The organism is Williamsia sp. Y721, assembly GCF_059683565.1.
On sequence record NZ_JCASNH010000002.1, the window covers coordinates 1 to 226,928 of the forward strand.

Here is a 226,928-nt window from a genome sequence, read left to right on the forward strand (position 1 = left end):
CTCACCCGTTCGCCACTAATCCACCAGCAAGCTGGCTTCATCGTTCGACTTGCATGTGTTAAGCACGCCGCCAGCGTTCGTCCTGAGCCAGGATCAAACTCTCCATGAAAATCCTCTAAAACCACCCCCGAAGGAGCGAGTTTCAAAAAAATCTGTTCTGAAGAGATTTTCAAATCCCAACCAAACAAAAACTGACACCACCACAGGACTCAAAACCTGCGATGGGATCAAAAAACTAACTTTAAATGCCGGCACCATATCCTGCCCACCAGACCAAACCCCGGAATGGGATTTCGTCACCGTGACAGACATACAGCACCTAAATTGGCACTAACAATCCATCGACACACTATCGAGTTCTCAAAGAACACACCCACAACCAACTTCGACACACACACTGTGGCGCCATCCTGGAAGGGATATTTTGTTGTATCTAACAGGCCGTCTCCGTCTCGGAGGCAACTTTTCAAGCTTACCCGACTCGCATCCGGTCCGCAACTCGCTGCTCTCGCAGTCCGCCACCACCCGCGTTTGAACCCTCCACCGAAAAGCGGAGCACATTCAAACTATGGGCGGTCAACGTTGTTCCTTCAGGAAAAGACTTCCCTGTCGGTGTTCTCGGCCCCCGGCTTCCTGCTCTCCGGCGCCTCACTCGCTGACTTGAAGAAAGTTACGGGAACCGGACACCTACCGTCAAATCGCCTGGTCCGAGCGGTGTTTGGATGAATCGCCGCAGACCAGAGGCACGCAGGTGCTCGTGACGGTCGGCCCCGAACCTTCTGTGACCGTGGCCACTGGGCCTCAGGCGCGATTCTGGTTGCGACATCTGCCCTCATCCAACCTCCACCGGTCCCGCCCGGGCGCTCGACCGAGCATCTCGAAGTCCGAAAGCACCTATCTGCACTGCGACCTGGGCGGTGACCACGACGTCACCGCCCAGCACGCGGCACTTTTGGAGCGATGCAGACATCCGAGAAGCAATGTCTCGCGCGGCCCCGCACGGATCGGGCTCCCCCATCACCAACCGTTGCGCCGCGGCCAATGCCGCAAGGTCGGCGGCCGACTGTGACTGATGTCGGGCCGAAATCGCCGCTCCCACATACACAATCAGCACGACCACAGCGACCAGCGCCGCGATGACCATCGCCCCGATCACCGTCGCCGAGCCGCGCTCGTCGCGCACGAGGTTCACGGATCCGCTCCGATCGGCTCTATTGCGGCCACCGCGGTGGCGCCCACGTCGACCATCGTCAACAAGGGGACCGACACCCGGACCCGTGCCTCCACCACCTCCCCCTCAGTGCGAAGGGACACCGAGGCACCCCTGGGAGCCACCTGCCTCCCTACATCCCTCGCCTTGGCCGAATCTCCCTGTGCGGCAACGCGTGCAACCTCTCGGGCCGCATCGATACATCGAATATGGGTTGCCATTGCCGCCACCCCGACCACGGAGATCACCACAACCGCGACAATCGAAGCGATGGCGAACGCCGCTTCGACCGTCACCATCCCCCGGTCGTCTGCCGGCAACCCCCGCCGCCGCATGGATCAGCCGACCGCGGTCTGCAGCGCCTTGTCGATGATCCCCGTCAGCGCAGCGACGATGTTGTCACCGGTGACCACTGTGTAGAGGATCGCGCCGAAGGCCGCGGCAGCGATCGTGCCGATCGCATATTCAGCGGTGCTCATTCCGCTGTCGTCGGTCATCAGAAGTGCCGCCCTGACCTGGGCCTCTCGAATCATCCTGTTGAACATGGTCATTTCCCTCCCCTATCCGTGCCGCGGAGTATCCGCGGCAGGTCTCACATCAGCCCGCCGCCGAAGACCGGTCCGGCAAGCCCGATGACCACCGGCACGATTCCCAGGCACACGAACGCCGGCAGAAAACACAAACCCAGTGGTCCGCTGATCGCCACACCCGCACGTTCGGCTCCAGCTGCCGCCCGATCCTGGGCGTCGGCTCGTCTGCTCTCCGCCAGCTCGGCCAGCCCACGGACCGGAGATGAGCCGGCCCGCGCGGATCGCCGAGCCATTGAAGCCAGTGCCTGTACTGCTGGGTCTGCATTGTCGGGAACCGCCCATGCCTGCATCGGGTCAGCACCCAGTGCGAGCAGATCCGCAGCCTGGGCGAGTGCGCGTGCAAGTGCAGGAGGTGCCGATTGCGACACCACCCTCGCCGCCATACCGACCGGCAGTCCAGAGCGCAGGCACACCGCAAACAGGTCGTAACCTGCGGCTGCAGCAAACGGATCGTCGGCAGGGGTCTTGGCGCCCAGCCAACGCGGCTCCCGGTTGCGTTCACGCCGGGCCGGCGGACCGACAACCCGGTAGGTGATCCACTCCGGTCTGGGCCACACGACAATCGCCACCGCGCAGACCAGAGCTGCCACCACCCACCCGGTCATGACCCCGCGACCTTTCCGACAATGCGCCTCGACCACAACAAACCCGCGCAGACAAGACCGACGCCGACAACCAGGAGGATCCCTCCGAGGCCGGACCCGAGCAGGACCGACAACGGCGAGGCACCAATCGCCTGCCCGAGACCGATACCCAGCACCGGCAGCAGGGCCAGCACCATGGCGGTCGCTTTGGCCCCGGCGAGGGAGGCCCGCGTCCGATCCCGAAATCTGCTGCGTGCGAGCAAGTCTGATCGCACGGAGGTCAACAGTTCGGCAATCGGCAGACCGTACCGTTCGGCTGTTCGCCATGCCACCGCCACCCGAGACCAGGCCTGCGGGTCACGGACGTGTGCCTGCTCGATCCCACCTGCGACGTCGCCGCCCAGCATGGACCGTCCGGCCATCGTCGACAACGTCTCGGCAACGGCCGACCGCGGTCCACCTCCGGCGTCTTCGGCTGCCTGTCGGCAAGCGTGCGCAGGATGGGCGCCGACATGTAACTCGGCGATCATCACCTCGAGCGCAGCGAGCAGTGCGGCCAACTCGTCGACCACCTCCGCCTCGCGTCTCCTGGCCCGAAACAGCAGGTAGGCCATGCCCGACGCCATGGAAGTGGCAATACCGGCAGATATCCCGACAACCAGAAGAACTGCGACCGGGACCCCGAAGGCCGCAACGGCGACAACGTCTTCAGTGGACCTGCGGCGCCGAACGCCCCGGGCACCGTCCAAAGAGAGTGTCCGGACCTGCGCTCGAGTCCGCGGCCAGAGCAGCAGCGTCAGCGCCACCGCTGCGAGCACCGCGCTCATCGAACGAGCCTGCTGTCGAGGAGCGCGGCCAGGTCGGCGGCGGCAGCGGTGAAACCACCACGGCGACGCCACACCGCTTCGACGTGCACCAAACCGTCGGCACCGCGGCGCAGCATCCCGATCTCCCCGACCCCGCGGGCACCGTTCGCGTCGCGGAACACACCGATCACGACCGAGATGGCTGCCGCGAGCTGGCTGTGGAGCGCAGGCCGGTCCATGCCACCGAGCGCGGCGAGCGCTTCCATCCGGGCCGGGACCTCGGCAGTGGAGTTGGCGTGCAGCGTTCCGGCGCCGCCGTCATGGCCGGTGTTCATCGCGGTCAGCAGATCAACCACTTCAGCGCCACGCACTTCACCGACCACGATCCGATCCGGACGCATCCGCAGCGCTTGGCGCACCAGCGCACGGACCGGAACCTCGCCCGCCCCTTCGACATTGGGGGTTCGGGCGACCAGTCGCACCACGTGTGGATGTTGCGGGGCCAGCTCCACGGCATCTTCGACGCAGAGAATGCGTTCGGCCGGATCGACGCGACCGAGCAGTGCCGACAGCAGGGTGGTCTTTCCGGCGCCGGTCCCGCCGACAACCAGGAACGCGAGCCGAGCATCGATGATCGCTTCCAGCAGAGTCGCGGCTTCCTCTGCGATGGCACCGGATGACACCAGTGCGTCCAGGTTCTGGGTTGCCGGCCGCAGGACTCGCAACGACAGGCAGGTTCCGTCCACGGCAATCGGCGGGATCACCGCGTGCAGGCGAACGCTGTACCCACGTCGACCGAGTCCGGACAGCTGACCATCAACCCAGGGCTGCGCATCATCGAGTCGTTTGCCTGCGGCCAGGGCCAGCCGCATGGCCAGTCGCCGGACCGCATCGTCGTCTTCGAATTCGATGTCCGACAAGCGAAGTCCGCGCCCCTGATCAACCCAGACGGCCCGCGGACCCACAACGAGAATGTCGTTGACGCCAGGACCGGCCAGGAGATCCTCCAGTCGGCCTGCACCCACCAATTCGGTCTGCAGAAAGCGCAGCGCGTCGAGAAGATCGGTGTCACCGAGCACACCACCGGCCTCGGCCCGGACCACCGCGGCCATCACCTCGGGCGTCGGGTCCTGGGCGGTGGCGGCCAACCGTTCGCGGACCCTCGTCAGGAGTTGGCTGCGGTTGGACGCCGTCACCGGGCTCGGTTCACTCATCGCACAGCCCCCCGCAGCGTCTCGGCGCGCTCGAGGACCGTCGCCGCACAGCGCCGCAACGGCGAGCGCCGCGCCAACAGCAGTCCGCCGGACTCGAGGTCGCGGGCAAGCCGGGAATCCGCGCGGGTGGCGGTGAGCAGCGGCAATCCCACCACCTGCGCCACCTGACCGGCACGAAGTCCACCCGGAGACGGCCCGCGCACCACCACCTCGATCCGACCTGCCCGCGCCCGAAGCCTGGCCGCCATCTCACGTCCGGCGGCACATGCCCGGATCGAGGCGCCACAGACCAGGACAACCAGATCGGCCGCCTCCACGACGGCCGAGACCACCTCGTCGGCACGCCGCGGTACGTCCACGACCACGACGTCACCGTTTGCTCGGGCAGCGTCGATCGCGGCAAGCGCCGCCTCTGGCCGGACCGGCGCAGGCGTACCCCGCCGACCGGCCAGGATGGCCAGACCTCCGCGGGCATGGGGCAATGCGGTGTGCAGTGATTCGGCAACAACCTGCCCGCTCTCCAGTGTGAGTTCCTGCCACCGCAACCCGGGATGATCCTCGACGCCGAGCAGCAGGTCCTGACCTCCGCCGAGTTCATCGAGGTCGAGCAGCAGAGCGCCGTGGCCGCGTTCACACGCGATCAACCCGATACCGGCGGCAAGTGTGGACGCACCGGCCCCACCGTGGCCGGCGATCACTGCGATGGCGACGCCCGCCGGGCCGGTGGGTCGCCGGATCCTCGACAACGCCTGAACCACCGCGTGCTCGTCATCCGGAAGCACGAATCCGTGGCCGGCCCCGAGCGCCAGCGCGCTCCGCCACATGTTCGGGCCGTCTCCGGTGACACCGACGACCATCAGCCCGTTGCGGCGGGGCAAACCGGCCGCGAGGGTCTCCTCAACGGTCGACGCGTCGACAAAAATGGCTGTCGCCTCAGCCCATTCGCGTCGGCAACGATCGGGACGTGCACGAATCACGTGATAGCCGGATGCGGCCGCGACACGCTCGATATCGTCGGCCATTTCGGGCGACACCATCGCCAGTACCCGGGGAGCTTCGGTCATGCCTCACTGTGGCGCTGGTTGCACCGTGACATCGCCCGAAACCACCGGTTCGAGCGGTGGTTGTGAATAGATCTCCGCACTGTGGACAATTGCCCAAAAGACGACAAAACCGCTGGTAGAGCAAGTGGTGAGCGTGTGGGTCAGACGACCGAAAACCCCCAGATATGGGGACGACCCCGGCCAGGGGGGGAGGAGGCCAGGGTCGTCGCGTTCAGCCCCGGGGGGTCGGGCTGAAAGCCCCGGATCTCGTCCGGGTAAGTACGACTATACACAAGAATCCATGATTGATTGCAACTTCAACCAATCGCCTTACTTCGTTCATCCCGCGGCGCACGGACTTCCAATGGAGTAACCCGAACAATTGAATCTTCGCCTCGTGCGCGGCCCGGACGTACCCTCGACGAGTGACAGCATTCCGGCCGACCGAAGAGGGCTCGCAGCACTCGGCCAGCGCCCCGATCGCCGCCTTTTTCGACCTCGACAAGACGATCATCGCCAAGTCCAGCTCGCTGGCATTCTCCCGCCCGTTCTTCGATCAGGGTCTGATCAATCGGCGGTCGGTCCTCAAATCGTCGTATGCGCAGTTCATGTTCCTGCTGTCGGCGGCAGACCATGATCAGGTCGAGCGGATGCGCAAACACGTCACCGAGATGTGTACCGGCTGGGACGTCGAGCAGGTCTCCTCGATTGTCCGCGAAACACTGCACGACATCGTGGACCCGCTCGTCTTCGCCGAGGCCGCCGATCTCATCGCCGGTCACAAGGCGCGCGGCCATGACGTGGTGATCGTGTCGGCTTCGGGCGCCGAGATCGTCGAGCCCATCGGAGAGATGCTCGGCGCCGACTATTCGATGGCCAGCCGAATGAAGGTCGTCGACGGCAAGTACGCAGGCGTGATGGACTTCTACTGCTACGGCGAGGAAAAGGCGGTGGCGATGAACGACATCTCCAGGGCCGTCGGCTACGACCTCTCGCAGTGCTTCGCGTACTCCGATTCGATCACCGACCTGCCGATGCTCAGCGCGGTCGGCCATCCGACAGTCATCAATCCTGATCGGGGCCTGCGGCGTGAGGCCGCCGAACGCGGGTGGCCGATGCTGTCGTTCACCAAACCGATCTCACTCCGCGATCGGCTCCCGTCAACCCCTTCACCAAAGGTGACTGCTTCTGCTGCAGTCGGTTTGAGCGCATTGGCGGCCGGCGCACTGACCTATACGATCCTGCAGCGCAAACGGCACTGAGTCCGGGACGGCGGTTGCAAATATGTTCAGCCGCAACGGATGAATGAATCCTCGAATTCGTGCCGGGGAACACTTGATGTGACTGTGGTCACGGTGTACAAAGTAGTTACGGAAAGCGCGGAACGCCAAGTGCGGGCCGGAAGAGAAGGTACGGACTCCTGACCGCGCACTCCCAGCACGGATAGCGAGCACCCACGCGAAGCACGCCGCGGGAGGCTACAGGTAGTGGACCTGCAAGATCCGCACCGAGTTCAACTGAGTTCCTTTGGGTGGGAGCGCATTTGGACAAGACGCCGGAACACTTGCCGAGGTCATCCCACACAACCACAAAACGCACGCATGTGTAACTCGGATCCGTGCTAGCGGGCGGCGATCTGACCCCACGTTCTAAAACGTCGGGCCAGAGAGCCGTCCGCAGCGCGTTGTCTGCCGCTTTTACTTTCTCGGACGCGCCGCTTCTGCGATCGACATCGCTTCGGCAGCACCGGCTTCCAGCGCTTCACAGCTGAGCAGCAACCACAACCTGATTGCCTCGGAATCACCCGTACCGAATCCCTTCGACAGGTCGCGGTACTCGGAAACCCGCTTGAACCACGTAACCTCGGGGACTCCGAGATTGTGCGGGTCCAGTCCGGTGCCGGCACAGACCAGCCGGGACGCGGCCCGGGCCACCACACCATTGGCGTGCTGAAAGGGTGCGAGCGCCAGCAGCTCGGCATGCACCACAGCTGCGAGCACCGGTGCCGGCGCCTTGGTTGCGCCGGTAACCAGTTGGGCGAGCAAGTCCAGCCTCTGCCCGAGTTCGGCATCGGCGCGCGGCCGACCCAGCAACTGCTGGTCGTCGGTGATGTCGGCGGCGGCGAGCACATGTAGTCGCGCGAGAGTCTGCAACGGCGCACGCATCCAGACCGCAACCATCTGCGGCAGGGAATCACCGTCGAGCGCCTGGGCGACCCTCATCGCGCCTGCGAGTACCGGATCGTCGAAATCTCCATCGCGGACGAGTTCGACACTGCCGCCGTCAATTGCGGCCGACGAACGGCCGGCCCGCCACGACGCCTCGGTGGCTGTTTTGTCCCAGCCGCGCAGGTTGGCGGGGTGTCGGTGTGCGGCGGCCAGCGCATCGCGCGCACGGTCGGCGGCCGTCGCGACGCCCGGCATCTCGAACAGTGGAGCCAGCGGATCGGTCACGACAGATCAGCGTACGCGGCCCACACTCCCGCCAGGATCAGTGCATCTCCCTGTGGTCAGGGCAACGCAAGAGCATGGCCCGCACTCCGCGCCTTCACCACGGCCTCGTGCCGGGTGTGCGCGCCCAGGCGGACCATCGCGGCGCGCAGATAGGTCTTCACCGTGTCCACCGTCAACCCCAGCCGGTCGGCCACCACCCGATTGCCAAAACCCATCGCCACCAGCGACAACACCTCGAGTTGGCGCGGTGTGAGCGGTACTGACGGTTGAGCGGCCGATCGTCCCCCGCCACCGATCTGGTCGACGAGTTCGAGGATCCGCCTGCGAGACTCTTCATCGGTCGACACCGTGGCGATATCGCGCAGCTCATTGCACCAATCGAGCGCAGACGCCTGCGCCTGCTCGGCCTGGGTGCGGGCGGCCAGAGCGGCAACGCGGCGATCGACCTCATCGCGTGTGCTCAGTTCGGTGGCAACCCGAGCCGCTTCGACGGTCAATGCGTTGATCACGTCGTCGCCCATGGGTCCCTGGCCACGCCAGCCGGCATACAAGAGCCCGCGCACCGAACCGTCGACAACTATCGGTGCCGCCGCGAGATCCGTGATGCCCTCACCGAGGATCTGGTCGTCGAAATCGTGGGTGATCTCGTCGGCCGAGCCGTAGTCGCGGAGCAGGATCGCGCGTTTGTTGAGCCAGATGAGTCCGCCGAGGCCGCGCTGCGGGGTCACCCGAATGGTGCGCAGTGCAGAGGTCTTGTGACCGACCGATGTCGTGACCGCGATGGTGTCCTGATCACGCAGGCCCGCGAAAACCACCGGTGTTCCGGTCATCCGACGAAAGCGCGCGCTCGTAGCCCGCACCAGCTCACGATCGCTGGGACGGAGGACCGCGTTGTCACCACTCATGCACTATCCACTTTCGGGGCTATTTCAGTTGATGATGCCGCAGACATGATGTGGTACACAACACAGCGGCAGCCGAACCCGCCCACATCACAGCTGATGACGGCACGCGGACCGGCGGCAAGCGAAAGGGAGACAATGAGCGAAGGCACTGCACAAGCGGTATATCCCCCACCACCGGAGTTCGTCGCGCAAGCAAATGCGGGGCCCGAACTCGAGAAGGCCGCCGAGGCCGACCGCCTGGCCTTCTGGGCCGAGCAGGCGCGCCGCCTCCATTGGGACACGGACTTCACCGACGTCCTCGACTGGTCCGACGCCCCGTTCGCGAAGTGGTTTGTCGGCGGCAAGCTCAACGTGGCCTACAACTGCGTCGACCGCCATGTGGAAGCAGGCAACGGCAGTCGTGTCGCGATCCACTGGGTCGGTGAACCGGGCGACTCCCGCGACGTCACCTACGACCAGTTGCTCGCCGAGGTCTCGCAAGCTGCCAACTACTTCACCGAGATCGGACTGGTCTCCGGTGATCGTGTCGCCATCTACATGCCGATGGTTCCCGAAGCGATCGTCACGATGCTGGCCTGCGCCCGCCTTGGACTGACCCACTCTGTGGTCTTCGCCGGATTCTCTGCCGGTGCACTGCGCTCGCGGGTCGACGATGCCGAAGCGAAACTGGTGGTCACCACCGACGGCCAGTACCGACGCGGCAAGCCTGCACCGCTCAAGGCCGCCGTCGACGAAGCTCTCGGCAGCGGTGACGACGCCGCGAAGTCGGTTGAGCATGTGCTCGTGGTGAACCGCACCGACTCCGACATCAACTGGACCGACGGTCGCGATCAGTGGTGGCACGAGACGGTCGCCAAGGCCGATACCTCGCACACCCCGGAAGCTCACGACGCCGAACATCCCCTGTTCCTTCTCTACACCTCGGGAACCACCGGTAAGCCCAAGGGCATCGTCCACACCTCGGGCGGCTATCTGACCCAGGTCAGCTATACCTTTCACAACGTCTTCGACCACAAGCCCGGCCAGGACGTGTTCTGGTGCGGCGCCGACATCGGCTGGGTCACCGGACACAGCTACCTCGTCTACGGCCCGTTGTCGAACGGTGCCACCGAGGTCGTCTACGAGGGAACTCCCAACTCCCCCAACGAACATCGCCATTTCGAGATCATCGAGAAGTACAAGGTCAGCACCTACTACATCGCACCGACTCTGATCCGGACCTTCATGAAGTGGGGCCGGGAGATCCCCGACGCCCACGACCTGACCTCGCTGCGGCTGCTCGGCAGCGTCGGCGAGCCGATCAACCCCGAGGCCTGGCGCTGGTACCACGAGGTCATCGGCGGCGAGCGCTGCCCGATCGTCGACACCTGGTGGCAGACCGAAACCGGGGCCATCATGATCTCGCCACTTCCCGGGATCACCGCCACCAAACCCGGTTCCGCGATGGCCCCGCTGCCTGGGATCAGCGCGAACATCGTTGACGAAGAAGGTAAATCAGTGGGCGCCGGCGAACAGGGATTCCTGGTCCTCGACAAGCCGTGGCCGGCGATGCTCCGCGGAATCTGGCGCGACGACGAGCGTTTCCGGGACACCTACTGGTCGCGGTTCGCGGACCAGGGCTGGTATTTCGCCGGTGACGGTGCCCGTTACGACGACGATCACGATCTCTGGGTCCTGGGTCGCATCGACGATGTCATGAACATCTCGGGACACCGAATCTCCACGGCCGAAGTCGAATCCGCGCTTGTCGGCCACCACAGCATCGCCGAGGCCGCGGTGATCGGCGCCGCCGACGCGACCACAGGTCAGGGCATTGTCGCGTTTGTCATCCTGCGTCAGGGCCAGGAAGACACCGGCGATCAGCTCGTCAAAGAGCTCAAAGATCAGGTCGCCAAAGATATTTCGCCCATCGCCAAGCCGCGCGAGATCCATGTTGTGCCCGAACTGCCGAAGACGAGGTCCGGCAAGATCATGCGCCGTCTGTTGAAGGACGTCGCCGAGGGCCGGGAACTCGGCGACACCTCAACACTGGTGGACCCGACGGTCTTCGACAACATCCGCCGCGGCAACAACAGCTGAGCGCACCAGTTGTGTCAGGCCCGGGCGACCTCAGGTGTCGTCCGGGCCCACCGCAGCGATTCACGCAGGTCGTGGCGGCGACGAGTCCGTCGGATTTTCCGCATCTGCGCACTATCCGCTGCGTCGCGCCGTGCCATCGCAGCACGCACTTCACGCGCCCGATAGTCCAGGCCGTCGCCGCCACCGAACGGCCACGTCGAGATCACCACAACACCCACACACACCAGGATCCAGAACATCGTCGCTCTCCTTGGTTTCTGTCGGCATCAGGTGGGACACCGATCGGGTACCAAGAACGCTAATCAGAACAAATCCGCAGGTCAGCCACCTCGGGGACGATCTTTCACTCCTACCACCGCAGGTCCGGAGAATCCTCCCCAGGACGGAGGTTTTAACGGACCTCACCCGATAAGATCAACGAGATGCGGTGGTTGACTGCACGGTATGCGCGCACCTTCGCGCTGATGGGGTACCAGTACCCCTGGTACTACATGCTGATCACCGACGTCGCGATACTGGCCGCCGTGAGCGCCGCGACCATACAACGGATCGCTGATCATCCGCACGGCTTGGAATGGTTGTACCTCTCACTTGCGGTGTTCTTCGCAACAGCTCCGCACATCGCCTGCCTGTTCCTCAAGAAGCGGATCGTGTTCACCCCGTTACTCGTTGTGGGAACGGTCATCTCGGTGGCCTTCTTCTGGATGATCCCGGTGTACGCCGATGCCGCGCCACTGCTGCTGGTTCTGGGTGTCACCACCGGCGGGGCGATCAGCACGTGGAAACAGTCGGTCGTCAACATGATCCTGAGCGCCGGTGCCCTGGCGATCGGAATCGCGACCGGAGCGGTTGAGCAGGGATGGTTGATCGCCGCGATGCTGTGTTTCGGTGTCGCAGTGGGCCATCTGATGCAGGCACAGTTGGCGTTGTTGTTGCGGGAGCGTCAGGCCAGGGCCGCGCGACTGCAGCTCGACCGCGTCACCCTCGCCAGCGAAGTACACGATGTGATCGCACACTCCCTCAGCATCGTTCTGCTCAACGTCACCGGCGCCCGGCGGGCGCTGCAGGAGGACAACGACACCACCGAGGCCGTCGCCGCCCTCCTCGATGCCGAACAACAGGGCCGCGCGGCGATGGCCGACATCCGCCAGACCATCGAATTGCTCCGCGCCGACGCCGAACCCGACTCCCCGACACCGGGTCTGAGCGATCTGCACGAACTCGTCTCGACGTTCCGGCGGGCCGGACAGGACATTCGGTTCGACTACGACGATCCCGGTGCGCCCGCCACGAGTGCAACCGAACTCGCGACGTTCCGCATCGTCCAGGAATCCCTGACCAACGCATCGAAACACGCTCCCGGCGCCACCGTTGATCTGAAGGTGCGGCCCGATGCGGCCGGAAGTCTGCACATCACCGTGCGCAACAAGGTCACGCCCGACAACCGTCGCCGACCGGGTGGGTCCGGCCTCAGCGGGATGCGTTCACGAATCGAGCATCTGGGCGGCCGGTTCCATGCGGCGCCGACCGACGACGCCTGGGAGGTCAACGCGGTGTTGCCGTTTGCCACCGACCACCGGACCGGCAATGACCTGCGCGGCACGGCGGTACCCGGTGTCCACTGAGATGCCGCGGATCCGCGTACTCCTGGTCGACGATCAGGACCTGGTCCGATCCGGACTGCGTCGAATCCTGCGCCGCAAAGACGGTTTCGACGTGATCGGCGAATGTTCCGACGGTGACGAGGTGGTCGGCGCCGTGGCAGACCACCGGCCCGATGTGGTCGTGATGGATCTGCGGATGAAGCGGGTCAGTGGGATGGCCGCAACCCGGAGGCTGGCGTCGACAGTCGATCCACCACCGGTCTTGGTGCTCACCACGTTCCGGGACGAAGAGTTGTTGTCGGACGCGCTGCGGGCCGGTGCGGCCGGGTTCGTGTTGAAGGATTCACCCGCCGAAGAGCTGATCCGGGCCGTGCGCATCGTCGCCGAAGGTGAGGCAGTCCTCGATCCGGCGATCACCGCGCGGGTACTCGACACCTATCGGGCTGCGCCGGGCCCGACTGCCGCCGGCGCCTCACTCGATCGCCTGACCTCACGCGAATCGGCGGTCCTGGGCCTGATCGGACGCGGGTTGTCGAACGACGAGATCGCCGCAGAACTGGTGATCTCGGTGGTCACCGTCAAGAGCCATGTCGGCAACGTCTTCCACAAGCTCGGTGTGCGCGATCGGGCTGCAGCGGTGGTCTACGCGTTCGACCACGGAGTGGTCAGTCCCCGCGCCCGCTGAGCACTCCTTCGCAGCGCTACAGCCTCGCGAAGTGTTTGACCGTGTCGGTCTCGATGGTTGCGAAGGTCTTCGCGGAGATCGGCGTCGCGAACTTGGTGGTCTTGGCCATCACCCCCGCGAGTTCGATGGCGAACGACCACGTGAATCGACAGCCGATCGGTGCGGGCTCGACCTCGGTGAGTTCACCGAACGCCTTGAGGCTCGGGACGTTGGCCTGCTCGACGTAGAAGGCGTTGCGGTATCGCCCCGCCTCTGGGTCCTCGTCCCAACAGAAGAATTTCTCCGACAACTTCACGTAGCCGGGGGCCAATTCGGCCGACCGCGTGGTGCCGACGCCGTAAGGTGGCGGCGAGGTGAAGGTGATCGATTTGATGATCCGGCACCAGTCGAGGGTGTTCTGCCTTGTCAGTTCGGCCCACGCCGTGGCGGGGCTGACCGGCAGGTTGACCGAGAACCGGTGGGTGAGCGGGGCGGTCTCGAAGAAGTCGAGACCAAACGGTTCGAGCGGGTACGCGGGCATGATTGCCTTTCGTGAGGCGTTCGTTCCCGGCGGGCGGTGAGGCGATTACAGGATTCGACCAATCGCGCGAGAACGGTCCGATGAGCCTGCGATCAATCCTGGCATGGCAACATAAGAGGCTACAAACCCCGGCGACAAGAAAGCCAAGCGTCCGGGTGGTCTCGGATACTTGTCCGAGGATGGAGGAGTAGCAGTGACTCTGGACGACCGCACCTCGGGAGATGTTCCGAACGTCTCATCGATCCCGTTGTCCGACCCCAATTTGCGCCCCGGTGGTGACCCGAGTGTTGGCGCGCTGGTGAAAGAAGCCACCGCACATCTGTCGACACTGTTCCGCGCTGAAGTGGCGTTGGCCAAGGCCGAACTGACCGGGGAGGCCAAGAAGGCTGCCATCGGCACGGGCCTGATCGTCGTGGCCCTCACTGTCGCGCTCTACGCCAGCCTGTTCTTCTTCTGGTTCCTCGGAGAGCTGCTCTCGGAATGGCTGCCGCGGTGGGCCGCATTCGGCATCGTCTTCCTGATCCTTCTCGTGTTGGCGATCATCACCGGACTTGTCGGGTACATCGTGTTCAAACGGATGACCGGGCCCAAGAAGACCATCGCGTCCGTCCAGCACCTCTCGGACGTGTTGCCTGCAGGCCCTGGTAGCCACGACGCACAGGTTCGCCCCGGCGCCGACCTGCGCAAGCCCAGCCAGCCCGCCAAGGGCTGACATTTGCCTGCCCCGGATCCGTCGACCGTCCGGTTCACGGGATGGCACCACAGCGATGTCCGCGCCAACGGCGTCCGACTACATGCGGTTGAGGCCGCGACCCCGCGGAACGATCGTCCGCTGGTCCTGTTCATGCACGGTTTCGGTGAGTTCTGGTGGAGTTGGCGCCACCAGCTCACAGCGCTCACCGAGGCCGGCTACCGGGCGGTCGCCGTCGACCTGCGTGGCTACGGCGACAGCGACAAACCTCCCCGCGGCTACGACGGCTGGACACTGGCCGGTGACACCGACGGCCTGATCCGGGCCTTGGGTCATACCGACGCGACCCTCGTGGGTCACGCCGACGGTGGCCTGGTCTGCTGGGCCACCGCCGTCCTGCATCCCCGTTCGGTCAAGTCGATGGTGGTGCTCTCCTCTCCGCACCCGCAGGCCCTCAAGACGGCCACGCTGCGCGAACCGAGCCAGCGCAAGGCATTCCTCGGCGGGTTCCTGAAGTCCCAGATCCCCCGGACGGCGGAGCGCACACTCACCGAGGATGACGGCGTGATGGCCGAGATACTCCTGCGCAGACATTCCGGTCCCGCCTGGATCGACACCGAGGACTTCACCGACACCGCGCATCGGAACCGTTCCGCGATCCAGATACCGGGCGTGGCCCATTGCAGTCTGGAATACCAGCGCTGGGCCTTCCGGTCGCAGTTCCGGCCCGACGGGAACCGCTTCCTGGAGCTCATGGACAAACGGCTGCACATCCCGGTTCTCGCGATCCGGGGTGAACTCGACAACTACATCCAGCGATCGACGCTCACCGCGAGCGCGCACTGGTCGTCGAAGCTGGAACTGACCGAGGTCGCCGATGCCGGTCATTACGCACATCAAGAGCAGCCCGACGAGGTCAATCGCCAGTTGATCGAGTTCCTGCAGAACTGACCTGTCCCCCACCGATCACCCGGCCGCGCCTTCAGGACGAGTGGACACAGGACTGGGTGTCGACCGGCGCGCTCAGGCGTTCGGATTCGGCCAGTCCCGGTTGAACCTGAGCCGCGGTCAGCACAAACCCCGTCTCGGTGGACGGATCCTCGGCAGCACCGAACACCACACCGAGCACCTCCCCATCTGAATTGATCAGCGGCCCGCCGGAATTGCCCTGTCGAATCGAGCCCCGCACGGTGTAGACCTCGCGGGTGACCGCTGTGTCGGGATAGATGCCCGGGCCCCGCAACTGGATGACCTCACGGATCCGTTCGGCGCTGGCGTTGAACGGCCCGCCTTCGGGAAAGCCGAGCGCAATCGCATCGGTACCCGTTTTCGCGAGCTCGTCCGCGAATCGCATCGCCCGGGCCTGTAGGCCGGGGACATCGAGAACCGCGATGTCGGTGAGCGGATCGAAGTAGACAACGGTCGCGTCGAAGGTGTCGTCGGAGGCCGACACCTGCAGCAGGTTGGTGCCTGCCACCACGTGCGCGTTGGTCATCACCCGTTCGGGCGAGACCACGAAGCCACTGCCCTCCAGTGCCTGCCGACAGCTCTGCGCGATGCCTTCGATCTTGACGACACTGCCCCGGACCTGTTCGACGATGGGCTGATCGAGGAGCATTTCGTCGGGTGGGTCGACGCTGGTGATCGGGGTCCGGCCGAACGGCCCGATGGCCTCTTTGAGCCCCGAGTTGTCGAACATGTCCCAGAATTCGCGCGGGGCCCGCTGGAGCCACGCCGGCGCGATCTGGTTGATCTCCTCGATCACCTTGGAATCTCGGACCGCCGCAGCGATCTGCGGTTGCGCCGATGTGCTGATCGGTGTGGCCAGGATCCAGGCGGCCAACAGGACCGCGACCGCTTGCAGCAGCGAACCGATCACCGAATCCACCCGTCGCAATGACAGGGTCCGGATACCGCTCCGAGCCGCCCGGCCCAGCACCATGCCCGAGATCTCGCCGACGATCACCAACGCGACCAGCAGTAGAACGCCGGCGATCAGCCGCCAACGCTGGTCTTCGATGTTGCGGATCAGATGCGGCGCCAGCAGTACACCGGCTGCCGCGCCGAGCAGGACCCCGATGAACGCCAGCGCCGACGACATCGCGCCCTGGCGATATCCCGACGCGGCGGCGAGCAGTGCGATGCCGATGACGATCACGTCGACCCATGCGGATCCGCTCATCACTGACCCACCTTGGCGAGCTCCTCATCGAGGTCACGGATATCCGACTTGTCCCAGGGAATCTCCCAGCCGGCGGCCTCGATGACCGCGGCCAGCAGCCCGCCGGTGAAGCCCCAAACGAGCATGCCTTCGACGCAGAAAGCCGGTGCCCGGTAGGCGCGGGTGCCTGCGATCATCCGTTCGACCTGAATCCTGTTGTGCGGATCGATCAGGTCGCGCAGCGACACCCGGAGCACCCGAGAGGTCTCACCGACGTCGACGACACCGACGTCGGACAGTTCGGTCCAGTAGGCCAGCACGGGCGACACCTCGAAGCCGGAAGGCGGAACCGGGAACATGTCCAGGACCGCCAGTTGGCTGACACCGGAGGGATCGAGCCCGGTCTCCTCCTCCGCCTCACGCATTGCGGTGCCCACCGGGAAGTCGTCGCCCGGATCGCGGGCGCCACCGGGGAAGGCGATCTGCCCGCCGTGGTTACGCAGGGTGCTGGCGCGCTGGGTCAGGAGCACCGTGGCATCGGCGGGGACACCACCGTGATGGGTCGGATCGCCGTCCCAGTCGCCACCGATCAGAATCAGCACGGCAGCGGGCCGAGTGATCGGCATCTGCGAACGCATGAGCCGGGCGGTCATCCCTCCGCGCTCCTCGACCGATTGCGTGACGCCGGCAAGATTCGCGGTGAGCGCGCGCATCCATGGGGGCACCGACGCCGTCGGCACCAAGATCTCGGTCACGCGGCGACACCCAGGTATTTGTCGACGGCCGCCGACACCTCGTCGACGGTGTCGAAGACCGTCGGCAGCACCGCGGCGACCGTACCGTCGGCCCGAACCAGAACGGTCGCCGGATAGACGCGCGGAATGCCAAGGGCAGCAGCGATCTTCGCATCCGGATCGACAACGGTCGGCAGGTTCACACCGATTTCGGCCAGCAGATTGAGTGATAGGAAGACGTTCTCCGACCCTTCTTTGCCCTGCACGGTCAGCACCCGGATCTTGTCGCCTGCCTGCTCGGCATAGTCGGCGATCACCGGGAGTTCGGCCCGGCACGGACCACACCAGTGAGCCCAGACATTGACCAGCATCGGGGTACCGGCCGTCGCAACCCCGAGATCGACGGTCGAGCCGTCGGCCAGGCAAGGCACCAGAACACCCTTGAGTGCGGAGTTCTCCGGCGCCGGACCGGGCGCGGCCGGGCAAGGCTGCAATCCGGCCTTTTCCCTGGCCTTCACCATGTCCTCGTCAGAGACTGCCGCCTGCAGTCCGGGGAGCTTTCCGGTTCCATCCGTCGACACCGCGGACGGCGCAGGCGAGGGATCGGGAGAGGACCGCGGCCAGATGGCAACGATCAGCGCGATCACGACAATCAGGACAGCCAGTGTCCAGCGGGCCGAGGTCGACAACGCAAAACGCGAGCGCTCAGTGGGCCGGGCCTGGCCCGGTTCAGGTGAATCCGACATCGACTAGAGACCTGCCAGTGCAAGTAGATGGTCGGTCTCGGGCCCCTTCACCAAAGCGGCGGCCTCGGATTTCTCCGTGGGTCCCAGACCGTAGGACGGGCAGTCGGCGGCAAGCACGCAGACGCCGCAGGCGGGCTTGCGCGAATGGCAGACCCGTCGACCGTGAAAGATCACGCGGTGCGACATGTCGGTCCAGTTCTTGCGCTCGATGAGCTCACCGACAGCGTGCTCGATCTTGACCGGGTCGGTCTCCGCGGTCCATTTCCAGCGCTGCACCAACCGTCCGAAGTGGGTGTCCACTGTGATTCCGGGTACACCGAAGGCGTTGCCGAGTACGACGTTGGCGGTCTTGCGGCCGAACCCGGGCAGCGACACCAGATCACGCAGATTCGACGGCACCTCACCGTCGAATCGCTCCACGAGTGCCTGGCCCAGGCCGATGATCGAGTTCGCCTTGTTCCGGTAGAAACCGGTCGATCTGATCATCTCTTCGAGTTCGGTCCGATCGGCGCCTGCGTAGTCCTCGGCGCTGCGGTAGCGCTTGAAGAGAGCAGGCGTTGTCAGGTTCACCCGCACGTCAGTGCACTGCGCCGACAGGATGGTGGCGACCGATAGCTCCAGCGGATTGGTGAAGTCCAGTTCGCAATAGACGTGCGGAAACGCGACCTGCAGGGTGCGATCCATCCGTCGCGCACGCCGCACCAGACCTGTGTGGGTCTCGGTCCCGCGCTGCGCCGCGGTCTTGGCGCGTTTGACCCCTGCCTTCGAACTCACCAACTCAGAGTACGGGGCGCCCGTCAGAGTGCGCTCTCGACCGGTCGAGCTCCGCCCCCGGATACGCGCCCAACAACCGTTCCTATGGCGATTGTTTCACTTCTGAGACCTGGGTTGTGTTAACTACACCCCATGCACGGACTCGCAGTACTTCTCTTCCCAGCCGCACTCATGCTCTTCGCTCTGTCGATGGAGCGGCTCGAGAGCCGGCTCGAACGTCTCACCGTCCGCGGTGAACACGTCGAGGAATTCTTGGAGTCGGCAAAACCCGAACAGCTCGACACGCTGGCCACGCACGGTTTTCCAGCCGCGCTCGACGAGTTCCGCGATCGCCGAATGCCGGCGAACTCCGAATCGGACGATTCGATTCGTGTCAGTTAGCGATTGTGGACCCTCTCGCGACAGGCCATCGGCGTTAGTGGGGGTAACGGCCAGCTTTTCTTCCGGTTACCCGTAGACTGCATAACGGGTGACGAACACAACAGCATGATTTGTGTGAGCATTCTCAGGTTTGAACGTGGTCTGGCTGGACCCTTAGAAAGGGGCGTAAGTGGAGGAAGTACTGGCGCGGGCGGGCATTTTTCAAGGTGTGGAGCCCACCGCCGTCGCAGCACTGGCCAATCAGCTCCAGCCTGTTGATTTTCCCCGTGGACATGTCATCTTCAACGAAGGTGAGCCCGGAGACCGGCTGTACATCATCTTGTCCGGCAAGGTGAAGGTCGGCCGCAAGTCGGTCGACGGCCGTGAAAATCTGCTGACGATCATGGGGCCGTCCGACATGTTCGGCGAGCTGTCCATCTTCGATCCGGGTCCGCGTACCTCCTCGGCCACCACCGTGACCGAGGTCCGTGCGGTCTCGATGGACCGTGACGCTCTGCGCTCATGGATCGCTGACCGGCCGGAGATCGCGGAGCAGCTGCTCCGGGTTCTGGCCCGCCGTCTGCGACGCACCAACAACAACCTCGCCGACCTCATCTTCACCGACGTTCCCGGACGCGTGGCCAAGCAGCTCCTGCAGCTGGCCCAGCGCTTCGGAACGCAGGAAGCCGGGGCTCTGCGTGTGACCCACGACCTCACCCAGGAAGAGATCGCCCAGCTGGTGGGCGCCTCCCGCGAAACCGTGAACAAGGCCCTGGCCGACTTCGCGCAGCGCGGCTGGCTCCGTCTCGAGGGCAAGAGTGTCCTGATCGCCGACTCCGAGCGCCTGGCACGTCGCGCTCGCTGATTTCCTTTTCCTAAACCGCCAGTTCCGGCGCCCCATGTGGCGCGTTGGAACGGGCGGTTTTGGTTTGACCGAGGAACCTAGCTGGCTGACCTCACGCTGGTGAGTGCGTACTCGGTGAGGGTGATCAACGCTGTGCGTACCGACTGTGCCCGCCGGGCGTCGACTTCGAGGATGGGCACGGAACCCGAGATCGCCAACGCTTCTCGAATGTCGTCGATCGCGAAACGTGGTGCGTCGTCGAACTGGTTGATCGCAACGACAAACGGCAGACCGCAGGCTTCGAAGTAGTCGATTGCCGCGAACGAATCGTCGAGGCGCCTGGTGTCGATGAGCACGATGGCACCGATCGCCCCGCGCACGAGGTCGTCCCACATGAACCAGAAGCGACGCTGACCCGGGGTGCCGAAGAGGTAGAGGACGAGATCGTCGGACAGCGTGATGCGGCCGAAGTCCATGGCGACCGTCGTCGTCGATTTCGTGCCCGCCGTGTCGAGTTCGTCAACGCCTTCGGACTGGTCGGTGATCATCGCCTCGGTGCGAAGGGGCACGATTTCCGAAATCGTGCCGACCAACGTGGTTTTGCCCACGCCGAAACCGCCCGCCACCACAATCTTTGTCGATGCGGCTCGGCCTCTCGTATCAGAGTGCCTGTAGTCCACGAAGTGTCCTTCCGATGAGTTCGCGGCGCTCCGCCGCAGTCGCGTCGTCGCTGAGGGTCTCCGAAAGGCGCAGGCTTCCGGTTTCGACGAGATCCCCGACCAGCACACGCGCAACGCCGAGGGGCAGGTTCAGACGTGCCGATATCTCGGCCACGGACGGTCCGTTCCTGCACAGCGCAATGATTTTCGTGCGGACGTCGCTGGCAGGCCAGAAGTTCGGGATGGTGTCCGGGGTGGTGTGCACCGGAGCTTCGAGCGGGAGGTAGATGTCAGTGTTGGTACGCCCCGCCGTGAGCGTGTACGGCCTCACCAGATTGGGCGACGGCGCATCGATCTCAGAGAAATCGTCCTGCGGCGGATCGGGTGGGGGCATGAGTGCGTCACCGCTCTCGCATTCGGGCCGACGGTTCCACCATGTTGCCGACGCGCGAGACGAGCACGGCCATCTCGTACCCGACCTGGCCGATGTCGCACGACGCGGCGGTCAGTGTCGCCAGGTGCGATCCGTCACCGACGCTCATCAGCAGGAGGTAGCCGTTCTCCATCTCGACGACCGACTGCAACACCGGGCCGCCGTCGAACAATCGCGCCGCACCTGAGGACAAGCTCGCCAGACCAGATGTCACGGCCGCCAGCTGCTCGGCCCGTTCCTGAGGCAGGTCTTCGCTTGTTGCCATGAGCAGGCCATCGGCCGAAACCAGGACGGCGTGTACGACACCGACTATGTCTCTCGCGAAGTTCGACACGAGCCAGTCGAGCGACCGGTCCGGTGTTGGGGCCACGGAGTAATTCATTCGTTCTCATCCGTTCTGTGTCGGTGGGAGGCGTCTTCGGAACGGCCGGCGCGGACGCCGTCGAAATGGTTCGTGAACTTTCGCCGCACGTCCTCCGGATTCCTCGTCGGTCCGCTCGCCGGATCGGGGCGGTGCGGGAGGGGGGACGTCCGCGACGGGTTGACACCTCCTGGGATCAGGCGGGCGCCGGGCGTACGGGCGGGCAGACCGCTTTCCGTCCGTGTCGTGATCGGAGACTCGGCTGCGCTCGCCGCCGCTGCCCATCCGGCGTCGGCAGCGGTGAACCAGGAACCGCTCGGGCGCTGAGCCTCTGCGGGATCGAGCAACCACTCCGAGACCATGCGTTCATAGATGGACACCGGTGGGCCGCCCTCAGGCAACACAGTCTCAGGAGACATGGCCTCCTGTGCCGACGGCGGAGGTTCGGCCCAGTCCATCGATTCAAAGGCGGGGGTCTGGTCCTTCGGCGGCGGACGATTGTGGCCGTTGGTCGTCGGACCGTTCCCGGTGGCGTCGGCCGCCGCTCTGTCGGCGCGAGCCGCGGGCCGGGCACTGAAGAACGCAGAGGTATCGGAGGGCGAACCGTTCACGTTCCAGTCAACAGTCGACGAGACGGAGTCGGTGGGAGGGAAGACCGGCGCCGGGGCTTTGTCGACTCCGCTCGCTCCGGGCCGACGTCGTGGCAGCCTGGCCGCGGTGAGCTCGGTGTACGCGGTCGAGGAACCGGACTTCGCTGCGGGTGCTGCTGGTGAGGCGACCGCTGTAGGTGCACCTGTGCTCGGGGCACCCCTGTCTGAACCGGCCCCGTCGAACAGACGGTTCGCCGCCGTCCGAGACGATGATGCCGAGTCCCGCCGGGCAGGCCGCCCGTTCCGACTATGCGACGGGAAGGAGGTGACGACCAGGTTCACGGGGATGTGCACGCTGGCGGTGACTCCAGACGTACTCCCCTGCGCCTGCGTCATACGAAGGCGAACCGTCACGTTGTGGCGTTGCGCAAGGCTCCCCACCACGTACAGGCCCATCCGGCGCGCCGTCTCGGGTGTCACCTCGCCGCCGACGGACAACCGGACATTCGTCTCGTCGATCTCCGATGCGGACATCCCGAGGCCACGGTCGGCGACCTCCATGAGGATTCCGCCATCGACGGCACGCGCGGCCGCGACGGAGACAAGGGTGTCGGGAGGCGAGTACCGCAGCGCGTTGTCGATCAACTCGGCGAGGAGATGCACGATGTCGGACGCCGCCGTGGCCACCACCATCGCGTCGGGTACCTCTTGCATCGACACGCGGCGATAGTCCTCGACCTCGGACACAGCGGCACTCAGGACGGTGTCCACAGCCACCGGTTGGTCGTTCTGGTTCCGGCGCGGCGCGGTGCCGGCAAGCACCATCAGGTTGGCCCCGTTACGCCGCATCCTCGTCGCGAGGTGATCGAGGCGGAACAGGCTCTCCAGCCTGCGCGGGTCGTCCTCGTCGCGCTCGAGTTCCTCGATGAGGGCGAGCTGATGGTCCACGAGCGATTGACTCCGCCGCGAAAGCGTCTCGAACATGTTGCCGACCTGGAGTCGCAGTCGCGCTTGCTCGCCGGCGAGTGCCAGGGCTTCTTCGTGGATGTCGTCCACAGCTCGGGCCAGCTGACCGATCTCCTCTTTGGTGTGCACCGGGATGGGGACGACCTTGGGCGGGTCGCCACCCATGCGGATCTCTTCGATCTCGTCGGGAAGAGCCCGGTGCGCAACATCGAGCGCGCCTTGTCGTAGTCGCCGAATCGGCCGGATCAGCGACCGCGCCACCAATAGGGCGACCAGAGACGCGATCAACACAGCGGCCAGGACGATCGCCGACTCGATCCACGCGGCCCTGCGCCGATCGTCCGCCTGCGCGGTCAGCGAATCGATCGACTCTGCGAGAAGACGCTCGGTGATGGTGCTGTACACCTGTCCCGACCTCTCCGCCGAAGCAGCCGCTTCGGCCAGGCCGGCGTTCGATCCGGTGGCGTAGATGGCGAGGCGGCTGTCGAGTTGAGAACGAAGCTCCTGGACTTCCGGAGAGTCGTCACCGAGCAGCACGGCCAACGCCGCGAGATAAGCGCTCTCGCGGCCCGCGGCTTGGTTGGCCAGGCCGAGCGTGGCCTTGTTCGGCTCGGACAGCAGGATCTGCTGGGTTTGCGCCGCCCGGTTACCGGAGAGCGCATCGATGATGCCGTTGCCGAGCGTTCTCAAATCCGTTTTGTCGTCGGCCAACCCGTTGGTGAGATTGGTCACAGAGGCGAGCCAGAGTTCCGTAGCCGCCGCTGTCATGCCCTCTGCGACGGCGATACGATCTGCGACCGGTACCGGCCCGGACTGTAGGCGTTTTCGCAGCTCACTCGCAGCTGCCAAGGCAGCCTGGAACTCGCCGGCGACGTTGGCCTGCAGCGGCGAATCTTTCAGTCGGTCACCGACGGCGAGTGACGACAGCACTTTGCCGAGCTGATCCTCCTGCCCCGGATCACCGGTGGTGGCGAGGTCACCCACCAGGTTGTCGATGACGAACAGCATCGAGGACGCACTCGACTTCTCGACATTCGCCGACAGGTCCGATGCGTCGGCAACCACGGACTGGATACGCAACGCACCAAAAAAGATGGCCAGCGCAAGCGGGAGCGCAACAACGGCCGCGACCTTGACGCTGACCGGCCAGCCGGAAAGGGACCAGATACGCGGCACACCTCTACGCTTCGATGACTCAGTTCCGATTTCGACCACGACTCGAATCCCACTTCGATTCGCCCGGGTGGGCTGGAGGCAAGGGCAACGGATGTTCCCCGGCAAAGACGCCTTGGCTTGATGTGACGCATAACGAAAGCTTGGGCATCTTCTGTGGGAGCAACTTATACCAACGCGTTGCGTGACGATAGTTTTGAGATTGCCCTGACTCGCTTAGGAATAAACGATCAGATGCTTGAGCTGCTCTGAATACGATCATTTTGATCGTCGCGATCAGAGGCCAATATCGCCACGATCAAAGATTAATGACGAAGCCAAACCCGTTGTCGGACGGTACTTTTCAACGCTAACGAATTGTCCTCAATCTCGCCGATAAGATCCATGTCATTAAATCTAATCCTCTGCGAGATAGGCGAGCTGCGTCTTGACCGACATCTTGGCGGCAGGCCAGAGTTTCTTGTCGACGTCGGCATATACCTTTTTCACGACCTTGCCGGGCTTGGCATCTTTTGCACTCACCCCGAGTTCGGCCAGCGCTGTCCGCACCTGTTCGATCCGCTGCTCGCGGTGCGCCTTGTAATAGCGGGCCACCGGGATCAGCTCGGCATGATCGGGTCCGTGGCCCGGCAGCATCACACATTCGTCGCCCTCGACGATGAGCCGATTGAGTGAGTTCATGTAGTCGCGCAATGATCCGTCCGACGGATCGAGAACCGTGGTGCCCCCGCCGAGGATGGTGTCGCCGGTCAACATGGCTCGCTGTCCCTCGTGCTCGACGAGGAAGCTGACCGAATCCCCGGTGTGACCGGGTGTGTAGAGCGCCGTGATCTTCAATCCCGCGGCCTCGATGACCTCGCGGTCGGCCAGGGTCGAGGCGCCGCGGGTGTATTCGGCGCTGCGGGCCCTGATCGGGGCGCCGGTCTGCGCGCGGAAGTACTTGATCGCACCGGTGTGGTCGTAGTGCCGGTGGGTGATCAGCCCGAGCACCACGTTTCCTTGCGCAGCAATGGCTTTCACGTGCTTTTTCTTGCCTTTGGGGCCGGGGTCGACCACAACACAATCCGGATGTCCGGGTGCCCGCAAGATCCAGGAGTTCGTGCCATCCAGAGTCATCATCCCGGGGTTGCGACACAGCAACACCGACGCGAAGTCGGTGACCGGGCGAACTTCACGGTATGCAGGATGCTGCAATTCACTCATGCGACTCAGGCTAACGTCCCCGGCATGACCCAGCTCACCCGCGATCGCGATACAGCGTGACGCGGTAGGTGTAGTGCTCGGGCAGGAAGTGACTGACCGACAGTTCACTGACCACCCCGTTGCTGTCGGTGTACAGCCGATCGATCCGTAGAACAGGCTGACCCGCTTCGCAATCGAGATGTGCGGCGTCGAGGTCATCGGCCTGCCCGACCGTTATGGATTGCGCCGCCTCGGCGATGGGCGCGGCAAGATGCCGTTCCAGGAGCCCGATCACCGTGTAGGTACTGACCGCGCCCTGCGCCATTTCCGGGGCGTCGATGACCAGTCGGGCGACGTCCTCGGGCAGATGGACCGTTGTCAGCACGAATGGGATCCCTTCGTGAACCCGCCGGAACACCACGGTGTAGACGACGTCGCTGTCCAGCCGCAGCCGACTGGCGGCCTCCACATCGATCCGCCTGCGAAGCTGATCGACCACCTCCATCGTGGTGTCGTGCGACAGGTTCATCAGGTCCTCGATCGAACCCTGCTGCCGCACGTACCGCCCACCGGATTCATTGACGAATGTTCCGCGGCCCGGCACCCGATAGACGATGCCGGCTGCCACCAGGTCCACGAATGCCCGGCGCACGGTCTGCCTGCTGACCTCATAGAGCTCCGACAATTCGGATTCCGTCGGCAGGCGCACCCCGTTGTCGTACCGGCCGGCGGCGATGTCCTGCCGCAGCTGGTTGGCCAACAATTGGTAGGCGGGCGCCGCCTCGCTCCTTTTCCCAGGCATGATCGCCACGATGCTACGCGGGCAGGCCTATAGCCCGCCGCGGGACACCAATTGTCCGGCAATGACATTGCGCTGGATCTCGTTGGTGCCCTCCCCGACGATCATCAGCGGGGCGTCCCGGAAGTAGCGTTCGACGTCGTATTCGGTGGAGTATCCGTAGCCACCGTGGATCCGGACCGCATTGAGGGCGATCTCCATCGCGACTTCGGAGGCGAAGAGCTTGGCCATACCGGCTTCCATGTCGCAACGCTCCCCCGAGTCGAACTTCTCGGCGGCAAAACGGGTGAGTTGCCGGGCGGCGGTCAGCTTGGTTGCCATGTCGGCCAGGTAGTTTCCGATCGACTGGTGCTTCCAGATCGGCTTGCCGAAACTCTCCCGCTGCTGGGCATAGGCCAACGCGTCTTCGAGTGCCGCCGCCGCGACACCGAGCGCCCGCGAGGCAACCTGGATGCGCCCGGTCTCGAGGCCCTTCATCATCTGGGGGAACCCCTTGCCCGGTGTACCACCGAGGATCGCCGACTGCCCGATGCGGTAGTTGTCGAAGGAGAGCTCGCATGACTCGACGCCCTTGTAGCCCAGCTTGGGTAGGTCACGTGAGATCGTCAGTCCCGGGCCATGTTCCACCAGAACAATGGAGATACCGGCGTGGCGTGGCGTGGCAGCCGGATCTGTCTTGCAGAGCAGTGCGATCACGCCGGATCGCCGCGCGTTGCTGATCCAGGTCTTGGCGCCGTTGATGACCAGGTCGTCGCCATCGGTCTTGGCCACGGTCGTCAGCGCCTGCAAGTCCGAACCACCAGCCGGTTCGGTCAGTGCCATCGTGGCCCGCATCTCACCGGTCGCCATCGCCGGGAGGTACTTCTGCTTTTGTTCGTCGGTCCCGAACTTGGTGATCAGTTTGGCGACAACGGTGTGTCCGCCCATGGCGCCTGCCAAGCTCATCCAGCCGCGGGAGAGTTCTTCGGTGACCGCCACGTAGCAGGGCATCGACACCGGTGAGCCGCCGTATTCTTCATCGACCGCAAGCCCGTAGATACCGATCTGTTTCATCTGATCGATCCACTTGTCGGGATACTCGTTGGCTTTCTCGACCTCACGTACGGAGGGCTTCACCTCGCGGTCGACGAAATCGCGCACCGTCTGCACCAGCATCGATTCTTCGTCGTTCAAGTTGTAGCTCATGACACCCTCCGCGACAGTGAAACTTTGTACGGCCATATTCGGCGCATAGCAGCCCATTGTCAACCACACATTGCCCGGCTCGACCACACACTGCTTGACACCGCCGAACCTCGACGACCATGATTTGGCCGTACATACGCTATGCACCAGTCACCGAAAGGATGCGATGAGCCGCCGACGATCTGTGCTCGTGGCCCCGGGTTCTGACCGCCGCAAGTTGACCAAGGCACTGCAGGCCGGAGCCGACGAGGTAGTCCTGGATCTCGAGGACGCCGTCACACCCACGAACAAGGGTGACGCCCGCGCCCTGGTGGTCGAGGCCATCAACACGATCACACCGGCGTCCGGTACCACCATCGCCGTGCGCATCAACAGCATCGATTCACCATGGGCGGCCGACGACCTCGCGGCGCTGGCGCAGGCCGGACCCCAACTCTCCAGCGTGGTGGTCCCCAAGGTTCAGGGCGCCGCCGATCTCGAGACAGCCGCCGCCGGCCTCTCCGGCCATGGCGCCACCCTGCAAGCGCTCATCGAAACCCCCATCGGCCTGACATTTCTCGACGACATCTGTAGTGCCGTCGACGAATTGGACGGCCTGATCATCGGATACGCCGACCTCGGGGCCGAACTCGGTCGAGAACCGGGCCTGCCGCCGCACCGGTGGGCAGCCATTCAGGACCGGGTCCTGATCGCCGCGCGGACCGCTGGTATCGCCGCGATCGACGGACCACATCTCGGTACCGGCGACGACGACGATTTCCGGTTTGCGACGCGCTGGGTACGCGAACTGGGGTTCGACGGCAAATGGGTGATCCATCCACGCCAAATCGATTACGTGACCAACGAATTCACTCCATCGGCCAATGTTGTCGAACACGCACAACGCGTTCTGGCCGCACTCGAGGAAGCCGCTCTGCGCGGCGCCGGGGCCGCTCAACTCGACGGGCAGATGCTCGACGAGGCGGTTGCATTGTCTGCACGACGCACATTGGCCAAGGTAGAGGAGAGCATTGATGACTGACCCGATCGCCGTCGGTGGACCATACTTCGACGAACTCGTGATCGGACAGGTCTTCGACTCCGCCCCGTCGATGACCCTGACCGAAGGTGCTGCCGCAGTGCACCAGTCGATACTCGGCGACAGGTTGCGCCTCTCACTTGACGCACACCTGTCACAGGCGGTCACCGGGAGGCCGACGCCACTGGCCCATCCCGGACTGGTCTGCGATGTGGCGATCGGCCAGTCGACGCTGGCGACACATCATGTGAAAGCCAACCTCTTCTACCGCGGTCTCCGCTTCCACCGCTTTCCCCACATCGGCGACACGCTCTACACCTGCACCGAAGTTGTTGGATTACGCGCGAACTCGGTCAAACCCGGACGGCGGCCCACCGGACTTGCGGCCTTGCGGATGGAGACCACCGACGCCGACGGGAACAAGATCCTCGATTTCTACCGGTGCGCGATGATCCCGCTGTCCGGCTCTCCGGCCTCAGGCCGTCCCGAGGCGACCGACGATCTCTCCGCGATCGGCCCCGCCGACGAACCTGCCTTTCAGATCCCCGCCGGCTGGGATCTGTCGGCATTGCCGAAGTCCCAGTCGATTCCGGCACCCGGTACGGTCTACGTATCCAGTGCCGATGTGGTGTCGAGTGCCCCTGAGTTGGCGCGACTCTCACTCAATATCGCGGCCACCCATCATGATGCGCGGATCGGTGGCGAGCGCCTGGTGTATGGCGGTCACACCATCGGCATCGCACTGTCTCAGGCCAATCGCGCACTGCCCAATTTGGTGACGGTATTGGGCTGGCAGTCCTGCGACCATGTCGGTCCGGTACACGAGGGCGACACCATCACCAGCCGACTCGAGGTGGAGTCGGCTGAATCGCTCGATGCCGGTGGAACCCTGTTGAAACTGCGGTCATTGGCCGATGTTGTTGCCGCCGATGGCACTACAACACCCGTGCTCGATTGGAAGTTCACCGCCCTGACGACTTAACCATCCAGTACCCCCGCGATCACCTCGCGCCCGAAAATCTCGATGGTCTCCGGGTCGGCGAGATCGTGGAGGCGGACGATACACAGTTCGACCCCGCGATCAATCTCGGCCTTGAACATGTCGACCAGTTCGCCGGGTGTACCGACGAGGGCTTTGCCCCAACCGGATTCAGGCAGCCGGCGAGCGGTTCTCTCGATCACCTTGGCGCGCAGCGACTCGTCGGTTACAACACCCACGGCATACTGCACCGACAGGCGCGCACCACCGCTCAACGGACGCAGTTCGTCGAGCTGATCACGCGCGCCACCAACGCAGTTCCACCAGTCTGCGTATTCGGCGACCAGCGGCATCGTCAGTTGTTTGCCTGCTCCGCCGATGTGGATGGGGATCGAACTCTGGACCGGCGTCGGCCTGCCGTAGGCACCGGACAGCGCAAAGTGCTTGCCCTGGTACTCGAACGGCTCTCCGGAGAACATCAGGCGGAGGATCTCGACCGTCTCCCCCAACTGCTGCGCACGTTCCCTCCGTGACCCGTGTTCGATGCCGAACATCTCGAACTCGGCTTCGATCGATCCCCAGCCCAAGCCCAGATCGAGCCTGCCTCCAGAGATCCGGTCGACTGTGGCCGCCATCTTCGCCAGAACCGCCGGGTGCCGAAGTGGGTTGCACACCACCAGATGTCCGAGCCGGATGTCCGAGGTCGCCCCGGCGATCGCCGACAGCAATGTCCAGCTCTCCAGCGCATCGAGGGACGGCGCGCCGGGCGCAAAGAGGTGGTCCATCACCCAGAACGAATCAAATCCGGCCTGCTCGGCGCCCCGCGCGGCGGCGATCACGGCATCGGCCTCCATCCCCAACTGGGGAACGAAGATCCCGAACTGCGGCAGATCTGTCATCTCTTCACTCCTCATCGGCCTATCAACCGTCCACCGATCACCGTGGCGGCCACAAGTTCTGCGTCGAGCTCGGCGAGTACCACCTCTGGCGGTTCGGAGAGCAGGCACAGATCGGCCACCGAACCGGCGGTCAGCTCACGTGGCGTTCCCGGATCGCCGGGCTCGCCCAGGAACAGTTCTACGGCAGACCTGGCCGAAATACGCTCCGAGATGGACAGTTCCGATCCGCTCACCGTTGTGCGATCGCGCGCCGCGCGCATCGCCGCCCAGGGATCAAGATCCCCGAACGGGGCGTCCGTGCTGCCTGCCACCGGTATTCCAGCGCATTGCAGACTTCGCAGCCTCCAGAGTTCTTCGTGCTCGGCGGTCGGCACATCCTGTAGGTACTCGTCGCCGCGTTCGGCCACGAAGCCCGGTTGCGTCACCACGGTGATGCCGAGTTCCGCAAGGTCATCGATCATCGCCTCGGGTACCACTGCAGCGTGTTCGATGCGGTCGCCGGCGTGCACTCCGGCGGACCGCAGCGCGGTGGTGGCCACCACCAACTGCACGGTGGTGACGCAGTGCAAGGCCACCGTAGCGCCCCGGAGATGCACCGCCGCAATCCATTCGGCGAGGGCATCGAGGTCGAGGGTGGTGTCGTCGAGAATACGTTTGACCGGCCCGAACGACAGGTGCGGATGGTCGCGTCCCGAATCGGCAGACATCACCAGGACCCGCTGACGGATCTGACCGCCGCCGACGGCGGCGTCGAGCGAATCCAGGTCGGACGCGGTCAGATCCGGGGTCGCCTCCGTGACGGCGGTGACGCCGTACGCACTCAAACGGCGGCTGAGCGGACCGAAATCAGTGGGATTGCCGGTGGTTGTCGCAGCCACCTGGGCGTCCTGCCGAAAGAGCTGTCCGGTGGGATGATCGCCCTGCCCGAGAGCAGCCAGACCGGCCGAGTTCACGAACCACATCGCACCGCTACGATGCTGAATCCGCAAGGGCACGTGCGGAACCAGCGTGTCGAGAGTATGCCGGTCGAGCTCTCCGGCGACGCTGTGGTGGTAGCCGACCGCACGGATCCACCCATCCGGTTGCGGGGTCGCCGTGATCAGCGCAGCCCTGAACTCCTGTGGGGTCCGGACCTGCGGGGGACCGACCCTTGTCGACTCGGCCGCGGCCGCGGTGGCCCGAAGATGGATGTGGTGGTCGCAGAGGCCTGGGATCAGGGTGCCTCCTCGTCCATCGAGAACTGTTTCTCGTTGTACCGCAACCAGTTCAGAACCGACCTCACCGATGCGGTCACCCACCGTGCGCACCGCGATGGGCTCCCCGGTGAGTCGTCGCGCATTGACGATCAGCATGCCGCCCGACTCTCGATCAGACCTGCCACCCACTGCGCGTCCACCGCCGCGCCGGTGGCCTCCGCGATGACGGGCACCCGGGCGACAGTGTCGGCGTGATCGTTGTGACTCGGGATCGTCTGCACTGCAGCGTATTTTGCCGCAACCCCCGACATCACCAGGTCGATGATCTCCCCTCCGCCGCGACCGAGCGATGCGACCACCGCGCCTGCGGCTTCGAGCCCCGTCAACGGGTCGGCAATCGCGTCGCCACAGAACACCGGACCGGCACTCCCCTGTCCGACAAGTCCACCGGCGACCGCCGCGTCGTCACCGAACGCCACCCGGTTGCGCATGTCAGGGGCCGTGCCGTATCCGGTGATCCGAACCCAGACCCGACCCGCGCGGGGTGCACGTGTCGCGGCGTCCAGCCCCGCGGACTCCAGCGCCCGTGGTCGCGATGCCTCGATCACCACGTCGGCGACGTCGAGCAGATTCGCCAATTCGATGTTCCGGCTGGTGATCTCGGCTGGAAAGAGATGCTTCCCACCGTTCATCCACCGGAAGAAGTCGGGGTTCCCGGCGCGAGCGCCGTCCGGCCGGCCGGGACTCTCCACCTTGATCACCGTGGCTCCCAGGCGCCCGAGAAGTTGTCCACACAGCGGTCCGGCCCACATCGCGGACAGGTCGACCACCAGCAACTCGCTGTCGACTGCCCGCGGCTGCGACCGGGCCCAACCTCGCGTGATCACCGACGGTGGTGCGGTCGCCGATCCCAGCACCGATGCGGGGATCTCGAGCATCTGTGCGCGCTCGACGAGTTCGTCCGCCACCCAGGCCCGGGCCGCGACTTCCAGCGTCGACCACACGTCCTCGATGGGTTCATCGGTACTGAGCAATGCGCCCAGCGATTCGATGTCAGTGCTGCGGGCCAGGGAGAACGCCGCCCAGGTGTCGCTGCACCGGATCAACCGGGTGGCACCGCCCACCGATATCCGCCCCTGTCGCCGGGTCCCCATCAGCGCGGATCGGCCTGCGAGGAGATCGTCGACCGAGACATCAAAGGGCGCTGCGGCCTCGTCGGCCAGCGCCAGGATGCCGGCCCGGCTGAAATCAGGTGGGCCGCCGGGGTCACCGGTCAGATGAGCCATCCCGCTACTGGCCCAGCGCCTCGCCGGATCGGTCACCGATGCTCCTTCTGGTCCCCCGCATTTCGCACCAGCCTATTACCCAGCTCACACCCGCCTGTCATAGGCGGTAGGGGGGTCGATTCCATCGTCACGACGATGAGTTCGCCGGGATCTCGATGCCACAAGGCTTCAAGACAAGGGTGCCCAGGTCTCACTCATCAACACCGCCAACGGTTTCGGCGGGAAATGTCGTCTGGACCAGACGAATCCGCGCGCCCACGTGATTCGGAGTGAGCGCGCGGACCGGTGAAGGTTTGGAGCAGTGTTACAGCTGGATCGATACCGCTGTGGTCAGACCTCGACGATGAGTTCGACCTCGACCGGTGCACCGAGAGGCAGTTCGGTTACACCGACTGCTGATCGGGCGTGGGCTCCGGCTTCACCGAAGATCTCACCGAGCAGGTGCGAGGCGCCGTTGATGACGACGGGCTGTCCGGTGAACCCGGGTGCCGAGGCCACGAATCCGACGACCTTGACGATCCGCTTGATCGAGTCGATACCCACCAGCGCGTCGATGGCGGCCAGCGCGTTCAGCGCGCAGACCCGTGCGGCCTCTGCGGCGGCGTCGGGCCGGACCACACCTTCGGCGCCCTCGGACACCTTGCCGTGCGCTGTGAGCTCTCCACCGAGCATCGGCAGCTGACCCGAGGTGTATACGAGGTTGCCGGTCTGGACGGCAGGCACGTATGCGGCAAGGGGCGCCACCACTTTGGGGAGCACGATGTTCAGTTCAGTCAGTCGCTCCGACCAGGTCATGTGCAGATCAGCCTTTCGCGCGCTTGAGGTAGGCGACGTGCTGCTCGCCGGTGGGTCCGGGCAGGACGCTGACCAGCTCCCAACCGTCGGCACCCCACTGGTCGAGAATCTGTTTGGTGGCATGGGTCAGAAGCGGAACGGTCACGTATTCCCAGGCAGTTGGCTCACTCATGTGCCCAGCCTAACGGCTGCATACGCGCAAGCCAGGGGCAGCCGCGGTCAACTGTCGGAACCACAGTCGGGGCGAGCGACAAAACTTGGGCCCGAAGTCCGCTGCGCCATGTTGGTCACCGCCCTTGATGGATAAGGTGAGCCGGTGACGTCAGAACAACCTCAGGGTTATCACTGGCCGGAAGCAGCCAGGAAAGCACGGCTTCATTTCGTGTCAGGTAAGGGTGGGACCGGGAAGACGACCGTCGCGGCTGCGCTCGCGTTGGCGCTTGCGGCCGAGGGCAAGAAGGTGTTGCTCGTGGAATGCGAGGGGCGGCAGGGCATCGCGCAGATATTCGATGTCCCGCCGTTGGCACCGACCGAGACCAAAGTCGCGACCGCAGAGGGCGGCGGCCAGGTCTCGGCGCTGGCCATCGACATCGAGCACGCATTGCTCGAATATCTCGACATGTTCTACAACCTCGGATTCGCCGGCCGCGCCATGCGCCGGATCGGGGCGATCGATTTTGTCACCACCGTCGCGCCGGGGCTTCGCGATGTTCTGGTGACCGGAAAGATCAAAGAGTGCGTGGTCCGGACGGACAAGAAGGGCAACCGGATCTACGACGCGGTGGTTGTGGATTCACCGCCGACGGGCCGGATCGGTAACTTCCTCGATGTCACCAAGGCGATGGCCGATCTGACAAAGACCGGTCCGCTCCGCAATCAGAGCGACGGTGTCGTGAAGCTACTGCACTCGGGCGAGACCGTGGTGCATCTGGTGACCCTGCTCGAGGCGATGCCGATTCAGGAGACCATCGATGCGGTGAACGAGCTCGAGGGCAAAGACCTGACGATCGGGTCGCTGATCATCAACAGGGTGTCGCCGCAGCATCTGCCTGCCGCTTCGGTCACCGACATCGCCGATGGCGTGATCGACGCCGGCCGGCTGAGGGCTCAGCTCGACGCCGCAGGCCTGACCGTCACCGAAGCCGACTTCGAGGGCCTGTTGACCGAGACCATCGAGCATGCCAGCCGGGTGCAGGCACAACTCGAGGCCGGGGCCGAACTGGAATCGTTGCACCAGGACAAGCTGCAACTCCCGGCCTTTGACGAAGGTATCGACCTCGGCGGTCTCTACGACCTGTCCGAGATCCTGCAGAAAGCGGGTGCCTGATGCCCATCGATCTGAAAATGGGTGCGATCCTCGTCGATCCGGGCACCAAGGTTGTGATCTGTTGCGGCGCAGGTGGAGTCGGCAAGACCACCACTGCGGCGGCGATGGCGGTCTGGGCTGCCGAGCGTGGTCGCAAAGTTGTTGTGCTGACGATCGATCCGGCCAAACGCCTTGCCCAGTCGCTGGGCATGGACGAGCTGACCAACAGCCCGCAGCCGGTGAAGATCGACGGTGAGGGAACGCTCGACGCGATGATGCTCGACATGCGCAGGACCTTCGACGAGATGGTCACGCAATACTCGCCGCCCGATCGGGCCGAGGCGATCATGAACAACTCCTTCTATCAGACGGTTGCCAGCTCGTTCTCCGGGACACAGGAATACATGGCGATGGAGAAGCTGGGACAGCTTCTGGCACAGGATGATTGGGACCTCGTGGTGGTCGATACCCCACCGTCGCGCAATGCCTTGGATTTCCTCGATGCACCGCAGCGACTCGGTTCGTTCCTCGAAGGTCGCCTGATGAAGGTGCTCGTCGGCGGTGGACGCGGTGTCGGGCGCGTGGTCACCGGCGCCGTGGGCCTGGCGATGAAGGGCGTCTCGACGATCATCGGCGGCGAGACCCTGCGCGACGTGTCCGTGTTCGTACAGTCACTCGACACGATGTTCGGCAGCTTCCGCGAGCGGGCCAACAAGACTTACACGCTACTCAAACAGCCGGGGACCAAGTTCGCGGTGGTTGCCACGGCCGAGCCGGACGCACTGCGTGAAGCCGCATTTTTCGTCGATCGACTGTCGGAAGAGAAGATGCCGCTGGCCGGGCTGATCCTCAATCGGACCCATCCGAATCTGACCAGCATCAGCGGATCGACCGCCGAGGCCACCGCCGCGCAGATCGATGATCCACTGACCAAGGCGATTCTGACCATTCACGCGGAGCGGGCCACCATCGGTAAACGCGAGCTGCACCTGCTGCACAGCTTCACAACCTCACATCCCACGGTTCCGATCGTGGGCGTTCCGGCATTGCCGTTCGAGGTCGCGGATATGACCGCGTTACGTGCCGTGGCCGAACAGCTCACAAACAAAGGCTGAAAACATGGAAGGAGGCGGTCTCCCCGGCCGCCTCCTCTGGTGATTTATTTTTGACTACTCAACCAACGCCGACGATTTGACGCCTGCGCTGAGTTTCGAAGAATGTGCTCCACGAGGTGACCTCGGGATGCTGCCGCAGAAGTGCTCGACGCTGACGCTCCGTCATCCCGCCCCACACACCGAATTCGACGTGGTTGTCGAGTGCATCAGCTCCACATTCGAGTTGCACCGGGCAATGCCGACAGATGGTTGCCGCCTTGCGCTGGGCAGCGCCGCGGACAAACAGCTGGTCAGGATCCACCTCACGGCACCGTGCCCTGGCCACCCAGGCCAGTCTGGCTTCGTTTTCTACGGTCGCAGCTGCCGCTTTCGCCATGTGCATCCCCTGTCTAAAGCATATGAAGTACGCCTGGACTTGCATTTACGACTGAATGTTATGTGAGTCACATTCAAGTAGAACTAATCTATGGATCACAGTCATGGCCAGTCAAGAGCTGGGTTGAAAAAAGTGGCACTGACGTCCAAACAGATGAGGTATCGGGTCGATCTCAAGACCGTCGAACCCCCTCGAGGCACCGCGGGGTGACACGTATCGTGGCGGGCGTGTCGAAGTCGAAGTCTTTAACTCTGCTCGTTGGATCCTGTGTCCTGGCCGGAGTTCTGGTCGCCGGCCTGCTGTTTCCGATCGCCGGCGGCCTTGGCCTGGTGTCGAATCGGGCGGCGGACACCATGCAGAACGTGTCGTCGGAGCTCATCGAGGGGCAGGTCCCCGAGGTCACGACCATGACAGACGTCAACGGCAAGCCGTTTGCGTATGTCTACGACCAACGTCGCACCCAGGTCGGATACAACGACATCTCGCCGGAAATGATCCGAGCGATCATCTCCGTCGAGGACCGCCGATTCCTCGATCACGACGGCGTCGACTGGAAGGGGACCATCCGCGCGTTCCTCAAGAACCAGTCGTCCGGCGAGGTCCAGCAGGGCGCATCGACCATTGACCAGCAGTACGTGAAGAACTACCAACTACTGGTACTCGCGCAAAACGATGCCGAGCGCCGCGCGGCCACCGAGACGACTCCGGCCCGCAAGCTCAAAGAGGTCCGCATGGCGTTGACCCTCGAGAACACGCTCACCGAGCAGATCAAGAGCGACCGGAACCTCAGCGACGCAGAGGCCAAGCAGGAGGCGAAGAAGGAGATCGTCACCCGTTATCTGAACGTGGTGCCGTTCGGTAACGGGGCCTACGGCATCGAAGCCGCCGCCCAGACCTACTTCGGCAAGCCGGCCAAAGATCTGACGGTGCCCGAATCAGCCATGCTCGCAGGCATGGTCCAGTCGAGCTCGGCCCTGGACCCGTACGCCAACCCCGAGGGTGTGATCGAACGCCGCAACGTCGTGCTCGAGACGATGGTCTCGAACTTCCCGAACCGCGCCGCCGAATACCGCGCCGCGATGAGCGCCCCGCTGGGCGTTGCCCCCTCCCCGATCACCCTGCCCAATGGCTGCCTCTCCGCCGCCGACGCCGGATTCTTCTGCGACTACGCACTGCAGTTCCTGGCCGCCAACGGCATGAACCGCGAAGCCATCAACCGTGGCGGCTACACGATCCGCACCACGCTTGATCCGGCCGTCCAACGATCGACGGATGCCGGCGTTCAGAAGATCACCGACCCCAACCTCGATGGCGTTGCGACGGTGATGAGCGTGATCAAGCCCGGCACCGAATCGCACGACATCATGTCGATGGCCTCGAGTCGTGCGTACGGGCTCGATCAGAACGCGAACCAGACCGTCCAGCCGCAGCCGTTCTCGATGGTCGGAGACGGCGCCGGATCGATCTTCAAGATCTTCACCGTCGCCGCAGCCATGGAGAACGGGCTCGGCGCCGGATCGTCGCTGGTGGTCCCGCCATCGTTCCAAGCCCAGGGCATGGGGAGCAGCGATGGCGCCAACGGCTGTCCCCCGGCCAGCTACTGCGTCAAGAACGACGGCAGGTATCCGGCCCGGATGTCGGTGACCGACGCTCTCGCGCAGTCGCCCAACACCGCGTTTGTGAAGCTACTGCAGGACGTCGGTGTGGGACCGGCTGTCGATATCGCGGTTCGGTTGGGCATGAGGTCCTATGCCAGCCCCGGAAGCTCCGGTAACGGCGAGCAGTCTCTGGCGGACTACTTCAAGCAGAGCAACCTCGGTTCGTTCACCTTGGGACCGACCGCGGTCAACGCGCTGGAGTTGTCGAACGTCGGCGCAACGCTCGCCTCGCACGGCGTCTGGTGCCCACCCAATCCGATCGCATCGATCACGCAGCCCAAGCGGGACCGCTACGGCAACGAGGTGGTCGACGCCAACGGCGCCCCCGCGGTCCAGGAAGTCGCCTTCGAGCGACCCAAGTGTGAGAAAGCCGTCGAACCCGGGCTCGCGGACACCCTCGCCAACGCCTTGAGCGCCGACGATCGCGGCGCGGGTACCGCCGCCGGTGCCGCCAGTTCCACCGGTTGGAGTCTGCCGTTGGCCAGCAAGACCGGCACCACCGAAGCGCACCGCTCGTCGGCTTTTGTCGGTTTCACCAACAATCTGGCTGCGGCCACCTACACCTACAACGATTCCCCGACGCCGTCCGAACTCTGCTCGGGCCCACTTCGGCAGTGCGGCAGCGGAACCCTGTATGGCGGTAGTGAACCGGCACGGACCTGGTTCACCGCGATCATGCCGATCGCCAACAACTTCGGGCCAACCACGCTGCCGCCCAACGATCCGCGCTATGTCGCCGGAGTCGGCGGCGCATCCGTCCCGAATGTGGCGGGCATGAGCGCAAGTGCGGCCACCAAACGCCTCGAGGACGCCGGATTCCGGGTCGCTTCGGTCCAGACAGACGGTACTGCGACCGCGGGGACCGTCCTGTCGACGAGCCCTGCGGACACCGCGATCGGCGGCAGCACCATCACGATCTACGTCAGCACCGGGCGAACGCAGCCACCGCCACCGGCGACGTCACGTGCACCCGCTCTGCCGACGACGATCACCGTGCCGGGGATCGGTCCGATCGAGATCCCGCCACCCCCATAACCAAAATTCGCGCCACTTGCTTACGTTTGCGCCGGTTGCAACCGGTGCGAACGCAGGTAAGTGGCGCGAATTCGGGGTGCTGCGGTTACTGCAGTCGCGCGCGGACCGCAGCCGACAGTCGTTTGCCGTCGGCCCGGCCGGCTGCCAGGGCTGTGGCCTGTCCCATGATCTGGCCCATCTGCTTCATCGTCGGCTCGGCGCCCGTCTGTTCCGCGACGGCCGCATAGGCCTGGTTCACCACTGCCTCAAGCTCGGTGTCGTCGAGCTGGCTCGGCAGGTAGCGGGCGATGATCTCAGCTTCGGCGCGCTCCTTGGCGGCGAGTTCCTCACGGTCGTTCTCGGCGAAGATCGAGGCCGCCTCGGCCCGCTTCTTGTTTTCGCGGGCAAGCACTTTGAGCACGTCGTCGTCGGTCAACTCACGTGCCGCCTTGCCGGAGACCTCTTCGGCACCGATCGCGGCCAGAACCATCCGCAACGTCCCGGTGACGAGGGTTTCCTTGGCCTTCATGGCAGTGGTCAGATCGGCGCGGATCTGTTCCTTGATGGTCGACATGAGGTCAAAGCTACGCCGACGAGGTACCGCGTTCCCAACCTGTTTTCTCTCAGGGCATAGGGCGAGCAACCTGCGGGTTCGGGACCGGCGCGTATTCTGGGACCATGATTCAGGGACTACAAGGCGCTCCTCGGCGCGGGAATCAACTCTCACGCCCGACGCTGCAGCAGATCGCGCTCAGCGCCGTCGCCGCAGGCGCAACCGGCCTCGCCTACGCAACTCTGGTGGAGCGCAATGCCTTTGCGCTGCGCCATCAGACACTTCCGGTGCTCGAGCCCGGCGCCACACCACTGCGGGTTCTGCATATCAGCGACCTGCACATGATGCCTGGCCAGCGCCTCAAGCAGGCCTGGGTCCAGGAACTCGCCGGCCTCAAGCCCGACCTGGTGATCAACACCGGCGACAACCTTGCCCACCCCCAGGCGGTGCCCGCGGTGGTGCAGGCCCTCGGTGGACTGCTGTCGGTGCCCGGGTTGTTTGTTTTCGGCTCCAATGACTACTTCGGTCCGACCGCCAAGAACCCGCTGAAGTACTTCAAGAAGAACCACAAGCGGTCCCATGGGGAGCCTTTGCCCTGGCAGGACCTGCGGGCGGCGTTCACCGAGCGTGGCTGGCTCGATGCCACCCACTCGGTCCGTGAACTCGAGGTCGCCGGGGTCCGCGTGGCCGCCGCCGGCGTCGACGATCCACACATCGGGCGCGACCGCTACGAGACCATCGAGGGACGGCCCAACCCGCTCGCGCACCTGCGCCTGGGCCTGACCCACTCGCCCGAGCCGCGCGTCCTGGACCGGTTCGCCGACGACGGCTACGACCTCGTCATGGCCGGCCACACCCACGGTGGACAGCTCTGCCTGCCGCTGTACGGCGCGCTGGTGACCAACTGCCACCTCGACCGGTCGCGGGTCAAGGGACCGTCCGCATGGGGCGCCTCGATGCGCCTGCACGTGAGTGCGGGCCTGGGCACCTCCCCGTACGCACCGGCCCGTTTCTGCTGCCGTCCGGAGGCGTCGTTGTTGACGCTCACACCGGTCTCCGATCACGACTCCGATTTTGACCAGGAAGGCTCGCTTCCGCCGATCAGCGCCGAGGCCAATTGAGGCCCTTGACCAGGCGATTTAATGCCTCGGGCGGACTGCGGTAAGCTATCGCAGGTTGATTGTCACGGGGTGTGGCGCAGCTTGGTAGCGTGCTTCGTTCGGGACGAAGAGGTCGTGGGTTCGAATCCCGCCACCCCGACTGAAAGACCGATTTCGATCGGTCTTGCAAGATGTGTTGGTTGAGACACAAGCAGTGAGACCCCGGTTCGCAGAAATGTGAGCCGGGGTTTCCTCGTATCTGCGGTCCCCTCGCCCGCTGTTCCCATCGGTTCGCGGTTGCAGAAGTTTCGTGATGTCCGATCTGGGTAAAGAAGAAGTGCACCCCACATTTCTTTGTGGACTGACAAGCAGTCTCGACTGCACGATCAGCATCATGAGAGGTCGACCATGGCAGCCCAGGACCCACAGGAACTCCGCACGACGGAGGTCTCTTCGGAAGATGCCGCAAACGAGGTGTTGGCGCCCGCGACACCCGGAGCAGAGACACTGGGCTCTCCGGACGCCCCATCCGACGCATCCGGTGGTTCAACCGGAACTGACGACGAAGTACTGGCCCCTGCAACTCCCGGGGCAGAGGTCCTAGGCGTCGACGCGGATACCGCAGGGCCACAAGCCAACTAGGTCTCTGCGACAGCTACGATCCGGACGAAGACGGGGGCATCATGCCCCCGTCTTCGCGCGTACTGAATCTCTGGTGCCGAACAAGATCGGCAGCGTCCGGTCATGTCATCTGAAGTACCCGGCGACCGGCGTTGGGCAAGGCCTCTCGATGAAATCAGTTGCGTTGCGCCGCCGTTGCCAGAATCGCCTGGCGTTTGGCCTGGTACGCGCGGATGGCAGGCGCGTTCTGGATCAGCACGGAGTCGGAACAGGTCATCAGCCACATGTCGGCCAATACAAGTCGGTGCAGCGCCACACTCAGGGTCAGAACGCCGTCGTCGAGACTCCGGACGAGTTCCGGCAACCAGCGGCCGGGATCAGTGGTCAGCGATCCGTCGAGGCGGGTCGCCGTCTGCAGGCACCACTCGACGAGGTCTTGGAACCGGGAGCGCGCCAACATACGAAGGGCCTCGTCGATGTATGCGTCTTCCAGACCCTCGTCGCGGACGAGGTCTTCGAGGAGGTCATTGGCGAGCGTATCTCCACACGAGTACAGCCACGCTGCACACCAGTACACGCCGTCGGCACATTCGACGTCCTGCCAGCGCCGAAGAGTGGCAAGGAGCGTTGTTGTCTCAGGTCCTGATTGCTGCACAGCGCTCGCCCGCTCTCTGTAACAAAATGCCCTCGGGTTCGATAAACAGTTGAGTATCACCAAGCCGACCGGCCACCACCATTGTCCACCCTTCCACTAGAGCACTTCGATCCTAAACACATAATGGACGGCTTCGCCCGGCAACAACTGAAATCCGGCACGGAACTACACAACTGAATTGCCAAACCGGTCATTCCAAGTAAAACTCCCACAAGGGAAATATCTTTGGCAAACCGGCGGCCTCGAGCGGGTCAAGAAGTATTGTGACACCACCACTGACCTGCGCTGTAGTACAAACATGCGAACTTTCGGGCACACCTACTTCATCGGATTCTGTTTTCTAAGTTCACAAACAACTAACGCGGATCGTATCGAAAGCGAGCACTCGCAAAGTTTGTGATCCACAGGGTTCAAAAAAGCGATCGAGAATTAGCAACGAAGTCCACCTACCCTTTCAGGCAAGTGGACCAATGATAATTTCATTGCAATCAACAAATATTGGACGACACAACGCGCTATCGCACGAAGCGATATCCCATGCCCGCTTCTGTCAGAAGGTGCCGCGGCCGGGTGGGATCGGGTTCGAGCTTGCGCCGCAGACTGGCCAGATAAACACGCAAATAGTTTGTCTGGGTGCCATAGGACGGGCCCCAGACGTGGCTGAGTATGTCGCGCTGGCTGACGAGCTTTCCCTCGTGCCGCACAAGCATTTCGAGCACACCCCACTCCGTGGGAGTCAGGTGCACGGGCTCGCCGGCGCGCGTCACCTGTTTGGCTCGCAGGTCGACAGTGAAGGCGTCGGTCTCGACCACCGGAGCGCCGTCATCTGTGCTTACACTCCCGCGACGTACCGCTGCTCGTAGCCTGGCCAGGAATTCTTCCATCCCGAACGGTTTCGTCACGTAATCGTCGGCCCCTGCGTCGAGGGCCTGCACCTTGTCTGCCGAATCGACGCGCGCGGACAGCACGATCACCGGCACATTGGTCCAGCCTCGCAGTCCGGCCAGCACGGTGAACCCGTCGATATCAGGCAGACCGAGGTCGAGCACGATGACCTGTGGATTCGTCTGCCCGGCGGCAGTCAGCGCGCCGGCGCCGCTGGAGGCGGTGGTGACGTCGAATCCACGCGCGTTCAGGTTGATTCGGAGCGCACGCAGAATCTGCGGTTCGTCATCGACGACCAGGACCCGCACCCGCTCACTCATCGTCGCGCTCCGATGGAGGGCCGACGGGAAGTTGGAATGACATCGTCAAACCCCCACCGGGGGTGACGCCGGGGACGATCTTGCTGTCCATGGCCGCAACGAACCCCTGGGCAACCGACAGCCCGAGCCCGACGCCCACACCGTTGTCGTGATCCCCGAGTCGCTGAAATGCGGTGAAAATCTTGTCCCGATCATCAGCGGGAACACCCGGTCCGTGGTCGCATACCGAAATGGTGCACCGAGGCGGGTCATCGGCAGTGAGCCGGGCTCGAACCTGAACCGGACTCGACTGGCCGCTGTGACGCAGGGCGTTGTCGATGAGGTTGGCGAGAACCCGCTCCAACAGGCCCGGATCCGCGTAGACGAGGATGTGTTCGACATCGAGTTCGATGCGATTCGCGCCTGCCGGGTCAAGCCGCGATATCCCGACCGTCGCCCCGCTCACCACCTCGGTCAGGTAGACCATCTGTAGGTCGGGGCGGACGACACCCGCCGCCAACCGCGACGAGTCGAGCAGATTGCCCACCAGCGCGGTCAGATGATCGGTCGACTCCTCGATCGTGGCGAGCAATTCTGCGGTGTCCTCGGGGGAGAATGTGACGTCGGTACCCCGCAGACTCGACGCCGCCGCCTTGACCGCGGCCAGCGGGGTACGCAAATCGTGGCTCACCGCCGACAACAGCGCCCTGCGCAATTGATCGGTTTCCGCGAGTGCGCGTGCTTCGGACGCCTCGGCAGCCAGTTCACGGCGCTCCACGATCCCCGCCGCCTGCGTGGCGACCGCCGACAGCACCTTGCGTTCTCGTCCTCCGAGTTTCGGTCCCTTCAGCAGCATCTCGAACTCACCGCCCGGAACCGAACACACGGTGTCGGCCTCGGACGACTCCGTCGGCGGGTCATCACCGACCGCCCCCTCGACGGTGTTCGGGTCACGACCACCCCGACGCACCACCGACACCGCCTCCTGGTCGTATGTCTCCCGGACGCGTTGCAGCAGCCCCTCGAGGCCCTCGCCACTGAGGACGGCTCCGGCGAATGTTGCCAGGAGTTCGGCATCGCGGCTGGCACGTTGTGCCTGCGTCCGCCGCACCGTCGCCGAATCGACCAGGGCCGCAACAGCGATGGCAATCATCAACATCACGATGATGGTGATGAGATTCTCTGGCTCGTTGATGGTGAACGTGTGCCGGGGGGTGGTGAAGAAGTAGTTGAGCAGCAACCCGGACAGGAGCGCCGACAGTACCGCCGGCCCGATGCCACCGAGCATCGAGACCGCCAATATCACCACGAAGAACAGCGCCGATTCGCCGGCGATCCCCAACCATTCGTCCAGCAGCGCAAGGAAAGCCGCGGCCACGCAGGGAACCACCGCTGCGGCGAGCCAGCTCAGTGGGCGATGAAATCTGGTCTGCCTGATGTCCAGCGGGTTCCGTGCCGTGGCCTCTTCGTGAGTGACCATGTGCACGTCGATCTTCCCTGAGTTCCGGACCACCGTGGCACCGACACCCTCGTCGAAGATCCGCTTCCACCGCGGGCGCCGCGACGTTCCCAGCACGAGCTGCGTGGCGTTGATGCCGCGGGCGAACTCGAGCAACGCGACCGGAACGTCGTCCCCGACGATCGTGTGGATCTGTGCACCAAACCCTTTGGCGATCTCGGTCAGTTTGATGATGTCGACAGCCGTCGGGTCGGCCAGTCCGTCGGCCCGCACGATGTGTACGACAACCAGTTCAGCACTTGATCTCGAAGCGATCCGGCTCGCCCGACGCAACAACGTCGCCGATTCGGGGCCACCGGTCAGCGCCACCACCACTCGCTCGCGCGCCTCCCACGTCGCGGTGATGTCGTGTGCGGCACGGTATGCCGCCAGGTTGTCGTCGACCTGGTCGGCCAACCAGAGCAGCGCCAGCTCACGGAGTGCGGTGAGGTTTCCCTGCCGGAAGTAGTTGGCGAGCGCGCCGCCGACCCGGTCGCCGGGATAGACCTTGCCCGCAGCCAGTCGTTGTCGCAGCGCCTGCGGAGCGATGTCGACGAGTTCGATCTCATCGGCTTTGCGGACGACATCATCGGGAACCGTCTCGCGCTGCACGATGCCCGTGATCTCATGGACAACGTCGTTGAGACTCTCCAGATGCTGGATGTTGATCGTGGACAGCACGTCGATCCCGGCGTCACGCAGCTTGTCGATGTCCTGCCACCGCTTGGTATTTCGCGAACCGGGAACGTTGGTGTGGGCGAACTCGTCGACCAGCGCCACCTGTGGACGGCGCTCCAACACGGCGTCGAGGTCCATTTCTTCCAGGACCGTGCCGCGATACTCGACCTTCTGACGGGGGATGATCTCGAGGCCGTCGGTCATGGCCGCGGTGACCGAGCGCCCATGCGACTCGACCACCGCGACCACCACATCCACACCTTCGCCGACCAGCGCGTGGGCTTGCGCCAACATCTCGTACGTCTTGCCCACACCAGGTGCGCATCCGAGGAATACCTCGAGTCGTCCCCTGGTCTCTTTGCCGGCAGTCACTGCAGCGATCTTAGTCGCAGGCCGGAGCGGTCAGCCCCAGGTCGATGTTGACACCGAGAACGTTGACGGTCGGCTCGCCAAGGAATCCCAGCTGGCGATCGTTGGTGTTATCGGCGACCACCCGCTCGACCTCATCCACAGACTTCCCGTTCTCACGGGCCACCCGCGGTATCTGGAGCTGTGCGTAGGCCTCACTGATGTGCGGATCCAGACTCGATCCCGATCCGGTGACGGCGTCGACAGGCACCTGCGCCGGTCCGACGTTCTCCCTGGCGGCGATGATCTGCCTGCGCTCGTCGATCCATCCCGCGAGCTTGGCGCTGCCAGGTCCCTGGTTACTGGCAGCCGAGGCGGCCGGGTCGCCGGGTGCCATCGGGTCGTCAGCAGATCCCAGCACGCGGGCATGTAGGAACTTGTCGGGTTGGCCCTCCTCGACCTGCGGGTCGATTCCGATCAGACTCGACCCCACCACACAACCGTTGCTGTCCTCCACTTTTGAGCCCTCCGCGGAGGTCGAGGTGACTCTTGAAATCCCCCACACCACGGTGGGATAGGCGACGCCGAGGATCACCGTCATCGCCGCGAGCACCGCGACGGCAACCACACACTGCCGTATCCATGTCGACACAGAGTTCATGTTCAACTACCCCATTCCCGGGAGAAAGCGGACCACCAGGTCGATCAGCCAAATTCCGATGAACGGCGTGACCACACCACCGAGTCCGTAGATCAACAGGTTGCGGCCCAGCAACTTCGACGCCGAGCTGGGCCGGTAACGAACACCCCGCAACGACAACGGGATCAACGCCACGATGATCAGCGCATTGAAGATCACCGCCGAGGTGATGGCCGACTGCGCCGAATGCAAGCCCATGATGTTGAGCTTGTCGAGCTGCGGATAGATGCCGGTGAACAGGGCGGGCAGGATGGCGAAGTACTTCGCCAGATCGTTGGCAAGCGAGAACGTCGTGAGCGCCCCTCTGGTGATCAACAGCTGCTTGCCGATGGCCACCACGTCGATCAATTTGGTCGGATCCGAATCCAGATCCACCATGTTGCCCGCCTCTTTTGCTGCCGACGTACCGGTGTTCATCGCCAGACCGACATCGGCCTGTGCCAGTGCGGGTGCGTCGTTGGTGCCGTCACCGGTCATCGCGACCAGTCGCCCGCCGGCCTGTTCCTTACGGATCAGTGCCAGTTTGTCCTCGGGAGTCGCCTCGGCCACGAAGTCGTCGACCCCGGCCTCTGCGGCGATGGCCTTGGCGGTGAGCGGGTTGTCACCCGTGACCATCACGGTCCGGATGCCCATCGCCCGCAGCTGCGCGAAGCGCTGCGCCATACCGGGTTTCACAACGTCGGACAGGGCGATGACACCCAGGACACGCGCTTTTGTATCCCCGGCCCGCACTCCGACGACCAACGGGGTTCCACCGGCACCGGCAATGCGGTCGACTTCATCGGACACCTCGCTCGGCGGTACACCGCCGTTGTCGGCCACCCACCGAAGTACCGAATCAGTTGCCCCCTTGCGGATCTGACGCACACCTTCGCCGGTTCGCAGATCCATCCCGCTCATCCGGGTCTGGGCGGTGAAGGCGATGACCTCTCGAGAACCTCTGCTTTCGATATCGATCGACGCCGGATCGAGGCCGAACTCGTCTCGGCAGAGGTCGACGATGCTGCGCCCCTCTGGCGTGTCGTCAGAGAGACTCGATTGGCATGCGGCCAACGAGAGTTCCTTCGTGGTCACCCCCGGCGCGGCGACAAGCGAGGTGGCACGACGATTGCCAAAGGTGATCGTTCCGGTCTTGTCCATCAGCAGCGTGTCGATGTCGCCTGCGGCCTCCACCGCGCGGCCCGACATCGCGAGCACGTTGCGTTGCACCAACCGGTCCATACCGGCGATACCGATCGACGAGAGCAGGGCACCGATGGTCGTCGGGATCAGGCAGATCAACAACGCGATGAGCTTGACCGCATCCGGGGTCTGGCCCGCGTACTCCTGCATCGGGCCGACTGCAACCACCGCCAACAGGAAGATGATGGTCAGGCTGGACAACAAGATGTCGAGGGCGATCTCGTTGGGTGTCTTCTTGCGCGATGCCCCCTCGACCAGCGCGATCATCCGGTCCACAAACGACTCGCCGGGCGAGGTGGTGATCTTGACGATGATCTTGTCCGACAGCACAACCGTGCCACCGGTCACCGCACATCGATCGCCACCCGATTCCCGGATGACCGGGGCAGATTCGCCGGTGATCGCGGACTCATCCACTGTGGCAATACCTTCGACCACATCGCCGTCGCCCGCGATCACCTCGCCTGCCTCGACCACGATCCGATCGCCGATGACCAGTGCGCTACCGGAGATCTCGGTGATGCTCCCGTCCGCCTCGAGCCTGCGGGCCATGGTGTCCTGCTTGACCTTGCGCAGGCTTGCCGCCTGCGCCCGGCCACGGCCTTCGGCAACCGCTTCGGCCAGGTTGGCGAACAGGACCGTGAACCAGAGCCAAAACACCACCGCGAAGGAAAACCACGACGGCTGCCACAGCGCAAGAAAGGTGGTGACGATCGCGCCGATGTAGACCACGAACATCACCGGGTTGCGCGCCTGATCGCGGGGATTGAGTTTGCGCAGTGCCTGTGGCACCGAGGTGATCAGCTGCCGCGGATCAAATGCTCCGCTGCCTGCCAGATCATCGTCTGCGATGTCGACGGGTGTGGAACGCTCCGCCACCGATGCGGTCATGACAATGCCTCTGCTATTGGTCCCAGCGCCATCGCGGGGAAGAAGGTGAGCCCGGCAACAAGGAGTACGGTGCCGGTGACCAGGCCGCCGTAGAGGAGGCCATGTGTGGGAAGTGTTGCGCTACTGGATGGCCGGGGCTTTTGCGATGCCAGCAGACCTGCGAGCGCAAGAACGAAGATGATCGGCAGGAATCGGCCGAGGAGCATCGCGAAGCCCAGCGATGTCTGGAACCAGTCACTGGTCACGGTGAGGCCACCGAAGGCGCTGCCGTTGTTGTTGGCGGCAGAAGCGTAGGCGTACAACACTTCAGAGAAACCGTGGATCGACTCGGGCGAACCCGGATCGCCGCTATTGCCCTGAAATCCGGTGGTTGACGACAAGATGACCGTGATCGCGGTTCCGGTCAGTACCAGCGCAGGCATCACGAGGATCGACAAAGCCGCCATGGTGATCTCGTGCTGACCGATCTTCTTCCCGAGGAACTGTGGGGTCCGCCCGACCAGCAGGCCACCAACGAACACCGCGATGATCGCAAGTACCAGCATTCCGTACAGCCCGGTACCGACACCACCTGGTGCGACCTCACCGAGGAGCATGTTCCAGATCAGCGCGCCGCCACCGGCAGCGGAGTACGAATCGTGCGCGGAGTTCACCGCGCCCGTGGATGTTCCGGTGGTCGAGACCGCAAACAATGCCGACCCCGCCACTCCGAATCGCTGCTCTTTGCCTTCCATCATGGCGCCGGCCGCCTGCGCCGCAATACCGTTGGTACGCGATTCGAAGGCCCACACGATGGCCAACATGCCGGTCCAGATCACCGCCATCACTCCGAGAATCGTCAGACCTTGGCGACGGTCACCGACGAGGGTGCCGTAGGTACGCGTCAAACAGACCGGAATGATCAGCAGTGCAAGGACTTCGACGATGTTGCTCAGCGGCGTCGGGTTCGAGAACGGATGAGCGGAGTTGGCCGACAGCGTGCCACCTCCGTTGGTGCCGAGTTCCTTGATGGCTTCCTGCGACGCGAACGGACCGACCACACTCGAACCACTCGACCCGTCGAGACCGATGAAGTCGAAGCCGCTCTTGAACGACTGGATGGCACCCTGGGTGAGCAGAATGGTCGCGACGATGATGCTCAGCGGCAACAGGATTCGGAGCGCCGCACGGGTCATGTCGACCCAGAAGTTGCCGAGCTGGCCGTCACCCTTCTTTGCGATGATGCCGCGGATGAGTGCAACGGCAACCGCCAGCCCGACAGCTGCAGACAGGAAGTTCTGTACTGCCAGCCCGACCATCTGGGTCAGATTGCTCATCACCACTTCGGGTGAGAAGGACTGCCAGTTGGTATTGGCGACGAAGGAGATCGCGGTGTTGAAAGCCATCGCGGGTGAGACGGAATCACGGCCGTCGCTCCAGGGCAGGACACCTTGCAGTCGTTGCAGCAGGTAGAGGAACACGATGCCGACGAAAGAAAACGCGATCAACGCGGTGGCGTAGCCGGTCCACGTCTGGGAACGCTTGGGATCGATCCTGGCGATCTTGTAGATGAATCGTTCAGGCGCCCAATCGCGGGCGCCGGAGAACACCCGGGCCATGTAGTCGCCGAGGGGCACATATGCCGCCGCGAGTACGAAGACCACCACCCCGACCTGGAACGCGGCGGCCAAAGAGGAGTTCACGCCTTAGAACCTTTCGGGAAAGATGAGGGCGGCAAAGAGGTACAGCACGACGATCACGGCGAGGATCAGCAACACGACATTGGTTGCTCCGTCGGCGGTCACCGGCGTGTTCTCGCAGCGACGGTGCGTAGAACCAGCGCGCATATGAGAAACCCGCCGCCGATCGCCAGCAGGAAACAGAGATCTGACACGACCACTCCTGGAGAGATGCCGGGCTACTCCATCGAGCCCGGCGTGTGTCCTGAGCATGCGCCGACCAAAGGGCCATCGAACCCACCGTTGACGACCTTCATACGCCCGCATTCACGATCTTTACGCGATCTTTGCGCGGGGGGATTCGGGCGTAATCGAAGCCGTTAATACAACTCGTGTATTCAGATATCGCAATGCCGAATGAGCAGTTCAGCAACTCCGATGTACCAACAGCGGGAATCTACTGATCTAATGTATGCATGCGAAATAGACAATCGACTGCTGCTGATAAGGATGCTCCCGAAGTGTCCAAGGCACTCAGCGTTGGAGCGCAGGTCAACGTCACCACAGACGACAACACTCGCGAAGGCACCATCGTCGAGGACTTCGGCATTCTCCCCGAGGCCACGGTCGATCTCGGTGACGGACTCAAGGTCAGCCCGAAGCGCTTCGCTGTGTTGTTGAACGACGGAAGTCTTGTGTTCGTCGACGACGACAGCCTCGAGGCACTCGCGTAGAACGCAGCGCCGTCAACGACGGCGCTGCAGGACCTCCTGCAGCTCAGGACTCGGTTCACCCTCGAGTTGGCGGAGATAATTCTCGACAACCTCGATCATCTCCGCGTGCCCTTCGCGGACGCCGAGAGTGTCTTCCATGACCACAACCCGCGAGATACTGGTCATCAACACGACTGCCGCCACTGCCGGCATCTGGTCGAGATCGACCCCATATCTGCGCAGCACTTCCTCGATACCGGCGCTTGCCTCGCTGCGGAACTGTTCAGAGATCCGTACGATCTCGGCTCGAAGTTCTTTGCGATGGTTCGACAATGCGATGAATTCCATCGTGAATGTCGCACCGGCCGGATCGGTACTGAACACCCATAGCGCCCACAACGGCTGCTCGGATTTGAGCGCTAAAGCCTGTACCTCGAGGCCCTGCTCGGCCCGACGCCGGAACAGTTCCAGGAACAGCTCGTCCATGGTGCGGAAGTAGTAGTGCACCAACTGAGGTTTGAGGCCCGCTTCGTCGGCCACCCGCCGCGAACTCACTGCGGCGTAGCCGTTCTCCAACATCAGACGCTCTGCGGCAGCAAGCAGCACCGCACGATTCTTTGCGTCCGGGGCGCCCAGTCTGCGGGGCGATGCCATCGGGTTCGACCTCCGCATCATTGACAGCAGCCATTTGGCTCACGACATGTTAGCGCGCCGTTGTCCACAATATCGACGGATGCTGTGCAAATGCCTAGCACCGGTCGGTACAGAAACGCGAAATGGCCGCCCGGACAACCGGACGGCCATTTCGAACAGACGTGTCAGCGCTTGCGGTTCATGACCCGATCGGCGGCTGCCCAGTGCTCGTCGGCAACCCACAGGCGTGCGAACGCCGCAACCGCCTCATCGGGGGTTGCGCCGCCGATGACGCGCTTGATGTCACCCGACGAATTGTTGGCCAACGACCTGGCCACGGTCTTCCAGCCCTCATCGAACGACGCCCTTGGCAGCACCCGGTCGACCAGTCCGATCCGCTCGGCCTCGGCGGCACCGAGAAGTGCTCCACCCCCGGCGAGCAGCAGGGCCCGACTCTTACCGACCAGCTGCGCGAGTCGCTCTGCGCCACCCCAGGCCGGCATGATCGCCAGCGTCACCTGGTTGAAGCCGATCCTGATGTCGTCGGCAGCGATACGGATATCGGCGGCAACGGCAACCTCGGCTCCACCGCCGAGTGCGTGCCCGTTCAGCGCCGCGACAACCGGTGCCGGGAACGCGGCGATCTGATCGCAGATCCCGCGCATCCGCCAGGCCATCGCCTCGGCCTCTTCGATGGTCCGCAGGGCGCTCAGTTGTTTCAGGTCTCCGCCGGAGACGAACGCTTTGTCGCCACCACCCTTGATGACCAGGGCCTGAGCCCCTTTCGCCTCATCGAGAGCCGTCTCGAGCTGATCCATGGTTTCTGGCGCAATCGCGTTGCGGGCCTGCGGGCGATCGATCGTGATGACCGCCAGACCTTCGTTGAGTTCAAGTTCAACCATGGGAGATTCTCCATCAATGAGATTGGCATTCTTCAGTTGTGAGAATATCATCACCAACGTCGGCCGTTGATCGCCTCACCCGGCCGACCGCGCCCCCGGCCGTCGTTCGGTACCCGGACTCGGATCAGAGCTGTATTGGAGTTGTCGACATGCGAACCATCCCCGCCGACCTGGTGGCCAGATACGAGCAGCAGGGGTGGTGGACCGACGAGACAATCGGAGAACTGCTCGCAGCGGGGCTCGCTTCCGCACCCGATGTCGAGTTCCGGATCCATTCGGCGATCCGACCGTGGACGGGGACCTTCGCCGATGTCGAGCTGGTTGCCCGACGACTTGCCGCCGGTTTGCGGGACCGTGGCGTGGGACCGGGTGACGTCGTCGCATTCCAACTCCCCAACTGGATGGAAGCCGCGGCAACATTCTGGGCATCGTCGTTCCTCGGCGCCACGGTGGTTCCGATTGTCCACTTTTATGGGCGCAAAGAGGTCGGCTACATCCTCGGCGCGATCAAGCCCAAGGTGTTCATCGCCGCAGAGAAGTTCGGTCGTCTCGAGTTCTCCCCCGAGCTCAGTGCCGACGTGCCGATCGTCGGGGTGGTTGGCCGGGACTTCGACGACCTCCTTGCCGAGGACCCGATGCGCGGGATCATCGAGACAGACGCCGCGCTACCTGCACTGATCGCCTTCACATCAGGCACCACCAGCTCACCCAAGGGCGTGATCCACAGCCATCGCACCCTTGGTTTCGAGACCCGGCAGCTCGGTGCGTGGTATCCGCCCGATCGCGGCAGCCAGCTCACCGCCGCGCCGGTCGGCCACTTCATCGGGATGGTCAACGCCTTCCTAATCCCGGTCCTCGACGGCAGTCCGATCAACCTCACCGACGCGTGGGACCCCGTGCAGGCGATGGACCTGATGAAGACAGAAGGCCTGACCGTCGGCGGCGGCGCCACCTACTTCGTGACCAGCCTGATCGACCACCCCGACTTCACCGACGAGTACCTGCCCTTCATGAAATACGCCGGATTGGGCGGGTCGTCGGTACCGGCGGCGGTCACCACGCGACTCGAGGACCTCGGCATCACCGTCTTCCGCTCATACGGGAGCACCGAGCACCCGTCCATTGTCGGCTCGATGTACAACGCCCCCATCGACAAGCGCCTGTTCACCGACGGAAATGTCTTGCCTGGCGCCGAGATCCGGCTCGGCGACGACGGGGAGATCTTCAGTCGCGGACCCGATCTCTGCATCGGCTACACCGATCCGGACCTGACCGAACGCAGTTTCGACGAAAACGGTTGGTACCGCACCGGTGACGTCGGGGTGATCGACGAAGACGGCTACCTGACGATCACAGATCGCAAGGCCGACTTCATCATTCGCGGCGGGGAGAACATCAGCGCCCTGGAGGTCGAGGAAGTGCTGATGGGTATGCCTGCAGTTGCCGAGGCGGTGGTGGTCGCCGCCCCCGATGCCCGGCTCGGCGAGCACGCCGCCGGGGTCCTTCGACTCAAATCGGGCCATTCCATGCCAACGATGGACGAAGTCCGCGCACACTGCGATCAGATCGGCCTGGCCAAGCAGAAGTGGCCCGAGGAGTTGCATCAGGCCGACGATTTTCCTCGCACCGCCAGCGGAAAAGTTCAAAAGTTTCAGGTGCGCACGGATATTGCGACATCCAGATAAAGAGAATATGGTTCTCACAAGAGGAAATGGAGGATCTCATGCCCGAAGCATTGCCGTATCCGCTGTTCGACGCGGACAACCACCTGTACGAGACCCAGGAGGCGCTGACCAAGTTCCTTCCGGAGAAGTACAAAAATGCGATCCAGTACGTCCAGGTCAACGGCCGGACAAAGATCGCCATCCGTGGACAGATCAGTGAATACATCCCCAACCCGACGTTCGACGTCGTCGCACGTCCGGGTGCCATGGAGGACTACTTCAAGAACGGCAACCCCGAAGGCAAGAGCAAGCGCGAGATCTTCGGCAAGCCGATCAAGTCGCCTGCCGCGTTCCGCGAGCCGGCCGCACGTCTGGAGCTGATGGACGAGCTGCAGATCGACCGCACGCTCATGTTCCCGACGCTCGCCAGCCTCATCGAAGAGCGCATGCGTGACAACCCGGAACTGATTCACGCCGTGGTCCACTCGCTCAACCAGTGGCTGTACGAGACCTGGGGTTTCAACTACCAGGACCGCATCTTCACCGTCCCGGTGATCAGCCTGCCGATCGTCGACAAGGCCATCGAAGAGCTCGAGTGGTGTGTCGAGCGCGGCGCCAAGGCCATTCTGGTCCGTCCCGCTCCGGTCCCCGGATACAAGGGCCCGCGGTCGTTCGCCCTTCCCGAGTTCGACCCCTTCTGGAAGCGTGTTGTCGAGCTCGACGTGCTGGTCACCCAGCATTCGTCGGACAGCGGCTACGCCCGCTACAACCAGGATTGGGAAGGCACCTCGGACGAGATGCTCCCGTTCGTGACCAACGCCTTCCGCATGGTCAGCGAATGGCGCCCGATCCAGGACACCGTTGCCTCGTGGGTTTGCCACGGCGCCCTGTTCCGGTTCCCGGAGCTGCGCATCGCGGTCATCGAGAACGGTGCCAGCTGGTTGCCGCACGTGCTGCAGACCCTTGCGGACGTGTACAAGAAGGCTCCTGAGGGCTTCGGCATGCAGGATCCGGTGGCTGCGATCAAGAAGAGCATCCACGTCAGCCCCTTCTGGGAAGAAGACTTCAGCAAGCTCACCGCCCTCATCGGCGCCGAGCGCGTGCTGTTCGGGTCCGACTACCCGCATCCCGAGGGCCTGGCCGAACCGACCACGTACATCAACCACATCCAGCACCTGCCCCTCGAGGATCAGAAGCTGGTCATGGGCGGAAACATGGCGAGGTTGCTCAAGGTATGACATGGGAGACCATCCCGCAGATGGTCCTCTCCGTCGGCGATCGCTTCGGTGACAACGAAGCGATCGTCGACGGACCGCTCCGGCTGACTTTCCGTCAACTCACACAACGGGTTCGGAAGGCAGCCGGAGCTTTTGCATCAGCGGGCATCGACAAAGGCGACCGGGTCGCCATCTGGGCACCCAACTCGGCGGAGTGGGTCATCGCCGTTTTCGGACTGCTGACCGCCGGCGGCGTACTGGTGCCGGTCAACACCCGCTACAAGGCCGATGAGGCGGACGACATCGTCCGACGCAGCGGCGCCAAGCTGCTGCTGGTGCAGCAGGGCTTCCTCGGGGTGCAGTACGGCGGGCCCGAAGGCGTTCCGGTCATCGACCTCAAGTCCGATTTCCTCTCCAGCGGTGAGCCTTTCGAGCGTGAGGTGAGCGGCGACGACATCGCCGACATCATGTACACCTCGGGTACCACCGGACGCCCCAAGGGCGTCATGATGAACCACCGGCAGACACTGCGGCTGTTCTCCGAGTGGTGCGACCTCGCCGACCTGCGCGAAGGTGACCGCTACCTCGTCGTCAACCCCTTCTTCCACATGTTCGGCTACAAGGCAGGCATGATCGCGTCGATGATCCGTGGCGCCACCATCTTTCCCGTGCCGGTTCTCGACGTCGATGCGGTATTGGATCTCGTTGAGCGCGAGAAGATCACGATGCTTCCCGGTCCCCCGACGCTTTACCAGTCGCTGCTTGCGGCCAACGACGGTAGCCGCGACCTGTCCTCACTGCGGGCCGCTGTCACCGGATCGGCCGACATCCCCGTCGAACTGATCCGCCGGATCAAGAATGACCTCCCCTTCGAGACCATCATGACCGGCTACGGGCTGAGCGAGGGCGGCACAGCGACCGCATCACGGGCGGGCGACACCTTCGAACAGATCGCCACCACCGTCGGAACACCCTGCGATGGAATCGAATTGCGCATCGCCGACGACAGTGAAGTCCTGATCCGCGGGTACAACGTGATGCAGGGTTACCTCGACGATCCGGCGGCGACCGCCGAAGCCATCGATTCCGACGGATGGCTTCACACCGGAGATCTCGGAAGCCTCGACGATGGCGGCCGACTGCGCATCATCGGCCGTAAGAAGGACATGTTCATCGTCGGAGGCTTCAACGCCTATCCCGCCGAGATCGAAGGCTTCCTCCTCGAACATCCGGCGGTCGCACAGGTCGCGGTCATCGGTGTGGCCGATGACCGGCTCGGCGAGGTCTGTAAGGCGTTCGTCGTTGCCAAAGAGGCTGTGTCCGAGGCCGATCTGATCTCGTGGAGTCGCGAGCGCATGGCAGGCTTCAAGGTCCCGCGGTCGATCGAGTTCCTGACCGAGCTACCCACCAACGCAACCGGCAAGGTTGTGAAGGACCTTCTGCGATGACGTCCGGGTCGCTACTCTGACCTGACACGCCCCCATCGCAAGGACCGCCCGATGGACACAGATCTGCCTTTGATCGACGAACACCGGTTGCCCATTGACGCACCCGTGTCGACAGCCTGGGAAGCACTGACTGCCTGGATTGCCCGCACACAACTCGGCACCAACACCCGGTTCGCGCATCTGGTGGGTACCGATCCGCGGCGTGCTTCGGGCACGATCCCCGATGTCGGCGCCACGATCCCCGGATTCGCGGTGACCGAATCCGTACCGGGCGACCACATCACGCTGGCCGGTCGCCACCGCTTCTCCCGCTATCTATTGCGCTTCACGGTGAGCGGCGACGCGGATGGCTCAGTGGTCAGCGCCCGCTCCTATGCGACATTTCCTGGAGTGCTCGGCTGGGGCTATCGACGGTTCGTCATCAGCTCCGGAGCACACGGACTGATCGTCAAACGCATGCTCAGACAGATCCGAAGCGGCATCGAGTAACACTTGCCGGACTCCCGTCGAGCGTGCAATCGGACTGTTGACCGCGCGGAAGTACTCACAACCCCTGCTCGATGAACGCGGCAAGCCTCGCGATCTGTTGCTCGTTACGCTTGTAGTGCGTCCATTGGCCGATCCGTGTAGTGGTCACCAGATCAGCCGCATGGAGTGCGGCCATGTACTGCGACGCCGTGGACTGCGATACCTTCGCTCTCGCCTGAATGTGCTTGAGGCACACGCCGATCTCCTCGGCAGGCGCGAGCTGAGGGGGAAAGCTACCCGGGTCCTTCAGCCACTGCAGGATCTGCACACGCGCGGGATTCGACAGCGCCTTGAACGCTGAATCCCATGCCGTACCCGTCGATGCTTCATCCACATGGAACAGCCTACCGTTAGATCGCAATATCCCGATACATGTGGTTGACTAGCCATATCGCAACATCGCGATATACCAATGGAGGTCGGGATGACGCAGAACAACAAAGTGGCGCTCGTGGTCGGAGCCCGAGGTGTGATCGGTGGAAACCTGATCGACCACCTCGCAGCAACCGGCGAATGGGACATCATCGGACTTTCTCGGCGAGGCGGCACGGACTCCGGACCGGTGAAACACATCGCAGTCGACCTGCTCGATCCATCCCAGACCACGGCCGCACTGAGCGGACTCGACTCGGTCACGCACGTCTTCTACGCCGCCTATCAGGACCGCCCGACCTGGGCCGAGCTGGTAGCGCCCAACCTGGCGATGCTGGTCAACACTCTCGACGCCATCGAACCGATCGCGCGTGGACTCGAGCACGTCAGCCTGATGCAGGGATACAAGGTCTATGGGGCCCATCTCGGACCGTTCAAAACACCTGCCCGCGAGAGCGATCCGCCGCACATGCCGCCGGAGTTCAACGTCGACCAGCAGCAGTTCCTCGAACACCGACAAGCAGGTAAGAGCTGGACCTGGTCAGCGATCAGACCATCCGTGGTATCCGGATTCGCACTGGGCAACCCGATGAACCTCGCACTGGTCATCGCCGTCTACGCGACCATCTCGAAGAAGTTGGGCGTCCCGCTGCGCTTCCCCGGAAAGCCCGGTGCGTACACCAGCTTGATCGAGATGACCGACGCCGGGCTACTCGCCGAAGCAACGGTCTGGGCCGCCACCAGCCCCGGCTGCGCCAATCAAGCGTTCAACATCAACAACGGCGATCTCTTTCGCTGGCAGGAGATGTGGCCCAAGATCGCCGCGTTCTTCGACATGGATGTCGCGCCCCCACTCCCGATGTCGATGGCTGTGGCAATGGCAGACAAGGAGCCGGTATGGGACGAGCTCGTCAGGGAACACAATCTGGCTCAAACCCCGTACTCCGACGTCTCATCATGGGAGTTCGGCGACTTCGTATTCAGTTGGGACTACGACTTTTTCGCCGATGGAACGAAAGCACGACGGTTCGGGTTCCACCGCTACGTCGACACCGAAGCAATGTTCCTCGAGATCTTCACCGACCTCCGAACTCGCAAGATAATCCCCTGACAACCAGCAGTACAGGTTCGTTGCCCGTCCCCACATCGACTCGCGCCCAGAAAGCAGCCCGGCCAGGGACCAAGTACGCCACCCGGCGTGATGCCCCTACCGTTGCCAAGTCACAGCGAGCCACGTGTGGTACGGGACGGCCAGTTCGACCGACTCACCTAAGAAGGCCACGTTTGATGCGTGAGATCACCGTCTGCCAGACGCCAAAGTGATTGAGACAGCTGGATCGATTGTCTTTCAGCCCTGGTCTTTTCACGAATACTACTGGGCGCTGACACCAGTAGTCCTTGATCGATCAATTGCAGCGGAACGGGTTTCAAACTCGGAACGGCGGACCACCAGCAACATGCGGGTCTCGGAGGTCGCGTAGCCTTCGGCGTGGAGGCCAGTTTATCGGCCAGCGCGCGCTACGTGCAGCACGGTCGAGGTCGGCGGCGTCACCGCAACCCGTCTGACTCCAATTGCGCCTGCCACACGGGTCAGCCCCCATCCCGTAACTGTACCGAACTAACTATCATCAATGTCAGACACTCTTGATAGACTCATCGGTTTCGGCAATGAGATTTGTCGAAATAGACTGCAGCCCAAACAAATTAGTTCGTTCGAAAGCTTGTGCGAACAGGATTTGCTCCGTATGATTGACTCATGGACTTCGGGGGAATGTTCGCCAGGTTGTCTGATCTGGCAGGGGATGTGGCTTTGGTCGCCGGGGATGATGCACAAGTGTCATCACGAACGGTGGCGGCTATACGACTCAATCATGTTGTGGAACAGATACTTTTCCGACTCATCGGTGAACTCGACCGGCGTGAGATAGCGCAGAAATCGGGTGATGGTTCCACCGCGAGACTGTTACAACAGGCCGGGATGGCGCCGGCGGTCGCGCACAGATACGTGCGAGTAGGTAAGGCACTGAACGACATTCCATCGGTGGCGTCCTACGGCGTGGACGGGACGCTGTCGGGTGAGCATATCGATTCGATCGTCAAGGGCCTGAACCATATTGATCAACGAAATCCGGAGCTGGCGGACGGTGACCGCGCCGATTGTGTGCGCGGGCTCCTGACTGAAGCCTTGACAACGACACCGGCCGCGGTGTCAGCACGGGCACGGCATATGGCGATCGTGTTGTCACCACCGGACAAAGAAGTCCCCGACGCCGAAAATCAAGATCTCAATGAGTTCTCGTTCACGACTGGCGACGACGGCCGTACCCACGGAGTGTTCGACCTGGACAACCTCGTGGGCGAGAAACTTGCCGTCGCGTTGAGACCACTATCGACACCGGTACCCGAACCAGATGGGTCACCAGACCCACGTAACAACGCCCAAATCCGGGCCGATGCCCTGGAACGACTGTTGGATTCCTATCTCGGACAGGAAAACCGGCCCAGCAGCGGCGGTGTGAAACCCCACGTGACGGTGACAGTGACAGCCGAATACCTCCAAGCGCTACAGCTGCGCGGACTCGGCAAAGCCCAACCAACGGCAATTGCGCCTGCATTCGAATGGACCGGACCGGCCTCAGCACCCACCGCGCAGATGGTCGCCTGTGATTCAGTCATCACCAAAATCCTGCTCGACAACAATTCCGTACCGCTCGATGTCGGACGTGACCAACGCACCGTCACCCCGGCCATCCGCAAAGCACTGATCGCCCGAGACCTCGGCTGCGCATTCCCAGGCTGCGGGTGCCCTGCCGGCTACACCGATGCCCACCACATCGACTTCTGGCGCAACGGCGGAACCACCAGCCTGACCAACATGGTCCTGCTGTGCCGACGCCACCACCGATACATCCACCACCGCAGGTGGACAGTCTTCGTCGGCCGCGACGGACACCCCTGGTTTGTGTCACCCGACGATGCGAGCAAGACACCGCTGAGATCGCATGCCCGCCGCACCCTGACCTCCGAGCCCATCGCCGCATAAGCACGACCAAGCCCGGACCGCCAGACCTCATGACGGCATATTCCAAGTACCCCAAGCAGCGCAGATGGCTCTGCACTGCAAGCTCTTTGACAACTTCACAGCGTGGTGGCCGACACCTAACGGGACGAGTCTGGTCCCTCGAGGATCGTCACGGCGGCAACGGCGGTGGGTCCACCGAGGTTGTGTGCCAGGCCGACCTTGGCGCCGTCCACCTGATTGATGGCGTTGCCGCGCAACTGGTCGAACAACTCGACACACTGCGCCACACCGGTGGCGCCCGGCGGATGACCTTTCGACTTCAGGCCTCCACTGGGATTCACCGGCATCGAACCACCGACGGAGGTGTCGCCGGCCTCGAGCAGCTTGTAGCCCTCGAACCGGTCAGCGAAGCCCAGATCCTCGTAGCTCATGATCTCGACGCCGGTGAAGAAGTCATGCAGCTCGGCGACATCGACGTCGGCCGGTGTCATCCCGGCCATGGAGAACGCCTGCTTGGCCGCACGAACCGTGGCCGGGAACGTGGTCATATCTGTCTTGTGCTGGTGCATCACCGAATCCAGCCCGAGACCGACACCGCGGACCCACACGGGCCGGTCGGTGTAACGGTCGACGACGTCTTCGGAGACCAGGATCAACGCGGCAGCGCCGTCACTCTGAGGCGCGCAGTCGTAGAGACCAAACGGAGTCACCACCGTTGGGGCCTCGAGTGCCTGCTCCATGGTGATCTCGAATCGCAAGCGCGCCTTGGGATTGTTCACACCCTGGCGGTGGTTCTTCACCGCGACCATCGCCATGTGTTCGCGGGTCGCGGGCGACTCGTGGAGGTAGCGGCTCACGTGCAGGGCGAATCCCGCGGGAGCAACCAGACCGAGCGGGTAGTCCCACGCCATGTCCCGCGACGTCGCCTCCCACTCCCAGAGCATGTCCTTGGAGGCCGTCTCGCGGAGCTTGTCGGCACCCATCACCAGTGCGACGTCGAACGCGCCGGAGGCGATGCCGTACAACGCATTACGGACCGCGTCATTGCCGGTGGCACAGGAGTTCTCGATACGCGTGACCGGGATGTCGGGCAGGCCGAGGGAATCGGCAAGGATGCCGGACGGGAAGCCGTCGGTGGTACCCATCGCACCGAACCAGGCGGCCTGCAGGTCGTTCTTGTTGATGCCCTTGTCAACACTGGCCGCCGCCTCGGCGTAGGCCATCGGCAGCAGGTCCTTGATTCCGTGAGCGAAGTGTTCGGCGAACGGGGTCATACCCGCGCCGACAACTGCAACCTTCCTCATACCGCTGCTCCTTCCACAACAAGTTCTGGTTCAAATGCGTAGCCGTAGTCGGGAACTCCCGACCGCATGGCCACCCGGCGCAGAGCCAATCGTCCGCGATCACCGATCCCCACAGAACCGGGATCCGCGCCTGTCACCTTCACCAGTGCACGCACATTCACGTCTTCGAGCTCGACGATCACCAGTGAATACGGCGTCTTCAGACCTGGCACCGGCACATACACCGTGACACCTGTGTAGACGGTTCCGGTCCGCGGCAGCGGTACGTGTTCGTAGTCGGTCTGCAAGGCAGAATCGTCAGAGACCTGGTAGCGAGGCGGGAAGTCGAGCTGGTCGGAACCAGCGTGTCTGCCTGCCTCCCAACGGACTTTCGCCTCGAAGGCCCGTTCATACGCCGCCAGCGAGATCGGGATCTCGTTCCCTGGGATGTACGTTGTCTCGATCTTGGGCCGGGCAGTTGGCTCACGGCGGTGAAGTGCCACCGACCCGGCCGCAACTGTGATGCCGGAAAGGCTCGCCTGTTCAACGGCCGCCAAAGGACCGGTCGTCTCCGACTCGGCCATCGCCGCGAGGGCGAACAGACCTGAACTGGCACCCACCGTCGGCAGGTGTGCCGAGAATCCGGGGCTCAGTTCGGTTGCGTGCTTGTGGTCAACGCCGGCAACGGCTGTCGGATGATCCAGCCATGCCGCGGCCAGCGAGGCAACCAGCCCGCGATCGTGCAGCAATCGCGGATCACCGTAGTCATGGATCACGCCGGTGGAATTGCGCGTGCGGACCGGGAGGCTGCGCGCCACCCGGGCCGACGTACGTACGTGCAGACCACAATCGGAGGTCAGCGCGGCAGCCGCTCCGGCCGGATCGAGATCCACACCGATGACCAGCGTCCGCTGGCGCGCCGAACTCAACGCATCAAGCGTTGCCGGCGCGCCACCGAGACGCTCGGTCACCTCGAGCTCGGGATCGAGATCAAGCCCGGCGAGAAGCACTGCAGCATTACTGCTTTCGAGCAAAGGTAGGTCACGGGTGACAAGGACAACCGAGTCGACCGCACCCCCTTTGGACAGTGCTGCCCGCCCCGCCTCCACCGCCATCGTGATGGCATCCTCATCGTCACCGGCGATGCGATGTTCCGAGGTACCCCACGGCGGCAGGTACGTTCCGATAGAGGCGATGTAAGGCATGTTGATCTCCCGATTTACCTAGGTGACCGCGCCGGCGGTCTTCAGTTCGATGATGCGATCCCAGTCGAGTCCGATTTCCTGGAGGATCTCATCGGTGTGAGCGGCGAACTCCGGGGCCGCAGTGGTTTGCGTGGCTTCCACGTCGAATTGCACCGGAGTGGAGACCAATTCGATCTCACCGGCCTGGACGAGGTAGTCATTGGCCCGGACCTGCGCGTCGGACGACACCTGCAGCGAATCCTGCACCGGAGCCCACGGACCGGCGAGCGTTCCGAAGCGGACGGTCCACTCTTCGAGCGTGCGACCCTTGATCGCCTCACGCAGGATCGCCACCGCGGCCTCGGTATTGGCGGAGATGTCCTTGCCCGTGCCGAATCGCGGATCGTCGATGAGTTCCGGCCGGTCGATATGCCGGCAGACATCCGCCCAGAACTTCGACGGCTGCATCATGATGAACGAGATGTACCGGCCATCGGCCGTCTCGTACACACCGGTCAGCGGATTCACCGGCGAACCGTGCACACCCGGAACCGGTGCGACCATCGGCTCCTTCAGATGAGCCGACAATGCGACGCCATGGCCCATCGCCCACAGGCCACTGCCCAAGAGCGACACATCCACCACCGACGTTTCACCGGTCCGCTCACGTTTGAGCAACGCGGCAGCGACGCCACCGGCCAGGTTGGTCCCGGAGATCGTGTCGCCGTAGGCCGGTCCCGGAGGAGCGATCATGCCCTCGGTCCCCGGAGGCGTGATGGTTGCGGCCGTACCGGCACGGCACCAGAAGGCGGTCATGTCGTAGCCGCCCCGATCGGACTCCTGCCCGCGCGGACCCAACGCACTGCCACGGGCGTAGATGATCTTCGGGTTGATCGCCCGGATGTCATCGACGTCGATCCCGAACTTGGCACGGTGGTCGGGCAGGAAACTGGTCAGGAAGACATCTGCCTTCTTGACCAGCTCGGTCAGGACTTCCTTGCCCTCGGGCTTGGACATGTCCAGGCCCAGACTCCGCTTGCCACGGTTGGCATGCTCGATGTTCGGGTTGGGGTCGCCCACGACGACCATCGTGCCGGTCTGGCGCAGTCCGCGTTGCGGATCGCCCGTCACCGCGTGCTCGATCTTGATCACCTCGGCGCCCCAGTCCGAGAGAACCGCACCGGCGGACGGGACGAACCCGTACATCGCGACCTCGAGGACGCGAATGCCCTCTAGTGGCTTCATGCACTCACCACCGGAGCCGCGAACGCCTTGATCTCCAAGAACTCTTCGAAGCCGGCAGCACTCATCTCACGGCCGAGTCCCGACTGCTTGTAACCACCGAACGGGACGTCCGGGGTGAAGTAGTTGCCGCCGTTGATGCTGAAGGTGCCGGTCCGGATCCGGCGACCGATCGCGATGGCCCGATCCTCATCGGCACTCAGGACTCCACCGGACAGACCGAACTGCGAGTCGTTGGCGATCCGCACCGCATCTTCTTCGTCATCGAACGGGATCACGGCGAGCACGGGTCCGAAGACCTCGTCCTGGGCGATCTCGCTGGACGGGTCGACGTTGGCCAGCAGGGTGGGCTTGTAGAAGTAGCCCGGGCTCACGGGCTCGCCACCGAAGGCCAGTGTCGCGCCGGCTTCGACGGCCCGCTTCACCATGCCGTCGACCTTGTCGCGCTGACGTTCGCTGATCAGCGGACCCATGTAGATCTTCGGGTTGGTCGGGTCGCCGTAGGAGATGTGCGCCATCATCGCCGCGACCGCCGCGACGATCTCATCCTGCTTGTGACGCGGCACCAGCAGACGGGTGGTCAGCGCACAGCCCTGACCGGCATGCGAACAGATGCTGAACGCCGCGAACTGGGCAGCGGTCTGCAGGTCGGCGTCCTCGAGAACGATCAGGGCCGACTTGCCACCGAGCTCCAGGAACACCTTCTTGAGGGTGTCGCCGGCGGCGGACATGATCTGGCGGCCGACCGGAGTCGAGCCGGTGAACGTGACGACGTCGACGTCGGGGTGCGTTGTCATGACCTGACCGACGGCGATATCCGTCGACGAGAGCACATTGACCACGCCGGCCGGGATGTCGGTGTGATTGGCGATCAGTTCGCCGAGCGCCAGCGTGAGCAGCGGGGTGTCGGGGGCACCCTTCAGGATTACAGTGCAACCGGCGGCCAGCGACGGAGCCAGCTTCGCCAGTGCAAGCTGGGTCGGGTAGTTGTAGGCGGCGATGGCCGAGACCACACCGGCCGCTTCCTTCTCCACCCAACGACGGTGACGCTTGCCGTTCAGCTCGACCTCGCCGAGGTCTTCGGTGAGCGGGTAGGTACGGAGCAGGTCCGCGTAGTACTTGACGATGCCGATCGGCGCTTCGAGCTGGTTGCCGTGGGTCAGGATCCGGGTGGCACCGACCTCGGCCATGGTCAGCTCGCGAAGGTCCTCGAGGTTGTCGAGCATCGCCTGGTGCAGCTGATCGAGGCACTTGATGCGGAACTCGGTGTTGGTGGACCAGTCCGTGTGGTCGAACGCCTGGCGGGCGGCAGCGATGGCCGCATTCGCCTCGTCGACACCGGCATCCGGGGCATAGCCGTACACCTCTTCAGTGGCCGGGTTCAGCGATGGGAATTCTTTGTCCATCGCCACCAACTCTCCACCGATGAGCAGACGTTTGCGGACTCCGCCACCTTTCACGTCGAGTCCTCCATCGGTCGCCACTGTTTCCTGGGCTGGCATTGCGCCTCCTCAAAATCTGTGAAAACTTCATTCTCAAATATGACCAACGCCACATTCGCCTTAAACGGACTGTAGCAACATTTCCTGGCAACGCCTACCCCGAGGCAGCCCCATCCAGGACCGGGCAAACGGACAATAGCCGCAGCCCAAACGCATCAAACTCTTGCCGACTGCTACATTTCGAGAGTATCGTTCTCACAAATAGAAAGGGAGATTCTTGTGATTGAGACAACAGCCCTCGGCCCCGCCCTCGGCGTTCAGGTCCACGGCGTAGAAGACTTGAATGACCCCATCGTGACCGCCCAGTGCCTCGAGGCGCTCAAGTGGCGAGGTGTCCTCCTGATCCGCGGACTGGACCTGAGCGACGAGGACCAGGTCACGTTCAGCCGCAAGCTCGGACCGGTGCAGGCGCCGGCAGGCAAGGAGGTCTTTGTCGTCTCACTCAACCCTGAGAAGTCCCGCTCGGCCGAGTACCTCAAGGGCACTCTCTTCTGGCACATCGACGACACCTGCAACGACATCCCGTCCAAGGCCACGATGCTCACCTGCAAGCATGTGGCGATGGTCGGCGGCGGTACCGCCTTCTCCAATACATATGCCGCATACGAGGCACTCCCCGAGGCAGAGAAGAAGCGTCTCGAAGGTCTGCGCGTGCACCACAGCTTCGAAGCCGCCCAGCGGCTCGTCGATCCGGACCCCAGCCCCGAAGTGCTCGCCGGCTGGCGGACTCAGAAGACACACGACACGTCACTGGTCTGGGATCGCAAGGACGGCCGCAAGTCGCTGGTCATCGGTGCCACCGCCGAGTACATCGTCGGAATGGATCCTGTCGAAAGCCGCGAACTGCTCGACGAGCTGTTGACCTGGACCACCCAGGACCGCTTCAGCTACAGCCACGAGTGGCAGGTCGGTGACGTCGTCATTTGGGACAACACCGGAATGCTGCACCGTGCGCTGCCTTACGACCCCAGCTCCGAGCGGGAGATGCACCGGACAACGATGGGCGGATCTGAAGCATGGGCGTGAAAACTGCAGTGGTCACCGGCGGTAGCTCCGGGATCGGCCACGCCGTGGTCGAGCGCCTGGTCGCCGACGGCTACAACGTCGCCTCTTTCGATCGGACGCCGAGCGAAGAAAAGAACACGTACACCGTCGACATCACCAGCCGTGAGCAGATCGACGCCGCGCTCGCGGAGGTGCGCGACACCTTTGGTCCGGTCACCGTACTGGTCAACGCCGCAGGTATCGACAGCTTCGGCCGCTTCGTCGACCTCGACTTCGACGAGTGGAAGAAGATCCACGAAGTCAACCTGCACGGCACCTACCACTGCATCCAGGCCGCGTTGCCGGACATGCTGAAGGCCAAGTGGGGCCGCATCGTCAACATCTCCTCGTCGAGCGCACATTCGGGCCAGCCGTACATGGCCGCGTATGTCTCGTCGAAGTCGGCCGTCAACGGACTGACCAAGTCGCTGGCACTCGAACTCGGCCAGGTCGGCATCACCGTGAACGCGGTACCGCCTGGCTTCGTCGACACCCCGCTCCTGCGGAGCGCCGAAGGTCAGAAGCGTCTCGGCGGCACCGTCGAAGATCACATCCTGCGGACTCCGGTACGCCGGGTCGGACGGCCCGAAGACATCGCCGCCGCCTGTGCATTCCTGATCTCCGAGGACGCCAGCTACATCACCGGCCAGATCCTGGGCGTGAACGGCGGACGCAACACATAGGTAGTACGCACCGGCGTCACCCGCCGTTGTCGATGGTTCCAGCAGCAGAAGTAAATCGAAAGGGCAGTCATCATGGGTCGTGTAGAGGGCAAAGTCGCGTTCATCACGGGAGCAGCACGAGGGCAGGGGCGCAGTCACGCTGTCCGTCTCGCCGAAGAGGGCGCCGACATCATCGCCGTCGACATCTGCACCGACTTCGAGACCATCGGGTACCCGATGGCCACTCCGGAAGACCTCGCAGAGACAGCAAGACTCGTCGAGAAGCACGACCGCCGAATCGTCACGGTACAGGCCGACGTCCGTGATGCGGCCCAGATGAAAGCTGCGGTCGATCAGGGTGTCGCCGAGCTCGGCCGGCTGGACATCGTTGTCGCGCAGGCGGGTATCGCCGGCATGAAGGGTGAGCCACGGTGGCAGTCGTTCACCGACGTCATCAACACCAACCTGGTCGGCACCATCAACGCGGTGACCGCAGCCCTGCCCCACCTCAAAGAGGGTGCCTCGATCATCGCCACCGGTTCCACCGCGGCACTGATGGACACCAGCAAGGTCGACGTCCCCGGCAAGGATCCGGGCGGAGTCGCATACGTCTACTCCAAGCGCGCACTGACCGAGTTCATCCACAATCTCGCGCTGCACATCGCCCCGGAAGGCATCCGCGCCAACGTGGTTCATCCGACGAACTGCAATACGGACATGCTCCAGAGCGAACCGATGTACCGTTCCTTCCGTCCGGACCTCGAGCACCCCAAGCGCGAGGACGCAGAGCCGGCGTTCGGCGTGCAGCAGGCCATGAAGATCCCGTTCGTCGAGCCCCTCGACATCAGCAACATGGTCCTGTTCCTCGCTTCAGATGAATCCCGCTATGTCACCGGCACCCAGCAGCGTGTCGACGGCGGCGGTTACCTGAAGTGGTACGGCGTTCACTTCTGATCCGAAACCCCCAGCCCCAGCCCGCTATACAACAACTCTCGAGGAGACACACGTGAAGGTGCAGGTCGATTCAGACAAGTGCCAGGGACACACGCTTTGCGCGATGATCGCTCCCGAATCGTTCGAATTGAACGACATCGACGGACACGCGTCGGCGATCACCGAGGATGTACCGGCGGAGCACGAAAAGAGTGTCCGCGAGGCATTCGCATCGTGCCCGGAACGAGCAATCACCATCACCGAGTAGTACCCCCTTCCCTGGTATTCGACTGCCCCGCACCTGAAAGGACGACGCCCATGACCGTTGAGGACGTCACCCAAGACGCTCGAAAAACACCACGTTTCCAGTTCGAGAGACACGCGCCCCACTACCGGGACGAGTTCGAAACCGTCACCCAGAAAATGCAATCGGAGTGTCCGATCGCATGGAGCGACACGTATGGCGGCCACTGGGTTGCCGCGGGTAACAAAGAGGTCTTCGAGCTGGCCCGCTGCCCGGTGGTGTCAACAGACCACGACGTCAACGGCACCGGGTCCGGCTACAAGGGCATCTCGATCCCGACCCCGGACCGTGCCAACGGTCTTCGCGGCGGCATCCTCGAGATGGACGACCCCGATCACAAGAACTACCGCGCCGTCCTGAACCCGTACCTGTCACCGGCTGCGGTGAAGGCATGGATCCCGTTCATCGACGATGTCGTACACGCCTGCCTCGACGAGAAGATCGAGTCGGGGCGGATCGACTTCGTCGACGAGCTCGCCAACATCGTGCCCGCCGTCCTGACCCTTGGCATGATGGGCATCCCACTGGAGAAGTGGACGCTGTACAACGAGCCGGTGCATGCCGCCGTCTACACCCCGCCGGACTCCCCGGATATCGCGCGGGTCAACGAGATGCACAAGACCATGGGCATCGACCTGTTCACCAACCTTGCCGAGATCAAGGCGAATCCACGTCCAGGACTGATCAATGCACTGGCCGAGGCGCGCATCGACGGTGAGCCGTTGCCGGACATGGAGATCTTCGGCAACCTGGGTCTGCTCATCGGCGGCGGTTTCGACACCACGACCGCTCTGACCGCGCATGCGCTCGAATGGCTGTCGGAGAATCCCGAAGCGCGTACGACGCTCAGCGAGAATCGGGATGAACTGCTCGACTCCGCCACCGAGGAATTCCTGCGTTACTACACCCCGGCCCCCGGCGACGGACGTACCGTCGCCGCGGACATCGAGATCGAGGGTAAGGAATTCAAGGAGGGCGACCGGTTGTGGTTGTCCTGGGCGATGGCCAACCGCGATCCCGAGGTGTTCGACGATCCCAACGAGGTCATCCTCGACCGCGGCGCCAACCGGCACTACAGCTTTGGACTCGGATTGCATCGCTGCGCCGGCTCCAATGTCGCCCGGACCGTCTTCAAGCGGATGCTGCTGGCCGTTCTCGACCGGATGCCGGACTACAAGTGCGATCCGGAAGCGACCGTGCACTACGACACCATCGGTGTCATCCAGGGCATGCGACATCTGCCTGCGGACTTCACCCCGGGCAAGCCGATCGGCGACGGCTTCGACGCCACCCTGGTCAGGTTGCAGAAGCTGATCGACGACACCCGCTTGGCAGAGCCTGCAGTTATCGCGAAAACACGTGCCCAGTCAGCCGGATAGTCCAGCCGGACAGACGATCTGACAGCGCAGAACAAAGAACCGAACAGGGGCCGCCACGCTGATGCAGGCGTGGCGGTCACTGTCGTAGTTCCAACTAGGAGGCACAGTGGCCGAATCGACAGGACGTCCCCTGCCGTCACTCACCAGCGAGAACGAGTCCTTCTGGACTTCGGGTTCCGATGGCACATTACGTATTCAGGAATGTCAGAGCTGCTCGTCGCTGATCCATCCGCCACAGCCGGTCTGCCGCTATTGCCGCGGGCGGGAGCTCGCACCCCGGGTTGTCTCGGGCTACGCCACTCTCATCGGGTTCACCGTCAACGAACGATTCCCGCTGCCGGGCATGCCGACCCCATTTGTGATCGCCCAGGTCGCTCTCGAAGAAGACTCCCGTATTCGACTGACCACCAACACCGTTGAATGCGACCCTGCCGACCTCGAACTCGGCATGCGCATGGAGGTCGTCTTCGAGAACCGCGAGGACGTCTGGTTCCCGCTGTTCCGGCCCGCCGCCGAGCAGGCCGCCCAGCCCGCCGCGGCCCCACGCGACGAGATCGAACCCGAAGACTTCCACAAGCACGTCCGTCCGATGGCCACCACCGAGAAGTTCGAGGACAAGGTCGCCCTCACCGGCGTCGGGATGTCCGAGATCGGCAGGCGCCTGATGATTTCACCGCTGGCCCTGACCATCACCGCCTGCGAACGCGCAGTCGCAGATGCCGGTCTGACGATGGCCGACATCGACGGCATCGCGAGCTACCCGGGCTCAGGCAATGTCGGCGGATTCGGTGAAGGTGGCGGCGTGATGTCCGTCGAGGCCGCCCTCGGTATCCATCCGACCTGGTACAACGGCGGTATCGAGACCTTTGGTCCCGGCGGATCGGTCATCGCCGCGATGATGGCCGTGGCCAGCGGACTTGCCACCCACGTGCTGTGTTACCGGACCCTGTGGGAGTCCACCCACAGCGAATTGATGAAGCAGGGCAAGCTTTCCCACGCCGGTGGAGGTCGGGTGAACGGCTACATCATGCCGTTCGGCGCGATGTCCGCCTCGCACACGCTGGCGATGAACGCCCAGCGCCACATGCACCGGTACGGCACAACCCGCGAGACGCTCGGCTGGATCGCCCTCAACCAGCGAAAGAACGCCGCACTCAATCCCACTGCCATCTACCGCGACCCGATGACCATGGACGACTACCTGTCGGCCCGCACCATCACAACGCCGTTCGGCCTCTACGACTGTGACGTGCCCTGTGATGCGTCGATCGCCGTCATCGTTTCGGCCAAAGACGCCGCGGCCGACCTGGCGAAGCCCCCGGTGTACGTCGAGGCGGTGGGCACCCAGATCCTCGAGCGGATCGAGTGGGACCAGAGCACGTTGACGCACGAACCACAGGTCCTGGGCCCGTCGGCCCACATGTGGTCACGAACCTCGTTGCGGCCCAGCGATATCGATACCGCTCAGCTGTACGACGGCTTCAGCTTCAACTGCCTGTCATGGCTGGAAGCGCTGGGTTTCTGCGAGATCGGCGAGGCGAAAGACTTCCTCGACGGCGGCAAGAACATCGCCATCGGCGGCGAGGTCGCCGTCAATACGCATGGTGGTCAGCTCTCACATGGACGTACGCACGGTATGGGTCTGATCGCCGAGGCGATCACCCAGCTACGCGGTGAAGGTGGTGCCCGCCAGGTGCCGGGTGCCAAGACCGCGATCGCCAGCAGTGGTGGCCTGACACCCGGCGGCGTGATGCTCTTGAGGTCGGCCCAATGACCATCACAGAGACGACGACCATCGCATGCGGCGACGTGCCGGTCACACAGATCGTCGACGTCGACGGCATCCCCTCGTCCGGTTTGCTTCTGGCTGCGCCTGATCCGCGTGGTGTCATCATCGCGCTGCACGGTGGCGCGTCCAAGGCGGCCTATTACGACTGCCCCGGGTTTCCGCGGCATTCACTACTTCGGGCCGGGGCCGCGAACGGCTATACCGTTCTGGCACTGGATCGTCCGGGTTACGAGGCGTCGTACAAATTCGGCGGCCGGTTCACCACCGCGGAGCAACGTGTCGACTGGGCTTACGCGGCGATAGAGGCGCATCTCGGTACCCGCCCGTGCGGAGCCGGCACCTTCATCTTGGCCCATTCGGTGGGATCCGAGCTGGGTGTCCGCATGGCTGCCGCCAACCCACGAGGAGACCTCCTGGGTCTCGAGGTCTCCGGAACCGGTCTCGAGCATCAGCCCCAGGCCGCCAAGGTGCTGGTGCCCCGACGCAACGGTGACAAAAAGCCCGATGGTGCCGGAGTACGCGAACTGCTCTGGAACCCCGCACGTCTCTATCCGGCAGAACTATCCGGTGGCGCCGCGATTTCGGCAGCAGGCCCCAAGTACGAGTACGAGGTGGTCCGGGATTGGCCGACGATCACGTTCCCGGACAGGGCCGCACAGGTCCGGGTTCCGGTGCACTTCACCTCCGGTGAGTTCGAGAACGTGTGGCGCCAGGATCCCGACGCGTTGCACGACATCGGCGCGCTGTTCAGCAACTCCCCCCGGGTGGTGGTTGAACAACAATTCGACGGCGGCCACAACCTGAGTCTGGGGTACACCGCGAGGGCCTACCACCTGAACATCCTGTCGTTTGTCGAAGAGTGCATCGACGATGCGAAACGTCCCGGACACTAGTCACTTTCGAACAAAAGGAGTATCGATGCGAGTCGGATTCATCGGCCTCGGCAGCCAGGGCGGGCCGATGGCCCGCCGGATCGTGGAGGCCGGTTACGAGACCACATTGTGGGCACGGCGGCCGGAATCGCTCGAGCCGTACGGCGACACCGCGGCGAAGACCGCGGGTACCCCCGCCGAATTGGGTGCCGCCAGCGATCTGGCCTGCGTCTGCGTTGTCGCCGACGCCGACGTCCGCGAGGTCGTCGACGGGCCGCAGGGCATCCTGCGCGGGATGAGCGCCGGTGGCGTCATCGCAGTGCACTCGACGGTGCACCCGGACACCTGCCGCGAACTGGCGGACAAGGCTGCGCAGCAAGGTATCGCGTTCGTCGACGCACCGGTCAGTGGTGGTGGCATGGGCGCCGCCGCAGGCACACTCCTGGTGATGGTCGGCGGTGACGACGAGGTCGTCGCCCGCGTCCGGCCGGTCTTCGAGACCTATGCCGATCCCGTTGTCCACCTCGGCGGTATCGGAGCCGGCGAGGTCACCAAGCTTCTCAACAATCTGCTGTTCAGCGCGAACCTGTCGACGGCGTCGAGCACCCTGGCCCTCGGGGAAGCCCTCGGCGTCGACCCCACCCGGCTCGCCGAGGTCCTCGCGCGCGGATCGTCGAACAGCTTCGCGTTGAACCGGATCACCGACACCGCGGGGTCACTGGACCGGATCGCCATGCACGCCGGAGAACTGCTCCGCAAGGACGTCACGCTCGTCGCCGACATCGCCGAGGCCGCAGGCGCGACCGTGGGTTCCGTCCTGACCGCGGCCGACGCCACGCTGGCCCAGATGAACCACCCACGACAGGAGTCATGATGCGTATCGGATTTGTCGGCACCGGCCGGATGGGACTGCCCATGGTCCGGCGTCTTGTCGGCGGCGAGCATCAGGTGCGTGCCCTGGTCCGCAATGACCAGGCACGTGATGACGTCACCGAAGCGGGTGCCGAGGCAGTCTCCGACATCAGCGAAGTCGGCTTCGATGCCGAGATCGTCATCGTCTGCGTCTTCACCGACGACCAGGTGCGTGAGATCTGCCTCCAGGGTCCGTTGATCGCCGCGATGCCGCCGGGCTCGGTGCTGGTTCTGCACACCACTGGCAGCCCGGTCACTGCAGAGCTGATCACGGAGCGCGCCACACCCTTTGGCGTGCACGTCGTCGACGCCCCGGTCAGTGGCGGTCCACACAACATCGCGGCCGGTGGCCTCACGGTCTTCCTCGGTGGCGACTCCGAGGCCATCGACCGCATCCGTCCGGCCCTGCAGACCTATGCCGAACCGGCCCTGCATGTCGGGGCCATCGGCAACGGCCAGCGGGTCAAGTTGGTCAACAACGCATTGTTCGCGGCGCAGATCGGATTGCTTCGTGAAGGAGTTCGCCTCGCAGCCGAACTCGGCGTCGACGAATCCACCCTGCTCAGTTCGCTCCCCCACGGCAGCTCCAGCAGCCGTGCGCTGGACGGGGTTTCGGCCCGCGGATCGGTTTCCGCGTTCAGTGAAGCGGTGGGCGCGTTCGTCAGCAAAGACGTAACCGTTGTCCGAGCCGTCGCCCTTGAACTCGGTGGACAGCTCGGACTGATCGACGAAGTGATCGGCGACCAATTCGGAGCCGTCAAACCCTGATCCGACCGCGTAAGGACTGTTTCGTATGCAGATGACGCCAAGCCATCACGCCGAACTGACACCGGGTGCGCCGGCCATCGTGATGGGCCGCAGCGGCGAGGTTGTCACGTACGCCCAGCTCGAGGACCGGTCGATCCGATTCGCCCGGGCACTGCGTGAACGGGGCCTGCAGCCGGGTGACCACATCGCGATCCTGATGGAGAACACTCGCTCGTTCCTCGAGATCGCCTGGGCGGCACAGCGTTCTGGTCTTTATTACACCGCCGTCAATCGACATCTGCGTACCGACGAGGTGCAGTACGTCCTCGACGACAGCGGCGCGCAGGCACTGATCGCCAGTGAGGCCGTCGCCGATGTCGTCGTCGCTCTCGACCTGTCCCGGCTACGCGCGAAGGTCAGCGGCGCCGGGCAGATCGACGGCTTCGAGTCATACGAGGACGTCCTGGCCGCCACCTCCGGGGCACCCCTCGACAAGGAGCTCGAGGGCCGGGAGATGCTGTACTCATCGGGCACCACCGGTCGTCCCAAAGGGGTTCGGAAGCCGGTCGACGGCAAGTCATTCGGTGACCCATCGTCGGCCCCGGTGCTCATCGCCAAGGGCGTGATCGATCGCAGTTCCGGCGACAACGTCGTGTACCTGTCCCCCGCGCCGCTCTATCACGCCTCGCCCCTGGTCTTTTCGATGTCATGGCATCGTGGCGGAGCAACCGTGGTGGTGATGGAGAGCTTCGACTCACGACGATGCCTGGAACTGATCGAGCGCTACCGCGTCACCGACGCGCAATTCGTACCCACCATGTTCGTCCGGATGCTCCGGCTTCCCGACGCAGATCGGGAGCGGTATGACGTGTCGAGTCTGCGTGGTGTGATGCATTCGGCCGCACCATGTCCGGTCGCGGTGAAACGGCAGATGCTCGACTGGTGGGGGCCGATCATCAGTGAGTACTACTCGGGTACCGAAGATATCGGGGCCACCGCCATCACGGCCGCCGAGTGGCTTGCGCATCCGGGTTCGGTGGGTCGGCCGATGCAGCCCTGCCACATCCTCGACGAGCACGGCAACGAACTGCCTGCCGGTGAGGCCGGCGATGTGTACTTCGAAGGCGGGCGCCCGTTCGAGTACCACAACGACCCGGAGAAGACCGCGTCCGCGGTGGACGCCCACGGCTGGCGGACCATCGGCGACATGGGATATCTCGACGAAGACGGGTATCTGTACCTCACCGACCGCAAGGCCCACATGATCATCTCCGGTGGAGTGAACATCTATCCGCAGGAAACCGAGAACATCCTGGCATCTCATCCGGCGATCGCCGATGTCGCCGTCATCGGGGTACCCGATGACGAGATGGGCGAATCGGTCAAGGCCGTTGTGCAATTGGTTGATCCAGATGCCGCCTGCGACGAGTTGGCAGCCGAGCTGATCGCCCACTGTCAACGAGAACTCGCCACCTACAAGTGCCCGCGCAGTGTCGATTTTGTCGCCGAACTGCCGCGTGACCCGAACGGCAAGTTGTACAAGCGCCGACTCCGCGAAAGTTACTGGGACGGGCACAACAGCCTCATCCTTTGACCGACGACCCGAGCTAGTCCACAACAGAAGTTCATGAGGTGACCGATGCGCTACATCTTCCACTATCCAGAACCCAGCGGCCCCGACGCCGACCTCTTCGCCGCCGGACCGATGACCGACGTCGCGGTTGCGGTAGAGCGGGCCGGATTCGACGGTTTCTCGGTGAGTGAACATCCGATCCCCGGAGCGAAGTGGCTCGCCACCGGCGGACATCAGACGGTGGATCCCTTTGTTGCGCTGAGCTTTGTCGCCGCCGCCACCACGCGGATCAAGGTCCTGACCTATCTTGCGGTCGCGCCCTACCGGAATCCACTGTTGCTGGCCAAGTCCGCGTCGACACTGGACACGCTGTCCGGCGGACGATTGATCTTGGGCCTGGGCACCGGGTACCAGAAGAGCGAGTTCTTTGCACTCGGCGTCGACATCAACGAACGCAATGAGTTGTTCGACGAGGCCCTGGACGTACTCCCACTGCACTGGAGTGGCGAGCCATTCAGTTACCAGGGCAAGCACTTCAACGCGCGTGATGTGAGATCCCTGCCCCGTCCGGTCTCTGATCCGATCCCGATCTGGGTCGGCGGCAACTCCAAACTGAGCCGCCGCCGCGTTGCAGAGCGGGCACAGGGCTGGATGCCGATGTCCGGTGGGGCAGAACTCAGCACCACGGCCCGCACCCCCGCGCTGGGGTCCAGTTCCGAACTGGGCGACAAGATCTCGGAGGTGCGGGACGCTGCCGCGGCCGCCGGGCGCACCGAAGCGATCGACGTTCTCTACTCCTACCAGGCCGATGGACTGACAACTCCCGCCGTCGATGCCGACCGTCACCGCGAGAATTTTGCCGAGCTCGAGAAGGCCGGCGTCACCTGGATCGTCGTCTCCCACCCGCCGGCCGGGTCCTACAGCGAGACAACCGAGTTCCTCGACGCTTTCGGATCGACATACCTGTCATGACCTGGTTCGAAGAACGCGCCCGCCTCGCAGGAAGCGTCGCGGTGATCACCGGCGGCGCCGGAGGTCTCGGGGAGAGTATCGCCGCCGACCTCGTCGCCAACGGTGTTCGGATCGCCGTCATCGACATCGATCCCCGCGCCGTCGAGGCGTTGCGTGAGACTCTCGCCGACGGCGACCACGAGGCCATCGTGCACCACGGTGATGCCCGTGACCCCGACACGCTGGCAGCTTTGTTCACAGCTGTGGATGAACGCTGGGGACAACTGGACACCCTGGTGAACATCGTGGGCGGAACCTTCCGGACACCGTTCACCGAAAGCAAACCGAAAGGCTGGGACGCACTCCTGCGCACCAACCTTCACCATGTGTTCCACGCCTGCTCGCTGGCGATCCCACGGATGCAGGCCGGCGGTCGCGGCGGCAGCATCATCAACATCACCACCATCGAGGCGCACCGTGCGGCACCCGGGTTCGCGGTGTATTCGGCGGCAAAGGCAGCGGTCGAACAGTTCGCCCGCACCTTGTCGGTGGAGGTTGCCCCGGATCGGATCCGGGTCAACAACATCGCGCCCGATTTTGTGCCGACACCCAGCCTGGACAAACTCGGCGGTGGCGGGACACCAGCGATGGCCACCCCGATCGGCGCCCGGATCGCCATCCCGATGGGCCGGGTCGGCCATGTCACCGATGTCTCGAACTGCGTGGTCTTTCTCGCGTCCGGTCTGTCGGAGTACATCACCGGAACGACACTGCATCCCGACGGCGGCACGCTCGCCTCGTCGGGATGGTTCAACTGGCCCGACCACGGATGGGCGAACTACGCCCCGGCTTCGGTTATAGACCAGTAGAACTCGGACTGATCACCTGTTCGGTGATCAGTCCGAGTTCGCACCAGCTGATTGTTCTTCGTACTATTTGATGTCGGCCATGGTCATTCCGACGTCAGCCAGCGTCATGGGTGTGCCGTAGTCGGTCGTGTACTTGTAGGCGGGGACGTCGCAGCGGTAGAGACCGTTGTCCGGCTTGAAATCTGCGGCCTCCCAACCATCGGGTGTGGCCTGCTCGACGTTGAAGCAGGGCGACGGCGGAGCAGGCTGCGCCAGGTTCTGTGGCGCGGTCAATCCACCGCCGGTCCAAGCTGTTTCAGCCTTCGCGGCGTCGTAGACACAGGTGCGGGTCAGGTCGTCGCCACAGCTCGCGGCGGACTTGGCAAAGAGCAACCATGCCGACATCGCCCGAATGGCGGGCAACGTGATCTCGGCATCCGGGGCGTACTTCTCATACAGCGCCTTGAGCTCGGTGATGGCCGGCTCGTCACTGTCGAGCGGTGCCACGCCACCCATGTCGAGGTAGTTGTTCTGGAAGTCGAGGGAATCGGCTGCCAGCTCGATGAACTGCGGGCCATAGGCGTTGTTGTTCGTATCGATCCAGTCCAGCTTGTAGTCGAGTGAGGTCAACACACTCTCGAGCTTGGCCAGCTGCTTGAAATCGCCATAGAACTGGAGTCCCTTGACATTCTTGCTCTTGATCGACTGTGCGTACGGGGTCCAGTCCGAGACACCCATCGCGGGGTACAGGTCGTTGTAGACGTAGGTGCCACCGGCAGCCTCTGTGGATTCGATGGCCTGGGCGCCAATGTCTTTGGTCAACGGCGAGTCACCGTTGATGATTCCGATTGCATTGGCCGAATCCGGGTAGGCATCCTTGATCAGCCAGGTCCGGAACTGGAAGTAGGGGTCGTAGCCCACGGTCTGGCTGGGCGAAGCACTGACCTGCAGCTCCGAACCGGTCACCGTTGGCTGCACGGTCTGGCCCGGGAAACTGGGCAGCCCACAGGTCAGCCGTTCTTTGACCCCGAGCCCGTCCAGTGCACTGCCACCACCGACGAGCGCGAAGTCCTCGCGGCAGGCGGCGATCATCTGCTGGCGGGTTTCCATCAGCTTCGAGTCACGGGTGTTCGCCACCAGAGTGCGACCGTTGATGCCACCGAGGTCGTTGCACCAGGACGTGAACACCTTTGCCGCCTCGACGAACTCAGGATTCTTGGTGAAGCCCACATCGGAGAACACCCCGACCTTGATCTCACTGTCGGTGACACCCTGCGTCGGCGATCCGGTGGCCGAGCCGTCCTGACAGACGTCGGACAGGGTGCCGAAGTCGCTCGACGCGGTCTCCGAAGACGCGGTTCCACCACCACCACCTCCACCCTCGTCACCATCGCCGCTTCCACGGTCGCTACTACATCCGGCAACAACAAGCAGTGCGGCGGCCGACACGGCCACGAGCATGCGATGCGGTTTCAACTGTTCCTCCTCGATCGTGGCCCCCCGGTAGCGCGGAGCCTATCCCCGACGAGTACCGGAGCGGAGCAGTTTGAAACTTTATCCTTATAAGGTTAACCAGGAATGGTCGAACAGCCTGGCTGACCTGCGTCTTTTGGCCAATGATCGGACAGCACGTAAAGGTCAGTACAACCCGCCATCGACCCGGATCAACGACGACGTGGTGAAGGTCGACGCTGCGCTGGCCAGGTAGAGGGCAGTGGTCACGATTTCCGACGTCTCGCCCGGACGCCCAGCCGCACTGCGCAAACCGGTACGCGCATCGTCGCCCCACCCTTTCGAGATATCGGTCAGGAACGGTCCGGCCGAGATCGTGTTGACCCGTACATTCGGGCCGTATTCGCGACCGAAGACGCCCGCCAATGTGTTGAGCGCCGCTTTCGCCCCGGCGTAAGGACCGAATTTCGGTGCCGGAAAGAGTGCACCTGACGACGAGATGTTGATGATCGATCCACCGTCACCGTCAGCCATCCGACGACCGACCAATGAACCAAGTCGGAACGGCCCCTTGAAGTTCACGGCAACTACCTTGTCGAAGAGCTCCTCGCTCGTCTCCTCCGAAGACGGGGCCACCGGCGACAAACCAGCATTGTTGACCAGGATGTCGATCTTGCCGAAGTGCGCATACGCTGTCTCCACCAGTGCGTCGACGTCTTCCCACTTGCCCACGTGAGCACTCACCGGCAACGCCTTTCGGCCGAGCGCCTCCACTTCGCGAGCCGTCTCCTCACATGCAGGAAGCTTGCGACTGGCGATGACGACGTCGGCCCCGGCCCTGGCAAAGGCCAGCACCATTTCTCGGCCGAGACCGCGACTGCCACCTGTCACGAGGGCTACTTTGCCCTTCAACGAGAACAATTCAGCGAGATCGGCAGCGGGTTCCGGGGTTGCATTCATGCCATGAGAATAGCATTCTGATTACTTAGATCGTTATTCTCATGCGCATGTTCACAAGGGAGCCAGTTGATGCAGGGACTGCAGGACAAAGTTGTCGTGGTGGCCGGGGCCGCCACCGGACTCGGGGCCGACTCGGCACAGCGATTGGCCCGAGAAGGCGCGAAAGTAGTTGTCGGTGACCTCAACTCAGACGGCGCCGAGAAGACCGCCGCCGCGATCGACGCCGCGGGCGGCCAGGCGGTTGCCGCGCAGTTCGACATCGCCGACGACGTTTCGGTCAAGGAGCTCATCGCGTTTGCGGTGGCAACCTTCGGCGGACTCGACGCCGTACACATCAATGCCGGCGACATGGCATCGGTGACCAAGGATTCCAACGTCGTCGACATCGATCTCGATGTCTGGGACCGGACGATCTCCGTGAACCTCCGTGGCCACATGTTGGTCAGTCGGCACAGCATCCCGGAACTTCTCAAACGCGGTGGCGGTTCGATTGTCTACACGTCCTCGATCGCCGCGTTCACCGGCGATGCGCGCAGACCGGCCTACTCCGCAACCAAAGCCGGGATCAATGCCCTTGCCCGCCACGTCGCCTCGGGTTGGGGCAAGGAGGGGATCCGGGCAAACGCCATCACCCCTGGCCTGATCCTGACCGACGAGATCAAGCATGGGGCCGACCCAAAGATGCTGGAGGGCATGCTGCGTGGCAACCGCAGCACCCGGTTGGGTGAAGCTCGCGACGTCTCGAGCATGGTGGCCTATCTGATGTCCGACGACGGCTCCTGGATCAATGGCCAGGTCGTCAACGTCGACGGCGGCACCGTTCTCCGCTGATCCTCTCGCCACCACCCCCTCGGGCCGCGCGTGCCGATGATCACCGGCACGCGCGCAGGGGGTCAGAGTTTGATGGTCACACACTTGACCTGACTGTAATGATGCAGCGCCTCAACACCTTTTTCGCGCCCGTAGCCACTGTTTTTCCAGCCACCGAACGGAGTCTGGACCGACGCCGTAGACCAGGTGTTCACGAACACCTGACCAACCCGGAGACGGTCGCTCACCGTCAATGCGCGGGAGACGTCCGTGGTCCACACCCCGGCAACCAGTCCGTAGTCGGAATCATTGGCCAGCGCAACGGCTTCGGCGTCGTCGTCGAATGGAATCACCACGACGACGGGACCGAAGATCTCTTCGCGGGCGATCCGTGCCGAGTTGTCGACACCGGTGTAGATCGTCGGGTCGATGTAGAACCCGCCGGTCTCGCCGGCAACGGTCGATACCGTGCCGCCGGATGCGGTGTGGGCCCCATCGGCTTCGGCGACCTTGAAATACTCCTGCACCCGCGAGAACTGATCTCGGGTGATCAGCGGGCCGATATCGCGGCCCACTCGCACGTTCGCAGCGCGGTCGACCAGTCTGCGCACCACCTCGTCATGGACCGAGCGGTGGACAAGCAATCGGGTGCCGGCCGAACAGACCTGGCCGGCGTTGGCGGTGAAGGCCTGTAGCGAACCGGCAACGGCCGCATCGAGATCCGCATCGGAGAAGATGATGTTGGCCGACTTCCCACCCAGTTCGAGGGTCAGCGGAATGATGCGTTCGGCCGCGATCTTGCCGATCGCCCGGCCGGTCGGAACCGACCCGGTGAAAGCGACTTTCGCCACCGACGGGTGCTCTACCACCGCGGCACCGGCATCACGCCCGTTGCCGAGCACCACATTGAACACTCCCGGCGCAAAACCCACTTCGGACGCCAACTGCGCCAGCCGCACAGTGGTCGACGATGTGTACTCGGACGGCTTGACCACCACCGTGTTTCCGGCAGCCAGCGCAGGAGCGCAGGCTCGCGCCGCCTGGTTGAGCGGCACATTCCACGGCGTGATCACACCGACCACGCCGAAGGGCTCACGCCGGGTGTAGACATGCTGATCCGGTGCCACGTCCAGCGTCTCACCGACCGGCATCCCGATCAGGCCCCCATAGAAATCGAAGTAGGTGGCCGAGCCCTCGACCTCGCCCAGTGCCACCGCCTCGGGTTTGCCGGTCTCGCTGATCTCCAGCTGCGCGAGCTCCTTTGCGTTGTCGCGCATCGCACGTGCGAGGTCGGAGAACAACCGGGCGCGGGCCAGCCCCGGGACCTGACGCCAGGCCTCGGCAGCCGATTCGGCCGCGGTGACCGCGAGGGAGATGTCTGCGGCGTTCCCGGCTGCGATCCGGCGAACCTCATTGCCGCTCGCCGGATCTGTGACACCAAGGTATTCGCCTGCCGACGGCGCCGCGTTGGCGCCGCCGATCCAGTGGTCGAGTTTTTGCACGTCTGTCAGGTCCTTCTAACTGGTCGGGGTGAAGACCGCACGCCGTTTGTTGAGAAAATCGTGCGGATATCCGAGCCGCACCCGGGTGGCCGTCTCCAGCCGATCGAGGTGGGTCTGTTCCAACCGTACCGCCAGGGCGCCCAGATTATCTCTCAGCTGCGCAACGGTTCTCGCCCCGATCGACGGCATCAGTCCCTGGCGCATCACCCACGCCAGCGCCACCCGTGCGGGTGTGGTGTCGAGTTCGGCAGCGATCTCTTTCGCCACCGACACGGCCCGTTGACCTGACGGCGACAACTTCGCCGGACCGTCGTCCGAGGATTTGCCCGCCAACAACCCACGCGCCAGCGGACTCCACGCACAGACCGCGATGTCCAGCTCACGCGCCATGGGCAGCAGTTCCCGGTCGGGAGTCCGCGCAACCAGCGAATACTCGACCTGCATGGCGCAGAACGATGTCCACCCGCGCAGTTCACTGATCGCCGCCGAGCGAGCGACCACCCAGGCCGGGGTGTTGGTCACGCCGATGGAAAGGACCTTGCCGGACCGCACCAGGTCATCGAGCCCGCGCAGGGTCTCCTCGACCGGGGTGCACTGGTCCCAGGCATGCACCCACAACAGGTCGATGTAGTCGGTGTCGAGGCGTCGCAGACTTGTCTCGACACTGCGACGCAGGCTCTTTCGATGGCTGCCACCCGAGTTCGGGTCGTCTTTGTCCGTCGGCAGCGTGTATTTGGTGCTGAGCACCACGTTGTCTCGTTCGGAGGCAACCAGACGTCCGAGGATCTCTTCGCTGGCCCCGTTGGTGTAGACGTTGGCGGTGTCGACGAAGTTGCCGCCTGCCTCCCGGAAAACGTTGTAGATCTCGGCGCAGGCCTGCTCCTCGGAGCCGAAGCCCCAGTCGGTTCCGAATGTCATTGCCCCCAGACACAGCTCACTGACCCGCAGGCCCGATCTGCCCAGGATCCGCACGGGCATCGCAGCGCCGGAACCCTCGACCCCGCTAGGCATCGTCGTCCACCACCCAGTTCACGAATCGATGCAACGGGTACATACCGTCATGGGGGCCACCCATACTGCCCTTCATGGCACTTCCGAGCTTCACCAGACGTTGCACGCCAGCAGTGGCCAGATCATCACGGATCTCGGCCTTTCGATGCGTCGGGTACACGCCAACGGTCTGCGTGGCCACTGTGGCCAACGCCGCAGCGTCGCGCATGCTGTCCACCGGGATGACGTTCACAGTCTTGTTGGTGGGATGGAAGTCGACCATCTCCGGCGATCGGACAACCAGTCCGCGGCCGTCGAATTCACCCCAGACCCGATATTCGGGCTCGAGGAAGCGCATCCCCTCCACGGCCTCCCGGATATCGGAGGCCGGCTTCGGTCCGACGGCCGACGCGAAATCGCGGTCAACACCGAGACGTTCATGGAGCAGCTCGCAGAAGCGATCCACCTGCTCGATGTCCCCTTCGACGCAGATGTGCCGGGCGGCGAGGCAGGCATCCTGATTGAAGATCGTGACGTCCTTGGCGGCCAGCTCCGCGACCTCGAGCAGGGTCTCCTCGGATTCGAACGCCTCCCGGCCGATGACGGACATCGACACCTTGGGATCAAAAGAGATGAGCCCGAAACCGGGACCCACATATTTCGCCGCGTTCTCGATCGCGGCGCCGCCACCCCAGGCGACCAGCTTGTCGAAGTACTGCGACCGGTAGAGAACACTTTCGACCTTCTCGTCACCGCCCCTCCAGTACACCGCCGACATCGATTGGAGCACCGGATGATCGGGGGCGATGTCGGCCATGGTGCGCAACACCGCGACGGTGGTGAACGGATCGGCCGACGGCATCTTGAACACGTTGACGGCCTTGGTCAGTGCGGCGTCAGCGATCGACGTCATTGCCGCACTCGGCGAGTTGCCCGCCAACATGTGCACCAGACGTGGCGGGAAAGCCCTTATCCGGCTGACGCTTCCGTTCGGATCGGTGTTCTCCACCCAGCCGTCGAGCACCTCGAGGCTTCCGAAGGTCTTCTTCAGCCGGTATTCCATCGCCTCCCTGGTGAGGAACTGTCCCGGCCTGGCAAAAGTGTTCTCGATGATGCGCCGGGGCAGAGCACTGACCTGCAGGGTCATCTCCAGCGATTCCTGCAGGTACTCGTTCTTCTCCAGCGAGAGGTGGGAGGCCGTCTCGACCAGGAAGTCGATGATCTCCGACACCGGCATGTCAAAGGCCGGTCCCTGCTCGGTACGTGGCACGAACAGTTCGTTGAACTCGATCTTCGGGGTGACAAAGGGAACGCCGAAATCCCTGGAGAGATACTCGTTGTCCTCACCCCAGATCAGCTTGCCCCGAACAAAGTGCGGTACCCGGATCTTGGATTTGGTCGGGCTCAATGTGGTGGTCACGTGATCGGTCCTCAGTCCTCGATGAATCCGCGCACGTAGGCATCCATGGTGCCGGCGCAGGTGATCTTGTCGTCGTCTTTGAGATCGGAGTAGCGGGCGATCTGGTCCAGGACCGTGGTGCCGGCGCGTCCACAGGGACAGCCATCGAGTTCGGCGATGATCTTGTCCCCAGAAATCGTTCCGCCCCAGCGCCCGTCGACGGTGGTGTCGAAGAACGCCGCACGCCCTTCGACCTGCCCGTCCGAGGCAGGCGCGAAGGTCTCACCGTTCTTGTCGAGCACGAACAGGACCACCTCGGCGGGCACGTGGTATCGCCCGGACAGGCACTTCGGCAGACGCTGATTGAGTTCTTGCATGGAGTAGTAGTGCAGGAAGCGGCTCGGATCGATGTTGAGCATCCGGTATATCTGCTCGCGGTAGTCATCCGGCAGCGACATCCCTTTGAGGCCACCACCGGTGGTCAGCGCATTCTCACCGGTGATGTCACCGTCTTTGCCGCCGATCTCCTTCAGGATCTCGGTCAGCCGGAACAGATTCGGGAACTGCGCGCTGAAGAAGAAGCGTTCGGAGCGACGGGCGAGAATCTGCTCGGCGAGGTAGTGCAACCGGTCTTCGTTCTTCTGCTGGCGCTGTGCGGCTTTCGCCTCGAATGCGGCGATCTCATCCGGCGCGGCGGTGCCGTCGGCCATGGCCCGGCGCATCGCCTGCAGCAGCGCCATGTACTTGTGGTGTCCGGCCGGGGCGGTGCTCGGCGGCATCGCGATACCATCCGGCCTGCCGTAGGCCGCGGCCAGCATGTCCTTGAGCGCAACGTGTGCGGTGAGGCTGGTCTCCGGACCAACCGGGATGAAGTTCCAGATCTGTTGCGGGGGTAGCCCGAGATCGGTCAGGCAGTCGAGCATGTTGGTCGCGTTCGTGTCGAGGTCTGTCTTGGTCTTGTTGAGGAAGGAACCCTTGCCGCTGGTGCCACTGGAACTCGACACCATGTGTCCGGCGGCTTCGAGGCGGCCGATCCAGCCATCGACGTCTTCGACCCCGTCGACATCGACATCTGCAACCCGGTGCGTCGACAGCGAGTCGAGCCACCGATTCATCTGCGACCATTTACCTTTCGCGATGAGCGATTCCGGGTAGCTCTTGTACGTCGTGTGCGGGAACAGCAGCGGGATGAGGTCTTCTCGGGCCCGGATCTGCGTGATGCCTTCGGCGTCAGCACGCTGCCTCAGAACCGGAACCTGCTCGCGGCGCTCCTGGAAACGGGCATCGAGTTGCTCGACGACATCTCGCGGACTCGTGGTCACTGACATTGCTGCCTCCGTGGAATGTGAAAAGTGAGGGGGTGTGGGAACCCGTTTCATTAACCATACCTGCGGGTAAAGTTTTCTGTCCAGGGCCAGAGGTGGCAGACTTTCCCTGGTGACGTCGACCAACTCCGACACACCACCCGGCGGCCCAACCCGCAGCCGCGGCGGCCGTCCGACAAAAGCCCAGGCAGGCGCACTCGATCGCAAAATTCGCGAGTGCGCACTCGAGGAGTTCCTGCAGCACGGCTACGAGGGCACGTCGATGAACGCGATCGCCGCCGCGGCCGGAACCACCAAGCCCTCGCTCTACGCCCGGTTTCCCACCAAGGAGGATGTCTTCCGGTCGGTACTCGGGTGGGCACTGCAGCAACGCGATTGGCCGGAGCCCGAGCCTCCGGCGCCCGATCCGGACGACCTCGAAGCGGCACTGACGGCCGTTGCCCGTGCAGCCATCCGCCGTGCGACGAATCCGTCGATGATCAAGCTGGAGCAGATAGCCATCGCCCACGCCTCGCGCTATCCCGAAATCGCCCGTCGCACATACGGAAGCGGCTTCTGGCCGCGCAAGCAGTTCGTTGTCGACCTACTCGTTCGGCACACCGCAACCGGTTCGATCGAAGCGGACGACCCGGGTGTGCTCGCCGAACTCTTCCTCGGCATGGTCGGCGGCCAGTCGCGACTGGCGTCGTTCGGCATCGTCCGGGACACCACCGAGCAGGACCGGCACATCCGTGCCGCGGTCGAACTATTCCTGCGCAGCCTGCGACCTACGCCGCAGGGGTGACCGCCCTCAGACAGAACTCGTAGATGCGGGCGATGTCTGCCTGCGTGGGTTCGACACGTCGCCACAGGTAGTCGGCAAGCATGCCGAGTGTGGCATGGGCGGCGAGCAACGCATCGAAATCGGGGTCGGTACTGCCGAGTTCGGCAAACGGTTCGGTCAGCAACGACGCCATCGGGCCGTTGGCCGACACCGCGCCCCCCATGCTGTCACCGGCCAGACCACTGGCATTCCAGGAGACCGCGCGGGTGGAATCGGCGGTATCCCCGATCGCCTGCGCGAGCACACCTTCGACCCAACGATGGACCTTGCCCTCGGGGCTCGGCTCCTTGCTCATCTGATGAGCGACGTACCGGCGCAAGCGTGCGGTACCGTCCTCCAGCAACGCCGCCACGAGCGCATCCTTCGACGAGAAGTGCCGATAGAAGGCCTCATTCGACAGACCGGCGGCAGAGACGATGTCGGCAACCCGTGGCCGGGACTCGGTACCCCGCTCCTGGATGACGCTGAGCGCGGCATCGAGCAACCGGCGCACCTCGGCCGCATAGTTGGCACCCCGCTTGGCCAGGCTGCGCTCGGCGATCCGGCTCGCCAGATCGTCGGCCGCGTCCCCGCTCATCTGTTTGTCCACAGCATCAAGATTAATGCCCATCCGTCGGTGGGTACTCGGTGGTGACCTCGAGCAGTCGCCTCGTCGGTGTCGGGTCTTTCTGCGAAAGGTCCGACAACGTGAGCGCACCCGCCCGCGCCGCGGCCATCATCGCCTCGAGAATCGTCGGCAGGTCATCGCCTTCCAGCTCATAGATCGCAACGTAGGGTCCGTCATCGGTGACCGGCGCAAATCGTCGGGCCGAGATGATTCCGTCGATCGCGATCATCTCGGGCAGATGGACCTCGTCGTACCAATGGTTGAACTCGGCGTCGACCGCCTGCGATGCCGGCCGGGATTCGACGTAGTAGATACCCTTTGCCATAACTTGTTACCCTTCAATTGTTTTCGACTGCGACGGTCAGCGCGAACCGGGACCGCGCACGGCGGCACACAGTCCGCCGTCGACAAGCAGGTCGGTACCACTGAGAAAGCTCGCCTCGTCCGACAGCGCGAACGCGACCACCGACGCGAGCTCGGCCGCCTGCCCGAGTCGACCCACCGGCGTCGTCCCGATCCACTCGGTGATCCGGGGATTGTCGGCCGCTTCCTGACGGCCCTGCGGGGTGTCGATGAGCCCCGGGGACACCGAGTTCACGCGACCGCCGAGTGGCCCCAAACGCACCGCTTCCTGTTGCGCAAACCGTTTCACCCCTAGTTTGGCCACGGCGTACGCCGCGCCCGGATGCTCGATCGTCGGCCCGAAGCTCTCCCGGATCCGATCCAGGAAGTCGTGCTCGAGCGGGTGGTCGAGGATCTCCGCGGTGGCGGCATCGATCTCGACCCCGCCGATGGCAGGGGCCATCGACGCAAAGTAGACCCATGCCGTCCCCGCCGTGGTCAGCGGCCGAAACACGTCGGCAAGCCTTGCGGTCGCAACCAGATCGACCGTGAAGATCCGGCGCCAGTCCGCCATCGTCGGGGAAATGCCCGCGACGTGGGCCACCGCCCGCAGGGTCCCGAGTTGGGCAACGCGATCGGCAAGCCGTTGCACACCGTCGGCATCGGTGATGTCGAGGACATGCGGTTCGACGACAGCCCCCTGGGCCGATGACAGTTCCTGCGCCGCGGCCTTCACCGTTGCCTCATCGAGATCGACGAGCACCAGCGTGTCGACCACGCCGGTCAACCGGCGCGCACAGTCCAGGCCCATGCCCCGTCCGGCACCGGTCACCACACCAACAGTGCCCATCAGCGCACCGCCCAGCACTGCTGCAACGACGGCTCCGCCAGGCGGGTCACGAGTTCCATCCGAAAACCGGTGTCACTGCGCAGGAATGCGAAGAAGGTCGAACCGTCCGGGCCTTTGCGGGTCACCTCGGTGACGTAGCCGTGTCCCACCAGTTCGGCGACGTCGGCGTCCACATCATCGGACCAGTAACCGGCGTGGTGGATGCCTGCGCCTTCGGCCGGTTCCCAGAAGGTGCCCGGGATGCTGCGCACCACCTCCAGCCTCGGGGTGGTGATCGAGTAGGCGCATCTGACGTCCACCGTCACGTCCCCGGTGGGCAGCGTGACCTCGATGGGAGCCCCGATCTCCGGGCCCCACTCATAGCCGAGGAGCGACGACAACTGCGCCTGGGTCGCCTCCAGATCGTGCGTCACGATTCCGACGTGAAACAGGTCTTCAGCCTTCATTGGTGGTAACCGCCTTCCGTTTGGACACCCTATTCGGAACGATCTTCACACTAATAAGAATTGTGTTCCGTCTCGCCAGAATGATATTCTCACACGGAACGAGGAGGCCTCCATGGCATGGGATTTTGAGACCGACCCGCAGTACCAGGCGAAACTGGACTGGGCCGATGAATTTGTCCGCGAAGAAGTCGAACCACTCGATCACGCGTGGCCACATATGCAATTCGTCCCGCTCGACGGGGGACGTCGCAAGGCGATCGACCCTCTCAAGCAGCAGGTTCGCGATCAGGGTTTGTGGGCCACCCACCTCGGCCCAGACCTCGGCGGTCAGGGCTACGGCCAGCTCCAGCTGGCCCTGCTCAACGAGATCCTCGGCCGCTCCTCGTGGGCTCCGATCGTCTTCGGCTGCCAGGCCCCCGACACGGGCAACGCCGAGATCATCGCCCACTACGGCACGCCGGACCAGAAGAAGCAGTACCTGCAGCCGTTGCTCGACGGCGAATGTTTCTCGAGCTACTCGATGACCGAGCCGCAGGCCGGCGCCGATCCGACGCAGTTCAAGACCAGCGCGGTCCGCGACGGCGATCACTGGATCATCAACGGCTACAAGTACTTTTCGTCCAACGCCAAGACCGCGTCGTTCCTCATCGTCATGGTTGTCACCAACCCCGACGTGAGCGCGTACAAGGGCATGTCGATGTTTCTGGTCCCCACCGACACCCCGGGCGTGATCATCGAACGCAACGTCGGACTGTTCGGCGAGCCGATGGATGAAGGCACCCACGCCCTGATCCACTACGACAACGTCCGCGTCCCCGACAGCGCGCTGCTCGGCGGTGAAGGTCAGGCGTTCGCGGTGGCGCAAACCCGCCTCGGCGGTGGCCGGATCCATCACGCCATGCGCACGATCGGGTTGGCGCAGAAGGCAATCGACATGATGTGCGAACGCGTCCTCAGCCGCGAAACCGCGGGCAGCCTTCTGGCCGACAAGCAGTTCATCCAGGGCTACATCGCCGACTCGTACGCACAGTTGGCACAGTTCCGGCTGTTCGTCCTCAACACGGCCTGGAAGATCGACAAGTACAACGACTACAAGAAGGTCCGCAAAGACATCGCCACCGCCAAGGTGGTCATGCCCACGGTCCTGCACGACATCGCTTGGCGGGCAATGCAAGTACACGGCGCCCTCGGTGTCACCAACGAGATGCCCTTCCTGACCATGGTGCACGGCGCCGCTGTGATGGGCCTGGCCGACGGCCCCACCGAGGTCCACAAGATGACCGTCGCCAAGCAGGTATTGCGCGACTACAAGGCCACCGACGACCTGTGGCCCACCGAGTGGATCCCTCGCAAACAAGCTGCAGCCAAAGCCAAATACGCCGAATTTCTCGAACTCGAAGTGGGGAACCTCTGATGGACCTGATCAAACTCGCGGACTGGATGGACCAGGCCGGACTGCCCGGCAAGGGCGAACCACTGGAGGCCAAGTTCCTGTCCGGCGGAACGCAGAACGAAATCTACAAACTCACTCGCGGTGACAATGTTTCGGTGATCCGGATGCCGCCGCCCGCCGCGCCTGCCAACCGCGATGAGGGCATCATGCGGGAATGGCGCATCATCGAAGCCCTTGACGGCACCGAGGTTCCGCACACCAAGGCGATCGCTGCCTGCTCCGACACCTCGGTCCTGGGGCGCTCGTTCTACCTGATGGGCTACGTCGACGGCTGGTCACCGATGGACAACAAGCAGTGGAAGGAACCGTTCACCTCCGACCTCGAATTGCGAAAAGGCCTGGCATATCAGCTGGCCGAGGGTATCGCGCTGCTGTCGAAGGTCGATTGGAAGGCCCAGGGCCTCGGCGATCTGGGCCGGCCCGACGGCTTCCATGAGCGCCAGGTATCGCGCTGGACCCGGTTCTTCGACCGGATCAAAACCCGTGAACTCGAGGGTATGAGCGAGGCCACCGCCTGGCTCAAGGCCCACAAGCCGCTCGACTTCATCCCCGGAATCATGCACGGCGACTACCAGTTTGCGAATGTGATGTACAAAGAGGGCGCTCCGGCACAGCTCGCCGCGATCGTCGACTGGGAAATGGGAACCGTCGGCGACCCGAAGCTGGATCTGGCCTGGATGGTCCAGGGCTGGCCCGAGGACACCAACGCACCTGAGGCCGCCACGGCCAGCTATGTCGACCTGTCCGGGATGCCGTCGCGCGATGAGATGATCAACCACTACTCCAAGGTGTCGGGCCGCCAGGTCGACGACCTCGACTACTACCTGGTGCTGGCGAAGTGGAAGCTCGCCATCGTCCTCGAGCAGGGTTTCCAACGTGCCGGTGACGACATCAAGCTGCAGGCCTACGGTCCGGTCATCGAAACCCTGATGCGTTCGGCCGCCGAGTTCGCAGAATCGAGCGACTACAAATCATGAGCACAACAACCGACGAGCTCATCTCAGAGCGGCGCGGCGCCGTCCTGATCCTGCGGCTCAACCGCCCCGAAGCCCGAAATGCACTCACCGGCAGTCTACTTCGCGGCATCGGTACGGCGGCGCTGGAAGCCGAGGCCGATCCGGAGATCCGCGCCATCGTCCTGACCGGCACCGGCGATCGCGCCTTCTGCGCCGGTATGGACCTGCGTGCATTCGCCGAAGGTGGCGACTTCACATCCGAAGGCTTCAGCCGCCTCGCCTCCGGCGACCTCGCCATCCCGGTGATCGGCGCCGCCAACGGCACCGCGATCGGTGGTGGCCTCGAACTGCTGCTGGGTTGCGACATCATCGTCTCGTCGACGGCAGCGAAGTTCGGGCTACCCGAGGTCAAGCGCGGCCTCTTCCCCGGTGGCGGTGGCACCACGATCGGAACCCGCATCCCGATGGGCATCGCATTGGAGATGACTCTGACCGGTGATCTGATCACGGCGCAGCGTGCTTACGAGATCGGTTTGGTCAATGCTGTTGCACCGCAGGAAGACGTGCTCGACGTAGCGATCGGATATGCCGAGCGTGTCGCGGCCAACGCTCCGCTGAGCCTGACGGCCTGCAAGGAACTGGTCCGGCTCTCGGTATCGGACGCCGCGGCCGCAAAGGTCCGTCTGGCACGGCACCAGGAGATCGTCTTCAGCAGCAACGACGCCAAAGAAGGCGCCATGGCGTTCATCGAAAAGCGCGAACCGAACTGGCAGGGACGGTAGAACCAGATGCGCGCCGCCGTGTGCCGGGAACTTGGTCCTCCGGAAATCGTTGAGGTGCAGGATATTCCCGCGCCGACATTGCAAGCCGGCCAGGCCCGAGTCGCAGTTGCCTGCGCCGCGGCGAACTTCCCGGACGTACTCGTGATCGCCGGGGAATACCAGGTCAAGGTCCCCACGCCGTTTGTACCGGGCAGCGAATTCGCCGGTGAGGTCACCGAGGTCGCCGATGATGTCACATCGGTGGCCGTCGGCGACCGGGTGACCGGGACAGGCATCGTGGGTGCGTTCGCCGAAGAGGTGTGTGCAAAAGCCGCCGGACTGAAGAAGATCCCGGAGTCGATCTCCGACGAGGTGGCGGCCGCCTTCGGTGTCGCACACCGCACGGCGTACCACACGTTGCGCTCGGTGGCCCGCGTGAAGTCGGGTGACCACGTGATCGTCCTCGGTGCCGGGGGCGGCGTCGGACTGGCGGCGGTGCAACTCGCCGTCGCGATCGGCGCCACCGTCACCGCTGTCGCGTCCTCGGACGAAAAGCTCGCCGTTGCCAAGGATTACGGCGCCACCACCGTGATCAACCACCGAAACGCCGACCTGCGGACCGCGCTCCGCGAACTGGTCCCCGGCGGCGCCGACGCGGTCATCGACCCTGTCGGTGGCGACCAGTCCGAACCCGCATTGCGGGCGCTGGGCCGAGGCGGACGTTTTGTCACGATCGGCTATGCCTCCGGCACCATTCCGCGGATCCCGCTCAACCTCATCCTCGTCAAAGGGGTGCACGTGCTGGGATTCCAGTTCCAGGATCTGCCGCCGGACGAGTACCGCCGCAATGAGGACGAGCTCGCCGAACTCCTGGTCAAGGGCACTGCGGTCCCCCACATCGGCGCGACCTACCCCCTTGACGAGGCAGCCTCGGCATTGCGTCTGGTCGCCGACGGTCAGGCGATCGGCAAAGTACTCGTCAAGGTCACCCGGTGAAGTCGGTCATCGTTTCCGGCGTCGGTACCACCGCGATCATCGACATACCCATCCCCAGTCCAGGACCCGAAGATGTCCTGATCAAGATGCGGGCGTGCGGAATCTGCGGTTCGGACGGCTTCTACATCGAGATCGGCGGTATCCCACCGATGCAGGGCAAAACCCCGCTCGGGCACGAACCGGCCGGAGAGATCGTCGAGGTCGGAGAACTGGTGGTCGGTCTGACGGTCGGCGACCATGTCGTGATCAACCCGATGGCCGACGGCACCGGCATGATGGGTGGTGGTGGACCGGTCGGCGCCCTGTCGGAATACGTCCTGGTCGAGCGGGCCGAAGTCGGAGGCAATCTCGCGGTCGTGCCACCCGAGGTCCCGTTCCACGTTGCCGCGCTCAATGAGCCGATGGCGGTCGCCCGCCATGCCGTGAACCGCACCGGCGTCAAACCCGGCGACACCGTCCTGATCTTCGGTGCCGGGCCCATCGGACTCGGCGCGGTGATCGGATACAAACTCAGCGGCGCGAAACACGTTGTGGTGGCGGACATTCTCCCGTCGCGCCTGGAGAAGGCGCTCGCGGTTGGCGCCGATGCGGTGATCAACTCCGCCACCGAAGACGTCGGAACTCGACTACTCGAACTACATGGTCCGGGCACCACCGCAACCGGCAAACCCCGCGCAGGCACCGACATCTACCTCGATGCCGCCGGAGTTCCCGAGGTGCTGCACATCGCGATGCAGTCGGCCAAACAGAACGCCACCGTTGGCATCGTCGCCGTGCACAAAGCGCCTGTCGAGGTCGACTTCGGTTTCCTCCTCGGCGCTGAGATCAACATCGTGACCGCGATGGGTTACCCCGATGAGATTTTCCAGGTCGCAGCGGAGATCGCCGACCACTGGGAAAAGTTTGCGGTGATCGTCAGCGACCAGTTCGACTTCACCGATGTCGAGCAGGCCCTGTCCACCGCATCCACCCCGGGTGCCGCCGACAAAGTGGTTGTCATCTTTCCTTGAACCGGCTGCACCACAAGAACATCCACGAGAGGGCGAACCTTGAGCGACCAGTTGCGGGAGCAGAAACGCGGGCGACGCATCGCCATGACACCGGAGGAACGCGAGGTGTTCCTGAACGAGAACCGCACCTGCCGGGTGGCAACGAGCGGCATGAACGGCGCCCCGCACATCTCAGCACTCTGGTACGTCTGGGACGGCCAGGTGCTGTGGCTCAATTCTCTTGTGAAAAGTCAGCGCTGGACCGACATCGCTCGCGACCGGAGGGTCTCGGTGCTCGTGGACTCGGGCGACGACTTCTCCGATCTGTGTGGCGTGGAGATCATCGGCAACGCAACCCCGGTCGGCGAAGTGCCGAGGACCGGTGAGCCGGTCGAAGAGCTCATCGCCCCAGAAGCAGCATTCGGCGCGAAGTACGCCGGCGGCAGGTTCGGTTACGACGGACGGCATGCCTGGCTTCGAGTTGTCCCGGAGAAGATCGTCAGCTGGGACTTCCGGAAGGCCGGAAAGTAATGGCGGTGGCACCTCACGCGGATCGGACATCGAATCGGCGAAACCACAACCATCGAATCGGTTCGGTGGCCACAATGTTCTCGTGAGCGGAGCAGCCGGGCGGCCCACGCCGTCGTCGACACCCGTACGGGCAACGATGACGGTGGTGCCCGCCTTCGCCACCAACGATCAGCTCGTCGACGCTGTCCGGCTGGTGAAGCAGGAGCGCCTGCGAGCTCGAAGCCGCGACCTGCCGTACCGGCTGGCCGTCCTGGGCACCACCACTGCCGATCTCGTCGAGCATGCCGGCGGCCTGCTGTTCGACCACATCATGGCGGGCTGGGTTGTCACGGTCCTGGTTCCGCCGGAGGCCGATCCGCGACCGCTGCAGATACTCGGCACCCGGATCCTCGACGTGGACACAGCCCTTGCGATGGATCTCGAGCCGGCACTTGCGTCACGTCGCCACACGCCTTGGCCCCAGAAGGTCGTGATCGCCGGCGACCTGTGCGTCCGCAACACCCGGCTCCGCGAGGCCGTTCGTCAATCCTTCGACGAGGGTGACACCAACACCATGTTGTGGGGTCCGGCTCGGCCCGCGGTGGACCGCGACGACGTCACTGCGGTCGAACATCAACTCAGCAACGCGGCCCGCGCTTTCAAGCGGCATGCGCTCTCTGCCACGGCAGCCTCCGCAACAGATGTCGCGCACTCAGAATCCTTCTTGGGCAACAAGTTACGCACCAAGGCGCCACCGGCGCTACATCTGGCCTGAACAAAGTGCACTGAAACCGCGAAAAAACCTGGGCCCCAACACATACGTGTCAGGGCCCAGGTCAGAGTTCGGGGTTGTCAGGCCGGAACGAGATCCGACAGACCCTCCCACGAATGGGTCTTTCCGCAGCGGAACACCTCGGAGAGTCCAACGGCGTCGGCAGGCAGAGACGCTGCTGCGAGCGCCTGCGCCTTGAAGGCCCTGGCGGCGACGCTGAGGCGGTGCCGCACCGTTCCGATCCGGCTGTCGAGTTCCGATGGCAGGCTATCTCCCCACAGGGTCACCTCGGTCTCACCGTCTTCGAGGATCTGCTGCACACCCTGGCGCACCCGATCATCGCGCTCGTAGAGCGAACCCGCGGTGACCACGGCCTGCGGATGGAAGCCGAGTCCACGCCATTCGAAGGCCGCCTCGAAGTCGACCGTCTGCGCGCCGAGGATCTGCAGGGCCCGTGCGGTCGGATCGTCCTGCACCAGCACCGTGACGTCCCAGCCGGCCATACCGCGGTCGAACACCAGACCGCCCGCGTACTTGATGACCTCGTTCGCCGTGGGCGCAACGACCACCAGGCGGTACTTCACGAACTCGTCACCCGCTCGAAGTCCTTCGCCAGCGATCGTGCGTACTCCCTGAACACTTGCGTCAGTGGAATTGATTGATCCAGCAGCCATGATGTTTCCATCCCGTTGAGAAAGGCGACTATTTCGACGGCCTTCAAATCTGCATCGAAGTCCGTCCGGTATCGACCATCGACCTGCCCGCGCCGGATACCAGCGGCAACGGTGTCAATTGCGGCGTGATACCTGGCGAGCAGGCGATCATGCAGCGGCGCATCAGGTTCGAGGTTCTCCATCTGGAGAACCGCAAACGTTCCTATCAATTCCGGGGATCGTTCGAATCGCTCGGCGACCCTCACGATCCCATCCAGCAGATCGCCTGCGCGATCAGCATGTTGGTCGTCGTCGGCATCACGCATCTCGAGTACCGCATGCAAGAGCTGCGCTTTGGACTCGAAATGGTGGAGCAAACCGGCGGAGCTGACGCCGGCTTCGGTGGCGATCTGCGACAGAGTCGTGTTTCGCCACCCATTGCGGGCAAGCAACCGCTGAGCGACCTCGAGAATCTGTCGCTTGCGCTCCTCGCCTTTGACGAGAAGTGCCTCATACGGCCGATCGCGCGCCACTGATCTCCTTCGCTACAGCCAACCAACTGAACAGATAGTAGGTTGGATTCCGCCTTGTGACAAGGGTCTCATCAAATTTGATCTGGGTTGCAGATCACAGACCGAGCGACTTGGCGATTATCACCTTCATGACCTCGCTGGTACCTGCATAAATGCGTGCGACCCGGGCGTCGAGGTAGAGCCGTGCGATCGGATATTCGGTCATGTATCCGTAGCCACCGAAGAGCTGCAGGCAACGATCGACGACCCGTGCCTGAACTTCGGTACAGAAAAGTTTCACCCGTGCGGCGTCTGAACCGGACAGTTCGTCGTCCACGAGATCGAGGACAGCCCGGTCGACCATCGCCTGTCCGGCCTCGATCTCGGCCGACATGGCCGCGAGTTCGAACTTGGTGTTCTGGAACGACGCAACCGGCGTACCGAAGGCCTTGCGTTCCTTCACGTACTCGATGGTGGTCGCCACGGCCGCCCGCGCTTGGGCAATCGATCCGACGGCCACCGTGATGCGCTCCTGTGGCAGATTCCGGCCGAGATATCCGAACGCCTTGCCTTCCTCACCGAGCAGGTTCGCCACCGGCACCCGGACGTTGTCGAACGACAGTTCGACGGTGTCCTGGACTTTGCAGCCCATCTTGTCGAGCACCCGGCCGCGCTCGAATCCGGGCATGCCGTCCTCCACGACCAACAGTGACAATCCACCGCGACGGTTGTCCGGATCGGTCGATGTCCGGGCCAGGACGATCACCAGGTCGGCGAGCAAACCCCCGGTGATGAATGTCTTCGCCCCGTTCAGCACGTACTCGTCGCCCTCGAGGACGGCATTGGTGCTGACGCCTGCGAGGTCGGAGCCGGTGCCCGGTTCGGTCATCGCGATCGCCGACAACAGGGTGCCCTTGGCGAGTCCAGGGAACCAGCGAGCTCGCTGGTCCTCGTTGGCGTACTCGAGGAAGTACGGGAGGATCACGTCGAGTTGGGTCCGGACGGTGCTCAGGGTGACGAGCGCTCGTGCCGCCTCCTCTTGGAGGATGACGTTGTAACGGTAGTCGCGAAGGCCTGCGCCCCCGAACTCCTCGGGGATCGCGATACCCAGCAGGCCCAGCGATCCGAGCTCGGCGAAGATCTCGCGCGGCATCTGACCGACCTTCTCCCAGGCCGCGTACTCCGGAACGATGCGCTTGCCGATGAAGTCGCGCGCCAGCGCCCGGAACTCCTCGTGGTCCTCGGTGAATACTCCGCGTCTCATTTCGCTTCCTCTCTCACGAAACCAATTCGACGAGGGTGGCGTTGGCAGTGCCGCCGCCCTCACACATGGTCTGCAGTCCGTACCGAATCCCGTTGTCGCGCATGTGGTTGATCATGCGGGTCATCAGGATCGCGCCCGAGCCACCGAGCGGGTGGCCAAGAGCGATCGCGCCACCCAGCGGGTTGAGCAGGGCCGGATCGGCTCCGGTCTCCGCGAGCCAGGCCATCGGGACCGGGGCAAATGCCTCGTTCACCTCGAACACACCGACCTCGGAGAGCTTCACGCCTGCCTTGGCGAGGACCTTCGCGGTGGCCGGGATCGGGCCGGTGAGCATGAGCACCGGATCGTCGCCGACAACGGCGCCCGCGGTGTACCGCACCAACGGCTTCAGGCCGAGTTCGCGCGCCTTCTCCGGGGTCATCACCAGCAATGCGGCTGCGCCGTCGGAGATCTGGGAAGAGTTGCCGGCGTGGATCACTCCGTCTTCGGAGAACGCGGGCTTCAAGTTCGCGAGCTTTTCGACCGTGCTCCCCCGGCGAATTCCTTCGTCGACGGTGACGACACCGTCGTCGGTCGGGGTCGCGACGATCTGACTTTCGAATGCACCGGCATCCTGCGCCACTGCGGCCCGCTCATGCGAGAGCACCGAGAACTCGTCGACCGAGGTTCGGTCGAAGCCCCACTTCTGGGCGATCTTTTCTGCCGAGATCCCCTGATTGAAGGCAAAACCCTCATAGCGGCCAAGGGCTTTGGGGCCGTACGGTGCGCCGGTGGATCGAGCCGCGCCCAGCGGCACCCGGCTCATCACCTCGACTCCGCCTGCCACGACCACGTCCTGCTGGCCCGACATCACAGCCTGCACCGCGAAGTCGAGGGCCTGCTGGCTCGATCCGCACGCCCGGTTGATCGTGACGCCGGGGATCGATTCCGGCCATCCCGCCGCGAGAACCGAGTACCGGCCGACGTTGCTGGACTGGTCGCCGACCTGCGAAACGCAGCCCCAGACAACATCATCGATGATCTCCGGGTTCACCCCGCTGCGCTCGGCCAGCGCAATGAGTACATGAGCCGAAAGATCCACGGGGTGGACGCCGGCCAGCCCACCGTTCCGCTTTCCGACAGCGGTACGAACCGCCTCGACGATGACAACTTCGCGCATTTACTTTTCTCCACTTCGGTGTTCTGACGATGACGGCCTGGGCACAGCCCACTGGCCGGTGAATTCCGGTGTTCTCCGCGCACTGAAGGCAGCAAACGCCTCTTGGGCATCGCGGGTGGCAAAGTTGGCCGCCTGCGCCCGGGCCTCGTTGGCCAACGCGTCGTGCAATGTGCGATCGGCGCCCTCGTTGAGCAAAGCCTTGGTCTGTGCCAGTGCAATCGGCGGGCCGGAGGCGAGTCGGCCGGTGAGATCGTCGACAAATCCGTCGAGCTCGGATGCGGCGACAACCCAGGTGACGAGGTTCAGTGCGCGGGCCTCTTCTGCATCGATCGTGTCGGCAAGCATCGTCAGTCGTTTGGCCTGTTGCAGGCCGACGAGTTTGGGCAGCAGCCAGGAACCGCCGAGATCCATCGACAGTCCGCGTTTGACGAAGATCTGCGAAAACGTCGATCCGGGTGTGGCGACCACGAAATCGCAGCCGAGCGCCAGATTCCAGCCCGCACCCACGGCCACCCCGTCGACCTTGGCGATCGTCGGCATCGGGAGGTTGTGCAACAACTCGGCAACTGCGGTGAGGTTCCGCAGTTTGTACGTGGGATGCGTCGGGTCCGGGGTGGCGATATCGGCGCCCGAGCAGAACGCCCCGCCTGCACCGGTGATCACCAGGGCCCGGACGCTGCGATCATCACCCGCGGCGATCAGCGCTTCACGCAACGCAATCCAGAGTTCTCGGCTGATCGCATTCTTGCGATGCGGTCGATTCAGGGTGAGGGTGCGGACACCGTCGCGGTCAGCGCACAGCAGTTCTGGCTCAGCGTTCATACGCCGGACCAACCGCACCCTGTGCTCGTAATCCGACCAGGTCGGCCTCGCCGACGCCCACATCGGCCAGGATCTTCTCGGTGTGCTCACCGAGGCCCGGTACCGCGCCCATCGGCGGATCGAAACCGGAGATGATCGGCGGTGGCAGCAACGCCGCGATCGGTCCGTTCGGCGTATCGATGTCGCGCCACCGGTCGCGCTCGGAGAGTTGCGGGTGCGCGATCACCTCACTGGGCGTGTTATACCGCGCGTTACCGATCCCGGCCTTGTCCGCGATCTGCTGGATCTCGGCCAGATCGTGCTTCCCGCACCACGCCCTGACGGCCTCCTGGAGAATTTCCCGGTTCGCCACCCGGCCACTGTTGTTGGCGAAACGGGGGTCGTCCGCAAGATCGTCGCGCCCGATGATCTCCCGCGCCAGACGCTGCCACTCACTGTCATTGGTGGTGCCCAGGACCACGGTCTGCCCGTCGGCGGTGGCGTACGAACCATACGGCGACACCGCGGGCGAACTCATGCCCAACGGCTGCTGGTCGATCCCCGAATGGCGGGTGTAGTTCAGCTGATAGCCCATGACCTCGGCCGCGGTGTCGAAGAGACTCACCTTGACCTCGGCGGAACCCTTGCCCTGCGCAATGCGCCGGTCCCGCGAGTACAGCAGCGCGATGATCGACAGCGCGGCATAGAGGCCGGTCGAGACATCCGCCACCGGCGGACCGGGTTTCGCCGGTTGTCCCGGAAAACCGGTCACGGCGCAGACGCCTGCCTCCGCCTGCACCAGCAGGTCGTAGGCCCGCTTGTGCGACAACGGACCACCGCTGCCGTACCCATCGATCTCGACCGCAACCAGATTCGGATGGCGCTGCGCCAGCTCGTCCCCCGACAACCCGAGCCGTGCAGTGGCCCCGGGTGCCAGATTCGACACCAGCGCATCGGCTTGGTCGAGTAGCCGATGCAGTAGATCGATCCCGGCCTCCGACTTCAGGTCGAGGGTTACCGATTCCTTACCGCGATTGGCCCAGACAAAGTGGGCTGCCTGCCCTTTCACCACGTCGTCGTAATGACGGGCGAAGTCACCGCCCTTCGGGTTCTCGACCTTGATCACCCGGGCCCCGAAATCTGCGAGGGTCCTGGTGCACATCGGGGCCGAGATCGCCTGCTCGAGGGTCACCACCGTGACACCGGCGAGCGGGCCAACCGACTCACCGGCGCCCGGTTGGTCAGCTGCCCCCGATTGGTCAGGTGTCGCCGAAAGGTCAGCGTTTGTCATCACATCACCATGCCGCCATCAACCGGCAAGACCTGGCCGGTGACAAACGATGAGGCATCAGAGGCGAGGAACAGGAATGCGCCTGCGATCTCTTCCGGTTCCGCCCAGCGCCGCAGCGGGATCCGGTTGAGCATGGTCTCGGCGAACTTCTCGTTGGTGCGGATCGTCTTGGTCATCGGCGTCGCCGCCAGCGGCGCCAGCGCGTTGACGAGGATCTGCTTGCGGGCCAGCTCACGCGCGAGTGACTTTGTCAGACCGATGATCCCGGCCTTTGCCGCCGAGTAGTTGACCTGTCCCAGCGTCCCGGTGATCCCGGCGGACGATGTCACGTTGATGATTCGGCCGGTGCCGTCGGTCGGGAGGAACCGCAGCGCCGCCTGGGAGCAGTTGAACGCGCCCTTGAGGTGGATGTCGAGCATGCGCTGGAACGACTCTCCGGTGGTGTCCTTGAACATCGCAGGCGCGGTGACCCCGGCATTGTTGACAACGATGTGCAGGACACCGTCGGCGAGCGCGGCCGCAGCCGACGCAGCCGCATCGGCACCTTCGCGATCACTGACATCGAGCTCGAAACCCTCTGCCTTGCCACCGGATTCGACGATGCGCTTGGCAACCAACGTGGCCGCCTCGCCATTGATGTCGGTGACCAGAACAGCGGCACCGGCAGCGGCAAACGCCTCTGCCACAGCCGAACCGATGCCACCGGCGGCGCCGGTGACCAGGGCCGACCGTCCGGTCAGATCAAACATCCCACTCTTGACACTCATCAGTAGCTCCTCGGCATTCCCAAAGTATGTGAACCCAGATAGTTCAGAATCATTTCCTGGCTGATCGGGGCGATCTTCATCAGCCGGGCCTCGCGGAAGTACCGCGCGACGTGATACTCCTCCGAGTAGCCCATACCGCCGTGCGTCTGCAGGGCCCGGTCGGCCGCATTGAAACCGGCTTCAGCACAAAGATACTTTGCGGTGTTCGCCTCACGGCCACAGGGCTTTTTGTTGTCGTAGAGCCAGGTTGCCTTGCGCAGCACCAGTTCTGCGGCATCCAGGTGGGCCAGCGCGTCGGCCAGCGGGAACTGGATACCCTGGTTCATGCCGATCGGCCGATTGAACACGACCCGCTCGCCGCCGTACTTGACGGCCTTGTCGAGGGCCACGCGGCCGATACCGAGGGCCTCCGAGGCGATCAGCATCCGTTCGGGATTGAGGCCGTCGAGCAGGTACTTGAAGCCCTGGCCCTCTTCTCCGACCCGATCCTCGATCGGGATCCGGAGGTCGTCGATGAACAACTCGTTGGAGGTCACCGCGTTTCGTCCCATCTTGGGGATCGGCCGGATCGTCACCTTGCTGCGGTCGAGATCGGTGAGGAACAGCGTCATGCCGTCGGTCTTCTTCTCGACGTCTTCGTACTTCGTCGTTCGGGTCAGCAGCAGGATCTTCTCCGACTCCATCGCCTTGGAGATCCACACCTTGCGACCGTTGACGACATAGCTGTCGCCGTCGCGCTTGGCGAACGTGGTGATCCGCGAAGTATCAAGGCCGGCACCGGGTTCGGTCACACCGAAGCAGACGTGCAGGTCGCCGTTGACGATTCGGGGTAGCGTGCGCGCCTTCAACTCGTCGGATCCGTGTACGACCACCGGATGCATACCGAAGATCGACAGGTGGATCGAACTCGCGGCATTCATCGCACCGCCGGAACGCGAGACCGCCTCCAGTAACAGCGTCGCCTCGGTGATGCCGAGGCCATGACCGCCGTACTCCTCCGGCATGGTCATTCCCAGCCAGCCACCATCGGCGATCGCTTTGTAGAATTCTTTCGGAAACTCGTGCGCGAGATCCTTTTCCATCCAATACTGGTCATCAAAACGACTTGCCAGCTCGGATACCGACTTGCGGATCAGCTCCTGATCCTCGGTCAAATCAAAGTTCATTCCGGTGGACACAACGCATTCCTTCCGATTCTTCCGTGTCGAGCCGATTTCCATGTCGAGTCACCACGTCTGCGACGTGAAAGCAGAAGAATTCGCCGCTGCGGGAGGCCGGATTCCGACCCCCCGCGACGACGACCTTCAGCGCTCGAATACCCGATCAGTCAGAGGCGGGCAGCGGCTTTGGGCTCTTGATACTCAGCTCGGCACCATCGACGCTCAACGATCCGGTGCCTGCGGACGTGCAGAGCAGTTCGATCGTGTCGCCTGCGTCAACATAGCGTTTTCCGAGAAGTGTTACCGGAGAGCCACCGTCACCGGCGATCTTGGCCGCGGTGGCGGCCGGAACCATCGGTGCGCCGCCGCAGGCAACCACGACGTCGCCTGCCGGCGCCTTCACCACCACTACGCGAGTGGCGCAGCTGGTACTTGCCAGCTGATCACCGGGGCGCAACGGCGTGCTTTGCTGTGTCATCGTGAACATCCTTTTCGACGAGAATCTTATCGTTGGGAGACAGCTGCTCGGAGAGGTTGCTGAAGTCAAATGCCTGCCGCGCCAACCAGAATCGCAGGAACTCGGTGAGCGAGTAGCGCAGGAACACCGCAGACCCCACGACGGCCAGCGAGATACCGATGAGTGCGATGACGATTGCGTCGCGCTGCTCGAGGGGATTCGCGGTGCCATGCGACATGAAGTACGCGATGATTGCCAGCACCGGGCCGATCACCATCAAAGCGAGGCCGATGCGCAGCCAGAGCTGCGACCGCCCGGTCGCCGGATCGGCGATCTTCAGCTCGGACAACTCGCGGGTGAAGCGATCGGCGCGGGATTCGGATGAGGTCATGAGGAACTTCCTAGGTAGAGGGCTGCCAGTTCTTTTCGGAATTCGTCGTCGGGACGACCCTGGTGTTCGACCCGTCCGCGGACTAGCACCGCGGCATGGTCTGCATAGTCGAGAACGGCCGCCGCGAACTGCTCGACAACCAGTACGGCGACACCCTGCCGGGCGATCTCCGCCACCTGCTCATAGAGCTCGGCGACGATCAGGGGCGCCAGCCCCATCGACAACTCGTCGAGCAGCAGCACCGCGGGATCGGTTGCCAGACCCCGGGACAGGGCCAGCATCTGCTGCTCACCACCGGACATCGTGCCGGCGGTCTGCGTTGCCCGCTTACCCAGAATCGGGAAGCGACTGAACGCGATCTCTTCGATCTCCGCGCGCGAACGCCCGGTGAAGGTCATCATCTGCAGGTTCTCCCGGACCGTCAGGTTCGGGAAGACGCCGCGGCCTTCGGGAATCAGGCAGACACCCGCACGGGCCACATCGCCGAGCGCCATTCCGGTGGCGTCTCGCCCACCGAGCACCAGCTGCCCCGATTTGACCGGGTGATTGCCTGCCGCCACGTTCAGCGCCGTGGTCTTGCCTGCACCGTTCGGCCCGAGCAGCGCGACGACCTGTCCGGCGGAGACGCTCAGATTGATGCCGTGTAGCACCGAGATGGCGTCGTAAGCCGCACGGACGTCTCTCAGTTCCAACATTGGAGTCATGCTTCCGTCCCCAGGTATGCCGCCAGAACTTTCTCGTCTTTACGGATCACATCGGGCGGACCCGATGCGATGATCTTGCCGAGGTCGAGCACGAACACCTGGTCACAGACTTCCATCACCAGTTCCATGTCGTGTTCGACCAGCAGGATCGCAGCGCCACGGTCGGCGATCGTGCGGAGCAGGAGCGCAAAGCGTTCCGTTTCCTCGGGATCCTGACCGGCCGCCGGTTCGTCCAGCAGCAACAGGCTGGGTTTGACGGCCAGGGCTCGCGCCACCTCCACCAAACGTCCCATGCCCGTTGGCAACTCGTCCGAACTCACGTCGGCGATGTCACTGAGACCGAGTCGCTCGATGATCTCGTCGACGACCTCTGCCGCGTTGCGACGATGCGGACCGAGTTCCGCGGCAACCAGTAGGTTGTCGCGAACACTCAAGCGGCCGAACAGTTCCAGTCGCTGAAATGTCCGGGCCAGACCACGCCGGGCCCTCTTGGAGGGACCTTCTCGCGTCACGTCATGGCCATCCATCACCACGGTGCCCGTCACCGGCTTGCGCAATCCGGTGACTACGTCGAACAGCGTGCTCTTGCCTGCGCCGTTGGGCCCGATCAGGCCGGTGATCTTGCCTGCCTCCGCGGACAGTGCAACGTCTTCGAGTGCCCGGTGGCCACCAAAGGCCACCGTCACACCACTAACCTCGAGTTGCAATGGCATGGTCCAACACCTCCTCGTCCTCGGCGCGCCACGGGCGCTTGAGCCCCCACCACTCGACCGGGATGTCCTCATCAACAATCGACCCATCGGAGCCCAAAGTGTCCGAGTTCGGGAAATCCGGATCGTCCGGATCGATGATCGGGGCGGGCTTGAGCGCCGCCCAGACCTGCAGGGCAACCACTCCGGCGACGATGCCGAAGAAGAAGATCCAGCCATCGAACACGTCGCCGAGGCGCAGTGCCCAGAGCAACACGAACCAGCTCAGGAATGCCGACACCGCAATGCGATCGGCGAAGATCGGATCCCACTGCTTGCGCATCTGCGGGATCGCACCCGAACTCAGGACTCCGCCTGCGAAGGCGATACCCGCCAGACCCGGGATCACCTGGACGAGATCGGCGGAATCGGGCCAGATCATCACCACTGCGACAAACGGACCGGCCAGCATGAATCCGGTGAAGAACCCGGCACCCACCGAGCCCAGACCCGCGATGGTCGCGATCAGGAACAACGGCAGTCCGGCAACAAAATTGAACTGATCGGCGGTGACCGACTGCAGTTGCATTCCGTACAGGGCACCACCGAGGCCGGCGATACCGGCCCCGAGCGCGAAGACCGCAACCTTCGCCGTCAGCAGATTGCCGCCGAGCGTGGCGTAGGCCGCCTCGCTGTCACGTTGCGCGATGAGCCTGCGCCCGTACTTGCTTCGGCGAACCAGTGCCACGACGAGTGTTGCCAGGGCGAGGAATATCGCCGAGAGGATCGTGATCCTGGCCGTGGTGTCGAAATGGAACCCGAACAGGTTGGGCCCCACCAACTCGACCGATCCCTGATCGAAGATCGTGATCTCTGCACCGAAGACGTTGAACGCCGGGAGGGTGAAGATCCAGCGATCCATGATGACCGCGAACGCGGCGGTTCCCAGTGCCAGATACACCCCCGAGAGCCGTAGCGCCGGGATGGCGACGATCGCACCAGCGATCGCCGACACCAACACCGTGGCGATCAGTGCCCACCACTGCCCGCTACCTCCGAAGTAGGCGCACGCAGCCGCGCCGATACCGGCCATCGTCAACTGGCACAGCGAGATCTGACCGGCAAAGCCCGCAAGCGGGACAAACGAGAGCGCGATGATACTCATCGGGAAGATCAATCCGAAGCTGATCAGATCACCCTCGCTGAGGACGGTCGTCAGCACCACCGCGAACACGACGATTGCCACACCGAAGATCACGGTGCCACGCACTGTCGGCAACGGAACCTTGGTCAGACGCCGGTCGCGACCACGCAGACGGCCATGCGGGAACAACAGCAGGGCCAACAGCAGCAGGAGCGCAGGCGCCGCGAGACGCAGACCCGGAAGGTACTCGTTCTGTGGCAGGTAGCCGGCGAGGTACGCCTCCATGCAACCGACCACGATCGCGCCGACAAAGGTCATCGGCAAACTCTTGAGCCGCCCGAAAATTGCTGCGGCATAGGCACTGATGATGAGCAATGACAGCTGCATCGCATCGAGGGCCACCATCGAGGCGATCAAGATGCCGCCGATCGCGGCCAGTTCGGTGCCCAGGATCCACGCCACGCGGTTGGCACGCACCGGATTTGCTCCGGTGAGGCCGACCAGTCCCCTGTCGTCCACGGTTGCCCGCATCTCGGTGCCGATACGGGTGTTGAACATCAACAGCCGCAGGCCGATTGCCACTGCAATCGCCACCAGCATCGTCACCATCTGATGCCAGGTGATGGTGGCCGAACCGATGTGTATCGGAGACTGGTCGGCAAAGAACCGGGGAATCGACTTGGCGTCGTTCGGATTCCAGATCCACCGTGCCAGGGCGATCAGACCGCTCAACAGAGCGATCGTCATCACCATTTTCTCTGCCTCACCCAATCGTTGGACCGGGCGCATCGCCAGTTCGACAAGGATCGCAAACCCCGGTGCCAGGACACCGAGGATAATTACCAGCGAGAGCCATACCGGCAAACCCCATCCGATGGAGATCTGCCAGAACGTGAACGCGGCAAACATGCCTGCCGCGCCATGCGCGAAGTTGAAGACGCCGGTGGTCGTGTACGTGAGTACCAGACCACTGCCGATCACTGCATAGATCGCAGCGGTCGTCAGTCCAACGATTCCGAAGGTGAGGAATTGGTCCATTACTTCACATCACTCATGCTCTTACCCACATCGGCCAGGGTCATCGGGGCTCCGTAATCCTTGGTGTACTTGTAAGGCTCGCTGCAGCTGTAGAACTCACCGTCGGCGCTACCGATGTCCACGGATTCCCAGCCATCAGCGGTTGTCTTCTCGACGTTGAAGCAGCCGTTCGGGGGAACGGGTGCCGAAAGGTTCGTCGGAGCATGCAATCCTCCACCCGTCCAAGCGGTTTCGCTCTTCGCGTTCTCCACCAGGCAGGCACGGGTCAGATCGTCACCACAGGCCGCAGCAGACTTGGCGAACAGCAACCAGGACGACATGGCACGAACCGCAGGCAGAGTCATCTCGGTGTCCGGGGAGTACTTGGCCCACAGCTCTTCGAACTGCTGCATCGCCGGGACATCGCTTCCGAAGGGTGCGTTGCCCCCGAGATCGAGGTAATTGTTCTGCTCGGTGGCCGAGGTGCCTGCCAGTTCGACGAACTGATCGCCGTATGCGTTGTTGTTGGTGTCGATCCAGTCGAGCTTGTAGTCGATGCTCGTCAGCACACTCTCGAGCTTGGCGAGTTGCTTGAAATCGCCGTAGTAGATGAGCCCTTTGACGCCCTTGCTCTTCATGGACTGTGCGTAAGGCGTCCAGTCCGACACACCCATGGCCGGGTACAGATCGTCGTAGACGAATGTGGCACCGGCTGCGGTGGTGGATTCGACCGCCTGCGCGCCGAGTATCTTTGTCACAGGCGAGTCGCCGTTGATGATGCCGACCGCGCCCTTGGAATCGGGATACGCCTCATTGATGAGCCATTTCCGGAAGCCGTAGTACGGGTCATAGCCCGCTGTCATGCTCGGATCGGCGGAGATCTCGAGGTCAGCGCCTGCCGACTGAGTCTGGGCAACCTGAGCCGGGAAGCTCGGAAGTGTGCAACCCAGGCGTTCTTTCACACCGAGTCCGTCGAGCGCACTACCGCCGCCGACGAGGGCGAAGTCATCACGGCACGCGGCAATCATCTGCTGGCGCACCTCCATGAGCTTGCTGTCACGGGTGTTGGCAACGATCTTGCGCCCGTTGATACCACCGAGGTCGTTGCACCAGGAGGTGAACACCTTGGCCGTGTCGACGAACTCCGAGTTCTTCGTGAAGCCCACATCGGAGAAGACCCCGACCTGGATCTCCGAGTCCGTGACCCCCTGCGCGGTGGACCCCTTCGACGGCCCCGACGAGCAGACGTCGGACAGGTCGCCGAAATCGCTCGACGCACTGGCCGCCGCGGTGGTGCCGCCTCCACCGCCTTCTTCGGTCCCGGTGTCACCGCTGTCTCGGCCGCTACAGCCGGCAACGAGCACCGTGATCGCCATCAAGGCGATCAGCATGCGTTGTGGTTTCACATTGTTCCTTTCGACTACGTCCGTCCGTCTGCGGATGGGGAGATCCGAGACGGGTTGTGGACCCTGCCCACTGCGGATGGATTGCACGCTGTGGGCTGTGGCGCTTCCGCTAGTAGGAAACTAGCTTCTCCCATTTGAAGAATCAAGATTTTGTAGGATGCAGATCACACCTTACTGAAAAAGTGACCATCGGCAAACCGGACAACATACATGCACGGCGCAGCGCCGGCCCGCTCGTTTATCCAGGTGAGCGGCCCGATGACCGCGACCCTCATCGGAGAGGCCAAGTCAAGGACCCAGGATGAGACCGAACTACGCGCCACAGTCGCCCACGGCATCAAAGTCGAGGAATTTTCCAGCAGGATTGACTAACCGAGCGGTTCATGGAAATCTAGGTATTCGAAAGTGAGAACGTGATTCTCCGACCGAACGAGAGGAGGTGGTGGATGCGTCTGCCCCCGCTACCCGCGGACCAATGGGATGAGACCGTCGACACTGCCCTGAAAGGCATGCTGCCGAGGTGGCGTAGGAATCCGGAGAACGCCGGAACAATCCTCGCCACACTGGTCCGTCATCCAGCTCTGACACAGGCGTACCTCGGCTTCAATGTTTATATCTTGTTCAACTCGACCCTGCCGGCGCGTCTTCGCGAACTGATGGTCCTGCGGATTGCACACGTCGCGAACTGCGACTACGAAGCGCACCACCATATTGAACTCGGCAAACAGGCAGGGTTGTCCGAGGAGGAGATCTCCGCAGCAGCCCGCGGCGAGGGACTCAATGACTTCGACAGCGTGGCCCTGCGCTCAGTCGATGAACTAAATCAGCACTCTCGAATCTCCGACGAGACCTGGACGGAATTGTCCGACCACCTCGACGAAAAGCAGCGGATGGATCTCGTCTTCACAGTCGGGTCCTATCGGATGCTCGCAATGGCCATCAACACTTTTGACGTACAGCTCGAACAGGAAAGGTAAATCATGGCCCACTTTGAAAAACCAGCTGCAGGCAGCTGGACCGAGAACTGGCCGGAACTCGGCACCGCACCGGTTGATTACTCGGATTCGACCGACCCCGAGTTCTACCAGGGGGAAATTGACGCCATCTTCAAGAAGAAGTGGGTCAACATCGGTCGCGTGGAGCGCATTCCCCGCAAGGGCAACTACTTCACCCGCGAGATCGCCGCTCTCGGAACCTCGCTCATCATCGTGCGCGATACCGAGGGCAAGGTCCGCGCCTTCCACAACGTCTGTCGTCACCGCGGCAACAAGCTGGTCTGGAACGACTTCCCGAACGAAGAGACCTCGGGTACCTGCCGCCAGTTCACCTGCAAGTACCACGCCTGGCGCTACAGCCTCGAAGGCGACCTGACCTTCGTCCAGCAGGAGGGCGAGTTCTTCGACCTGGACAAGAACGACTACGGCCTGGTCTCGGTCAACTGCGACGTCTGGGAAGGTTTCATCTGGGTCAACATGGATGACAACGCCCAGCCGCTGAAGGAATACCTCGGCCGGCTCGCCGAAGGTGTCGAGGGCTACCCGTACCACGAGATGACCGAGGTCTACAGCTACAAGTCGACGATCAACGCCAACTGGAAGCTGTTCATCGACGCGTTCGCGGAGTTCTACCACGCGCCGGTGCTGCATCAGAAGCAGGCAACCAAAGAAGAAGCCGAGAAGTTGCTGCACCACGGCTTCGAGGCTCTGCACTACGACATCGACACCCCGCACTCGATGATCTCCACCTGGGGAGGCATGTCGCCGCCCAAGGACCTGAACATGGTCAAGCCGATCGAGCGCGCTCTGCGAAGTGGCCTGTTCGGACCGTGGGATCGTCCCGACATCGAGGGCCTCGATCCGCTGCCCCCGGGCATCAACCCCGGCAAGGCAAAGCCCTGGGGCATCGACGAGTTCGAGTTCTTCCCGAACATGTCGCTGCTGTTCTGGGCTCCGGGCTGGTACCTCACGTACCACTACTGGCCCACCGCGGTGAACCAGCACGTCTTCGAGGCCAATCTCTACTTCGTACCCGCGAAGACCCCACGGGAGCGCCTGGCTCAGGAACTCGCCGCGGTCACCTTCAAGGAGTACGCGTTCCAGGACGCCAACACCCTCGAAGCAACGCAGACGATGCTCGCCACCAAGACGGTCAGCGACTTCCCGCTCTGCGATCAGGAAATCCTCCTCCGCCACCTGCACAAGGTGGTCAAAGATGAAGTAAGGGAGCACAAAAATGCCACAGCTACCAAGTGACTTCGCTGATCTAGAGAAGTTCTCAGACTGGATTCTGGCCACCGAGCAGGAGCGTTACGCCAAGCGTCTCGACTCCACGATGGACGAGATGCAGGTGTTCTACGACGCCGGCATGGACCGCATCGAAGCCGCGCTTGATTACTGCGACAAGTTCCAGCTCGACGACCTGCCCGAGGACGTCCGCGCCCTCATGCACCTGTTGTCGTCGCTGATCATGGTGTCGTTCCCGATCGAGGTCTGGAAGCAGCCCCGCGTGCTCGACAGCGGTGCGGCCTGGGTCGAGACCGTGAAGCAGCCGGTGTTCTGACATGCAAACACTCGTAGCGGCGGGCCTTCTCGACATCGATTCCGGCGAAATCGTCCGACCCGGAGTCATCCGGATAGACGGTGAACGGATAGTTGGAATAGGAGGTACTCCAGAAGGCGAAATCACCGATCTCGGTGACCTGATCCTGGTCCCTGGCTTCATGGACATGGAAGTCAACCTGCTCATGGGAGGACGTGGCGAAAAGCCCGTCGCATCCATGGTCCAGGATGATCCGCCGCTACGAATGTTGCGTGCGGTGGGTAACTCCCGCCGCACGCTGCGGGCCGGTTTCACCACCGTCCGCAACCTCGGTCTGTTCGTGAAGACCGGCGGGTATCTCCTCGACGTCGCACTCGGCAAGGCCATTGACGCCGGCTGGGTCGACGGACCCCGGATCATTCCCGCCGGGCATGCGATCACCCCCACCGGCGGTCACCTCGACCCGACGATGTTCGCGGCATTCATGCCCGGCGTCCTCGATCTGACCATCGAAGAGGGCATCGCCAACGGTGTCGCCGAGGTCCAGAAGGCCGTTCGGTACCAGATCAAGCACGGTGCGCAACTGATCAAGGTCTGTGTCTCCGGCGGCGTCATGTCGCACACCGGAACTGCGGGCGCTCAGCACTATTCGTTCGACGAACTCTGCGCGATCGTCGACGAGGCCCATCGCCGCGGGCTACGGGTCGCCTCGCACACCCACGGCGCCGAAGCGGTCAAACAGGCCATCAAGGCCGGAATCGACTGCATCGAGCACGGATTCCTCGTCGATGACGAAGCGATTCAGATGATGGTGGACAACGGGACGTTCCTGGTCCCCACGACCCGGTTGATCGACGGCATGGACATCTCCCATGCCCCCGATGAACTCAAAGACAAAGCGGCCATCATGTTCCCGCAGGCCCGCATCTCCGTGAAGAAGGCCTACGACGCCGGCGTGAAGATCGCCGTCGGAACCGATGCTCCCGCAATCCCCCACGGCAAGAACGCCGACGAACTGGTCGCCCTGGTCGACCGCGGCATGAGCCCCCTGGCCGTGTTGCGTGCCGCCACCACCGTGGCCGCCGACCTGATCAACGTCACCGACCGCGGCCGGTTGGCCGAGGGTCTGCTCGCCGACATCGTCGGTCTGCCCGGAAACCCCTTGGACGACATCACCGTTACTCAGAACGTGAAGTTCGTGATGAAAGGCGGCAAGATCTATGTCAACAAATGATGATCTGCTGGAGCTTCAGCAACTGCTGGCCCGGTACGCGGTGCGGATGACCCAGAACGACGTCGAAGGCGTCGTGAGTGTCTTCACCCCCGACGGCACCTACAGCGCTTTTGGTGACGCCTTTCCCCTCGATCAATTCCCCGACCTGGTCGCCGCAGCGCCCAAGGGCCTGTTCATGACCGGTATGCCGTTGATCGAGATCGACGGTGATACCGGAACCGGTACGCAGCCATTGTGTTTCGTCCACGACGCAACTCACGACATGCGAATCGGCTACTACAACGACACCTACGTCCGCACCGAGGCCGGCTGGCGTATCAGGACCCGCAAGATGACGTTCATCCGCCGCAGCGGCGAACATGATTCGGGTATCCCGCACGCGTTCGAACGTCCGGGTGCATGAGCAGCGGTCACATGGACACCGGACACATGGACACCGGGCAATTCCGCTCGGCAGTTCGAGAATGGCTCGACGCCAATGATCTGACTCCCGGTCCCGACCATTCTCTGGATGGTCAGGTCGAGCAGTTGAATCGGGTGCGTCGGGCCCTTTTCGATGCGGGGTGGATGCGCTACGGGTGGCCCGCCGAGGTCGGTGGTCTCGGTGGACCCGCAGAACTGCGTGCGGTCCTCGGCGAAGAGGTCGCGATCCGCGACCTCGCCGAGCCGGGCCTGTATTCCATGATCGAAGTCCTCGTGCCGACGATGATGTCCTATGCGACACCGGAACTGGCAGCAGAGATGGTTCCGCTGATGCTCAGCGGCGCCGAGCAGTGGTGCCAAGGATTCTCCGAGCCCGGTTCGGGCAGCGACCTCGCATCACTGACGACCAAAGCCGTACAACAGGGCGATAACTGGGTCATCTCCGGGCAAAAGGTCTGGACCAGCCTGGCCCAGTACGCCTCCCGTTGCGTTCTATTGACCCGAACAGGTCCCGGCCACAACGGGATCACCGCGTTCTTCGTCGACATGGACACACCCGGTATCACCGTTCGGCCGCTGCGCACGATGCATGGGGTCGACGAGTTCGCCGAGGTCTATTTCGACAATGTCGTCGTCCCGGCCAACCGGATGCTCGGCAAGCCCGGCGACGGCTGGGGTGTGGCGATGGATCTCCTCCCCCATGAACGGTCAACGTGCTTCTGGCACCGCATTGCCTATCTGTTCACCCGGCTGGACCGCTTGCTCACCCAGTCCGCGCCCATCACCACGGCCGCGGACGACGCCGAACTCGGCTCCGCCTACCTGGCATTGCACACGATTCGCTGCCGTTCGCGGATGACCCAGCAACGACTGGCCGACGGAGCCCAACTCGGGCCCGAGACATCTGTCGACAAGGTGCTGCTGGCCACCGCCGAACAGCAACTGTTCAACACCGCACGTGACCTCCTGCCAGGGGCCATCGAGCTCTCGGAGTCGGAATGGCGGATCGAATACCTCTATTCGCGTGCCGCGACGATCTACGGCGGCACCGCGGAGATCCAGCGCAACATCATCGCGCGACGACTACTCGATCTCGGCAAGGAGTGAAGATGGACGACGACGAACTCCTTTTGCTCACAGAGACTTTCCGCAAGGCGATGACCGGTGCATCAGGCCCTGAGCTGGATGCCGCACTGGTCGCACTCGGCTGGAACGAGATGCTCGCCGAGATCCCGGAAGTCGCGGTGCCGATGGTGTTTCGGCTCCTCGGCGAGACCGGTGCGCACGCATCGGTGATCAACGACGTGATCGGCGAGTACATCCCACTGCCGTTTGCGGGCGGTTCCTGGGTGGTCTGGCACCGCAAGAGCAGTGCCACCTCGAGCACGCTCGATCCGGAGTTGCCACTGGAGGTTGTCGGATCATGCAGCGGGACACCACTGCCCGTCGCCACGCTGGCCGCCGCCCAACGCGCGATCGGATGGTGGCTCGTCGGGACCAGCCGGACGATGCTGTCGCTGGCCCGCGAACATGCACTCAGTCGCACCCAGTTCGGAAAGCCTGTTGCCGGATTCCAGTCGATCCGCCACAAGCTCGCCGAAACCTACGTCGCCATCGAGGGCGCCGAGGCGGCCCTGACTGTGGCCACGGAGACGCAGCGGAGCGGAGCTCGACCATCGAATACCGACGAACTGGGGTCCATTCTGGCGAAAGCTGCAGCCGGGCAGGCGGCGCTGACCGCGAGCAAGCACTGCCAGCAGATCCTCGGCGGCATCGGGTTCACCGAGGAACACGACCTGCAGCGCCACATCAAACGCGCACTGGTTCTCGACGGTCTGTTCGGCAGCGCCCGGGAGCTGACCCGTGAGGCCGGCGCCATCATTCGCGCACAGGGTCACGCACCCCGCCTCGTCGACCTGTAGAGGCAACACGCCAAACAAGAAGGGCCGGTATCTCGTAAGAGATACCGGCCCTTCTTGTTTCAGTTCGTCCGATCAGCAGCCCGGGATGGCTTCTCCGGAGCCCTGCACGGCCAGGACGGTGCAGAAGGTGACGCCTGCAACGACCCAGGTGCCGTCGACCAGCACGGCCTCGCCACTCTGGCCGGGCAACACGGGGTTGCCGTCCATGGTCAGATCCCAGGTGACGAGTGCCTTGTCTTCGCCGTCGAGGGTGACGTCCTGGACGACAGCTCCGGTGTTGGCGGCCTGGGGGTTTGCGACCATGCCCTGCAGCACCGGTCCGAAGACCGCGGAGTTCTCGACGTACTTGGTCCGCTCCTCGATCGGCGCCTGGCCGTTGAAGAAGGTCTCGTACGCGACGGTGATCGCCTCGGTGGTTGCCGGGTCGGCGGTGGCTGCGGCGGCACTCGAGGTGGCGGCGGCCGAGGACGCGGCGGTGGACGATGACGAGCTGTCGTCGCTGTCATCGCTACAGCCGGCAACGAGGCCGACCAGAACAGCAGCGCAGGCGCCCGCCGTGAGAGCCCTACGGACGATCGAATTACGCATGGCGTGAGTCCTTTCTCGTGGACAGAGGTTCCGGCCACTGAAATCAAAGCTGAAGTCTCCGGCCGATCAATGGGCACTTGCGATTTCGCATGTGCGCCCACTCACCCGCTACGACGACTGAGACTGATAATTGCATTCTCGGATGGATCGTACGACATTCTCGGAGGCCCCTGAAGGGATTCGAAGAAATCCACGGGCCAGTACCGTCGAGGAGATTTGACCGGCCTCACCTGCAATGATCGTTACGCTCTTAAGTGATCTTCGCCTTCATTTCGTCGAGGCGGGCGAGAACCGGATATCCGTTGACACTCAGCGCATTTCCGTGCCCGGTCTGATGTATGTCGAACACCGACTGGATCGCCGCGTAGAAGCCCTGTACGTCCAATGTCTGGTTGACCGCCCGCTTGGCCTGACGCAGACCGAATGGGGGCATGGACGCGATGTGCCGTGCCAGTTTCATCGTCTCGTCGTCGAGGTCGGCACGTGCCACCACCTTGTTGACCATGCCGACCTGCTCCGCCTCCACTGCGGTGACCGGACGGCCCGTGAAGAGGATCTCCTTGGCCTTACGCGGGCCGAGTTCCCATGTGTGACCGTGGTATTCGACCCCGCCGATACCCATCAGCACCACCGGGTCCGAGAACTGCGCGTCATCGGCGGCGACGATCAGATCGCACGGCCAGCACAGCAGCAGACCACCGGAGATGCAACGACCCTGAACCGCCGCGATCGACGGCTTGGGGATGTTGCGCCACCGTAGTGAGTACTCCAGGTAACGGCGGCTTTCGTTCTGATAGATCAACTCCAGGGTGATCTTGTCCGGGACCGGACCGCCGCCCTTGAGATCGTGACCGGCCGAGAAGTGCTTGCCCTCGGCACGCAGGACGATGACAACGACCTCGGGGTCGTTGGCCGCACGCATCCACGCCGCGTCCAGTTCGTCGAGCAACGCGGCGTTCTGCGCGTTGGCCGCCTCCGGACGATTGAGCGTGATGGTCGCGATCTTGTCAGCAACCTCGTAGTCGATGTACGTCATTGGTCTCATCCCCTCGGTAGTCCGAGCACACGCTCGGCAATGATGTTGCGTTGCACCTCAGATGTACCGCCGGCGATGGTGCCTGCGAAGCTCCGCGCGTACCGGTCGAACCAGCTCCCGCTGAAATCGTCATTGTTCAAGGGCATGTGGGGTGAGCTGACTGCGGGATGGATGAGACCGTCGACCCCGGCCGCGTTCAGCGCCACCTCGGATGCCGTCTGAACCGCCTCGGATCCAAGCACTTTCAGCACCGACAATGCGGCAACGTCCTCTTCACCGCGCGCCGTGCGGGCCAACGCCGCCGAGCCGAGCAGGCTCAGGGCCTTGGCGTCCATGAGCAGGGTGGCGTAGCGGTCGCGGTCCAGTGGCGTGGTGGGCACGAAGTCGCCGATGAGATCTTGCAGGCGGTCGGCAAAACCCATCCACAGCAGATTGCGCTCGTGACCCAACGATCCGGACGCCACGCCCCAACCACCGTTGAGCGGACCGATGAGATTCTCGGCAGGCACCCGCACGTCATCGAAGAAGACTTCGTTGAAGTCGGTGTCGTCCGCCCGGCAGACCGAGGCGAACGGACGTCGCGTGACGCCAGGCAGGTCGGTCGGTATCAGCAGAACGCTGATCCCCTTGTGCTTTGGCACATCTGGATCGGTCCGAACGAACGTCAGCAGTACATCCGCGTGGTGGGCGCCGGACGTCCAGATCTTCTGCCCGTTGACGACGAAGTGGTCTCCGTCGCGCACGGCGCGGGTGCGCAGCGACGCCAGATCAGACCCCGCGCCCGGTTCACTCATTCCGAGTGCAGCGGTGATCTCGGCCCGCAGAATCCTTGCCGCCCAATGGTTCTTCTGCTCATCGGTACCGAACGACAGGATCGATGCCGCGATGATGCCGAGACCCTGGGGATTGAAGCTGTGGTAGATCCGTCGGCGCGACAGCTCGCGCAGATGGACGTACTGCTGCAGGATCGTTGCGTTCCGACCACCGAACTCCGGCGGGTTTCCGGGCAACAGCCATCCGTGATCGAACTGCACGCGCTGCCAGCGCCGAGCCCACTGCGGCATGTCCGCACTCGAATGTGACCGCTCGGTGGTCTCTGCCTCTGCCGGCACGTGCTCGTCGAGGAAGGCGACGAACTCCTGCCGGAAAGCCTCCAGCTCGGGATCAAATGTCAACTGCATGTCGCTCCTCGAAGATGCGGGCACGGTGATGCGCGGCACCACCGAGTAACAGTTCGCCGGACTTCGCCCGTTTCAGCGCGAACTGCAGGTCGTTCTCCCACGTGAAACCCATCGCGCCGAACAACTGCAGGCCATGCCGAAAGACCAGGGATTGGCATTCGCCTGCCGAGGCCTTTGCCATCGACGCCGCCACCGAAGCGGTGCGGTCGTCGCCGGACGCGATGGTCTGAGCCGCAAAATAGGCCAGGGCGCGCGCACGTTCGATGGCCACGTGCATGTCCGCGGCCTTGTGTTTGACCGCCTGGAACGAACCGATCGGAACACCGAACTGCTGCCGCGATTTCACGTGCTCGAGCACCATGTCCAGAACACGTTGGCAGGCACCAACTGTCGTCAGCGCAAGCCCGGTCAACGCCACCGGCATCGCCAAGGACACATCGACATCGGCACGATCACCAGCCTGCGCCCGAACTCCGGTGAACGAGACCTCGGCGATGTGCAGCGCGGGATCGAAGACCTCACTACGGGTGGCCACCACCTGATCGCCCCGGACAACAAACGTCCCGGCCGGGGTCACCACCGCGATCCGGTCGGCTCGATCGCCGTCGAGGATGTGCTTGGCGGTGCCGTCTAGCACCCATCCGGCTCCGTCACGGCGGGCGTTGACACCACCGAAGACTGCTGTGCCGGCTCCGCCGTCGAGCGCGTGGCCGGGAGCAAGTGGGGCGAACTGCGTCATCGTGGCCAGGTACGGGGTGGGGTCGGTCGCCCGGCCCAGCTCCTCGAGGACGATCGCCAGTTCGACGGCATCGGCGCGGTCGGAAAGTTCCGTCCACCCGAGTTTGTTGTAGAGCTTCCACAGCGGCGCGGGATCAACCCCGCCGTCGACGACACTTCGAATGAAAGCGGGTGAACACTCTTTCGCGACCACGTCGCGGATGGTGTCGCGCCATAGACGTTGGTCCGAGTCGAACTCCAACAGCATGCCGACAGGCCTCCTTCTTCGTCGTGTTTCCACGACATTATGAGAATATCATTCTCACATACGGTTAGTATCGATCTCGGAAGTGTTGGTGACTTGCGTCCCGAACGGACTTTTCCGAGCCCAGGTCCGGTAGAGTGCCAGCCATGTTCTCCACAATTCGCCGCGGACCAGCGTCCGACAAAGGCCCAGGAGCGATCAGCTAGTGACCAGTCCCAGCGAAGAGCCGGCATGGAAGCAGCGCGCGGTCGAACGCTCGATCAAGACCGCGAAGCTGCGCGCCGAGCAGCGCGTCCAGAAGTTTCTCGACGCCGCACAAGCGATCATCACCGAGAAGGGCACAACGGAGTTCACGGTTCAGGAAGTTGTCGACCGATCGCGCCAGTCGCTGCGGAGCTTCTACCTACAGTTCGACGGCAAGCACGAACTCCTACTCGCCCTGTTCGAAGACGCACTCGGTCGGTCCGCCGATCAGATCCGGGCCGCCGCCGCCGGGCAGACCGATCCCTTGGCACGCTTGCAAGTTGCTGTTCAGCTGCTCTTCGAGCTCTGCCGCCCCGACCCCAATGCCAAGCGCCCACTGTTCAATGACTTCGCGCCCCAGCTGCTGCTGACGCATCCCGCCGAGGTCAAGATCGCGCACGCACCACTGCTCGCGTTGTTCACCGAATTGATGGAACTCGCACACGAGGCCGGCGAGTTGCGTCCCGACGCCCACCCCAAGCGAACCGCCGCAATGACGATGCAAACCGTCATGTTCATCGCGCAATCGAGCGCTGCCACCGACGACACCACGGTGCAACCGATCACGTCCGACGAGGTCTGGCAGTTCTGCGCCAAGGGATTCTCAGCTTCCGAAAAGTGAGAATGCTGTTCTCCCGTTCAAGAATTCTGCTTACAATCGGTAAATGGCCGATATGTGGAGTGACCTTCTCAGTTGTCTCGAACTACGCCCGCTGACCCCAGCCAACAGTTCCGAAACCCCTGCACAGGGCCCCGGAAACACCGCTGCGGTCTTCGAAGGGCAGAACCAGAATCTCGAATACCACCGCCTCTTCGGCGGTCAACTCCTCGGCCAGTTCATCTCGGCCGCGCTGGCGACGTCACCAGGCAAAACGATCAAATCGATACACTCCGTCTTCAGCAAAGAAGGCCACGCGGACGAGCCCGTCACCTACGACGTGGTGCGTCAGCAAGAGGGACGTACGTTCGCCAGCCTGCTGATCACCGCACACCAATCACGCGGCGTGATCGCGTCGGCGGCGGTCTCGATGCACGTCTCCGAGGACGGACCTGAACTCCAGGAAATCGGCGCACCGTCGCCACTGCTCTCGGCCGACCACGACATCGACTTCAACCTCATCCCGTGGGAGACCCGGACCGCGGGCGACCTGAACTCCACCGCGGTCTCGGCTCCCGAGTTCGAGTTCTGGATGCGCACACCCACAGTGGATCCCGCTCTCGCACCCGCACTGGCGGCGTACGCCACCGATCTGACGCTGATCGGCACCGCCCTGCTCCCACTGGAGGGTTACAGTCAGATCGGCAACGGCACCGCGTTCCATTCCGCGGTCACCTCGCACACCATCTGGTTCCACCGGCCGTTCCGTACCGACGAGTGGCTGCTGCTGCGTCAGCACAGCCCACTGGTGGCACACGCCCGAACCTTCGGCCGCGGTGACATCCTCACCGAGAGCGGGCAGCTTGTTGCCTCATTTGCACAAGAAGCCATGGTTCGCATCAAGTCCTGACCACGTCTGGTCCAAAAACGCAGAAGCACAACAGATCTGAGGGCACACATGGCGATCAATGCGGCACCGAACCGCGTTGTCCAATGGGCAACCGGCAACATCGGCACCAAAGCACTACGCGGGATCATCGAACATCCGACACTGACCCTGGCCGGGGTCTACGTCCACAGCGACAAAAAGGCGGGGACCGACGCCGGTGAACTCTGCGGTCTGGCACCGGTGGGCGTCATCGCGACCAACAGCATCGACGATGTGATCGCCCTTGATCCCGATTGCGTGCTGTACATGCCGGCCGCGCTCGACGTCGACGAGGTCTGCCAACTGCTCTCCGCGGGCATCAACATCGTCACCACCCGCGGCGAGTTCCATCATCCGGCCCGCATGGAACCGGAAGTGCGCGCCGCCGTGGAGGAGGCCTGCCGGACCGGGAACAGCTCGATCCACAGCACCGGCAGCAGTCCCGGGTTCATCACCGAGGCGGTCCCGCTGGTGTTGTCGTCGATCCAACGACGCCTGGACAAGATCACGATCGACGAGTACGCCGATCTGTCCCAGCGTGATTCACCAGATCTGCTGTTCGGGATCATGGGTTTCGGCCAGGCACCCGTCGAGTTCAGTGACCTGCGCCTGGAGCACGCCCGAACCAGCTTCGGCCCGTCGCTGGCGCAGCTGGCCGACGCACTCGGCATCCGCATCGACTCCATCGAGGCGGCCGGCGAGATCGCCGTGACCCCCCACGACACCGTCATCGCCGCCGGCGTCCTGAAGGCGGGAACTGTTGCCGCCCAACGGATCAGCGCGACCTGCATGCGCGATGGCGAAGCGGTGATCCAGTTCCGGGCAAACTGGTTCTGCACCACCGACTTCGACGCCGAGTGGGATCTGCTGGCCACCGGCTGGCGGGTCACGGTCGAGGGCGACGCGCCACTCGAGGTGGAGGTCAAGATGCCGATCTCGCTCGACGAGATGGCGGCAACCACGCCCGGATACACGGCCAATCGCGCCGTGAACGCGATCCCCTACGTGTGCGCGGCAGCCGCCGGAATCCGGACAACGCCGGAACTACCTCAGATCATCGCTAGATTGGGCTGACCTCTGCGGGCGCGGCGATCAATTGCTCCGCCGCGCCGTAGGGGTCGATCTCGCCCGCGGCCACCGCGTCGGCCAAACGTCCCAGATCCGGATGCATCTGCAGCAGCGTCTGGGCCAGCGACAGGATCTGCACCCGGGCCCGTGCTGATTTCCGGCCGGCGTTGTCGTCGCGGTGGTGTGCATCTATGACATCCACCAGCTCATCGATCCCCTCGCCGCGCACCGCGACGAGTTTGAGGATCGGCACACCCGATTCGGCCCGCAGATCACGGACGGTCTGATCGGCACCGTCGCGGTCGGCCTTGTTCACCACCAGCACGTCGGCGACTTCCAGCAGACCGGCCTTGGCGGCCTGAATGGCATCTCCGGCACCGGGATTGAGAACAACGACGGTCGGGTCGGCGATCGCCGCCACCTCGACCTCGGACTGTCCGACCCCGACAGTCTCCAGGACGATCAGATCGTAAGAGATCGCACCCAGGAGCCGGATCGCCGCCGGAACCGCGGCCGACAGGCCACCCAGATGGCCACGGGTGGCCATCGAACGGATCAGCACTCCGGTGTCGTTGATATGAGCGGCCATCCGGATGCGGTCACCGAGCAACGCACCACCGGAATAGGGCGACGACGGGTCCACCGCCAGCACCGCAACCTTCAGACCACGCCGGCGATAGGCGGTGACCAGGGCTGCGACGGTGGTGGACTTCCCGGCGCCGGGCGGGCCGGTCAGGCCGACAACACGCGGCCTCGCCGACCCGATCACCGCCAGCACCTCATCGCGACGCGGGCCCTCGACCAGAGTGAGCAACTTGCCCGTCGCCCGCTCCGATCCGGCCCGCGCCGCGATGATCAGCTCATCAATTGTCATGCGAGGCAGTGATTGTGATTCCACCAACTCACGCGTGGACCTCGACGACCACGGCAGAACCCATGCCGCCGCCTGCACACATGGCCGCCACACCGATGCCGCCACCACGGCGCCGCAGTTCGTGGATGATGGTGGTCAGCATGCGGGCACCACTGGCAGCCACCGGGTGACCCAACGAGCAACCGCTACCGCTGGTGTTGACCAGGTCGGGGTTGAGGTCGAGCAACTTGATGGTCGCGACACACATCGCGGCGAATGCCTCGTTGATCTCGAACAGATCGACGTCTTCGATCTTCAGGCCCGCTCGCGCAAGTGCTTTGGGGATCGCTTCGACCGGGGCCAGACCCGTGAATGCCGGGTCGATACCGACCGAGGCCCAGGAACGTACGGTCGCCAGCGCAGGCAATCCGAGGTCGCTGCTGGCGACCGTGAGGATCGCAGCCGCATCGTTGCCGCCGCTGGAGTTGCCCGCGGTGATCGAGAATCCCTCGATCTCGGGGTGCAGAACCTTCAGGGAGGCAAGCTTTTCCATGGTCGAACCGCGACGCGGGTGCTCGTCGACCGAAAAGAGTCCGTGGACCGTCTTGATCGGCACGATCTCGTCGTCGAACCGGCCCTCGTCGATGGCGGCGATCGCGTTCATGTGCGAACGGTATGCCCAGGCATCCATCTCTTCGCGGGTGACGCCGGCCTTCTGCGCCGCGTTCCAGCCCACAGTGATCGACATGTCCTTGTTCGGGGCATCCGGACGGTCGGGGTGCGACGGCGACATCCACGGGTCGATCCAGTCCTCCCCCACGCGAAACCGCGACTTCGGTGAGGTCGAGGCGGAGTTCACGCCACCGGCCAGGACCAGCTGGTCCATGCCGGACTTGATGCTTCCGGCAGCCGTGGTCACAGCCGACAGGCTGGCCGCGCAATGCCGGTTGACAGCGAGTCCGGGCACCCCGGTCAGGCCTGCGGTGATCGCCGCGTGGCGGGCGATCACGCCACCGCCGTAGAGACCCTCGGCGAGGACCACATCGTCGATCAGCTCCGGATCCAGGGTGCTGACCGCTGCGTCGACCACATGGTGGGCCAGATCGTAGGCATCGGTGTCGCGCAGACTTCCCTTGACAGCAGTGCCGATCGGGGTGCGCAACGCCGATACGATGACGGCTTCAGGCATTGTTGTTCTCCAGTTCTGCCACAAGGTTGCGGCGCAATAGCTTTCCGGTCTCGGTACGTGGGAGTTCGTTCTGGAACACGATCACGTCCGGGGTCTTGGACGAACGGAGCCGGTCCCTGACGAACTGCTTGATCTCGTCTGCGTCACCGGTACCGACCACAACGGCAACAAGGCGTTGTCCCCATTCGGGGTCAGGCACACCGATGACCGCGGCCTCGCTGATGCCGGGATGATCATGCAGGACGTCCTCGATCTCGGCGGGTGCGATGTTCTCACCACCGCGGATGATCGTGTCGTCCGAACGTCCCTCGATGAACAGATAGCCACCCGAATCGAGATGACCGAGATCTCGGGTTGCGAACCAGCCCTCGTCGTCCAGCACACTCTGGCCGCCGTACTCGCCCGAGATCTGTTCGCCGCGAACGAATACCAGGCCGGTCTGGCCATCGGCCGTCGGGTTGCCCTCTTCGTCGCGGATCGCGATCTCGATACCGGGCAACGGCTGACCGACCGAACCGAGCCGATCCCTGACCTCGGGATCGGTAGAGGCAAAAGCGGTCCGATGGTCGTCGGGCCCGAGGACCGCAATCGACGAGGCGGTCTCGGTCAAGCCGTAGGCGTTGACGAAGTTGGTGTCGGGGAACAGCGCGAGCGCCCGTTCCAGAACCGGCCGCGGAGTACGCGCGCCCCCGTAGGCCAGACTCTTCAGGAACGGTTGGCCGGCATCAGCTTCCGTCGTGGCGTCCACGATCCGCGCCAGCATCGTCGGCACGACCATCGCATGGGTGACCTTTTCGCGCCGGACCGTGTCGATCCAGGACCGCGGCTCGAAGGCGTCGATGTAGACGATCCGCCGTCCGCTGTAGAGATTCGACAGCAGATTCGTCAGACCCGCGATGTGGTACGGCGGCACGGCGACCACGGTCGCGTCCTGCGGTGCGGCAGAGGAGAACTCGATCGTGTTGAGCACGTAGGCCAGCAGGTGCCGGTGGCGCAGGATCGCGGCCTTGGGCGCCGCGGTGGTGCCGCTGGTGTAGATGATCACCGCGACGGCGTCTCCGTCGTAGTGCGCAGCGGGCCGGTCGGCGTCGTCCATGGGGACGTTGCCCTCGAGGGAGTCGATCCAGGAATCGAGATCTTCCTGGCCGAGCACCAACGCACCGGGATGTCGCTCGTGGAGCGCTGTCAACTGAGCCTGTCCGAGCCGGTAGTTGAGCGGCACGAACGGGACACCGGCCATCGCGGCGCCGAACAGGGCAACCGGATACGCCAAGTGGTTGATCCCGGAGTACAAGACCGCCGGGTACTCGGTGAATCCCGTCGCCGCCCGGCGTGCGAGGTCCAACATCTGCCCGGCGGTACTCGTTCGACCACCGGCTGTCACGACGGCTCGATCGTCCGCCGACGCTGCCATTTCCAAGATCATCGTGATATTCATGAGAACATGATTCTCTCAGACTGAGATCGTCAATTGCAAGAAGGGAAACCCCATGGAAATCAGTGGCAGTTCCGCCATCGTCGTCGGAGGCACCGGTGGGCTCGGTGAGGCAACCGTTCGCCGCCTGCATGCCGCAGGCGCGAAAGTTGTCGTGGCCGACGTGGCCGACGAAAAGGGCAAAGCACTCGAGAGCGAACTGGGCATCCGCTACGTCCACACGGACGCCAGCGATGAGGCCTCGGTCAACGCGGCCATCGCCGAAGCCGAATCCCTGGGACCACTACGCGTATCGGTGGACTGCCATGGCGGCCCGGCCGGTGGCGGCCGGCTGGTCGGCAAAGACGGCAGCCCGATGGAGCTCGAGGCCTTCACGAAGACCATTGCCTCGTACCTGACCTGGACTTTCAACGTGACCCGCCTCGCCGCGGCCGCGATCGCCCGGCAGGAGCCGCTCGACGAGGGCACCCGTGGCGTCATCATCAACACCGCCTCGATCGCCGGCTACGAGGGCCAGATCGGCCAGCTCCCCTACGCTGCGGCCAAGGGTGGCGTGATCGGCATGACGCTGGTCGCCGCTCGCGACCTCTCGCCCCTCGGCATCCGCGTGATGGCCATCGCCCCCGGCACGATCAACACCCCGGCTTATGGCAAGGCCGCTGATCAGCTGGAGGCCTACTGGGGCCCGCAGGTTCCGCACCCCAAGCGCATGGGCCGTTCCACCGAGTACGCCGCCCTGGTCGCTGCCATCGTCGAAAACGACTACCTCAACGGTGATGTCATCCGCCTCGACGGTGCTCTGCGGTTCCCGCCGAAGTGACCGACAGCAAGCCGCTCGACGGAAAGGTCGCATTTGTGGCCGGCGCGAGCCGGGGCATCGGTGCGGCCATCGCGGTGGCGCTCGCAGACGCGGGCGCCTCCGTGGCCGTTGCGGCGCGGTCCGAGACAGAAGGCCGGGTACCGGGCACGATCGGATCGGTGGCGGAGAAGATCACTTCTGCCGGTGGCCGGGCGATCCCGGTGCCCTGTGACGTCACCTCCGAAGAATCGGTCGGTGCCGCAGTCGATCAGACCGTCTCGGAGTTCGGCGGCATCGACATCCTGATCGCCAACGCCGGCGTGCTCTGGCTCGGACCGATCGAGAAGACTCCACTCAAGCGGTGGCAGCTGTGCCTCGACGTCAACCTGACCGGCGTCTTCCTGATGACCCAGGCCGTCATCCCGCATCTGCGGGCGCGGGGCGGCGGATCACTGATCGCCGTCACCACCACCGGTGTCGACATGATCGATCGCGGCTCGAATGCCTACTGGGTTTCCAAGGCGGCGGTGGAGCGGCTCTATCTCGGGCTCGCATCCGACCTGAAGACGGACAACATCGCGGTCAACTGCCTGAGCCCGTCCCGGGTGGTGCTCACCGAAGGGTGGGCCGCCGCCGGTGGCGGACAGAAGATCCCGCCGGAGGCCATCGAACCTCCGGAGACCATGGGTCGGGCAGCATTGTTGCTCGCACAGCAGGATTCGACCGGGATCACCGGGACGATCCAGCGTTCCGAAACACTGATCCCCCGGTCCTGACACACAGAAATTCGCGCCACCTGCCGCGATTCGCACCTGTTGCAACGGGCGCGAATGGCGGTAGGTGGCGCGAATTTTGCTGTCAGTTAGGGATATTGGACGGAATCCAGCTCGGATCACGCTTCTCCATGAAGGCGCGCATGCCTTCTCGGGGTTCGGGCGAGGTCTCGAGTGCCCCGAACATCGTCTGGTAGTCGATGAGCCCGTAACGCTCGTTGAGCATGCGCTTGACCTGAGCCCGCGCCTCGGGAGCGGTCTGCAAGATCTCACGGGCCGCGGTCAGCGCCGCCGACCGGAGGTCCTCGTGAGGCACGACCCGGGAGATCACGCCGAGGCGTAAGGCCTCCGCCGCGTCGAACTTACGGGCGGACAAGAGAAGATCGCGTGCCGCCGCCAGGCCCACATGGGCGGGAAGTGCTGCGGCATAGGTGGCATCGGGGATTCCGCGTAGCAGTTCGGGGACCCGGAACGTCGCCCGGTCGCTCGCCACGGCGATGTCGGACATCATGGCCACCAGCAGTCCACCGGCCTGACAGATGCCGTTGACCGCCGAGATGACCGGCGCCCGGCTGTCCCGAATCGTCAAGAATGGCAGCACATCATGGCCGATGCCGTCCGGGAGATTGTCACCCGGTTCGGCCCGACCGCCGAGATCACCGCCTGGTGCGAACACGTCACCGGTACCGGTGATGATGAGCGCGGCCAGGTCGGGATCCGAATTCACCAGACGCACAGCTCGTTTCAATCCGTAGTACATCGCGGGGGTGAAGGCGTTGCGCGCCGCGGGACGATCGATCGTGCACCATCCGATCGGTCCTTCGCGTTCGAACTTCAGGCCGCCGGCTCCCAAATCATCAGTCATGAGTGCAGACTATCGGATTTAACACAATTGAGAATTGGATTGTGCGACATTGGGAATCATCCTCGCATAACCTGTGAGCATGAAATTCTGGTGCGGCACTGCATTCATGAACACAATCGAAATGCCCTCTGTGGCAAAGATGATGGACGAAGCTGGCTACCACGGCATGCTCGTCTCCGACCATCTGGTCTATCCACGAGAGCCCAAGACCCCCTATCCGGCCACCCCTGACGGAAAACCGTTCTGGCACCCGGAGACAGAGTGGCCCGATCCGTGGGTTCTCACCGGCGCGATGGCAGCGGTCACCACCAATCTCCATTTCGGCAACAACGTGTACATCGCACCCGCGCGTCCCATCATCGATGTGGCCAAGGTCGTCGGCACCGCCGCCGCAATCGCAGGCGGACGCGTCTCGATCGGACTCTCCGCGGGCTGGAATCGTCAGGAATTCGAGCTTCTCGGACAGGATTTCGACAATCGCGGGCCTCGGCTCAACGAGATGATCGAGGCGTTGCGAGTGCTGTGGAAAGGCGGTTGGGTCTCCTGGAAGGGTGAGTACTACGACATCCCTGAAATGATGATCGAACCTCATCCGCCGGAGCCCGTTCCCATTCTGTGTGGCGGCGAGTCCGGCCCGGCCCTGCGCCGCGCCGCGCAGCACTGCGACGGGTGGGTGGGCACCGCGTACACGCTGGAGGACGCCAAGCCGTGGATCGACCGGATCAACGGTCTGCGTCGCGAATACGGTCGCGAGAACGAGCCGTTCGAGATCATCATCGGGCTGCGCGATGCCCCGTCACTCGACATCTACAAGCAAGCCGAAGATCTCGGGATCGGCGCGATCATGGTGAATCCCTGGGCCAATTGGGAGCGTACGCATTCCGGGGACCACGACGATCTCCGCGCACCCGCCGAGCAGTACCGCGCTCCACTCGAAGCGTTCGCCGAGAAGTACGTATCCAAACTCTCGTAGTCGGCGAGGGCATTTCAGATCAACGTCGGCTGCGATAGGGTGGTCGCGATGATGACCAGTCAGGCCTCCGTTGGCCGCTCCCGGGACGGCAATCTGGTCGTGGCCTGATCCGTGCTCCTCCCTTGAGTCCGAGTGACCTCAGTTCCATCACTCGCGACTCAAAGGAGACTCATGACAGCACGTTTCAATCACACGATCATTGCCTCGACAGATCCGGCCGAGATGGCCGGGTTCTATCGCGATCTGCTCGAAGCCGACAAAGCCCCTTCATGGGGTCCGTTCACCAACGTGCAGATCGCAGACGGCGTACTACTACAGTTCGCCACTGCGCCGACGGATTTTTCGCCACAGCACTACGCGTACCTGGTCGACGACGCACACTTCGATCGGGCCTACGCGAAGATCACCGACCGCGGTCGAGATCACTGGGCAGATCCCCAGCAGACCCGGCCCGGCGAGATCAACCACGGACACGGCGGCCGCGGTGTCTATCTACTCGACCCCGCCGGTCACTATCTGGAATTGATCACACATTCCTATCTGTGAAACGCCTGCGGCCCGCGGAGAACCGATCGCTCGGGTCCTCCGCGGGCCGCAGGCCCAGCAATGTCCTCAGTTCTTCTTGGCGGTCAATCGTGCGATGTTCGCTTGGAAGTCGTCGGTGGTGAACGACTGATGCTCGGCGCTCATCGCGAAGTCGAGGGTCGCCAGCACCGCGCGCTCGAGGTGCAGGTTGAGTAGTCGCTTGGTCGCTTCCACGGCCTGCTGCGGTTGCTCAGAGATCCGCTTCGCACACGCCAGTGCCTCCGTGAGCGGATCGGCGACGATGTGGTTCACCAGTCCCATCTCGCGGGCACGCTCTGCGGTGATCCGCGCTCCGGTGATCGCGTATTCCTTGGCCAGCATGAGGCTGGTGTGCAACGGCCAGGTGACCGGCCCGCCGTCTGCGGCAACCAGCCCCACCTGGACATGCGGGTCGGCGAGGTAGGCATTCTCGCCGATGTAGGCCATGTCGCTGAGCGAGACGAGGCTGCAGCCCAGGCCGACCGCGGGGCCGTTGACCGCCGCGACGACCGGCACCCGGCACCTCGCCATTCCGAGCACGATCTCCCGGCCGTCGGCAATGGTCTGCGCGCGTAGTTCGTCGTCCTTGGCCAGTTCCGCGAGGTACGCGAAATCGCCGCCTGCCGAAAAGGCCTTGCCCGCTCCGGTCAAAACCGCGGCGCGCGCACCGCGGTCGGCGCTCAGCTGCGGCCACAACCGCGCAAGTCCCACGTGCAGCTCATGATTCACCGCGTTGAGCGCATCCGGGCGGTTCAGCGTGATGATGCGCAGAGACCCGTCGGCCTGGACGTCGATCTCGTCGGGCATGTCGTACATGGTCAAACTCCCAATCCTAGAATTCGCGATGCGATGATGTTTTTCTGAATCTGCGACGTGCCGCCCATGACGCTCTGCGCCCGGCTGTAGAGGTAGGCGCCGAGTAGTTCGGGATCGGTGGTACCGACCACATCCAGCGCGGCATGTCCCACCGCCTGTTCGACCCACGTCATCAACAGCTTGTCGAGCGAACCTTCCGAGCTGTGCTGGACGCCATCGAGCTGTTCCGAGAGTCGGCGTCGCACATGCAGTCTCAACATCTCGGTTTCGATTGCAGCCCAGGTCAAGTCAGCGGAATGCTTGCCTTCCGACTTCTTGGCGATCTGGTTGACCAGCTTGCTGTACCGCGCGGCGAAGCCAAGTGTCGACGGTTCCCGCTCATGCCCGACGACAGTCATCGCCAGCTTCCAGCCGTCTCCGGGAGCGCCGACCATGTTCTCTGCCGGAACCCGGGCACCGTCGAAGAGCACCTGCCCGAATTCGGTGGTGACACCGCTGATCATCTTCAGGGGTCGCTGCTCGACACCCGGTTGGTTCATCGGCACGATGAAACCCGAGATGCCCTTGTGCCGTGGCACATTCTTGTCGGTCCGGGCCAGCAGCAGACACCAGTCGGCGTTGTCGGAGTAGCTGGTCCAGATCTTGTGGCCGTGGAGGACGTACTCGTCACCGTCGAGGGTGGCCGTGGTGGTGAGCGAGGCGAGGTCCGAACCGGCACCGGGTTCCGAGAACCCCTGGCACCAGCGTTCGGTGCCGTTGATCATCCCGGGTACGAAGCGCTTTCGGATCTCTTCGCTGCCGTGGTGACCCAGGCCGAAGACCAGGTATCCCAGGCTCGGCCGTGCGGGGAAGGCCGCGCGCGCCAGTTCCTCGTCGAGGATGACGTCGTAGACCGCTGGCAGCCCTTGTCCGCCATACTCTTCCGGCCAGCTCAGGCCGAAGAAACCGGCCTCGTACAGCGCCCGGTGCCATTCGCCCATACGCGAAAAGTATTCGTCACCCGAGGTCGCGAACGTCCCCTTGCGCTCCTCCAGCCACGCGCGCATCCGCTCGCGGAACGCGGCCTCTTCGGTGGTGTCACGAAAGTCCAATTTGGATCTCCTCCAGACTCACTGGGAACAGTTCGGTGGATGTCAGTGCGCGGCGAAGGTAGAGGTGCACCACGCATTCCCACGTATTGCCGATGCCGCCATGCACCTGTATCGAGGTCTCACAGACCGTCCGGGCGGTGCGCGCACAGTAGAGCTTTGCGATTCGCGCAGCCTGCAACGCTTCGTCGGTCGGTAGTTCGTCGACGGCCCAGGCCGCGTGCCTGAGCACGCTGATCGAGCCCTCGATCAGCGCCAGACCTTCGGCCAGCAGATGCCCAACCGCCTGGTACGAACCGATTGTCGCGCCGTACTGCTCGCGCAGTTTGGCGTAGTCGACCGCGGTGGCGTGTGCCCCACGTGAGCAGCCGACCAGGTCCGCGGTGGTGGCGACCAGCGCCAAGGCCAGGTTCCGCTGCGCCTGCTCCGATGTCAGCTCGCCGACCGCGGCCGGTTCGCCCGTGACATCGGCGCGGAGCCTGGTCAGGTCGACACCATCGCGGGTCGGCCCGAGATCGACTGTGCTGACCTTGTTCTCGCCGCGCACCACACCCCGATCGAAGCCACGGGCGTCGATCGCCTCACCGCCGACCACAGCGGTGAACCGATGTGGCCCTTCGACGAGGTGACGCAGGGCGTCATCGGCGAGCACCGGACCCAGGAAGGGAACGTCGACCAAACCGCGCCCGAACTCCTCGGCGACGATGGCGACCTCCACCGCCGAGGCTCCGTCGGAACGCAGATCACGCCACCCGGTGCTGTCGACCACTTTCTCCAACCGCGCAATGCGGCTCTCGTCATCGAGATCGGAGACCGCGGACGGTCCCAGATCATCGGCCAATTTCGAAGCAGCATCACGCAATTGCCGCTGCTCACTCGTCAGACGAACGTCCATAGCGCTCCTTCAGCACTCTGCGCAGCACCTTGCCGGATGGCAGGCGCGGAATATCAGACACGAAAATGACCTCGCTGGGTCGCTTGTACTTCGCCAGCCGCTCACCAACCAATTCGATGAGTTCTGCGGCCTCGACAGGTTCGGCACCATTCACCAGGGCCACCGCCACGACGATCGCCTCACCGGAGACTGCGTCGGGGACTCCGAACACCGCACAATCGGCGACCGCCCGGTGGGCGTGCAACACCGCCTCGACCTCGGCCGGTGCAACCTGAAAGCCCTTGACCTTGATCATCTCTTTCGAACGATCGGTCAGCCGGACCCACCCGTCGGCGTCGACGGTTCCGATGTCGCCGGTCCGGTACCAGCCATCACAGAAGGCGTCCGAGTTGGCCTCGTCAGGAAGGTATCCGGCCATCACCGACTCGGACCGGGCCTGAATCTCGCCGGCCTCACCGGGGCCGAGGATCTTTCCGGTCTCGGTGGACACCACCTGGAGCGTCACGCCGGCGGCGGCGCGTCCCACGCTGTCCAGACGCGCACCCTCGATCGGGTTGCAGGTGATGACCGGCAGTTCACTGGCCCCGTAGGCAGGCACCCACCGCACGCCGGTTCGGCTCGTCACGATCTCGGCGATGCTCGGGGTCACCGGGGTGGCGCCCCACATGATGTAGCGCAGCGACGACAGATCGTGCTTCTCGAGATCCGGGTCCGAGGCAAGCGCCAATGCGATCGGAGCGACCGCCATCTCGATGGTGATCCGATCGGATTCGATGTGACGCAGCATCAGCCCCAGGTCGAAGCGACGGTGCAACCGAACCCAGGCACCGGAATCGAGTGCGGTGATGACGTTGAGGATGCCCAGAATGTGTGACGGCGGGGTGAGGATCTGCAGGCGGTCAGCGGCGGTCAGCTCAAGCGCATCACGCCACTGCCGGACGGCCACACCGAACGACCGGTGCGTATGACGGACGGCCTTGGGCATCCCGGTGGTGCCCGAGCTGAATACCAGCACCGCATCGGCGTCGGGGTCTTTGTCCGGCGAGGTGACCTCGCCGACGCCGGACTCGACGGGTTCGATCCGCTCGTCGAGGTGCAGCATCGGCATCAGGCCGGCCAGCACCGCGTTGTCGCCGACCGCATGCGCGACGCCGGTGACCGCCAGCGCGTGCTCGACCTCGGCGCGCTTGTACGCAGGACTGATCAGCGCCACAGCGGCTCCGACCTGCCAGATCGCGCGCACCGCGACCACGAACTCCGGCCGGTTCGACGACATCAGGGCGACACGCTCGCCCGGGGCAACGCCGCGGTCGGCAAGCGTGGTTGCCAGACCAGCCGTCAGCGCATCGAGCTGCGGCAACGTATAGCTGCGCCCCTCGAATGCCAGGGCGGCGGGCCCGTTCATGTCCTTGTCCTAACCGGCGTCGATCGGCAGGTACCCACCGATCCACCTTCTACTGAATCAACTTGAGAGGATCCTAGCTCACTGGCGAGAATACTATTCTCATCTAGTAGAATCTACGTATCAATCTCGGTAGGATCGACACGACACGAAGGAGGTGGCTCATGGCGAGGCCCCCGTTATTTCAGCGCGCAACCGTGACGAGGATCGTCAAGGAGACCGCTGACGCCCGCACATACGTACTTGCACCACACGAGGCGCCGATCCCGTACCGCGCCGGGCAGTTCATCACTTTCAAGCTCCACGTCGAGGGTGAAGAGCTGTTCCGTTCATATTCGATGTCCAGCGCACCGGAGACCGATTCCGAGCTGATGACCACCGTCAAGCGGGTCCCCGGCGGCAAGGCCTCGAATTGGATGCACGACAACATCAGCGAGGGCGACGAGGTCGAGATCACCCGAGCTGCGGGCCTGTTCTGCCTGAGCGACACCACTGTTCCCCTACTCGGCTTCGCAGGCGGTAGCGGCATCACACCGATTCTGTCGCTGACCAAGAGCGCCCTGGCGACCACCGACCGCCGCATCCGACTCCTGTGCGCCGACCGGGACCCCGGGTCGGCGATCTTCCACACCGCCATCGACGAACTGGCCGCCCAGTACCCCGATCGCCTGTCTGTGGTCCGCAGCTTCGATGTCGAGCACGGATTTCTCGACGCGGCAAAGGTTCTCGAGTTCGTCGGTGACGACGCCGATGCCGACAGCTACCTGTGCGGCCCCGACCCCTTCATGGCGGTCATCAAATCCGCATTGCCCGGGCCCGGCCGGGTCATCGCCGAGGAGTTCGGCGCGTCGGCCCAGACCATCCCCGAAGCAGAACTCGAAGTCGAGACCACCACAGCCCCCGTCGAACTCGGCACCGCGTTCATCCAGCTCGGCCGCAAAAAGGTCGAGATCGAGCGCAAGGCCGGCGAGACCATCCTCGAAAGCGCCCGCCGTGCCGGCCTGTCCCCGCCGTTTTCGTGCGAGTCGGGCAACTGCGCCACCTGCATCGGCGAGGTCCTCGAAGGTAGCGCCACCATGCGGGCCAACAACGCACTCGACGACGACGAGGTCGCCGACGGATTTGTACTGACATGCCAGGCCGTGCCGGATACCCCGACGATCAAAGTGCGGTACGAGGACTAGCCACCCCCACGCTCCATAAGCCGACGCCCGGTGGGCCGACACATCCGTGTCGGCCCACCGGGCGTTGTGGTTTCACCAGTCGACCTGAACCCAAAATGGTTGCTGCAACCAACTTTTCGGAAGGTCCGAACAAACGAGCCCCGACCTACGACGTCGCAACTGTCCGGCTTTCACTGCCGCTCCCACCAGGCGCCACATACGGTTGATCGCCAAGTGCCTTTTGGTTCGGCAAATGTACGGCCATAACTTGCCATTTAGGTCCGTATTTCACTAGGATGTACATCACAGCCGCTAGTCAATGCGGCACGAATCACAGCGCGAGCTGACGGCGACGACGCATCGCCGGCCGCGGGCACAGCCCGTTCCGCGGCAGTCGCGAACCACATAACCATGGCATCTCGACTCCGCCTTCCGCCCTGTGCTGGACGAAAGTTGACACTCATGCTCCAAACGATCGCTTTGCGTCTCGCGCGCAGCATCGCGGTGGTACTGCTGGTGACCATCGCCGTGGTGAGCCTGCTGAGCCTCGCACCCGGATCGGCCTCTCAGGTCATACTCGGCGAGAACGCAACGCCAGAGGCCGTGGCCGAACTCGACGAGAAGCTCGGCCTCGACCAGCCCGCATGGCGCCAGTATGTCGACTGGCTCGGCAACGCCGTCACCGGAGATCTCGGAACCTCGCCCATCACAAACCAATCGGTGACAGACGCGATCATCGAACGGCTCCCGGTGACCCTCGAGCTCGCCGCGCTGGGTTTGATCCTCGCACTGGCGATCGCCATCATCATGGGCGTCGTGTCGGCCTCCCGTCCGGGTTCGGCACTCGACCGCGGGATCAATGCCCTCTCGGCGGTGTTCCTGTCGGTGCCTGCCTTCATCGCCGGACCGATCCTCATCTACTTCTTTGCCATCCAGATGCAGGTCTTCCCGGTTCTGGGCTGGTCCGACATCAGCGACGGGCTCATCGAAAACCTTCGTTACGCGATGCTTCCGGTGATCGCCATCGCGCTCACCGAAATCGCGTCCTTCCACCGGTTGCTGCGCACCGACCTCATCTCCACACTCAACGAGGACTACATCGCCGCTGCCCGGGCGAAGGGCATGGGTCGCACGTACGTCATGTTCCGTCATGCATTCCGGCCGTCATCCTTCTCTCTGATCACGCTGGCCGGCATGAATCTCGGTCGACTGATCGGTGGCACCGTGATCGTCGAAACCCTGTTCGGCCTACCGGGACTCGGACAGCTCATCGCGGTGTCGATCACCAACCGCGACCTGATCATGGTCCAGGGCATCGTCGTGTTCATCGCCGTTGTCTACGTCGCAATCAACACATTGGTCGACCTCAGCTACGGGCTCATCGATCCTCGGGTCAGAAAGGTGACGGCAACAGCATGACCGGCATCATCTCGAAAACCGCACATGACGAGACCCCGGTCTCCCCGGAAGTGCCCATCGCGCAGACACTGCCGGACGTCCCGACGGTCCGAAAGCCCCGATCGATACTGGTCTACCTGTCGATCTTTTGGCTCGCCGCCTTGGTCCTGGCCGCAATATTTGCCGGCCTGCTTCCCATCGCGTCCTATGAAATACCGGTCGGCGCACCGCGACTCGGACCCTCATTCGAGTCTGTGGACCTGTGGCTCGGCACCGACAACTACGGACGATCCGAACTGTCTCGGATCATCTACGGTGCGCGGGTCTCACTGGTGGTCGGAACCGTCGCCGGGATCATCGGATTCACGATCGGGTCCCTGATCGGTCTGGTCGGCGGATACTTCGGACGCAAACTCGACACAGGCGTCTCATTGCTCACCGACGCGATGCTCGCCTTCCCGCCTCTGATCCTGCTCCTGGCTCTGGCCTCGATCTTCAAACCGAGTGCCCAGACGTTGCTACTCGGACTGTCACTTGTGGTGATCCCGGCGTTCATCCGCCTCTCCCGAGCGAACACGATGGCGTGGTCGTCACGCGAATTCGTCCGCGCGGCACGCAATATGGGCGCCACCCACCCGAGAATCCTGTTCAAAGAAATCCTCCCCAACGTGCTGGCCCCGCTGGCGTCCTACCTCCCCATCGTCATGGCTGCCCTCATCGTCGCCGAGGGATCGCTGAGCTTCCTCGGACTCGGCATCCCCCCACCGACCCCCAGCTGGGGCGGCATGATCAGCGAAGGCAAGGACGCCCTGTCCACCTCGCCGCACCTCGTCTTCGTACCGGCCCTGGCGATCTTCTTCACCGTGTTTGCCCTCAACCAGCTCGGCGACCACCTTCGCACCAAGTTCGACAAGACCCTGCAGCACTGAGGCACGTCGGATAATCCGGCCCGGAATTCCCACCCGGTCCACCATCACGAGAGGTCAATCATGTTCCAACACAGACGCTTACCGAAGCTTCTGGCGGCACTTCTATCGCTGTTCGCACTTGCTTTTGTCGCCGCCTGTGGCGGAGGCAGTAGCAACAGCTCCGGTGGAAGCAACTCGGCCCAGGACGAAGGCGATCCGGTAGCCGGTGGATCTGCAGTTGTGCTGCAGAGTGGCGAGCCCCGCTCGCTTGATCCGGCCGCACTGTCGAATACCTGGGCCCACCAGCCCACGCTCGGCAACGCTCTCTACGGATCGTTGATGATCAACAACATCAACACCTTTGAAGTCGAGTACAAGATGGCCACTGACTTCTCCACCACCGACAACGGCGCCACCTTCAACCTGGTGCTGCGTCCGGGCCTGAAGTTCACCGACGGCACCCCGTATGACGCCGCGGCGGTCAAGTTCAACTGGGATCGCCTCAAGGATCCCACCCTGGCCTCGACCTCGATCCGCCAGGCCGTTCAGATCGCAGACACCGAGGTTGTCGACCCGACCACGCTCAAGGTCACGATGGCCGCGCCCAACCCCCACTTCGCGCAGTCACTGCTGTCCGGTGCGCTGAACTGGATCGCCTCTCCGACCGCATTGCAAAAGGGCACACAGGCATTCGACGAAGCGCCGATCGGTGCAGGCCCGTTCACATTGGTCAACTGGACCCGGCAGGATTCCGTGGAACTGACCAAGAACCCCGATTTCTACGACGCGCCCAAGCCTTACCTCGACAAGCTGACGATCAAGACGGTTGCCGACAGCAATCAGCGTTTCAACGCCATCAGCACCGGCGCCGCAGATATCGCTTCGGAGACCAACCTCGAAAGCATCAACAAGATCAACGCGGCAGGCATGAACAGCGAGATCGTACCGACCGGCGGCGGTCAGTACATGGCCATGAACGAGCGCCAGGCGCCCTTCGACGACATCCGTGCTCGCCGTGCGATCGCGCTGGCCACCGATGTGGATGCACTGAACACCGTTGTCTACAACGGCGAGAACGAGATCCCGGAGACGCTGTTCCCCGAGGGCTCACCGTTCCACGAGAACATCTCGCTGCAGGAGACCAACAAAGAAGAAGCCCAGAAGCTTCTCGATGAGCTTGCCGCCGAAGGCAAGCCGGTCTCGTTCACGTTCCTCTCTTACCCCACCACCGAGAGCAAGGTACTTGCCGAGGGCCTGCAGACGCAGCTCAGCACCTTCAAGAACCTGGACGTCAAGGTCGAGGTCCTCGACTTCGCCGCCCTCACGGCACGGGCCGGACAGCGTGATTTCCAGATGTTGATCTCGTCCGCAGTCATCCAGGATCCGGACTACCCGCTCTGGACCGCGTTCCACTCCAAGTCGACCGGCAACTTCGTCGGCACCAACGACGCCCAACTCGACGCTGCGCTTGATGCCGGACGACTCGCCACCAGCGACGCGGACCGGAAAGCGGCCTACAAGACCGTGCAGGAACGTCTTGTCGAGATTGTTCCGGGCATCTGGTACACGAAGGCTGTTCCGGCGGTTGTCTACAGCACCAAGATCAAGGGCGTCGAGCTCTACACCCTCGGTTCGCCGATGCCCGAGAACTTCTGGATCAGCTGACCGAGCGAAGCGAAAGGGCATACCGAGCATGAACACTCACGACGATCCCCAGAGCAGTGGAACGACGCTTCTGAAGAAGGCACCTCTCCTCGAGGTCACCAATCTTCGGGCATACATCGGAACCGCACGCGGCACAGTCCGCGCCGTGGACGACGTCTCCCTGACCCTGGACACCGGGCAGGCTCTGGGGATCGTCGGCGAGTCCGGCTCGGGTAAGTCCGTGATGGCCCGCGCCATCATGGGCCTGATGCCCGCTCGTTCCGCACGATCAGGTGAGGTCTCCTTTCAGGGTCGAGATCTGTTGGCCCTGAACACAAAGGAGACCAAGGACATCTGGGGAAAACAGATCGCCATGGTGTTCCAAGACCCGGGACGATCACTGAATCCGGTCGTCCGGGTCGAACGCCAACTCACCGAAGGTATGCGAAAGCACCTCGGTGTCAGCCGCAGCGAAGCTCACGATCGGGCACTGAAACTTCTCCAAGAAGTAGGGGTGCCCGATCCTGAGCGGCGGCTCAAGAACTACCCGCACGAAATGTCCGGTGGCATGCGTCAGCGTGTGATGATCGCGATCGCTCTTGCCTGCGAACCAGATCTTCTCATCGCCGACGAACCGACCACCGCACTCGACGTCACCATCCAGCGACAGATCCTCGACCTGCTGCGTCGCGTCCAGGTCGAACGGGACATGGGCATGATGCTGATCAGCCACGATCTCGCCGTTGTCGCAGGCCGCACCGACCGCGTGTCGGTGATGTATGCCGGACGACTGGCCGAAACAGGTTCCACGCGCGAGGTATTCGACGCACCGCGGCACCGGTATACCCATGCCCTCCTCGGCGCGACCCCATCCATCGACCACCCTCGCCATGCACCACTCAACGTGATCACCGGATCCCTGCCCGACCCGACGTCACCGCCGGAGGGTTGCCGATTTGCACCGCGCTGCAGCGCGGTCCAGGCCAATTGCGTCACTCCGGGCCCCGAACTGACCTCCGTTGGCGACGATCACGACGTTGCGTGTCTACACCCGGTCACCCGCGAATCGTCCAAGACACTCACGTCCTCCGGAAGGTAATCACATGGCAGGCAGCGGAAACGCACACCTACGCGGCGAGGAAGCACTGCTCAGTGTTCAAGACCTCGTTGTCGAATACCCCACCCAGAGTGGAACGGTTCAGGCCGTCTCGAAGATCAGTTTCGACGTCCTGCCCGGCGAAACGCTCGGAATCGTCGGCGAATCCGGTTGCGGCAAGTCGACCACCGGGCGAGCAGTCCTGCGCCTCGACCGGGTCACCGACGGCCAGATCAGGTTCGGCACCGACTGGATCGAGAAGGCCGACGAGAAACAGATGCGCGGCCTGCGGCGCGACATGCAGATGATTTTCCAGGATCCGGTCAGTTCACTCAACCCCCGGCGTGCGGTCAAGGACATCGTTGTCGAAGGCATGGCGGTGGCAGGTGTCCCAAAGGCCGAACGTGCTGCGACATCGACCAAGGTCCTCGAATCGGTTGGCCTACCACCGGAACGCTTTTCCGACGTCCTGCCACGTGCCCTGTCGGGTGGTCAAGCCCAGCGTGTCGCCATTGCCAGAGCGCTGGCACTGAACCCTCGACTGCTGATCTGTGACGAACCGGTCTCCGCGCTCGATGTGTCCGTGCAGGCCCAGATCCTCAACCTCATCGAGGAACTCAAGGCCGAGTTCGATCTCACGGTTGTCTTCATCGCCCACGACCTCGGAGTGGTACGCACCGTCAGCGACAACGTGATGGTCATGTATCTCGGCAAGGTCTGCGAGTTCGGGGATTCGGCGGAGGTGTACGACAACCCCACCCACCCGTACACCAGGGCACTGCTCGACTCGGTACCTTTGACCGATCCGGACCGGGCTTTTGCCGGGCCGGCACTCGAAGGTGACGTTCCCTCACCCCTGTCGCCACCGACGGGCTGCCGGTTCCGCACCCGTTGCCCCAAGGTCGAAGATCGCTGTGTGACAGAAGAACCCGTGATGCGCGAGGTTCGGCCCGGCCAGTTCACGGCCTGCCACTTCCCACTGACGGTGCTGGACAAGAGCCGACCTCCTTCCGAGGCCGCGACAAAGACGCCCGCATGAGAAAGGGCCCCGCGAAAGCGGGGCCCTTTCTTGTGGAACCGATCTGAATCTACTACTTCGCCAGCCACATCTCCTCTGGCAAAGGCGATCCCAGACCGTACATCCGTACCCCTGCCAGATTCTTGGCGAGAATCACCGACGGTGACGATCGCACGTAGAAGACTCCGGGACTGAGCTCGGCCAATCTCTCTTGGACGATATCGTAGGCCTTCTTGCGCTCGGCCACTTCCACTTCGACCCGTCCGGCGTCGAGCGCGGCATCGAGCGCAGGATCACTGACACCGGTCATGTTGCCGGCTGATCTCGAGTGAAAGCTGCTCCATAGCTCGGTATCAGGGTCGAGGACATTCGCCGATGTGACCACCATCTCGAAGTCGCGGGTGCCGACAACGATCGGGATCGATGTCGAGTCCACCTGCCTGACTTCGACATCGACGTTGTCGTACGCACTCAACTGAGCTTGCACGCCCTCGGCAGCCTTCTTACTCTCCGTGGTCGAGTATGCGGTGAACGTGAAGGAGACCGGCTTACCCTCGGACTCGAGTTCGTCGAAGAGCGCCTGCGCCTGTACCTTGTTCGCCTCCCTGAGCGCGATGTCACTGTAGAAGGGCGACGATTCCGGGAACAGGGTGTCCGGTATCTGACCGGACCCGTTGTAGACAACCGTGTTCAGGGCTTCCAGATCCAAGGCCAACGAAACAGCCTGACGAGCCCGTACATCATCGAAGGGTGCGCGCCTGAAGTTCATCGCAAGGTACTGGCCTCCGCCGACCTCATCGAGTTCGGTCGGGAAACCGGCCGCATCAGCCCTGCCCAGACTTTCCGAGTTGGACTCCGAGGCGATGTCGGTGCCACCGGTGGTGACAGAGTTGTACCGCTGAGCAGTGTCGGGGACCGACTTGATCGTCAACGTCTCCAGGTAAGGCTTTGGCGCATCCCAATACTTCGGATTCTTCTGCAGGACAATCTCATCCTGTCGCGTCCACTCGGTGAGAGTGAAGGGGCCGGCACCGATCGGGGCCGCGTCGAAGGCCTCGCGCCCCTTGCTCAGCGCGGCGGGAGATGCAATCCAGTTCAATGCACTGCTGATCACGGCCTGGCCGAAGTGCTGGTTGGGTTCGACCAATGTGACATTCAACGTCGTGGGGTCGACGACCGCGGTCGAGGCTATCTGTGGAGCGAACTTGCTCGCACCGGAACCGAGGGCAGGGTCGCGCATCCGCTCCCAGTTGAACTTGACCGCCTCTGCATCAAGCGGCGTGCCGTCTGAGAACTGCAGTCCTGGGCGAAGTTTGAGAGTCAGAGTGCTGCCGCCGTCGGCAGACGAGAAGTCCTGCGCCATCGTGTATTCAATCTCGAGCGAGTCCGGCTTGTTGATCATCAACGTGCCGTACAGGGCGTTTCCCAGCAGCGGCTGCGTGGCCCACACGTTGCCGAGACCGGCCGGATCGAGAGTTCGCGGTTCGGTGACCTGGATGACCCGGCCGGCGCCACCGGCCACCGGATCACCGAAATCGGTTGCCGTGCCGCCGTTATCGGAGGTTGTCCCGCAAGCGGTCAGGACCAGCATGAGCGAACTCAGCGCAGCGACCGCTGCGGCATAAGAGCGTTTTCGTCGAAACATCGTCGGCCTCTCAGATGAGATACAGGGAGTACCCGGATGGGCCTTCAGAGACAGAATGACGATCCGGATTGGATAGAACTACGTTCTTTGTTTCATTAGAACCTAGTTTGCATTTCGCCGCGTGTTGGCAGAATCGAAAGAATCGGAAGAACTTTTCAGAAATGGACCCGGGGTCCAGAGAATGTTTGGCGTGCAGTTCTTTTCACCATCGCACCGAGACGATGGGTCAAGCGCTGGTGCTGCCCCCGAGGGCTCTCAGGCAGAAGATCCACAGCCGGTCCTTCACGTCGCCCGCGTCATCTGATGCGAATGCGTAGTGGTGGAAAACCGACCGCACCAATTCCGCCACGAACCAGGCGTCGACTTCGGGTGTTTCAGACGTCAGCTGTCCCGTGTCAACAGCGGTCTGGATCTCCTTGCAGAGCAGATCGACCAAGGGCTTCTCGGCAGCTGCCAGTTCGTCAGGGAAGACCCGGTGTAGTCGCCAGTGTGTCGCGACCATGAACTGGGCGAGCGCATCACGCCGTGGCTCCTGATCGGCGCCACCCAGGATCGATGTGATGAAGTAGCGCACCCGATCGAGAGGGTCGGGAATCCCGCTCGCACCGCGTTCCCACCGAGAGCACGCCTCGGTCATCGCGTCACTGATCACTGCGAGAAGCAGCTCGTCTTTGCTCGAGAAGTAGCGATAGAAGGTCTGAAGCGCGACCCCGGCTTCCTTGACCAACTCCTGGGTGGTGAAGGCGTCACCCTTGACCTCGATGAGTCGGCCCGCGGCATCGAGCATCAGGCGCACCTGTTCTGCGATACGCGTCCGTGACCGTTGAACCGCCGCAGAACGTTCGACGGCGCGCTCCTCAGCCCATGACATATCCGGAATACTAGTGGGCGTCACCCGGGTGTCAGCACCACGACTGGAATACTTCTGTCGGTTCGGGATTGGTAGACGTCGTAGTTCGGCCACACATCAGTCAAGATCTTCCACAGCCGAGGCTTCTCGGCCTCGGTCGCGGTGCGAGCAATTGCCGTGATCGTGGTCGCTTTGACCTGGAGCTGAACCTGTGGGTTGGCGCTCAGATTCAGGTACCACTGGGGGTCATGCGGCGCCCCTCCCTTCGATGCCACGACCAGCAGGTCATCACCATCCCGGCCGAAGATGAGAGCCGACGTCAGATCGCGCCCGGACTTCCGGCCGGTGACGGTGAGCAGAAGTGTCGGAACCCCATTCCACAGATAGCCGGCGTCCCCACCGGTTTCTCGATACACACGAACGTGTTCTTCGCCCCGAAGGCTCAGGTCAGGTGCCGAGTAGCCAGATTCTGATGTGGACATGTTCACCTCACTGTGCGTCGAACAGGACAGGTATCGCCGTCGCGCCGCGCTCGTACATCCCGATGTATCTGGGTTGCTCGGCGTTCGGGTCAAGCCTCAGATTCGGGAGCCGGTCGAGCAGCGCATTGATGCCGACCGTCATCTCGGCGCGCGCCACATGCATACCCAGGCACATGTGCGACCCCTGACCGAATGCCAACGTCGGACGTGTCGGCCGGGTGATGTCGTAGGTGTCCGGGTCATCCCACCGAGCCGGGTCGCGGTTCGCGGCACCCACACATAGGTGCAAGACAGCACCTTTCGGGATGTCGACACCGAAGAACTCGACATCCTCGGTGACAAAACGAGAGAACATCGGATCGGTGGGGATCCACCGCAACGTCTCGTCGATGGCGGTTTTCAGCAGTTTCCGGTCGCCTCGCACCTGTTCGAGAACTTCGGGGCGCTCCAGGAGCGCGGTGAGGGTCAAACCCATCTGCTTCCACGTCGTACCCGATCCCGCGGTCAGCAAGAGCAACGAGAACGAGTAGATCTCGTTGTCGGAAAGACGTTGGGTCACGCCGTTTTCGTCGGTGAGCTCGGCCGCGGCCAGCACACTGATCAGATCATCGGCCGGATTCTCACGCCGCGCAGCGACGATGGGTTCGAGGATGTCCACCACGCGTTGCTGATTCGTGTTCAGGCAGGCGCGGATCTCCAGGGCCTGCTCCACCGGGACGCCGAAGCTGCCGGTGATCGTCAGCACGGGGATCGCGGCGCAGAAGTCGACGTTCAGTTCGGCATGTCCCTGCCCGATGAATCCGTCGATCAGATCCCCGACGCATTCTTCGATCCAGTTCTCGATCCACCACCTGACGTTGTTGGGCAAGAAGGACGGCTGAACCAGGCCCCGGTAACGCTTGTGCTGTGCACCACCCATCGAAATCATGCTGGTGCTCGTCCCGAAGCCGCCTGAGCGCGTATCCACCGGCTCAGGCGACGAGGCGAACAACTCCGGATCCCGAAAGGCCTCGAAACACGCGTCGTAACCGAATGCCGAGTAGTGCGGGCGATCCGGAAACGGAAGCCCCTGGAAGTACAGGGCCTCGGAATGTCCGGTGAGTTCGTGGACGGTCCCGAGATGGACCGGGCCTTCCTCTCGCAGGCGATGCCAGGCCGGGTACGGATCGCCGTCGTACAACCCGCCGGTCAGCGCGTTGTACGAGCTACGCAGGTCGAAGAGTTCTCGCAATTTCTCCCGGTCCGGGATCGCGGTGGTCATCGGGCAACCAATCCTCCGTCGATGGGCAACGCCACGCCGGTGATGTTCCGGGCCCGGTCCGAAGCCAGGTACACGGCCGCCTCGGCACAGTCCTGCGCGGTGATGAAGCGACCCAGAGGATGTTGCGCACCAAACCGTTCGGCCATTTCGGGCGTGGCCGTGGCGGCCGGGTCCAGCCCTCCGGCGGCCATGAACCCGGTCAAGGGCATCGCCGACGGACATATCGCGTTCGCCCGGATCCCGTGGGGTGCACCCTCGATCGCCACCGAGCGGGTCAGCGAGAGCACCCCCGCCTTGGTCGCGCCATATACCGAGCCGCCGCAGGCGACCAGGCCGGCCACCGAACCGGTGTTGACGATGACTCCACCGTCGCCCTGCTTCTTGAATTGCAGCACCGCGTGCTTGCACCCGAAGAACACGCCGCCGAGGTTCACACCGACAAGTCGGCCGAAATCCTCGACGGTGTGATCTTCGAGAAGTGCCCCGAGTCTGGGGGTCGGGATCCCGGCATTGTTGATCAGGATGTCGAGGCTCCCGAAGTGCTCAACAGCGGCGGCAACCATGGCCTCCACCTGCTGCTCCACCGAGACATCGACATCGACTGCGATTGCGGTGCCGTCGGCGGCCTCGATCATCCGCACGGTCTCTTTGGCCTGATCGAGACCGATATCTGCCGCAACCACTTTCGCGCCTTCTTCGGCCAGGCGCAGCGCGATGGCCCGTCCCACACCGGATCCGGCGCCGGTGACTATTGCGGCCTTGCCGCGAAAGTCAGACATTGGTCAGCACCGGAGGCTCTGCCGGGGTGAAACGGTACAGCCGCTCGGCATTACCCCGCAGGATCTTGTACTGCAATTCAGGGGTGAAATGCGAAATCCGATCCTTCACCACAGTGATGCAGTTCGGCCACGTCGAGTCAGAATGCGGGTAGTCGGTCTCGCACATGACGTTGTCCTCCCCGATCTCGTCGAGGCTCGCCAGTCCGTGAACATCGTCGATGAAGCAGCCGAAGATGTGCTTGCGGAACGTCTCTCGGATGTCGAGCTGATCGAGGTCGACGTCGGTGCCCGCATGGCCGCCCCACCTCGCACCACGCTGAACCCAGTAACGCTGCTTGTCCAGCACCTGCTCCGCACGCTCGAGGAAGTACGGCATCCACCCGATCTCGCCCTCGGACAGCGAGATCTTGAGATTCGGGTAGCGCTGCAGGAAGCTACTGAAGAGCCAGGTGAGCATGGCGCCGGAGGTCCGGGTGGCACCCCAGGCCAGGTTGGCCATGAACGGCGAATCCTTCGAGATCTGCGGCACCGTCGACGACGAACCGACGTGCATCGACACCACCATCTCCAGATCGTTGGCGGCGGCCATGACCGGCTCCCAGTAACGATCCTTGTCGTGAATCGTCGGCAGCCCAAGAGGTTCGGGGTTCTCGGAGAATGCGAACGAGGTCGCACCCTTCGCGGCGCAACGCTCCATCTCCTTGGCGGCGAGCGCAGGATCCCACAATGGGATCAGGATCAGCGGAATGAAGCGTCCCGGTGCCGCGCCTGCCCACTCTTCGAGGTGCCAGTCGTTGTAGGCCTGCAGACAGGTGAATCCGAACTCCCGGTCACCGGCCTCATAGAAGAGTTGGCCACAGAATCGGGTGACGGTCGGGAACGACAGCGATGCCAGGATGCCTGCGCGGTTCATGTCCTCGACGCGGGCGAGGGGGTCGTAGCAGCCCGGCCGCATCTCGTCATAGTTGAGGGGTTCGGGACTGAACTCTTCTTTGGTCTTGCCTGCCACGGCGCTGAGGCCGCTACTCGGCATCCGCTTGCCGTCATACAGCCAGACGTCGATTCCGTTGTCGTCCTTGATCAGGCGAGGCGCTCGGTCACGGTCCTTCTTCGCGACCCGGTCCAGCCAGAGGTTCGGTGGCTCGAGGATGTGATCATCCACCGAGACAAGCCAATCCAGATTGTAGCTACCACCGGTTCCGTTGGTTGTGTTCATTTGGCCAGCTCCCCAATCGACATGTGTTTGACTTCCTGAAACTCTCTGATCCCGTCTGGACCGCGTTCTCGGCCCAGACCACTCTGCTTGTAGCCGCCGCTGGGCGCGTAGGCACTGAAGACTGTGGTGTTGACGTTCACGGCGCCTGCGCGCAGCCTTCGTGCGATACCCACAGCAGCACTGGTGTCACCGCCATATACCTGTGCGGAGAGTCCGTACACGCTGTCGTTCGCCATCTGCACGGCCTCATCGATGTCGCGGTAGCCGAGGATGCCGATGACAGGTCCGAAAATCTCTTCCTGGGCAGCAGGATTGGCGTTGTTCGGCAGGTCGAGCACGGTCGGTTCGAAGTAGTAACCGGCGTCGAGACCCGCCGGCCTGCGGCCGCCGAACCGCACCTTGGCCCCCTGCTCTTCGGCCAGTGCGACAAATCGCTCGCACTTTTCCCGCTGCGCCGCACTGATGACCGGCCCCATCAGCACACTCGGATCAGTTGGATCGCCGACCGCGATGGATCCATATGCAGCCGAGACCTTTTCGAGAACCTCCTCCTTGTGTTCGGCCGGAACCAGCATCCTCGTCGCCGCCACACACGCCTGGCCGGCAGTGCGTGCGACCACCGCCATCGCGCCGATAGCCGTGCGACCGATCGCGTCGGGCAGGTAGATCTGAGCCGATTTGCCTCCGAGTTCGAGAGAAAGGCGCTTCACCGTCGGCGCAGCCTGCGCGATGATGTTGCGGCCGGCCACCGTCGACCCGGTGAACGAAACCATGTCGACCGCAGGGTGACTGGTCATCAATTGCGCGCCGGCGGTCCCCTCTTCCACTACCACGCTCAAGACACCGGGCGGCAACTCCGCGGCATCTGCGGCCAGGCCGAAGATGAGCGATGAGATCGGCGTCAGCGGGCTCGGCCGGACAATCACCGAATTGCCTGCCATCAGTGCTGGGATCAGCTTCTGCAGGCCCATGATGAGTGCCGCGTTGTAGGGCGTGATGGCGGCGACCACGCCGACCGGCTCGTGCCGCCGAACGCTGAGAGCGACCCGGCCACGGACGAGGTCGTCCACCGGGACCGGACTCGCCTCTTCATGCGACATCGACCGATAGAGGTCGATGGTCTGCCGTGCCATGGCAACCCCGGCGCGACATTGGGTTTCATCCGCGAAGCGGGTGGGTTGTCCGGCCTCGGCAACCAGGGTGTCGACGAGCGCTTCTCTGCTCGCCTCGATGTGATCGATGAAGGAGTGCAGGACGTCGGCCCTGTCGTCAGATGTGCGGTGCGCCCACGTCCCCTCGTCGAAAGCGCGTCGCGCCTCGTCGATCGCACGTTCCACTTGCCCGATGGGTGTGATGGTGACGTCGGCGACGTGGCTCTCGTCTGCCGGATTCTGCACGGCGAGCGCCTCATCCCCCACAACCCAGTGGCCGGCGATATAGGTCCGCTGTTCAGAAATAATGCTCAATGTGACTCCTTATTCGCTGGTAGCAGTAGAACATAGTTCCCGTGCGGGCGAGAGGTTAATTCTCAAATCCCTGGATACCGTCAGAATTGGTGATTCGAATATGCAACCGCCCCACCGAAATGCGGTGAGGAATGGCAGGCGAGAGCTGTTGTGACCCCGCCGCGCTGCCGGTCGCCGGCTCGGCCGGCAAGTTGCAGGTAACACTCGAGCATCTGCGGAATACCGTGCATCCGACCGTTTCCCAACGCGCCACCACCTGACAACGCCGGTACCGCTCCGGGATCGTCGCTGTCGATTCCCCCGGACTCGACAAATCGATGGGCTTCTCCGGGTGGACACAATCCGAGAACTTCGAGCCAGAACCACACGAATGGCGAAAACCCGTCGTAGACCTGCGGCAGATCGATTTCGGCAATCGGGATACCGATCTTCTCGCGCAGTCGACCGACCATCGCAGCGCCGCCGTCGAGGATGTCATCTAGGGGCCAGTGCGACGGGAGACGCCGCCTGCGCGGAGTTCCACCGGACCAGCCGGTGATGTAGACCGGCCGATTGGGAAGATCGCGCGCCCGGTCGGCGGAGGTCAGCACGAACGCGGCGACACCGTCGACCGGGATGTCGCAGTCGAAGCGACGTACCGGGTCGAACAGCTCTGGCGCCGAGAGATATTCGTCCTTGCTCAGCGGCCGGTCATACCAGTGGGACCAGGGAATTCTCGCGCCGTTCTTCCGCGCCTCGGTGACCACGGCCGCCATCGACTTCGCATCGGCACCGTACCGCTGCAGATATTCGTTGTACGGCAACGCGATCATGGCAAGCGGCCCGAAGAATCCCTGCGGTGCCGTCCACTGCTGGATGCCGCGAACCTCCTGCATCGGGTTGCCGTGATAGACACCCGCGGGATTGTGCAGCGCACGGTGGACGACCACGTACTCGGCGGCGCCGCTGATCAGCGCATTGACCGCGATGGCCATCGATCCGGTCAGCTGACCGATCCCGTCGAAGCCTGCGACGTAGTGCGGTTCGACGCCGAGGCGTTGCGCCAGCCATGCCGACGAGACAACGCTGACACCATCTTCCGGCCCGCGCCCACCCGAACTCGGCAGCAGACTGGCGCTGACGTAACCGTCGACCTGGTCGACCCGCAGACCGGCATCGGCGATCGCGGCCCGCACCGTGTCGACGGCGATCGCTCCGAGCGGCCGATCCGCATGTCGCACAATAGGGCTGTGCGCGAAGCCTGCGATCGCAATCTTGTTGCGCGCCAACTGCTCATCAATCATCGGCGAGCTCGAATTCCGGAACGGCGATACCGGGCGCCAGGTCCTCGAAGGCAACGACGACAGCCGTGCCGACCCGGAGCTGATCGGCGACACCATCACGCAGCCGACCGACCATCCGCAACTCGGATTGTTCGACGAGTTCGACGTCGACGAGCACCATCGGAAGCAGATCGGCAAACCCTGGCAGGAAGGACTGCCGAGCCACCGTCCACGATCGGATGGTCCCGGCGCCACTGACCTCGGTGAACTCGAAGTGCGGTTCTGTCGATCCGCAATGCGGACAGACACTGTCCGGCGGGAGCGCGAACATCTGACATGCTCGGCACCTGGCCATGACAAGACGGTGCTCGGCCGCCGCCGCCCAATACGGCGCTGACGATGCATCCGGGATCGGTAGCGGGCGCCCGGTTTTCACGGTATGACGCCTGCGCCGCTCAGACCGCCGATCTGGCTCCAGTCATATCCGAGTTCGAGCAACACCATCTCGGTGTGTTCGCCGTGCTCGGGTGCTCGCCGCAATTGCGGAGCCCGTTCGTTGAACTGGATGGGGACGGCAGGCAGGCGATAGACCTGCCCGTCATCGAGTTTCACTTCTCCGACATAGTCATTGGCGATGACCTGCGGATCATCGATCACATCGTGCACTGATTGCACGGGCGCCCATGGCGCGTCCAGGTCCGCCAGAATGCCTTTCCATATCTCGAGAGTGTGCGTGGCGAACACCTCGTCCAGCTCGGCGATGCAGGCGGCACTGTTGGCACGCCGCGCCGCCATGTCGGCAAACCGCGGGTCATCGACCAGGTCGCCCCGGCCGATGAGCCGGGCAAAACCCGGCCAATAGCGATCGCCCTGCAGGAACATCAGCTGGATGTGGCGCATGTCCTTGGTCCGGTAGGTCCCGGTCAACGGGTTGACCTGTGGCCCACGCCCACTCACGGCTTGGACATCACCGCCGTTGAGTGCTGCCAGCAGGTCAGACGACAACATCCACATCGCGGTCGCGAGCAACGAGACGTCGACCACCGAACCGGTTCCGGTCCGGTTGCGCTCCACAAGGGCCGATGCGATGCCGAAAGCCAATGCCATGGCCCCGTTTCGGTCCCCCATCGCACCTCGCTGACTGATGGGATAGTCGCGTTCGGTGGGTGTGAGGGTGTGCCCGACCCCGCCGCGGGCCCAGAATGCCGAACTGTCATAGCCGGGCTGATCTGCATCTGGTCCACGCACCCCGAAACCGTGTCCGCGCGCGTAGACCAACCCGGGATAGCGACTGCGCAGTGTGTCCGCATCGAGCCCGAGACGCGCCAGAGCGCCCGGTCGAAGACTGGTCAGAAAGACGTCAGCCGTCGCGAGCAGTTCGTGCAGAACCTTCAGTCCCTCTTCGCGATGCAGATCGAGCGCAACCGATCGCTTACCTCGATTGGCAAGTGCCATCGATAGATTCACACCGCCGCGTTCACTCCCGATCCCCTGTGTGGCCAGGCCCCGATAGGGGTCGCCGTCCAGTCGCTCCACCCGGACCACCTCGGCGCCACCGTCGGCCAGCAATGCACCGGCGACGGGAACGAACACCCATTGCGCCAGTTCCACGACCCGTATCCCCTCGAACGCACCGTTCCCGGCGCCTTCACCGACTGTCATCGGCCACCCTCCGTCTCGGCCGGGGCAACTCTGAGGTCAACGGCCGAAATGCGCTGGATCGCGTCCATGAGCTGCTGCAAGGCGTATGCGGGGTTGAACTCGAGGTGCTTGGTCGCCTCGGAATACTTCAGAATGTGTCCGGCGGGGAAGAAGTAGACCTCTCCCGGTCCAGCTGTCTCGTCGGGCCAGTCGGTGTTCGGGTAGGTCGCGGTGACCGCACCTTCGAGCACAAATCCGTAGTGGGGGCACATGCACACACCGCCGGGCAGGCCCGCCACGCGATACAGGTCTGTGCAGTCGCGTGCGCCCTCGGTGGCGGTGTAGCCGACCTCGAGATCTCCCCATTGAACTGAGTAGAAATGATCTTTGGCCGCCGGCCAGCGGCCGCCTCCGGCATTGGGCAGTTCATCAGGCTTCGCGTGTGGCACGGTTGCTCCGTTCCGATCGAAATCGATTGCAGTAGCGGGTATTTTGCATCCTCATACCGGTGCCACGAACAGGTCCGGTGTCAACGCGTCGTGGTCGGCGGCGGCGGTACCGAGCCGTCTCAGAAGTATCTCGATCAACCGCGGTTCGACCTTGGTCGTGATGCCCCACAAATAGAAACCACGGACGATGCCCCGCCTGACCGCGCGCCACGCCACATCGAATGTGGGCGGCTCCACGCCTTGACCGCGAAGGCAATCGAGGTAGTGCGCCAGGAGTTCTCGCTCATTGTTCCGCCGGTCGTCGACGGATAACGCGGTCGCGATATGGGTACCGACGTCCATGTACCACATCCCCCGTTGCACCAGTTGCCAGTCCAACAGACTCGGCGCACCCTCGGCGTCCAAGAACAGGTTCCCGACGTGGGCATCGCCATGGATCACGCACCAGTCCGACGACGCGTGCTCAGCGTCCAGAGCGTCGGCGAGGCCTATGTATGCCGCGACCAACGCCTCGGCATCGCGCACTGTTTCGGGAACACCAACACCATTCGGCCCGGCGAAGTTCTTTTCGATGTTGGCGGTCACCCCGTCAACCCCCCACGCGCGCATCGCACCCTTCAATCGTGGTGCCAGCCACGGAACGTCGGCCCACTGCGACTTCCCCCAGGTCGCAGCATGAAGCCGGGCAAACTGGGCCAGGCTCTGCGCAGTCTGGTCAGGGGTGAACTCGGCTGCCGCATCGAGAAATACTGCGCCCTGCTCGACGATGTCCTCGGTGATCACCACGCCGTGGCGCGTCACCGGGTCGAGATCGGCATAGACACTTCGCAGCGTCCGGATATCGACCTCGCCGGCGACGTCACGATAGAAACAAGCCTCGGGTTCGCCGACGAATCGCCGGTCCCGACCCTCCTCGTTGAAATACCCCTTGACGCAGAGCGCCGCAGGGAGGCCATCCGGGACGCCTCCGGCGCATTCGATGGTGAATCGAGCGTTGGTGGAGATCCGGTCCACGACCGGCCCCGGGGTCACGCCGGTCACTTCGATTCCAGGGAATCGGGGGGCGAGCGCAGACGTGAGCCACTCCGGGGACAGGGCTACGTCAAGGGTGTCGGGCACCGGGATCATGAGGCGCACACCGACGCAATATCGAACGATTCGCTACGGGAACCCAACACCGCGGCAGCGACGAATGCATATCGCCTGCATGACGTAGAACGTAGTTTCACCATGGAGCAGAATCTAATACTCACAACATGAGAATTGTGCGTTTTCAAAGAAATTCGCTACTGGCAATACCGCTCAACGTCACCCAGCAACGCGATAAGGAAACTAGCCGTGCTCTCCCAATGCAGGTGGCGCGCCGTATTCGGGTTCATACCCGGTGATCCGGATCGGACTGCCGACCAAACTGAATTGCCCGGCTTTCACCACCATTCCGGGATTTTCTGCCAATGCTTCGGGCAGGGTGCGGATCGCCGCGGCCGGAACCTGCAACGGACGAAGCCGCGCCTCCCAGGACTTCGCGGTGTCGGTGGCAAGGGCCGCAGATACGACGGCGAGAACCTCATCGCGGTTCGCGGCCCGCTCGGCCATCGTGGCGAAGCCCTCGATCCCGGCTTCGGTGGAGAAGGTCCGCCAGAATCCGTCGTGCGTGATGAACAGTGCCAGGTATCCGTCAGCGGTCGGAAAGAGCTGCGCCGGAACGTAGTACGAGTGCGCGCCATTGGGCATCCGGCGCGGTTCGGTGCCCTCGTTCAGATATGCCGATGCCCGATAGTTGAGCTGCGAGAGCATCACGTCGCGCAGCGACACGTCCACCTGTCCGCCTCGGCCGGAGATGATCTGGGCCAGCAAGCCAAGTGCTGCAGTCAGTCCCGTCGAATTGTCGGCGGCAGAGTATCCGGGCAGGGTCGGCGGTCCATCGGGATCACCGGTCAGCGATGCAACGCCGGTGACCGCCTGGATGACGTAGTCGAACGCCGGGTCGTCTCCCTGATCGAGGCCGTAACCGGTCAGTGCGACGCAGACAATCTTGTCGTTCCACTTCCGCAGTGCCTCATAGGTCAATCCGAACTTCCGGATCGCCGACGGCTTCAGATTGACGATCAGCGCCTGCGATTGAGCGGCGAGTTCGCCGAGTCGGGCTTGACCCGCATCAGTCGTGAGATCGAGACAGATGCTGCGCTTGCCGCGGTTGAGGCTCGCGAAATAGGCGTCGCTCACCTGCCTGGACAGATCGCCGGTGGTCGGTTCGATCTTGGTGACCTCGGCGCCGAGATCGGCGAGCATCATGGTCGCGTAGGGGCCGGCCAGAATGTGCCCGACCTCGAGGATGCGGATCCCCGCCAGGGGTCCAGAACTCATCGCAGATCCGCAACGAGCCCGGCAATCACGTCCCGGGTGCGGTACTTGGAAGCGATCAACTCGTCCCGGGTGTCACCGATGGGCAGCAGGCGCATCGACAGGTCCGTCACGCCTGCGTCCTCGAACTGCTTGAAGCGCTTCATGATCGCCTCTTCGTCGCCAACCGCACACAGGTCGCCGACGTCTTTCGCATTGCCCTGGTCGAGCAGTCGCTGATAGTTCGGAGAGACCTCGGCTTCGGCCAGGATACGGTTGGCCCTTTCCTTGGCCACCTCGACCTGCGAGGGCGCACACAGACAGACCGGAATACCGGCCACGATGCGCGGGGCACCACGCCCGGCCTTTTCGGCGGCAGCGGTGATCTTCGGAACCACGTGATCGGCCACCGCGCGCTCGTCGGCCATCCACAGGATGGTGCCGTCGGCGTGCTGGCCGGCGATGTCGAGCATGACCGGCCCGAGGGCCGCGATCAAGATCGGCAGCGGGGCCACCGGTCCGAGATCGAGTGGGTTGTGCACGTTGTACGTCGAGTTGACGACGTTCACATCACCCGGCGCTTTTTGCGCGGCGTTGAGAACCTCGAGATAGTCACGCGTGAGCCTGGCCGGCTTCTCGTACGGGAGGCCGAGCATGTCCTCGATGATCCAGTGGTGCGACGGTCCGACGCCGAGCGCCAGCCGACCCCCGGTTGCCGCATGTGCCGACAATGCCTGTCGGGCAAGGGCAATCGGATGCTGCGCCTGTAGCGGCACCACAGCCGTACCGATTTCGATGCGAGAGGTCTTGGTACCCATCAACGCAACGGTGATCAGCGCGTCGAAGTCGGTGGGGATCTGCGGCACCCAGGCCGTGTCCATCCCGGCTTCTTCGGCCCAGACGATGTCGGCCATCATCCGGTCGACCTTCTTGGCCGCGTCACCCCGCTCCGGACCGATCATCACCCCAACGCGCACGATACCTCCAAGTTTACGAAATTAGTTCTCCCACATGGCTTGCTGACTCATGTGGCAGTTTGGTCCTGGTTCTCCTCGGGCGGCCTAGCTCGGTGCCGTGGTACCCGTCAGTTCCCGCATACCGCTGACGAGCTTGTCGAGCGGGGTTGCCGTGGGGAACACGGCCGCCGCACCGATGTCGAGCAACTTCTGCACATCGGACTGCGGAATCGTCCCGCCGACAATCACTTTGATGTCTCCGGCGCCGGCCTCGCGCAGGGCGTCGACCACGCGCTTGGTCAGACCGACATGGGCGCCCGAGAGAATGCTCAGACCCACCACGGTGCAGTCCTCCTGCAGTGCGATCGAGACGATGTCCTCGATCCGTTGCCGGATACCGGTGTAGATCACCTCGAATCCCGCATCACGCAGGGTGCGGGCAACGATCTTGGCGCCTTTGTCGTGGCCGTCGAGACCGGGCTTGGCGACGAGAATACGGGCGGTCATCAGAACACCACCGGCTGCGAGAACTCGCCCCACACGTCTTTGAGCGCGGTGGTCATCTCTCCGACGGTGCAATATGCGTTCGCACAATCGATCAAGGGTTGCATGAGGTTTTCCGTTCCTTCCGCGGCTCGCGACAGCTGCGCCAGCGTGTTCTTCACGGCCTCGTCATCACGCTCGGCCTTGACCTTCGCCAAACGCTTGAGCTGCAACTCGCGCCCTTCGGCGTCGAGTTCGTAGGTCGCGATGTCCGGTGCTGCTTCTTCGGATGCAAAGCGGTTGACACCCACGACGGGGCGTACTCCCTGCTCGATGTCCTGATGGATCTTGTATGCCTCGTCGGCGATCAGACCCTGCAGGTAGCCGTCCTCGATCGCGGCGACCATGCCACCGTGGTTCTCCAGGTCGCTCATGATCTCGATGATCTTCTTCTCCGTGGCGTCGGTGAGAGCCTCCACGAAGTACGAGCCACCGAGGGGATCGGCGACGCGGGTGACGCCGGTTTCCAGAGCCAGGATCTGCTGGGTGCGCAGCGCCATCGTCGCCGACTCCTCGCTCGGAAGCGCGAAGGGCTCATCCCAGGCAGCGGTGAACATCGACTGCACACCACCGAGAACCGAGGCCATCGCCTCATAGGCCACGCGGACCAGGTTGTTCTGGGCCTGCGGTGCGTACAGCGAGGCGCCGCCTGCAACGCAGCCGAAGCGGAACATCGCGGCCTTCTCCGTCTTGGCGCCGTACCGTTCCCGCACGATCGTCGCCCAGCGGCGGCGACCGGCCCGGTACTTGGCGATCTCCTCGAAGAAGTCGCCATGTGTGTAGAAGAAGAAGGAGATCTGCGGCGCGAACTGATCGATGGTCATCCGACCGCGCTCGACAACCGTGTCGCAATAGGTGACACCGTCGGCGAGCGTGAAGGCCATCTCCTGCACGGCATTTGCGCCCGCGTCACGGAAATGCGCGCCGGCGACGGAGATTGCGTTGAAACGCGGGACCTCGGCGGCACAGAACTCGATGGTGTCGGCGATCAGTCGCAGCGACGGCTCCGGCGGCCAGATCCAGGTGCCACGCGAGGCGTACTCCTTGAGCACGTCATTCTGGATTGTGCCCGTGAGTTTTTCGCGGGGCACACCCTTCTTCTCGGCGGCAGCGACATAGAGGGCCAGCAGAATCGCGGCCGTGCCGTTGATCGTGAAGCTGGTACTGATCTTGTCCAGCGGGATGTCGGCGAACAAGATCTCTGCGTCCGCGAGGGTGTCGACCGCACAACCCACCCGGCCGACCTCGTCGGTGAACTCGGGATCGTCGGAGTCGTAACCGCACTGGGTCGGAAGATCGAGCGCCACCGAAAGTCCGGTGCCGCCCTGTCCGAGCAGGTACTTGTACCGCTCATTGGACTCTTCGGCGGTTCCGAAACCGGAGTACTGCCGGAAGGTCCAGAGCCGTCCGCGATATCCCGACGGAAAGTTGCCGCGGGTGAAGGGAAATTCGCCGGGAGCAGGCGGGGACGCCCCATCAGGATTCGGTCCGTACACCGAGTCAAGAGGGATGCCAGAGGAGGTTTCCACGTTCTCGTTCATTGTTGAATACCGTACTTGCAAAAAATGAGAATGCCAATACCATTTATCGTGAATGGTCCTTGAGCTGCTGCTCAACGCAGTGGCACGGACAAATCGGAGAGAGGACCGCACACCAGATGACCACCGACGCCACCCGCCGCGAGACCTATGACGCAGGTATGAAGGTTCGCGAGGAGGTGGTCGGGGCCGAGTACGTCGCACGCGCGGTCGCCGCCACCACCGACTTCACCCGACCGATGCAAGAGCTGGTGACCGAGTATTGCTGGGGCGCGGTGTGGACCCGCCCCGGACTCGGGCGCCGCGAGCGCTCGATGATCAACCTGGCGATGCTCACCGCACTCGGCAAGCCGACCGAACTCGCCGCCCACGTCCGCGGCGCGCTCACCAACGGGGTGACGCCGGAAGAAATCCAGGAGGTCCTGTTGCAGACCGCGATCTATGTCGGAGTCCCGGCTGCGCTCGAATCCTTCCGAGTGGCAAACGAAATCGTTGCGGAGCACCTCGCATGAGCACCAGTGAAAAGAACAAGGTCGCGTTCGTCGGCCTGGGCAACATGGGCGCCCAGATGTCGATCCGGCTGCTCGACGCCGGTTACGACGTCATCGGATTCGACCCGACCGAAGCAGCTCGCGAAGCCCTCGTCACCGCGGGCGGCAAGTCCGCCACCACCGCGGCCGAAGCCGTCGACGGTGCCGAATACGTCATCCTCATGCTGCCGAGTTCACGTGTCGTCGAGGCCGTACTCGGTGACGAGGCGGTACTGGCCGCACTGACTCCCGGCACCACCGTCATCGACATGAGCTCATCGGAGCCACTGTCGACGGTCGAACTCGCCAAGGCGGTCGAGAAGACCGGAGCAGTCCTGGTCGACGCGCCGGTCTCCGGCGGAGTTGCCGGTGCGCAGGGCGGGAAGCTGACGATCATGGCCGGCGGCACCGCAGAATCCGTCGCCGCGATCTCCGATGTGATGGCGCCGATGGGAACAATGACCCGCGTCGGCGACACCGGCGCAGGTCACGCCCTCAAATCGATCAACAACCTGATGGCTGCGGTTGGGCTCCTCGTCACCTCCGAAGGCGTGGCCATCGGACGGCGCTTCGGTCTCGACCAAGAGCTGATGGTCTCGATGCTGAACTCATCGAGCGGCCAGAATGCGGCCACGGATGTGAAGTTCCCCCGGTTCGTCATTCCCGAGACCTACAACTCGGGCTTCCGGATGGAACTGATGCTGAAGGACATGCGGATCGCCACCGGACTCGCATCGGCGATCGGTGTCCCCACCCCGCTCGGCGAACGAGCTGTCGAGGTCTGGGCTACCGCCGACAAAGATCTCGGTCCCGGAGCCGATCAGACCGAGATCGCGAAGTGGACCACTTCCCAAACCCGATAATGAGCCCTTTTGGCGCACGTTTTCCCAGGTGGACGCCGCCAGAACCCCACACTATCGGGGGGCGGTGGGCGACTGGGCGAAGTGCGCCTCGATGATTGCCCGGACGGTGTGCCGGCAGCGACCACAGTCGCGGCCGGCACCACAGGCGTTCGCGACCTCTTTGGACGTGCGCGCCCCATCGATCACGGCCTGCTCGACGACGTGACTCGTAACCCCTTGGCACAGACAGACATACATCGCGGGTACCTGCGACTAACCGATCATCTGTAGTTCCATGACCCGCTCCAGCTTTCCGACGAACAGCGGCGGGTACACGCCGACACCGGCGCCTTGCATCCATTCCGCGGCCGCGTCAGGCCGCTCGACCCAGGCGATGGCATTTTCTTCGGTGTCCAGTTCCACCAGGATCATCACTTCTTGGCGATCGTCGAAGGCCTGGTAGATCCAGACCCTGCGCACCCCGGCGGCAATGAAACGCCGCAAACTGACGCGCACCCTGTCCAGCAGAGTCGTCACGTCGTCCACCGGCGCGATGGCTGCGACGATCACCCCCGAATCCCCTGACGCAGGCGATTCGAGTTCGATTTTTTCGACGACATCGCCTGCGAACATCGGTGGAATTTCTTCGACCCCGGCCGCGTCGTACCAATCCATCACCGCGGGGCTGCGCAAGAGTTTGTCGATCGATCCCCGATCACGCAGTCCCAGCGTGGCGAACACGCGTTTGGGATCATGAAGCGCCCGGTAGACAACAAGGTGGTGGGCACCGAGACGAGCCAGCGAATCATTGTTCACCGCAAGGCGTTCCAGGATCCCGGCTTCGTCGGACACGGAAAAGTCCGCGGCCAGAATTCGCGAATGCTGGGTCATTTGAGCCCGTCCCTGGTGTCTGAGGTCTGTCATTGCCGGTCGAATCGCCATGCTACCGGGTAAATTGAATTCAGCGCGTGGGTTCATACAGCCCCACCAGGACCAGCCCTCCCGGTGTCTGAAAACACCCGCTTCTTTTGACGTGAGGAGAAACCATGCAAGGAGATCCCGAGGTTCTCAAACTGCTCAACGAACAGTTGACCAGTGAACTGACGGCCATCAACCAGTACTTTCTGCATTCGAAAATGCAGGAACACTGGGGATTCACCGAAATAGCCGCAACCACCCGCGCCGAGTCCTTCGACGAGATGAACCATGCCGAAGCGCTCACCAACCGGATCCTGCTGCTCGACGGACTGCCCAACTACCAGCGGTTGTTCTCGCTGAAAGTAGGCCAGACACTGCGCGAGCAATTCGTCAGCGACCGGGCCATCGAGGTCGACGTCATCAACCGACTGAAGCCGGGAATCGCGATGTGCCGTGAAAAACACGACACCACCAGTGCAATTCTGCTGGAAGGGATTCTGGCCGACGAGGAAACACATCTCGACTATCTCGACACCCAACTGGAGTTGATGGACACGCTCGGCGAGGCACTCTATCTCGCGCAGTGCGTGGCACGCCCTCCGAAGTGATCCGGGGCGGTCGCATGTAGGTCGCCGAGGCGACTTCGACGCACCCATGCTCTGCGACTACCCTCGGCTCCAAAGGCTATGACACGAGGGCCTGATACCGGGTCCTCGTGTCTTGGCCATGGTTCACGTGAGGAATTGATGTTCAAGAAGGTCGGCACGGTCATCGCAGCCCTGTGCGCACTACTCGCACTCACCAGCCTGGGGGTGTCGACCGCAACGGCGGCCCCGGCGAAGGTCGACCTCGGTGGTGGGTCCGGTCTCCTGTTCCCGGAAGCTCGGGGCGGATTCAGCGCCTGCACACTGACCGCCATCGGACACGATCAGAACAATGCCCTGGTCGGCCTGACCGCCGGACATTGCGGCGATGCCGGCACGCCGGTTCTCGCAGAATCAGCCAGATCCGCAGGGCACATCGGCCAGATCACCTACACGAACGACGTCCTCGACTACGCGATCATCCGGTTCGATGCCGCCAAGGTCAATCCCGTCCAGCGAGTCGGCGGCGTGACGATTCGCGGACTCCGCACGCAGGAGCCGCAATTCCTCGAACTCATGTGCAAGGAAGGCCGCACCACCGGCAATACCTGCGGCGTCACCTGGTTCTCGGACGGTTTTGCGCACTTCAGTCAGATCTGCGTTGTCGAGGGCGATTCCGGTAGCCCCGTGGTCGTCGGCGACCGCCTGGTCGGCATGGTCAACGCTTACTACTTCTTTGGCTGCATCGGCCCGGAGACCGGCACCAACATCAAGCCGATCCTCGACGACATGCGCCAGCGCGGCGTCACGGACTTCCGGGTCGTCTGACCTCTGGCGGTCACGAACTTTCAGATTCCGCCCACCTCTGCGGCCTCCCCAACCCGATCTCGGTATCGGCACCGAAGGGAGCCCGTGGCAGGTGGGCGGTTTTCATTGCGTTCCGGTAGATCGCGACAAAGGCCGCGACCAGTGCCACGCCGAGTAGGGCTGCGATTATCACGGCTTCGATTTCCATGTCCGAAACTATGCGCCCGAAAAGATCAAGCCAACAGTGGCCAATTTGACGGCTATCGCAAATTTTCTGCCATAATTGTTTCGTGTTGAAATCAGTCGCGATCATCCTGCAAGAACCGGTGGCAGCGTTCGAGTACGGCGTCGTGTGCGAGGTCTTCGGTGTCGATCGAACTGACGAGGGCGTACCTCGGATGGATCTTCGGGTGTGCGGGATAGAACCGGGCAAACCACTGAACTTCACCACCGGCGCCCAGATCGTCCCGACCTACGGACTCGACGCCTGCGCCGACGCCGATCTCGTGGCGATCCCGGCCGGCCGGCTCAGCGCCGACTACCCCGAAGAGGTACTCGATGTCCTCCGCGCGGCCGACAAGCGGGGCGCCTACATCCTGTCGGTGTGCACCGGAGCTTTTGTGCTCGCCGCCGCCGGACTACTCAACGGAAAGTCAGCCACCACCCACTGGCGGTACGGCACGCAGATGGCCGAACTGTTCCCCGAGGTCCACATCAACACCGATGTCCTCTACGTCCAAGAGGACAACATCATCACCAGTGCAGGCACGGCCGCCGGTATCGATGCCAGCCTGCATCTGATCCGGACCGAACACGGTCCGGTCGCGGCAAACAAGATCGCCCGGCGGATGGTGGTACCTCCGCACCGCGATGGCGGGCAACGTCAATTCGTGAAAGAGCCTGTCCCCGAATGTGACAACGATGGATTCGGGCAGGTCCTCGGTTGGATGCTGACCAATCTCGACACCGACATAGCCATCGCCGACATGGCCGCAAAAGCACATATGTCGCCGCGCACATTTGCCCGCAGATTCCGCGACGAGGTGGGCACCAGTCCGCTTCGATGGCTCACGGAACAACGGGTGCTGGCCGCGCAGGGATTGCTGGAGTCGAGTGATCACGGCATCGAGGAGATCGCACGGCAGGTGGGATTCGGTTCGGCAACACTGCTGCGTCACCACTTCTCGACTGCTGTGGGCATCACACCCACCGCGTTCCGGACCCGTTTCGGCTGCGTCGGCTGACTCCGGCGTGCCTCTACGATGGGTCCGACCCCCGACCGGAAGCAGCGAAGACGATGACCAGCAACTCAGGCGATTCAGGTGACAACCGTCCAGATCTGAACAAGCATCCGGACAACACCGAAGCGACGCAATCGTTTACGCCCCCGGTCAATCCCTACCCTGAGCAACCGACGTACCCGCCATCGCCGTCCGATCAGTTCGCGCCGTATACCCCGCCGCAGTACGGGGATCCACTTCAGACGCAATACCCCTCCCAGCAATATCCGCCGCAGCCACAGCAGTACCCGACACCCCAATACCCGACGCATCTCAACCCGGCGCAGCAATACCCGGCACCGCAGTATCCCGAGCCCGGGTCTGCGATGGGTGGCCCTCCGGCGGTACGGCTCCAACCCGCCGCGGTCGCAGCAACTCGCGCCCTCGGGGCCGTGGCAATGGTGGGCGCATTGCTGTTCATCGCATACGGCTGGTTGACCTGGGCTTCGTTCGAGCCGAAATACACCGATGCAGCAAAGGGTTCCGTCAACGGCTGGGGCCAGGTGTTCCAGGATGGTTCGCAGCTCATCATGGATCCGGGAACAACCGGGACACCCTTCGCGGCAGTCTTCATCCCGTTCTTGGTACTTCCGGTGGTCATTTTGGCGCTGCTCGTCATGTGCAACATCGGCCGTTTCGGCAACTCGATCGCGATCCTCGTCCTGTCGGCCCTGCACCTGTTCGCGGCACTGGCATTTCTTGCCGTGCCCAGCACGTGCATCATCTTCGACAACGAAGAGGATTCGATCCTGTTCGAAGGGCTGAACAACTTCTCGACAGGGCCCGGCGCCATCCTGGCAACCGTGACGTTGGTGGTCATGATCGGGACGAGCATCGCGGGAATCGTTCTGGGTCGCAAAACGATCAACCCGGAACCTGCTGCACCAGTCGGTTACGGCGGATATCCCGGATTCTGACGCTCACCGGCCGTCGGCGTGCGCTGTCCCGTCATCGACGAGACCAGCTCGCAACAAGAGCCGCCACCGCAGTGTGAGCACCTGCCGGAACTCTCTCAGGCGTCAGACGGCTCCGGCTCATAGGAATCGGCGAATGAGATCCGCGGCAGCGTGGTCGCCGCGTATACCGTCAGCGCCAGGAAAACCACGAAGGTGAGCGCGAAACCGGCTGCCACAACCGCAAATCCGTAATGGACGGCTTGCTCGATGATGCCCTCGCCCGACACCCACAAGGAGGCAAACGCCGAGAGCACGGTACCCAGTAACGCCCAGGCGGCTCCTCTGGCCCGCGGACCCACGGTCGATACAAAGAACAACCGCTCGTAGATGGCGGTCTCGAACTCGTCGACAGCGGCCGCCCGCACCGGATCGTCCCCGGCGACCGTCCGCAACTTCACCGCCAGATCGACGTCCCTGTCGAGGCGCTGCGCCTCGGTCTGCCGATAAAAGACGTACAGGCCCACCCCGATGACCACCGCCAGAACGAAAATCCCTACACCCACTGCCGCCCACGATGTGTCATTCACCTGACACACGTTACAGAAAGCGTCCTATCACGCCAGTGCGCCGAAGGCCGCGGACGACACCGGTGATCATTTGAACTGTGTATGGGTCTGTTCACCGGGTCCGCCGATGCCTACGATAACGCGGTATCAAAAGTGCAAGTTTCGAACTCATAGGAAAATGGGTCAGATGGCCGAGTTGATCGGATTGACCAAGCGCGTTGTCGAAGCACGACTGAACAACACGTCAGTCAAGGCAGTGAGCGGATCGATGATCTCGTACCAGGGACAGGTCGAGTTCAAATCGGCCGGATTCGGTGGCGGATCAGGCGTTCTCGCCGGGCTCAAACAAAAGGCGACCGGCGAGTCGCTGAAGTTGATGGAGTGCACCGGAAACGGCATCGTGCATCTGGCGATCAACGCGCAGTACACGACCGTTCTGCAACTCAACAACGAGACCATCCAGGTCGAGTCACGGCAACTTCTGGCCATGGCGGGCAATTTGCAGACCAATGTCCAATTTGCCGGAATTGGTGGGATGTCCAGCGGTCAAGGACTTTTCACCACCACCGTGACCGGCAGCGGCCAGGTCGCGCTGTTGTCGGCAGGCGGACCGCTGATCCATCTCGAGGTCAACCCCAACCTCCCGTTGGTGGTCGATCCAGACGCATTCGTCTCTGCCAAAGGCCAACTACAACAGTCCTTTGTGACCGACGTCAGCTGGCGTTCAATGATCGGCCAAGACGGCGGGGAGGCCTTTTCGCTGCGTTGGCAGGGTCAGGGTGTCGTGTCCATCCAACCTGCGGAGCGGTGAGCGACATGGTTTTTGAGAAGATCAACTCGAAGGTTGTCAAGGTCGACGTCGGCCAGGCCGGTGGTGTGGTCGCCCGAAAAGGCGCCATGCTCTTCTACACCGGCCAGATCCATTTCTCTCCGCACCAGATCCCCGGGGCAGGCGGGATGCCCGGCCTTGGCGGTATGGGTGCCGTCGCCGGTATGGCAGGCCGGATGATGCGCGGTGAACACGAGGCCACCATGATGGCGCAGGGTCACGGCCAGATCCACTATGGATTCGGCGGGCTGGCAGTGCATGTCATCGACATGCCCCAGGGCGGCACCGTCACCGCCGATGCGTCCAGAACACTGGGCTATACCGCGGGTCTGCAGGCCTCCATCGTATCGATGACGTCCCAGGGCAACGGCAGCGGCGGTGGACGCGGCGGAGGGCTGATGGGAGCGCTCCGCGGAGCTGCGACCGGCGCACTGACCGGCGACGGCATGTTCACCACTCAGCTTCAAGGGATGGGTTCGGTGGTCTTGCTGGCCCACGGTGAGGTGCTGGAGATCCAGGTCGGTGGCCAGTACCCGGTCATCGTCGATCCGCAGGCGTTTGTCGGCACGTTCGGAAATGTTCAGACCCAGCTGAAGTCGACCGCGGGCTGGCGCGATGCCGTCGGACGTGGAGCCGGCGAGGCGATGCAGTTGCTGTGCCAGGGGCAAGGAACTGTGTTCGTACAAGCGTCCGAAGAGAAGCTGTAGGGGAAAAACGATGAGCGACATACTCAATCCGTCAATGCTGCAGGGCGATGACAACATTCCCGGCAACAGCTACGCGTACTACATGCAGATGACCAAGCCCTGGATCATGTCCAAGGGTGCGATGATCGCCTACTACGGGCAGATGCAGTTCCAGGCCCTCATCCAGGGCATGCAGACCACGATGATGCAGCAACTCGCCGGCACCATCAGCGCCCCGCTGTACATGGGCGACTTCATCATTGCCCAGGGACAGGGCACGCTCATCATCGGCGACCGCGGATATGACATCAACTCCTACGACCTCGAAGACGGCAACCTCACGGTGCGGGCCGCGAATCTCCTCGCGTTCGAGCCGGGACTGCAGCTCAACCAGTCGATCGTCCCCGGATACCTCACGCTCATCGGCAGCGGTAAGTTCCTGGCATCGTCGAACGGACCGGTCATGTTCGCCGAACCACCGCTTCGCGTCGACCCCGAAGCACTTGTCGGATGGGCCGACTGCCCCTCCCCCAGCCATCATTACGACCAGAGCTGGGTCACTGGGTTCATGGCCGCGGGCGCGGCCATGATGGGTGCGGCCAGTGGAGAAGAGCAGCAGTTCGACTTCACCGGATCCGGCACGGTCCTGATCCAGTCCAGCGAGAAGGTCATCAACGATCACAATCTGGTGCGAAGCCTGGAAAGTCAGATCCCGGGCCTGTCGTCGGTGGGCCTCACCCGGCTGAACCAGAAGATCCAGTCACAGATGGCTCAGCAACAACAAAGTTACTGAGCCCGAGCAATATTCGGGTACATCCGATGAACGGCCGGGTTCACAGCAGGTAGACCAGCGCGAGCCCGGCCGCACATGCGGCCACAGAGAGAACCAACGAACCGGCAGCGTAGACCATTGCCGCACCACGTCGCTCTTGTTGGAGCAGTTGAACGGTCTCGACACTCGCGGTGCTGAATGTGGTGAAACCACCGCAGAATCCGGTGCCGACGATCGACTGCAGCTCCGTGGCTCCCGCGTGGAACATCACCAACCCGGAGACCACACCGATGATCAGGGAGCCGGTCACGTTGATGACCCCGGTGCCCCACGGGAACGTCACCGAGATCCTGCGCTTGGCCTCCGAATCGACCACAAACCGGAGGACGGCACCCAGCGCCCCTGCCAGCGCCACCCAAAAGATCATCGGTGCCGCACGGTACTGCGGTGAACCGCTGCGGCCGCGGATATCCCGGCCCAGGCCACCAGACCTCCCACGACAACCGTCGTCGCCATATATCCCACTGCCGTACCGAGATTGCCTTCACGAAAGAGCCGCGTCGACTCCAGGGAAAACGCGCTGTAGGTCGTGAAGGTGCCACAGAAACCGGTCCCCAGGAACAACCGCGTGCGCTGACGCCACCCGATATCGGAGCCCATGCGAACCAGCGCCTCCAACACCACACCCAATACGAATGCTCCGGCCAGGTTGATCAGAAACGTGGTCCAAGGCCATCCGGATGGGTCAAAGGGGTACGCCTTCTCGAGCAGGTAGCGGGCTCCGGTACCCAACAGGCCGCCGACGAAGATCGGGACCAGCGCACTGCGGCGCAGATGCAACGGGCGGTCGGACATCTGTACGAATCTACCGCCCGCAAGCGGTACAGGCGATTTCACACGCAAAAGCCCCCCACGGCCGGGGGGATGGCCGTGAGGGGCTTTACGCCAGGCGATGCGGGCTGCGCATCACCTGCGGTCTCGGGTCAGGCGACCTGCGCCTGCCACATCCAGTGCAGTTGCTCGAGTCGTGCGGCAAAACCGATCAGCAGATCCTGGGTGACCGGATCGGCCTTTTCGGTGGCCTCGATACGGGACCGCAGTCCGTCGACAACGGTCTTGATGTTGGCGACGATCGCCTTCACCACATCGACGTCCTTGGTCCAGCCATCGCCGAAACCCTTGGTACCGGCAGTCTTTGCCACGGTCTCGGCCCGACCGTCCGGGCTGACACCGATTGCGGTGGCACGCTCTGCCGCGGCGTCGGTGAAGTCACGCGCAGCCGTGACCAGTTCATCCAGTTCGAGGTGAACCGAACGGAACTGCTGGCCGACGACGTTCCAGTGCGCCTGCTTGGCGATCAGCGACAGGTCGATCATGTCGACAACGGTCTCCTGCAGCGCCTTACCTGCCACAGCCTGCTGGTCTTTGCTCAGTGTGCTGGTGATGGGATTGGTCATTCCGCTACCTCCTGTGCGCGCAAAAATGCGATTGAGTCTGTTGGGTTCAACCCTGGCCGACAGGCGCCTATTCCCCGTTTCGGACGCCCTCTTCGACCCGCTTGCCCAGGTCTGCATCCACGTTCTTCCAGTACTCGAACACGCGCGAGAGAACCGGCTCCCGAACGCCACCGAGCACGTGTCCAACGATGTTGCCCACCAGTCGTTCCCGGGCCTCATCGTCGAGCACCTCGCGATACAGGATTCCCGCCTGCGTGAAGTCACCGTCTTCGGCATGTTCGATGTAGCCGGCACGAATTGCCCGTCCGTCGAACTCCCACAGTCCTTCGTCGCCGGCCGCTTCTGGATCAGCATGCGGTCCGCCGAATGAATTCGGTGCATACACAGGGGTGTTCGGGTCACTGAAGGTGTAGGCCATCGCGCCTTCCTTCGAGTACGTGTTGACCGTGGCGGCCTTCGCCGCGTTCACCGGCAGTTGCGCAAAGTTGGTCCCGATGCGGTGCCGATGAGCGTCGGCGTAGCTGAAGACCCGGCCGAGCAGCATCTTGTCGGGCGAAAAGCCGATTCCCGGAACCACATTCGACGGCCCGAACGACGCCAGCTCGATCTCGGAGAAGAAGTTCTCCGGATTCCGGTTCAGCGTCCACTTGCCGACCTCGATCAGCGGGTAGTCCTTCTGCGACCAGACCTTGGTCAGGTCAAACGGATTGAACCGGTATGCCTCTGCCTCTGCGACCGGCATGACCTGGACCTTCATGGTCCACGTCGGGAACTCGCCACGCTCGATGGCCTCATAGAGATCCTGGCGGTGGTAGTCGGGATCGGTACCGGCAAGTGTGTCGGCTTCGGCCTGGGTCAGGAACTCGATCCCCTGATCGGTCTTGAAGTGGTACTTCACCCAGAAGCGCTCACCTGTGGCGTTCACCCACTGGTAGGTGTGCGAACCGAAGCCGTCCATGTTCCGCCAGCTCTTCGGGATGCCCCGGTCACCCATCAACCAGGTCACCTGATGCGCAGTCTCCGGACGCAATGTCCAGAAATCCCACTGCATGTTGTGGTCACGCAAACCCGAACCGGGCAAGCGCTTTTGACTGCGGATGAAGTCGGGGAACTTGATGGGGTCCTTGATGAAGAAGATCGGCGTGTTGTTGCCGACGAGGTCGTAGTTGCCGTCCTCGGTGTAGAACTTCATCGCGAAGCCGCGCGGGTCGCGCCAGGTGTCAGGACTGCCCTGCTCTCCGGCGACCGTCGAGAAGCGGACCAGCGATTCTGTCTTCTTGCCCGGCTGCAGGAACTTGGCCTTGGTGTACTTCGACACGTCTCCGGTGATCGTCAATTCACCAAATGCACCGCCGCCCTTGGCATGTACAACACGCTCCGGGACCCGCTCGCGGTTGAACTGGGCGAGCTTCTCGATCAGGTAGTGGTCATGGAGCAGGATCGGTCCCTGAGTTCCTGCGGTCAGCGACTCATTGTCGCTCGACACCGGGATCCCAGCATTGGTGGTGGTCCGTGGGGTCATTTATTTACCTCCTGTTGAGTTCGCGCCGAGGGCTGCTCAATGCGTATTGAAAGGTGTTGCAATTCAAGAAGATATGAAGATGTCGGCGCCGACCCCAATGCCCGGCGACAGGGGGTTCGAGAATTTACTCCGACTCAGGCCTTGCCTGGCATTGCGAGCACAGGCCCCAGAACGTCACTTCGGCCTCGTCGATCATGAAACCGTTGTCGACATTTGGCTGCAGGCACGGCGCCATCCCCACCACACAATCGACGTCGCGGACATCGCCGCAACTCCGACACACGAGATGATGATGGTTGTCGCCGGTCCGGCTCTCGTACCGAACGGAAGAACCGGCCGGTTCGATGCGGCGCAGCAGTCCCCGTTCGGAACAGACCCGCAGCACGTCGTACACGGTCTGCGTGGACACGCCCCCGAGTTGCTCACGGACGCGGGCAGCAACGAAGTCGGCCGTGGAATGCGGATGGGTCTCCAACAGCCCGAGCACAGCCACGCGTGGCGCTGTCACCCGAAGACCCACCGCACGCAGCTGTTGCTGCGGATCGCTGGGGGGCTGCTGGAAACTCATGACACTGACCATACCGCCTTTTCTGGAATGAGTCCAGATAATCTCCGAAATCTCTCCGGAAATCTCGAATCGGCAGCTAGCGGGCCCAGAACGTGTCTATGAGCCTGATTGGAAGACCGGTAAACGGGGAACAACTCCGTGGTGACCACCTCATCGAACGACCCCACCGAAAACTCACCCAGCGAGACCGAAGACCGCGGGCAACCGGACAGCACCATCTCGCTGACCGATGCCGTCCGACCAGACGGGGCGCGTCCGATCGCACGCGCACTGCTGGCAGTCGAGAATGTAAAAGCCGTCGATGGACCGGCGAACGCGCTCGCCGGACTCCTTCACGCCAAATTTCCTCCGGCAGCCCTGACATTCCTGCGCGGGCAGTGGCTGGGGCATCCGCTTCACCCCATCCTCGTGACCGTCCCCATCGGTGCCTGGATGGCCGTGCCGCTGCTCGATGCGACCGGCCAACGCGCCGCCGCCCAGCGCCTGGTCGCATTCGGGCTCATGGCCGCTGTTCCCGCAGGCGTCACCGGCCTCGTCGAATACACCACGCTCGACACACCTCAACGCCGTGTCGCGGTATTCCACATGGCGACGAACACGATCGGCCTGGCCTGCTTCGCCCGATCCTGGCGAAAGCGTCGGCGCGGCAACGCAGTACGCGGATCGATCTGGTCGATGGCGGGACTTGCCGTCTCCGGTGTCTCGGGTGCGCTGGGTGGGCACCTCTCGTACGCCCAGAGCGCAGGGGTGTTGCGGGAACGGTCGGGCGAACGACCACCCACCTGAAATCAGCGCAGAAGTGCTTCGCCCGAATCGGACTGGACAGACGCAACGACGAGTTTCTCGAGCATTCGCGTCAACTTGGCGACATCTCTGTCACCGACGGAGTCCGAGAACTCCTTGATTGTGGGTTCGGTCAAGCTGTTCCAGTCGGCGAGGGCAGCGGTGCCCCGAGCCGACACGAGGATCAAAACCTTCCGTCGGTCGTTCGCGTCCGCGCGACGCAATACCAGGTTGGACGACACGAGCTTGTCGATGATCTTGGTCAACGTCGGAGCAGGCATACCCACGTGATCGGCGATGGCAGTCATCGGCGAACCGGCGGTATCGGCAACAAAGTTCAGGATCCGCCATTGGTCCACTGTCGAACCGCACTGCGCAAGGGCAACTTCGAGCCGTCGGGCCAACTCACGTTCGGCGAGCGTCAGCAAGCGGAAGAACCCCAGGGTTCCACCGGTTCCGCCCAGGGATGACTCCGCCATGCATAGAGACTCTAGACCAGATCATTCGAAACGCCGATGTAGCAATCAGCGCTTACAGTGCACTCGTGAACATTGGCGATGCGAGCCACCCCACCCCTATCCAGGAGGAGCGGCTCCATCTGATCGCGCGTCGCGATGGTGTGCTCAACATTGCATTGGTGATCCCGTTACAGGGACCGGCGGGGCTGTTCGGCCCATCCTGTGAGGCGTGCGCCCAACTCGCGGTGGAGGAGGCCAACGCCACCGACGGGGTGATGGGCCGTGAAGTTCGACTGATCGCTGTCGACGGCGGCCAGGCACCGCGCCGTGTCGCCGATGAGGTCGGCGCGTTGATCAACGCTTCGGCCATCGACGCCGTCACCGGGTGGCACATCTCTGCCGTCAGGGAGGTGCTCGCGCCGCGGATCGGGGCACGTATCCCCTATGTTTACACCGCACTCTATGAAGGCGGCGAGCACCGACCCGGCGTATTCCTGACCGGGGAAACGCCGGATCGCCAACTCTGGCCTTCCTTGCGATGGTTCGACCGCAACGCCGGCATCCGACGTTGGGCCATCGTGGGCAACGACTACATCTGGCCCCGAATGTCATCACGATCGGCCACCAAGTTCCTACGGGCCGAGGGTGGCATCGTCTGCGACGAGATGTTTGTTCCGCTGGGAACCACCGAATTCGGGTCGGTACTCCGTCGACTCGAGAGCAGCGGGTGCGAAGGGGTCCTGATGCTGTTGATCGGCGACGACGCGGTTGCGTTCAACCGGCAGTTCGCGGCCGCGGGATTCGACCGAGACCTGATCCGCTTCAGCTCGCTGATAGACGAGAATGTCCTACTCGCTTCCGGTCCCGAGAACTCCCGCGGACTGATGACCGCCGCAGGATTTTTCGACGATCTGTCCACCGCTTCGAGCCTGGACTTCTCTGCCCAGTACTTCCATCGCTTCGGGTCCGGCGCACCGGTGCTCAACAGTCTCGGCGAATCCTGTTACGAAGGCATCCGATTGATCGTCGAACTCATGAGACGGTCCGGATCGACCCAGGTGAACCCGATGCGCGCAATCGCGGAGGGACTGACCTACGAAAGTCCCCGTGGCAAGGTGGAGATCCGTGACGGACATCTGACCCATTCCGTGTTCCTGGCTGCCGCCGACGGACTCCAATGGGATGTCTTGCACGAGTTGTAATCCTGACGTCCCGGGAGTCCCGTTCGTCACCTCGCCCAACGAGTTAACCGATCATTTACACAAAGACCCACTATTGTCACGTTCACTTTGAAATAGTTTCTATAGAAAATATTTCAAGAGAAAGTGAATCCGTTGGCGACCTACACCTACCGCTGCCCCGAGTGCGGGGAGTTCGATCTAGCACTCCCAATAGGCTCTGCGAACCGAACCACCGAGTGCCTCACGTGCTGCCAGACGTCCACGCGCGTCTACTCCGGGCCGGCACTCCACGGGAGTGCGTCACCGCTGCGCCTGGTTCGCGAACTCAGCGAAGCCAGCTCCTCTGAACCCACCATCACCCGTCACGTCCCGGAAGCCGCGCGCGCCCGGCCGGCAGGGACCACAAACCCCCGCCACGCGCTCCTTCCACGGCCCTGACCAACCCCGGTCGTACCGAGCAACATCCCACGAATCAGGAGAATCACGTGCCCGAAGTCCTCTTCGATGTTGACCAGGCCAAACTCATGAAAGATCAAATGGTGCCTGGCCATAACCGCTGGCACCCCGATATCCCGGCGGTCGCGACCGTCCGTCCCGGTGCAGAGTTCCGCCTTGAATGCCGCGACTGGACCGACAACCAGATCGGCAACAACGATTCGGCCGACGATGTCCGCGATGTCGACCTGAGCAAGGTCCACATGCTCAGCGGTCCGATCGCGGTCGAAGGCGCCGAGCCGGGCGACCTCCTCGTGGTGGACATCCTCGACATCGGACCGGTGGCACAGGCTGCGGGTCCCGGATCGGGTGAAGGATGGGGTTACACAGGCGTCTTCGCGAAGAAGAACGGCGGCGGTTTTCTGACCGACCACTATCCGGATGCACTCAAGGCGGTGTGGGATTTTCACGGCCAGAAGGCGACGTCCCGACACATACCTGGCGTCGAATACACGGGTATAACCCATCCCGGACTGTTCGGCACCGCACCGTCGGCAAAGATGCTATCTCGCTGGAATATCCGTGAGCAGGCCTTGATCGACACCGACCCCCACCGTGTGCCGGCGCTGGCGCTCCCACCCCTGGCGAAGAACGCGGTCACCGGACTGGCCACCGGAGAGGTTGCCACCCGAATTGCCGAGGAGGGCGCGCGGACCGTTCCCCCACGCGAGAACGGCGGCAACCAGGACATCAAGAACTTCAGCCGCGGCTCAAGGGTGTTCTATCCGGTTCACGTACAGGGTGCTTTGTTCTCGGGCGGCGACCTCCACTTCAGCCAGGGGGACGGTGAGATCACATTCTGTGGCGCCGTGGAGATGGGTGGGTTCGTCGATGTACGGGTGGATCTGATCAAGGGTGGCATGGAGACCTATGGGGTGACCACCAACCCGATCTTCCTGCCCGGCAACGTCGAACCGCGTTACAGCGAGTTCCTCTCCTTTGTCGGAATCTCGGTTGACCATGAAACCGACACCAACTATTACCTCGACAGCACCTTGGCATATCGCAATGCGTGCCTCAACGCCATCGAGTACCTCAAGAAGTTCGGATACACGGGTGAGCAGGCATATCTGCTCCTCGGTTCTGCACCGATCGAGGGGCGTCTGAGCGGCGTCGTCGACACCCCTAACTCGTGCTGCACGCTCTACCTGCCGACCGCCATCTTCGATTTCGAAATCAGGCCTTCGCCGGCCGGGCCAGTGAGTGTGGACAGAGGTCAATGCGCGACGAGTTCCTCTGCCCTGTAATCATTTTCAACAACCCATCCAACCTTCCAAGCAGAGAGAACCAATGATGAGCGAAACCGAAGTGCACATCTTCGAACTCGGAGATTTCACCACCCAGCACGGCGCCACCCTGCGTGGCGCACAACTGGCGTACACCACCTACGGTGAGCTCAACGCCGACAAGTCGAATGCCATCGTCTACCCGACGTGGTACTCCGGCCGACACTGGGACAACGAGTGGTTGCTCGGCCCAGGCCGAGCGCTCGACCCTGCGAACTACTTCATCATCATCCCGAACATGATCGGCAACGGCCTCTCGACGTCCCCGAGCAACACCGAGGGAGCCTATGCCGGACCACGGTTCCCCGACATCACCTTCTACGATCAGGTCCGTGCTCAACACGCGCTCGTCACCGAGCAGTTCGGTATCGAGAAACTCGCGCTGGTCACCGGGTGGTCGATGGGTGCGGGGCAGACCTACCAGTGGGGCGTGAGTTATCCCGAGATGGTCGAACGCATCGCACCGTTCTGTGGATCCCCGCGGACGGCCCCCCATAACCAGGTATTCCTCGACAGTATCGCCGCCGCACTGAAGGCGGACGCCAAGTTTGCGAACGGATGGTACGGCGACGACCTTCCGATCGTCGGACTCCGTGCGTTCGCGAGAGTCTATGCGGGGTGGGGTTTCTCGCAGGCGTTCTATTGGCACAAAGAGTACGAGAAACTCGGCTACACGTCACTGGAAGACTTCGTGGTCGGCTTCTGGGAGGGCTTCTTCCTCGATGGACGTGACCCGAACAACCTGTTGACGATGATCTGGACTTGGCGCAACGGAGATGTCGGTCTCACACCCGGATTCAACGGTGACACCGAGGCGGCGTTGGGGTCCATCCGGGCGACGTCCATCGTGATCCCCGCCGAAAAGGATCTCTACTTCCCGCCGGAGGACGAGGCCTGGGCCGTGAGTCACATGAGAAACGCGGAACTCCGCATCATGCCCGGGATCTGGGGTCACTTTGCCGGTGGTGGCAAAAATCCCGAAGACATCGACTTCATCGATGCCGCACTCCTTGAGTTGCTCGCCAAACCGGGTGGCCTGAGCTGACTTTCATCCATCGGTCGGGTGGGTTTTCCCGAACCCACCCGACTGTCCCGGTCATACCCAGTCCACCTTTATGTCAGGACCTCCATGAAGTTCACACTCCCCCATGAGATCAGCGCATCGATAGTCGCTTTTGCAACGGTCTTTCTCACTATGAGTCCGCTATTCATGCCCACCTGGGCCATCTTCATCACGTGGGCCGGGATCTTCTTGCTCGGCGGTCCGTCGCGTGAGAACGCGACGAGGATGGTCATCGCCACCACCGCGGGCACCGCCTTCGGCGTTGTCGCCCTCTACGTGAACAACACCATCAGCCCACATATCGGCGGCGGAACATTCGGTAAGACACTTGCGCTCGCCATCATCATCTTCGTGGTGAACGCGTCGCTGCTCACGCTCGGACGCCTTCCGCTCTTCAGCCTGATTCCGGGCATGTTTTTCGGATTCGCGTCGGTGACCGCAACCTACCTCGGCGGTTTCGGCTTCGACCCCGGAAATCTGGGTGCCGCTGCCGTCAGCTCCGCCGCGATGAGCGCGCTCGGTCCGCTCGCGGCGTACCTCGGTGTGCGACTCATGAATGTGAAAGCCACACGTCTCGACGCTGCCGAACCCAGCCCGGCGACCTGACGGTCTCGGTGCCCGTCACCCGCTGCCGGCATCCCCGGTGGCGGGATGCCGGTCGTTGATCCGGATATTGACCTCAAGTCGGACATCGCCACCAGCGGCGTCGGTGAGCACCTAAGCTGGAAACATCCGACTGGGCTGGGAGGCCATGATGTCGAACTTCTCACTGCGTGCTGCAGTACGTCTGATTGCGAGCGCCGCACTGATCACGGCAACGATATCCGTGGTGGGAGCCCCGGCGGCACAGGCCGCGGCGACCTGTCCAGGCGCCGGGCAAGCGCCGGTACTGGTCGCCCAGGTCCCCGGTGCCGCACTCGAGGGACTCACCGTCGATCCCGCCGGTCGCCTCTACACCACAGATCTGATCAGCGGCCGCCTGTTCCGCATAGATCGCCCGGGAGCCGGTGCCGTACCGGTGGCGACCGTCCCCAACGGCGGCGGTGGAGCCCTGGCCTGGACCCCGGACGGCACGCTTCTGGTCGGCTATGGCGCCGACGTACGGGTTCTTGTCGGCGATGTGTTGCGCGCAGCCTCCATCGCGAAGTTCTCGCCCTCCACCGGACAATTGACGCCGTTTGTCACCGGGCTGAGCGCGGCGAACGGTTTGGCCGTGGCGGGCAACGGGACCATCTACGCCACCAACGATTTCGGCGCACTGATCGGGCGGGTGTTCCCCAACGGAGCCGTGCAGCCGGATTGGGCCAGCCTGCCGAGCGCCAACGGTGCGGTACTCGGCAACGATGACGGATACCTCTACGTCTCACGCACATTCGTCAATCCGGGTGTCAGCCGGATCCCGGTCAACAACCCCGGCGCACCACAGTCTTTGGTCACCTTCGGCGGCGCCGATGTGATCGTGGCGGCAGATGGTCTGACGCTGGACTCCCAGAACCGGCCGATCGTGCCCACCGACATCAGTGGCGAGATCTTGCGGGTCGACGGACCGAACAGGTTCTGCGCCCTGGCATCCGGACTACCGGCGTCGAGCGTGGTCTCCTACGGCCGTGGCGACTCCGGGTTTTCGAACGGACGGCTCTTCAGGGCCGGCTTCGACGGCAACATCTACGAGATCCCCGGCGCCTTCGATCCCAACGCGAGCACCGCAGCGCCGTAACTCCGGACCACCCCGATTGCGCCGTGATCGTGCCGGGGCACGGTCAACGGAGTTGTTGATCGATGGCGGCTCGGGCTGATTCCAGCAGGGCGGTTCGATCCGGCACGTCCACATCCGGGGCCGGTCGGCGATCGATGACGGGTGCATCGGGTGCCTGGTCAGCGGCGGCGTGCAGCAACATCGAGCACTCGTGGTCGCCGAGTTCGTCGAGCAGATCGGCGAGATTGCGCAATGCGGCCCAGAGGTGCGTCCAATTGCCGGTGCCCGCAAAGTAGTCGATCACCTCGCGGTATCCACCAAGTGCTTCTCGAATGCGACCGCTACGGGACCGCACGGTCAGCAATCCGACGGTGGCCACGCCGATCAGGAACGTGGCACCGGTGGCCCGGGCCAGTTCGATCGTGCGGAGGTAGTGCCCTTCGGCGATCAGGCCGTTGCCTGCGAAGTTCTCGATCTCGCCGTCCACGTACTCGTTCCAGGCAATCATCGAGGGGAAGTTCGCGCCGGCGCGGCCTCGACTGTTCAAAGTCCGGGCCGCCTCGATGTCTCCCGAATAGACCGCCGCGAGCGCCGCGATTCCCAGCGGCTCAGCAGGCCGCGGTGTCACTTTTTCTGCGGCCAGGCAGTATTCGAGAACCTCCGGGTAGTCGCCACGCGCCAGCGCCGTCACCGACAGGGTGGCCAGGCACGTCCAGGTCTCGGATGAATGTGTGGCACAGCTCAGCCCGATGCGTGAAAGCTCCTCGGCGCGTGCGTGATCCCCGCTGTGGTACGCCGCCTCAGCGGCCACACCGAAGGTGAACGTCGCCCCGGGGTGCGTGAGCAGGCCCGGATCGGCGGCCAATTCCTGGGCCCACCCGCGCAACTCGATGAGGTCGCGATACGAGATCGCGTCGAAGAGTGAGTTGATCATCGATACCGCCGCGTCCATCGACCCATGACTCCGGGCCAGTCGCCATGCGGCTCGCACATTGCCCAGCTCACGGCGCAGATCCGCATCCGCCTCCGGTTCGCGATCGGTCATCATGGCCGCGCCGATGTCTCGAGAGCGTTCGATTGCCCAGTCCAGCAACAAGTTCTCCGCCGACACTCTTTCGTTCGCAGCGACCAGCCGATCGCCGCCGAAGGTACGAATCGTCTCCAGGATCCGGTATCGGGCGGTGCCTCCGGAGACGTCGACGATGATCATCGAGGCATCGACAAGCCGAGCCAGAATCGCGCCAGGGTCGCCAGGTATGTCCAGGTCTGCCGAGAGTCGTTCCGCTGCCGCCAGGTCGATGCCGTCGGCAAAGACCGTCAGGTGCCGGAACAGTCGTTGTTCATCGGGATCGAGCAGGTCATACGACCACTCGATCGTCGAACGCAGGGTGCGATGCCGCAGGTCTCCGGTCGGGCGTCCGCCACCGAGCAGGTCCAGCGAGCGGTCCAGCCGGTCACGCAGGTCCGTCAGCGTGAAGGTCGACAACCGTCCCGCGGCCAACTCGATGGCCAGCGGTATCCCGTCGAGTCGGCTGACGATCTCGCCGACAGTGTCCAATTGACGGGCCGTCGGTTCAAGATCCGGGTGGACACGGCGACCGCGTTCGACGAACAACTCCACCGACGGAGCCGTGGAACCGTCGTGATCACCGGTGGGCAGGGGTAGGGGCCACAGGCGCCACGCGAGTTCTATCGGAAGTCCCAGTGATTCACGGGACGTCGCGAAGATGGTCAGGCGAGGGCAGGCATCGAGGAGGCTTACGACCACATCGCGGGCCGCGTCGAGCAGGTGTTCACAGTTGTCCACCAGCACCATCTGCTCGCGATCGCCGAGCACCGCGGCACATGCACTGACCACATCTCCTCGAATCACGTTGACGTTCAACGCCGCCGCCAGCGCGTGCGGGACGGCTGCAGGGTCGGTCAGCGGCGCAAGCAGCAGGACCGTCACCTCCGGCGCACTGCGAGCGATCTCCAGCGCAATACTCGTCTTCCCCACACCCCCGGGACCGACCAGTGTGACAAGCCGTTCCTTTTTGAGCAGTTCCCGCAACTCGGCGACCTGCTGATCACGGCCGATCAGTCGCGTCCGCGGCAATCGGGGGCTCGTCGACATCACCGTGGACGGTCCCGCGGCGCCTCCGGCGATCTCACGTTCGAGCGTCGACAACGCCGGCGACGGATCCAGGCCCATCTCGTCGGCCAACCGGGCACGGAATCGTCGTCCGACCGAAAGTGCCTCCGACGACTCGCCGGTGGCCGCCAGGGCACGCATCGCCAGCAACACCGCAGGCTCCCGCAGCGGATCGGTGGCCAGCCAGGAGGTGGCCAGTCCCACGGTCTGCCCTGCGGCTCCGGCTTCGATCGCACAGTGGATCAGGGTGTCGGTCACCTCGCGGTGCAACTGACTGCATTCCTCGACCGCGACTGCGATATCCGTGATGTCGGTCAGATCGGTGAGCAGTGGTCCACGCCAGAGGTCGTCTGCCTTCCGCAACAGATCCAGGGCCCCGGCCGGGTCGCGATCCATTCGACTTCTGGCCTGCGACAACAGCTGTCGCGCGTGCGAAACATCCAGCTCCTCCGATGACAGATCGAGGCGATAGCCGGCGGCGATAGCCTGTAGCCGCGCCGACGCCGGACCGAGATGTCCCCGCAGTCGCGAAATGTGCGCCTGAAGCGCCGATCGTCCCGACGCCGGCGCCTCCGATGACCACAGCGCGTCCACCAACTGACCGACCGGCACCGTCCTGCCCGCTGCAAACGCGAGCATCGCGAGAACCGCCCGGCGTTTCGGACCTTTCACATCCACGGCCGCGCCATCGACAACGAGTCGGAGCGGCCCGAGAACCTCCACCCGGACCGGTGGCGACATCGCATCGCCGACCATCGCCCACCTCCTGTCAGTGCCGTGCCTGCCGCTGTCAGCGGCGTGTCTGCCACCGCATCGACGCTGTTCAGTGTGACCGGTTGAACCGGTCCACCGCATCAGTTACTCACTTGAAGGAGCAGTTGAGATGGATGAAAACAAGATCATGGAGTTTCTCGGCCGGGTCGTCACCGACATGGGCGCTGCCGGCGCCGCCGGTTCGATCACCGTTGGCAACCGCCTCGGTCTCTACCGTGCCCTCGCACAGGGCCCGGCCACTGCAGAAGCATTCGCACAGCGGACCGGCTACGACGAGCGGTACCTCACGGAGTGGTTGCGCGGTCAGGCCGCCGGCGGATACGTGGGGTACGAGCCGTCCACCGGCGAGTTCTCGATGACCGACGAGCAGGCATTCTGCCTCGCCGACCCGAACGGACCGAACGTATCAGCGGCATTTGTGGGCGTTCTCGGCTACTTGCGAGCCGAACCTGCCATCACCGAAGCATTTCGCACCGGTGCGGGTGTCGGTTGGCACGAGCACGATCACAGCGTGTTCACCGGTATCGACGCCTTCTATCGTCCCGGCTATGCCGCCGAGCTGATCCCGAATTGGATTCCCGCCCTCGACGGGGTGGAAGCGAAACTCACTGCGGGAGCATCGATCGCCGATATCGGTTGCGGTCTCGGTTCGTCATCGGTCTTGATGGCGCAGTCGTTTCCGCACAGCACATTCGTCGGTGTGGACTACCACGACGAGTCCATCGATCTCGCGCGCAAGCACGCCGCCGATGCCGGGGTTGGAGATCGTGCCACGTTTGAAGTCGGCACAGCACAGGACTTTTCGGGTCGCGACTACGATCTGATCACGATGTTCGACTGCCTACACGACATGGGCGATCCACTGGGTGCGGCCCGGCAGGTTCGCAAGGCCATCGCAGCCGACGGCACGTGGCTCCTGGTCGAACCGATCACGGCCGAGAAGGTCGAGGACACATTCAATCCGGTTGGGCGCCTTTACTACAGCGGATCGACGTTCCTCTGCGTCCCCAACGCCCTGTCCCAAACGGGTGGTTACGCACTCGGCGCGCAGGCTCCCGAATCGGCACTACGTCAGATCGTGGGCGAGGCCGGATTCACCAGGTTCCGGTTGGCCGCGCAGACCGCATTCAACAACGTCTACGAAATCCGTCCCTGACCCGTTCCATCACCGAGACCCCACCCACCCAGAGAGGCCGACATGGACATCCCGGTTGTCGCAGGCGCCGTCGCCACCGCGGTGTTCGCCTTCAGCACACTGCCGATGTTGACCAAGGCATGGCGCACCAAGGACGTGAACTCCTACAGTCCCGGCAACATCGCCCTGGCCAACATCGGCAATCTGATCTATCTCGTCTACGTCCTGCACCTCCCACTCGGACCGGTTCTGGTGCTGCACCTGTTCCACACGTTGAGCACCGGACTCATGCTGTTCTGGTACGTGCGGTACGTGGTGCTGCCGGGAGCCGGCGCCCGCCCCGCGGGCTCCGATCACGTCGACGACACCGTGCTGCCAACCGTGCGACGACGGTGAAAGGTCTCGCGTGAACATCCGAAAGCGTGGGAGTTTGCAGGTCTGACGGATATAGGGTGACCTCAACCAGTCGAGAAGGGGCTCTGCGGTGGCGGCAAAAACAGGCTCTGGGTTGGTCCTCGCGGTATTGGCATCAGGGCAGTTCCTGATGACACTCGACAGTTCGGTCATGAACGTCTCGATGGCAACGGTGGCGGACGACATCGGTACCACGATCACCGGAATCCAGACAGCGATCACGATGTACACGCTTGTGATGGCGAGTCTGATGATCACCGGCAGCAAGATCGGGACCATGCTCGGACGGCGCCGCGCTTTCGCGATCGGGCTGATCATCTACGGCGTCGGATCGACGATCACCGCCCTGGCCCCGAACCTGCCGGTGCTGCTCATCGGGTGGTCTCTGCTCGAGGGCATCGGCGCGGCGCTCATCATGCCTGCAATCGTCGCCTTGGTGGCCGCCAACTTCCCGCCCGACGGTCGCGCAGGCGCATACGGGTTGGTGGCGGCGGCCGGCGCAATGGCCGTCGCGGTGGGACCGCTGCTCGGCGGCGCGGTCACGACATTCGCCTCATGGCGTTACGTCTTCGTCGGCGAGGTCGTGATCGTTGTCGCAATCCTGTTGGTATTGCGCAAGATCAACGACGTACCACCGGTCAGCATCCGGCTCGACGTCGTCGGGTCCGTGCTGTCCGTCGCGGGCCTGGGCATGTTCGTCTACGGCGTCCTGCGCTCGAGCGAATGGGGTTGGGTGCAGGCCAAGCCGGGCGGCACCGAACTCGCCGGACTGTCGCCGGTGATCTGGCTGCTCCTGGGCGGCCTGCTCGTCCTCTACGGCTTCCTGCGCTGGGAGACCCATCTCGCCGAGACCGATGGCGAACCACTGATCGATCCGGCTATGCTCCGCAATCGGCAACTCACCGGCGGGTTGTCGATGTTCTTCGCGCAGTTCCTCGTCCAGGCCGGCGTGTTCTTCGCGGTCCCACTGTTCCTGTCGGTGGTTCTCGAATTGAGTGCTCTGCAGACCGGCGTCCGCATCTTGCCGCTGTCGATCGCTTTGATAATCGCCGCCATCGGGATACCGAAGATCTGGCCGAAGGCGAACCCACGCCGGGTCATCCGGATCGGATTGACGTCGATGATCATCGGCATCGGAATCCTCGTTGCCGGAATGGATCCCGGGGCCAATGCCGCCGTCGTCATGATCCCGATGCTCTTCATGGGATTCGGGCTGGGCTCACTGTCCTCGCAGTTGGGCGCGGTGACGGTATCCGCGGTTCCCGATTCGCAGAGCGCCGAGGTCGGCGGCCTTCAGAACACCGCAACCAATCTCGGCGCATCGCTCGGTACCGCACTGATCGGCTCGATCCTCATCGCCACGCTCACCACGTCCGCCATTTCGGGCCTCGAGGACAACCCCGACGTCCCCGCGTCCGTCGCGCAACAGGCGTCAACCGAACTCGCGTCCGGAGTGCCGTTCGTGTCCAACACCCAACTCCAGGAATCGTTGGCGAAGGCAGGCGTGCCCGCAGACACGGCCTCTGCGGTGATCGACGTGAACTCCGATGCCCGTCTCGCGGCGTTGCGGGCGGCGTTTGCACTGGCCGCCCTACTCGCCGTCGCCGCACTCTTCGCGACCGGCCGGATCCCGCGAACACCGGCGGGCACGCCGGTGGCGGCAGTGGAGACGACGAACCAGCCGTGACGATCAGGGCCACGCCGTCCGCGACGGCCCTGATCGTCGCGCACTAGACCACCAGACCGAGCAGCAGGACCACGATCAAACCGGAGACCGAGAGAACGGTTTCCATGATCGACCAGGTCTTGATGGTCTGGCCGACGGACATCCCGAAGTATTCCTTGACCAGCCAGAAGCCGGCGTCGTTGACGTGCGAGAAGAACACCGAACCGGCGCCGATGGCCAGCACCACCAGGGAGAGTTCGCCACCGCTGAGTCCGTCGAGGAGTCCAAGGATCAGCGACGACGCGGTGATGGTCGCGATGGTCGCCGAACCGGTCGCCAACCTGATCAGTGCGGCAAGGACCCAGGCCAGCAGGATGACCGAGATGTTGGCCTCTTTGGCCCAGTCGGCCAGGAGTGTGCCGATGCCACTGTCGACGAGCACCTGTTTGAATCCGCCACCCGCAGAGACGATCAGCAGGATGCCGGCGATGGCCGGAAGCGCTGCGCCCGTGCACTTCGCGATGGTGTCGCGATCCATGCCGGAACCCCGGCCGAGGGTGAACATCGCAACCACCACGGCGATCAGCAACGCGATGACCGGCGTGCCCATCACGTCGAGTACCTGCCGAACGATCTGGTCGTCGTTCTCGATGAAGATCTCGGCAATCGCCTTGCCCAGCATCAGGACAACCGGGAGCAGCACGCTGAAGATGGTGATGCCGAAGGACGGCCGTTTGGTGGTTTCACCATCGGACGGGTCGGCGTCGAACGTGGTCGGGACCGGCAGCACAACCCAGCGGCCTGCCAGTTTTCCGAAGAGCGGTCCGGCGACGATGATCGTCGGGACAGCGACCGCAACACCCAGGGCGAGCGTGGTGCCCAGGTCGGCACCGATGACATCGATGGCGACCAGCGGACCCGGATGCGGCGGAACAAAACCGTGCATCGCCGACAGACCGGCCAATGCCGGGATGCCGACGGTGACCAGCGACAGTCCGGAACGTCGCGCGACGAGGTAGATGACCGGCATCAGCAGGACCAGGCCGATCTCGAAGAACATCGGCAGGCCGATGATCGCGCCGACCAGCGCCATCGCCCACGGCAGCATGCGCGGTGAGGCATGTCCGACGATCGTGTCCACGATCTCGTCCGCGCCACCGGAATCGGCGAGCAGCTTGGCGAACATCGCGCCGAGTGCGATCAGGATGCCGACGCCGGCGGCCGTGGATCCGAATCCTTTGGTGAATGAGTCGAGCACGTCCGGAATCGCTTCACCGGCAACAATTCCCACGGTGAGGCCACCGCCGACCAGTGCGAGGAAGGGATGGAACTTCGCGACGGTGATGAGGACGACGATCACCGCGATACCGGCCAGCGCCGCCAGGATCAGTTGCCATCCGGGCGCTACGGGTTCAGGCAACTCCGTATCGGCTGCCAGCACAGCCACAGATGCGGCGTTCATCAGTTCTCCTCCGTGATGCTCGGGTCGGCGCCTGCGGCGGCGACATAGGCCTCGACGATCTCGTCGATGGTCTGGTCGATATTGATCTCGTAACCGTGCTCATCGGCCCCGAGGGGCTCGAGGGTCTCGAACTGTGAGGCGAGCAGGGACGGCGGCATGAAATGTCCGGGCCGGCTGGCCTGCCGTCGTCCGATCACCTCGGGCGTGCCGGACAAGTGCACGAATCGCACCGTCGGGCAGTGCGCACGGAGTTGGTCGCGGTATTTGTGCTTGAGAGCCGAACAGCTCATCACGCCCCCATTGCCGTGCTCGGCGAGCCATCCACCGATCGTCTCGAGCCAGGGATACCTGTCGGCGTCGTCGAGCGGGTGGCCTGCCGACATCTTCGCGATGTTGGCAGCCGGGTGAAAGTCGTCGGCGTCGGCAAACGGGACGCGGAGCCGTTGCGCGAGTGCGGCGCCGACCGTCGACTTGCCCGAACCCGACACCCCCATCACAACCAGAGCTGATCGCATGCCTTCTCCTCGCCACGTACTGCTGACCTACCGCAGATCACTTCAATAGTCATACTTTTGCAAGCGTGTCCGTCATAAAACCATTTCTTTGGTACACGAGCAAGCGAATGAGAAGATAATTGCGTGGCATCTGACACAACCGCGGGTGAATTGCACAGCAGTGTTGTGACCGATCTCGGAATTCGGATCGTGTCCGACGACCACTCCGCCGGAGATGTGCTGACACTCGACGGCGTCGGCAAGCACTACGGGGTGTCGCGGACGGTCGCACGCGAGGCCATCCGAGTGCTGGAATCCATGGGCATGGTGGCCTCCCGCCGCAGGGTGGGGATCACCGTTCAGCCCAAAGAGATGTGGAACGTCTTCGACCCACAACTGATCCGCTGGCGCCTCGACGCCGGCGAGCGAACAGAGTTCCTGCTGACGCTCTCAGAATTGCGCCGCGGGTTCGAACCGATCGCCGCGGCGCTCGCCGCCGAGCGCGCCGACGAGCATCAGTGCCGCATCTTGGCGGCCGCGGTGTCGGACATGGTGGTGCACGGACGCTCCGGCGACCTCGACCAATATCTACTCGCGGACATGATCTTTCATCGCACCCTGCTCGAGGCAAGCGGCAATGAGATGTTCCGGGCGCTCAGCGATGTGGTCAATGAGGTCCTCACGGGACGGACCCATCACGGCATGATGCCCACGCGCCCCAACCCCGCCGCGATCGACCTCCACGATCAGGTGGCGCGGGCTGTTCGGCTCCGGGATCCGGCAGACGCGGAACGGGCCATGCGCGAGATCATCGTCGAGGCCGCGGCCGCCGTTTCCGACCCGGACAGCGCTCAGTAACGGTTCCCGGGCCGGAAGATCTGCGACGGCTTCATCCGCTGCGACGACGGCAACCACTCATTGACACCCCGGCGCAACGCGAACAGCGCAGAGAACAGCAGCAGCACGAATTGCAGCCATCCGATGATCCGAATCGCCGCAGGCACCGACGGGTAGTCGAAGAGCAGGTCAATGCCCATCGGGATGCACAGGAGCATCACCAGAGCCATCGTCACGTAGATGTTGCGCGCACCGCGACTGCGGCGACGACCGACCGCGACCAGCAGCGGGTACTGGACGGCCAGCAGGACGAGGGTGGTGATCAGCATCGCAGGCGGAAAGAACCCGGCAATCGAATCGATCTGGTCAGCCGGTGCGGCGTTGCTGGGGTCGTCCCGGACACCCTCGTGAAGACGGTCTTTCAACAGATCGGTGGTCGAACCCAGATTCGCGAACCCGTAGATCACACCGATCAACGCCGCTGCTGCGGCACCTAGCCACAACAACCAGGCGTGGTACAACGACGCCGGTGGTGGGGTGTCGTCTTCGAGGTCGGCGTGGTCCTTGTCCTTGGATGTCCGGCCCTGCGCGATCCTGGCCATGTCGGCCGCGTCGAGTTCCGCCAGCGACGGCATCCCTTCCAGATCAGGCGGCACGATCACCGAGTCGTCCGGCCCGGCCTCTGATTTCTCGAGGTTCGGGCGGTCGCGCTTCGGTTCGGTCGGCTGATCGCCTGGGTCCTGCGTCACACTGTCGATTGTTGCACTCGCGAAGTCCTGCCCCTCCGCAGGCCATGTCCACAAAATGAAGCGAATTTGGTTTCACGGGAAACAACGAGGCCAGGCGGCGATCAGCCGATCTTCAGCATCCGGCCGATCGTTGCCTGCCACAGCGCGCCGTCGGCGCTGATGGTCCCGGTGAGCTGCATGGGTTCGTCGACGGGCGCGATCCCCACCTGGGTACGCGCCCGAGAATGCCCGGTGTGGAAGTCGACGGCGGTGTAGTAGACCGGGCCGACCTGCTGCACTCCCCCACCAGGTGCGAGCGGCCCGTAGCTCAGCGCATAGATCAGGCCGTCGGCGCGGGAGAGCTTGGGCAGGGTGGCCATGCGGTCATCGCTTTCCCATACCCGATGGCATCCGTTGTCGGACACATCGATACGCGTCATCCCACCGGTAAATGCCGCTGCCGGTGGGTCACTCGGTCCGGAGGTGGCAAACGGGGGATATCCGAAACCATAGGTACTCGGGATGACGATCGAGTTGCCCCACGCCATCGGCGAGTTCTCGGTTCCCTGACCGGATGTTCCGAACGCATCGGTGCTGCACACCGGCGAACCGTCGGCGGAACGGTAGACCAGCAACTTGGGCCGCGGAGCATCGTCGACGATTGCCACCCACTCGTCGCCGTTCGGCCCGAAATAGGTTGGCGTGGTGCCCGATCCCGGTGCCAGCTGGCCTGGTCGTCGAACGCCGCCGGTCTCGTACGTGGCCCGCCAGATGATCAGCGGTACCCCCTGCTGATCAGCCCGCATCTCGTACAACGCCCGGCTGGTCAGGATCGACGCCCCGCCGCGGCGGATGGTCAGACCGTTGGTGAGCTTCTCGCCTGCCGGCAATTGTGTGGACCCGACATGACCACCGTCATCGACGGTGCCGATGACACCGCCCGTGGTCGCAAACCAGATACGCCCGTCGAAGTCCGGCGCGAGTCCGGTGATCGCGTCGCCGGATGGGATCTGTTCACCGACATCCAGGCGCTCGTCGACGAACAGTTGCCACCGCCCGTCCGGGTTCTTGCGGTGGGCGATCTTGAGGATCGCGCCCGAACCGTCCGCCATCACGACGCGGTCGCGGCTGTCGAGATAGCCGTACACCCCGCCGAGCAGTCCACCTTTGGTTAGTTGCAATGACGCGATCGGCGCAGCGGTCGCCGGGTCGAAGAGCACCACGGTCGGGACGGCGAATCCTGGCGGATTCACACCGATGTAGCCGGTACAGAGCGCGACCGGCAGACCATCGCTCCCGATGAAGGTCGCCGCGCAGGCACCGCCGGGCAGTGATGACGCGAGCAGCTTTCCACCGGCTCCGGGTCCGGCGTTGGGCGTCGAATCGGTCGACGCCAGATCTCCGTGGATGAGTGCGGTTCCGGCCGGGCCGACGTCAGGGACACCCGGATCAGCCTGCGCGACCGGCGCTGTCATCACCAACGACAGGACCACCGCGAGAAACAACACCAACCGACTCCCAGAGCGCGTCACCCGCATATCCAAACATGGCGCGGCCTACTCGCCCCGAAAACTGGCAAATATCGGGATGCCGAGGGCTATATGCCCTCGGCGCACTGGTATTTCACAGTTTTCAGGGTGATCGAACCTGAACTCACCCGAATCCGTCTGATCACCATGGATTTCGGTGTCTATTCGACCAAAGAGCTGCACCGGCACGGGCTGAGCGCCTGGCAGATCAGGCGCGAGACCGACGCCGGTGGACTGATCGGACTGCGGCAGGGTTGGTATGCGACGCCGACAGCTGATCCGGACGTGGTCGAAGCGGTCCGGGCCGGCGGTGTGCTCGGCTGCGTGTCGGCACTGAGCAAACAGGGGCTGTGGGTGCCGCCCGGATACCGGCGGGTCCACACCCGACCGACCCGGCACGGCGAACTGACCAGCAACCGGACGTGCAGAGGATTCGGGCGGCCTCCCCCTGCCCGGACCGCTGTTGACCCAATCCCCACCGCACTGCTCGCTGCGGCACGATGCATGAGCACCGAGCACTGGATCGCCACCTGCGATTCCGCACTGAACACAGCCGAGCTGACAGTGGCTCAAATGGCGTCGGAGATGGGCACGTCGTCCCGGCGGGTCGCCGGGCTCCTGGACAAATGCGATCCGGCATCCCAGTCGGGCACCGAATCGATCGTCCGCGTACGACTGCGGGCGGTTGGGTTCGCGGTTGTCGTTCAGCCTCAGATCCCGGGCGTCGGCCGGGTGGACCTAGGGGTCGGGCGGCTACTTCTCGAGTGCGACAGCGTTCGGCATCACACCAGCTTGGACAACTACCGCAATGATCGTCGTCGCGACCGTCGCGCGTTGGTCGATGGCTGGCTGACCATGCGCATCACCTACGACGACGTGCTCTACGGCTGGGACGGGGTGCTCGCCGACATCCGGGCGATCACCCGGCCCGATCGCCACCGCACGCCCCCACGGCCCTGAAGTCTGCCAAATAGAGGAACTCCGAGGGCTATTTGCCCTCGGAGTCCTGCTATTTGACAGTTTTCAGGGTGTCAGACCCGACTAGACCAGGAGTTCGGCGATCTGAATGGTGTTGAGTGCCGCGCCTTTACGAAGGTTGTCGCCCGAGACGAACAGTGCCAACCCACGGCCTTCCGGCGCACCCGGATCCTGACGAATACGTCCGACCAGGGAGTTGTCTTTACCGGCAGCATCGAGCGGGGTCGGAACCTCGGTCACGGTGACGCCGGGCGCGCCCTCAAGGAGCTTGGTGGCTTCCTCGACGGACAGCGGCCGTTCGAACTCGGCATTGATCGACAGAGAGTGCCCGGTGAACACCGGAACCCGTACGCAGGTTCCGCTGACCAGCAAATCAGGAAGTCCGAGGATCTTGCGCGATTCGTTGCGCAGCTTCTGATCCTCGTCCGTCTCACCGGAGCCGTCGTCGACCAGCTCGCCGGCCAACGGCAACACGTTGAAGGCAATGGGCGCAACGTATTTCACCGGAGCAGGCAACGAGACCGCGGATCCGTCGTGGACCAGCTTCTCGGCATCGTCGATGCCGGCACGCAACTGCGAGACCAGCTCTTCGACGCCGGCAAGTCCGCTGCCCGACACCGCCTGGTACGAGGAGATGATCAGACGCTGCAGACCGGCTGCCTCGTGCAGAGGCTTGAGGACTGGCATCGCGGCCATCGTGGTGCAGTTCGGGTTGGCGATGATGCCCTTCTTGGGATTACGCGCCTCCTCACCGTTGACCTCTGAAACCACCAGCGGCACATCGGGATCCTTGCGCCACGCCGACGAGTTGTCGATCACCGTGACACCGGCGGCGGCAAAACGCGGTGCCTGCTCGCGGGACATGGTGGCACCGGCCGAGAACAGCGCGATGTCGAGCCCGGTGGGATCTGCCGTTGCGGCATCTTCCACCACGATCTCGCCACCACGCCACGGGAGCTTCTTGCCCGCCGACCGCGGCGATGCGAAGAACCGGATCTCGTCTGCGGGAAAATTACGCTCTTCCAGCAGCTTTCGCATGACGGCGCCAACCTGACCGGTGGCACCCACAACGCCTACACGTACACCCATCGTTATCGCCCCGTTCCGCCGTAGACAGTGGCTTCTTCTTCGCCACCGAGATCGAAGGCGGCGTGCAGCACGCGAACAGCCTCGTCGAGTTCGGTGTCGCGGCACAGCACCGAGATGCGGATCTCCGACGTCGAGATGAGTTCGATGTTGATCCCGGCCTCCGACAACGCTTCACAGAACGTCGCGGTGACGCCCGGGTGCGACTTCATGCCGGCACCGACCAGCGACACCTTGCCGATGAGATCGTCGTAGAGGATGGAGCTGAAGCCGATTTCGTCCTTGAGCTTCGTCAACTTCTCGACGGCCAGCGGTCCGACTTCCTTCGGACACGTAAAGGTGATGTCCGTCTTTCCGGTCGCAACCTCGGACACGTTCTGCAGAACCATGTCGATGTTGATCTCGGCGTCGGCGACTGCGCGGAACACCTTGGCGGCATAGCCGGGCTTGTCGTCGAGCCCGACGATGGTCACCTTGGCCTCGCTGCGGTCGTGGGCAACGCCGGTGAGGATGGCTTCTTCCACGGGAATGTCCTCCATCGATCCGGACACCATGGTGCCGGGCTTGTTTGAGTACGACGAGCGCACGTGAACGGGAACGTTGTAGCGGCGGGCGTATTCCACACAGCGCAGCATCAGGACCTTTGCGCCACAGGCCGCCATCTCGAGCATCTCCTCGAAGGAGACGGTGGCCAGATGCTTGGCGTTCGGAACGATCCGCGGATCGGCGGTGTAGATGCCGTCGACGTCGGTGTAGATCTCGCAGACATCGGCCTTGAGGGCGGCCGCGAGAGCAACCGCGGTGGTGTCCGAACCACCGCGTCCGAGCGTGGTGATGTCCTTGGTGTCTTGCGAGACACCCTGGAAACCGGCGACCAGGACGATCTTGCCTTCGTCGAGCGCCGACCGAACGCGGCCGGGCGTGACGTCGATGATCTTCGCCTTGCCGTGGCTGCTGGTGGTGATCACGCCTGCTTGAGACCCGGTGAACGACTGCGCCTCGGCGCCCAGGGAACTGATCGCCATCGCCACCAGGGCATTGGAGATCCGCTCACCGGAGGTGAGCAGCATGTCCATTTCCCGCGGTGGGGGTGATGGGCAAACCTGCTCCGCCAGGTCGAGGAGTTCATCGGTGGTGTCACCCATCGCGGACACGACAACCACAACGTCATTGCCGGCTTTGCGCGTCGCGACAATGCGCTCCGCCACGCGACGAATGCGTTCGGCGTCGCCCACTGACGAGCCACCGTACTTCTGCACGACCAGAGCCACGCAGTTTCCTTTCTCTCGCTTGCATCGAGCTGCCAAAATCAGACAGCGGGAAGAACACAGGACCGCTACTGCCCCGTGCAAGGATAGCCACCTGCATCTTCACGTGCGCCGACGCATCGGACGCGGCCACTCGGTCGATGCCTGCGGCCGGTCCACACTAGGATCCGTGAGGTGCTGAGCCGAGCGACAATCGAAACCGTCAGCGACCGGCTGTACAAGCACCGCAGCTGGATCGAACCGATAGCGGCCTTCCTGGTGATTCGCCTTATCGGACTGCTGACCTTGCAGCGGTTCGATCAGCTCCGCAGCGGCGGCGGCCTCGGGTCGGTGTTGTCGGCCTGGGACGGCAAATGGATGTTGGCCATCGCAGAGCACGGCTATGGTGGCGTTCCTCTCACCCAGACCGACGCGCAGGGAATGCGCGACTCCGATACGCCCTACGCCTTCTTTCCCGGGTACCCGATGCTCGCCGGTGCGGTCGACAAGATCCCCTGTTTCAGCACGCTCGGTGCTGCGCTCACCGTCAATGTGTTCCTCGGGGCACTTGCCGCGGTGGGTGTGGCACGGATCGGCACCATCTGTTGCGAGCAGATGCAGAATCGGCCGAACCCACCACGGTGGATCCCGGCCCGGATCACCAGTTGGTTCACCGAGGCGCGCGACGAGTCCGGTGAATCCCGCCTCTCCAAGGCCGATCCGGCACGGGCGGGCCTGCTGCTCTCGGTGTTTTTTGCCGCGGCCCCGATGGGCATCGTGTTGTCGATGGCCTACACCGAGGCACTCTTCTGCGCGCTGGCCGCATGGACGCTGGTGGGTGTCCTGCAGCAGCGTTGGCTGCTGGCCGGTACCTGCGCGATGCTGGCCGGGCTCAGTCGTCCGACCGCGGTGGTCCTGATCGGTGTTGTCATCCTGGCCGCGGCACTGCGGCATCGCGACGGCTGGCGCGCCTGGGTCGCGATCGCGATCAGCCCACTGGGTTATCTGGGCTATCTGGCGGTGGTGTGGCACAAGACCGGTGAGCCGCTGGGCTGGTTCCGCATCCAGACGCAGGGGTGGAACACCGAGATCGATTACGGCAAAGCCGCTTTCGACTTCGTGAATTTCGCGCTGGTGAACTCCCCCGAAATCGCGCCGGTGGCGACCGCGTGGATCATCGTCATCACCATCGCGTTGGCTGTCTACAGCTTTGTGGATCGGGTGCCCTGGCCGGTGTCGGTGTACGGCGCACTCGTTGTCGTCTCGATCGTGGCCTCTAGCGGACTGATGATGAGTCGGCCCCGACTCCTGCTTCCCGCCTTTGTTCTGCTGATCCCGTTCGCCATCGGTCTGGCCAAACGCCGGACATCGACTCAGGTGATCGTCGCCATCATCGTGATCACCTTCAGTTCCTGGTTCGGCGCCCACATGCTGACGGTCTATCCGCACGCCATGTGACCGGCCATCCAGATCCCACAAGTTCGCGCCACCTACTGACGTTCGCGCCGGTTGCAACCGGCGCGAACGTCAGTAGGTGGCGCGAATTTGTGAGGTCGACGGGATCAGCGGGTGCGCTGGGCCCTGGCTTCGAAGCCGTCGCACAGTGCCTCGATGCCTTGATCGAGGAGATACCGCGGATCGGTCAGTTGCGGGTTGCCGGTTCCCACGAGTTCTGCCAGATGCGGCGGCGGTGTGCCGTCGGGTCTGCCGGCCAGCAATCGCATGAATCCGCTTTGTCCGCCGTTCTCGTCGGCCCGGTCGTGCAGGAGACGCTCCGCGACAGTACTGAGGACCGTGCCTGCGATGAGATTCCAGAGCGACAACGCCATCTCGGTCGCCTCCGCGGTGGTGATCTCCAACTCCAGGAAGGCGTCCACCAGCCAGTCCAGACAGTTCAGACTCTGCGGCCCCATGCTGCTGCGCGGTGAGGCAAACGCCAGCAGGACCCAGGGATGGCGTTGGTAGAGGTTCCAGTCGACGTCGGCAGCGATCAATGCCCGCTGCCGCCAGTTCGCGTCACCGGGAGGCGGATAGGGAAAGCGGACACCGATCTCGTCGGACATGGCCATGAGCAGGGCATCCTTGTCGGACACATGCCGGTAGAGCGACATCGTCCCGACGCCGAGCCGGTCCGCGATCTTGCGCATCGTGACCGCGCCGAAGCCGTCGGCATCCGCGAGTTCGATCGCAGCATTGACCACTGCGGCACGGGTCAGTTTGACCCCTTCGGAGCCCTGTTCGGGATCAGCAACACTCATCGGGCAGACCTCCTTCGCTTGACCATTCTCCCGATGGTTCCGGAACCAGGGAATAAATGCTTTGCGTACAACGTACCCATATGCGTACGTTGTACCCAACCCTATCGACCAGGAGTAGTGCAGTGAGCATCACGGACCGCCCGGCCAACAGCGGAGCCGAGGCGAAAGATCATCGCCCCGACCGCCGCGCGTGGTTCGGGCTCGCCGTCCTCACGCTGCCCGTGTTCCTGGTCTCGATGGACTTCTCGGTCCTATACCTCGCCATCCCCACCCTGAGCGCCGAACTGGCGCCCTCGGCGGCACAGCAACTCTGGATCGTCGACATCTACGGCTTCCTGATCGCGGGTCTGCTCATCACGATGGGCAACCTCGGTGACCGTTTCGGTCGACGGCGACTACTCCTGGTCGGCGCGACACTCTTCGGCGTCGCGTCCGCAGTCGCCGCCTTCGCGCCGGACGCCTCATCGTTGATCGCCGCCCGCGCCATCATGGGTATCGGCGGCGCAACGCTGCTCCCGTCGAGCCTGTCGCTGATCGGCAATATGTTCCCGAATGCCGTGACTCGCGCCAAGGCGATCGGTGTCTGGACCGCGGCCTTTGCCGGCGGATCCGCACTGGGTCCGGTCATCGGCGGCGTTCTGCTGCACCACTTCTGGTGGGGCTCGGTGTTCCTCATCAACGTGCCGGTCCTGCTGATCCTCCTCGCACTCGCTCCACGCCTGGTCCCCGAGTACCGCTCGGGCAGTACCGACCCGTTCGACGTGCTCGGCATCGCGCTGTCGATGCTCGGCATCCTGCCGCTCGTGTACGCGATCAAACATGGTGCGGCAGAAGGCCTCGACAACACCACGCTGGTCTTTGCGGCGATCGGAATCGTCGGCATGTGGCTGTTCATCCGTCATGAACGTCGCACCCCGTTCCCACTGCTTGAGCTGAAACTGTTCCGCAACGCGCGGTTCTCGGCAGCGATCGGCAGTGCACTGACGGGCATGATGACGCTCGGCGCACTGAGCTACCTCACCGGCATCTACCTGCAGTCGGTGCTTGGACGAGACGTGATCACCGCGGCCCTCCTCGGGCTTCCGATGGCCATCGCCGTCGCGGTCTTCTCGATGAGCGCCTCCCGGATCGCGGCGCTTGTCACGGTCCGCTGGGCCTTTGTGATCGGCATCGCGTTCGCCGCCATCGGCAACGCCGGGATGATCTGGCTCGGTGTCTCCGAAGGTGTCGGGGTGTACCTGGCCAGCTCGGCGATCGCCGGTATCGGTTACGGCATGATCTTCTCGCTGGTCTCCAACGTCGCAGTGTCGTCGGTTCCGACCGAACGCAGTGGTGCGGCCGTCGGCATCTCCGAGACCAGCTTCGAGCTCGGGACCGCGTTCGGCCTGGCCATCCTGGGTTCGGTCGCCACCATGGTGTTCCGTCGCAACACCGAGAACACCGGGGCCAAGGACACCTTGTCGGAAACCCTCGATCATGCGCACGACCTCGACCCGTCCGCCCAGACCACGCTCGCAGATACCGCACGCAGCGCATTTGTCGACGGCCTTCACGTCACAGCGGTGGTCAACGTGGCACTCTTGGCTGCGATGGCCGTCATCGTCGCGGTCTTGCTGCGCACCCGCACACCGGCCGCGCAACCGGTCGAGTAGGAGCCAAAGCGGCTCCATCACAAGGAGTTACAACCGTGCCCCTACATCCGATCCTGGCCGGACGGTGGAGCGCCCGCGGCTACGACAATGCCGCGGTGATCTCCGAAAAGCAGCTCGAAGAAATCCTCGAGGCCGGTCGATGGGCACCCACCGGCGGCGGCAACCAGCCGGTTCGTTTCCTGGTCGGGGTGCGCGGTGACAACACCTTCGCGGGTCTTGTCGACGGACTCAAGCGCGGCAACCAGTCCTGGGCTCCGGCCGCGGCCGCGTTGATCCTGTTGTGCACTACGGACATTCCGGACGAGCCGAAGATGCAGGACTACGCAACCATGGACGTCGGTCTGGCAGCGTCGCAGATGATCACGCAAGCGCAGGCAGGCGAATGGAATGCTCATCCGATGGGCGGGTTCCGCGCCGAGGCGATGATCGAGAGGTTTGCGATACCGCCGGGCCATCGACCACTGCTGATGGTGGCCATCGGCAAGCTCGCCGCCCCGCACACAGTGGCCCCCGATGTCGCAGAACGTGACCGGCGCGAGCGCACGAGGTTGCCGATGAGTGATGTCGCCTTCAGCGACTCCTGGGGCAATTCGTATCGTCCCGAGCAGTGAGGGACCCTCTTTGGAGTTCGACAACGACGGGAGTAGAGTGCCAAACATGCAGCGCGTGCTCCTTCTCCTTTGCCGCGGCGGGGTCTGATCCAGACCGGCTTCCCGTCGCGGGATTTGTGACGCGCCGGTCTTGCCACCCACCACCTTCGGAGATTGACCCAATGCCTGCCGCAGATGCTTTCACTTCCAATGCCAGCCGAATCGTAGAACCGGCCGGACCCATTCCCGCTGATCAGCCCGCATGGAATCCCCAGCGCAACTCAGCGATGCCCGCGCACCGATACCGTCCGTTCGCCGACGAGGTCGAGCCGGTAACCCTCCCCGACCGCACCTGGCCCGACAAGGTCATCGACCGCGCACCCATGTGGTGTGCCGTGGATCTGCGCGACGGCAACCAGGCCCTGATCGACCCGATGAGCCCGGCCCGCAAGCGCCGCATGTTCGACCTGCTGGTGCGGATGGGCTACAAGGAGATCGAGGTCGGTTTCCCCTCGGCCAGCCAGACCGACTACGACTTCGTCCGCGAGATCATCGAGGACGGCGCCATCCCGGACGACGTCACGATCCAGGTGCTGACGCAGAGCCGCGGTGAACTCATCGAGCGCACCTTCGACGCCTGCCGTGGTGCCGCGAATGTGATTGTGCACTTCTACAATTCGACGTCCATCCTGCAGCGCCGCGTGGTCTTCCGTGCCGACAAGGACGCGATCAAGAAGATCGCAACCGACGCCGCGCACAAGGCCAAGACCGAAGAGCTCAAGTACCCGGACACCAACTGGCGCTACGAGTATTCACCGGAGTCGTACACCGGCACCGAGCTCTCGTTCGCCAAAGAGGTCTGCGACGCGGTCACCGAGGTCATCGACCCCACACCGCAGAAGCCGATCATCCTCAACCTGCCTGCCACCGTCGAGATGGCAACACCCAACGTGTACGCCGACTCGATCGAGTGGATGCACCGCAACCTGGCCCGTCGCGATTCGGTGATCCTGAGTCTGCACCCGCACAACGACCGCGGAACCGGCGTCGCCGCAGCAGAATTGGGCTACCAGGCCGGTGCCGACCGGATCGAGGGGTGCCTGTTCGGCAACGGTGAGCGCACCGGCAACGTATGTCTGGTGACGCTGGGCATGAACATGTTCAGCCGGGGCGTGGACCCGCAGATCAACTTCTCCGACATCGACGAGATCCGCCGGACCGTCGAATACTGCAACCAGCTCGGTGTGCACGAGCGGCACCCGTACGGTGGCGATCTGGTCTACACGGCCTTCTCCGGAAGCCATCAGGACGCCATCAACAAGGGCCTGGACCAGATGAAATTCGATGCGGACGCAGCAGATTCCGACATCGACGACATCACGTGGGCAGTCCCCTACCTGCCGATCGACCCGAAGGATGTCGGCCGCAACTACGAAGCGGTCATCCGGGTCAACAGCCAGTCGGGCAAGGGCGGCGTCGCCTACATCATGAAGGCCGACCACGGCCTGCAGCTGCCCCGACGTCTGCAGATCGAGTTCAGTCGCGAGATCCAGAAGATCACCGACGGCGAGGGTGGCGAGGTGTCGCCCAAGGAGATGTGGGACGTCTTCGCCGAGGAGTACCTGCAGCCGGTCCGCCCGCTCGAGCGCATCAAGCAGCGTGTCGATGCAGCCGAGATCGACGGCGGCGAAGATCAGATCACCGCCACGGTCAAGATCGACGGCAAAGAGAAGGAGATCTCCGGAGCCGGCAACGGTCCGCTGGCTGCCTTTGTCGATGCGCTGTCGACCGTCGGCTATCAGATCCAGGTCCTGGATTACTCGGAGCATGCGCTCACCTCGGGTGACGATTCGAACGCCGCCGCCTACGTCGAGGTCGAGATCAACGGTGAGACCGTGTGGGGCTGCGGCATCGCGCCGTCGATCACCACCGCATCGCTGCGGGCCGTTGTCTCCGCCGTGAACCGCTCGGTGCGCGCTGCCGGTGGTGCAGAGGTCGCCGAGGACAGCGAGCAGGCACCTCGGACCTGGGCCCCGTAACCGCGGACCAAACACCCAGTAGCAATTTTTTGCGCCGTCCAGCAGTGATCACTGCTGGACGGCGCAAATTCAGGTGGTGGGCCTCTAATCGAGTTCGTGCGCCTCGGCGACCAGGGCGCTGACGAGTTGACGCACGGCGCCGCGGTCCTGTGCCCCCGGACGACTGAGCGCCTCGTACACCCGCGCCGCCCGGACGCCGGTGAGCACCAGACGGACAACGTTGGGGTCGAAGACGGAATACCGCGGCATCAGGGCAATCCCGTGCCCTCGCGCCACCAGCGCCTCGATCGCCCGAAAGTCGTTGATCCGGTGCATCACCCGGGGTTGAACTCCGGTGATCGCGGCCAGCGACAGCAGCACGTCGTCGACGGGGAACCCATCACGGACACTGATCCAGTCCTCGTCGGCGAGTTCACCGAGCGTGACCTCGGTGCGTCCGGCATGACGATGGGCGGGACCGACCACCAGGTCGATGGGTTCACGCATCACAAACGTGGTCGCAACGCGGGCCGAGACCACCTGCGGCGCCCGCTCGTCACGATGTGTGAGAACCACATCCGAATCGGACAGCAACGCCGGTGCCTCCTGGTATCGCACATCCTCATCGCGGGCGATCAACGCGATACCGGCCTCACCCATCCGCTCCATGAGTCCGGGCAGGAGCAAGGCGGCACCCGACGGGAACATCGAGATCCGCACGGAACCGACCGCATCGTCGCGATACGACGCCATCTCTTCGGCCGCACGATCGACAGCCAGGACGACCTCGTCCGCCCGCAGGACCAGGGCCCGACCGGCCTCGGTCAGTCTCACTCGCCGGCCATCCTGCTCGAGCAACGCGATGCCTGCCTCCCGGCCGAGGACCTTGAGCTGCTGCGAGACCGCCGACGGTGTCATGTTCAACGCATGCGCGACGGCGCCGACCGTGCCGCGGTCGGCAAACTCTCGCAGTATCCGTAAGCGCTGCAGGTCCATACCCGCAACGCTAGCCGCGGTACCGGTACTAACGCCGGCGGACCGCCATGCGCCCGCCGCGCCGCGGTGCGTAGGCCACTCCGCGTCCGTGCCAGCGTTCTGAACGGGCATCGGTGCCGACGATCTCGAAGTCACGCAGGACATCGCGCAGCACCACGTCCATCTCCATGTTCGCGAATGCCGCTCCGATGCAGCGCCGGGTACCGCCACCGAACGGTATCCACGCAGCCGATGGCCGATTGCCGACGAATCGTTGCGGATCGAAGATCTTCGGGTTCCGGAACTGGTCGCTGTCGTCGTGCATCAGCGAGATCGCCACGAGAATGGTGGTGCCCTTAGGGATTTGCCATTGCCCCAGTTCATATTCCGCAGCCAGGACGTGCCGGCCGGCGAAGTCGATCACCGGACGGCTGCGTTGTACTTCCAGGATGGTGGCCTGCCGCAGCTCGGATCCACCCTCCGCGACCTCGGCGGTCAGGCGCGCCACCAATTCCGGGTGCCGGGTCAGCCGTTCAAACGCCCAGGCGAGGGTGTTGGCGGTGGTCTCGTGTCCGGCGGCCAGGAGTGTGGCCAATTCGTCGGCCATCTCTTTGGTGGTCATCGCCGACCCGTCGTCGTACGAACTGCGCATCATCAAAGCCATGATGTCCGTGCGGTTTTCGAGATCCGGGTCCCGCCGCGCCGTGGCGACCATCTCCGTGATGATCGAGTCGTACTCAAGCCGCAATTTCCGGAACCGAGCCCAGGGCCCGATGCGACCCTTCTGCACGGAGTCGGGAATGGTCGCACACCGCGACCCGGTTTCCACCATCGGCGGAATGACCTCGCGCAGCGAGTCGAAATACTCTCCCTGGGCACCGAAGACGGCTCGCAGGATCGTATTCAACGTGACCCTCATCATCGGGTCGACTGTTGCGAACTCCTCACCCTCGGGCCAGGTGGCGGTCTCCTTCGCCAGCTCCTCGGCCACGATCTGCTCATAAACCTTGATCGCCTTGCCGTGTAGCGGTGGCGTGAGCAGTTTGCGCCGGTTGCGATGCTCCTCACCTTCCAGGGCGAACATCGAACCCTCGCCCAGGATCCGGCTGAGGTTCGGCTGGACGTTGCACAGGACGTCCGAGGGCGTGGTGAACACCTGCTTCGCCAACTGCGGATCGGCGACCACCACCGATTTGCCGAACACCGGTATGTCGATGGTGAACACCGGACCAAATCGCTTGGCCGCCAATGCCATCGACTGACGTCTGGAAATCACGAACGGCAGCGCCTGCAGTGCCCGCGGTAACCGAAGCCCGGGCGGGAGATGTGCGACTCCGGCACGATCTTGGTCGATGGTCGCCTCGTGTCGAACTGCACTCATGCCGAACCACTCCCCGCCAGTGTTCTGAGTCACGTTTCACAAAGACGGTACGCCGACGTACCAGAGGTCGCAAGGGTCCGGAGCGCCGTATCGTGGCGATGTGCCGAACCCCGCCGCAACCCCGGCCCCGACGAGCCCCGCAGGCAACAGCGAGTTCCGACTCCGATTGCTCGAGGGCCTCGGCGAGTCCATCACCGAACGCGGTTACCGCGCGACCACGGTCGCCGACATCGTGCGCCACGCAAAAACGTCGCGGCGCACCTTCTACCAGGAGTTCACGTCGAAGGAGAGCTGCTTCGTCGAGCTCCTGCACGTGACCAACAGTCAGAACATCGATGCCATCGTGGCCTCGGTCGATCCCGATGCCGATTGGACCGATCAGATCCGGCAAGCCATCGGCGCCTACATCCGGTCGATGGATTCGCATCCGGCGATGACCCTGTGCTGGATCCGGGAGTTGCCTGCACTGGGAGAAGACGCACGGCCGATCCAGCAGCAAGCCATCAATGACTTCGTCCGCACCATCATCGCGCTCACCGACACCCCGCAGATGCGCGCCGCCGGAGTCGATCCGGTGACCCCGGAGATGGCCATCATGCTGCTCGGCGGGCTCCACGAGCTGACTGCCAACGCCGTCGAGAACGGCCGCCCCGTCGCCACCATCGAAGACACCGCATTGCGAGCCTGCTTTGCGCTGTTGGGACCGGCCAACTGACAAACCGACAACCCGCAGTCCGCGTCAGCCGGTGGCGCGCCGAGGACGCGGGGAGAGCTCCCCGGCACAGTTGGGGCAGGCGTCGAGGCGGGAGCGACAGTCCGCGCAGTACGTGCATTCGAATGAGCAAATCCACGCCGCTGCATCCAAACCCAGTGCTGCTGAACACAGTTCACACTGACTCTTCATCTCGAGCATTCCTGAGCCTACCTCGTAGCAGTTTTGTCGGGAGGTCGGGATTTGCCGAAATGGCAAGATACTTTGCCACGATCTGCACCATCAGGAACACTGGGAACCATGGATGAAGCCTATTGGGACGCCCGGTACACCACCACCGATCGCGTCTGGAGCAACAACCCGAACCACGCACTCGAAGGCGAGCTCGCCGACCTCACACCAGGCACGGCACTTGACGTCGGATGCGGAGAGGGCGCCGACGCGCGGTGGCTGGCCGAACACGGCTGGACGGTGACCGCCGTCGACATCTCATCCGCCGCACTCGCGCGGGCAAAAGAACTGAACGATCACCCGTCCATCACCTGGACCCATGCCGATCCGGTGCGCAATCCGCCAGAATCATCCGCGTTCGATCTGGTGTCGTTGCACTACTTCCCACTGCTTCGCACGCCCGGCGATGACGCCGCCCGCCGATTCGTCGACGCGGTCGCCCCCGGCGGAACACTGTTCGTGGTCAGCCACGATTTCTCCGAGGACCACGCCAGGAAGCACGTGGAAGCACATTCGGGCGAAGCGGATTTCAATCCGCTCGACTACTACACCTCCCACGAGTTCGCGGCATTCCTCGATGACAACTGGAAGATCCTTGTCGACCGAACCCAACCGCGTCACGTCGACCCGTCGTCGGCTGGGGCCGGCCATATCAACGACACGGTGCTCCGGGCAGTGCGAATCGCCTGAACAGTGAAGTCCTTCTACATTATTAGTCCACAATAATTAGATTGAACTGAACTGTTCCGCCCACTAAACATGGACGGGTGACTACTCGCGACCGCATGCTGGGCCTGACTGTTGTGCTGCTGTGGGGACTGAACTTTCTCGCGATCCACGTCGGCCTCGAACACTTCCCACCGCTGTTCTTCGCGGCCCTGCGCTTTGGTGTGATGGCGGTGCCGGTGATCCTGTTCGTCCCGCGGCCCAACGTGCCGTTGCGGTGGCTGCTGCTCTACGGAATCGGTTTCGGCACAGTCCAGTTCGCGTTCCTGTTCCTCGCGATGGACCAGGGCATGCCCACCGGACTCGCCTCTCTGGTCCTGCAGGCGTCGGCACCGTTCACCGTGTTGCTCTGCGTACTGCTGCTCGGCGAACGAATGAGCCGGCGCCAGGTGCTGGGCATCAGCGTTGCGGTCGCAGGCATGGTGATCATCGGCGTCGACCGGACCACCCACGGCGCCAGCGCAGCCCTGCTGCCCGTACTCCTGACCCTGGTGGGGGGCCTCGGCTGGGCGTTCGGCAACATCGGGTCACGCCTGGCCCGCCCGGACAACGCGCTGCACCTGACCCTGTGGATGTGCGTCATCCCACCGATTCCGCTGTACGCGCTCAGCCTGGCGGTCGAGGGACCGCAGGCCGGTTTCGACGCGATCACCACGGTGGGTTCGCACACCGGACTCGTCGCCGTCGCTGGTCTCGCCTACGTGGTGGTGCTCGGAACCGCGGTCGGTTCGGGTCTGTGGACCTACCTGATGTCGCGGTACCCGGCGTCACGAGTTGCGCCGTTTTCATTGCTGGTCCCGGTGGTCGGCATCACCGCCGCCTGGATCTTCCTCGACGAAACACCGAGGCCCTGGGAAATCATCGGTGCCGCCGTCGTAATCATCGGCTGCTTCGCGGGGTTGAGCGCGCGACGCGCACCGGAGTCGACAACCGAGACCCGGCCGGCGGCCGAGACCCCGATCCCCGCATAGCGCGAAGCTCACCGAAGAATCCCGGTCGGCCTGGTTGAATCTGGGACATGACCGGGTCGGCGGAACACGATGGACAGCATGTCGGCCGCCCACGCGATGACTCGATCGACGATCGGGTCTTTGCCGCCTGTCTCGAACTCCTCCTCGAGTCCGGCTGGGACCGAATGAGTCTGCGCCAGGTCGCCGCTCGAGCGGGGGTGAGCCGCACCAGCGTCCAACTGCGGTGGTCATCCAAGGCCGAGTTGGTGTTGCATGCGATCCTCGGCCAGGCACCCGACCTCGCGCCCTTCACCGGCACCGATCAGAGCGGCTGGATCGCGTGGGTGGTGGAAGGCAGCCACCTGTTGTTCGCACGGGACGAGGTGCAGGCGGCCTTGCCGGGGTTGCTCGTGGCATTGCAGAGTGACCCCGACCTGCGGGCGTCACTCTGGCGCCATTTCAGTGATCCGGCGATCGACCTGTTCACCGAAGGTGATCGAACCGCCCGCGATGATGCCCGGGCCATATTGATCATGGCCGCCGGTGCCGCACTCTTCTCGACAACCATTGCCGCCCAAGATGACACCGCAGCGCTGCGTACGCGGATCACCGGACTGCTGACCCTGGCCGCCGACCTCAAACCCCGATGATGTGCTGTTTTGGCGGGCGTTACCTGGGCGTTTGTTCGCCAGAACCGCACATCATCGGGGTTACGGACGGAAGGTGGCGACAATCGCATCCGCCGGGGAACGCCACTTCATTCCGAGATCGTTCAACGTGACGGTGTCGTCGGTGGGGACCGCAGCGGTCAGGAACTCGGCCGCTTCACCACTGAAGCCGCCGCTGACCGGAATCCATCGACCGATGGCATCGACCATCTTGCCCAGTCGGCGAAATATGTTCGGCTGCAGCGGGATCCGTCGGACCTTACGGCCCATCCCCACCTCGACCGCATCAACCATGCCGTCAAACGTCAGCATCTGGCCGCCACAGAGGTAGCGGCGCGGCCCCTGTCCGGGTCCGGCATCGATGATGCCTGCGTGCACATCGGCGACATCTCGGACATCGATCATCTGCATGCCGCCACGCACCCGCGGTGCCCAGCGGGAACGCACGATGGTGCCCCAGCCCTGCTCGGTGACACCCGGAGCGGTGTGCAGCGCAGGCCCGACCACACTGCTCGGATAGGTGACCACCACCGGAGCACCGCTTTCCTGCAGTACCCGGGCCGCACGTTCGGCATATCCCTTGCTCTTGCCGTAGGCACTGCGCGCCTGCGCTGTCGGGGTGTCGAGGGTGACGATCGGATCAGTGGTCGGGGTCAGCACCGCGTAGCTGCTCACCAGCACCACCGGATCGAGCCCCCGCTCGACGGCCGACCGCATCACCGCCTCTGCGGCATACGCGTTGACCTCCCACATCAGCTCGGCGCGCCGGTCATCCGTCCCGACCACCCCGGCGGCATGGATGACGGCGTCCGTCCCGGACAACAGCGCGTCCACCGTATCGGCGCTACGAACGTCACCGACCAGGGTTTCGACGGACCCGGCTGCAGTCAGGACCGCGAGCAACTCATCGATCTTCTCGTCGGGCGTGACCAGCAGACGGACCTGATGCCCGGCTTCCAGGACCGCACGAACCAGGTGGGCCCCGAGGTAGCCGGTTCCCCCGGTGACAGCGACCAGCATGTAACCACTCCTTTCACGCCGAACAGCCTCCCCGACGGCGTACACCGCGTACATTACTGTTCCGCTGGACCACTAATGCGAGAATCCCAACCCCCGACCGTCGAGGAAGTAATGCCATGGGCGTGTATGCCGTAACCGGAGCCGCATCGGGAATGGGCCGCGAAGTGGCCACCAAGCTTGCCGAAGCCGGCCACACCGTCATCGGGGTCGACCTCAAGGACGCCGACGTGATCGCCGATCTGTCGACGGCCGCTGGTCGCCAGAGCGCCGTCAAGGAGGTTCTCGCGAGGTCGGAGGGCGAACTCAACGGTGCGGTGCTCGCCGCCGGGCTCGGCCCCGGCCCGGGCAAAGACCGCCCGCGCTTGATCGCCGAGGTCAACTACTTCGGTGTTGTGGACTTATTGCAGGGCTGGCGAGAGGCACTGGCGACCACTGACGCCGCGAAAGTGGTTGTCTTCTCGAGCAATTCCACAACTACGGTGCCGGCGGTACCGCGTCGCGCCATCAGAGCGTTCCTGGCCGGTGACAGCGACAAGGCCGTGCGATCGGTTCGGATGTTCGGCAAGGCCGCCTCGGTGATGGCCTATGCCGCATCGAAGATCGCGGTGAGCCGCTGGGTGCGACAACAGGCGGTCTCACCACAATGGGCAGGCGCGGGCATCCGACTCAACGCGCTGGCGCCGGGCGCGATCATGACACCCCTACTCGAAGCGCAGCTCGCCTCGCCCACGGAATCCAAGGCGGTCAAGAAGTTCCCTGTCCCCGTCGGCGGATTCGGCGATCCCGGCAAGCTCGCCGACTGGGTGATCTTCATGCTGTCGGACGCCGCCGACTTCCTGTGCGGCAGCGTCATATTCGTCGATGGCGGCACCGACGCATACTTCCGGACCAACGAGTGGCCACGCGCGGTCCCCCTCTACCGCATCGCCCCCTACCTCTACCGCTTCCAGACATTCGGGCGCCGTAGGAAGTAGACGCCTGCGCAGTGAGTCAGGCGTTTGCGAGGTTGACGACGCGTTGCAGATCGAGTCGGATCTGCCGCGCGACGGCGGCGGGACGCGCTTTCGGTTCCAACTCCGTGGGAGTTCCCATGACCACCAGAGGCTTTCGGTTTCCTGCCCCCTGATAGGACAGTCCCATGTTGACCAGGGCGACTCGGCAACCGGCATTTCTTGCCCGTACCGCGATGTGGGCGACTCCGCTACCGATCGGCGCCACCGTGGCGGGGTCGTCGAGATTGCACGTGCCCTCCGGAAACACCGCAATGCTGTCCCCACGGGACATCCGCTCGACGCAGGTGTCGATCATCTTCAGGCCCGCCTCGGCTGCGACCCGGGTTCCATGGTTCTTCGCCCGGAACACCGGAATGCCTCCCATGGAATCGATCTTCCGACGGAGTTCCTCGTCGACGAACAACTCATCCTTGGCCAGGATGCGCGTGCGGCCGATCAGCGAACGCAACGGAGACCGAAATGCCGCTGCCGCAACCGTGTACGGATCAAGCTCGCTGATGTGATTGACGGAGATCACCAACCGCACGCCGGACTCGATCAGCCCGGTCAGCGTTGCCTTCGCACCGGCTTCATCGAAGCGAACCCGTGGACGGTACTTCAGCGCAAGGAAGCCGTATTTCATCAACGCGTTGCGGCGATCCTGCTGATGGTCCAGATAGTGGGCATACACCTGGTCGGCCTCTGCGATATCGATGTTCACCGAACCTACGGTACCGTAAGTTACGTGACCGTAGGTTGAGGTTCGTCAACCGTCAGTTCTCACCCAGCCCGGGGACGCGACGCCCTCAGGGCCAATCCGCGCAGCGCTTCGGTGACCGCGTCCGGGTATTCGAGCGGTCCGCAGTGGCCGCCGGCGAGTTCGACGAGTTCGATCAGTTGCGGAAGCCGGGAGGCGATCAGACGCGACCGTTCGATGGGCGCGATCTTGTCGCCGCGGCTGGCGATGACCAGCGTCGGCACGTTCACGGCACCGGCATCAACATGGTCGACCATGCCCACCAACAGCGCACCGTATCCACCACGCCCGCGAGCCGAGGTGGATCCGAACATCCCATCAACTTCGACACCGATCGCCACATCGGCACCGATCCCGACCGACACATGCGCCAACAACTTGCGCCGCAACGGTATTCGCCGCGGCATGGGCAGCCGGGCCAGGGGTACGACCGCGGCCGCGAGCTGTCGACGAATCTTGATCAGCCGCGCCGGGCCCCGCAGGAACCGCACGTTGTCCAAGATCTCACCCGAGGTCGTGTTCACCAGCGCAACAGCCTGAGCTCGGGCCGGAACGTCGTCGGGGTACCTTTCGGCCCACGCCATCACCGCGATTCCACCCATCGAATGCCCAGCAATCACCGCTCGGCGACCGACCGGAACGGTCGCGGTGAGCACGGCGTGCAGATCGTCGGCGAGATGATCGAGGCTGTAGCTGCCCGAACGCGGCGCCTCACTCTTCCCGTGACCGCGATGGTCGAACGCGACTACCCGGAAGTCGGAACTGAGTTCCTCTATCTGGTTGCGCCAGAATCCTATTGCGCACGCGATCCCATGTGTCAGCACGATGATCGGCGCATCCGACGGGCCGTAGATCTCGGTGTGCAGCCGGGTGCCGTCGGCGCTACGGACATCAAGAACCTCCACGCTCACGCCTCAGGAATTCCGGGCGAGATCGCGCTCGGCCTGCCGGATCGCCTGGCGGGCCTGCGGAACGAGTCGGACCAGCCGAGGGAGTCGCGTTGCGGTCATCTGGTCAAACCAGCGACAGAACCCCGCCCAATCCTCCGGCATGTCCTGATCGCGTATGCCGTAGAGACGCCCGACCTGTCGCATTTCGAGATAGAACTGCTCGACCTCACCAGGCCACCAGCCTCGCCCGAGCACTTTCTGCTGGGTGTAGACACCGTGGACCAGACTGGCGTGCACCCAGTGGAAGGCCTCCGGGTTCAGCGCACTCCACCGCGACCCGTCCGAGTTTGTGCCCTTGAAGTTCTGATGTAGATCGCGCAGCCGGCGAGCCGTCGCCAACGACTCCTCGCGCCCGTAGACAACGCCCATGATCATGTCGAGAGTGCGCTCGGCACGGCCGTACGGATCTGATTCGAATACAGAGAACTCGCGCACCCCCGCGGCGACAACCGGATGTGCCACGTCGATCAACAGACGGCGGGGCGCGCCGAAGACGAATGTCAGGTCCCCGAATACGGTCCAGGCGACCGAATCGGACCCCAGCGGAGCGGACCCATCGATTGCCTGTTCGGGTACCTGTATCTCACTCGCCGGCTCGGACATGAGTCTATTACTAACAGATAAGTCTCAAGTGCGATACTGCTCCGATGCCACGTCCCGGCGCACCCCTGCCCCGATTGTTCGAACGAGCCGCCATCGCGGCCATATCCGACAAACCCGCCGATTCCGCTGATGGCGACGTGTTCGACGCCGCCTTGAGCGTTCTCGCCGAGCTCGGGACACAGGCGGCGACGATGGACGACGTGGCGGCGCGGTCCGGCGTCAGCCGCGCGACCCTGTTCCGGCGTTTCGGAAGCAAGGACGCGGTGTTCGAGGCAGCGATCGCACAGCTGCTCCGCACTTTCCTCACCGAGATCACCGCCACCTTCCTGCGGGTCACCGATCCCACCGAGCGCATCGTGGAGGCCTTCGTGGCCTGCCTACAGATGCGCAAGCGGTTCCTCGGCGACAACCCGAAACCGGGACACGGTGGCGAGGTCCTGGCGATCCTGTCCAGCGGCGACCCCTCGCCCATCGAGTTGGGCCGACAGTTCATCGCCGCGCGCATCGCGATGGCGCAGGCAGACTGCCTGCTCCCGCCCTCTGATCCCGCCATCCAGGCCGACGCCATCGTCCGGCTGACCCTCGGGTATCTCGTGGTACCGGACGGTCGCTTCGACCTCAACGACAAAGCCGTCGCGCGCGACATCGCACGCCGCACGATCGCACCCCTGGTGACCGGAACCCTGCATTAGTCGCCCTTCCCGGGGCTCTGCAGGGATCGGTCCGCTCTGCATGAATGACTCATGCAATGAACTGAGCCACAAGCAGAACCAGCATGGACTGGGTCACAAATCACGCTCATGGTGGGAATTCATCCACGATTGAGGTATACCCGTGGGGGGTAAAATGGTCGTGGAAGTACGGCAGAATGGGAGGTGCGCATGTCGACGGCCGTGGACGCGGACTCGCGACCTCTCGTCGCCGCACCTTTCCGGTGGCGCGATCACAGCCGCGGCTTGATGATGGCCGGTGCGGCGTTCGCCGTGCTCGTCGGTGTGCTGCTGATGCACTCGGTACCGATGGTGCATCCCCCCGGTGGACACCTGGTGACGGCCGGATCGATGACCGAGCATTCGACGCCGACCGCGTCGGGCATATCGCAGATTGTGGAGAGCTGCACCGCCAATTGCTCCGGACATACCGGGATGGCGATGTGCATGGCTGTCATCACCATCGCCTCGGGGTTGCTTCTCATTCGACGACTGTTGAAACACCGTTTCGGAGCACGTGCCCGCCAGTCAGGCATCGGCCTGTTCGGCAGGCATGCTTCCCGGGCACCATCCTGGGCAACAACCACTTTGGAGAAATTGTCGATTCTGCGGATCTGATAGGCATCTCACCGCCCTGCTGCGGTGACCGTCCTTCGGCGTGCCGTCAGGTACGCATCAGTCCATCCGATTTCGTGAACAATTTTCCTGAGGAGATCCCCGATGTCTTTGACCCATTCCATCCCGCCCAAAAACCATTCCACCCGTATCAAACTCGCCGTTTCCGGTCTCGGTGTTGCCGCACTCGTGCTGGCCGGCTGCGGCGACAACAACGACGATCACCATGACATGGATTCGATGTCGCAATCGTCGATGTCCAACGCTCCGGGTAGCGCCGGGTCAACAGCGAACACGGCCCAGTTCAACCAAGCGGACGTCATGTTCGCGCAGATGATGTATCCGCATCACGCGCAGGCTGTGGAGATGGCCGGGCTCGTCGACGGCCGCAGCACCAACACGCAGCTGATCGAGCTGGCCACGGCCATCGAGAATGCGCAGGGACCGGAAATGACGCAGCTACAGCAATGGCTGGCGCAGTGGGGTCAGCCGGCCCCCAGCACCGACATGGACCACGGCGCCGGCGGGATGAGTGGACTGATGACCGATCAGGACATGACCGACCTGGCCGCCAAAAACGGTGCCGATTTCGAACAGACCTGGCTGTCGATGATGATCGAGCACCACATCGGTGCGATCGAAATGGCCGACACCGTGATCGCCGACGGACTCAGCCCAGAGGTCGACCAGATGGCGAACACCATCGTGGCAACCCAGCGAGCCGAGATCGACACCATGAAGGCGATGCAGACACAGCCCTGAACAAACAGCACTTCCATCCCCCCACGCCGCGTTCCGTGAACTCTGGCGTGCCGCCCTTCCTGTTATCTGGAGGTCTCATGCATATCCGCTCCCTACTGCGGGTGTTGTTGCTGCCGCTCATCGTTGTGATGCTCGCGGCCTGCTCCTCATCCACCTCGCCCTCTGAATCAACCGGCGGGCCGTCTTCCGAAGCGGCAGCCGCCGCTCCCGTCATCACCTTCACTCCCGGTGACGGCGAAGTCTCGTTCAACCCCACCGACCCCGTCACGGTGGAGTCCTCACTTGGCACCTTGGAGTCGGTGGTCATGACCAACGAGGACGGGACCGTCATCGACGGCATCTTCACTCCCGACCGGGTTGCCTGGAAACCCGCTGAGTCACTGGGATACAGCCGCGACTACACCATCGTGGCCAGCGCGATCAACGACGGTCAGCGCACCGAAGAGACCGCCTCGTTCGCGACGATCACGCCGGGCAACCAGACCAAACCGACGTTCGTGACCACCGGCGGCAATCTGCTCGCCGACGGCGCCACCTACGGCGTGGGCACGGTGATCGTCGCGCATTTCGACGAACCCATCACCGACCTCGCTGCCGCGCAGCGCACGCTGTCAGTGCGCACCGACCCGCCGGTCACCGGCTCCTGGAACTGGGTCGACGACCAGAACGCACACTGGCGACCACAGGAGTACTACACCCCGGGGACCACCGTCACCGTCAGCGCGGATGTCTACGGAATCCAGCTCGGGGACAACCTGTTCGGTCAGGAAGACGTGAGCACCTCGTTCACCATCGGGGACGCTCACGTATCGATCGCCGACGACACCACCAAGCAGGTCAGCGTCTACAACAACGGTGAGCTGGTACGCACCATGCCGACCTCGATGGGCCGCGGCGGTACCGAAACGGTCAACGGCCAGACCATCCACTTCTGGACCCAATCGGGCACCTATACGGTGCTGGACAAGGCCAGCCCGGTCATCATGGACTCGTCGACCTACGGCCTGCCGGTCAACTCCCGCCTCGGCTACCGCGAAACCATCTACAACGCCACGCGGATCAGCAACGACGGCATCTACCTGCACGAGCTCGCCGACACCATCGCGCAGCAGGGCAACACCAACGTGTCGTCCGGTTGCCTCAACCTCAACCCCGACAACGCCAAATGGTTCTACGACTTCTCGGTACCCGGTGACATCGTCGAGGTGCGCAACACCGGCGGGCCACCGCTGGAGCTGTGGCAGAACGGCGACTGGAGCGTGCCGTGGGATCAATGGGTTGCCGGCAGCGCACTGGCCTGATCCACCGGCCTTGCGCACCCGCACTCCCAACGCCCGCGAACCCTAGGATCCTCACCATGACTGCCATCCCGACCACCGACGCCGACCACTCGGCCCCACACGGTTACATCAACGACAAGAAGAAGTACCTCGCCCGTCTCAAGCGCATCGAGGGTCAGGCCCGGGGTATCCACCGCATGGTCGACGAAGAGCAGTACTGCATCGACATCCTCACCCAGATCTCCGCCTTGACCAAGGCGGTCGAAAGCGTCGCCCTTGGTTTGCTCGATGACCACCTGCGGCACTGTGTGGTCGATGCCGCCAAGACCGGCGGAGAGGAAGCCGAACGCAAACTCGCCGAAGCATCCGCCGCCATCGCCCGGCTGGTTCGATCCTGATCTCTTCGGGGTGCCCCACCCGGCCGTGACCACTCTCGACACGGGTCACACCGGGACCTGTGACAAACTCGCTGCCATGCTCGACGACGACCGCCCACGCCCTTCCACCCGGCTCCGCCCACGCGCCAAGCTGGCCCTGCGCGCCGCGGCAGCCGCCCGCTGGGCCTCGCAGAAGACCGGCCGCGGCAAAGGCTCCATGATCGGTGGCCTGGTGGCCCTCAAGATCGATCCGGACCTGCTCGGCGAGTTGGGTCGCGGCAAGCGCACCGTGATCATCACCGGGACCAACGGCAAGTCCACAACCACCCGGATGACCGCCGCAGCGCTCGCGTCACTCGGGGAGGTCGCATCGCAGGCCGACGGCGCCAACATGGACGCCGGCATCGTGGCAGCGCTCTCGCTGCACCCGAATGCGAAGCTCGCCGCCCTCGAGGTCGACGAACTGCACGTCCCCCACGTCAGCGACGCCGTCGAACCCGAGGCGATCGTCCTGCTGAACCTCTCCCGGGATCAGCTCGACCGCGTCGGCGAGATCAACATGATCGAACGCCGTCTGCGCGAGGGCATCGCCCGGCATCCGCAGGCCACCGTCATCGCCAACTGCGACGACGTGCTCGTCTCGTCCGCCGCCTACGACGCCCCGAATGTGGTGTGGGTCGCCGCGGGTGCGGGCTGGGCCAATGACTCGGTCAGCTGCCCGCGCTCCGGAGAGCCGATCGTCCGCGAAGGCGACCACTGGTACTCCCCCGGCATCGATTTCGCACGGCCCCAACCTGATTGGTGGTTCGACGAGACCCACGTGTACGGACCCAACGGCTTCTCTCACCCGATGGAACTCGCCGTGCCCGGCAAGGCGAACCGCGGAAACGCCACACAGGCGATCGCCGCGGCCACGGCGATGGGCGCCGACCCCGCAGCGGCGACCGCAGCGGCGGGCACGGTCGGCGAGGTGGCAGGCCGGTATGGCGTGCACCAGATCGGACCGCATCGCGTGCGCGTGCTGCTGGCCAAGAACCCCGCCGGCTGGCAGGAGGCCATGTCGATGATCGACCGCGACGCCGAGGGACTGGTCATCGCGGTCAACGGCCAGGTGCCCGACGGTGAGGACCTGAGCTGGCTCTGGGATGTGCGTTTCGAGGAGTTCGAGAACATCGCGGTGGTTGCCGCCGGGGAACGGGCCACCGATCTCGGTGTGCGACTTCTCTACGCGGGCGCCGAACACACCACGATCGCCGACCCGATGGCGGCGATCGCGTCCTGCCCACCGGGACGTGTGGAAGTGCTCGCCAACTACACCGCATTCCGCGACCTCGGTATCGCAATGGACCGCGCGGAGAAGGGTATCCGCTGACATGAGCGAATCGACCTTGCGTATCGGCCTGGTATTGCCCGACGTGATGGGCACCTACGGCGACGGCGGCAACGCCCTGATCCTGCGGCAGCGCGCCCGGATGCGCGGCATCGACGCCGAGGTCATCCAGATCACGCTCGCCGACCCGGTGCCCGAGTCCCTCGACGTCTACACCCTCGGCGGTGCCGAGGACTACGCACAGCGCCTGGCGACCCGACATCTGACGAAATACCCAGGGCTGCAACGAGCCGCCGAAGCCGGACGGCCGGTACTGGCGATCTGTGCGGCCATCCAGGTGCTGGGACACTGGTACGAGACGTCGGCCGGTGAACGGGTGGACGGTATCTCGATGCTCGACCTGACCACCACACCGCAAAAGACCCGCAGCATCGGCGAACTCATCACCGATCCGCTCCCGGAGTCCGGCTTGACCGCCCCTCTGACCGGGTTCGAGAACCACCGCGGCGGCACCACCCTCGGCCCCGACGCCCGACCGCTGGCCCGCGTCAAGCACGGCGTCGGCAACGGCGGCGGCGAAAGAATCGAAGGCGCCGTACAGGGTTCGGTGATCAGTACCTATCTGCACGGTCCGGCGTTGGCCCGCAATCCGGAACTCGCCGACCTGCTGCTGTCCCGGGCGCTCGGCGTGGACAAGCTCGCGCCCCTGGACCTACCCGAGGTCGAGCGTCTGCGCCGTGAGCGTCTGGCCGCCGGCCGCCGAGGCTGACACCGATGCCGAAATCGACTGCGCCACAACGGGGTGGCACGACACCTCAGAACCGTGTCCCCACAAAGGCCCCGCTGGTGTTCGCGCTGGGACTTGTCGTTCTCGCCGTGGTCGTGACCGCCACCTGGGCGATCACCTGGTCGGTGACCGGCAATGACGATGCCGCCTCGGCGCCGCCCACCACGACCGAGGCCGCGCCCCAGACCTCAGCAGTCGGCACCGTCCGGGCAACCACCGAATCGCTCTACAACTTCACACCGGACACCATCAACGCGACGGTGAAATCAGCACAGGCATCACTCTGCGGAGATGCCCTCGAGCAGTGGAACGAGACCGCAAAGACGTTGCCCCGCATCGTCGCCGACACCAATCGCAGTGTGGTGACCTCCAATGCCCATTACGGGATCGTCGAGCAGGATGAGAACTCCGCCACGGTGCTCGCCTTCTTCATCCTCGACACCACCGAGAACAACACCCCGGCCGCGCTTGCCACCACGGCCATCGAGTTCACCGTGGACCGCACTGCCGTCCCGGCATGTATCAGCGCGATGGAGGTGCTGTGATGACCGAATCGCCCACACCCCAGCGCCCCGAGCGTTCCGGCCATCACATCCGCACCGCGATCATCCTGGCGGTGGTCGTCGTTGCCGTCGTGGCCCTGACCATTGCGCTGGCCACCCTGACCGCGCCGAACGACGACTCCGATGCCGCACCGCCCGCCCCACCCGTCCCGGTGATCGACGATCAGCAGGCCCGCGACATCGCCGAGACGGTCACCCGCAGCATGTTCGAGATCAGCCCGGCGACCAGTGACACCCAAATCGCAACGTTCAAGGACAACACCTGCGGCGAGTTCGCAGATTCGGCGCTACCCAATCTGATCTCGTTCACCGACGAGCTGAAGAACCAGAACCGCACCAGCACAGTCACATTCGAAGCACTCGCTGTAACACCTCACATCCCGAGCTCGCCGTCGGCGCAGGTTCTGGTCGCAGCGTCCTGGCAATCCGGTGACGCCGTGAACCAATCCCGCATCGTGTACGAGGTGATCGTGCAGAATGGAAAGACTTGCATCACGAAGGCACAGTTCCTGTAATAGCCGGCGGAGGTGACCGGTCACGCGACAACCATGGAGCGACCGGGGTCATACGTTGCGAGATCGCAGCGAGGCCGGTCAGATGCTGGCCACAGCGCTGATCGCCCGCGATGCCGGTCTTGTCGACAATCCCGCGGTCACCGTCTTCGGCCTCGCCCGCGGTGGGGTGCCGGTCGCGTGGGAGGTCGCCGCTGCACTGCACGCATCCCTCGACGCCTGCATCATCCGCAAGCTCGGTGTCCCCAGCAATCCGGAGTTGGCGTTGGGCGCGGTGGCCTTCGGCGGTACTCCGGCCATCAGCCGACGCGTGGTCTCCGATTTCGGCGTCACCGACCAGCAACTTCGCGACATCGTCGATGCCGAGACCCACGAGCTCGCCAGACGTGAGCAGAAGTACCGCGCCGGCCGGCCTCCGATCGCCATGGCCGGCCGGATCGCCATCCTGGTCGACGACGGACTCGCCACCGGAGCAAGCATGCGGGCCGCGATCGAGGCCGCCCGGTTGCTGGAGCCCGCACGAGTGATCGTCGCTGTGGGTGTCGCACCGCAGTCGGCCATCTCCGAGATCACACCGCTGGTCGACGACCTCGTCTGCGTGAGCACGCCCGCCGATTTCCGGGCCGTTGGCCAGTGGTACCAACGTTTCGAGCAGGTCTCCGACGCCACCGTATGCAAGCTGTTGGCCCGTCCAACTGCCTGACAGACCCGCTACAACCCGGAACCGGGCGTCGATGCGGGGTATGGATGTCGAACACAAATCTAGAGTTCACCGAATCATGGTTGCGCATCGTGAATTTCGGTGCGCCACTCCACACTTTCGCCAGGCTGTGCGATTCTTATGCTGGCTTTGCATCCAGTGATGAATTCAACGCTTATGCCGCGTGCGCGCTTGTGCGGGCGTCAACAGATCGGGGACCGTCTTGTCAGCTCGGCCACACAAGCCGTTGCGACGTCTTCTCCACGCCGGCGTCGCGACGTTGGTCCTGAGTTTGACGCTCGTGACCTTCGGCAGCAGCGGTGTGATCGGCCAGGTGGGTTCGGCGGCCGCCGCGCCGGTGCAACCGTCGACGTCCCCTCCGAGCGCCGCCCCGACAGAGTGTGTCGGCTCGAATTTTGCGACCCTCGGCGGCATCTACGATGCCGTCTTCGACTCGCTACTACCCCAGATGCCCGAGCAGGTGAAGCGGGACGCCGCCTCGATCAAGGCCGACGCCCACCGTGACATGGACGGCCTGCGCGTGTCGTCGCTGGCGATCTCGAACCACCCGGTCGGGCTCGGTGCGTCCGAGGATTCCCCGAGTCTCCAATACCGGGACCCGCTGTCGCAGTACATCCTGACGCAGCTGATGAACATCCGGAACGGCACCGAGTACGAAGCGATCACCCTCGAGAACATGACCTTGTCGCAGGCCGTCGAGACCGTGTACCTCTACCTCTACATCACCGTCATCATCCCGATGACGCTGGTGGCAGGGACCATTCCGCCGATCATGCCTATCGGCCCCGTCAGCCTCGGACTGTTGATCTCTCTGCCGCTGAGCCTTGGTTCGATGGCGATCAACGTGGTCAAAGAAGCGTTGAGCGCCGCGCTCCTCGATGCCTGCATCGTCTCGGTCACCCAGGACCAGAAGGACCGGGCCGGTCAGCCCGTGAAAGACCTCCGCTTCCCGAATCGAGTGCCACAGATACTCACCGACATCGCCGGACAGGTACTGATCGCCGAAGACAAGACCTGCCCCTCGGTGGGATCGCTGCCGCTGTCCCGGATCGTCGACCGCACCTCCCATTATCTGCAGGCCACCACCGATGCAAAGACCGGAGCGCAGGTTACCGACCAGACCGCGCGGCTGCGGGACTTCATGAGCCGGGCGCAGGTGCCGCACAACCTCATCCCGGAAGATCCTGCGGACTTCGGAACCATCGAGACACTGATGGACTTCGGACTCGGTCTCGTCCCCTATGTGGGCGGTGCGCCGACCCAGGCCATCACCGGCCTGGTGGGCAACTACCTCGGCGGTGCAGATATGTCCGAGACCGTCCCGCTATCGGACCTCACCGTCACCAAATCCATGACCGCGGGCTATTACGCCTACGCGCTGAGCACCCACGTCTTCAGCCTGGCCTACACCCAGAGCAAGCCGGCCACGGCCTCGGTGTTGCAGCTACTGCTTCCCACGCTGACCACGGAGCAGTTGACGCAGCTGATACCGAACCCGGGCAGTCTGATCAACGCACCGAACACCTACGGACTCATCGTGTACCACAACGTACTTCGATCAGTGTGCCTGGCCGAGGACAACACCGGAGCCCCGGCGAGCTGATGATCAGGCCGCTCCCGGTCGTCGGCCGTGACAGCCGCCTGAGCCCCGCTCAGCTCGTCGCAGACCCCAGCACGCACTCGGGAACGACCTCGCAATAGTCGCGGGTGCGGTCGACGGCAAACCAGCCGCGCTCGAAATCCTGCCAGCGGCGTAGGTTTTCACGCTGCGCCTCGCCGTCACGCGCGACCCCACGTTCCAGTCGCTGCTCTTCCGTGCCACCGTCGAGCCAGAGCGCACGTTTGAGATGGCTGCGAACCGGCACCCGAGCACTCGACACGCCCTCGATGATCAGCAACGGCTCCCACCGCAGCCAGACCCGCGGACCGAGCTCGGGTTTGCCGTCACGCCACACCCGAGGGTGAAAACGAAAATCGTGCCCGCGCCAATACGACCGCAGCACTTCTTCTTCCAGCTCCGGCCACCATCCCACCGGGTCGTCCCAGGTGGCGAAGTCATCTGTACGGATCAGCACGACCCGGGTGCGCAGCTCTTCGAGCCTGGCCACCAGCGCGTCGGCGAACGTGGATTTCCCGGCACCCGACGGTCCGTCGATCGCAACGATGCCCGATTTCAGCTGCCGGGCAAGGCTATCCGTCCAGGATTGGTCGACCATGCAGGCGCCTAGGTCAGCACACGACGACCGGACAGTGCCCGGCCCAGTGTCAGTTCGTCGGCAAACTCCAGGTCGCCGCCCATCGGGAGGCCCGAGGCCAGCCTGGTCACCGACAGCCCGGGGAAATCTCGGAGCATGCGTTGCAAGTAGGTGGCGGTGGCCTCGCCCTCCGTATTCGGATCGGTGGCCACGATCACCTCGCTGACGTCGACGCCGTCTTCCTGATTTCCCAAGCGGCGCAGCAATTCCCGAATCCTGAGTTGATCTGGACCGATACCGCCCAGCGGATCGAGAGCGCCGCCGAGTACGTGGTAGCGACCGGAGAATTCTTTCGTCCGCTCGATCGCCTGCACATCTTTGGGTTCTTCGACCACGCAGATCTTGCTCGCATCGCGGCGCGCGTCACGGCAGATGCGGCAGCGCGCCTGCGCGGACACGTTGCCGCAGACCTCGCAGAACACCACATCGTCACGGACATGGACCAGCGACGCGGTCAGCCGATCGATGTCGCCTGCCGGAACAGCCATCAGGTGAAAGGCGATGCGTTGAGCACCCTTCGGACCGAGTCCCGGCAACTTGGCCAGCTCGTCGATCAAGTCCTGGATCGGGCCTTCATACACCGGTGGTTACCCGCCCAGGCCGGGGAAACCGCCGCCGAGACCGCCGAGGCCTCCGGCCAGCGGACCCATCTTCTGCTGCGTCAGCGCATCACGCTTGTCGGCAAGGTCGGCGAGAGCTCCCACGATCAGGTCCTGCAGGGTCTCCACATCATCGGCGTCGACCACCTTGGGATCGATCGTCACCGAGGTCACCTCACCGGTGCCGCTACCGGTGATGGTCACCAGGCCACCACCAGCGGTGCCGGTCACCTCGGCCGCCGAGATCTCGGCCTGAGCGGCCAGCAGTTGCTGCTGCATCTCCTGAGCCTGTTGGAGGAGTCCGGCCATCGGGTTGTCTGGTTGCACTTGATCTTGTCCTTGCGTTGGATCGTCTGTTGTCGAACCTGCTGCGTCAGCGCCCACGGGCACTCACCCGCGCGTCATGCGTTCCAGCGCAGCGGCGATGTCATCGATGGTATCGCCGTCGGCGGGCTGCGCCTCGAATCGCAGTCGCGCGTTGCCCCCGAACATCCGCGACGCCAACGGGGAGAGGGCGAACTCGAACTCGTCACCGTCGCGTTGCCAGGCCACGATCCCCCGCTCCACCGCAGGCCCGGTACCCGTGCTGATCTGGTAAATCGCAGATTCCGGGGTACTCGACGGTGTCTGCGGCAGGTCACGCTGCACCTGAAAGCAGTCGCCGGACTCGTCGTCGAGAAAGACGACAACCTCACAGGCGAGGTCCTCGTAGCGGTCATAGGAAACGACAATGGCCATGGGCCCTCCCTTCAGTGCAGGTTGCGGACGCTCTCGAAGCGACGGCGCCGCCCGGTCAGTGGGTCGTCGAACTCCACAGCGTAGGCCAGCAGTTGCAACGGGCTGGAGAAGTCACCGTGATCGGGTGCGGCCGCCACATCCGGCCGGACCTCGGGATACAGCGGATCACCGTCGATCGGGATTCCGAGGCCGGACATGTGCAGCCGTAACTGATGGGTGCGGCCGGTCTGCGGGAGCAAACGGTAGACACCGTGGTCACCGGCGGTGTCGGTCAGTTCGATGCGCGAGATCGCGTTCACCTCACCGGGAACCACCCGGGCCCGCAGGTCACCGGAGTCTTTCAAGATGCGGTTCCGAACGGTCGCGGGCAGCTCGAGGCCGTCGGCCAGAGGCGCCCGGGCGCGGTACTCCTTGTCGACCCGGCGATCGGCGAACAACAACTGGTACGGCGCCCGGGCCTGCGGTCGCAGACTGAACATCAGGACACCCGCGGTGAGCCGATCCAGCCGGTGCACCGGGCTGATCTGCGGATTGTCGAGCTCTCTGCGCAACCGCACCAGGGCGGTCTGCACCACGTGCGCGCCGCGCGGCATGGTCGCCAAGAAGTGCGGCTTGTCGACCACCACGAGGTTGTCGTCGATGTGGATGATCGGCATCTCGAACGGGATCTGCGTTTCGTCCGGCAGGTCGCGATAGAAATAGATCGGGCGTCCCACCTGGGCAGGCGCGGTCAGATCGACTCGATCGCCTGCGATGTCGAGCACCTCACCCTGCGCGGCCCGCACCGACAGGTCGACCACCGAGAGGCCGGCGCAGGCCGGTGCCGCCAGCATGGCCTCGGCGACGGTGACATCTGAGCGCCGCAGCACCACTCGGGTCGGGTCGACACCGTCCCGCAAGGGCAGTGGCGACGGTCTACGGTTCCTCAACAGGGATTCTTCAGCGGGCCCGAATCTGACCGATCAGCCGCGTTCGACGTGCGACTTCAGGTTTCCGAGCACCTCGGCCTGGATGCGGCCCAGACCCTTCGGCGCGAAGGTCTTCTCGAAGAAGCCGCCGATACCGCCTGCACCCTGCCAGGTGGTGACGGTGGTGACCTTCGAGCCCGTGCCCAGCGGCTGTACCTGGTAGGTGGTGATCATCGACGAGTTCGCGTCGGTCTCGGTGATCGTCGAACCCACCTGGTCCACAGAGGCCTGCACATTGCGCGAGCGCTTCGACGTCGCCTGCAGAGTCCACTTGGCGACGGTCCCGGCACCGACCCCACCGGCGACCACGGCGTAGTCGCGATACTGCGCGGGAAGGATGGCCGGTCGAACGGTCTGGTAGTCGGACAGTGCCGCCAGAACCTGCTCGGGCGCGGCATTGATCTCAATCGACTGTGATGCGGTTACCTGTGCCACGAAATAATCACCTTCCGGTTTTATGATGCTTCAGACCCCTGAGCCTGCCAGAACCACATGCGGACCCTCCGAAGTGGCATGCGCTGGACGGTAGTCCTAGGCTCTTATGCGTGCCGAGGGTTATGGGTTCCGTGTCCGGTCGCGCCGCCTTCGATGAAGGAGTCGCGACGCTGCTGGCGAGTTACCGGGCAATTCCGGCTTCCGGCAGGGTCCGTCTGGCCAAAAAGACATCCAACCTCTTCCGTAAACGAGCCAAAAATCCGTACCCCGGCCTCGACGTCTCCGGACTCGGCCGGGTGATCTCCGTCGACGTGGCCGCGCGCACCGCGGATGTCGCCGGCATGTGCACCTACGAGGAACTCGTCGCCACCACGCTCAAGTACGGACTTGCCCCGAAGGTCGTTCCACAGCTCAAGACGATCACCCTCGGCGGCGCGGTGACCGGCCTCGGTATCGAGTCGACGTCGTTTCGCAACGGTTTGCCGCACGAGTCGGTCCTCGAGATCGACATCCTCACCGGTGCGGGCGAGATCGTCACCACCTCGCCAACCAGCGAGAATTCGGATCTGTTCTTCGGATTTCCCAATTCCTACGGCACTCTTGGCTATTCGACACGACTGCGGATCGAGCTCGAAGAGGTCGCACCATTTGTGGAACTGCGCCATGTCCGGTTCACCACGGTCGAGGCACTCCAATCCGCGATGGTACAGATCGTCGACGCCGGCGAGTTCGACGGTGAACGCGTGGATTATCTCGACGGCGTGGTCTTCTCGGCCGCCGAGAGCTACCTGACCCTCGGCCGGCAGACCACCGCGGGCGGCCCGGTGAGCGACTACACCGGCGATCAGATCTTCTACCGGTCCATCCAGCACTCCGCGGACTCCACACCCATCCGCGACCGCCTCACCATCTCGGACTACCTCTGGCGCTGGGATACCGACTGGTTCTGGTGTTCTCGCGCATTCGGTGCGCAGAACCCTCGCATCCGACGGCTGTGGCCCAAGAAGCTGTTGCGCAGCAGCTTCTACTGGAAACTGATCGGTCTCGATCATCGATTCAACGTCGGCGACAAGCTCAATGCCCGCAAAGGTGAGCCCCCGAATGAGCGGGTGGTGCAGGACATCGAGGTGCCGATCGAGCGGACCGCCGAGTTCATCGCATGGTTTCTCGAGAACATCCCCATCGAACCGATCTGGCTCTGCCCACTACGACTTCGCGAACCGGCGCTGCCCGGTGCCGACACCCAACGGCCGTGGCCGCTGTACCCACTCGAACCTGCCCGGACCTACGTCAACGTGGGTTTCTGGTCCGCGGTACCCAAGCGCGATGACCAACCCGAGGGCTACGCAAATCGCCTGATCGAGATCAAGGTGTCCGAACTCGGTGGTCACAAGTCGCTGTATTCCGAGTCTTTTTACGGCAAAGAAGAGTTCGATGAACTGTACGGCGGGGAGCCCTACCGCCTGTTGAAGAAACACTATGACCCAGGGTCGCGGCTCCTCGACCTCTACGCAAAGGCGGTGCAACGTCAGTGACGACATTCAAAGAAAATGACCTCACTTCCGGATCGGTGGTAGGTCCCAAGCTCAGCTTGGCCGAGGTCGTCGAAGCGTTTGCGGGTGGAGATCTGAACGTACGGGTGACCGCGTACGACGGCAGCTCGGCTGGTCCCGAGGACGCCGAGTACGGCGTGGAGTTGGTGACGCCCCGTGGAACCACGTATCTGGCAACAGCTCCCGGAGACCTCGGACTGGCCCGCGCCTACATCGCAGGCGACCTCAAGCTGCACGGTGCGCCCGGTGGCGACCCCTACGACGCCCTGCGTGCCCTCGCCGAAGACATCCACTTCGAGCGCCCCTCGGCCCGCGTGATGGCACAGATCACCCGCTCGATCGGTCTGGAACACTTCAAACTGATTGCACCGCCACCACAGGAACAGCTGCCACGGTGGCGCCGGATCGCTGAGGGTTTGCGGCACAGCCGGACCCGCGATGCCGAGGCCATCCACTACCACTACGACGTCTCCAACGCCTTCTACGAGCTGGTCCTCGGACCGTCGATGACCTACACCTGTGCCTGCTACCCCGAGCGGGACGCAAGCCTGGAAGAGGCCCAGGAAAACAAATACCGCCTGGTGTTCGAGAAGTTGAAGCTCAAGGCCGGTGACCGACTGCTCGACATCGGTTGCGGCTGGGGCTCGATGGTCCGGTACGCCGCACGCCAGGGGGTCCACGTCATCGGTGTGACCCTGTCAGCCGAGCAGGCGCAGTACGCACAGCAGGCCATCGTCGACGAAGGCCTCAGCGAGTTCGCCGAGGTCCGGCACAGCGACTATCGCGACATCACCGAAGAAGATTTCGACGCCGTGTCGTCGATCGGTCTGACCGAGCACATCGGGATCGCGAACTATCCGTCGTACTTCAAGTTCATCCGGGCCAAGTTGCGCGATGGCGGAATCCTGTTGAACCACTGCATCACCCGCCCTGACAACAGATCCAAGGGCAAGGCGGGCGCATTCATCGACCGCTACGTGTTCCCCGACGGGGAACTCACCGGTTCGGGCACGATCATCTCCGCGATCCAGGACGTCGGTTCGATGGAGGTTCTCCACGAGGAGAACCTGCGCGAGCACTACGCGATGACACTGCGCGACTGGAACAAGAACCTCGTCGACAACTGGGATGCCGCCGTCGAGGAAGTCGGCGAAGGTACCGCCCGGCTCTGGGGCCTCTACATGGCCGGCTGCCGACTCGGTTTCGACCGCAACATCATTCAGCTCCACCAGGTGCTGGCCGTCAAGCTCGACAACGACGGCGGCAACGGCGGACTCCCGCTGCGCCCGTGGTGGCAGGCCTAACCTCCGCAGATACACCAGTTCCAGTCAAAACCACACGTTGGAACGTGTGGTTTTGACTGGAACTGGTGTATCTGTCGCTTGCCTAGTTGATCGGCGTGGCGCCGAGCTCACTCGTCAGCAGCGCGATCGCGATCTGCTCGGGGTCCTGACGCGGGTCCGGGGTCGAATTGCGTGCGGTGGCAACCATTTCGTTGCGCTCGTCATCGGTGAGGTCTTCGTCTTTGACGGGCTCGGGAGCCGGTTCCGGTTCAGGCTCCGGTTCGGGTGACTCTTCGTCGCCTGCGCTCGGGGTGGCTGGAGCACCGCGGCTCGGCCGGGTGTAGGTGGCCTGTTTCGCCTCGGGCTTGCGGGTATCGGTTTGCGCGGTCTGGGTTTTCGGCATTGCCGGCATCGCGGACGCCGCATGCACCTGCACCTGCCAGTCGCCGCCGAAAACGTGCGTCATAGCGGCATTGATCACGTCCACCGCGTGCTGCGAACTCAACCGCTGAACGAGTGGCTGTGAGTCGTGGCTCAGGATCAGGGTGCTGCCGTCGATTCCACGGACCGAGGCACCGGAGAGCATCACCTCGGTAACCTTGTTGGCGGCTCGAACCGCGGTCCGGACCTCTTGCCACTTCGCCTGTACCGCAGCCAGATCGAGCCCGGCGGCTGCGACCTTGGGCTCCGGCTCGACCTGTGGTGCGGGCTCAGCGTGATGATCGGGCTCCGGCTCGAAATCAGGTTCGGGCGGCGGCGGGACATCATCGAACGGCGAAGCCGACTCGAGCTCCTGAGCGGGCTCCGATTCCTTTTCTGGCTCGGGCGGTGTCGACACTTCAAACATTGCCGCTGGTTCCGCGGTCGCTGGTTCCGGCGCGGGCTGCGGTTCCGGCGCCACCTCTGGCTCTGGCTCTGGCTCGACCGAAACCGGCTGCGGCGCAGGGATGAGCGCGGGCTCGAGTTCGAGTGCTGGCTCGGGCTCGGGCACAGGCTCGGGGGTCGCCTCGGGCTCGGGGGTCGGCTCGGGCACCAGCGCAAGCTCGGGCTCAGGGGCCGGCTCGGGCACCAGTGCAAGGTCGGGCCCGGGTTCAGACTCCGGAACCGCTGCAGGTTCCACAACCGGTGCAGGTTCCGCGACTGGCGCGGGTTCAGGTTTCGGCTGCGGCGCGGGAGTCGGTTCCGGTTCCGGGGTGGGGGCCGGCACGGGTTCTGGGGTGGGGACCGGAGTCGGTACAGGCGTCTGCGCGGCCTCCGGCTCCGATTCGGCGACGTCGTCCTGCTGTTTACGCTGCGACGGTCGGACAAACTTCGAGGGTGCCGCGTCGATCGGGGGCGCCGCCGGAGCCGCCGACGATACCGACGGAGACCCGGACACCGCAGACGCACCATCACCCGGAGTGGCGATCACGCCACTGGCGAGCTGGGACTCGATGCGCTCGATCCGTTGCAGCACACCGGACTCCGAATCCGACGAGGCCGGCAGCAACATCCGGGCGCACATCACTTCCAGGAGCAGCCTCGGGGACGTGGTCCCGCGCATCTCCCCCAGTGCGTCGTGGACGGTCTCGGCGAAACGGGTCAGTGTGCCCGCTTCGAGCCGGGCGACCTGGGCAACCATCTGCTCGACCTGATCGTCAGGGGCTTCGACGAGTCCTCGTTGCGCGGCATCGGGGACGGCGTTCATCAGGATCAGGTCCCGCAGACGTTCGAGCAGGTCGACCGCGAACCGGCGGGGATCGTGTCCGGCGTCCACCACGGCCTCGACCGTCCCGAACAGCGCGGCGCCGTCGTGGTCGGCCAGTGCGTTGATGGCGTCGTCGATCAACGCCACATCGGTGACACCCAGCAGAGCCAGCGCCCGTTGATAAGTGACACCTTCCGGGCCTGCACCGGCGAGCAGCTGGTCCAGGACACTGAGCGAGTCACGCGGAGAACCGCCGCCCGCCCGGATCACCAACGGGAACACCGTCGGTTCGACGGTGACGTGCTCGCTCGTGCAGATGCGTTCGAGCAATCCGCGCATGGTTGCCGGGGCCAGCAACCGGAACGGGTAGTGATGGGTGCGCGACCGGATGGTGGGCAAGACCTTCTCGGGCTCGGTGGTCGCGAAGATGAAGATCAGATGCTCTGGTGGCTCTTCCACGATCTTGAGCAGCGCGTTGAAACCCGCGTTGCTGACCATGTGGGCCTCGTCGATGATGAACACCCGGTAGCGAGACTCGGCAGGCGCATAGAACGCTTGATCACGCAGTTCGCGGGTGTCGTCGACACCACCGTGGCTGGCGGCGTCGAGTTCGATCACGTCCATGTTGCCCGGGCCACCCGGACCCAGGGCGATGCATGACGAGCAGACGCCACAGGGTGTCGAGGTGGGCCCTTCCACGCAGTTCAGCGAACGGGCAAGGATGCGAGCCGACGACGTCTTGCCACAACCACGCGGACCCGAGAACAGGTAGGCATGGTTGATCCGGCCGGAGTTCAGGGCCACACCCAAGGGCTCGGTGACATGCTCCTGCCCGACAACTTCGGCGAAGGTCGCGGGGCGATAAGTCCGGTAAAGAGCCACGGTGCGAGACTACCGGCGAGGTACGACGGCCGCGGGGTCGGCCAGTGTTGCCTGCCGGACAATCGTGTGCTGAATGCTCACACCGACCACCGGTGTACAGATCAGAAGCCGTCGCTAGTCACGCAAACTATCGCGGACCGCGAGTTCGACCGGTTCAGGAGCAGGCTTCGGAGTCCGCAGCCTCCGGAACTCTGCCGGCCCCCACAGGACCAGCGTCGCCACCGCCGTGACCCCGAAGACCCACAGATACGGCTCGGCTGAGAACCACCGCAGCCAGTCCGGGAACGGTGTCATGAACATGCCTGTCCCGTAGAACGGCGTGAATCCCATTGCACCGCCCGGCAGGTGGTTGCGCCAGGTGAAGGCCGTGGTGAACAGCGCGGCCGGGAGCAACAGCGTCACCGGCAACACCCAGGTCCGCCCGGAGCGCCACGCCGCGATGGGCAGGTGGACCAGGTAGACGAGCAGGGGCACGAACCAGACCCAGTGGTGTCCCCAGCTGAACGGGGAGACCGCGGTCGCCGTCATGCCGGTCAGGCACAGCGCCAGGAGTTCCTGCCCATGCCGATGCGCGAGAAAGGCCGCGCCCATCCCGATCACGACCGCGACGACCACCAGCACCGCCCACACCAGCTGATTGGGATCGACGGTTTTGAACGTTGTGGCGAGCGCACCCTTGATCGACTGATTGCTGGGTGCATCGATCGGCCCGACGCGTTCGGAGTTGATCACCCGATCGGTCCAGTACTTCCACGATTGCCCAGGTGTCACCAGGAACCCGAGAGCAATCGTGCACACGATGGTCACGGCGGCAACCACAATTGCGCGCCAGCGTCGGGTGACCGCGAGGTAGAGGACGAAGAAGCCCGGGGTGAGTTTGATACCCGCTGCGAGGCCGACACCGATCCCCTTGAGCCGACTGCCATCCGGCCGCAGCAGATCCCACAGCACGATCGCCATCAGGAAGACATTGATCTGTCCGTACCAAATGGTGGTCCGAACCGGTTCGAGCAACGTCGAGCAGCACACCAGCGCCGCGGAAACCACCAGCAACCGCCAGTCGACGCGGTAGCCCAAGCTCCGAAACGACGCCACGATCACATAGAACAGCGCCGCGAAGATCAGTACGGTCCACACCACATCGGCCGAGCCGACCGCGAGCCAGGCAAACGGCTGGAAGACGATCGTGGAGAACGGGGTGTAGGTGTAGAGCAACCCGTTCGGCAGCATCGGGGCTTCGTACAGCGGTTGCCCGTGCAGCAGGTGCAGCGCACCTTGACGGTAGACATGCAGGTCGACCTGGTTTTCGAAGAGGCCGAAGACGTTGGCGTCCAGCGGTATGAAGGTGACCTGGACGTAGACCGCGAGCACGGCGGCGACCACGAACCCGGCGAGCAGCCAGAGACTGGTCGGGAAACGCAGTCGCGTCGACGAAGGCGTGGCGTCGTCAGTGGGCACTTTTCCGCCTTCCCCCAGCAGTGACTCCGCCAG

The 226,928-nt window shown here is 63.8% G+C and carries 232 protein-coding genes, 1 tRNA gene and 1 rRNA gene; 105 read left to right on the forward strand and 129 right to left on the reverse strand.

Annotated features, from left to right (window positions below; translation table 11 throughout):
- The 8 genes from AC56PL_RS08595 to ssd all read right to left on the reverse strand — a co-directional run.
- A 16S ribosomal RNA gene (locus AC56PL_RS08595) occupies window positions 1-109 on the reverse strand; the annotation flags it as partial.
- A gap of 723 nt (window positions 110-832) precedes the next feature.
- The gene (locus AC56PL_RS08600) at window positions 833-1,192 is read right to left on the reverse strand and encodes an Rv3654c family TadE-like protein (RefSeq protein ID WP_497153598.1); all 360 of its coding nucleotides are present in this window, start codon (window positions 1,190-1,192) and stop codon (window positions 833-835) included.
- A complete protein-coding gene (locus AC56PL_RS08605) occupies window positions 1,189-1,509 on the reverse strand; it encodes a TadE family type IV pilus minor pilin (RefSeq protein WP_497153599.1) in 321 nt (106 codons plus the stop codon). The genes AC56PL_RS08600 and AC56PL_RS08605 overlap by 4 nt, the downstream gene beginning before the upstream one ends.
- A gap of 39 nt (window positions 1,510-1,548) precedes the next feature.
- Window positions 1,549-1,755 (reverse strand): DUF4244 domain-containing protein, encoded by a 207-nt coding sequence (locus AC56PL_RS08610; RefSeq protein WP_497154274.1) that lies wholly within the window; start codon window positions 1,753-1,755, stop codon window positions 1,549-1,551.
- Window positions 1,756-1,802: 47 nt separating this feature from the next.
- Window positions 1,803-2,405: a type II secretion system F family protein gene (locus AC56PL_RS08615; RefSeq protein WP_495513310.1), complete on the reverse strand. Its 603-nt coding sequence runs from the start codon at window positions 2,403-2,405 to the stop codon at window positions 1,803-1,805.
- Window positions 2,402-3,211 (reverse strand): type II secretion system F family protein, encoded by an 810-nt coding sequence (locus AC56PL_RS08620; protein ID WP_497153600.1) that lies wholly within the window; start codon window positions 3,209-3,211, stop codon window positions 2,402-2,404. The genes AC56PL_RS08615 and AC56PL_RS08620 overlap by 4 nt, the downstream gene beginning before the upstream one ends.
- Entirely contained in the window at window positions 3,208-4,404 is a 1,197-nt protein-coding gene (locus AC56PL_RS08625; protein WP_495513312.1) for a TadA family conjugal transfer-associated ATPase, read from the reverse strand. Before AC56PL_RS08625 ends, AC56PL_RS08620 begins: the two co-directional genes overlap by 4 nt.
- Window positions 4,401-5,468, reverse strand: a complete 1,068-nt coding sequence (gene ssd, locus AC56PL_RS08630; RefSeq protein WP_497153601.1) for a septum site-determining protein Ssd — start codon at window positions 5,466-5,468, stop codon at window positions 4,401-4,403. The genes AC56PL_RS08625 and ssd overlap by 4 nt, the downstream gene beginning before the upstream one ends.
- 404 nt (window positions 5,469-5,872) lie before the next feature.
- Between ssd and AC56PL_RS08635 the strand changes: the two genes are divergently transcribed.
- On the forward strand, window positions 5,873-6,709 hold the full coding sequence (locus AC56PL_RS08635) for an HAD family hydrolase (RefSeq protein WP_497153602.1): 837 nt from the start codon (window positions 5,873-5,875) through the stop codon (window positions 6,707-6,709).
- Window positions 6,710-7,144: 435 nt separating this feature from the next.
- Here AC56PL_RS08635 and AC56PL_RS08640 read toward each other — a convergent pair whose 3' ends face one another.
- Both AC56PL_RS08640 and AC56PL_RS08645 read right to left on the reverse strand, forming a co-directional pair.
- Window positions 7,145-7,870, reverse strand: a complete 726-nt coding sequence (locus AC56PL_RS08640; RefSeq protein ID WP_495515925.1) for a Fic family protein — start codon at window positions 7,868-7,870, stop codon at window positions 7,145-7,147.
- A gap of 86 nt (window positions 7,871-7,956) precedes the next feature.
- On the reverse strand, window positions 7,957-8,805 hold the full coding sequence (locus tag AC56PL_RS08645) for a LuxR C-terminal-related transcriptional regulator (RefSeq protein ID WP_497153603.1): 849 nt from the start codon (window positions 8,803-8,805) through the stop codon (window positions 7,957-7,959).
- 135 nt (window positions 8,806-8,940) lie between these two features.
- On the opposite strand from AC56PL_RS08645, the gene acs reads away from it, so the two are divergent.
- On the forward strand, window positions 8,941-10,884 hold the full coding sequence (gene acs, locus AC56PL_RS08650; protein ID WP_497153604.1) for an acetate--CoA ligase: 1,944 nt from the start codon (window positions 8,941-8,943) through the stop codon (window positions 10,882-10,884).
- Between the two features lie 14 nt (window positions 10,885-10,898).
- Here the strand turns inward: acs and AC56PL_RS08655 are convergent, their stop codons facing one another.
- Window positions 10,899-11,123, reverse strand: a complete 225-nt coding sequence (locus tag AC56PL_RS08655) for a hypothetical protein (protein WP_495513317.1) — start codon at window positions 11,121-11,123, stop codon at window positions 10,899-10,901.
- Window positions 11,124-11,306: 183 nt separating this feature from the next.
- On the opposite strand from AC56PL_RS08655, the gene AC56PL_RS08660 reads away from it, so the two are divergent.
- Both AC56PL_RS08660 and AC56PL_RS08665 read left to right on the forward strand, forming a co-directional pair.
- Complete coding sequence (locus AC56PL_RS08660) at window positions 11,307-12,509, forward strand: sensor histidine kinase (RefSeq protein WP_497153605.1); 1,203 nt, start codon at window positions 11,307-11,309, stop codon at window positions 12,507-12,509.
- Between the two features lies 1 nt (window position 12,510).
- Complete coding sequence (locus AC56PL_RS08665) at window positions 12,511-13,173, forward strand: response regulator transcription factor (protein ID WP_497154275.1); 663 nt, start codon at window positions 12,511-12,513, stop codon at window positions 13,171-13,173.
- 16 nt (window positions 13,174-13,189) lie between these two features.
- Here AC56PL_RS08665 and AC56PL_RS08670 read toward each other — a convergent pair whose 3' ends face one another.
- The gene (locus AC56PL_RS08670) at window positions 13,190-13,693 is read right to left on the reverse strand and encodes an SRPBCC family protein (protein ID WP_497153606.1); all 504 of its coding nucleotides are present in this window, start codon (window positions 13,691-13,693) and stop codon (window positions 13,190-13,192) included.
- A 193-nt stretch (window positions 13,694-13,886) separates the two neighbouring features.
- On the opposite strand from AC56PL_RS08670, the gene AC56PL_RS08675 reads away from it, so the two are divergent.
- The gene (locus tag AC56PL_RS08675; protein ID WP_497153607.1) at window positions 13,887-14,405 is read left to right on the forward strand and encodes a phage holin family protein; all 519 of its coding nucleotides are present in this window, start codon (window positions 13,887-13,889) and stop codon (window positions 14,403-14,405) included.
- 3 nt (window positions 14,406-14,408) lie between these two features.
- Window positions 14,409-15,335, forward strand: a complete 927-nt coding sequence (locus tag AC56PL_RS08680) for an alpha/beta fold hydrolase (RefSeq protein WP_495513321.1) — start codon at window positions 14,409-14,411, stop codon at window positions 15,333-15,335.
- Window positions 15,336-15,366: 31 nt separating this feature from the next.
- Here AC56PL_RS08680 and AC56PL_RS08685 read toward each other — a convergent pair whose 3' ends face one another.
- Genes AC56PL_RS08685 through nth form a run of 4 tightly spaced genes read right to left on the reverse strand, consistent with a single transcriptional unit; the run spans window position 15,367 to window position 18,709 of the window.
- Window positions 15,367-16,566: a MarP family serine protease gene (locus tag AC56PL_RS08685; RefSeq protein WP_497153608.1), complete on the reverse strand. Its 1,200-nt coding sequence runs from the start codon at window positions 16,564-16,566 to the stop codon at window positions 15,367-15,369.
- Window positions 16,566-17,300 carry an NUDIX domain-containing protein gene (locus AC56PL_RS08690; RefSeq protein WP_495513323.1) on the reverse strand — a complete coding sequence of 245 codons (735 nt, stop codon included), beginning with the start codon at window positions 17,298-17,300 and terminating at the stop codon, window positions 16,566-16,568. Before AC56PL_RS08690 ends, AC56PL_RS08685 begins: the two co-directional genes overlap by 1 nt.
- Window positions 17,297-18,025, reverse strand: a complete 729-nt coding sequence (locus AC56PL_RS08695) for a TlpA family protein disulfide reductase (protein ID WP_497153609.1) — start codon at window positions 18,023-18,025, stop codon at window positions 17,297-17,299. The genes AC56PL_RS08690 and AC56PL_RS08695 overlap by 4 nt, the downstream gene beginning before the upstream one ends.
- 3 nt (window positions 18,026-18,028) lie before the next feature.
- Window positions 18,029-18,709: an endonuclease III gene (gene nth / locus AC56PL_RS08700; RefSeq protein ID WP_495515927.1), complete on the reverse strand. Its 681-nt coding sequence runs from the start codon at window positions 18,707-18,709 to the stop codon at window positions 18,029-18,031.
- A gap of 222 nt (window positions 18,710-18,931) precedes the next feature.
- Between nth and AC56PL_RS08705 the strand changes: the two genes are divergently transcribed.
- Window positions 18,932-19,180: a hypothetical protein gene (locus AC56PL_RS08705; protein WP_495513325.1), complete on the forward strand. Its 249-nt coding sequence runs from the start codon at window positions 18,932-18,934 to the stop codon at window positions 19,178-19,180.
- 169 nt (window positions 19,181-19,349) lie between these two features.
- On the forward strand, window positions 19,350-20,024 hold the full coding sequence (locus AC56PL_RS08710; RefSeq protein WP_482137185.1) for a Crp/Fnr family transcriptional regulator: 675 nt from the start codon (window positions 19,350-19,352) through the stop codon (window positions 20,022-20,024).
- Window positions 20,025-20,101: 77 nt separating this feature from the next.
- Here the strand turns inward: AC56PL_RS08710 and AC56PL_RS08715 are convergent, their stop codons facing one another.
- The 7 genes from AC56PL_RS08715 to AC56PL_RS08745 form a co-directional block, all read right to left on the reverse strand.
- Window positions 20,102-20,683 carry an ATP/GTP-binding protein gene (locus AC56PL_RS08715; RefSeq protein ID WP_495513326.1) on the reverse strand — a complete coding sequence of 194 codons (582 nt, stop codon included), beginning with the start codon at window positions 20,681-20,683 and terminating at the stop codon, window positions 20,102-20,104.
- Window positions 20,664-21,056, reverse strand: a complete 393-nt coding sequence (locus AC56PL_RS08720) for a DUF742 domain-containing protein (protein WP_495513327.1) — start codon at window positions 21,054-21,056, stop codon at window positions 20,664-20,666. Before AC56PL_RS08720 ends, AC56PL_RS08715 begins: the two co-directional genes overlap by 20 nt.
- Window positions 21,057-21,063: 7 nt before the next feature.
- Entirely contained in the window at window positions 21,064-21,477 is a 414-nt protein-coding gene (locus tag AC56PL_RS08725; RefSeq protein ID WP_495513328.1) for a roadblock/LC7 domain-containing protein, read from the reverse strand.
- Window positions 21,474-24,188, reverse strand: coding sequence for a HAMP domain-containing sensor histidine kinase (locus tag AC56PL_RS08730; RefSeq protein ID WP_497153610.1), 2,715 nt, complete (start codon window positions 24,186-24,188; stop codon window positions 21,474-21,476). Before AC56PL_RS08730 ends, AC56PL_RS08725 begins: the two co-directional genes overlap by 4 nt.
- A gap of 393 nt (window positions 24,189-24,581) precedes the next feature.
- Complete coding sequence (locus AC56PL_RS08735; RefSeq protein WP_497153611.1) at window positions 24,582-25,388, reverse strand: MBL fold metallo-hydrolase; 807 nt, start codon at window positions 25,386-25,388, stop codon at window positions 24,582-24,584.
- Between the two features lie 34 nt (window positions 25,389-25,422).
- On the reverse strand, window positions 25,423-26,169 hold the full coding sequence (locus AC56PL_RS08740) for a GntR family transcriptional regulator (RefSeq protein WP_495513331.1): 747 nt from the start codon (window positions 26,167-26,169) through the stop codon (window positions 25,423-25,425).
- A 27-nt stretch (window positions 26,170-26,196) separates the two neighbouring features.
- Entirely contained in the window at window positions 26,197-27,351 is a 1,155-nt protein-coding gene (locus AC56PL_RS08745) for an acyl-CoA dehydrogenase family protein (RefSeq protein WP_497153612.1), read from the reverse strand.
- Window positions 27,352-27,517: 166 nt separating this feature from the next.
- On the opposite strand from AC56PL_RS08745, the gene AC56PL_RS08750 reads away from it, so the two are divergent.
- Window positions 27,518-28,372, forward strand: a complete 855-nt coding sequence (locus AC56PL_RS08750) for an HpcH/HpaI aldolase/citrate lyase family protein (RefSeq protein ID WP_497153613.1) — start codon at window positions 27,518-27,520, stop codon at window positions 28,370-28,372.
- Window positions 28,365-29,351, forward strand: coding sequence for a MaoC family dehydratase (locus tag AC56PL_RS08755; RefSeq protein ID WP_497153614.1), 987 nt, complete (start codon window positions 28,365-28,367; stop codon window positions 29,349-29,351). The genes AC56PL_RS08750 and AC56PL_RS08755 overlap by 8 nt, the downstream gene beginning before the upstream one ends.
- Here AC56PL_RS08755 and AC56PL_RS08760 read toward each other — a convergent pair.
- From AC56PL_RS08760 to sp36, 5 genes are all read right to left on the reverse strand, one after another.
- Complete coding sequence (locus tag AC56PL_RS08760; protein ID WP_497153615.1) at window positions 29,348-30,247, reverse strand: LLM class flavin-dependent oxidoreductase; 900 nt, start codon at window positions 30,245-30,247, stop codon at window positions 29,348-29,350. The two genes, AC56PL_RS08755 and AC56PL_RS08760, sit on opposite strands and share 4 nt — an antisense overlap.
- Window positions 30,248-30,258: 11 nt before the next feature.
- Complete coding sequence (locus AC56PL_RS08765) at window positions 30,259-31,599, reverse strand: amidohydrolase family protein (RefSeq protein WP_497153616.1); 1,341 nt, start codon at window positions 31,597-31,599, stop codon at window positions 30,259-30,261.
- Entirely contained in the window at window positions 31,593-32,765 is a 1,173-nt protein-coding gene (locus AC56PL_RS08770) for a CoA transferase (protein WP_497153617.1), read from the reverse strand. The genes AC56PL_RS08765 and AC56PL_RS08770 overlap by 7 nt, the downstream gene beginning before the upstream one ends.
- Before the next feature lie 294 nt (window positions 32,766-33,059).
- Window positions 33,060-33,524 carry an Atu1372/SO_1960 family protein gene (locus AC56PL_RS08775; protein ID WP_495513338.1) on the reverse strand — a complete coding sequence of 155 codons (465 nt, stop codon included), beginning with the start codon at window positions 33,522-33,524 and terminating at the stop codon, window positions 33,060-33,062.
- Window positions 33,525-33,531: 7 nt separating this feature from the next.
- Entirely contained in the window at window positions 33,532-33,696 is a 165-nt protein-coding gene (sp36, locus tag AC56PL_RS08780; RefSeq protein WP_023956445.1) for a Sp36 family protein, read from the reverse strand.
- A 144-nt stretch (window positions 33,697-33,840) separates the two neighbouring features.
- Between sp36 and bagA the strand changes: the two genes are divergently transcribed.
- Window positions 33,841-34,851, forward strand: coding sequence for an ATPase BagA (gene bagA / locus AC56PL_RS08785; protein WP_495513339.1), 1,011 nt, complete (start codon window positions 33,841-33,843; stop codon window positions 34,849-34,851).
- Window positions 34,851-35,945, forward strand: a complete 1,095-nt coding sequence (gene bagB / locus AC56PL_RS08790; RefSeq protein ID WP_495513340.1) for an ATPase BagB — start codon at window positions 34,851-34,853, stop codon at window positions 35,943-35,945. Before bagA ends, bagB begins: the two co-directional genes overlap by 1 nt.
- A 58-nt stretch (window positions 35,946-36,003) precedes the next feature.
- On the opposite strand, the gene AC56PL_RS08795 is transcribed toward bagB, so the two are convergent.
- The gene (locus AC56PL_RS08795; RefSeq protein ID WP_495513341.1) at window positions 36,004-36,321 is read right to left on the reverse strand and encodes a WhiB family transcriptional regulator; all 318 of its coding nucleotides are present in this window, start codon (window positions 36,319-36,321) and stop codon (window positions 36,004-36,006) included.
- Window positions 36,322-36,548: 227 nt separating this feature from the next.
- On the opposite strand from AC56PL_RS08795, the gene AC56PL_RS08800 reads away from it, so the two are divergent.
- Window positions 36,549-39,014 (forward strand): penicillin-binding protein, encoded by a 2,466-nt coding sequence (locus AC56PL_RS08800; RefSeq protein ID WP_497153618.1) that lies wholly within the window; start codon window positions 36,549-36,551, stop codon window positions 39,012-39,014.
- Between the two features lie 85 nt (window positions 39,015-39,099).
- Here the strand turns inward: AC56PL_RS08800 and AC56PL_RS08805 are convergent, their stop codons facing one another.
- Window positions 39,100-39,567 (reverse strand): GatB/YqeY domain-containing protein, encoded by a 468-nt coding sequence (locus AC56PL_RS08805; protein ID WP_497153619.1) that lies wholly within the window; start codon window positions 39,565-39,567, stop codon window positions 39,100-39,102.
- Between the two features lie 104 nt (window positions 39,568-39,671).
- On the opposite strand from AC56PL_RS08805, the gene AC56PL_RS08810 reads away from it, so the two are divergent.
- Complete coding sequence (locus AC56PL_RS08810) at window positions 39,672-40,667, forward strand: metallophosphoesterase (protein ID WP_497153620.1); 996 nt, start codon at window positions 39,672-39,674, stop codon at window positions 40,665-40,667.
- 65 nt (window positions 40,668-40,732) lie between these two features.
- A tRNA-Pro gene (locus tag AC56PL_RS08815) sits at window positions 40,733-40,806 on the forward strand.
- A 636-nt stretch (window positions 40,807-41,442) separates the two neighbouring features.
- On the opposite strand, the gene AC56PL_RS08820 is transcribed toward AC56PL_RS08815, so the two are convergent.
- The 7 genes from AC56PL_RS08820 to AC56PL_RS08850 all read right to left on the reverse strand — a co-directional run bounded on the left by AC56PL_RS08820 (window position 41,443) and on the right by AC56PL_RS08850 (window position 50,229).
- Entirely contained in the window at window positions 41,443-41,922 is a 480-nt protein-coding gene (locus tag AC56PL_RS08820; protein ID WP_495513345.1) for a hypothetical protein, read from the reverse strand.
- Between the two features lie 515 nt (window positions 41,923-42,437).
- A complete protein-coding gene (locus AC56PL_RS08825) occupies window positions 42,438-43,127 on the reverse strand; it encodes a response regulator (RefSeq protein ID WP_497153621.1) in 690 nt (229 codons plus the stop codon).
- Complete coding sequence (locus AC56PL_RS08830; protein ID WP_497153622.1) at window positions 43,120-45,654, reverse strand: DUF4118 domain-containing protein; 2,535 nt, start codon at window positions 45,652-45,654, stop codon at window positions 43,120-43,122. Before AC56PL_RS08830 ends, AC56PL_RS08825 begins: the two co-directional genes overlap by 8 nt.
- Before the next feature lie 10 nt (window positions 45,655-45,664).
- Window positions 45,665-46,291 carry a potassium-transporting ATPase subunit C gene (locus AC56PL_RS08835; RefSeq protein WP_497153623.1) on the reverse strand — a complete coding sequence of 209 codons (627 nt, stop codon included), beginning with the start codon at window positions 46,289-46,291 and terminating at the stop codon, window positions 45,665-45,667.
- A gap of 6 nt (window positions 46,292-46,297) precedes the next feature.
- Entirely contained in the window at window positions 46,298-48,403 is a 2,106-nt protein-coding gene (gene kdpB, locus AC56PL_RS08840) for a potassium-transporting ATPase subunit KdpB (protein WP_497153624.1), read from the reverse strand.
- Window positions 48,400-50,085 carry a potassium-transporting ATPase subunit KdpA gene (kdpA, locus tag AC56PL_RS08845; RefSeq protein WP_495513350.1) on the reverse strand — a complete coding sequence of 562 codons (1,686 nt, stop codon included), beginning with the start codon at window positions 50,083-50,085 and terminating at the stop codon, window positions 48,400-48,402. Before kdpA ends, kdpB begins: the two co-directional genes overlap by 4 nt.
- Window positions 50,086-50,088: 3 nt before the next feature.
- Window positions 50,089-50,229, reverse strand: a complete 141-nt coding sequence (locus tag AC56PL_RS08850) for a potassium-transporting ATPase subunit F (protein WP_495513351.1) — start codon at window positions 50,227-50,229, stop codon at window positions 50,089-50,091.
- A gap of 353 nt (window positions 50,230-50,582) precedes the next feature.
- Between AC56PL_RS08850 and AC56PL_RS08855 the strand changes: the two genes are divergently transcribed.
- Window positions 50,583-50,795, forward strand: coding sequence for a hypothetical protein (locus AC56PL_RS08855; RefSeq protein ID WP_495513352.1), 213 nt, complete (start codon window positions 50,583-50,585; stop codon window positions 50,793-50,795).
- Between the two features lie 12 nt (window positions 50,796-50,807).
- On the opposite strand, the gene AC56PL_RS08860 is transcribed toward AC56PL_RS08855, so the two are convergent.
- Window positions 50,808-51,428: a TetR family transcriptional regulator gene (locus AC56PL_RS08860; protein WP_495513353.1), complete on the reverse strand. Its 621-nt coding sequence runs from the start codon at window positions 51,426-51,428 to the stop codon at window positions 50,808-50,810.
- Window positions 51,429-51,592: 164 nt separating this feature from the next.
- On the reverse strand, window positions 51,593-52,309 hold the full coding sequence (locus AC56PL_RS08865; RefSeq protein WP_495513354.1) for an enoyl-CoA hydratase-related protein: 717 nt from the start codon (window positions 52,307-52,309) through the stop codon (window positions 51,593-51,595).
- A 149-nt stretch (window positions 52,310-52,458) separates the two neighbouring features.
- On the opposite strand from AC56PL_RS08865, the gene AC56PL_RS08870 reads away from it, so the two are divergent.
- Genes AC56PL_RS08870 through AC56PL_RS08885 form a run of 4 tightly spaced genes read left to right on the forward strand, consistent with a single transcriptional unit; the run spans window position 52,459 to window position 57,127 of the window.
- Window positions 52,459-53,994, forward strand: a complete 1,536-nt coding sequence (locus AC56PL_RS08870) for an AMP-binding protein (protein WP_497153625.1) — start codon at window positions 52,459-52,461, stop codon at window positions 53,992-53,994.
- Between the two features lie 38 nt (window positions 53,995-54,032).
- A complete protein-coding gene (locus AC56PL_RS08875; protein WP_495513356.1) occupies window positions 54,033-55,211 on the forward strand; it encodes an amidohydrolase family protein in 1,179 nt (392 codons plus the stop codon).
- On the forward strand, window positions 55,208-56,638 hold the full coding sequence (locus tag AC56PL_RS08880; RefSeq protein WP_495513357.1) for a FadD3 family acyl-CoA ligase: 1,431 nt from the start codon (window positions 55,208-55,210) through the stop codon (window positions 56,636-56,638). The genes AC56PL_RS08875 and AC56PL_RS08880 overlap by 4 nt, the downstream gene beginning before the upstream one ends.
- Window positions 56,639-56,689: 51 nt before the next feature.
- The gene (locus tag AC56PL_RS08885; RefSeq protein WP_497153626.1) at window positions 56,690-57,127 is read left to right on the forward strand and encodes a hypothetical protein; all 438 of its coding nucleotides are present in this window, start codon (window positions 56,690-56,692) and stop codon (window positions 57,125-57,127) included.
- 55 nt (window positions 57,128-57,182) lie between these two features.
- On the opposite strand, the gene AC56PL_RS08890 is transcribed toward AC56PL_RS08885, so the two are convergent.
- Window positions 57,183-57,500 carry an ArsR/SmtB family transcription factor gene (locus AC56PL_RS08890; protein WP_495513359.1) on the reverse strand — a complete coding sequence of 106 codons (318 nt, stop codon included), beginning with the start codon at window positions 57,498-57,500 and terminating at the stop codon, window positions 57,183-57,185.
- A gap of 90 nt (window positions 57,501-57,590) precedes the next feature.
- Here AC56PL_RS08890 and AC56PL_RS08895 point away from each other — a divergent pair, with 90 nt between their 5' ends.
- Window positions 57,591-58,649 carry an SDR family oxidoreductase gene (locus tag AC56PL_RS08895; protein WP_497153627.1) on the forward strand — a complete coding sequence of 353 codons (1,059 nt, stop codon included), beginning with the start codon at window positions 57,591-57,593 and terminating at the stop codon, window positions 58,647-58,649.
- A 765-nt stretch (window positions 58,650-59,414) separates the two neighbouring features.
- Entirely contained in the window at window positions 59,415-60,581 is a 1,167-nt protein-coding gene (locus tag AC56PL_RS08900) for an HNH endonuclease signature motif containing protein (protein WP_497153628.1), read from the forward strand.
- Between the two features lie 116 nt (window positions 60,582-60,697).
- On the opposite strand, the gene AC56PL_RS08905 is transcribed toward AC56PL_RS08900, so the two are convergent.
- The 4 genes from AC56PL_RS08905 to AC56PL_RS08920 are packed head-to-tail and all read right to left on the reverse strand — an operon-like array spanning window position 60,698 to window position 65,771.
- Window positions 60,698-61,864, reverse strand: coding sequence for a thiolase C-terminal domain-containing protein (locus tag AC56PL_RS08905; RefSeq protein WP_495513362.1), 1,167 nt, complete (start codon window positions 61,862-61,864; stop codon window positions 60,698-60,700).
- A complete protein-coding gene (locus AC56PL_RS08910; RefSeq protein ID WP_495513363.1) occupies window positions 61,861-63,048 on the reverse strand; it encodes an OB-fold domain-containing protein in 1,188 nt (395 codons plus the stop codon). Before AC56PL_RS08910 ends, AC56PL_RS08905 begins: the two co-directional genes overlap by 4 nt.
- 18 nt (window positions 63,049-63,066) lie before the next feature.
- The gene (locus AC56PL_RS08915) at window positions 63,067-64,272 is read right to left on the reverse strand and encodes a CaiB/BaiF CoA transferase family protein (protein ID WP_497153629.1); all 1,206 of its coding nucleotides are present in this window, start codon (window positions 64,270-64,272) and stop codon (window positions 63,067-63,069) included.
- Window positions 64,269-65,771, reverse strand: a complete 1,503-nt coding sequence (locus AC56PL_RS08920) for an aldehyde dehydrogenase family protein (RefSeq protein WP_495513365.1) — start codon at window positions 65,769-65,771, stop codon at window positions 64,269-64,271. The genes AC56PL_RS08915 and AC56PL_RS08920 overlap by 4 nt, the downstream gene beginning before the upstream one ends.
- A gap of 219 nt (window positions 65,772-65,990) precedes the next feature.
- Between AC56PL_RS08920 and AC56PL_RS08925 the strand changes: the two genes are divergently transcribed.
- The 12 genes from AC56PL_RS08925 to AC56PL_RS08980 all read left to right on the forward strand — a co-directional run bounded on the left by AC56PL_RS08925 (window position 65,991) and on the right by AC56PL_RS08980 (window position 77,806).
- Entirely contained in the window at window positions 65,991-66,797 is an 807-nt protein-coding gene (locus tag AC56PL_RS08925; protein WP_495513366.1) for a TauD/TfdA family dioxygenase, read from the forward strand.
- Window positions 66,794-67,498, forward strand: coding sequence for an SDR family oxidoreductase (locus AC56PL_RS08930; protein ID WP_495515928.1), 705 nt, complete (start codon window positions 66,794-66,796; stop codon window positions 67,496-67,498). Before AC56PL_RS08925 ends, AC56PL_RS08930 begins: the two co-directional genes overlap by 4 nt.
- A 72-nt stretch (window positions 67,499-67,570) precedes the next feature.
- Complete coding sequence (locus tag AC56PL_RS08935) at window positions 67,571-68,431, forward strand: mycofactocin-coupled SDR family oxidoreductase (RefSeq protein WP_495513367.1); 861 nt, start codon at window positions 67,571-67,573, stop codon at window positions 68,429-68,431.
- A 52-nt stretch (window positions 68,432-68,483) separates the two neighbouring features.
- Entirely contained in the window at window positions 68,484-68,678 is a 195-nt protein-coding gene (locus tag AC56PL_RS08940) for a ferredoxin (protein ID WP_495513368.1), read from the forward strand.
- Window positions 68,679-68,728: 50 nt separating this feature from the next.
- Window positions 68,729-70,093, forward strand: coding sequence for a cytochrome P450 (locus tag AC56PL_RS08945; RefSeq protein WP_497153630.1), 1,365 nt, complete (start codon window positions 68,729-68,731; stop codon window positions 70,091-70,093).
- Between the two features lie 106 nt (window positions 70,094-70,199).
- Window positions 70,200-71,867 (forward strand): thiolase C-terminal domain-containing protein, encoded by a 1,668-nt coding sequence (locus AC56PL_RS08950; protein WP_497153631.1) that lies wholly within the window; start codon window positions 70,200-70,202, stop codon window positions 71,865-71,867.
- On the forward strand, window positions 71,864-72,775 hold the full coding sequence (locus tag AC56PL_RS08955) for an alpha/beta fold hydrolase (RefSeq protein ID WP_497153632.1): 912 nt from the start codon (window positions 71,864-71,866) through the stop codon (window positions 72,773-72,775). Before AC56PL_RS08950 ends, AC56PL_RS08955 begins: the two co-directional genes overlap by 4 nt.
- A 25-nt stretch (window positions 72,776-72,800) precedes the next feature.
- Window positions 72,801-73,628 carry an NAD(P)-dependent oxidoreductase gene (locus AC56PL_RS08960; RefSeq protein ID WP_497153633.1) on the forward strand — a complete coding sequence of 276 codons (828 nt, stop codon included), beginning with the start codon at window positions 72,801-72,803 and terminating at the stop codon, window positions 73,626-73,628.
- Window positions 73,628-74,434, forward strand: a complete 807-nt coding sequence (locus AC56PL_RS08965) for an NAD(P)-dependent oxidoreductase (RefSeq protein ID WP_497154276.1) — start codon at window positions 73,628-73,630, stop codon at window positions 74,432-74,434. Before AC56PL_RS08960 ends, AC56PL_RS08965 begins: the two co-directional genes overlap by 1 nt.
- 31 nt (window positions 74,435-74,465) lie before the next feature.
- Window positions 74,466-76,007: an acyl-CoA synthetase gene (locus tag AC56PL_RS08970; protein WP_497154277.1), complete on the forward strand. Its 1,542-nt coding sequence runs from the start codon at window positions 74,466-74,468 to the stop codon at window positions 76,005-76,007.
- A 45-nt stretch (window positions 76,008-76,052) separates the two neighbouring features.
- Window positions 76,053-76,958 (forward strand): LLM class F420-dependent oxidoreductase, encoded by a 906-nt coding sequence (locus tag AC56PL_RS08975; RefSeq protein WP_497153634.1) that lies wholly within the window; start codon window positions 76,053-76,055, stop codon window positions 76,956-76,958.
- Window positions 76,955-77,806 carry an SDR family NAD(P)-dependent oxidoreductase gene (locus AC56PL_RS08980; RefSeq protein ID WP_497153635.1) on the forward strand — a complete coding sequence of 284 codons (852 nt, stop codon included), beginning with the start codon at window positions 76,955-76,957 and terminating at the stop codon, window positions 77,804-77,806. The genes AC56PL_RS08975 and AC56PL_RS08980 overlap by 4 nt, the downstream gene beginning before the upstream one ends.
- A gap of 63 nt (window positions 77,807-77,869) precedes the next feature.
- Here the strand turns inward: AC56PL_RS08980 and AC56PL_RS08985 are convergent, their stop codons facing one another.
- Together AC56PL_RS08985 and AC56PL_RS08990 are read right to left on the reverse strand one after the other, a co-directional pair.
- Window positions 77,870-79,246, reverse strand: a complete 1,377-nt coding sequence (locus tag AC56PL_RS08985; protein ID WP_495515931.1) for an ABC transporter substrate-binding protein — start codon at window positions 79,244-79,246, stop codon at window positions 77,870-77,872.
- A gap of 177 nt (window positions 79,247-79,423) precedes the next feature.
- The gene (locus AC56PL_RS08990) at window positions 79,424-80,197 is read right to left on the reverse strand and encodes an SDR family NAD(P)-dependent oxidoreductase (protein ID WP_497153636.1); all 774 of its coding nucleotides are present in this window, start codon (window positions 80,195-80,197) and stop codon (window positions 79,424-79,426) included.
- Window positions 80,198-80,266: 69 nt separating this feature from the next.
- Here AC56PL_RS08990 and AC56PL_RS08995 point away from each other — a divergent pair, with 69 nt between their 5' ends.
- Complete coding sequence (locus AC56PL_RS08995; protein WP_497153637.1) at window positions 80,267-81,028, forward strand: SDR family NAD(P)-dependent oxidoreductase; 762 nt, start codon at window positions 80,267-80,269, stop codon at window positions 81,026-81,028.
- Window positions 81,029-81,090: 62 nt separating this feature from the next.
- On the opposite strand, the gene AC56PL_RS09000 is transcribed toward AC56PL_RS08995, so the two are convergent.
- The 4 genes from AC56PL_RS09000 to AC56PL_RS09015 are packed head-to-tail and all read right to left on the reverse strand — an operon-like array spanning window position 81,091 to window position 86,226.
- On the reverse strand, window positions 81,091-82,509 hold the full coding sequence (locus AC56PL_RS09000; protein ID WP_495513377.1) for an aldehyde dehydrogenase family protein: 1,419 nt from the start codon (window positions 82,507-82,509) through the stop codon (window positions 81,091-81,093).
- Between the two features lie 15 nt (window positions 82,510-82,524).
- Window positions 82,525-83,520, reverse strand: a complete 996-nt coding sequence (locus tag AC56PL_RS09005; RefSeq protein ID WP_497153638.1) for an aldo/keto reductase — start codon at window positions 83,518-83,520, stop codon at window positions 82,525-82,527.
- On the reverse strand, window positions 83,513-84,919 hold the full coding sequence (locus AC56PL_RS09010) for an acyl-CoA reductase (protein WP_497153639.1): 1,407 nt from the start codon (window positions 84,917-84,919) through the stop codon (window positions 83,513-83,515). Before AC56PL_RS09010 ends, AC56PL_RS09005 begins: the two co-directional genes overlap by 8 nt.
- 11 nt (window positions 84,920-84,930) lie before the next feature.
- Complete coding sequence (locus AC56PL_RS09015) at window positions 84,931-86,226, reverse strand: hypothetical protein (protein ID WP_495513380.1); 1,296 nt, start codon at window positions 86,224-86,226, stop codon at window positions 84,931-84,933.
- A gap of 109 nt (window positions 86,227-86,335) precedes the next feature.
- Between AC56PL_RS09015 and AC56PL_RS09020 the strand changes: the two genes are divergently transcribed.
- Complete coding sequence (locus AC56PL_RS09020) at window positions 86,336-87,007, forward strand: TetR/AcrR family transcriptional regulator C-terminal domain-containing protein (RefSeq protein ID WP_495513381.1); 672 nt, start codon at window positions 86,336-86,338, stop codon at window positions 87,005-87,007.
- On the opposite strand, the gene AC56PL_RS09025 is transcribed toward AC56PL_RS09020, so the two are convergent.
- From AC56PL_RS09025 to AC56PL_RS09040, 4 genes are read right to left on the reverse strand one after another with little or no spacing between them, the layout of a single operon-like run.
- Entirely contained in the window at window positions 86,991-87,623 is a 633-nt protein-coding gene (locus AC56PL_RS09025) for a TetR/AcrR family transcriptional regulator (protein ID WP_497153640.1), read from the reverse strand. The genes AC56PL_RS09020 and AC56PL_RS09025 overlap by 17 nt on opposite strands.
- A gap of 22 nt (window positions 87,624-87,645) precedes the next feature.
- On the reverse strand, window positions 87,646-87,978 hold the full coding sequence (locus AC56PL_RS09030; RefSeq protein WP_495513383.1) for a hypothetical protein: 333 nt from the start codon (window positions 87,976-87,978) through the stop codon (window positions 87,646-87,648).
- Between the two features lie 36 nt (window positions 87,979-88,014).
- Window positions 88,015-88,845 (reverse strand): SDR family oxidoreductase, encoded by an 831-nt coding sequence (locus tag AC56PL_RS09035; protein WP_495513384.1) that lies wholly within the window; start codon window positions 88,843-88,845, stop codon window positions 88,015-88,017.
- Entirely contained in the window at window positions 88,845-89,291 is a 447-nt protein-coding gene (locus tag AC56PL_RS09040; RefSeq protein ID WP_497153641.1) for a VOC family protein, read from the reverse strand. The genes AC56PL_RS09035 and AC56PL_RS09040 overlap by 1 nt, the downstream gene beginning before the upstream one ends.
- 112 nt (window positions 89,292-89,403) lie before the next feature.
- Between AC56PL_RS09040 and AC56PL_RS09045 the strand changes: the two genes are divergently transcribed.
- The 7 genes from AC56PL_RS09045 to AC56PL_RS09075 all read left to right on the forward strand — a co-directional run bounded on the left by AC56PL_RS09045 (window position 89,404) and on the right by AC56PL_RS09075 (window position 95,731).
- Window positions 89,404-90,705, forward strand: coding sequence for an acyl-CoA dehydrogenase family protein (locus AC56PL_RS09045; RefSeq protein ID WP_495513386.1), 1,302 nt, complete (start codon window positions 89,404-89,406; stop codon window positions 90,703-90,705).
- On the forward strand, window positions 90,705-91,721 hold the full coding sequence (locus tag AC56PL_RS09050; RefSeq protein WP_497153642.1) for a phosphotransferase family protein: 1,017 nt from the start codon (window positions 90,705-90,707) through the stop codon (window positions 91,719-91,721). The genes AC56PL_RS09045 and AC56PL_RS09050 overlap by 1 nt, the downstream gene beginning before the upstream one ends.
- Complete coding sequence (locus tag AC56PL_RS09055) at window positions 91,718-92,482, forward strand: enoyl-CoA hydratase-related protein (RefSeq protein ID WP_495513388.1); 765 nt, start codon at window positions 91,718-91,720, stop codon at window positions 92,480-92,482. The genes AC56PL_RS09050 and AC56PL_RS09055 overlap by 4 nt, the downstream gene beginning before the upstream one ends.
- A gap of 6 nt (window positions 92,483-92,488) precedes the next feature.
- Window positions 92,489-93,457, forward strand: a complete 969-nt coding sequence (locus AC56PL_RS09060; RefSeq protein ID WP_497153643.1) for an NADPH:quinone oxidoreductase family protein — start codon at window positions 92,489-92,491, stop codon at window positions 93,455-93,457.
- The gene (locus tag AC56PL_RS09065; RefSeq protein ID WP_497153644.1) at window positions 93,454-94,467 is read left to right on the forward strand and encodes a zinc-dependent alcohol dehydrogenase; all 1,014 of its coding nucleotides are present in this window, start codon (window positions 93,454-93,456) and stop codon (window positions 94,465-94,467) included. The genes AC56PL_RS09060 and AC56PL_RS09065 overlap by 4 nt, the downstream gene beginning before the upstream one ends.
- A gap of 51 nt (window positions 94,468-94,518) precedes the next feature.
- Window positions 94,519-94,977 (forward strand): pyridoxamine 5'-phosphate oxidase family protein, encoded by a 459-nt coding sequence (locus AC56PL_RS09070; protein ID WP_497154278.1) that lies wholly within the window; start codon window positions 94,519-94,521, stop codon window positions 94,975-94,977.
- Window positions 94,978-95,059: 82 nt separating this feature from the next.
- Window positions 95,060-95,731 carry a hypothetical protein gene (locus AC56PL_RS09075; protein ID WP_495513391.1) on the forward strand — a complete coding sequence of 224 codons (672 nt, stop codon included), beginning with the start codon at window positions 95,060-95,062 and terminating at the stop codon, window positions 95,729-95,731.
- A 77-nt stretch (window positions 95,732-95,808) separates the two neighbouring features.
- Here the strand turns inward: AC56PL_RS09075 and AC56PL_RS09080 are convergent, their stop codons facing one another.
- The 14 genes from AC56PL_RS09080 to AC56PL_RS09145 form a co-directional block, all read right to left on the reverse strand.
- Window positions 95,809-96,312 (reverse strand): hypothetical protein, encoded by a 504-nt coding sequence (locus tag AC56PL_RS09080; RefSeq protein ID WP_495513392.1) that lies wholly within the window; start codon window positions 96,310-96,312, stop codon window positions 95,809-95,811.
- Window positions 96,309-96,914, reverse strand: coding sequence for a TetR family transcriptional regulator (locus AC56PL_RS09085; protein ID WP_495513393.1), 606 nt, complete (start codon window positions 96,912-96,914; stop codon window positions 96,309-96,311). The genes AC56PL_RS09080 and AC56PL_RS09085 overlap by 4 nt, the downstream gene beginning before the upstream one ends.
- 94 nt (window positions 96,915-97,008) lie before the next feature.
- Window positions 97,009-98,157, reverse strand: coding sequence for an acyl-CoA dehydrogenase family protein (locus AC56PL_RS09090; RefSeq protein ID WP_497153645.1), 1,149 nt, complete (start codon window positions 98,155-98,157; stop codon window positions 97,009-97,011).
- 13 nt (window positions 98,158-98,170) lie between these two features.
- Window positions 98,171-99,316, reverse strand: a complete 1,146-nt coding sequence (locus AC56PL_RS09095) for an acetyl-CoA C-acyltransferase (protein ID WP_495513395.1) — start codon at window positions 99,314-99,316, stop codon at window positions 98,171-98,173.
- Window positions 99,317-100,138, reverse strand: a complete 822-nt coding sequence (locus AC56PL_RS09100; protein WP_495513396.1) for an enoyl-CoA hydratase-related protein — start codon at window positions 100,136-100,138, stop codon at window positions 99,317-99,319.
- A complete protein-coding gene (locus AC56PL_RS09105; protein WP_497153646.1) occupies window positions 100,128-101,408 on the reverse strand; it encodes a CaiB/BaiF CoA transferase family protein in 1,281 nt (426 codons plus the stop codon). The genes AC56PL_RS09100 and AC56PL_RS09105 overlap by 11 nt, the downstream gene beginning before the upstream one ends.
- Window positions 101,408-102,175 carry a 3-oxoacyl-ACP reductase FabG gene (locus AC56PL_RS09110; protein ID WP_495513398.1) on the reverse strand — a complete coding sequence of 256 codons (768 nt, stop codon included), beginning with the start codon at window positions 102,173-102,175 and terminating at the stop codon, window positions 101,408-101,410. Before AC56PL_RS09110 ends, AC56PL_RS09105 begins: the two co-directional genes overlap by 1 nt.
- Window positions 102,175-103,341: an acyl-CoA dehydrogenase family protein gene (locus AC56PL_RS09115; protein WP_495515933.1), complete on the reverse strand. Its 1,167-nt coding sequence runs from the start codon at window positions 103,339-103,341 to the stop codon at window positions 102,175-102,177. Before AC56PL_RS09115 ends, AC56PL_RS09110 begins: the two co-directional genes overlap by 1 nt.
- A gap of 157 nt (window positions 103,342-103,498) precedes the next feature.
- A complete protein-coding gene (locus tag AC56PL_RS09120) occupies window positions 103,499-103,813 on the reverse strand; it encodes a hypothetical protein (RefSeq protein WP_497153647.1) in 315 nt (104 codons plus the stop codon).
- The gene (locus AC56PL_RS09125) at window positions 103,779-104,183 is read right to left on the reverse strand and encodes a hypothetical protein (protein ID WP_495513400.1); all 405 of its coding nucleotides are present in this window, start codon (window positions 104,181-104,183) and stop codon (window positions 103,779-103,781) included. Before AC56PL_RS09125 ends, AC56PL_RS09120 begins: the two co-directional genes overlap by 35 nt.
- Window positions 104,180-104,887 (reverse strand): ABC transporter ATP-binding protein, encoded by a 708-nt coding sequence (locus tag AC56PL_RS09130; RefSeq protein ID WP_497153648.1) that lies wholly within the window; start codon window positions 104,885-104,887, stop codon window positions 104,180-104,182. The genes AC56PL_RS09125 and AC56PL_RS09130 overlap by 4 nt, the downstream gene beginning before the upstream one ends.
- Entirely contained in the window at window positions 104,884-105,600 is a 717-nt protein-coding gene (locus tag AC56PL_RS09135; protein ID WP_482137107.1) for an ABC transporter ATP-binding protein, read from the reverse strand. The genes AC56PL_RS09130 and AC56PL_RS09135 overlap by 4 nt, the downstream gene beginning before the upstream one ends.
- Window positions 105,578-107,758 carry an ABC transporter permease subunit gene (locus AC56PL_RS09140; protein ID WP_495513403.1) on the reverse strand — a complete coding sequence of 727 codons (2,181 nt, stop codon included), beginning with the start codon at window positions 107,756-107,758 and terminating at the stop codon, window positions 105,578-105,580. The genes AC56PL_RS09135 and AC56PL_RS09140 overlap by 23 nt, the downstream gene beginning before the upstream one ends.
- Window positions 107,758-109,128 carry an ABC transporter substrate-binding protein gene (locus AC56PL_RS09145; protein WP_495515934.1) on the reverse strand — a complete coding sequence of 457 codons (1,371 nt, stop codon included), beginning with the start codon at window positions 109,126-109,128 and terminating at the stop codon, window positions 107,758-107,760. The genes AC56PL_RS09140 and AC56PL_RS09145 overlap by 1 nt, the downstream gene beginning before the upstream one ends.
- Before the next feature lie 461 nt (window positions 109,129-109,589).
- On the opposite strand from AC56PL_RS09145, the gene AC56PL_RS09150 reads away from it, so the two are divergent.
- From AC56PL_RS09150 to AC56PL_RS09180, 7 genes are read left to right on the forward strand one after another with little or no spacing between them, the layout of a single operon-like run.
- Entirely contained in the window at window positions 109,590-110,120 is a 531-nt protein-coding gene (locus AC56PL_RS09150) for a carboxymuconolactone decarboxylase family protein (RefSeq protein WP_495513404.1), read from the forward strand.
- Between the two features lie 3 nt (window positions 110,121-110,123).
- The gene (locus AC56PL_RS09155; protein WP_495513405.1) at window positions 110,124-111,395 is read left to right on the forward strand and encodes an SRPBCC family protein; all 1,272 of its coding nucleotides are present in this window, start codon (window positions 110,124-110,126) and stop codon (window positions 111,393-111,395) included.
- A complete protein-coding gene (locus tag AC56PL_RS09160) occupies window positions 111,376-111,702 on the forward strand; it encodes a hypothetical protein (RefSeq protein WP_482137103.1) in 327 nt (108 codons plus the stop codon). Before AC56PL_RS09155 ends, AC56PL_RS09160 begins: the two co-directional genes overlap by 20 nt.
- A gap of 1 nt (window position 111,703) precedes the next feature.
- On the forward strand, window positions 111,704-112,915 hold the full coding sequence (locus tag AC56PL_RS09165) for an amidohydrolase family protein (RefSeq protein ID WP_495513406.1): 1,212 nt from the start codon (window positions 111,704-111,706) through the stop codon (window positions 112,913-112,915).
- Window positions 112,902-113,318, forward strand: a complete 417-nt coding sequence (locus AC56PL_RS09170) for a nuclear transport factor 2 family protein (RefSeq protein WP_495513407.1) — start codon at window positions 112,902-112,904, stop codon at window positions 113,316-113,318. The genes AC56PL_RS09165 and AC56PL_RS09170 overlap by 14 nt, the downstream gene beginning before the upstream one ends.
- Before the next feature lie 26 nt (window positions 113,319-113,344).
- On the forward strand, window positions 113,345-114,445 hold the full coding sequence (locus AC56PL_RS09175) for an acyl-CoA dehydrogenase family protein (RefSeq protein WP_497154279.1): 1,101 nt from the start codon (window positions 113,345-113,347) through the stop codon (window positions 114,443-114,445).
- Between the two features lie 2 nt (window positions 114,446-114,447).
- Entirely contained in the window at window positions 114,448-115,260 is an 813-nt protein-coding gene (locus AC56PL_RS09180; protein WP_497153649.1) for an acyl-CoA dehydrogenase family protein, read from the forward strand.
- A gap of 72 nt (window positions 115,261-115,332) precedes the next feature.
- Here the strand turns inward: AC56PL_RS09180 and AC56PL_RS09185 are convergent, their stop codons facing one another.
- The 4 genes from AC56PL_RS09185 to AC56PL_RS09200 all read right to left on the reverse strand — a co-directional run bounded on the left by AC56PL_RS09185 (window position 115,333) and on the right by AC56PL_RS09200 (window position 119,050).
- Window positions 115,333-115,848 carry an MTB12 C-terminal domain-containing protein gene (locus AC56PL_RS09185; RefSeq protein ID WP_497153650.1) on the reverse strand — a complete coding sequence of 172 codons (516 nt, stop codon included), beginning with the start codon at window positions 115,846-115,848 and terminating at the stop codon, window positions 115,333-115,335.
- 250 nt (window positions 115,849-116,098) lie between these two features.
- Window positions 116,099-116,884, reverse strand: coding sequence for an enoyl-CoA hydratase (locus AC56PL_RS09190; RefSeq protein ID WP_495513410.1), 786 nt, complete (start codon window positions 116,882-116,884; stop codon window positions 116,099-116,101).
- A 5-nt stretch (window positions 116,885-116,889) separates the two neighbouring features.
- On the reverse strand, window positions 116,890-118,065 hold the full coding sequence (locus AC56PL_RS09195; RefSeq protein WP_495513411.1) for an acyl-CoA dehydrogenase family protein: 1,176 nt from the start codon (window positions 118,063-118,065) through the stop codon (window positions 116,890-116,892).
- On the reverse strand, window positions 118,049-119,050 hold the full coding sequence (locus AC56PL_RS09200) for an acyl-CoA dehydrogenase family protein (protein WP_495513412.1): 1,002 nt from the start codon (window positions 119,048-119,050) through the stop codon (window positions 118,049-118,051). Before AC56PL_RS09200 ends, AC56PL_RS09195 begins: the two co-directional genes overlap by 17 nt.
- Window positions 119,051-119,252: 202 nt before the next feature.
- On the opposite strand from AC56PL_RS09200, the gene AC56PL_RS09205 reads away from it, so the two are divergent.
- The 3 genes from AC56PL_RS09205 to AC56PL_RS09215 are packed head-to-tail and all read left to right on the forward strand — an operon-like array spanning window position 119,253 to window position 121,890.
- Window positions 119,253-119,912, forward strand: coding sequence for a TetR family transcriptional regulator (locus AC56PL_RS09205; protein WP_495513413.1), 660 nt, complete (start codon window positions 119,253-119,255; stop codon window positions 119,910-119,912).
- Between the two features lie 43 nt (window positions 119,913-119,955).
- Window positions 119,956-120,798 (forward strand): acyl-CoA thioesterase, encoded by an 843-nt coding sequence (locus AC56PL_RS09210; protein ID WP_497153651.1) that lies wholly within the window; start codon window positions 119,956-119,958, stop codon window positions 120,796-120,798.
- A gap of 48 nt (window positions 120,799-120,846) precedes the next feature.
- Window positions 120,847-121,890 (forward strand): NAD(P)H-dependent amine dehydrogenase family protein, encoded by a 1,044-nt coding sequence (locus tag AC56PL_RS09215; RefSeq protein ID WP_497153652.1) that lies wholly within the window; start codon window positions 120,847-120,849, stop codon window positions 121,888-121,890.
- On the opposite strand, the gene meaB is transcribed toward AC56PL_RS09215, so the two are convergent.
- Genes meaB through AC56PL_RS09230 form a run of 3 tightly spaced genes read right to left on the reverse strand, consistent with a single transcriptional unit; the run spans window position 121,877 to window position 125,364 of the window.
- On the reverse strand, window positions 121,877-122,758 hold the full coding sequence (gene meaB, locus AC56PL_RS09220) for a methylmalonyl Co-A mutase-associated GTPase MeaB (protein WP_495513416.1): 882 nt from the start codon (window positions 122,756-122,758) through the stop codon (window positions 121,877-121,879). The two genes, AC56PL_RS09215 and meaB, sit on opposite strands and share 14 nt — an antisense overlap.
- Before the next feature lie 28 nt (window positions 122,759-122,786).
- Complete coding sequence (locus tag AC56PL_RS09225; protein ID WP_495513417.1) at window positions 122,787-123,926, reverse strand: acetyl-CoA C-acyltransferase; 1,140 nt, start codon at window positions 123,924-123,926, stop codon at window positions 122,787-122,789.
- Window positions 123,919-125,364, reverse strand: a complete 1,446-nt coding sequence (locus AC56PL_RS09230; protein ID WP_497153653.1) for a class I adenylate-forming enzyme family protein — start codon at window positions 125,362-125,364, stop codon at window positions 123,919-123,921. The genes AC56PL_RS09225 and AC56PL_RS09230 overlap by 8 nt, the downstream gene beginning before the upstream one ends.
- A gap of 52 nt (window positions 125,365-125,416) precedes the next feature.
- Here AC56PL_RS09230 and AC56PL_RS09235 point away from each other — a divergent pair, with 52 nt between their 5' ends.
- Window positions 125,417-126,181: an SDR family NAD(P)-dependent oxidoreductase gene (locus AC56PL_RS09235; protein ID WP_482137089.1), complete on the forward strand. Its 765-nt coding sequence runs from the start codon at window positions 125,417-125,419 to the stop codon at window positions 126,179-126,181.
- On the forward strand, window positions 126,178-126,936 hold the full coding sequence (locus AC56PL_RS09240; RefSeq protein WP_495513419.1) for an SDR family NAD(P)-dependent oxidoreductase: 759 nt from the start codon (window positions 126,178-126,180) through the stop codon (window positions 126,934-126,936). Before AC56PL_RS09235 ends, AC56PL_RS09240 begins: the two co-directional genes overlap by 4 nt.
- 82 nt (window positions 126,937-127,018) lie before the next feature.
- On the opposite strand, the gene AC56PL_RS09245 is transcribed toward AC56PL_RS09240, so the two are convergent.
- Window positions 127,019-127,798, reverse strand: coding sequence for an enoyl-CoA hydratase-related protein (locus AC56PL_RS09245; RefSeq protein WP_495513420.1), 780 nt, complete (start codon window positions 127,796-127,798; stop codon window positions 127,019-127,021).
- Window positions 127,799-127,877: 79 nt separating this feature from the next.
- On the opposite strand from AC56PL_RS09245, the gene AC56PL_RS09250 reads away from it, so the two are divergent.
- Together AC56PL_RS09250 and AC56PL_RS09255 are read left to right on the forward strand one after the other, a co-directional pair.
- A complete protein-coding gene (locus AC56PL_RS09250; protein WP_497153654.1) occupies window positions 127,878-128,771 on the forward strand; it encodes a TIGR03619 family F420-dependent LLM class oxidoreductase in 894 nt (297 codons plus the stop codon).
- Between the two features lie 171 nt (window positions 128,772-128,942).
- A complete protein-coding gene (locus AC56PL_RS09255) occupies window positions 128,943-129,317 on the forward strand; it encodes a VOC family protein (RefSeq protein WP_497153655.1) in 375 nt (124 codons plus the stop codon).
- 66 nt (window positions 129,318-129,383) lie between these two features.
- On the opposite strand, the gene AC56PL_RS09260 is transcribed toward AC56PL_RS09255, so the two are convergent.
- The 4 genes from AC56PL_RS09260 to AC56PL_RS09275 are packed head-to-tail and all read right to left on the reverse strand — an operon-like array spanning window position 129,384 to window position 133,539.
- Complete coding sequence (locus tag AC56PL_RS09260) at window positions 129,384-130,151, reverse strand: enoyl-CoA hydratase-related protein (protein WP_495515936.1); 768 nt, start codon at window positions 130,149-130,151, stop codon at window positions 129,384-129,386.
- A 2-nt stretch (window positions 130,152-130,153) separates the two neighbouring features.
- On the reverse strand, window positions 130,154-131,242 hold the full coding sequence (locus AC56PL_RS09265; protein WP_497153656.1) for an acyl-CoA dehydrogenase family protein: 1,089 nt from the start codon (window positions 131,240-131,242) through the stop codon (window positions 130,154-130,156).
- Entirely contained in the window at window positions 131,229-132,134 is a 906-nt protein-coding gene (locus AC56PL_RS09270) for an acyl-CoA dehydrogenase family protein (RefSeq protein ID WP_495513424.1), read from the reverse strand. Before AC56PL_RS09270 ends, AC56PL_RS09265 begins: the two co-directional genes overlap by 14 nt.
- Window positions 132,112-133,539 carry a class I adenylate-forming enzyme family protein gene (locus AC56PL_RS09275; protein ID WP_497153657.1) on the reverse strand — a complete coding sequence of 476 codons (1,428 nt, stop codon included), beginning with the start codon at window positions 133,537-133,539 and terminating at the stop codon, window positions 132,112-132,114. Before AC56PL_RS09275 ends, AC56PL_RS09270 begins: the two co-directional genes overlap by 23 nt.
- Window positions 133,540-133,700: 161 nt before the next feature.
- Between AC56PL_RS09275 and AC56PL_RS09280 the strand changes: the two genes are divergently transcribed.
- From AC56PL_RS09280 to AC56PL_RS09305, 6 genes are all read left to right on the forward strand, one after another.
- Window positions 133,701-134,720, forward strand: coding sequence for a 2Fe-2S iron-sulfur cluster-binding protein (locus AC56PL_RS09280; RefSeq protein ID WP_497153658.1), 1,020 nt, complete (start codon window positions 133,701-133,703; stop codon window positions 134,718-134,720).
- A gap of 441 nt (window positions 134,721-135,161) precedes the next feature.
- Window positions 135,162-136,118: an ABC transporter permease subunit gene (locus AC56PL_RS09285; protein ID WP_495513427.1), complete on the forward strand. Its 957-nt coding sequence runs from the start codon at window positions 135,162-135,164 to the stop codon at window positions 136,116-136,118.
- Window positions 136,115-137,026, forward strand: a complete 912-nt coding sequence (locus AC56PL_RS09290; RefSeq protein ID WP_495513428.1) for an ABC transporter permease subunit — start codon at window positions 136,115-136,117, stop codon at window positions 137,024-137,026. The genes AC56PL_RS09285 and AC56PL_RS09290 overlap by 4 nt, the downstream gene beginning before the upstream one ends.
- A 60-nt stretch (window positions 137,027-137,086) precedes the next feature.
- Window positions 137,087-138,670: an ABC transporter substrate-binding protein gene (locus AC56PL_RS09295; protein WP_497153659.1), complete on the forward strand. Its 1,584-nt coding sequence runs from the start codon at window positions 137,087-137,089 to the stop codon at window positions 138,668-138,670.
- A 28-nt stretch (window positions 138,671-138,698) separates the two neighbouring features.
- Window positions 138,699-139,748 (forward strand): ABC transporter ATP-binding protein, encoded by a 1,050-nt coding sequence (locus tag AC56PL_RS09300; RefSeq protein WP_497153660.1) that lies wholly within the window; start codon window positions 138,699-138,701, stop codon window positions 139,746-139,748.
- A gap of 4 nt (window positions 139,749-139,752) precedes the next feature.
- Complete coding sequence (locus AC56PL_RS09305; protein ID WP_497153661.1) at window positions 139,753-140,784, forward strand: ABC transporter ATP-binding protein; 1,032 nt, start codon at window positions 139,753-139,755, stop codon at window positions 140,782-140,784.
- Between the two features lie 52 nt (window positions 140,785-140,836).
- Here AC56PL_RS09305 and AC56PL_RS09310 read toward each other — a convergent pair whose 3' ends face one another.
- From AC56PL_RS09310 to AC56PL_RS09385, 16 genes are all read right to left on the reverse strand, one after another.
- Window positions 140,837-142,408, reverse strand: a complete 1,572-nt coding sequence (locus AC56PL_RS09310; protein ID WP_497153662.1) for an ABC transporter substrate-binding protein — start codon at window positions 142,406-142,408, stop codon at window positions 140,837-140,839.
- A 226-nt stretch (window positions 142,409-142,634) separates the two neighbouring features.
- On the reverse strand, window positions 142,635-143,279 hold the full coding sequence (locus AC56PL_RS09315) for a TetR family transcriptional regulator (protein ID WP_495513433.1): 645 nt from the start codon (window positions 143,277-143,279) through the stop codon (window positions 142,635-142,637).
- A 20-nt stretch (window positions 143,280-143,299) separates the two neighbouring features.
- On the reverse strand, window positions 143,300-143,740 hold the full coding sequence (locus tag AC56PL_RS09320; protein ID WP_497153663.1) for a nitroreductase family deazaflavin-dependent oxidoreductase: 441 nt from the start codon (window positions 143,738-143,740) through the stop codon (window positions 143,300-143,302).
- 7 nt (window positions 143,741-143,747) lie between these two features.
- Window positions 143,748-145,001 (reverse strand): cytochrome P450, encoded by a 1,254-nt coding sequence (locus tag AC56PL_RS09325; RefSeq protein ID WP_495513435.1) that lies wholly within the window; start codon window positions 144,999-145,001, stop codon window positions 143,748-143,750.
- Window positions 144,998-145,780, reverse strand: coding sequence for an SDR family NAD(P)-dependent oxidoreductase (locus tag AC56PL_RS09330; protein WP_497153664.1), 783 nt, complete (start codon window positions 145,778-145,780; stop codon window positions 144,998-145,000). Before AC56PL_RS09330 ends, AC56PL_RS09325 begins: the two co-directional genes overlap by 4 nt.
- Complete coding sequence (locus AC56PL_RS09335) at window positions 145,773-146,996, reverse strand: amidohydrolase family protein (protein WP_497153665.1); 1,224 nt, start codon at window positions 146,994-146,996, stop codon at window positions 145,773-145,775. Before AC56PL_RS09335 ends, AC56PL_RS09330 begins: the two co-directional genes overlap by 8 nt.
- The gene (locus AC56PL_RS09340) at window positions 146,993-148,462 is read right to left on the reverse strand and encodes an aldehyde dehydrogenase family protein (RefSeq protein WP_497153666.1); all 1,470 of its coding nucleotides are present in this window, start codon (window positions 148,460-148,462) and stop codon (window positions 146,993-146,995) included. Before AC56PL_RS09340 ends, AC56PL_RS09335 begins: the two co-directional genes overlap by 4 nt.
- Window positions 148,463-148,542: 80 nt before the next feature.
- Complete coding sequence (locus tag AC56PL_RS09345; protein ID WP_497153667.1) at window positions 148,543-149,745, reverse strand: thiolase family protein; 1,203 nt, start codon at window positions 149,743-149,745, stop codon at window positions 148,543-148,545.
- Complete coding sequence (locus AC56PL_RS09350; protein WP_495513440.1) at window positions 149,738-150,160, reverse strand: OB-fold domain-containing protein; 423 nt, start codon at window positions 150,158-150,160, stop codon at window positions 149,738-149,740. Before AC56PL_RS09350 ends, AC56PL_RS09345 begins: the two co-directional genes overlap by 8 nt.
- Window positions 150,157-151,386 (reverse strand): CaiB/BaiF CoA transferase family protein, encoded by a 1,230-nt coding sequence (locus AC56PL_RS09355; RefSeq protein WP_497153668.1) that lies wholly within the window; start codon window positions 151,384-151,386, stop codon window positions 150,157-150,159. Before AC56PL_RS09355 ends, AC56PL_RS09350 begins: the two co-directional genes overlap by 4 nt.
- Entirely contained in the window at window positions 151,383-151,814 is a 432-nt protein-coding gene (locus AC56PL_RS09360) for a cupin domain-containing protein (protein ID WP_495513442.1), read from the reverse strand. The genes AC56PL_RS09355 and AC56PL_RS09360 overlap by 4 nt, the downstream gene beginning before the upstream one ends.
- 51 nt (window positions 151,815-151,865) lie before the next feature.
- Window positions 151,866-152,942: a phosphotransferase gene (locus AC56PL_RS09365; protein ID WP_497154280.1), complete on the reverse strand. Its 1,077-nt coding sequence runs from the start codon at window positions 152,940-152,942 to the stop codon at window positions 151,866-151,868.
- 204 nt (window positions 152,943-153,146) lie between these two features.
- Window positions 153,147-154,181 (reverse strand): CaiB/BaiF CoA transferase family protein, encoded by a 1,035-nt coding sequence (locus AC56PL_RS09370; protein WP_497153669.1) that lies wholly within the window; start codon window positions 154,179-154,181, stop codon window positions 153,147-153,149.
- Entirely contained in the window at window positions 154,178-155,134 is a 957-nt protein-coding gene (locus AC56PL_RS09375; RefSeq protein ID WP_495513444.1) for a TIGR03564 family F420-dependent LLM class oxidoreductase, read from the reverse strand. The genes AC56PL_RS09370 and AC56PL_RS09375 overlap by 4 nt, the downstream gene beginning before the upstream one ends.
- Before the next feature lie 84 nt (window positions 155,135-155,218).
- Window positions 155,219-155,620 carry a cobalamin-dependent protein gene (locus AC56PL_RS09380; RefSeq protein WP_495513445.1) on the reverse strand — a complete coding sequence of 134 codons (402 nt, stop codon included), beginning with the start codon at window positions 155,618-155,620 and terminating at the stop codon, window positions 155,219-155,221.
- Window positions 155,620-157,197, reverse strand: coding sequence for a methylmalonyl-CoA mutase family protein (locus AC56PL_RS09385; RefSeq protein ID WP_495513446.1), 1,578 nt, complete (start codon window positions 157,195-157,197; stop codon window positions 155,620-155,622). Before AC56PL_RS09385 ends, AC56PL_RS09380 begins: the two co-directional genes overlap by 1 nt.
- Window positions 157,198-157,313: 116 nt before the next feature.
- Here AC56PL_RS09385 and pcaC point away from each other — a divergent pair, with 116 nt between their 5' ends.
- Window positions 157,314-157,706 (forward strand): 4-carboxymuconolactone decarboxylase, encoded by a 393-nt coding sequence (pcaC, locus tag AC56PL_RS09390; RefSeq protein ID WP_482137060.1) that lies wholly within the window; start codon window positions 157,314-157,316, stop codon window positions 157,704-157,706.
- Entirely contained in the window at window positions 157,703-158,587 is an 885-nt protein-coding gene (locus tag AC56PL_RS09395; RefSeq protein WP_495513447.1) for an NAD(P)-binding domain-containing protein, read from the forward strand. The genes pcaC and AC56PL_RS09395 overlap by 4 nt, the downstream gene beginning before the upstream one ends.
- Before the next feature lie 51 nt (window positions 158,588-158,638).
- On the opposite strand, the gene AC56PL_RS09400 is transcribed toward AC56PL_RS09395, so the two are convergent.
- Window positions 158,639-158,824, reverse strand: coding sequence for a (2Fe-2S)-binding protein (locus AC56PL_RS09400; RefSeq protein ID WP_482137058.1), 186 nt, complete (start codon window positions 158,822-158,824; stop codon window positions 158,639-158,641).
- 15 nt (window positions 158,825-158,839) lie between these two features.
- A complete protein-coding gene (locus AC56PL_RS09405) occupies window positions 158,840-159,457 on the reverse strand; it encodes a fatty-acid--CoA ligase (protein WP_495513448.1) in 618 nt (205 codons plus the stop codon).
- A 155-nt stretch (window positions 159,458-159,612) separates the two neighbouring features.
- On the opposite strand from AC56PL_RS09405, the gene bfr reads away from it, so the two are divergent.
- Both bfr and AC56PL_RS09415 read left to right on the forward strand, forming a co-directional pair.
- On the forward strand, window positions 159,613-160,092 hold the full coding sequence (gene bfr / locus AC56PL_RS09410) for a bacterioferritin (RefSeq protein WP_495513449.1): 480 nt from the start codon (window positions 159,613-159,615) through the stop codon (window positions 160,090-160,092).
- A gap of 138 nt (window positions 160,093-160,230) precedes the next feature.
- Window positions 160,231-160,896 (forward strand): chymotrypsin family serine protease, encoded by a 666-nt coding sequence (locus tag AC56PL_RS09415; protein ID WP_495513450.1) that lies wholly within the window; start codon window positions 160,231-160,233, stop codon window positions 160,894-160,896.
- 10 nt (window positions 160,897-160,906) lie between these two features.
- Here the strand turns inward: AC56PL_RS09415 and AC56PL_RS09420 are convergent, their stop codons facing one another.
- A complete protein-coding gene (locus tag AC56PL_RS09420; RefSeq protein ID WP_495513451.1) occupies window positions 160,907-161,083 on the reverse strand; it encodes a hypothetical protein in 177 nt (58 codons plus the stop codon).
- An 82-nt stretch (window positions 161,084-161,165) separates the two neighbouring features.
- Between AC56PL_RS09420 and AC56PL_RS09425 the strand changes: the two genes are divergently transcribed.
- Together AC56PL_RS09425 and AC56PL_RS09430 are read left to right on the forward strand one after the other, a co-directional pair.
- On the forward strand, window positions 161,166-162,119 hold the full coding sequence (locus AC56PL_RS09425; RefSeq protein WP_495513452.1) for a helix-turn-helix domain-containing protein: 954 nt from the start codon (window positions 161,166-161,168) through the stop codon (window positions 162,117-162,119).
- A gap of 53 nt (window positions 162,120-162,172) precedes the next feature.
- Window positions 162,173-163,072: a hypothetical protein gene (locus AC56PL_RS09430; protein WP_497153670.1), complete on the forward strand. Its 900-nt coding sequence runs from the start codon at window positions 162,173-162,175 to the stop codon at window positions 163,070-163,072.
- Between the two features lie 95 nt (window positions 163,073-163,167).
- Here AC56PL_RS09430 and AC56PL_RS09435 read toward each other — a convergent pair whose 3' ends face one another.
- Complete coding sequence (locus tag AC56PL_RS09435; RefSeq protein ID WP_495513454.1) at window positions 163,168-163,638, reverse strand: hypothetical protein; 471 nt, start codon at window positions 163,636-163,638, stop codon at window positions 163,168-163,170.
- A gap of 166 nt (window positions 163,639-163,804) precedes the next feature.
- Between AC56PL_RS09435 and AC56PL_RS09440 the strand changes: the two genes are divergently transcribed.
- From AC56PL_RS09440 to AC56PL_RS09450, 3 genes are read left to right on the forward strand one after another with little or no spacing between them, the layout of a single operon-like run.
- Window positions 163,805-164,428 (forward strand): AIM24 family protein, encoded by a 624-nt coding sequence (locus AC56PL_RS09440; RefSeq protein ID WP_495513455.1) that lies wholly within the window; start codon window positions 163,805-163,807, stop codon window positions 164,426-164,428.
- A gap of 5 nt (window positions 164,429-164,433) precedes the next feature.
- On the forward strand, window positions 164,434-165,153 hold the full coding sequence (locus tag AC56PL_RS09445) for an AIM24 family protein (RefSeq protein ID WP_495513456.1): 720 nt from the start codon (window positions 164,434-164,436) through the stop codon (window positions 165,151-165,153).
- Between the two features lie 10 nt (window positions 165,154-165,163).
- A complete protein-coding gene (locus AC56PL_RS09450; RefSeq protein ID WP_495513457.1) occupies window positions 165,164-165,925 on the forward strand; it encodes an AIM24 family protein in 762 nt (253 codons plus the stop codon).
- A gap of 40 nt (window positions 165,926-165,965) precedes the next feature.
- Here the strand turns inward: AC56PL_RS09450 and crcB are convergent, their stop codons facing one another.
- The 5 genes from crcB to AC56PL_RS09475 all read right to left on the reverse strand — a co-directional run bounded on the left by crcB (window position 165,966) and on the right by AC56PL_RS09475 (window position 169,451).
- The gene (crcB, locus tag AC56PL_RS09455; protein ID WP_495513458.1) at window positions 165,966-166,331 is read right to left on the reverse strand and encodes a fluoride efflux transporter CrcB; all 366 of its coding nucleotides are present in this window, start codon (window positions 166,329-166,331) and stop codon (window positions 165,966-165,968) included.
- Window positions 166,328-166,759: a fluoride efflux transporter FluC gene (locus tag AC56PL_RS09460; RefSeq protein ID WP_497153671.1), complete on the reverse strand. Its 432-nt coding sequence runs from the start codon at window positions 166,757-166,759 to the stop codon at window positions 166,328-166,330. The genes crcB and AC56PL_RS09460 overlap by 4 nt, the downstream gene beginning before the upstream one ends.
- 128 nt (window positions 166,760-166,887) lie before the next feature.
- On the reverse strand, window positions 166,888-167,361 hold the full coding sequence (locus AC56PL_RS09465; protein ID WP_495513460.1) for a ferritin-like domain-containing protein: 474 nt from the start codon (window positions 167,359-167,361) through the stop codon (window positions 166,888-166,890).
- 67 nt (window positions 167,362-167,428) lie between these two features.
- Window positions 167,429-168,883 (reverse strand): catalase, encoded by a 1,455-nt coding sequence (locus AC56PL_RS09470; RefSeq protein WP_497153672.1) that lies wholly within the window; start codon window positions 168,881-168,883, stop codon window positions 167,429-167,431.
- Window positions 168,884-169,007: 124 nt separating this feature from the next.
- Entirely contained in the window at window positions 169,008-169,451 is a 444-nt protein-coding gene (locus tag AC56PL_RS09475; protein WP_495513462.1) for a transcriptional repressor, read from the reverse strand.
- Window positions 169,452-169,592: 141 nt separating this feature from the next.
- Here AC56PL_RS09475 and AC56PL_RS09480 point away from each other — a divergent pair, with 141 nt between their 5' ends.
- Window positions 169,593-170,237: a DUF2231 domain-containing protein gene (locus AC56PL_RS09480; protein ID WP_497153673.1), complete on the forward strand. Its 645-nt coding sequence runs from the start codon at window positions 169,593-169,595 to the stop codon at window positions 170,235-170,237.
- A 2-nt stretch (window positions 170,238-170,239) separates the two neighbouring features.
- On the opposite strand, the gene AC56PL_RS09485 is transcribed toward AC56PL_RS09480, so the two are convergent.
- The gene (locus tag AC56PL_RS09485; protein WP_497153674.1) at window positions 170,240-170,713 is read right to left on the reverse strand and encodes a MarR family winged helix-turn-helix transcriptional regulator; all 474 of its coding nucleotides are present in this window, start codon (window positions 170,711-170,713) and stop codon (window positions 170,240-170,242) included.
- Between the two features lie 65 nt (window positions 170,714-170,778).
- Here AC56PL_RS09485 and AC56PL_RS09490 point away from each other — a divergent pair, with 65 nt between their 5' ends.
- The 5 genes from AC56PL_RS09490 to AC56PL_RS09510 all read left to right on the forward strand — a co-directional run bounded on the left by AC56PL_RS09490 (window position 170,779) and on the right by AC56PL_RS09510 (window position 176,434).
- Window positions 170,779-171,894 carry a substrate-binding domain-containing protein gene (locus AC56PL_RS09490; protein ID WP_497153675.1) on the forward strand — a complete coding sequence of 372 codons (1,116 nt, stop codon included), beginning with the start codon at window positions 170,779-170,781 and terminating at the stop codon, window positions 171,892-171,894.
- 464 nt (window positions 171,895-172,358) lie between these two features.
- Window positions 172,359-173,615: a formamidase gene (fmdA, locus tag AC56PL_RS09495; protein ID WP_497153676.1), complete on the forward strand. Its 1,257-nt coding sequence runs from the start codon at window positions 172,359-172,361 to the stop codon at window positions 173,613-173,615.
- A 43-nt stretch (window positions 173,616-173,658) separates the two neighbouring features.
- Window positions 173,659-174,699: an alpha/beta fold hydrolase gene (locus AC56PL_RS09500; protein ID WP_497153677.1), complete on the forward strand. Its 1,041-nt coding sequence runs from the start codon at window positions 173,659-173,661 to the stop codon at window positions 174,697-174,699.
- Between the two features lie 84 nt (window positions 174,700-174,783).
- On the forward strand, window positions 174,784-175,323 hold the full coding sequence (locus tag AC56PL_RS09505; RefSeq protein ID WP_497153678.1) for a DUF1097 domain-containing protein: 540 nt from the start codon (window positions 174,784-174,786) through the stop codon (window positions 175,321-175,323).
- A 148-nt stretch (window positions 175,324-175,471) separates the two neighbouring features.
- Window positions 175,472-176,434, forward strand: coding sequence for an SMP-30/gluconolactonase/LRE family protein (locus AC56PL_RS09510; protein WP_495513464.1), 963 nt, complete (start codon window positions 175,472-175,474; stop codon window positions 176,432-176,434).
- Between the two features lie 43 nt (window positions 176,435-176,477).
- Here AC56PL_RS09510 and AC56PL_RS09515 read toward each other — a convergent pair whose 3' ends face one another.
- Complete coding sequence (locus AC56PL_RS09515) at window positions 176,478-179,303, reverse strand: AfsR/SARP family transcriptional regulator (RefSeq protein ID WP_497153679.1); 2,826 nt, start codon at window positions 179,301-179,303, stop codon at window positions 176,478-176,480.
- A gap of 127 nt (window positions 179,304-179,430) precedes the next feature.
- On the opposite strand from AC56PL_RS09515, the gene AC56PL_RS09520 reads away from it, so the two are divergent.
- From AC56PL_RS09520 to AC56PL_RS09530, 3 genes are all read left to right on the forward strand, one after another.
- Entirely contained in the window at window positions 179,431-180,477 is a 1,047-nt protein-coding gene (locus AC56PL_RS09520) for a methyltransferase domain-containing protein (RefSeq protein ID WP_495513466.1), read from the forward strand.
- A 42-nt stretch (window positions 180,478-180,519) separates the two neighbouring features.
- On the forward strand, window positions 180,520-180,852 hold the full coding sequence (locus AC56PL_RS09525) for a PQ-loop domain-containing transporter (RefSeq protein WP_495513467.1): 333 nt from the start codon (window positions 180,520-180,522) through the stop codon (window positions 180,850-180,852).
- Window positions 180,853-180,940: 88 nt separating this feature from the next.
- Window positions 180,941-182,557, forward strand: coding sequence for an MFS transporter (locus AC56PL_RS09530; RefSeq protein ID WP_497153680.1), 1,617 nt, complete (start codon window positions 180,941-180,943; stop codon window positions 182,555-182,557).
- Between the two features lie 43 nt (window positions 182,558-182,600).
- Here AC56PL_RS09530 and AC56PL_RS09535 read toward each other — a convergent pair whose 3' ends face one another.
- Together AC56PL_RS09535 and AC56PL_RS09540 are read right to left on the reverse strand one after the other, a co-directional pair.
- On the reverse strand, window positions 182,601-183,998 hold the full coding sequence (locus tag AC56PL_RS09535) for a GntT/GntP/DsdX family permease (RefSeq protein ID WP_495513469.1): 1,398 nt from the start codon (window positions 183,996-183,998) through the stop codon (window positions 182,601-182,603).
- Complete coding sequence (locus AC56PL_RS09540; RefSeq protein WP_495513470.1) at window positions 183,998-184,513, reverse strand: gluconokinase, GntK/IdnK-type; 516 nt, start codon at window positions 184,511-184,513, stop codon at window positions 183,998-184,000. The genes AC56PL_RS09535 and AC56PL_RS09540 overlap by 1 nt, the downstream gene beginning before the upstream one ends.
- A gap of 123 nt (window positions 184,514-184,636) precedes the next feature.
- Between AC56PL_RS09540 and AC56PL_RS09545 the strand changes: the two genes are divergently transcribed.
- On the forward strand, window positions 184,637-185,350 hold the full coding sequence (locus AC56PL_RS09545; RefSeq protein ID WP_495513471.1) for an FCD domain-containing protein: 714 nt from the start codon (window positions 184,637-184,639) through the stop codon (window positions 185,348-185,350).
- Here the strand turns inward: AC56PL_RS09545 and AC56PL_RS09550 are convergent.
- Complete coding sequence (locus AC56PL_RS09550; protein ID WP_495513472.1) at window positions 185,344-186,078, reverse strand: hypothetical protein; 735 nt, start codon at window positions 186,076-186,078, stop codon at window positions 185,344-185,346. The genes AC56PL_RS09545 and AC56PL_RS09550 overlap by 7 nt on opposite strands.
- A 101-nt stretch (window positions 186,079-186,179) precedes the next feature.
- Complete coding sequence (locus AC56PL_RS09555; protein WP_497153681.1) at window positions 186,180-187,595, reverse strand: hypothetical protein; 1,416 nt, start codon at window positions 187,593-187,595, stop codon at window positions 186,180-186,182.
- Window positions 187,596-187,733: 138 nt separating this feature from the next.
- Here AC56PL_RS09555 and AC56PL_RS09560 point away from each other — a divergent pair, with 138 nt between their 5' ends.
- On the forward strand, window positions 187,734-188,546 hold the full coding sequence (locus tag AC56PL_RS09560; RefSeq protein WP_497154281.1) for a putative endonuclease domain-containing protein: 813 nt from the start codon (window positions 187,734-187,736) through the stop codon (window positions 188,544-188,546).
- Between the two features lie 81 nt (window positions 188,547-188,627).
- Here AC56PL_RS09560 and AC56PL_RS09565 read toward each other — a convergent pair whose 3' ends face one another.
- Both AC56PL_RS09565 and AC56PL_RS09570 read right to left on the reverse strand, forming a co-directional pair.
- Complete coding sequence (locus tag AC56PL_RS09565; protein ID WP_495513476.1) at window positions 188,628-189,653, reverse strand: aspartate-semialdehyde dehydrogenase; 1,026 nt, start codon at window positions 189,651-189,653, stop codon at window positions 188,628-188,630.
- Window positions 189,654-189,655: 2 nt separating this feature from the next.
- On the reverse strand, window positions 189,656-190,921 hold the full coding sequence (locus AC56PL_RS09570) for an aspartate kinase (RefSeq protein WP_495513477.1): 1,266 nt from the start codon (window positions 190,919-190,921) through the stop codon (window positions 189,656-189,658).
- Window positions 190,922-191,092: 171 nt separating this feature from the next.
- Between AC56PL_RS09570 and AC56PL_RS09575 the strand changes: the two genes are divergently transcribed.
- Entirely contained in the window at window positions 191,093-192,355 is a 1,263-nt protein-coding gene (locus tag AC56PL_RS09575) for a putative hexosyltransferase (RefSeq protein WP_497153682.1), read from the forward strand.
- A gap of 104 nt (window positions 192,356-192,459) precedes the next feature.
- On the opposite strand, the gene AC56PL_RS09580 is transcribed toward AC56PL_RS09575, so the two are convergent.
- On the reverse strand, window positions 192,460-193,155 hold the full coding sequence (locus tag AC56PL_RS09580; protein ID WP_497153683.1) for a TetR/AcrR family transcriptional regulator: 696 nt from the start codon (window positions 193,153-193,155) through the stop codon (window positions 192,460-192,462).
- A 122-nt stretch (window positions 193,156-193,277) separates the two neighbouring features.
- On the opposite strand from AC56PL_RS09580, the gene AC56PL_RS09585 reads away from it, so the two are divergent.
- From AC56PL_RS09585 to leuA, 3 genes are all read left to right on the forward strand, one after another.
- A complete protein-coding gene (locus tag AC56PL_RS09585) occupies window positions 193,278-194,807 on the forward strand; it encodes an MFS transporter (protein WP_497153684.1) in 1,530 nt (509 codons plus the stop codon).
- A 35-nt stretch (window positions 194,808-194,842) separates the two neighbouring features.
- The gene (locus AC56PL_RS09590) at window positions 194,843-195,418 is read left to right on the forward strand and encodes a nitroreductase family protein (protein WP_497153685.1); all 576 of its coding nucleotides are present in this window, start codon (window positions 194,843-194,845) and stop codon (window positions 195,416-195,418) included.
- Between the two features lie 161 nt (window positions 195,419-195,579).
- Window positions 195,580-197,436, forward strand: a complete 1,857-nt coding sequence (gene leuA / locus AC56PL_RS09595) for a 2-isopropylmalate synthase (RefSeq protein WP_495513482.1) — start codon at window positions 195,580-195,582, stop codon at window positions 197,434-197,436.
- 84 nt (window positions 197,437-197,520) lie between these two features.
- On the opposite strand, the gene AC56PL_RS09600 is transcribed toward leuA, so the two are convergent.
- Together AC56PL_RS09600 and AC56PL_RS09605 are read right to left on the reverse strand one after the other, a co-directional pair.
- A complete protein-coding gene (locus tag AC56PL_RS09600) occupies window positions 197,521-198,411 on the reverse strand; it encodes a LysR family transcriptional regulator (protein WP_497153686.1) in 891 nt (296 codons plus the stop codon).
- 28 nt (window positions 198,412-198,439) lie between these two features.
- Window positions 198,440-199,771: a cytochrome P450 gene (locus AC56PL_RS09605; protein ID WP_497153687.1), complete on the reverse strand. Its 1,332-nt coding sequence runs from the start codon at window positions 199,769-199,771 to the stop codon at window positions 198,440-198,442.
- A 100-nt stretch (window positions 199,772-199,871) separates the two neighbouring features.
- Here AC56PL_RS09605 and AC56PL_RS09610 point away from each other — a divergent pair, with 100 nt between their 5' ends.
- Entirely contained in the window at window positions 199,872-200,486 is a 615-nt protein-coding gene (locus tag AC56PL_RS09610; RefSeq protein ID WP_495513485.1) for a TetR family transcriptional regulator, read from the forward strand.
- Window positions 200,487-200,510: 24 nt separating this feature from the next.
- Here AC56PL_RS09610 and AC56PL_RS09615 read toward each other — a convergent pair whose 3' ends face one another.
- A complete protein-coding gene (locus tag AC56PL_RS09615; protein ID WP_495513486.1) occupies window positions 200,511-200,684 on the reverse strand; it encodes a DUF1272 domain-containing protein in 174 nt (57 codons plus the stop codon).
- A gap of 99 nt (window positions 200,685-200,783) precedes the next feature.
- Here AC56PL_RS09615 and AC56PL_RS09620 point away from each other — a divergent pair, with 99 nt between their 5' ends.
- The 3 genes from AC56PL_RS09620 (at window position 200,784) to AC56PL_RS09630 (ending at window position 203,040) form a co-directional block, all read left to right on the forward strand.
- A complete protein-coding gene (locus AC56PL_RS09620) occupies window positions 200,784-201,404 on the forward strand; it encodes a methyltransferase domain-containing protein (RefSeq protein WP_495513487.1) in 621 nt (206 codons plus the stop codon).
- A gap of 77 nt (window positions 201,405-201,481) precedes the next feature.
- A complete protein-coding gene (locus AC56PL_RS09625; RefSeq protein WP_497153688.1) occupies window positions 201,482-202,411 on the forward strand; it encodes an EamA family transporter in 930 nt (309 codons plus the stop codon).
- Between the two features lie 47 nt (window positions 202,412-202,458).
- Window positions 202,459-203,040, forward strand: coding sequence for a TetR family transcriptional regulator (locus AC56PL_RS09630; RefSeq protein WP_495513489.1), 582 nt, complete (start codon window positions 202,459-202,461; stop codon window positions 203,038-203,040).
- Between the two features lie 60 nt (window positions 203,041-203,100).
- Here AC56PL_RS09630 and AC56PL_RS09635 read toward each other — a convergent pair whose 3' ends face one another.
- The gene (locus AC56PL_RS09635; RefSeq protein WP_495513490.1) at window positions 203,101-204,078 is read right to left on the reverse strand and encodes an NAD-dependent epimerase/dehydratase family protein; all 978 of its coding nucleotides are present in this window, start codon (window positions 204,076-204,078) and stop codon (window positions 203,101-203,103) included.
- Between the two features lie 116 nt (window positions 204,079-204,194).
- Here AC56PL_RS09635 and AC56PL_RS09640 point away from each other — a divergent pair, with 116 nt between their 5' ends.
- A complete protein-coding gene (locus AC56PL_RS09640) occupies window positions 204,195-205,052 on the forward strand; it encodes an SDR family oxidoreductase (protein ID WP_497153689.1) in 858 nt (285 codons plus the stop codon).
- A 16-nt stretch (window positions 205,053-205,068) separates the two neighbouring features.
- On the opposite strand, the gene AC56PL_RS09645 is transcribed toward AC56PL_RS09640, so the two are convergent.
- Genes AC56PL_RS09645 through AC56PL_RS09655 form a run of 3 tightly spaced genes read right to left on the reverse strand, consistent with a single transcriptional unit; the run spans window position 205,069 to window position 207,380 of the window.
- A complete protein-coding gene (locus AC56PL_RS09645) occupies window positions 205,069-205,791 on the reverse strand; it encodes a lysophospholipid acyltransferase family protein (protein ID WP_497153690.1) in 723 nt (240 codons plus the stop codon).
- Window positions 205,792-205,850: 59 nt separating this feature from the next.
- Window positions 205,851-206,732 (reverse strand): alpha/beta fold hydrolase, encoded by an 882-nt coding sequence (locus tag AC56PL_RS09650; RefSeq protein ID WP_495513493.1) that lies wholly within the window; start codon window positions 206,730-206,732, stop codon window positions 205,851-205,853.
- Window positions 206,733-206,741: 9 nt separating this feature from the next.
- A complete protein-coding gene (locus tag AC56PL_RS09655; RefSeq protein WP_497153691.1) occupies window positions 206,742-207,380 on the reverse strand; it encodes an oxygenase MpaB family protein in 639 nt (212 codons plus the stop codon).
- A 44-nt stretch (window positions 207,381-207,424) separates the two neighbouring features.
- On the opposite strand from AC56PL_RS09655, the gene AC56PL_RS09660 reads away from it, so the two are divergent.
- The 11 genes from AC56PL_RS09660 to AC56PL_RS09710 all read left to right on the forward strand — a co-directional run bounded on the left by AC56PL_RS09660 (window position 207,425) and on the right by AC56PL_RS09710 (window position 216,640).
- Window positions 207,425-208,072, forward strand: coding sequence for a TetR family transcriptional regulator (locus tag AC56PL_RS09660; RefSeq protein WP_495513495.1), 648 nt, complete (start codon window positions 207,425-207,427; stop codon window positions 208,070-208,072).
- 189 nt (window positions 208,073-208,261) lie between these two features.
- A complete protein-coding gene (locus AC56PL_RS09665; protein WP_497153692.1) occupies window positions 208,262-208,708 on the forward strand; it encodes a DUF6153 family protein in 447 nt (148 codons plus the stop codon).
- A gap of 102 nt (window positions 208,709-208,810) precedes the next feature.
- Window positions 208,811-209,467, forward strand: coding sequence for a DUF305 domain-containing protein (locus AC56PL_RS09670; RefSeq protein WP_497153693.1), 657 nt, complete (start codon window positions 208,811-208,813; stop codon window positions 209,465-209,467).
- A 77-nt stretch (window positions 209,468-209,544) separates the two neighbouring features.
- Window positions 209,545-210,768 carry an Ig-like domain-containing protein gene (locus AC56PL_RS09675; RefSeq protein ID WP_495513498.1) on the forward strand — a complete coding sequence of 408 codons (1,224 nt, stop codon included), beginning with the start codon at window positions 209,545-209,547 and terminating at the stop codon, window positions 210,766-210,768.
- Window positions 210,769-210,824: 56 nt separating this feature from the next.
- Window positions 210,825-211,145 carry a metal-sensing transcriptional repressor gene (locus tag AC56PL_RS09680; RefSeq protein WP_495513499.1) on the forward strand — a complete coding sequence of 107 codons (321 nt, stop codon included), beginning with the start codon at window positions 210,825-210,827 and terminating at the stop codon, window positions 211,143-211,145.
- Window positions 211,146-211,221: 76 nt separating this feature from the next.
- Window positions 211,222-212,496: a Mur ligase family protein gene (locus AC56PL_RS09685; protein WP_497154282.1), complete on the forward strand. Its 1,275-nt coding sequence runs from the start codon at window positions 211,222-211,224 to the stop codon at window positions 212,494-212,496.
- A 1-nt stretch (window position 212,497) separates the two neighbouring features.
- Complete coding sequence (locus tag AC56PL_RS09690; protein ID WP_495513500.1) at window positions 212,498-213,223, forward strand: type 1 glutamine amidotransferase; 726 nt, start codon at window positions 212,498-212,500, stop codon at window positions 213,221-213,223.
- 5 nt (window positions 213,224-213,228) lie between these two features.
- Entirely contained in the window at window positions 213,229-213,786 is a 558-nt protein-coding gene (locus AC56PL_RS09695) for a hypothetical protein (RefSeq protein WP_497153694.1), read from the forward strand.
- Window positions 213,786-214,319, forward strand: coding sequence for a hypothetical protein (locus AC56PL_RS09700; RefSeq protein ID WP_497153695.1), 534 nt, complete (start codon window positions 213,786-213,788; stop codon window positions 214,317-214,319). The genes AC56PL_RS09695 and AC56PL_RS09700 overlap by 1 nt, the downstream gene beginning before the upstream one ends.
- A 55-nt stretch (window positions 214,320-214,374) precedes the next feature.
- On the forward strand, window positions 214,375-215,019 hold the full coding sequence (locus AC56PL_RS09705; protein ID WP_497153696.1) for a phosphoribosyltransferase: 645 nt from the start codon (window positions 214,375-214,377) through the stop codon (window positions 215,017-215,019).
- Window positions 215,020-215,239: 220 nt separating this feature from the next.
- Window positions 215,240-216,640 carry a hypothetical protein gene (locus AC56PL_RS09710; protein ID WP_497153697.1) on the forward strand — a complete coding sequence of 467 codons (1,401 nt, stop codon included), beginning with the start codon at window positions 215,240-215,242 and terminating at the stop codon, window positions 216,638-216,640.
- A gap of 49 nt (window positions 216,641-216,689) precedes the next feature.
- Here the strand turns inward: AC56PL_RS09710 and AC56PL_RS09715 are convergent, their stop codons facing one another.
- The 6 genes from AC56PL_RS09715 to AC56PL_RS09740 form a co-directional block, all read right to left on the reverse strand.
- Complete coding sequence (locus AC56PL_RS09715) at window positions 216,690-217,253, reverse strand: uridine kinase family protein (RefSeq protein WP_495513505.1); 564 nt, start codon at window positions 217,251-217,253, stop codon at window positions 216,690-216,692.
- A gap of 8 nt (window positions 217,254-217,261) precedes the next feature.
- Window positions 217,262-217,873 (reverse strand): recombination mediator RecR, encoded by a 612-nt coding sequence (recR, locus tag AC56PL_RS09720; RefSeq protein ID WP_482137001.1) that lies wholly within the window; start codon window positions 217,871-217,873, stop codon window positions 217,262-217,264.
- 6 nt (window positions 217,874-217,879) lie between these two features.
- Complete coding sequence (locus tag AC56PL_RS09725; protein WP_482137332.1) at window positions 217,880-218,200, reverse strand: YbaB/EbfC family nucleoid-associated protein; 321 nt, start codon at window positions 218,198-218,200, stop codon at window positions 217,880-217,882.
- Between the two features lie 81 nt (window positions 218,201-218,281).
- A complete protein-coding gene (locus tag AC56PL_RS09730) occupies window positions 218,282-218,629 on the reverse strand; it encodes a hypothetical protein (RefSeq protein WP_495513506.1) in 348 nt (115 codons plus the stop codon).
- 11 nt (window positions 218,630-218,640) lie between these two features.
- Entirely contained in the window at window positions 218,641-219,501 is an 861-nt protein-coding gene (locus tag AC56PL_RS09735; RefSeq protein WP_497154283.1) for a pseudouridine synthase, read from the reverse strand.
- Between the two features lie 90 nt (window positions 219,502-219,591).
- Window positions 219,592-220,032, reverse strand: coding sequence for an SRPBCC family protein (locus AC56PL_RS09740; protein ID WP_495513507.1), 441 nt, complete (start codon window positions 220,030-220,032; stop codon window positions 219,592-219,594).
- Between the two features lie 122 nt (window positions 220,033-220,154).
- Here AC56PL_RS09740 and AC56PL_RS09745 point away from each other — a divergent pair, with 122 nt between their 5' ends.
- Both AC56PL_RS09745 and AC56PL_RS09750 read left to right on the forward strand, forming a co-directional pair.
- On the forward strand, window positions 220,155-221,567 hold the full coding sequence (locus AC56PL_RS09745; protein WP_497154284.1) for an FAD-binding oxidoreductase: 1,413 nt from the start codon (window positions 220,155-220,157) through the stop codon (window positions 221,565-221,567).
- Window positions 221,564-222,889, forward strand: a complete 1,326-nt coding sequence (locus AC56PL_RS09750) for a class I SAM-dependent methyltransferase (RefSeq protein WP_497153698.1) — start codon at window positions 221,564-221,566, stop codon at window positions 222,887-222,889. The genes AC56PL_RS09745 and AC56PL_RS09750 overlap by 4 nt, the downstream gene beginning before the upstream one ends.
- Window positions 222,890-222,971: 82 nt before the next feature.
- Here the strand turns inward: AC56PL_RS09750 and AC56PL_RS09755 are convergent, their stop codons facing one another.
- Complete coding sequence (locus AC56PL_RS09755; RefSeq protein ID WP_497153699.1) at window positions 222,972-225,437, reverse strand: DNA polymerase III subunit gamma and tau; 2,466 nt, start codon at window positions 225,435-225,437, stop codon at window positions 222,972-222,974.
- Between the two features lie 114 nt (window positions 225,438-225,551).
- Window positions 225,552-226,895 carry a glycosyltransferase 87 family protein gene (locus tag AC56PL_RS09760; RefSeq protein WP_497153700.1) on the reverse strand — a complete coding sequence of 448 codons (1,344 nt, stop codon included), beginning with the start codon at window positions 226,893-226,895 and terminating at the stop codon, window positions 225,552-225,554.
- Window positions 226,896-226,928: the final 33 nt, after the last annotated feature.

Bases quoted from the DNA above. Each gene is read 5' to 3' on its own strand.
- AC56PL_RS08605 (WP_497153599.1), bottom strand. From the start codon at position 1,509: ATGGTGACGGTCGAAGCGGCGTTCGCCATCGCTTCGATTGTCGCGGTT.
- AC56PL_RS08610 (WP_497154274.1), bottom strand. From the start codon at position 1,755: ATGTTCAACAGGATGATTCGAGAGGCCCAGGTCAGGGCGGCACTTCTG.
- AC56PL_RS08615 (WP_495513310.1), bottom strand. From the start codon at position 2,405: ATGACCGGGTGGGTGGTGGCAGCTCTGGTCTGCGCGGTGGCGATTGTC.
- AC56PL_RS08620 (WP_497153600.1), bottom strand. From the start codon at position 3,211: ATGAGCGCGGTGCTCGCAGCGGTGGCGCTGACGCTGCTGCTCTGGCCG.
- AC56PL_RS08625 (WP_495513312.1), bottom strand. From the start codon at position 4,404: ATGAGTGAACCGAGCCCGGTGACGGCGTCCAACCGCAGCCAACTCCTG.
- ssd (WP_497153601.1), bottom strand. From the start codon at position 5,468: ATGACCGAAGCTCCCCGGGTACTGGCGATGGTGTCGCCCGAAATGGCC.
- AC56PL_RS08640 (WP_495515925.1), bottom strand. From the start codon at position 7,870: ATGCCGGGCGTCGCGACGGCCGCCGACCGTGCGCGCGATGCGCTGGCC.
- AC56PL_RS08645 (WP_497153603.1), bottom strand. From the start codon at position 8,805: ATGAGTGGTGACAACGCGGTCCTCCGTCCCAGCGATCGTGAGCTGGTG.
- acs (WP_497153604.1), top strand. From the start codon at position 8,941: ATGAGCGAAGGCACTGCACAAGCGGTATATCCCCCACCACCGGAGTTC.
- AC56PL_RS08655 (WP_495513317.1), bottom strand. From the start codon at position 11,123: ATGTTCTGGATCCTGGTGTGTGTGGGTGTTGTGGTGATCTCGACGTGG.
- AC56PL_RS08660 (WP_497153605.1), top strand. From the start codon at position 11,307: ATGCGGTGGTTGACTGCACGGTATGCGCGCACCTTCGCGCTGATGGGG.
- AC56PL_RS08665 (WP_497154275.1), top strand. From the start codon at position 12,511: ATGCCGCGGATCCGCGTACTCCTGGTCGACGATCAGGACCTGGTCCGA.
- AC56PL_RS08670 (WP_497153606.1), bottom strand. From the start codon at position 13,693: ATGCCCGCGTACCCGCTCGAACCGTTTGGTCTCGACTTCTTCGAGACC.
- AC56PL_RS08685 (WP_497153608.1), bottom strand. From the start codon at position 16,566: ATGAGCGGATCCGCATGGGTCGACGTGATCGTCATCGGCATCGCACTG.
- AC56PL_RS08695 (WP_497153609.1), bottom strand. From the start codon at position 18,025: ATGTCGGATTCACCTGAACCGGGCCAGGCCCGGCCCACTGAGCGCTCG.
- nth (WP_495515927.1), bottom strand. From the start codon at position 18,709: ATGGATCGCACCCTGCAGGTCGCGTTTCCGCACGTCTATTGCGAACTG.
- AC56PL_RS08705 (WP_495513325.1), top strand. From the start codon at position 18,932: ATGCACGGACTCGCAGTACTTCTCTTCCCAGCCGCACTCATGCTCTTC.
- AC56PL_RS08720 (WP_495513327.1), bottom strand. From the start codon at position 21,056: ATGCCCCCACCCGATCCGCCGCAGGACGATTTCTCTGAGATCGATGCG.
- AC56PL_RS08725 (WP_495513328.1), bottom strand. From the start codon at position 21,477: ATGAATTACTCCGTGGCCCCAACACCGGACCGGTCGCTCGACTGGCTC.
- AC56PL_RS08735 (WP_497153611.1), bottom strand. From the start codon at position 25,388: ATGAGTGAATTGCAGCATCCTGCATACCGTGAAGTTCGCCCGGTCACC.
- AC56PL_RS08740 (WP_495513331.1), bottom strand. From the start codon at position 26,169: ATGCCTGGGAAAAGGAGCGAGGCGGCGCCCGCCTACCAATTGTTGGCC.
- AC56PL_RS08745 (WP_497153612.1), bottom strand. From the start codon at position 27,351: ATGAGCTACAACTTGAACGACGAAGAATCGATGCTGGTGCAGACGGTG.
- AC56PL_RS08750 (WP_497153613.1), top strand. From the start codon at position 27,518: ATGAGCCGCCGACGATCTGTGCTCGTGGCCCCGGGTTCTGACCGCCGC.
- AC56PL_RS08755 (WP_497153614.1), top strand. From the start codon at position 28,365: ATGACTGACCCGATCGCCGTCGGTGGACCATACTTCGACGAACTCGTG.
- AC56PL_RS08760 (WP_497153615.1), bottom strand. From the start codon at position 30,247: ATGACAGATCTGCCGCAGTTCGGGATCTTCGTTCCCCAGTTGGGGATG.
- AC56PL_RS08765 (WP_497153616.1), bottom strand. From the start codon at position 31,599: ATGCTGATCGTCAATGCGCGACGACTCACCGGGGAGCCCATCGCGGTG.
- AC56PL_RS08775 (WP_495513338.1), bottom strand. From the start codon at position 33,524: ATGACCTGGTCGGAGCGACTGACTGAACTGAACATCGTGCTCCCCAAA.
- sp36 (WP_023956445.1), bottom strand. From the start codon at position 33,696: ATGAGTGAGCCAACTGCCTGGGAATACGTGACCGTTCCGCTTCTGACC.
- bagB (WP_495513340.1), top strand. From the start codon at position 34,851: ATGCCCATCGATCTGAAAATGGGTGCGATCCTCGTCGATCCGGGCACC.
- AC56PL_RS08795 (WP_495513341.1), bottom strand. From the start codon at position 36,321: ATGGCGAAAGCGGCAGCTGCGACCGTAGAAAACGAAGCCAGACTGGCC.
- AC56PL_RS08805 (WP_497153619.1), bottom strand. From the start codon at position 39,567: ATGTCGACCATCAAGGAACAGATCCGCGCCGATCTGACCACTGCCATG.
- AC56PL_RS08810 (WP_497153620.1), top strand. From the start codon at position 39,672: ATGATTCAGGGACTACAAGGCGCTCCTCGGCGCGGGAATCAACTCTCA.
- AC56PL_RS08825 (WP_497153621.1), bottom strand. From the start codon at position 43,127: ATGAGTGAGCGGGTGCGGGTCCTGGTCGTCGATGACGAACCGCAGATT.
- AC56PL_RS08835 (WP_497153623.1), bottom strand. From the start codon at position 46,291: ATGAACTCTGTGTCGACATGGATACGGCAGTGTGTGGTTGCCGTCGCG.
- kdpB (WP_497153624.1), bottom strand. From the start codon at position 48,403: ATGACCGCATCGGTGGCGGAGCGTTCCACACCCGTCGACATCGCAGAC.
- AC56PL_RS08850 (WP_495513351.1), bottom strand. From the start codon at position 50,229: ATGCGCGCTGGTTCTACGCACCGTCGCTGCGAGAACACGCCGGTGACC.
- AC56PL_RS08860 (WP_495513353.1), bottom strand. From the start codon at position 51,428: ATGGCATCGCCCCGCAGACTGGGCGCCCCGGACGCAAAGAATCGTGCG.
- AC56PL_RS08865 (WP_495513354.1), bottom strand. From the start codon at position 52,309: ATGGTTGAACTTGAACTCAACGAAGGTCTGGCGGTCATCACGATCGAT.
- AC56PL_RS08870 (WP_497153625.1), top strand. From the start codon at position 52,459: ATGCGAACCATCCCCGCCGACCTGGTGGCCAGATACGAGCAGCAGGGG.
- AC56PL_RS08875 (WP_495513356.1), top strand. From the start codon at position 54,033: ATGCCCGAAGCATTGCCGTATCCGCTGTTCGACGCGGACAACCACCTG.
- AC56PL_RS08880 (WP_495513357.1), top strand. From the start codon at position 55,208: ATGACATGGGAGACCATCCCGCAGATGGTCCTCTCCGTCGGCGATCGC.
- AC56PL_RS08885 (WP_497153626.1), top strand. From the start codon at position 56,690: ATGGACACAGATCTGCCTTTGATCGACGAACACCGGTTGCCCATTGAC.
- AC56PL_RS08895 (WP_497153627.1), top strand. From the start codon at position 57,591: ATGACGCAGAACAACAAAGTGGCGCTCGTGGTCGGAGCCCGAGGTGTG.
- AC56PL_RS08905 (WP_495513362.1), bottom strand. From the start codon at position 61,864: ATGAGGAAGGTTGCAGTTGTCGGCGCGGGTATGACCCCGTTCGCCGAA.
- AC56PL_RS08910 (WP_495513363.1), bottom strand. From the start codon at position 63,048: ATGCCTTACATCGCCTCTATCGGAACGTACCTGCCGCCGTGGGGTACC.
- AC56PL_RS08915 (WP_497153629.1), bottom strand. From the start codon at position 64,272: ATGAAGCCACTAGAGGGCATTCGCGTCCTCGAGGTCGCGATGTACGGG.
- AC56PL_RS08920 (WP_495513365.1), bottom strand. From the start codon at position 65,771: ATGCCAGCCCAGGAAACAGTGGCGACCGATGGAGGACTCGACGTGAAA.
- AC56PL_RS08935 (WP_495513367.1), top strand. From the start codon at position 67,571: ATGGGTCGTGTAGAGGGCAAAGTCGCGTTCATCACGGGAGCAGCACGA.
- AC56PL_RS08945 (WP_497153630.1), top strand. From the start codon at position 68,729: ATGACCGTTGAGGACGTCACCCAAGACGCTCGAAAAACACCACGTTTC.
- AC56PL_RS08955 (WP_497153632.1), top strand. From the start codon at position 71,864: ATGACCATCACAGAGACGACGACCATCGCATGCGGCGACGTGCCGGTC.
- AC56PL_RS08960 (WP_497153633.1), top strand. From the start codon at position 72,801: ATGCGAGTCGGATTCATCGGCCTCGGCAGCCAGGGCGGGCCGATGGCC.
- AC56PL_RS08965 (WP_497154276.1), top strand. From the start codon at position 73,628: ATGCGTATCGGATTTGTCGGCACCGGCCGGATGGGACTGCCCATGGTC.
- AC56PL_RS08970 (WP_497154277.1), top strand. From the start codon at position 74,466: ATGACGCCAAGCCATCACGCCGAACTGACACCGGGTGCGCCGGCCATC.
- AC56PL_RS08975 (WP_497153634.1), top strand. From the start codon at position 76,053: ATGCGCTACATCTTCCACTATCCAGAACCCAGCGGCCCCGACGCCGAC.
- AC56PL_RS08980 (WP_497153635.1), top strand. From the start codon at position 76,955: ATGACCTGGTTCGAAGAACGCGCCCGCCTCGCAGGAAGCGTCGCGGTG.
- AC56PL_RS08985 (WP_495515931.1), bottom strand. From the start codon at position 79,246: ATGCTCGTGGCCGTGTCGGCCGCCGCACTGCTTGTTGTTGCCGGATGT.
- AC56PL_RS08990 (WP_497153636.1), bottom strand. From the start codon at position 80,197: ATGAATGCAACCCCGGAACCCGCTGCCGATCTCGCTGAATTGTTCTCG.
- AC56PL_RS08995 (WP_497153637.1), top strand. From the start codon at position 80,267: ATGCAGGGACTGCAGGACAAAGTTGTCGTGGTGGCCGGGGCCGCCACC.
- AC56PL_RS09005 (WP_497153638.1), bottom strand. From the start codon at position 83,520: ATGCCTAGCGGGGTCGAGGGTTCCGGCGCTGCGATGCCCGTGCGGATC.
- AC56PL_RS09015 (WP_495513380.1), bottom strand. From the start codon at position 86,226: ATGTCAGTGACCACGAGTCCGCGAGATGTCGTCGAGCAACTCGATGCC.
- AC56PL_RS09025 (WP_497153640.1), bottom strand. From the start codon at position 87,623: ATGAGCGGGGACGCGGCCGACGATCTGGCGAGCCGGATCGCCGAGCGC.
- AC56PL_RS09030 (WP_495513383.1), bottom strand. From the start codon at position 87,978: ATGGCAAAGGGTATCTACTACGTCGAATCCCGGCCGGCATCGCAGGCG.
- AC56PL_RS09035 (WP_495513384.1), bottom strand. From the start codon at position 88,845: ATGGGCACTGTTGGTGTGGTGACCGGTGCCGGACGGGGCATGGGCCTG.
- AC56PL_RS09040 (WP_497153641.1), bottom strand. From the start codon at position 89,291: ATGAAGGCTGAAGACCTGTTTCACGTCGGAATCGTGACGCACGATCTG.
- AC56PL_RS09045 (WP_495513386.1), top strand. From the start codon at position 89,404: ATGGCATGGGATTTTGAGACCGACCCGCAGTACCAGGCGAAACTGGAC.
- AC56PL_RS09050 (WP_497153642.1), top strand. From the start codon at position 90,705: ATGGACCTGATCAAACTCGCGGACTGGATGGACCAGGCCGGACTGCCC.
- AC56PL_RS09055 (WP_495513388.1), top strand. From the start codon at position 91,718: ATGAGCACAACAACCGACGAGCTCATCTCAGAGCGGCGCGGCGCCGTC.
- AC56PL_RS09060 (WP_497153643.1), top strand. From the start codon at position 92,489: ATGCGCGCCGCCGTGTGCCGGGAACTTGGTCCTCCGGAAATCGTTGAG.
- AC56PL_RS09090 (WP_497153645.1), bottom strand. From the start codon at position 98,157: ATGAGACGCGGAGTATTCACCGAGGACCACGAGGAGTTCCGGGCGCTG.
- AC56PL_RS09095 (WP_495513395.1), bottom strand. From the start codon at position 99,316: ATGCGCGAAGTTGTCATCGTCGAGGCGGTTCGTACCGCTGTCGGAAAG.
- AC56PL_RS09100 (WP_495513396.1), bottom strand. From the start codon at position 100,138: ATGAACGCTGAGCCAGAACTGCTGTGCGCTGACCGCGACGGTGTCCGC.
- AC56PL_RS09105 (WP_497153646.1), bottom strand. From the start codon at position 101,408: ATGACAAACGCTGACCTTTCGGCGACACCTGACCAATCGGGGGCAGCT.
- AC56PL_RS09110 (WP_495513398.1), bottom strand. From the start codon at position 102,175: ATGAGTGTCAAGAGTGGGATGTTTGATCTGACCGGACGGTCGGCCCTG.
- AC56PL_RS09115 (WP_495515933.1), bottom strand. From the start codon at position 103,341: ATGAACTTTGATTTGACCGAGGATCAGGAGCTGATCCGCAAGTCGGTA.
- AC56PL_RS09120 (WP_497153647.1), bottom strand. From the start codon at position 103,813: ATGACACAGCAAAGCACGCCGTTGCGCCCCGGTGATCAGCTGGCAAGT.
- AC56PL_RS09125 (WP_495513400.1), bottom strand. From the start codon at position 104,183: ATGACCTCATCCGAATCCCGCGCCGATCGCTTCACCCGCGAGTTGTCC.
- AC56PL_RS09130 (WP_497153648.1), bottom strand. From the start codon at position 104,887: ATGACTCCAATGTTGGAACTGAGAGACGTCCGTGCGGCTTACGACGCC.
- AC56PL_RS09135 (WP_482137107.1), bottom strand. From the start codon at position 105,600: ATGCCATTGCAACTCGAGGTTAGTGGTGTGACGGTGGCCTTTGGTGGC.
- AC56PL_RS09140 (WP_495513403.1), bottom strand. From the start codon at position 107,758: ATGGACCAATTCCTCACCTTCGGAATCGTTGGACTGACGACCGCTGCG.
- AC56PL_RS09145 (WP_495515934.1), bottom strand. From the start codon at position 109,128: ATGCTGATCGCCTTGATGGCGATCACGGTGCTCGTTGCCGGCTGTAGC.
- AC56PL_RS09150 (WP_495513404.1), top strand. From the start codon at position 109,590: ATGCGTCTGCCCCCGCTACCCGCGGACCAATGGGATGAGACCGTCGAC.
- AC56PL_RS09155 (WP_495513405.1), top strand. From the start codon at position 110,124: ATGGCCCACTTTGAAAAACCAGCTGCAGGCAGCTGGACCGAGAACTGG.
- AC56PL_RS09160 (WP_482137103.1), top strand. From the start codon at position 111,376: ATGCCACAGCTACCAAGTGACTTCGCTGATCTAGAGAAGTTCTCAGAC.
- AC56PL_RS09165 (WP_495513406.1), top strand. From the start codon at position 111,704: ATGCAAACACTCGTAGCGGCGGGCCTTCTCGACATCGATTCCGGCGAA.
- AC56PL_RS09170 (WP_495513407.1), top strand. From the start codon at position 112,902: ATGTCAACAAATGATGATCTGCTGGAGCTTCAGCAACTGCTGGCCCGG.
- AC56PL_RS09175 (WP_497154279.1), top strand. From the start codon at position 113,345: ATGGACACCGGGCAATTCCGCTCGGCAGTTCGAGAATGGCTCGACGCC.
- AC56PL_RS09180 (WP_497153649.1), top strand. From the start codon at position 114,448: ATGGACGACGACGAACTCCTTTTGCTCACAGAGACTTTCCGCAAGGCG.
- AC56PL_RS09185 (WP_497153650.1), bottom strand. From the start codon at position 115,848: ATGCGTAATTCGATCGTCCGTAGGGCTCTCACGGCGGGCGCCTGCGCT.
- AC56PL_RS09190 (WP_495513410.1), bottom strand. From the start codon at position 116,884: ATGACGTACATCGACTACGAGGTTGCTGACAAGATCGCGACCATCACG.
- AC56PL_RS09195 (WP_495513411.1), bottom strand. From the start codon at position 118,065: ATGCAGTTGACATTTGATCCCGAGCTGGAGGCTTTCCGGCAGGAGTTC.
- AC56PL_RS09200 (WP_495513412.1), bottom strand. From the start codon at position 119,050: ATGCTGTTGGAGTTCGACTCGGACCAACGTCTATGGCGCGACACCATC.
- AC56PL_RS09210 (WP_497153651.1), top strand. From the start codon at position 119,956: ATGGCCGATATGTGGAGTGACCTTCTCAGTTGTCTCGAACTACGCCCG.
- AC56PL_RS09215 (WP_497153652.1), top strand. From the start codon at position 120,847: ATGGCGATCAATGCGGCACCGAACCGCGTTGTCCAATGGGCAACCGGC.
- meaB (WP_495513416.1), bottom strand. From the start codon at position 122,758: ATGACAATTGATGAGCTGATCATCGCGGCGCGGGCCGGATCGGAGCGG.
- AC56PL_RS09225 (WP_495513417.1), bottom strand. From the start codon at position 123,926: ATGCCTGAAGCCGTCATCGTATCGGCGTTGCGCACCCCGATCGGCACT.
- AC56PL_RS09230 (WP_497153653.1), bottom strand. From the start codon at position 125,364: ATGAATATCACGATGATCTTGGAAATGGCAGCGTCGGCGGACGATCGA.
- AC56PL_RS09235 (WP_482137089.1), top strand. From the start codon at position 125,417: ATGGAAATCAGTGGCAGTTCCGCCATCGTCGTCGGAGGCACCGGTGGG.
- AC56PL_RS09245 (WP_495513420.1), bottom strand. From the start codon at position 127,798: ATGACTGATGATTTGGGAGCCGGCGGCCTGAAGTTCGAACGCGAAGGA.
- AC56PL_RS09250 (WP_497153654.1), top strand. From the start codon at position 127,878: ATGAAATTCTGGTGCGGCACTGCATTCATGAACACAATCGAAATGCCC.
- AC56PL_RS09255 (WP_497153655.1), top strand. From the start codon at position 128,943: ATGACAGCACGTTTCAATCACACGATCATTGCCTCGACAGATCCGGCC.
- AC56PL_RS09260 (WP_495515936.1), bottom strand. From the start codon at position 130,151: ATGTACGACATGCCCGACGAGATCGACGTCCAGGCCGACGGGTCTCTG.
- AC56PL_RS09270 (WP_495513424.1), bottom strand. From the start codon at position 132,134: ATGGACGTTCGTCTGACGAGTGAGCAGCGGCAATTGCGTGATGCTGCT.
- AC56PL_RS09275 (WP_497153657.1), bottom strand. From the start codon at position 133,539: ATGAACGGGCCCGCCGCCCTGGCATTCGAGGGGCGCAGCTATACGTTG.
- AC56PL_RS09280 (WP_497153658.1), top strand. From the start codon at position 133,701: ATGGCGAGGCCCCCGTTATTTCAGCGCGCAACCGTGACGAGGATCGTC.
- AC56PL_RS09285 (WP_495513427.1), top strand. From the start codon at position 135,162: ATGCTCCAAACGATCGCTTTGCGTCTCGCGCGCAGCATCGCGGTGGTA.
- AC56PL_RS09290 (WP_495513428.1), top strand. From the start codon at position 136,115: ATGACCGGCATCATCTCGAAAACCGCACATGACGAGACCCCGGTCTCC.
- AC56PL_RS09295 (WP_497153659.1), top strand. From the start codon at position 137,087: ATGTTCCAACACAGACGCTTACCGAAGCTTCTGGCGGCACTTCTATCG.
- AC56PL_RS09300 (WP_497153660.1), top strand. From the start codon at position 138,699: ATGAACACTCACGACGATCCCCAGAGCAGTGGAACGACGCTTCTGAAG.
- AC56PL_RS09305 (WP_497153661.1), top strand. From the start codon at position 139,753: ATGGCAGGCAGCGGAAACGCACACCTACGCGGCGAGGAAGCACTGCTC.
- AC56PL_RS09310 (WP_497153662.1), bottom strand. From the start codon at position 142,408: ATGTTTCGACGAAAACGCTCTTATGCCGCAGCGGTCGCTGCGCTGAGT.
- AC56PL_RS09315 (WP_495513433.1), bottom strand. From the start codon at position 143,279: ATGTCATGGGCTGAGGAGCGCGCCGTCGAACGTTCTGCGGCGGTTCAA.
- AC56PL_RS09320 (WP_497153663.1), bottom strand. From the start codon at position 143,740: ATGTCCACATCAGAATCTGGCTACTCGGCACCTGACCTGAGCCTTCGG.
- AC56PL_RS09325 (WP_495513435.1), bottom strand. From the start codon at position 145,001: ATGACCACCGCGATCCCGGACCGGGAGAAATTGCGAGAACTCTTCGAC.
- AC56PL_RS09330 (WP_497153664.1), bottom strand. From the start codon at position 145,780: ATGTCTGACTTTCGCGGCAAGGCCGCAATAGTCACCGGCGCCGGATCC.
- AC56PL_RS09335 (WP_497153665.1), bottom strand. From the start codon at position 146,996: ATGAACACAACCAACGGAACCGGTGGTAGCTACAATCTGGATTGGCTT.
- AC56PL_RS09345 (WP_497153667.1), bottom strand. From the start codon at position 149,745: ATGATTGATGAGCAGTTGGCGCGCAACAAGATTGCGATCGCAGGCTTC.
- AC56PL_RS09355 (WP_497153668.1), bottom strand. From the start codon at position 151,386: ATGACAGTCGGTGAAGGCGCCGGGAACGGTGCGTTCGAGGGGATACGG.
- AC56PL_RS09365 (WP_497154280.1), bottom strand. From the start codon at position 152,942: ATGATCCCGGTGCCCGACACCCTTGACGTAGCCCTGTCCCCGGAGTGG.
- AC56PL_RS09370 (WP_497153669.1), bottom strand. From the start codon at position 154,181: ATGAGTTCTGGACCCCTGGCGGGGATCCGCATCCTCGAGGTCGGGCAC.
- AC56PL_RS09380 (WP_495513445.1), bottom strand. From the start codon at position 155,620: ATGACCGCCCGTATTCTCGTCGCCAAGCCCGGTCTCGACGGCCACGAC.
- AC56PL_RS09385 (WP_495513446.1), bottom strand. From the start codon at position 157,197: ATGAACGAGAACGTGGAAACCTCCTCTGGCATCCCTCTTGACTCGGTG.
- pcaC (WP_482137060.1), top strand. From the start codon at position 157,314: ATGACCACCGACGCCACCCGCCGCGAGACCTATGACGCAGGTATGAAG.
- AC56PL_RS09395 (WP_495513447.1), top strand. From the start codon at position 157,703: ATGAGCACCAGTGAAAAGAACAAGGTCGCGTTCGTCGGCCTGGGCAAC.
- AC56PL_RS09400 (WP_482137058.1), bottom strand. From the start codon at position 158,824: ATGTATGTCTGTCTGTGCCAAGGGGTTACGAGTCACGTCGTCGAGCAG.
- AC56PL_RS09405 (WP_495513448.1), bottom strand. From the start codon at position 159,457: ATGACCCAGCATTCGCGAATTCTGGCCGCGGACTTTTCCGTGTCCGAC.
- bfr (WP_495513449.1), top strand. From the start codon at position 159,613: ATGCAAGGAGATCCCGAGGTTCTCAAACTGCTCAACGAACAGTTGACC.
- AC56PL_RS09415 (WP_495513450.1), top strand. From the start codon at position 160,231: ATGTTCAAGAAGGTCGGCACGGTCATCGCAGCCCTGTGCGCACTACTC.
- AC56PL_RS09420 (WP_495513451.1), bottom strand. From the start codon at position 161,083: ATGGAAATCGAAGCCGTGATAATCGCAGCCCTACTCGGCGTGGCACTG.
- AC56PL_RS09430 (WP_497153670.1), top strand. From the start codon at position 162,173: ATGACCAGCAACTCAGGCGATTCAGGTGACAACCGTCCAGATCTGAAC.
- AC56PL_RS09440 (WP_495513455.1), top strand. From the start codon at position 163,805: ATGGCCGAGTTGATCGGATTGACCAAGCGCGTTGTCGAAGCACGACTG.
- AC56PL_RS09445 (WP_495513456.1), top strand. From the start codon at position 164,434: ATGGTTTTTGAGAAGATCAACTCGAAGGTTGTCAAGGTCGACGTCGGC.
- AC56PL_RS09450 (WP_495513457.1), top strand. From the start codon at position 165,164: ATGAGCGACATACTCAATCCGTCAATGCTGCAGGGCGATGACAACATT.
- crcB (WP_495513458.1), bottom strand. From the start codon at position 166,331: ATGATCTTTTGGGTGGCGCTGGCAGGGGCGCTGGGTGCCGTCCTCCGG.
- AC56PL_RS09460 (WP_497153671.1), bottom strand. From the start codon at position 166,759: ATGTCCGACCGCCCGTTGCATCTGCGCCGCAGTGCGCTGGTCCCGATC.
- AC56PL_RS09465 (WP_495513460.1), bottom strand. From the start codon at position 167,361: ATGACCAATCCCATCACCAGCACACTGAGCAAAGACCAGCAGGCTGTG.
- AC56PL_RS09470 (WP_497153672.1), bottom strand. From the start codon at position 168,883: ATGACCCCACGGACCACCACCAATGCTGGGATCCCGGTGTCGAGCGAC.
- AC56PL_RS09475 (WP_495513462.1), bottom strand. From the start codon at position 169,451: ATGAGTTTCCAGCAGCCCCCCAGCGATCCGCAGCAACAGCTGCGTGCG.
- AC56PL_RS09485 (WP_497153674.1), bottom strand. From the start codon at position 170,713: ATGGCGGAGTCATCCCTGGGCGGAACCGGTGGAACCCTGGGGTTCTTC.
- AC56PL_RS09500 (WP_497153677.1), top strand. From the start codon at position 173,659: ATGATGAGCGAAACCGAAGTGCACATCTTCGAACTCGGAGATTTCACC.
- AC56PL_RS09505 (WP_497153678.1), top strand. From the start codon at position 174,784: ATGAAGTTCACACTCCCCCATGAGATCAGCGCATCGATAGTCGCTTTT.
- AC56PL_RS09510 (WP_495513464.1), top strand. From the start codon at position 175,472: ATGTCGAACTTCTCACTGCGTGCTGCAGTACGTCTGATTGCGAGCGCC.
- AC56PL_RS09515 (WP_497153679.1), bottom strand. From the start codon at position 179,303: ATGGTCGGCGATGCGATGTCGCCACCGGTCCGGGTGGAGGTTCTCGGG.
- AC56PL_RS09520 (WP_495513466.1), top strand. From the start codon at position 179,431: ATGGATGAAAACAAGATCATGGAGTTTCTCGGCCGGGTCGTCACCGAC.
- AC56PL_RS09525 (WP_495513467.1), top strand. From the start codon at position 180,520: ATGGACATCCCGGTTGTCGCAGGCGCCGTCGCCACCGCGGTGTTCGCC.
- AC56PL_RS09535 (WP_495513469.1), bottom strand. From the start codon at position 183,998: ATGAACGCCGCATCTGTGGCTGTGCTGGCAGCCGATACGGAGTTGCCT.
- AC56PL_RS09540 (WP_495513470.1), bottom strand. From the start codon at position 184,513: ATGCGATCAGCTCTGGTTGTGATGGGGGTGTCGGGTTCGGGCAAGTCG.
- AC56PL_RS09555 (WP_497153681.1), bottom strand. From the start codon at position 187,595: ATGCGGGTGACGCGCTCTGGGAGTCGGTTGGTGTTGTTTCTCGCGGTG.
- AC56PL_RS09560 (WP_497154281.1), top strand. From the start codon at position 187,734: ATGGATTTCGGTGTCTATTCGACCAAAGAGCTGCACCGGCACGGGCTG.
- AC56PL_RS09565 (WP_495513476.1), bottom strand. From the start codon at position 189,653: ATGGGTGTACGTGTAGGCGTTGTGGGTGCCACCGGTCAGGTTGGCGCC.
- AC56PL_RS09580 (WP_497153683.1), bottom strand. From the start codon at position 193,155: ATGAGTGTTGCTGATCCCGAACAGGGCTCCGAAGGGGTCAAACTGACC.
- leuA (WP_495513482.1), top strand. From the start codon at position 195,580: ATGCCTGCCGCAGATGCTTTCACTTCCAATGCCAGCCGAATCGTAGAA.
- AC56PL_RS09600 (WP_497153686.1), bottom strand. From the start codon at position 198,411: ATGGACCTGCAGCGCTTACGGATACTGCGAGAGTTTGCCGACCGCGGC.
- AC56PL_RS09605 (WP_497153687.1), bottom strand. From the start codon at position 199,771: ATGAGTGCAGTTCGACACGAGGCGACCATCGACCAAGATCGTGCCGGA.
- AC56PL_RS09615 (WP_495513486.1), bottom strand. From the start codon at position 200,684: ATGCTCGAGATGAAGAGTCAGTGTGAACTGTGTTCAGCAGCACTGGGT.
- AC56PL_RS09620 (WP_495513487.1), top strand. From the start codon at position 200,784: ATGGATGAAGCCTATTGGGACGCCCGGTACACCACCACCGATCGCGTC.
- AC56PL_RS09630 (WP_495513489.1), top strand. From the start codon at position 202,459: ATGACCGGGTCGGCGGAACACGATGGACAGCATGTCGGCCGCCCACGC.
- AC56PL_RS09635 (WP_495513490.1), bottom strand. From the start codon at position 204,078: ATGCTGGTCGCTGTCACCGGGGGAACCGGCTACCTCGGGGCCCACCTG.
- AC56PL_RS09640 (WP_497153689.1), top strand. From the start codon at position 204,195: ATGGGCGTGTATGCCGTAACCGGAGCCGCATCGGGAATGGGCCGCGAA.
- AC56PL_RS09655 (WP_497153691.1), bottom strand. From the start codon at position 207,380: ATGTCCGAGCCGGCGAGTGAGATACAGGTACCCGAACAGGCAATCGAT.
- AC56PL_RS09660 (WP_495513495.1), top strand. From the start codon at position 207,425: ATGCCACGTCCCGGCGCACCCCTGCCCCGATTGTTCGAACGAGCCGCC.
- AC56PL_RS09665 (WP_497153692.1), top strand. From the start codon at position 208,262: ATGTCGACGGCCGTGGACGCGGACTCGCGACCTCTCGTCGCCGCACCT.
- AC56PL_RS09670 (WP_497153693.1), top strand. From the start codon at position 208,811: ATGTCTTTGACCCATTCCATCCCGCCCAAAAACCATTCCACCCGTATC.
- AC56PL_RS09675 (WP_495513498.1), top strand. From the start codon at position 209,545: ATGCATATCCGCTCCCTACTGCGGGTGTTGTTGCTGCCGCTCATCGTT.
- AC56PL_RS09680 (WP_495513499.1), top strand. From the start codon at position 210,825: ATGACTGCCATCCCGACCACCGACGCCGACCACTCGGCCCCACACGGT.
- AC56PL_RS09685 (WP_497154282.1), top strand. From the start codon at position 211,222: ATGCTCGACGACGACCGCCCACGCCCTTCCACCCGGCTCCGCCCACGC.
- AC56PL_RS09690 (WP_495513500.1), top strand. From the start codon at position 212,498: ATGAGCGAATCGACCTTGCGTATCGGCCTGGTATTGCCCGACGTGATG.
- AC56PL_RS09695 (WP_497153694.1), top strand. From the start codon at position 213,229: ATGCCGAAATCGACTGCGCCACAACGGGGTGGCACGACACCTCAGAAC.
- AC56PL_RS09700 (WP_497153695.1), top strand. From the start codon at position 213,786: ATGACCGAATCGCCCACACCCCAGCGCCCCGAGCGTTCCGGCCATCAC.
- AC56PL_RS09715 (WP_495513505.1), bottom strand. From the start codon at position 217,253: ATGGTCGACCAATCCTGGACGGATAGCCTTGCCCGGCAGCTGAAATCG.
- AC56PL_RS09725 (WP_482137332.1), bottom strand. From the start codon at position 218,200: ATGGCCGGACTCCTCCAACAGGCTCAGGAGATGCAGCAGCAACTGCTG.
- AC56PL_RS09730 (WP_495513506.1), bottom strand. From the start codon at position 218,629: ATGGCCATTGTCGTTTCCTATGACCGCTACGAGGACCTCGCCTGTGAG.
- AC56PL_RS09745 (WP_497154284.1), top strand. From the start codon at position 220,155: ATGGGTTCCGTGTCCGGTCGCGCCGCCTTCGATGAAGGAGTCGCGACG.